The organism is Chryseobacterium sp. UNC8MFCol (assembly GCF_000482305.1).
Lineage (GTDB): Bacteria > Bacteroidota > Bacteroidia > Flavobacteriales > Weeksellaceae > Chryseobacterium > Chryseobacterium indologenes.
On sequence record NZ_AXUZ01000015.1, the window covers coordinates 1 to 230,686 of the forward strand.

At 36.6% G+C, this 230,686-nt stretch carries 205 protein-coding genes and 2 tRNA genes (1 of these 207 cut by a window edge); 80 read left to right on the forward strand and 127 right to left on the reverse strand.

The genetic code is table 11. From position 1 onward, the window contains the following. Nucleotides 1–11: 11 nt before the first annotated feature. Nucleotides 12–84: transfer RNA gene (locus M030_RS0109335), tRNA-Met, on the reverse strand. Between the two features lie 101 nt (nt 85–185). Between M030_RS0109335 and M030_RS0109340 the strand changes: the two genes are divergently transcribed. The 7 genes from M030_RS0109340 (at nt 186) to M030_RS0109370 (ending at nt 6,281) form a co-directional block, all read left to right on the forward strand. Then, nucleotides 186–797 carry an L-threonylcarbamoyladenylate synthase gene (locus M030_RS0109340; protein WP_027373266.1) on the forward strand — a complete coding sequence of 204 codons (612 nt, stop codon included), beginning with the start codon at nt 186–188 and terminating at the stop codon, nt 795–797. A 34-nt stretch (nt 798–831) separates the two neighbouring features. After that, the gene (locus M030_RS0109345; protein WP_027373267.1) at nt 832–1,539 is read left to right on the forward strand and encodes a CPBP family intramembrane glutamic endopeptidase; all 708 of its coding nucleotides are present in this window, start codon (nt 832–834) and stop codon (nt 1,537–1,539) included. Between the two features lie 4 nt (nt 1,540–1,543). Next, nucleotides 1,544–2,302: a peroxide stress protein YaaA gene (yaaA, locus tag M030_RS0109350; RefSeq protein ID WP_027373268.1), complete on the forward strand. Its 759-nt coding sequence runs from the start codon at nt 1,544–1,546 to the stop codon at nt 2,300–2,302. Next, nucleotides 2,302–3,150 carry a peptide chain release factor N(5)-glutamine methyltransferase gene (gene prmC, locus M030_RS0109355; protein ID WP_027373269.1) on the forward strand — a complete coding sequence of 283 codons (849 nt, stop codon included), beginning with the start codon at nt 2,302–2,304 and terminating at the stop codon, nt 3,148–3,150. The genes yaaA and prmC overlap by 1 nt, the downstream gene beginning before the upstream one ends. 51 nt (nt 3,151–3,201) lie before the next feature. Next, nucleotides 3,202–3,561: a DUF4180 domain-containing protein gene (locus M030_RS0109360; RefSeq protein WP_027373270.1), complete on the forward strand. Its 360-nt coding sequence runs from the start codon at nt 3,202–3,204 to the stop codon at nt 3,559–3,561. Nucleotides 3,562–4,138: 577 nt separating this feature from the next. Beyond that, the gene (locus M030_RS0109365; RefSeq protein ID WP_027373271.1) at nt 4,139–4,717 is read left to right on the forward strand and encodes a hypothetical protein; all 579 of its coding nucleotides are present in this window, start codon (nt 4,139–4,141) and stop codon (nt 4,715–4,717) included. A gap of 7 nt (nt 4,718–4,724) precedes the next feature. Beyond that, the gene (locus M030_RS0109370; protein WP_228375201.1) at nt 4,725–6,281 is read left to right on the forward strand and encodes a lectin-like domain-containing protein; all 1,557 of its coding nucleotides are present in this window, start codon (nt 4,725–4,727) and stop codon (nt 6,279–6,281) included. Nucleotides 6,282–6,377: 96 nt separating this feature from the next. Here the strand turns inward: M030_RS0109370 and M030_RS0109375 are convergent, their stop codons facing one another. The 8 genes from M030_RS0109375 to M030_RS0109410 all read right to left on the reverse strand — a co-directional run bounded on the left by M030_RS0109375 (nt 6,378) and on the right by M030_RS0109410 (nt 16,064). Then, nucleotides 6,378–7,349: an NAD-dependent epimerase/dehydratase family protein gene (locus M030_RS0109375; protein WP_027373273.1), complete on the reverse strand. Its 972-nt coding sequence runs from the start codon at nt 7,347–7,349 to the stop codon at nt 6,378–6,380. Then, the gene (locus M030_RS0109380) at nt 7,346–8,131 is read right to left on the reverse strand and encodes an SDR family NAD(P)-dependent oxidoreductase (protein ID WP_027373274.1); all 786 of its coding nucleotides are present in this window, start codon (nt 8,129–8,131) and stop codon (nt 7,346–7,348) included. The genes M030_RS0109375 and M030_RS0109380 overlap by 4 nt, the downstream gene beginning before the upstream one ends. Nucleotides 8,132–8,290: 159 nt before the next feature. Then, entirely contained in the window at nt 8,291–9,376 is a 1,086-nt protein-coding gene (locus M030_RS0109385) for an AraC family transcriptional regulator (RefSeq protein WP_027373275.1), read from the reverse strand. 32 nt (nt 9,377–9,408) lie between these two features. Next, the gene (locus M030_RS0109390; RefSeq protein ID WP_027373276.1) at nt 9,409–10,062 is read right to left on the reverse strand and encodes a rhomboid family intramembrane serine protease; all 654 of its coding nucleotides are present in this window, start codon (nt 10,060–10,062) and stop codon (nt 9,409–9,411) included. Nucleotides 10,063–10,067: 5 nt separating this feature from the next. Then, the gene (locus M030_RS0109395) at nt 10,068–12,653 is read right to left on the reverse strand and encodes a DNA gyrase/topoisomerase IV subunit A (protein ID WP_027373277.1); all 2,586 of its coding nucleotides are present in this window, start codon (nt 12,651–12,653) and stop codon (nt 10,068–10,070) included. Continuing rightward, on the reverse strand, nt 12,628–13,137 hold the full coding sequence (locus M030_RS0109400; protein WP_027373278.1) for a hypothetical protein: 510 nt from the start codon (nt 13,135–13,137) through the stop codon (nt 12,628–12,630). Before M030_RS0109400 ends, M030_RS0109395 begins: the two co-directional genes overlap by 26 nt. A 108-nt stretch (nt 13,138–13,245) precedes the next feature. After that, complete coding sequence (locus M030_RS0109405) at nt 13,246–15,132, reverse strand: DNA topoisomerase IV subunit B (protein WP_027373279.1); 1,887 nt, start codon at nt 15,130–15,132, stop codon at nt 13,246–13,248. Nucleotides 15,133–15,527: 395 nt separating this feature from the next. After that, the gene (locus M030_RS0109410; RefSeq protein ID WP_027373280.1) at nt 15,528–16,064 is read right to left on the reverse strand and encodes a DUF2867 domain-containing protein; all 537 of its coding nucleotides are present in this window, start codon (nt 16,062–16,064) and stop codon (nt 15,528–15,530) included. Between the two features lie 240 nt (nt 16,065–16,304). On the opposite strand from M030_RS0109410, the gene M030_RS0109415 reads away from it, so the two are divergent. The 3 genes from M030_RS0109415 to M030_RS0109425 all read left to right on the forward strand — a co-directional run bounded on the left by M030_RS0109415 (nt 16,305) and on the right by M030_RS0109425 (nt 18,069). Further along, nucleotides 16,305–17,453, forward strand: coding sequence for a methionine aminotransferase (locus tag M030_RS0109415; protein WP_027373281.1), 1,149 nt, complete (start codon nt 16,305–16,307; stop codon nt 17,451–17,453). 97 nt (nt 17,454–17,550) lie between these two features. Beyond that, nucleotides 17,551–17,709, forward strand: a complete 159-nt coding sequence (locus M030_RS25475; protein WP_115596874.1) for a bacteriocin — start codon at nt 17,551–17,553, stop codon at nt 17,707–17,709. Between the two features lie 147 nt (nt 17,710–17,856). Then, the gene (locus M030_RS0109425) at nt 17,857–18,069 is read left to right on the forward strand and encodes a hypothetical protein (protein ID WP_027373282.1); all 213 of its coding nucleotides are present in this window, start codon (nt 17,857–17,859) and stop codon (nt 18,067–18,069) included. Between the two features lie 56 nt (nt 18,070–18,125). Here the strand turns inward: M030_RS0109425 and M030_RS0109430 are convergent, their stop codons facing one another. Beyond that, nucleotides 18,126–18,890: an SDR family NAD(P)-dependent oxidoreductase gene (locus tag M030_RS0109430; protein ID WP_027373283.1), complete on the reverse strand. Its 765-nt coding sequence runs from the start codon at nt 18,888–18,890 to the stop codon at nt 18,126–18,128. 87 nt (nt 18,891–18,977) lie between these two features. Further along, entirely contained in the window at nt 18,978–19,916 is a 939-nt protein-coding gene (locus M030_RS0109435; protein WP_027373284.1) for a helix-turn-helix domain-containing protein, read from the reverse strand. Nucleotides 19,917–20,117: 201 nt separating this feature from the next. Here M030_RS0109435 and M030_RS23940 point away from each other — a divergent pair, with 201 nt between their 5' ends. The 5 genes from M030_RS23940 (at nt 20,118) to M030_RS25480 (ending at nt 21,166) form a co-directional block, all read left to right on the forward strand. Then, entirely contained in the window at nt 20,118–20,309 is a 192-nt protein-coding gene (locus tag M030_RS23940; RefSeq protein WP_034722387.1) for a bacteriocin, read from the forward strand. A 40-nt stretch (nt 20,310–20,349) separates the two neighbouring features. Beyond that, on the forward strand, nt 20,350–20,544 hold the full coding sequence (locus tag M030_RS25265) for a bacteriocin (RefSeq protein WP_027373285.1): 195 nt from the start codon (nt 20,350–20,352) through the stop codon (nt 20,542–20,544). A 19-nt stretch (nt 20,545–20,563) separates the two neighbouring features. Further along, nucleotides 20,564–20,737, forward strand: a complete 174-nt coding sequence (locus M030_RS25740) for a hypothetical protein (protein ID WP_164464835.1) — start codon at nt 20,564–20,566, stop codon at nt 20,735–20,737. A 46-nt stretch (nt 20,738–20,783) separates the two neighbouring features. Then, nucleotides 20,784–20,945, forward strand: a complete 162-nt coding sequence (locus M030_RS25745) for a hypothetical protein (RefSeq protein ID WP_164464836.1) — start codon at nt 20,784–20,786, stop codon at nt 20,943–20,945. A gap of 62 nt (nt 20,946–21,007) precedes the next feature. Beyond that, nucleotides 21,008–21,166 carry a hypothetical protein gene (locus M030_RS25480; RefSeq protein ID WP_155857873.1) on the forward strand — a complete coding sequence of 53 codons (159 nt, stop codon included), beginning with the start codon at nt 21,008–21,010 and terminating at the stop codon, nt 21,164–21,166. Nucleotides 21,167–21,356: 190 nt separating this feature from the next. Here M030_RS25480 and ychF read toward each other — a convergent pair whose 3' ends face one another. From ychF to M030_RS0109485, 5 genes are all read right to left on the reverse strand, one after another. After that, the gene (ychF, locus tag M030_RS0109465) at nt 21,357–22,448 is read right to left on the reverse strand and encodes a redox-regulated ATPase YchF (RefSeq protein WP_027373286.1); all 1,092 of its coding nucleotides are present in this window, start codon (nt 22,446–22,448) and stop codon (nt 21,357–21,359) included. A 179-nt stretch (nt 22,449–22,627) separates the two neighbouring features. Beyond that, nucleotides 22,628–23,179 carry a ferritin gene (locus M030_RS0109470; RefSeq protein ID WP_027373287.1) on the reverse strand — a complete coding sequence of 184 codons (552 nt, stop codon included), beginning with the start codon at nt 23,177–23,179 and terminating at the stop codon, nt 22,628–22,630. A gap of 292 nt (nt 23,180–23,471) precedes the next feature. Then, the gene (locus M030_RS0109475) at nt 23,472–25,091 is read right to left on the reverse strand and encodes a glycoside hydrolase family 10 protein (protein WP_027373288.1); all 1,620 of its coding nucleotides are present in this window, start codon (nt 25,089–25,091) and stop codon (nt 23,472–23,474) included. Nucleotides 25,092–25,221: 130 nt separating this feature from the next. After that, nucleotides 25,222–27,027 (reverse strand): translational GTPase TypA, encoded by a 1,806-nt coding sequence (typA, locus tag M030_RS0109480; RefSeq protein WP_027373289.1) that lies wholly within the window; start codon nt 27,025–27,027, stop codon nt 25,222–25,224. 234 nt (nt 27,028–27,261) lie between these two features. Further along, nucleotides 27,262–27,516: a DUF1294 domain-containing protein gene (locus M030_RS0109485; RefSeq protein ID WP_027373290.1), complete on the reverse strand. Its 255-nt coding sequence runs from the start codon at nt 27,514–27,516 to the stop codon at nt 27,262–27,264. Between the two features lie 115 nt (nt 27,517–27,631). Here M030_RS0109485 and M030_RS0109490 point away from each other — a divergent pair, with 115 nt between their 5' ends. Continuing rightward, nucleotides 27,632–27,988, forward strand: a complete 357-nt coding sequence (locus M030_RS0109490) for a hypothetical protein (protein WP_027373291.1) — start codon at nt 27,632–27,634, stop codon at nt 27,986–27,988. An 84-nt stretch (nt 27,989–28,072) separates the two neighbouring features. On the opposite strand, the gene M030_RS0109495 is transcribed toward M030_RS0109490, so the two are convergent. From M030_RS0109495 to M030_RS0109520, 7 genes are all read right to left on the reverse strand, one after another. Then, the gene (locus M030_RS0109495) at nt 28,073–28,621 is read right to left on the reverse strand and encodes a type 1 glutamine amidotransferase domain-containing protein (protein ID WP_027373292.1); all 549 of its coding nucleotides are present in this window, start codon (nt 28,619–28,621) and stop codon (nt 28,073–28,075) included. Between the two features lie 143 nt (nt 28,622–28,764). Further along, the gene (locus M030_RS0109500; protein WP_027373293.1) at nt 28,765–29,442 is read right to left on the reverse strand and encodes a YceI family protein; all 678 of its coding nucleotides are present in this window, start codon (nt 29,440–29,442) and stop codon (nt 28,765–28,767) included. A gap of 869 nt (nt 29,443–30,311) precedes the next feature. Further along, nucleotides 30,312–30,875, reverse strand: coding sequence for a hypothetical protein (locus M030_RS0109505; protein WP_034722390.1), 564 nt, complete (start codon nt 30,873–30,875; stop codon nt 30,312–30,314). Nucleotides 30,876–30,950: 75 nt separating this feature from the next. Then, complete coding sequence (locus M030_RS0109510) at nt 30,951–31,643, reverse strand: hypothetical protein (RefSeq protein WP_027373295.1); 693 nt, start codon at nt 31,641–31,643, stop codon at nt 30,951–30,953. Then, a complete protein-coding gene (locus M030_RS24915; RefSeq protein ID WP_081806316.1) occupies nt 31,643–33,172 on the reverse strand; it encodes an RHS repeat domain-containing protein in 1,530 nt (509 codons plus the stop codon). The genes M030_RS0109510 and M030_RS24915 overlap by 1 nt, the downstream gene beginning before the upstream one ends. Then, on the reverse strand, nt 33,102–38,246 hold the full coding sequence (locus M030_RS23945) for a SpvB/TcaC N-terminal domain-containing protein (protein ID WP_051584985.1): 5,145 nt from the start codon (nt 38,244–38,246) through the stop codon (nt 33,102–33,104). Before M030_RS23945 ends, M030_RS24915 begins: the two co-directional genes overlap by 71 nt. 6 nt (nt 38,247–38,252) lie before the next feature. Further along, on the reverse strand, nt 38,253–38,708 hold the full coding sequence (locus tag M030_RS0109520) for a T9SS type A sorting domain-containing protein (protein WP_027373296.1): 456 nt from the start codon (nt 38,706–38,708) through the stop codon (nt 38,253–38,255). A gap of 1,054 nt (nt 38,709–39,762) precedes the next feature. Here M030_RS0109520 and M030_RS0109530 point away from each other — a divergent pair. Further along, complete coding sequence (locus M030_RS0109530; RefSeq protein ID WP_027373297.1) at nt 39,763–41,886, forward strand: Tex family protein; 2,124 nt, start codon at nt 39,763–39,765, stop codon at nt 41,884–41,886. Nucleotides 41,887–41,932: 46 nt separating this feature from the next. Further along, entirely contained in the window at nt 41,933–42,568 is a 636-nt protein-coding gene (locus M030_RS0109535; RefSeq protein ID WP_027373298.1) for an HAD family hydrolase, read from the forward strand. 75 nt (nt 42,569–42,643) lie between these two features. Here M030_RS0109535 and M030_RS26070 read toward each other — a convergent pair whose 3' ends face one another. From M030_RS26070 to M030_RS0109560, 5 genes are all read right to left on the reverse strand, one after another. Then, complete coding sequence (locus tag M030_RS26070) at nt 42,644–42,805, reverse strand: bacteriocin-like protein (RefSeq protein ID WP_410492704.1); 162 nt, start codon at nt 42,803–42,805, stop codon at nt 42,644–42,646. 186 nt (nt 42,806–42,991) lie between these two features. After that, nucleotides 42,992–44,548, reverse strand: a complete 1,557-nt coding sequence (locus M030_RS0109545; RefSeq protein WP_027373299.1) for a M20/M25/M40 family metallo-hydrolase — start codon at nt 44,546–44,548, stop codon at nt 42,992–42,994. Nucleotides 44,549–44,712: 164 nt separating this feature from the next. Next, complete coding sequence (locus tag M030_RS0109550; protein ID WP_027373300.1) at nt 44,713–45,873, reverse strand: carboxypeptidase-like regulatory domain-containing protein; 1,161 nt, start codon at nt 45,871–45,873, stop codon at nt 44,713–44,715. 183 nt (nt 45,874–46,056) lie between these two features. Continuing rightward, nucleotides 46,057–46,233, reverse strand: coding sequence for a histone H1 (locus M030_RS0109555; RefSeq protein WP_027373301.1), 177 nt, complete (start codon nt 46,231–46,233; stop codon nt 46,057–46,059). Nucleotides 46,234–46,479: 246 nt separating this feature from the next. Continuing rightward, on the reverse strand, nt 46,480–47,955 hold the full coding sequence (locus M030_RS0109560; RefSeq protein ID WP_228375203.1) for a PLP-dependent aminotransferase family protein: 1,476 nt from the start codon (nt 47,953–47,955) through the stop codon (nt 46,480–46,482). Nucleotides 47,956–48,016: 61 nt separating this feature from the next. On the opposite strand from M030_RS0109560, the gene M030_RS0109565 reads away from it, so the two are divergent. From M030_RS0109565 to M030_RS0109575, 3 genes are all read left to right on the forward strand, one after another. Continuing rightward, the gene (locus M030_RS0109565) at nt 48,017–48,529 is read left to right on the forward strand and encodes a hypothetical protein (protein ID WP_027373303.1); all 513 of its coding nucleotides are present in this window, start codon (nt 48,017–48,019) and stop codon (nt 48,527–48,529) included. A gap of 221 nt (nt 48,530–48,750) precedes the next feature. Continuing rightward, nucleotides 48,751–49,665, forward strand: a complete 915-nt coding sequence (locus M030_RS0109570) for a helix-turn-helix domain-containing protein (protein ID WP_027373304.1) — start codon at nt 48,751–48,753, stop codon at nt 49,663–49,665. Nucleotides 49,666–49,753: 88 nt separating this feature from the next. Further along, nucleotides 49,754–50,959: an MFS transporter gene (locus M030_RS0109575; RefSeq protein ID WP_027373305.1), complete on the forward strand. Its 1,206-nt coding sequence runs from the start codon at nt 49,754–49,756 to the stop codon at nt 50,957–50,959. Nucleotides 50,960–51,101: 142 nt separating this feature from the next. Here the strand turns inward: M030_RS0109575 and sph are convergent, their stop codons facing one another. The 3 genes from sph to M030_RS0109590 all read right to left on the reverse strand — a co-directional run bounded on the left by sph (nt 51,102) and on the right by M030_RS0109590 (nt 55,842). Then, nucleotides 51,102–52,676 (reverse strand): sphingomyelin phosphodiesterase, encoded by a 1,575-nt coding sequence (sph, locus tag M030_RS23950; RefSeq protein WP_081806318.1) that lies wholly within the window; start codon nt 52,674–52,676, stop codon nt 51,102–51,104. Between the two features lie 125 nt (nt 52,677–52,801). Continuing rightward, complete coding sequence (locus M030_RS0109585) at nt 52,802–54,532, reverse strand: helix-turn-helix domain-containing protein (protein ID WP_027373306.1); 1,731 nt, start codon at nt 54,530–54,532, stop codon at nt 52,802–52,804. A 200-nt stretch (nt 54,533–54,732) separates the two neighbouring features. Continuing rightward, nucleotides 54,733–55,842: a helix-turn-helix domain-containing protein gene (locus M030_RS0109590; RefSeq protein WP_185097387.1), complete on the reverse strand. Its 1,110-nt coding sequence runs from the start codon at nt 55,840–55,842 to the stop codon at nt 54,733–54,735. A 783-nt stretch (nt 55,843–56,625) separates the two neighbouring features. Here M030_RS0109590 and M030_RS0109600 point away from each other — a divergent pair. Together M030_RS0109600 and M030_RS0109605 are read left to right on the forward strand one after the other, a co-directional pair. Then, nucleotides 56,626–57,075: a MarR family winged helix-turn-helix transcriptional regulator gene (locus M030_RS0109600; protein ID WP_027373309.1), complete on the forward strand. Its 450-nt coding sequence runs from the start codon at nt 56,626–56,628 to the stop codon at nt 57,073–57,075. Between the two features lie 22 nt (nt 57,076–57,097). Next, the gene (locus M030_RS0109605; protein ID WP_027373310.1) at nt 57,098–57,946 is read left to right on the forward strand and encodes a universal stress protein; all 849 of its coding nucleotides are present in this window, start codon (nt 57,098–57,100) and stop codon (nt 57,944–57,946) included. 43 nt (nt 57,947–57,989) lie between these two features. Here the strand turns inward: M030_RS0109605 and M030_RS0109610 are convergent, their stop codons facing one another. Continuing rightward, nucleotides 57,990–58,586, reverse strand: a complete 597-nt coding sequence (locus M030_RS0109610; RefSeq protein ID WP_027373311.1) for a Crp/Fnr family transcriptional regulator — start codon at nt 58,584–58,586, stop codon at nt 57,990–57,992. Between the two features lie 379 nt (nt 58,587–58,965). Here M030_RS0109610 and M030_RS0109615 point away from each other — a divergent pair, with 379 nt between their 5' ends. After that, nucleotides 58,966–59,385: a RidA family protein gene (locus tag M030_RS0109615; protein WP_027373312.1), complete on the forward strand. Its 420-nt coding sequence runs from the start codon at nt 58,966–58,968 to the stop codon at nt 59,383–59,385. Nucleotides 59,386–59,497: 112 nt separating this feature from the next. Here the strand turns inward: M030_RS0109615 and M030_RS0109620 are convergent, their stop codons facing one another. The 6 genes from M030_RS0109620 to gndA all read right to left on the reverse strand — a co-directional run bounded on the left by M030_RS0109620 (nt 59,498) and on the right by gndA (nt 66,615). Next, nucleotides 59,498–60,163: a TetR/AcrR family transcriptional regulator gene (locus M030_RS0109620; protein WP_027373313.1), complete on the reverse strand. Its 666-nt coding sequence runs from the start codon at nt 60,161–60,163 to the stop codon at nt 59,498–59,500. A gap of 780 nt (nt 60,164–60,943) precedes the next feature. Then, nucleotides 60,944–61,609, reverse strand: a complete 666-nt coding sequence (locus M030_RS0109630; RefSeq protein WP_027373314.1) for a TetR/AcrR family transcriptional regulator — start codon at nt 61,607–61,609, stop codon at nt 60,944–60,946. A 264-nt stretch (nt 61,610–61,873) separates the two neighbouring features. Continuing rightward, entirely contained in the window at nt 61,874–62,524 is a 651-nt protein-coding gene (locus M030_RS0109635) for a TetR/AcrR family transcriptional regulator (RefSeq protein ID WP_027373315.1), read from the reverse strand. A 433-nt stretch (nt 62,525–62,957) separates the two neighbouring features. After that, on the reverse strand, nt 62,958–63,677 hold the full coding sequence (pgl, locus tag M030_RS0109645) for a 6-phosphogluconolactonase (protein ID WP_027373317.1): 720 nt from the start codon (nt 63,675–63,677) through the stop codon (nt 62,958–62,960). Between the two features lie 26 nt (nt 63,678–63,703). Then, complete coding sequence (gene zwf, locus M030_RS0109650) at nt 63,704–65,185, reverse strand: glucose-6-phosphate dehydrogenase (protein WP_027373318.1); 1,482 nt, start codon at nt 65,183–65,185, stop codon at nt 63,704–63,706. 11 nt (nt 65,186–65,196) lie between these two features. Further along, the gene (gene gndA / locus M030_RS0109655) at nt 65,197–66,615 is read right to left on the reverse strand and encodes an NADP-dependent phosphogluconate dehydrogenase (RefSeq protein ID WP_027373319.1); all 1,419 of its coding nucleotides are present in this window, start codon (nt 66,613–66,615) and stop codon (nt 65,197–65,199) included. A 371-nt stretch (nt 66,616–66,986) separates the two neighbouring features. Between gndA and M030_RS0109660 the strand changes: the two genes are divergently transcribed. Next, nucleotides 66,987–67,346, forward strand: a complete 360-nt coding sequence (locus M030_RS0109660) for a hypothetical protein (protein ID WP_027373320.1) — start codon at nt 66,987–66,989, stop codon at nt 67,344–67,346. 390 nt (nt 67,347–67,736) lie between these two features. Here M030_RS0109660 and M030_RS0109665 read toward each other — a convergent pair whose 3' ends face one another. After that, entirely contained in the window at nt 67,737–68,144 is a 408-nt protein-coding gene (locus M030_RS0109665) for a DUF1573 domain-containing protein (RefSeq protein ID WP_027373321.1), read from the reverse strand. Nucleotides 68,145–68,309: 165 nt separating this feature from the next. Here M030_RS0109665 and M030_RS0109670 point away from each other — a divergent pair, with 165 nt between their 5' ends. Both M030_RS0109670 and M030_RS0109675 read left to right on the forward strand, forming a co-directional pair. Continuing rightward, nucleotides 68,310–69,557 (forward strand): sensor histidine kinase, encoded by a 1,248-nt coding sequence (locus tag M030_RS0109670; protein ID WP_027373322.1) that lies wholly within the window; start codon nt 68,310–68,312, stop codon nt 69,555–69,557. 10 nt (nt 69,558–69,567) lie between these two features. Further along, the gene (locus M030_RS0109675; RefSeq protein ID WP_027373323.1) at nt 69,568–70,251 is read left to right on the forward strand and encodes a response regulator transcription factor; all 684 of its coding nucleotides are present in this window, start codon (nt 69,568–69,570) and stop codon (nt 70,249–70,251) included. 5 nt (nt 70,252–70,256) lie between these two features. Here the strand turns inward: M030_RS0109675 and M030_RS0109680 are convergent, their stop codons facing one another. Further along, nucleotides 70,257–71,690, reverse strand: coding sequence for an exodeoxyribonuclease VII large subunit (locus tag M030_RS0109680; RefSeq protein ID WP_027373324.1), 1,434 nt, complete (start codon nt 71,688–71,690; stop codon nt 70,257–70,259). A 297-nt stretch (nt 71,691–71,987) separates the two neighbouring features. Between M030_RS0109680 and M030_RS0109685 the strand changes: the two genes are divergently transcribed. Both M030_RS0109685 and M030_RS0109690 read left to right on the forward strand, forming a co-directional pair. Continuing rightward, on the forward strand, nt 71,988–72,566 hold the full coding sequence (locus tag M030_RS0109685; protein ID WP_027373325.1) for a Crp/Fnr family transcriptional regulator: 579 nt from the start codon (nt 71,988–71,990) through the stop codon (nt 72,564–72,566). Between the two features lie 59 nt (nt 72,567–72,625). Beyond that, nucleotides 72,626–73,057: a GNAT family N-acetyltransferase gene (locus M030_RS0109690; protein WP_027373326.1), complete on the forward strand. Its 432-nt coding sequence runs from the start codon at nt 72,626–72,628 to the stop codon at nt 73,055–73,057. 151 nt (nt 73,058–73,208) lie between these two features. On the opposite strand, the gene M030_RS0109695 is transcribed toward M030_RS0109690, so the two are convergent. The 4 genes from M030_RS0109695 to M030_RS0109710 all read right to left on the reverse strand — a co-directional run bounded on the left by M030_RS0109695 (nt 73,209) and on the right by M030_RS0109710 (nt 78,323). After that, complete coding sequence (locus M030_RS0109695; RefSeq protein WP_185097388.1) at nt 73,209–74,117, reverse strand: hypothetical protein; 909 nt, start codon at nt 74,115–74,117, stop codon at nt 73,209–73,211. Nucleotides 74,118–74,126: 9 nt separating this feature from the next. Continuing rightward, a complete protein-coding gene (locus M030_RS0109700) occupies nt 74,127–74,975 on the reverse strand; it encodes a hypothetical protein (RefSeq protein WP_027373328.1) in 849 nt (282 codons plus the stop codon). A gap of 12 nt (nt 74,976–74,987) precedes the next feature. Then, entirely contained in the window at nt 74,988–75,893 is a 906-nt protein-coding gene (locus M030_RS0109705; protein ID WP_228375205.1) for a hypothetical protein, read from the reverse strand. A 630-nt stretch (nt 75,894–76,523) separates the two neighbouring features. Continuing rightward, nucleotides 76,524–78,323 carry a hypothetical protein gene (locus M030_RS0109710; RefSeq protein ID WP_027373330.1) on the reverse strand — a complete coding sequence of 600 codons (1,800 nt, stop codon included), beginning with the start codon at nt 78,321–78,323 and terminating at the stop codon, nt 76,524–76,526. A 212-nt stretch (nt 78,324–78,535) separates the two neighbouring features. Between M030_RS0109710 and xth the strand changes: the two genes are divergently transcribed. The 7 genes from xth to M030_RS0109745 all read left to right on the forward strand — a co-directional run bounded on the left by xth (nt 78,536) and on the right by M030_RS0109745 (nt 86,485). Then, the gene (gene xth, locus M030_RS0109715) at nt 78,536–79,312 is read left to right on the forward strand and encodes an exodeoxyribonuclease III (RefSeq protein ID WP_027373331.1); all 777 of its coding nucleotides are present in this window, start codon (nt 78,536–78,538) and stop codon (nt 79,310–79,312) included. A gap of 136 nt (nt 79,313–79,448) precedes the next feature. Then, a complete protein-coding gene (locus M030_RS0109720) occupies nt 79,449–79,934 on the forward strand; it encodes a hypothetical protein (protein ID WP_027373332.1) in 486 nt (161 codons plus the stop codon). 261 nt (nt 79,935–80,195) lie between these two features. After that, nucleotides 80,196–80,549, forward strand: coding sequence for a hypothetical protein (locus M030_RS0109725; protein ID WP_027373333.1), 354 nt, complete (start codon nt 80,196–80,198; stop codon nt 80,547–80,549). A gap of 132 nt (nt 80,550–80,681) precedes the next feature. Next, on the forward strand, nt 80,682–83,000 hold the full coding sequence (locus tag M030_RS23955) for a TonB-dependent siderophore receptor (RefSeq protein ID WP_051584990.1): 2,319 nt from the start codon (nt 80,682–80,684) through the stop codon (nt 82,998–83,000). A gap of 3 nt (nt 83,001–83,003) precedes the next feature. Then, nucleotides 83,004–84,449: an ABC transporter permease gene (locus tag M030_RS0109735; protein ID WP_027373334.1), complete on the forward strand. Its 1,446-nt coding sequence runs from the start codon at nt 83,004–83,006 to the stop codon at nt 84,447–84,449. Further along, the gene (locus M030_RS0109740; protein WP_027373335.1) at nt 84,450–85,796 is read left to right on the forward strand and encodes a DUF3526 domain-containing protein; all 1,347 of its coding nucleotides are present in this window, start codon (nt 84,450–84,452) and stop codon (nt 85,794–85,796) included. Next, entirely contained in the window at nt 85,790–86,485 is a 696-nt protein-coding gene (locus tag M030_RS0109745; RefSeq protein ID WP_027373336.1) for an ABC transporter ATP-binding protein, read from the forward strand. The genes M030_RS0109740 and M030_RS0109745 overlap by 7 nt, the downstream gene beginning before the upstream one ends. Before the next feature lie 133 nt (nt 86,486–86,618). Here M030_RS0109745 and M030_RS0109750 read toward each other — a convergent pair whose 3' ends face one another. After that, complete coding sequence (locus tag M030_RS0109750) at nt 86,619–87,293, reverse strand: MarR family winged helix-turn-helix transcriptional regulator (RefSeq protein ID WP_027373337.1); 675 nt, start codon at nt 87,291–87,293, stop codon at nt 86,619–86,621. Nucleotides 87,294–87,513: 220 nt separating this feature from the next. Between M030_RS0109750 and M030_RS0109755 the strand changes: the two genes are divergently transcribed. Continuing rightward, the gene (locus M030_RS0109755; RefSeq protein ID WP_051584993.1) at nt 87,514–88,107 is read left to right on the forward strand and encodes a Crp/Fnr family transcriptional regulator; all 594 of its coding nucleotides are present in this window, start codon (nt 87,514–87,516) and stop codon (nt 88,105–88,107) included. Nucleotides 88,108–88,203: 96 nt separating this feature from the next. Here M030_RS0109755 and hemH read toward each other — a convergent pair whose 3' ends face one another. Continuing rightward, nucleotides 88,204–89,232, reverse strand: coding sequence for a ferrochelatase (gene hemH, locus M030_RS0109760; protein ID WP_027373339.1), 1,029 nt, complete (start codon nt 89,230–89,232; stop codon nt 88,204–88,206). A 30-nt stretch (nt 89,233–89,262) separates the two neighbouring features. Beyond that, nucleotides 89,263–90,546: a cryptochrome/photolyase family protein gene (locus M030_RS0109765; protein ID WP_034722395.1), complete on the reverse strand. Its 1,284-nt coding sequence runs from the start codon at nt 90,544–90,546 to the stop codon at nt 89,263–89,265. Between the two features lie 162 nt (nt 90,547–90,708). Between M030_RS0109765 and M030_RS0109770 the strand changes: the two genes are divergently transcribed. Beyond that, a complete protein-coding gene (locus tag M030_RS0109770) occupies nt 90,709–91,008 on the forward strand; it encodes a hypothetical protein (RefSeq protein WP_027373341.1) in 300 nt (99 codons plus the stop codon). Nucleotides 91,009–91,069: 61 nt separating this feature from the next. Here M030_RS0109770 and M030_RS0109775 read toward each other — a convergent pair whose 3' ends face one another. From M030_RS0109775 to M030_RS0109800, 6 genes are read right to left on the reverse strand one after another with little or no spacing between them, the layout of a single operon-like run. After that, nucleotides 91,070–91,441: a response regulator gene (locus tag M030_RS0109775; protein ID WP_027373342.1), complete on the reverse strand. Its 372-nt coding sequence runs from the start codon at nt 91,439–91,441 to the stop codon at nt 91,070–91,072. Between the two features lie 20 nt (nt 91,442–91,461). After that, complete coding sequence (locus M030_RS0109780; RefSeq protein ID WP_027373343.1) at nt 91,462–92,040, reverse strand: chemotaxis protein CheB; 579 nt, start codon at nt 92,038–92,040, stop codon at nt 91,462–91,464. 10 nt (nt 92,041–92,050) lie between these two features. Further along, nucleotides 92,051–92,881: a CheR family methyltransferase gene (locus tag M030_RS0109785; protein ID WP_027373344.1), complete on the reverse strand. Its 831-nt coding sequence runs from the start codon at nt 92,879–92,881 to the stop codon at nt 92,051–92,053. Then, nucleotides 92,882–93,247: a response regulator gene (locus M030_RS0109790; RefSeq protein ID WP_034722398.1), complete on the reverse strand. Its 366-nt coding sequence runs from the start codon at nt 93,245–93,247 to the stop codon at nt 92,882–92,884. A gap of 15 nt (nt 93,248–93,262) precedes the next feature. Continuing rightward, complete coding sequence (locus tag M030_RS0109795; RefSeq protein WP_027373346.1) at nt 93,263–96,871, reverse strand: response regulator; 3,609 nt, start codon at nt 96,869–96,871, stop codon at nt 93,263–93,265. A 4-nt stretch (nt 96,872–96,875) separates the two neighbouring features. Further along, nucleotides 96,876–98,351: a response regulator gene (locus M030_RS0109800; protein ID WP_027373347.1), complete on the reverse strand. Its 1,476-nt coding sequence runs from the start codon at nt 98,349–98,351 to the stop codon at nt 96,876–96,878. A 197-nt stretch (nt 98,352–98,548) separates the two neighbouring features. On the opposite strand from M030_RS0109800, the gene M030_RS0109805 reads away from it, so the two are divergent. Next, nucleotides 98,549–99,166: a Crp/Fnr family transcriptional regulator gene (locus M030_RS0109805; RefSeq protein WP_227533059.1), complete on the forward strand. Its 618-nt coding sequence runs from the start codon at nt 98,549–98,551 to the stop codon at nt 99,164–99,166. 287 nt (nt 99,167–99,453) lie between these two features. Here the strand turns inward: M030_RS0109805 and M030_RS0109810 are convergent, their stop codons facing one another. Together M030_RS0109810 and M030_RS0109815 are read right to left on the reverse strand one after the other, a co-directional pair. Beyond that, nucleotides 99,454–100,062: a ferritin-like domain-containing protein gene (locus tag M030_RS0109810; protein WP_027373349.1), complete on the reverse strand. Its 609-nt coding sequence runs from the start codon at nt 100,060–100,062 to the stop codon at nt 99,454–99,456. Nucleotides 100,063–100,136: 74 nt separating this feature from the next. After that, nucleotides 100,137–100,949 carry a KGG domain-containing protein gene (locus M030_RS0109815; protein WP_027373350.1) on the reverse strand — a complete coding sequence of 271 codons (813 nt, stop codon included), beginning with the start codon at nt 100,947–100,949 and terminating at the stop codon, nt 100,137–100,139. 660 nt (nt 100,950–101,609) lie between these two features. On the opposite strand from M030_RS0109815, the gene M030_RS23960 reads away from it, so the two are divergent. The 3 genes from M030_RS23960 (at nt 101,610) to M030_RS0109835 (ending at nt 103,269) form a co-directional block, all read left to right on the forward strand. Beyond that, nucleotides 101,610–102,059: a ferritin-like domain-containing protein gene (locus M030_RS23960; protein ID WP_034722401.1), complete on the forward strand. Its 450-nt coding sequence runs from the start codon at nt 101,610–101,612 to the stop codon at nt 102,057–102,059. Between the two features lie 164 nt (nt 102,060–102,223). Then, nucleotides 102,224–102,715, forward strand: a complete 492-nt coding sequence (locus tag M030_RS0109830) for a DUF421 domain-containing protein (RefSeq protein ID WP_034722428.1) — start codon at nt 102,224–102,226, stop codon at nt 102,713–102,715. A gap of 92 nt (nt 102,716–102,807) precedes the next feature. Beyond that, nucleotides 102,808–103,269 carry a PA2169 family four-helix-bundle protein gene (locus tag M030_RS0109835; protein WP_027373353.1) on the forward strand — a complete coding sequence of 154 codons (462 nt, stop codon included), beginning with the start codon at nt 102,808–102,810 and terminating at the stop codon, nt 103,267–103,269. A gap of 159 nt (nt 103,270–103,428) precedes the next feature. On the opposite strand, the gene M030_RS0109840 is transcribed toward M030_RS0109835, so the two are convergent. After that, nucleotides 103,429–104,028, reverse strand: a complete 600-nt coding sequence (locus M030_RS0109840) for a DUF4142 domain-containing protein (RefSeq protein WP_027373354.1) — start codon at nt 104,026–104,028, stop codon at nt 103,429–103,431. A 68-nt stretch (nt 104,029–104,096) separates the two neighbouring features. Next, nucleotides 104,097–104,444, reverse strand: coding sequence for a VOC family protein (locus M030_RS0109845; RefSeq protein ID WP_027373355.1), 348 nt, complete (start codon nt 104,442–104,444; stop codon nt 104,097–104,099). Nucleotides 104,445–104,604: 160 nt separating this feature from the next. Between M030_RS0109845 and M030_RS0109850 the strand changes: the two genes are divergently transcribed. Both M030_RS0109850 and M030_RS0109855 read left to right on the forward strand, forming a co-directional pair. Further along, the gene (locus tag M030_RS0109850; RefSeq protein WP_027373356.1) at nt 104,605–104,901 is read left to right on the forward strand and encodes a hypothetical protein; all 297 of its coding nucleotides are present in this window, start codon (nt 104,605–104,607) and stop codon (nt 104,899–104,901) included. A gap of 531 nt (nt 104,902–105,432) precedes the next feature. Next, a complete protein-coding gene (locus M030_RS0109855) occupies nt 105,433–106,269 on the forward strand; it encodes a M12 family metallopeptidase (RefSeq protein WP_027373357.1) in 837 nt (278 codons plus the stop codon). Between the two features lie 652 nt (nt 106,270–106,921). Here M030_RS0109855 and M030_RS0109865 read toward each other — a convergent pair. From M030_RS0109865 to M030_RS0109875, 3 genes are all read right to left on the reverse strand, one after another. Beyond that, nucleotides 106,922–117,229, reverse strand: a complete 10,308-nt coding sequence (locus M030_RS0109865) for a SpvB/TcaC N-terminal domain-containing protein (protein ID WP_081806319.1) — start codon at nt 117,227–117,229, stop codon at nt 106,922–106,924. An 8-nt stretch (nt 117,230–117,237) separates the two neighbouring features. After that, a complete protein-coding gene (locus M030_RS0109870) occupies nt 117,238–118,620 on the reverse strand; it encodes a T9SS type A sorting domain-containing protein (RefSeq protein WP_081806320.1) in 1,383 nt (460 codons plus the stop codon). Nucleotides 118,621–119,794: 1,174 nt separating this feature from the next. Then, nucleotides 119,795–122,674 (reverse strand): hypothetical protein, encoded by a 2,880-nt coding sequence (locus M030_RS0109875; RefSeq protein WP_155860243.1) that lies wholly within the window; start codon nt 122,672–122,674, stop codon nt 119,795–119,797. Between the two features lie 284 nt (nt 122,675–122,958). Between M030_RS0109875 and M030_RS24920 the strand changes: the two genes are divergently transcribed. Beyond that, on the forward strand, nt 122,959–123,240 hold the full coding sequence (locus tag M030_RS24920) for a hypothetical protein (RefSeq protein ID WP_002978687.1): 282 nt from the start codon (nt 122,959–122,961) through the stop codon (nt 123,238–123,240). Between the two features lie 173 nt (nt 123,241–123,413). On the opposite strand, the gene M030_RS0109890 is transcribed toward M030_RS24920, so the two are convergent. After that, the gene (locus tag M030_RS0109890; protein WP_027373362.1) at nt 123,414–125,720 is read right to left on the reverse strand and encodes an AAA family ATPase; all 2,307 of its coding nucleotides are present in this window, start codon (nt 125,718–125,720) and stop codon (nt 123,414–123,416) included. A 325-nt stretch (nt 125,721–126,045) separates the two neighbouring features. Between M030_RS0109890 and M030_RS0109895 the strand changes: the two genes are divergently transcribed. From M030_RS0109895 to M030_RS0109910, 4 genes are all read left to right on the forward strand, one after another. Beyond that, nucleotides 126,046–128,124 carry an ATP-dependent nuclease gene (locus M030_RS0109895; RefSeq protein ID WP_002978684.1) on the forward strand — a complete coding sequence of 693 codons (2,079 nt, stop codon included), beginning with the start codon at nt 126,046–126,048 and terminating at the stop codon, nt 128,122–128,124. Further along, the gene (locus M030_RS0109900; RefSeq protein WP_002978683.1) at nt 128,115–129,800 is read left to right on the forward strand and encodes a UvrD-helicase domain-containing protein; all 1,686 of its coding nucleotides are present in this window, start codon (nt 128,115–128,117) and stop codon (nt 129,798–129,800) included. The genes M030_RS0109895 and M030_RS0109900 overlap by 10 nt, the downstream gene beginning before the upstream one ends. A 340-nt stretch (nt 129,801–130,140) precedes the next feature. Further along, nucleotides 130,141–131,628: a recombinase family protein gene (locus M030_RS0109905; protein WP_027373363.1), complete on the forward strand. Its 1,488-nt coding sequence runs from the start codon at nt 130,141–130,143 to the stop codon at nt 131,626–131,628. Further along, nucleotides 131,615–131,797 carry a hypothetical protein gene (locus tag M030_RS0109910; RefSeq protein WP_002978681.1) on the forward strand — a complete coding sequence of 61 codons (183 nt, stop codon included), beginning with the start codon at nt 131,615–131,617 and terminating at the stop codon, nt 131,795–131,797. Before M030_RS0109905 ends, M030_RS0109910 begins: the two co-directional genes overlap by 14 nt. Nucleotides 131,798–131,966: 169 nt before the next feature. On the opposite strand, the gene M030_RS0109915 is transcribed toward M030_RS0109910, so the two are convergent. The 4 genes from M030_RS0109915 to M030_RS0109930 form a co-directional block, all read right to left on the reverse strand. Further along, nucleotides 131,967–132,038, reverse strand: a tRNA-Arg gene (locus tag M030_RS0109915). 71 nt (nt 132,039–132,109) lie between these two features. Next, nucleotides 132,110–133,873 (reverse strand): TonB-dependent receptor, encoded by a 1,764-nt coding sequence (locus M030_RS0109920; protein WP_027373364.1) that lies wholly within the window; start codon nt 133,871–133,873, stop codon nt 132,110–132,112. A gap of 29 nt (nt 133,874–133,902) precedes the next feature. Then, on the reverse strand, nt 133,903–134,388 hold the full coding sequence (locus M030_RS0109925; protein WP_027373365.1) for a hypothetical protein: 486 nt from the start codon (nt 134,386–134,388) through the stop codon (nt 133,903–133,905). A gap of 8 nt (nt 134,389–134,396) precedes the next feature. Then, nucleotides 134,397–137,360, reverse strand: coding sequence for a tetratricopeptide repeat protein (locus tag M030_RS0109930; protein WP_027373366.1), 2,964 nt, complete (start codon nt 137,358–137,360; stop codon nt 134,397–134,399). A 258-nt stretch (nt 137,361–137,618) separates the two neighbouring features. On the opposite strand from M030_RS0109930, the gene M030_RS0109940 reads away from it, so the two are divergent. The 3 genes from M030_RS0109940 to M030_RS23970 all read left to right on the forward strand — a co-directional run bounded on the left by M030_RS0109940 (nt 137,619) and on the right by M030_RS23970 (nt 142,139). Next, nucleotides 137,619–139,859 (forward strand): CocE/NonD family hydrolase, encoded by a 2,241-nt coding sequence (locus M030_RS0109940; RefSeq protein ID WP_027373367.1) that lies wholly within the window; start codon nt 137,619–137,621, stop codon nt 139,857–139,859. 104 nt (nt 139,860–139,963) lie between these two features. Continuing rightward, nucleotides 139,964–141,646, forward strand: a complete 1,683-nt coding sequence (locus M030_RS0109945; protein WP_027373368.1) for an APC family permease — start codon at nt 139,964–139,966, stop codon at nt 141,644–141,646. A gap of 145 nt (nt 141,647–141,791) precedes the next feature. Then, nucleotides 141,792–142,139, forward strand: coding sequence for a DUF962 domain-containing protein (locus M030_RS23970; protein ID WP_034722405.1), 348 nt, complete (start codon nt 141,792–141,794; stop codon nt 142,137–142,139). Between the two features lie 144 nt (nt 142,140–142,283). Here the strand turns inward: M030_RS23970 and M030_RS0109955 are convergent, their stop codons facing one another. Together M030_RS0109955 and M030_RS0109960 are read right to left on the reverse strand one after the other, a co-directional pair. Then, nucleotides 142,284–142,748 (reverse strand): lipocalin family protein, encoded by a 465-nt coding sequence (locus M030_RS0109955; RefSeq protein ID WP_027373369.1) that lies wholly within the window; start codon nt 142,746–142,748, stop codon nt 142,284–142,286. A 133-nt stretch (nt 142,749–142,881) separates the two neighbouring features. After that, nucleotides 142,882–144,903, reverse strand: a complete 2,022-nt coding sequence (locus M030_RS0109960) for a hypothetical protein (protein WP_027373370.1) — start codon at nt 144,901–144,903, stop codon at nt 142,882–142,884. 149 nt (nt 144,904–145,052) lie between these two features. On the opposite strand from M030_RS0109960, the gene M030_RS25890 reads away from it, so the two are divergent. Continuing rightward, on the forward strand, nt 145,053–145,667 hold the full coding sequence (locus tag M030_RS25890; RefSeq protein ID WP_081735578.1) for a DUF4377 domain-containing protein: 615 nt from the start codon (nt 145,053–145,055) through the stop codon (nt 145,665–145,667). A 174-nt stretch (nt 145,668–145,841) separates the two neighbouring features. Here the strand turns inward: M030_RS25890 and M030_RS0109970 are convergent, their stop codons facing one another. Both M030_RS0109970 and M030_RS0109975 read right to left on the reverse strand, forming a co-directional pair. Beyond that, entirely contained in the window at nt 145,842–146,780 is a 939-nt protein-coding gene (locus tag M030_RS0109970) for an SPFH domain-containing protein (RefSeq protein WP_027373371.1), read from the reverse strand. A gap of 130 nt (nt 146,781–146,910) precedes the next feature. Further along, a complete protein-coding gene (locus tag M030_RS0109975) occupies nt 146,911–148,266 on the reverse strand; it encodes a deoxyguanosinetriphosphate triphosphohydrolase (RefSeq protein ID WP_027373372.1) in 1,356 nt (451 codons plus the stop codon). A 162-nt stretch (nt 148,267–148,428) separates the two neighbouring features. Here M030_RS0109975 and M030_RS0109980 point away from each other — a divergent pair, with 162 nt between their 5' ends. From M030_RS0109980 to M030_RS0109995, 3 genes are all read left to right on the forward strand, one after another. Next, nucleotides 148,429–149,055, forward strand: a complete 627-nt coding sequence (locus M030_RS0109980) for a class I SAM-dependent methyltransferase (RefSeq protein ID WP_027373373.1) — start codon at nt 148,429–148,431, stop codon at nt 149,053–149,055. 123 nt (nt 149,056–149,178) lie between these two features. Then, nucleotides 149,179–149,913, forward strand: coding sequence for a DNA-formamidopyrimidine glycosylase family protein (locus M030_RS0109985; protein WP_027373374.1), 735 nt, complete (start codon nt 149,179–149,181; stop codon nt 149,911–149,913). A gap of 431 nt (nt 149,914–150,344) precedes the next feature. Next, the gene (locus M030_RS0109995) at nt 150,345–151,001 is read left to right on the forward strand and encodes a glycosyltransferase family 32 protein (RefSeq protein WP_027373375.1); all 657 of its coding nucleotides are present in this window, start codon (nt 150,345–150,347) and stop codon (nt 150,999–151,001) included. Here M030_RS0109995 and M030_RS0110000 read toward each other — a convergent pair. Continuing rightward, a complete protein-coding gene (locus tag M030_RS0110000; RefSeq protein WP_027373376.1) occupies nt 150,998–151,333 on the reverse strand; it encodes a DMT family transporter in 336 nt (111 codons plus the stop codon). The two genes, M030_RS0109995 and M030_RS0110000, sit on opposite strands and share 4 nt — an antisense overlap. A gap of 1,004 nt (nt 151,334–152,337) precedes the next feature. Here M030_RS0110000 and M030_RS0110005 point away from each other — a divergent pair. The 3 genes from M030_RS0110005 to M030_RS25495 all read left to right on the forward strand — a co-directional run bounded on the left by M030_RS0110005 (nt 152,338) and on the right by M030_RS25495 (nt 154,617). After that, nucleotides 152,338–153,057 carry an AAA family ATPase gene (locus M030_RS0110005; RefSeq protein ID WP_027373377.1) on the forward strand — a complete coding sequence of 240 codons (720 nt, stop codon included), beginning with the start codon at nt 152,338–152,340 and terminating at the stop codon, nt 153,055–153,057. After that, nucleotides 153,054–153,800, forward strand: coding sequence for a YggS family pyridoxal phosphate-dependent enzyme (locus M030_RS0110010; protein ID WP_027373378.1), 747 nt, complete (start codon nt 153,054–153,056; stop codon nt 153,798–153,800). The genes M030_RS0110005 and M030_RS0110010 overlap by 4 nt, the downstream gene beginning before the upstream one ends. A 637-nt stretch (nt 153,801–154,437) precedes the next feature. Beyond that, nucleotides 154,438–154,617: a hypothetical protein gene (locus M030_RS25495; protein WP_105603061.1), complete on the forward strand. Its 180-nt coding sequence runs from the start codon at nt 154,438–154,440 to the stop codon at nt 154,615–154,617. 86 nt (nt 154,618–154,703) lie between these two features. Here M030_RS25495 and gcvP read toward each other — a convergent pair whose 3' ends face one another. Next, nucleotides 154,704–157,562, reverse strand: coding sequence for an aminomethyl-transferring glycine dehydrogenase (gene gcvP, locus M030_RS0110025; RefSeq protein ID WP_027373380.1), 2,859 nt, complete (start codon nt 157,560–157,562; stop codon nt 154,704–154,706). Between the two features lie 470 nt (nt 157,563–158,032). Between gcvP and M030_RS0110030 the strand changes: the two genes are divergently transcribed. Further along, nucleotides 158,033–159,217 carry a DcaP family trimeric outer membrane transporter gene (locus M030_RS0110030; RefSeq protein ID WP_027373381.1) on the forward strand — a complete coding sequence of 395 codons (1,185 nt, stop codon included), beginning with the start codon at nt 158,033–158,035 and terminating at the stop codon, nt 159,215–159,217. A 260-nt stretch (nt 159,218–159,477) separates the two neighbouring features. Here the strand turns inward: M030_RS0110030 and M030_RS0110040 are convergent, their stop codons facing one another. The 21 genes from M030_RS0110040 to M030_RS0110140 all read right to left on the reverse strand — a co-directional run bounded on the left by M030_RS0110040 (nt 159,478) and on the right by M030_RS0110140 (nt 174,735). After that, nucleotides 159,478–160,125, reverse strand: a complete 648-nt coding sequence (locus tag M030_RS0110040) for a J domain-containing protein (RefSeq protein WP_027373382.1) — start codon at nt 160,123–160,125, stop codon at nt 159,478–159,480. A gap of 342 nt (nt 160,126–160,467) precedes the next feature. After that, entirely contained in the window at nt 160,468–161,115 is a 648-nt protein-coding gene (locus M030_RS0110045) for a hypothetical protein (protein WP_034722407.1), read from the reverse strand. Nucleotides 161,116–161,262: 147 nt separating this feature from the next. Beyond that, nucleotides 161,263–161,520 (reverse strand): hypothetical protein, encoded by a 258-nt coding sequence (locus tag M030_RS0110050; protein WP_027373384.1) that lies wholly within the window; start codon nt 161,518–161,520, stop codon nt 161,263–161,265. Nucleotides 161,521–161,611: 91 nt separating this feature from the next. Beyond that, nucleotides 161,612–161,944 carry a hypothetical protein gene (locus M030_RS0110055; protein WP_027373385.1) on the reverse strand — a complete coding sequence of 111 codons (333 nt, stop codon included), beginning with the start codon at nt 161,942–161,944 and terminating at the stop codon, nt 161,612–161,614. A gap of 11 nt (nt 161,945–161,955) precedes the next feature. Continuing rightward, complete coding sequence (locus M030_RS0110060) at nt 161,956–162,510, reverse strand: RNA polymerase sigma factor (RefSeq protein WP_227533056.1); 555 nt, start codon at nt 162,508–162,510, stop codon at nt 161,956–161,958. Nucleotides 162,511–162,935: 425 nt separating this feature from the next. After that, on the reverse strand, nt 162,936–164,942 hold the full coding sequence (locus M030_RS0110065) for a S9 family peptidase (RefSeq protein ID WP_027373387.1): 2,007 nt from the start codon (nt 164,940–164,942) through the stop codon (nt 162,936–162,938). Nucleotides 164,943–165,112: 170 nt separating this feature from the next. After that, the gene (locus M030_RS0110070) at nt 165,113–165,571 is read right to left on the reverse strand and encodes a membrane protein (RefSeq protein WP_027373388.1); all 459 of its coding nucleotides are present in this window, start codon (nt 165,569–165,571) and stop codon (nt 165,113–165,115) included. A gap of 80 nt (nt 165,572–165,651) precedes the next feature. Further along, nucleotides 165,652–166,110, reverse strand: a complete 459-nt coding sequence (locus M030_RS0110075) for an SRPBCC family protein (protein WP_027373389.1) — start codon at nt 166,108–166,110, stop codon at nt 165,652–165,654. A 38-nt stretch (nt 166,111–166,148) separates the two neighbouring features. Further along, nucleotides 166,149–166,577 (reverse strand): ATPase, encoded by a 429-nt coding sequence (locus tag M030_RS0110080; RefSeq protein ID WP_027373390.1) that lies wholly within the window; start codon nt 166,575–166,577, stop codon nt 166,149–166,151. 51 nt (nt 166,578–166,628) lie between these two features. Beyond that, the gene (locus M030_RS0110085; RefSeq protein ID WP_027373391.1) at nt 166,629–167,462 is read right to left on the reverse strand and encodes an SDR family oxidoreductase; all 834 of its coding nucleotides are present in this window, start codon (nt 167,460–167,462) and stop codon (nt 166,629–166,631) included. Between the two features lie 48 nt (nt 167,463–167,510). Then, entirely contained in the window at nt 167,511–168,377 is an 867-nt protein-coding gene (locus tag M030_RS0110090; protein ID WP_027373392.1) for a VOC family protein, read from the reverse strand. A 153-nt stretch (nt 168,378–168,530) separates the two neighbouring features. Next, a complete protein-coding gene (locus M030_RS0110095; RefSeq protein WP_227533055.1) occupies nt 168,531–168,770 on the reverse strand; it encodes a hypothetical protein in 240 nt (79 codons plus the stop codon). Between the two features lie 35 nt (nt 168,771–168,805). Further along, the gene (locus M030_RS0110100; protein ID WP_027373394.1) at nt 168,806–169,219 is read right to left on the reverse strand and encodes an SRPBCC family protein; all 414 of its coding nucleotides are present in this window, start codon (nt 169,217–169,219) and stop codon (nt 168,806–168,808) included. Nucleotides 169,220–169,300: 81 nt separating this feature from the next. Then, the gene (locus tag M030_RS0110105; RefSeq protein WP_027373395.1) at nt 169,301–169,732 is read right to left on the reverse strand and encodes a VOC family protein; all 432 of its coding nucleotides are present in this window, start codon (nt 169,730–169,732) and stop codon (nt 169,301–169,303) included. A 59-nt stretch (nt 169,733–169,791) separates the two neighbouring features. Continuing rightward, nucleotides 169,792–170,583 (reverse strand): alpha/beta fold hydrolase, encoded by a 792-nt coding sequence (locus M030_RS0110110; protein WP_027373396.1) that lies wholly within the window; start codon nt 170,581–170,583, stop codon nt 169,792–169,794. 3 nt (nt 170,584–170,586) lie between these two features. Beyond that, entirely contained in the window at nt 170,587–171,111 is a 525-nt protein-coding gene (locus M030_RS0110115) for a hypothetical protein (RefSeq protein WP_027373397.1), read from the reverse strand. Nucleotides 171,112–171,231: 120 nt separating this feature from the next. Then, nucleotides 171,232–171,693 (reverse strand): hypothetical protein, encoded by a 462-nt coding sequence (locus tag M030_RS0110120; protein WP_027373398.1) that lies wholly within the window; start codon nt 171,691–171,693, stop codon nt 171,232–171,234. Between the two features lie 30 nt (nt 171,694–171,723). Next, complete coding sequence (locus tag M030_RS0110125) at nt 171,724–172,134, reverse strand: VOC family protein (RefSeq protein ID WP_027373399.1); 411 nt, start codon at nt 172,132–172,134, stop codon at nt 171,724–171,726. Nucleotides 172,135–172,237: 103 nt separating this feature from the next. Further along, on the reverse strand, nt 172,238–172,651 hold the full coding sequence (locus tag M030_RS0110130) for a VOC family protein (protein WP_027373400.1): 414 nt from the start codon (nt 172,649–172,651) through the stop codon (nt 172,238–172,240). Nucleotides 172,652–172,729: 78 nt separating this feature from the next. Further along, entirely contained in the window at nt 172,730–173,320 is a 591-nt protein-coding gene (locus M030_RS0110135; protein WP_051585000.1) for a Crp/Fnr family transcriptional regulator, read from the reverse strand. Nucleotides 173,321–173,523: 203 nt separating this feature from the next. Next, the gene (locus M030_RS0110140) at nt 173,524–174,735 is read right to left on the reverse strand and encodes a DUF763 domain-containing protein (protein ID WP_027373402.1); all 1,212 of its coding nucleotides are present in this window, start codon (nt 174,733–174,735) and stop codon (nt 173,524–173,526) included. 137 nt (nt 174,736–174,872) lie between these two features. Between M030_RS0110140 and M030_RS0110145 the strand changes: the two genes are divergently transcribed. Further along, on the forward strand, nt 174,873–175,454 hold the full coding sequence (locus M030_RS0110145; protein ID WP_027373403.1) for a peroxiredoxin family protein: 582 nt from the start codon (nt 174,873–174,875) through the stop codon (nt 175,452–175,454). Between the two features lie 10 nt (nt 175,455–175,464). Here M030_RS0110145 and M030_RS0110150 read toward each other — a convergent pair whose 3' ends face one another. The 5 genes from M030_RS0110150 to tpx (M030_RS0110170) all read right to left on the reverse strand — a co-directional run bounded on the left by M030_RS0110150 (nt 175,465) and on the right by tpx (M030_RS0110170) (nt 178,279). Then, the gene (locus M030_RS0110150; protein WP_027373404.1) at nt 175,465–175,869 is read right to left on the reverse strand and encodes a glyoxalase superfamily protein; all 405 of its coding nucleotides are present in this window, start codon (nt 175,867–175,869) and stop codon (nt 175,465–175,467) included. A gap of 14 nt (nt 175,870–175,883) precedes the next feature. Continuing rightward, nucleotides 175,884–176,231 (reverse strand): VOC family protein, encoded by a 348-nt coding sequence (locus M030_RS0110155; protein ID WP_027373405.1) that lies wholly within the window; start codon nt 176,229–176,231, stop codon nt 175,884–175,886. 86 nt (nt 176,232–176,317) lie between these two features. Beyond that, a complete protein-coding gene (locus tag M030_RS0110160) occupies nt 176,318–177,007 on the reverse strand; it encodes an alpha/beta hydrolase (protein WP_027373406.1) in 690 nt (229 codons plus the stop codon). Between the two features lie 117 nt (nt 177,008–177,124). Then, nucleotides 177,125–177,697, reverse strand: a complete 573-nt coding sequence (locus M030_RS0110165) for a Crp/Fnr family transcriptional regulator (protein ID WP_074941814.1) — start codon at nt 177,695–177,697, stop codon at nt 177,125–177,127. Between the two features lie 81 nt (nt 177,698–177,778). Continuing rightward, on the reverse strand, nt 177,779–178,279 hold the full coding sequence (gene tpx, locus M030_RS0110170; RefSeq protein WP_027373408.1) for a thiol peroxidase: 501 nt from the start codon (nt 178,277–178,279) through the stop codon (nt 177,779–177,781). A gap of 327 nt (nt 178,280–178,606) precedes the next feature. Between tpx (M030_RS0110170) and M030_RS0110175 the strand changes: the two genes are divergently transcribed. Both M030_RS0110175 and M030_RS0110180 read left to right on the forward strand, forming a co-directional pair. Further along, complete coding sequence (locus M030_RS0110175) at nt 178,607–180,826, forward strand: NADP-dependent isocitrate dehydrogenase (RefSeq protein WP_027373409.1); 2,220 nt, start codon at nt 178,607–178,609, stop codon at nt 180,824–180,826. Between the two features lie 7 nt (nt 180,827–180,833). Then, nucleotides 180,834–182,135, forward strand: a complete 1,302-nt coding sequence (locus M030_RS0110180; RefSeq protein ID WP_151457980.1) for a hypothetical protein — start codon at nt 180,834–180,836, stop codon at nt 182,133–182,135. 38 nt (nt 182,136–182,173) lie between these two features. Here the strand turns inward: M030_RS0110180 and M030_RS25275 are convergent, their stop codons facing one another. Beyond that, nucleotides 182,174–182,359: a winged helix-turn-helix transcriptional regulator gene (locus M030_RS25275; protein WP_081806321.1), complete on the reverse strand. Its 186-nt coding sequence runs from the start codon at nt 182,357–182,359 to the stop codon at nt 182,174–182,176. Between the two features lie 177 nt (nt 182,360–182,536). On the opposite strand from M030_RS25275, the gene M030_RS0110190 reads away from it, so the two are divergent. The 6 genes from M030_RS0110190 (at nt 182,537) to M030_RS0110215 (ending at nt 187,344) form a co-directional block, all read left to right on the forward strand. Then, the gene (locus tag M030_RS0110190) at nt 182,537–183,517 is read left to right on the forward strand and encodes a heme-binding domain-containing protein (protein WP_027373411.1); all 981 of its coding nucleotides are present in this window, start codon (nt 182,537–182,539) and stop codon (nt 183,515–183,517) included. Beyond that, nucleotides 183,514–183,954 (forward strand): hypothetical protein, encoded by a 441-nt coding sequence (locus M030_RS0110195; RefSeq protein ID WP_027373412.1) that lies wholly within the window; start codon nt 183,514–183,516, stop codon nt 183,952–183,954. The genes M030_RS0110190 and M030_RS0110195 overlap by 4 nt, the downstream gene beginning before the upstream one ends. A gap of 162 nt (nt 183,955–184,116) precedes the next feature. Beyond that, a complete protein-coding gene (locus M030_RS0110200; RefSeq protein WP_034722409.1) occupies nt 184,117–185,136 on the forward strand; it encodes a sensor histidine kinase in 1,020 nt (339 codons plus the stop codon). Then, entirely contained in the window at nt 185,117–185,878 is a 762-nt protein-coding gene (locus M030_RS0110205) for a LytR/AlgR family response regulator transcription factor (protein ID WP_027373414.1), read from the forward strand. Before M030_RS0110200 ends, M030_RS0110205 begins: the two co-directional genes overlap by 20 nt. A 255-nt stretch (nt 185,879–186,133) precedes the next feature. Beyond that, nucleotides 186,134–186,910 carry a DUF1223 domain-containing protein gene (locus M030_RS0110210; RefSeq protein WP_027373415.1) on the forward strand — a complete coding sequence of 259 codons (777 nt, stop codon included), beginning with the start codon at nt 186,134–186,136 and terminating at the stop codon, nt 186,908–186,910. A 41-nt stretch (nt 186,911–186,951) separates the two neighbouring features. Further along, nucleotides 186,952–187,344 (forward strand): DoxX family protein, encoded by a 393-nt coding sequence (locus tag M030_RS0110215; protein WP_034722411.1) that lies wholly within the window; start codon nt 186,952–186,954, stop codon nt 187,342–187,344. A 124-nt stretch (nt 187,345–187,468) separates the two neighbouring features. Here the strand turns inward: M030_RS0110215 and M030_RS0110220 are convergent, their stop codons facing one another. The 4 genes from M030_RS0110220 to M030_RS0110235 all read right to left on the reverse strand — a co-directional run bounded on the left by M030_RS0110220 (nt 187,469) and on the right by M030_RS0110235 (nt 191,299). Then, on the reverse strand, nt 187,469–188,461 hold the full coding sequence (locus M030_RS0110220) for an MBL fold metallo-hydrolase (RefSeq protein ID WP_027373417.1): 993 nt from the start codon (nt 188,459–188,461) through the stop codon (nt 187,469–187,471). A gap of 73 nt (nt 188,462–188,534) precedes the next feature. After that, the gene (locus M030_RS0110225) at nt 188,535–189,536 is read right to left on the reverse strand and encodes an aldo/keto reductase (protein ID WP_027373418.1); all 1,002 of its coding nucleotides are present in this window, start codon (nt 189,534–189,536) and stop codon (nt 188,535–188,537) included. 87 nt (nt 189,537–189,623) lie between these two features. Further along, complete coding sequence (locus tag M030_RS0110230) at nt 189,624–190,529, reverse strand: helix-turn-helix domain-containing protein (RefSeq protein WP_027373419.1); 906 nt, start codon at nt 190,527–190,529, stop codon at nt 189,624–189,626. Nucleotides 190,530–190,840: 311 nt separating this feature from the next. Then, on the reverse strand, nt 190,841–191,299 hold the full coding sequence (locus M030_RS0110235; protein WP_027373420.1) for a hypothetical protein: 459 nt from the start codon (nt 191,297–191,299) through the stop codon (nt 190,841–190,843). A 401-nt stretch (nt 191,300–191,700) separates the two neighbouring features. On the opposite strand from M030_RS0110235, the gene M030_RS0110240 reads away from it, so the two are divergent. Next, the gene (locus M030_RS0110240) at nt 191,701–191,988 is read left to right on the forward strand and encodes a GNAT family N-acetyltransferase (protein WP_027373421.1); all 288 of its coding nucleotides are present in this window, start codon (nt 191,701–191,703) and stop codon (nt 191,986–191,988) included. Here the strand turns inward: M030_RS0110240 and M030_RS0110245 are convergent, their stop codons facing one another. Further along, the gene (locus tag M030_RS0110245) at nt 191,989–193,086 is read right to left on the reverse strand and encodes an MBL fold metallo-hydrolase (RefSeq protein WP_051585007.1); all 1,098 of its coding nucleotides are present in this window, start codon (nt 193,084–193,086) and stop codon (nt 191,989–191,991) included. It abuts the gene before it with no gap. Between the two features lie 175 nt (nt 193,087–193,261). On the opposite strand from M030_RS0110245, the gene M030_RS0110250 reads away from it, so the two are divergent. Beyond that, nucleotides 193,262–194,797 carry a S41 family peptidase gene (locus M030_RS0110250; RefSeq protein ID WP_027373423.1) on the forward strand — a complete coding sequence of 512 codons (1,536 nt, stop codon included), beginning with the start codon at nt 193,262–193,264 and terminating at the stop codon, nt 194,795–194,797. 498 nt (nt 194,798–195,295) lie between these two features. On the opposite strand, the gene M030_RS0110260 is transcribed toward M030_RS0110250, so the two are convergent. From M030_RS0110260 to M030_RS0110275, 4 genes are all read right to left on the reverse strand, one after another. After that, nucleotides 195,296–197,293, reverse strand: coding sequence for a M4 family metallopeptidase (locus tag M030_RS0110260; RefSeq protein WP_081806322.1), 1,998 nt, complete (start codon nt 197,291–197,293; stop codon nt 195,296–195,298). 110 nt (nt 197,294–197,403) lie between these two features. Then, complete coding sequence (locus M030_RS0110265) at nt 197,404–198,222, reverse strand: hypothetical protein (RefSeq protein WP_228375210.1); 819 nt, start codon at nt 198,220–198,222, stop codon at nt 197,404–197,406. Nucleotides 198,223–198,228: 6 nt separating this feature from the next. Beyond that, the gene (locus M030_RS0110270; protein ID WP_027373426.1) at nt 198,229–198,738 is read right to left on the reverse strand and encodes an RNA polymerase sigma factor; all 510 of its coding nucleotides are present in this window, start codon (nt 198,736–198,738) and stop codon (nt 198,229–198,231) included. A 156-nt stretch (nt 198,739–198,894) separates the two neighbouring features. Continuing rightward, nucleotides 198,895–200,523, reverse strand: coding sequence for an NADP-dependent glyceraldehyde-3-phosphate dehydrogenase (locus M030_RS0110275; protein ID WP_027373427.1), 1,629 nt, complete (start codon nt 200,521–200,523; stop codon nt 198,895–198,897). A gap of 166 nt (nt 200,524–200,689) precedes the next feature. On the opposite strand from M030_RS0110275, the gene tpx (M030_RS0110280) reads away from it, so the two are divergent. After that, a complete protein-coding gene (gene tpx / locus M030_RS0110280; protein ID WP_081735576.1) occupies nt 200,690–201,265 on the forward strand; it encodes a thiol peroxidase in 576 nt (191 codons plus the stop codon). A 73-nt stretch (nt 201,266–201,338) separates the two neighbouring features. On the opposite strand, the gene M030_RS0110285 is transcribed toward tpx (M030_RS0110280), so the two are convergent. The 4 genes from M030_RS0110285 to M030_RS0110300 all read right to left on the reverse strand — a co-directional run bounded on the left by M030_RS0110285 (nt 201,339) and on the right by M030_RS0110300 (nt 205,654). Then, nucleotides 201,339–202,106: a 2-dehydropantoate 2-reductase N-terminal domain-containing protein gene (locus tag M030_RS0110285; RefSeq protein ID WP_027373429.1), complete on the reverse strand. Its 768-nt coding sequence runs from the start codon at nt 202,104–202,106 to the stop codon at nt 201,339–201,341. Between the two features lie 43 nt (nt 202,107–202,149). Then, the gene (locus M030_RS0110290) at nt 202,150–202,911 is read right to left on the reverse strand and encodes an MBL fold metallo-hydrolase (RefSeq protein WP_027373430.1); all 762 of its coding nucleotides are present in this window, start codon (nt 202,909–202,911) and stop codon (nt 202,150–202,152) included. A 201-nt stretch (nt 202,912–203,112) separates the two neighbouring features. After that, nucleotides 203,113–203,634 (reverse strand): Crp/Fnr family transcriptional regulator, encoded by a 522-nt coding sequence (locus M030_RS0110295; protein WP_123861396.1) that lies wholly within the window; start codon nt 203,632–203,634, stop codon nt 203,113–203,115. A gap of 34 nt (nt 203,635–203,668) precedes the next feature. Beyond that, a complete protein-coding gene (locus M030_RS0110300; RefSeq protein ID WP_027373432.1) occupies nt 203,669–205,654 on the reverse strand; it encodes a urocanate hydratase in 1,986 nt (661 codons plus the stop codon). A 220-nt stretch (nt 205,655–205,874) separates the two neighbouring features. Here M030_RS0110300 and M030_RS23985 point away from each other — a divergent pair, with 220 nt between their 5' ends. After that, on the forward strand, nt 205,875–206,312 hold the full coding sequence (locus tag M030_RS23985) for an endonuclease domain-containing protein (RefSeq protein WP_051585009.1): 438 nt from the start codon (nt 205,875–205,877) through the stop codon (nt 206,310–206,312). Between the two features lie 119 nt (nt 206,313–206,431). Here M030_RS23985 and M030_RS0110310 read toward each other — a convergent pair whose 3' ends face one another. The 4 genes from M030_RS0110310 to M030_RS0110325 all read right to left on the reverse strand — a co-directional run bounded on the left by M030_RS0110310 (nt 206,432) and on the right by M030_RS0110325 (nt 209,001). Then, the gene (locus tag M030_RS0110310) at nt 206,432–206,725 is read right to left on the reverse strand and encodes a hypothetical protein (RefSeq protein WP_027373433.1); all 294 of its coding nucleotides are present in this window, start codon (nt 206,723–206,725) and stop codon (nt 206,432–206,434) included. Nucleotides 206,726–206,776: 51 nt separating this feature from the next. Continuing rightward, nucleotides 206,777–207,760, reverse strand: a complete 984-nt coding sequence (locus M030_RS0110315; protein ID WP_027373434.1) for a 2-hydroxyacid dehydrogenase — start codon at nt 207,758–207,760, stop codon at nt 206,777–206,779. A 71-nt stretch (nt 207,761–207,831) separates the two neighbouring features. Next, a complete protein-coding gene (locus M030_RS0110320) occupies nt 207,832–208,095 on the reverse strand; it encodes a hypothetical protein (RefSeq protein ID WP_027373435.1) in 264 nt (87 codons plus the stop codon). Between the two features lie 255 nt (nt 208,096–208,350). Beyond that, nucleotides 208,351–209,001 carry a protein-L-isoaspartate(D-aspartate) O-methyltransferase gene (locus M030_RS0110325; RefSeq protein WP_027373436.1) on the reverse strand — a complete coding sequence of 217 codons (651 nt, stop codon included), beginning with the start codon at nt 208,999–209,001 and terminating at the stop codon, nt 208,351–208,353. A gap of 124 nt (nt 209,002–209,125) precedes the next feature. Here M030_RS0110325 and M030_RS0110330 point away from each other — a divergent pair, with 124 nt between their 5' ends. The 6 genes from M030_RS0110330 to M030_RS0110355 all read left to right on the forward strand — a co-directional run bounded on the left by M030_RS0110330 (nt 209,126) and on the right by M030_RS0110355 (nt 214,781). After that, nucleotides 209,126–210,088 carry a Gfo/Idh/MocA family protein gene (locus tag M030_RS0110330; RefSeq protein WP_027373437.1) on the forward strand — a complete coding sequence of 321 codons (963 nt, stop codon included), beginning with the start codon at nt 209,126–209,128 and terminating at the stop codon, nt 210,086–210,088. Nucleotides 210,089–210,443: 355 nt separating this feature from the next. Then, nucleotides 210,444–212,174: a cellulase family glycosylhydrolase gene (locus tag M030_RS0110335; RefSeq protein ID WP_027373438.1), complete on the forward strand. Its 1,731-nt coding sequence runs from the start codon at nt 210,444–210,446 to the stop codon at nt 212,172–212,174. 67 nt (nt 212,175–212,241) lie between these two features. Continuing rightward, nucleotides 212,242–213,120, forward strand: a complete 879-nt coding sequence (locus M030_RS0110340) for an extended-spectrum class A beta-lactamase CIA-4 (protein ID WP_027373439.1) — start codon at nt 212,242–212,244, stop codon at nt 213,118–213,120. A gap of 58 nt (nt 213,121–213,178) precedes the next feature. Continuing rightward, nucleotides 213,179–213,589 (forward strand): hypothetical protein, encoded by a 411-nt coding sequence (locus M030_RS0110345; protein WP_027373440.1) that lies wholly within the window; start codon nt 213,179–213,181, stop codon nt 213,587–213,589. 10 nt (nt 213,590–213,599) lie between these two features. Further along, nucleotides 213,600–214,490 carry a 3-hydroxybutyryl-CoA dehydrogenase gene (locus tag M030_RS0110350; protein ID WP_027373441.1) on the forward strand — a complete coding sequence of 297 codons (891 nt, stop codon included), beginning with the start codon at nt 213,600–213,602 and terminating at the stop codon, nt 214,488–214,490. Nucleotides 214,491–214,541: 51 nt separating this feature from the next. Further along, the gene (locus M030_RS0110355) at nt 214,542–214,781 is read left to right on the forward strand and encodes a hypothetical protein (RefSeq protein WP_002977986.1); all 240 of its coding nucleotides are present in this window, start codon (nt 214,542–214,544) and stop codon (nt 214,779–214,781) included. 52 nt (nt 214,782–214,833) lie between these two features. Here the strand turns inward: M030_RS0110355 and M030_RS0110360 are convergent, their stop codons facing one another. The 5 genes from M030_RS0110360 to dnaN all read right to left on the reverse strand — a co-directional run bounded on the left by M030_RS0110360 (nt 214,834) and on the right by dnaN (nt 221,015). Then, complete coding sequence (locus tag M030_RS0110360) at nt 214,834–215,244, reverse strand: META domain-containing protein (RefSeq protein ID WP_027373442.1); 411 nt, start codon at nt 215,242–215,244, stop codon at nt 214,834–214,836. 250 nt (nt 215,245–215,494) lie between these two features. Next, complete coding sequence (pheT, locus tag M030_RS0110365) at nt 215,495–217,897, reverse strand: phenylalanine--tRNA ligase subunit beta (protein WP_027373443.1); 2,403 nt, start codon at nt 217,895–217,897, stop codon at nt 215,495–215,497. A gap of 271 nt (nt 217,898–218,168) precedes the next feature. Next, nucleotides 218,169–218,792, reverse strand: coding sequence for a DUF417 family protein (locus M030_RS0110375; RefSeq protein ID WP_027373444.1), 624 nt, complete (start codon nt 218,790–218,792; stop codon nt 218,169–218,171). A 63-nt stretch (nt 218,793–218,855) separates the two neighbouring features. Continuing rightward, nucleotides 218,856–219,686 carry an AraC family transcriptional regulator gene (locus M030_RS0110380; RefSeq protein WP_027373445.1) on the reverse strand — a complete coding sequence of 277 codons (831 nt, stop codon included), beginning with the start codon at nt 219,684–219,686 and terminating at the stop codon, nt 218,856–218,858. Between the two features lie 198 nt (nt 219,687–219,884). After that, on the reverse strand, nt 219,885–221,015 hold the full coding sequence (gene dnaN / locus M030_RS0110385; RefSeq protein ID WP_027373446.1) for a DNA polymerase III subunit beta: 1,131 nt from the start codon (nt 221,013–221,015) through the stop codon (nt 219,885–219,887). A gap of 471 nt (nt 221,016–221,486) precedes the next feature. Between dnaN and M030_RS0110395 the strand changes: the two genes are divergently transcribed. Further along, entirely contained in the window at nt 221,487–221,843 is a 357-nt protein-coding gene (locus M030_RS0110395) for a diacylglycerol kinase family protein (protein ID WP_027373447.1), read from the forward strand. Between the two features lie 139 nt (nt 221,844–221,982). Here M030_RS0110395 and M030_RS0110400 read toward each other — a convergent pair whose 3' ends face one another. The 7 genes from M030_RS0110400 to purB all read right to left on the reverse strand — a co-directional run. Beyond that, nucleotides 221,983–222,441 (reverse strand): GyrI-like domain-containing protein, encoded by a 459-nt coding sequence (locus tag M030_RS0110400; RefSeq protein ID WP_027373448.1) that lies wholly within the window; start codon nt 222,439–222,441, stop codon nt 221,983–221,985. Nucleotides 222,442–222,713: 272 nt separating this feature from the next. After that, complete coding sequence (locus M030_RS0110405) at nt 222,714–223,046, reverse strand: gamma-glutamylcyclotransferase family protein (RefSeq protein ID WP_027373449.1); 333 nt, start codon at nt 223,044–223,046, stop codon at nt 222,714–222,716. Further along, the gene (locus M030_RS0110410) at nt 223,046–223,675 is read right to left on the reverse strand and encodes an SGNH/GDSL hydrolase family protein (protein ID WP_081806323.1); all 630 of its coding nucleotides are present in this window, start codon (nt 223,673–223,675) and stop codon (nt 223,046–223,048) included. Before M030_RS0110410 ends, M030_RS0110405 begins: the two co-directional genes overlap by 1 nt. Before the next feature lie 260 nt (nt 223,676–223,935). Next, on the reverse strand, nt 223,936–224,316 hold the full coding sequence (locus tag M030_RS0110415; protein WP_034722443.1) for a ribonuclease inhibitor: 381 nt from the start codon (nt 224,314–224,316) through the stop codon (nt 223,936–223,938). Between the two features lie 13 nt (nt 224,317–224,329). Further along, on the reverse strand, nt 224,330–228,025 hold the full coding sequence (locus M030_RS0110420) for a phosphoribosylformylglycinamidine synthase (protein WP_027373452.1): 3,696 nt from the start codon (nt 228,023–228,025) through the stop codon (nt 224,330–224,332). A gap of 227 nt (nt 228,026–228,252) precedes the next feature. Beyond that, the gene (locus M030_RS0110425) at nt 228,253–229,218 is read right to left on the reverse strand and encodes a WG repeat-containing protein (RefSeq protein WP_034722418.1); all 966 of its coding nucleotides are present in this window, start codon (nt 229,216–229,218) and stop codon (nt 228,253–228,255) included. 48 nt (nt 229,219–229,266) lie between these two features. Further along, nucleotides 229,267–230,686, reverse strand: partial view of an adenylosuccinate lyase gene (gene purB / locus M030_RS0110430; RefSeq protein WP_027373454.1) — the 3' portion only. It continues 8 nt past the right edge of the window; the window shows 1,420 of its 1,428 coding nt (coding positions 9–1,428); the start codon falls outside the window, past its right edge — the gene reads right to left on this strand; its stop codon occupies nt 229,267–229,269.

The following is a 230,686-nucleotide window of genomic DNA, read 5'->3' on the forward strand; positions in this document are numbered from 1 at the left end:
CACTTGCTTAGTAGCGGGAACCGGACTCGAACCGATGACCTTCGGGTTATGAGCCCGACGAGCTACCTACTGCTCCATCCCGCGATATTGGATTGCAAATGTACGACTTTTTTTCGAAAATCCTAATTTTTCTTTTAAATAAAGGACTTTTATGAAAACTATTTTATTATTTGTATCTTTGTTCTATGGCAAAAATATTAAAAATATACCCCGACAACCCACAGAAAAATCTTGTGAATGAGGTTATTAAAACTTTAAATAATGGAGGCTTGATTATCTACCCTTCAGACACTATTTACGCGCTTGGCTGTAATATTTTTGATATAAAAGCCATGGAAAAACTGGCTCAATTAAAAAAAATGAAACTGGAAAAAGCAAAGTTTTCTATCATCTGTAATGATCTGAGCCATCTTTCGGACTTTACAAGACCTATTGATACTTCGGTTTTCAGATTTTTGAAGAGTCATCTTCCCGGTCCGTTCACATTCATTCTTGATGCCAATAAGAGTCTGCCTTTAGCTTATAAAGGTCATAAAACTATTGGTATCCGTGTTCCTGATCATCCCATTCCCCAGCTTATTGTTGAAAAACTGGGCCATCCTATCGCATCAACGTCCATCAGAGATGATGATGAAATCATTGAATATTCTACTGATCCTGAGCTTATCGCAGAAAAATATGACCATCTTGTAGACATTGTCATTGATTCTGGATATGGTGATAACGTGGCTTCGACGATTGTAGATCTTACTTCCGGGGAACCTGAAATTATCCGTCAGGGAAAAGGAATAATTTAAAGCAAGATTAGCATTCACGGTATACTGAGAAGACATGGCAATAGGAATTAATGGGAAATATTCTATAGGAATTTTATCCACGTTTATACTTCTGGCAGCTACAATGCTGTATGTTTTTCCTGCCATTTACATGATTACGGGAATAAAAAGTATTACAATACTCAGTTTTTCACTCAGCAGAATCGCATTGTGGATTATTTTGCTGCTTATATTTTTATACAGTTACTGTATAGAAAGAGGCTCTTTCTTACTGAAGGAAGAGAGGCCGTATAGCATATTGTTCTCCATAAAAGCTATTGTAAGCTTATATCTTATCTGTATTATCGGCGGGGCGTTTATCAATGCGGCGGTTCAGTTTCTGGCCCAGGAAAAAATAAGTGACAAGCTTTTTGAACTTACTTCTCTATTCAGAAATAATTATTTTTTAATTATTTTTACATGCTTTACAGCAGGTGCTGTGGAAGAGTTTTTGATGCGGGGGTACGTACAACCCCGGATTGAGAAAATATACAGGAGTCCTCTTGCCGGAGTTTTGGTTTCGGCCGTTCTGTTTGGAATTCTTCACAGTACGTACGGAACCATAGGCCAGGTTGTCATTCCTTTCTTTATTGGAGTCGTTTTTGCTGTATTTTATAAAATCTATTCAAATATTAAAATTCTGATCATCTGTCATTTTATGATTGACTTTGTGTCGCTGATGATTATGAATAGTCTTGATATTAAACACTTATCTGTATTTTAACATTATGAAAATTGTAACATCACCTGCGAAATTAATGAATGTAGAAAACTCAACAGACCTGTTGAAATCAACTACCCCGAAGTTCATTGAAGACGCGGCATTTATACAGTCTTATTTAAAAGAAAAATCACCTAAATATCTTTCTGAGCTGATGGAGATATCTCCAAAGCTGGCTGATGAAAACTGGGAAAGAAACCAAAAATGGAAATCCAAACCTACGGCAAAAGAATCTGCACCGGCAATGTTTGCCTTTACAGGAGAAGTTTACCGTGGATTGGACGCCAAGACCCTTGATAAAGACGCAGTAGATTACCTGCAAAAAAATTACAGAATACTTTCCGGGCTCTATGGATTGTTGAAACCATCAGATAAGGTGATGCTTTACAGATTGGAAATGGGGCGTCCCTTTGAATTTGATGAATATAAAAATTTGTATGCTTTCTGGAAAGAAAAGGTTACTGAACAACTGAATTCTGAAATGAAAAAAGGCGAAATTCTCCTCCATCTTGCCAGCAATGAATACGGAAAAGTCATCGACAGAAAGAAGCTGAATCATCCCGTTGTCGACTTTGATTTTTACGAGTTGAAGGAAGGAAAATTAAAAACCATCGTAGTGTACACCAAACACGCCAGAGGGCTCGTTGTAAGATATTGTGCAGAAACCAATGCCAAAACTTTAGATGATGTAAAAGGATTCAACTACGAAGGTTATCGAATTGATGAGGAAAAATCTACGGACACAAAACTGGTTTTTACAAGATAATGACAATTTCAACTTTTAAAAAATATTTCAAAACTGAACTTTCCGACCTTTACACTGAGTCGGAAAGCGCTTTTTTGTGCGCTATATTCTTACATAAAATCGTAGGTCTGGATACTTTCCAACAGAGAAGATTTTCAGATCAGGAGCTTTTGACGGATGATGAAAAACAGCTGCTCCATATTATTTCCGATCTGAAGACCGGCCAACCTTACCAACAAATCCTGGGCGAAACTGAATTTTACGGCATGAAATTCTTTGTAGACCAACATGTATTGATTCCACGTCCTGAAACAGAAGAGCTGCTAGAGATCGCCATCCGTGAAGTTCAACGGTTAAAACCCGCTACTCGGGAGATGAAAATTCTTGACATAGGTACGGGAAGCGGTGTTATTCCTCTTGTTTTGAAAAAACAATTTCCCGGTGCCAGCGTTTCTTCAATAGATTTTTCTGCCGAAGCTTTACAGACTGCTCGGAGAAATGCTGAGCATCATAAGCTTGACATCAATTTTATTCACGCTGATTATCTGAGTTTCGAACTGCAGGAGCAGTATGATATGATTATCTCCAATCCTCCTTATATCGGGATCGAGGAAGAGATTGAAATCGCTGATTCAGTCAAAGAATTTGAACCTAAAATGGCATTATTCTCTCCTACTTCCGATGCCTTGATTTTTTACCGGAAAATTGCGCAAGATTCTGAAAAGCATCTACATGACGGAGGTTTTTTATTTTTGGAAATCAACCAGAAACTAGGCTCCGAAACATTAGAGCTGTACCGGAACCTTCCTATGGCACAACTCTTAAAAGACTTGTCTGAAAATGACAGGTTTATTTACGCGAGAAAATAGGGTCCACTCTGCTTACAAATTATTATCTTTAGGACCCTAAACAAATTCACCATGGTCATCAAATCACACGAGATCAACAATATAAGAATAGCGGAAGTAATTTCCAATGAAGTCATTATACAGTCTGCTCAGGACGGGCTTGATCTTATGGGAAATATTTATTATCAGGGATTTGATAAAATTGTCCTGTATGAAGAAAATATTACCCCTGATTTTTTTGACCTGAAGACAAAAATTGCGGGTGAAATTCTCCAAAAGTTTTCAAACTACCGTATCGGACTGGCCATTGTAGGTGATTTCAGCAAATTTGAAAGCAAAAGTATGAGGGATTTTATTTTTGAAAGCAATAAAGCCCAACATATTAATTTTGTGAATATGCTGGAAGAAGCATTAGAAAATTTTTCAAGATAAATCAATTATATTTAGCTGAAATAAATTATAAAGACTATTTTTTTCGAATATCCCCATAAAATGTTTTTATGGGTTTTTTATTTTCATTACCCATAAATAAAACAGTATCAATATCTTATACTCCAACAGCAAATAAAATAAACATTATTATTGAATATTTTCATGAAAATTTAAATAATAATTGAAAAAGTAATTAAAATTTTAAACTAAATTAAATTTTACATCTGGAATACAAGGTGTTAAGATAATTTATTTGTACATTTGCAGCAAACACAAGGATTATGAACATTATTTATTTACCAGCCGAAATATTTCGATACGATAAAATCACGGCTATTTAAACCACATTTTTTTCACTCCGTCTTTTTACAGAATTTTTGCAGACTCTATTTTCATAGATGCTTCCTGTAATATCTGTTACTTTTTGCGTAGCACAAATTAACCTTATGCTTATCAAAATAAGCTGTTAAAGCTTCTTTTTTGCTATTCAAAGCCAATTCTGTATTAAAAAAACTAAATATCCTGTAAAAACACAAATTGTTCTAGAGAGAGCTAAGTTTAACATAAAATACACACTATGATCAAAAATCATTTCTTATCGATCACTTTTTTTTTAATTACTTTAATTTGCAAAGCCCAGGTAGGGATTAATACAGCTACACCAGACAACAGTGCTGCACTTGATGTGTACAGTCAGAACAGAGGAATGCTGATTCCGAGACTGACAACAGCTCAAAGAAATGCTATTACCAGCCCTGCGAATTCTCTCCTGATTTATGACACTGATAAAAAATGTTTAAGCCAGAATATCGGTACTCCGTCTACCCCGGACTGGTTATGCATCAGTGGTAATTCGGTAAAAATGTTTTATATGCCGAGCGTTTCGTTTGATACTTCCAGAAATGCCACTGCCCAGACTAAGGACTTATATACCTTGTACAAAAATCAGTTTGGCTCTCCGAAAGCGAAAAGTACGAGCGCTCCTGCCTCTATTCCCTTCTTTCCATCCAATAAAGACCTTTATTATTATGTGACTGATGCTGATTCCAGTGTATTCAGTAATATTTCAATTTCTGATAGCGGTGTCATGACCTATGATGTAAAAGCAGCTGCTACAGATTGTTCTTTTATTAATATTGTATTTGTTGTGAAATAATCGGGTTATGGTAGAAAGTATCTCAATGACAACATTCAAAAAGCTCTTGTTGACTGTAATGGTATTTATCTTTTCTCAAAGTATTACCGCACAGAATGAGCAGGGAACAGGTTATCCTTATTTTGTAAGTTTTACTCAGGGTTTACAGCCTCAGGAAGCTTATAAAGTAACGACAAGCGGGGTTCAAAATGATGCAACGTTTACCACTGACGGTTTAAGGCTTACACGAAATGTAAACAATACTTCCGGAGGGGTTATTCTTGCAGACAGGATATTTAAAAGTGACCAGGGTATTAAATTTGAATTTGAATATGTCATCTACGGAGGCGGCTCCAATGGCGGGGATGGAATTTCAATATTTCTGGTAGACGGATCAATTCCCAAGCAACAGCTTAATCTCGGCTATTTTGGTGGAGGATTAGGCTATACTTTTGTGATGAGAAACTCAAGACAGGGAGGAAACCTTGAGGGATTGAGAGGTGCCTATTTAGGCATCGGTCTGGATGAATTTGGAAATTTCAAAACAAGATTTCGCCAGGGAGACAGAACCAGAAACGGACTTACGGATGTTTCAATAGCCAGCTGGCGAAGCAATGTAACATTGAGGGGAAAACGGGGAAATCAATATCTTTCATATTCTGAGCCGGCCGGATACAACGGATATCCGTTACTTTACAGTACTGCCACCAATACTTCTCCTGCGAGCAATAACCGATCTGTATATCTGGATGTTCAGACCGGGAAACATATTGGCACTAAAAGTCCTGATTTTAGCCAGTTTAACTTAGAAAGTGGCGGAAACTCCATCCCTCAGAATGATACTGATGCAAGATTCCGGAAAGCCTATGTAACATTGGTTCCAAATCCTTCAGGAGGTTATAATATTACCCTTGAGATACAGCATGGTAATGTTAAAGAAAAGATCATCGATAACTACTACTATCCCACTTCTTTAAAATACACGGAAAATGCAATGCAAAATAACCAGGTCAGAACGCTGGACACTAGTCCTCCTGCAACCTTCAGAATCGGATTTGCGGCATCTACCGGTGATGCCAGAAATATACATTTATTAAAAAATCTGGGGGTAAGTAAGCCCTATGCAGCTGAAGTAACGGATGATTTGTTTGCGGGATGTCCTAAAATAAAATCAATCTACTCACCATTGCTCAATGATGCTGCGTATTCTAAAAAAAATGGACAAAATCCTCCAACGGCTTCATATGATAATATCGATTTCAATTCGTTCCGGTTTTTAGATATAAACGGTAATCCGATCCCTAATATTGTGGGTGGAGTTTATACCAATAACGAAGGTACCTGGACTTATTATTCCGGTACCGGAAAACTTGCCTTTAAACCTGCTGACGGGTTTACGGGGGTAGCTCAGATAAGATATGACATTAAGGGCGGAGGCAGAGACGGCAGTGAGGTTCCGTACAACAAGGAAGATTACAGATCAATGCCGGCATTGGTGCAGGTTACTATTTCAAATTCCAACAATTGCAGCAAATCATGTGTCATTTCCAACAAAAATGTAACTCAGAAGATAAAGACTGAATAAATATACGCAGAAAATACACTGATAAAAGCCGGTACTGATCTGCCGGCTTTATGTTTACAGGATTCTATTTGAGTACAGGATTCAGTAAAAGCCTTATCAATAAATTTCTTTTAAAGTAAAGTAATCAATAGCGTCATGTATCGCCTTATCCACAGGTTGATACCGAACGCCAAGTTCTTTTACCGATTTCTGGCCGGAATAATAATTATGAATCTGAAGGGCTTTCATATTGTGGGCAGAAAGATTGGTTTTAATGTTTGCTTTTCTCAATCTGTCTCCCATCCATCCCAGCAGATCCAGAACGGAATCAGGAATCGGGATCATGACCGGTCTCTGTCCGCTAATATTGTTTATTTTTCTGAAAAAATCTTTATAAGTGAGGTTTTCGTTTGCTAAAAGATATTTCTCTCCGTTCTTTCCGCCATCAATTGCTTTTAGTATTCCGTCAGCTGCATCTTCAGCGTGAACAAAATTTTTCCCGCCTTTCGGATAAAAAATTATTTTCTTTTTCCAGGCCCAGAAGATTATTTTTCCTGAGCTTGGTTTATGATCATATGCCCCGATCATAAATGTAGGACACAGAATAATAACTTCTGTATTTCCCTTTTTTTGCAACACATAGTTTTCTGCCTCAAGTTTACTTTGAGCATACAATGATTTTGTAAAAGGATAGCGTGGAGGATTTTGCTCTTCTCCGGGTTTCTCCCTAGTCCCGTAGCCCAGCGTATTGGCCGAACTTATCAATATAAATCTTCTTACCCCAGAGGCCTCCGCCTGGGTAAACAATTTGATCACTGCATCATAATTTACAGTTTTGTACTCCTCATAATCAAAATGATCCTGTCGGGTTTCTGCAGCAATATGAATAAAGCAGTCAACATCCGTAAGAAACTCTGAGATATCCGTAAATAAGTCTCCTGTAATCAGTTTCAGATTTTCGTCCTTTTGGCCCAAATAGCTGCTTTCCTTACGCACCAGAGCAATAACAAAATAACCATCTTTTAATAATTTAATAACAACATTAGCTCCCAAAAGCCCGGTGGCTCCGGTAACAAAGATTTTTTTCATGCTTCTATTTCTTTTTTTATCGCCTGGGTCATCAACGGAAGTTTTATCCAGATGGGTAAAATTTTCATGATCAACCAGCTGATTGGATTCACCATAATTACGGAATCTTTTTTAAATAACTGACGAATACTGTATGATGCCACATGATCCGGATCCAGAAGGGTCAGTTTGCCTAAAAAACCCTGCTTTTCAATTCTTTTACAGACATCTTTGTTTGTTTTCATAGCACCAGGGTTCACCACACTGACAAAGACATTGGTGTCTTTTAATTCTTCATGCAAACCTCTGGAAAAGGAGTGGATAAAGGTTTTGGACGCCGGATAGACCGTTTTGAATCCAATAGGAGAAAATGCTGCCATACTTGAAACATTTAAAATATACGCTTTGGGTTGTCTTAAAAGATTGGGTAATAACTGATGCGTAATCAATGAGGTTGCAGCTACATTAACCTGTAAAATGGTATTGATGTAATCAGAGGTTGCCTCTGTAAATTTTTTCGTCCCACCCAGACCTGCATTATTAATCAGAATATGAATATTAAAGGATTGATTGATCCATTTTGTAAGCTGCAGCACATTATCATTGACAGAAAGGTCCACTTCATAATAATGGGCCTTTATCTTGTAGTTTTCTTCAAGGTTCCGGCAAACATCTTCCAGACACTGCCCCGGAAGGCTTACCAAAATAACATTGATCTGTTTCTTTGCCAGGTTTTCCGCAAATGCTTTTCCTAAGCCCTGGCTTGCGCCCGTGACCACGGCATATGATTCTTTAGTCTCCATAAGATTAAATTTTATGGTACAAATCTATCATGATCCTTGTCTTTTTATGTTCCGGGTTATCCGGGCGAACTTATTTTTCACCCCAACAGAAATACAACCTAATCAAATGAATAACAATCAGTTAAAAAGATCAAAAAGTAAAAGTTTATAAATCGGAACTTATTTTTTAAATTCAGAAGGCGTCAATCCTGTTACTTTTTTAAAAGTGGTATTGAAAGAGGTCTTGGAATTGAAGCCTGATTCATAGGCAATGCCCAGAATGGAAAGTTTGGAATCTTTTTTTAGTAATATTTTAGCATATTCTACTCTGAACTCGTTCACATACTGGAAGAAATTTTTATGAAAACCGGTATTGATTACATAAGACAGATGATGGGTAGAAACAGATAGCATTTCAGCCAGCTTAATGAGGTTCAGTTCGCTGTCGAGATAGGGTTCCTGCAGCTCCATAATGTTTTCCAATTGTGTTTTAATCTTTAGTAATTCTTCGTCGGAAATCAGTTTACGCTTTACTTCTTCTGTATCAGAATCCGCATCGATAGAAATCAGCTCATTACGTTGTTGCTCTTCCACGGGGTAGATTTCTTTCTGCTTCAGAGAATAATAAGCTACAAAGTAAATCACCACCAGAAAAACTGCGTTAATGAAAAAATTCAAAGATTTGGGATCATAAAACAGATTATACAGTACGTAAATGATATTTACAATAAGAAGTACGAGAATGATATATTCCAGCCAGTTCAGGTTAATACCTTCCGTATTGGAAGAAAACTGTTGTATTTTCCGCTGATGTTTTCTAATTGTAATATAGGACAATAATGTATAAAACAGGGCCTGAATGAGTATCAATGCAATACTCAGATATTCAAACGGTTTTTCATATCCTAATGCGATGCCCCAAAGACAAATAAGAAATGTAAGCGGTAACAGTAAAAATTTAACGTCTGTAAGCTTAAATGTAAAAGAAGGGTTGGTAAAGAACAGAACACTGAAATAAAAAAATATGGGCGTCATGTACTGTACAAACCTTACAGGAAGCAGACTATGAACTTCAATCGCGGAGCCTGTAATTAAAAATAGAATCTCATCCAGCCAGAATGTAGACCATAAAAACAGGAAAAGTCCAAACCAGAAATTGGCTTTCTTATTTACCTGCAAGGGATTGGCCAACTTGAGTAGAGACAGCAAAACCAATGAACCATAGATAAGTATTACGATGAAACTGTTTAATTCTGATGTGTTCATTGGTTTTGATATTTTAGATTAAAAATAGTCTTTTATCCAATCCGTTTTCTCACAAATATTTCGTAGGCAAGATAAATTAACGGAAGTGACATGATTCCAATATAAAGTCCGTTATTCATTGCCAGAGCAGGCGCATTAATGATCGCATACAGCAACCCAAGAAATGCACCTCCTAAGTGTGCCGCATGACCGATATTATCATGGGGCCTTGGATTCATCATCATGTATACGGAATAACCGAAATATACCAATCCGAAAATATATCCGGGAATTGCTATGGGAATAAAGAAAATATAAATTCCGATGTTCGGATACAATGCGATGGAGGCAAAAAGAATTCCTGAGACTCCTCCGCTTGCTCCGACTGCAGAATACCAGGTTTGCTTTTGGTAAATATACAGAGAAAGGATGTTTCCCAGCAATATGGATCCTATATAGACTATCAGGAATCCTAAATTCCCGAAGTGCTCCATAACAATCGGTGCAAAGAAATACAGCGTCAGCATATTAAATACCAGGTGCATGATATCTGCATGCAAAAAACCTGATGACAGCAAACGGATGTATTCCTTTCTGTAAAGAATATCTCCGACACTGAACTTATATTTCTCCGTAATTGCCGGATTATTAAAGGCGATAAAACTTATAACAGCAGTTGCTATAATGCACAATATTAAAATATTCATCTTATTTAGTTTTCAGGTTCATCACTCTGAAACAAATCCCCGATCATTCCTCCTTCATCATCTGAATCTCCTGTGCTCTCCGGTTCTTCATAGACCTCAGGTTCTTCTTCTACAGGTTCTGGAATTGTTATATTAATGGCTTTTACTTTGAATTTTGTAAACTGATTTCCAATTGCTTTTATTCCTTTTACGGCAATGAACTCGTCAATATTTACCGTTTCAGGTTCACGTTCTTTTCCTTTATCTTTTGCGAAGATAATTTCCGCAGTGACGTCATTGGCGACAATCACATTTTCTATAAATGATTTAGGATGTTCAGACGGCATAAAAGTCTGCACATTCACTGTATTTTCCAACAGGAACCTTTTGATAAAGTAAATATCTTTTTCTCCGTCGTAATAAATGCAGGTAACCGGTTGTGCAGGTCTCCATTTTTCCAGTACCAGATACTCATCGTCAAAACGGTTACCCAGATCGAAAGATACCAGCTTCACTTCTCCGTTGGTATTGATCGTTAGAATTTTATCATCTCCTTTGAAGTTCCCCAGTAAGGTACCTCTTGCATCCGCATTCAGTCTTCGTACCGTATCATCAAACCAGATTTTCCTTGGGGCCAGGGTAGAAACCCCTTCCTCTTTCATATCTACTTTTTTCACCGCATACTTGGTCACCAGATTCCCTTTGGAATCACGTCCTTTGATGGCCAGATCAGAAAAATTAATTTCCATCTTATTTTTTCTGATCCTTGGATTAGGTTTTAAAAGTACCGTTACCGTTTCTGCCTCTCCATTCGGATTGGCTGAAAAATAGAGCGTTTCTGATCCTTTTTTGTCTGAAGCCAGCGGATAGTCGGTATTTCTTGTTACCCCGGTTACTGAGAAACGTTTCATATAATACGGTCCTTCTCTCCCTTCACGGTAGATCATATTGTATACCGTTCTTTTATCGTTTTTCTTCCAGACTGCCACATGGAGGATATCTTTTCCGATAAAGGTTTTAGCCTCCACTTTTACAACCTTCATGCTTCCGTCTTTTCTGAAGGTAATGATATCATCAATATCGGAACAATCGAAAAGATACTGGTCTTTTTTCAGAGAGGTCCCGATGAAACCTTCTTCAAAGTTGGCATAGAATTTCTCGTTAGCCACCGCTACTTTTGTGGCATCAATGGTATCAAAGATTCTAAGTTCAGTTCTTCTCTGTTTATCTTTTCCGTACTTCTTCTGGATATTTAAATAATACTCAATAGCATAGGCAATCAGATTAGCAAGATGATGCTTTACCTGCTCTATCTTGCCTTCAAGGGCTGCAATATTTTCTTTAAATTTATCTAAATCGAACCTTGAGATCCTTTTGATCCTGATCTCTGTCAGTTTCAGAATGTCTTCTTCGGTTACAGCTCTTAAAAGATGTTTGGTATGAGGTTTTAATCCGGCATCAATTGTTTTCAGGACGTCTTCCCATGTCTTTACCTCTTCAATATCGTGGTAAATCCTGTTTTCGATGAAGATTCTTTCCAATGATGAAAAATGCCAGCTTTCCTGAAGTTCATGAAGCTCAATTTCCAGTTCTTTTTTAAGGAGAGAAACCGTATGGTCCGTATTCATTTTCAGAATATCGGATACATTCATAAACATGGGTTTGTCACCTACGATCACACATGCATTGGGAGAAATGGTAACCTGACAGTCTGTAAAGGCGTATAGCGCATCAATGGTCTTGTCGGGAGAAACATCGTTATGAATATGGACAAGAATCTCTACTTTATCAGAGGTATTGTCTTCAATTTTCTTAATCTTAATTTTCCCTCTCTCATTAGCCTTTAAGATAGAATCGATGAGATCGGTTGTCGTCTTGGAATAAGGAAGCTCGGAAATCACCAGCAAATGCTTGTCTGTCTGGGTAATTTTTGCTCGTGCTCTTACTTTTCCTCCTCTGTGGCCATCGTTATATTCTGAAACGTCAAGATAGCCTGCCGTTAAAAAATCGGGAAATATTTCAAATTTCTTTCCTTTTAAATAAGCAACGGAAGCATTGATCAGTTCATTAAAATTATGCGGAAGGATCTTCGTAGAAAGTCCTACTCCAATTCCTTCCACTCCCTGAGCGAGAAGCAAAGGAAATTTAACGGGTAAATCGATCGGCTCATTATTTCTTCCGTCATAAGATTTTGTCCAATCCGTTGTTTTAGGATTAAAGACCACTTCCAGCGCAAAAGGAGTAAGCCTTGCTTCAATATACCTTGCAGCAGCGGCAGAATCTCCGGTGTAGATATTTCCCCAGTTTCCCTGGGTATCTATCAAAAGTTCCTTTTGCCCGATCTGCACCATGGCATCGGTAATAGAAGCATCACCGTGAGGGTGATATTTCATGGTATTTCCTACGATATTGGCGACCTTATTATAACGGCCGTCTTCCAGTTCCCGCATAGAGTGCATGATTCTTCGCTGAACGGGCTTTAACCCGTCAAACACCGAAGGAATAGCCCTATCTAAAATTACATAGGAAGCATAATCCAGAAACCAGTCTTTATAAAGACCTGAAACCTTCTTCAAGCTTTCACCTTCATGCGAGTATTCTTCTGTCGTCATCTGTTTTTTTATCTTTTTTCTCTTTATTAGCTTTCACTACTTTATTCAGAGAGAGTTTTAAATCATTTACTTCTTTTCTGGTCAAATAAGAGATCTGGTACTTCAATATAGTAGAACCGTTATTCTTACTTGAAACGGTCACATATAATCTTTTCACAAAGAAGATACTGACCACATCATATTTTATCAGTTTGTATTTCGGAAATTCGTCATGAAGAGGCTTGCTTAAAAAAGGGATAATATTCCTGTTTTTAAAATTCAATGCTTCTCCGTCACTGTCATATTCAAAGATCTGCCGGCCGTTAAGATGAAATATAATCACCATCAATACGGGAACAATAATCATCAAATAACTTTCACTTCCTAATACATTAAAGCGGTATTTATTGGCTAAAAATCCTGCTATTCCAAATACCACCGCCATCATCAGTAATGTATTTATAAAATTATAAACTGATGCTTTATTACGATTACTTAGTCTCATTTTAAATTTTTGGGATTGTAAGTTTCGAAATCCTTACTTTCATCCAAATTGTGTTTTTTGTCTACATCTGCCCTTCTTCTGTGAACGATGTTCTGATGCTAAGCTTTTTTAGTTTTCTATGTCGTTAAGAATTTCTTTTTTATCTATATCTGTATCATCTTCAACGACCAGGTTTTCAAGGATAAAAGTCTGCCTGTCCGGAGTATTTTTCCCCATATAGAACTCAAGAAGCTGCTCTATGGTCTGATCTTTTCCTACCACCACCGGTTCTAAACGAATATCTTTTCCGATGAAGTGTTTAAATTCGTCCGGAGAAATCTCTCCAAGTCCTTTAAATCGGGTAATCTCAGGATTTTTGCCTAATTCGTTAAGGGCTTTTACCCTTTCTGCTTCCGAGTAGCAATATCGGGTTTCTTTTTTATTTCTAACCCTGAACAAAGGTGTCTGAAGAATATAAAGGTGTCCGTTTTTGATCAGGTCAGGAAAAAACTGCAGGAAGAACGTAATCATCAAAAGACGGATGTGCATCCCGTCGACATCAGCATCGGTTGCAATAATCACCTGGTTGTACCTCAGGTCTTCCAGACTTTCTTCAATATTCAGTGCGGCCTGAAGAAGATTAAATTCTTCATTTTCGTAGACCACCTTCTTGGTAAGACCATAGCAGTTCAAAGGCTTACCTTTCAATGAGAAAACAGCCTGTGTTTCCACATCTCTTGATTTTGTGATGGATCCTGATGCGGAATCCCCTTCCGTAATGAAGATTTGTGTATCCCCTTTTCTTTCGGCTTTCTGATCGTTGTAATGTTGTCTGCAGTCACGAAGTTTTTTGTTGTGGAGAGACACTTTTTTGGCTCTTTCTCTGGCTAATTTCTGGATTCCGGAAAGTTCTTTTCTTTCTCTTTCTGAGATCAGAATTTTTCTCTGGATCGCTTCTGCTATTTCCGGATTTTTATGCAGGAAATTATCTAGCTTGCTTTTAAGAAAATCGATGATAAAGGTTCTGACGGTTGGTCCGTTGGGACCCATATCATTCGATCCCAGCTTGGTTTTTGTCTGTGATTCGAAAACGGGTTCTTCTACATTGATGGAAATTGCAGCAATGATTGATTTTCTGATATCTGACGCGTCGAAAGTTTTATTAAAAAATTCACGGACTGTTTTCACATAGGCTTCACGAAATGCATTCAAATGCGTTCCTCCCTGTGTGGTGTTTTGTCCGTTAACAAAGGAGAAATAAGTTTCAGTCTGGGATTTATCAGAATGGGTAATCGCTACCTCAATATCTTCATCTTTCAGGTGTACTATCGGATAAAGGATATCACTTTCCAGCTCCTCTTCCAGAAGGTCTTTCAATCCGTTTTCAGAAAAATAGGTTTCTCCGTTAAAGAGAATTTTTAATCCGGGATTCAGATAAGCGTAATTGCGGAGCATTCTTTCGATATACTCTTTTCTGTATTTGAAATGCAGGAATATCTCCCCGTCAGGAATAAAGGAAATTTCTGTCCCGTTTCTATCCGAGGTTTCTTTTTCATCAAAACTTTCGGTAATGATCCCGCGCGAAAATTCCGCGACTTTCATTTTCCCGTCACGGAAAGAACGTACTCTGAAATAATCAGAAAGGGCATTTACAGCTTTGGTACCCACCCCGTTCAAACCTACAGATTTTTTGAAGGCTTTACTGTCGTACTTTCCTCCGGTATTCATTTTGGAAACGGCATCAACGACTTTTCCGAGGGGAATTCCACGTCCAAAGTCACGAATGGTAACTTTACCGTCGTCGAGTTTTATTTCAATTCTTTTCCCTGATCTCATCCTGAACTCATCAATAGAGTTATCCAGGATTTCTTTAAGCAGAATATAAATACCATCATCAGCGGAAGAACCATCACCAAGCTTCCCGATGTACATTCCGGGGCGCAAACGGATGTGTTCCTGCCAATCGAGGGTTCTGATATTATCTTCTGAATAGGTTGGATTTATTTCTTGTGACATATATGATTTCAGCAAACATACAAAAATACGAAATTGTCTAAAATTATCCGAATTTTTTCAAAGTGTTTTTTTTGATTTTCCTCTCCTATATTACATTCTTGTATTCCAAAGTATATCTTTACATTATTATTCATGGTCATGTGAAAAATTTGCTTATTTTTTTTATAACCACTGATATTTTCCTTTTATTTTCAATATTTTACGTCCGGATTCCGGATTGGTACGTTAAAAGGAAAATTCCGGATTGAATAGTTCGTAAACCTACACTTTAAACCAGGATTTCAACGGTTTATACGGGAAAAATGATTTTTACCTCTTCAAAAACGTAGCTAAAACTAGAATTTAAAAACTGCAGGATAATTTTTATAAATGGAGACCAGTCCTGTACCTTACAATTAGCTGCCTTCAAGTTGCCCGATTATATTCTTAAGCATGGCCGGCACAATCAGTTTGTGGAAGGGTCGAACCGGTAAAAAATACAATACTCCCGTCCAATTGTGAAAGGTAACAGTCGTAGAAATTCTCAGGGAATTCTCTTCGTTGGGTTTTTGGCTCTTATCAAATAACAGAGAAATCCTGAAGTCCAGGTGCTTATCATTTTCTCCAAGAACAATTTCATTACTGGTCTTGTCAAATACCTTGAAGAGGCCCACCCGATCACCGATTTCACATGTAAAATCTCCAATATTCTGATTTTCATCTGCTTTCAAACCGGTTTTCAATCCAAAAAGCGCCACTGCTTTATTCCTGAAGGCAAACATTTTTTTACCCCATTTCGGGCCGCTGGTAAAGAAAGCTTTTCCTATTTTCTCTATACAAATATTTTTATTTTTACCGGTAAATTCTCCTTCAAAACTATCAATATAGTCAAAATCTTTCTTTCTCTGTGATAAAACGGATTGGTCCGGGAATTCAATTTTCTTAATTTTCATGGTATTGGATTTAAGTGGGTTATTGTTAAACAAATGTAGGTATCTTTCTCCGTATGTCAAGAAGAAATCAAACAAATGTTTATTTAAATTTTAAACTCATTCGACATTCCTTTGAAATATCAAATGGCTGTAAATGGTTACGCATTTTTTTTGTTTCGGTTATATTTTTTAAGCTTTTATCGATTAGAGCTCAAGCATTTTAAATATTTCATTAAATTCGATAGTTAGAAAAATGCTTTTATGATACAACTTCCTCTATCCAAACTTTCCAATGTGGGAACGACAATTTTCAGTCAAATGACCCAGCTTGCCAATGAAAACGAAGCCATCAACCTTTCACAGGGATTTCCTGACTTTATGCCGGATTCCCGGCTGCTTGACCAGGTAGATTATTTTATAAAAAAAGGATTCAACCAGTACGCTCCATTAGGCGGAATGATAGGTTTAAAGGAAGAAATTGTCCGCAAAATTGAAAACAGCCACCAGGCTATTTATCATCCTGACACTGAAGTAACGGTTACTGCGGGAGGTACTCAGGCCATATTTACGGCTATCGCGGCTTTTATAAAGAAAGACGATGAAGTTATTATTTTTGAGCCGGCGTATGATTGCTATGAACCTACTGTAGAGCTTTTCGGAGGGATCGTCAGACGATTTGAAATGAAGGCTCCCGATTACGAAATCAACTGGAAGACAGTAAAAAACCTGGTGAACGACAAAACCAAAATGATTATCCTCAATAATCCCAACAACCCTTCAGGGAAGATTGTAAAGGAAGAAGATATTCAGGAGTTGATTCAGCTGGTAAAAGGGACTTCTATTCTTATTCTCAGTGATGAAGTCTATGAAAATATTGTCTTTGACGGCAAACAGCACCTGAGCATTTGTAAGTATCCGGAGCTTAAAGAAAGAAGTCTTCTGGTCGCCTCTTTTGGGAAGCTTTTCCATGTCACAGGCTGGAAAGTTGGCTATTGTGCGGCTCCTAAAAACTTAACCGATGAATTCCGGAAGGTTCATCAGTTTAATGTATTTTGTGTAAACACGCCTATTCAGCTTGCTTTGGCAGAGTATATGAAAAATGAAGAGCATTATATCCACCTTAATCAGTTTTTCCAGGAAAAAAGGGATTTTCTAAGAAAAGGTCTTGCCGTAACCTCTTTCGAGTTGCTCGATTGTGAGGGCACTTATTTTCAGGCTGTAAAATATGATAAAATTTCAGCCAAAAACGACTTTGATTTTGCGACTGAACTGACGGTCAACCATAAAGTAGCCAGTGTTCCTTTTTCTTCGTTTTACAAAAACAGGCTCAATGAAAATGTAATCAGATTATGTTTCGCCAAAAAGCAGGAAACATTGGAGCGAGCAATTGAAAACTTATCTAATATTTAGAAATAGAATCGTTCACAGCATTATACTTTGTTGTACTGAAGTAATTTAAGGGTTGTTTTTGTATATTCGTCATATCGAATCCCCTAAAACAATACCTATGAAAAATCAATGCTTACCGCAAGGAAGAAAACTCAACAAAAAGGAATTAAATACCATTAAAGGAGGACTTAAAATATGTATCCTTCCGGAAACCACGGAATGTGCTTTCTATGGAAATTTCTGCGGAGAGCCTGAGTGCAAAACAAGGCCTTGGTAAATACAGCTCTATTAAGAAAAAGAACTATCCTGCAAGGGTAGTTTTTTTATTGATTTATAACCACTGTATTTAAATTGTATCCAATCCAGGTGAAATATTTCAATTATTTTACATATTTTAGTGAAAATCAAACTAATACTATCAATCATGAGAAATTCTAATGTAAACAAAGGAAAAAAATTAAGTAAATCTGAACTGAAAATGATCCAGGGAGGTCTTGGTACTTATCCATGCGCCCCTAACGGTTATTGTAAATATATAGGCCCCGGGTGCAGAGAAGAGAAATGCCAGCTACCGGTACCTTTAGAACCAATTGATCCTGACGGCCCGATTGTACTTCCGGAGCCGGGAAGTTTATAATAAAAAAAAGAACCAGCAGTATTGTTGGTTCTTTTTTTTCAGTTTTGTTCCTCATTTTATAAAAACATTCCTCCTGACGCTTCAATTCTCTGTCCGTTGATCCATCCAGCATCTTCCGTACACAGGAATGCCACTACACCCCCGATATCATCAGGAAGCCCTACTCTTCCTAATGCCGTAGCACCGGCAACCACCGCATTGATTTCCTTATTGTCTCTTACTCTGCCTCCTCCAAAGTCAGTTTCAATAGCGCCTGGCGCCACTACATTGGCCCTGATCTGTCTTGATCCCAATTCTTTGGCCATATATTTTGTCAGCATTTCTACACCGGCTTTGATAGATCCGTACACCGATGATCCCGGAGTTGCAAATCTTGCCAATCCTGAAGAGATATTGATAATACCGCCACCGTCGTTGATGAATGGAAGGAATTTCTGGGTTAAAAAGAATACTCCTTTGAAGTGAATATCCACGACATCGTCAAGCTGCTCCTCCGTCACTTCAGCAATCGGTGAATACAAGGCCGTCCCCGCATTATTGATCAGGTAATCGATGTTTGTATTTCCTGTATTTTCCTGTAGATGGCGTGTAACGTCTTTTATAAATGCATCAAAACTTTTGAGATCTTTGGTATTCAGCTGAAAAGCAGCAGCCTTTCTGCCCATTCCATGTATTTCATTCACCACTTCTTCAGCTTCAGCTTTATTACTTCTGTATGTAATGATAACATCTAATCCTTTTTGAGCTATTTTAAGCGCAGAATTTTTTCCTAATCCACGACTTCCTCCTGTTACTAATGCAATTTTTGTTCTTGTTTCCATTTGTCTTGTTATTTTGATGGTACAAAGTTGCGGGATTTTAGAGAAGAACCGTTTGCCTGAATCAATCACATATTTGCAAAATTCAAATCATGACCGGAATTCTAACGGAGTAAATGAAGTTTTCCTCTTAAAGAAATTTGAAAAATGAGCAATTTCTTCGAAACCTAAGGCATATGAGATTTCGGAAACATTCCATTTGGTTTGTTTTAAAAGTATTTTGGCCTCCTGAATCACACGGTCGGCAATCAGTTCGGTAGTTGTTTTCTCTGTGTTTTCTTTCAATTTTTTATTGAGATAGTTCACGTGCACCGCTAATCTGTCGGCGTAATCTTTTGCCGTTTTCAATTGCAGCCTTTGGTTGGGCGATTCAATGGGAAACTGTCTTTCCAGGAGTTCTATAAATAAAGAAACCACCCTCATTGAGGCATCATTAGCCGTTGATATCCTCGATGCCGGCTGTAGTTTTTGCCCGTAATGAATCAGCTCCAGGACGTAATTTCTGATCAAATCATATTTATACATATAATCTGAGTCTATTTCTTTTTTTATTTTTTTAAAAAGCAGCTCAATCTCATCAGCCAGCTCATCATTGATTTCAAAAACAGGAACTCCCCCCGGTTGAAAAATGGGCAGATCTTCCAGATGATTGTAAGAAATTCCCCTGAAAAGAAAATCTTCTGTAAACACACAAAAACTTCCCGACTGATGAGGATCTTCAGGAACCCAATGATAAGGAACCCTGGGAGTGGCAAAGAGCAGGGCATTCCCTTTTATGGAGATGGTTTTATCTGCATACTCGGCTCTGTTGTTGCCCCTGATCAGGCTGATTTTGTAATATTTTCTCCTGTTATAGGGCATTTCAGACGTGAGCTTTGTCTTTTCAATCGTTTGGGCAATATCAAATACATTAAAGTGTCCGATATCCTTATGAAGGCCTTTGGGGAAAATGCTTTCCAGATCTTTTCCGAGCTTGGCAGCCATTTCTCTATAAAAATCCTCTAATGAAGAATGGGCTATTTTTTCCATAGCAGAAGTTTGTAAGATTCAAATATACAAAATGAAGTTTCATTTGAGACAATTATTAAAGGCAAGAGATGTATTCGCTTTATAAAATTATAAATTAATCAATATTCTATTAAAATTATTCTCATTTTTTCTATAAAAAGTGATATACGTTAATTTATTTTTATTACATTCGTTGTAACTAACTTACTAAAAATCAAAACTATGAAAAATCAATTTGCCCAATTCGGGAAAAAACTGAACAAAAAAGAAATGAAATCAATTACCGGAGGAATGTATGACTGTATGGTTCCTGAGCCTTGTGAGCCTTATCCGGGAACATGTGAATCTCATGCCGACGCCAACGGTTGTACCATGATTCACCCAAAATGCGGACAGGCTATTTGCAGACCATGATTTCATATTATCTTTTATAACAAACTTAAAATAAATCATTATGAAAAATCAACATCTAAACAAAGGTAAAAAACTGAATAAAAGGGAATTAAAATCTATCACAGGAGGATTGCTCAGATGTATCGAGCCTACCTACTGTCCGGACCCGCCATGTGAGGCCAGCGGCCGCTGTAAAATCACTTCTCCCTCGTGTGCAGAATTACAATGCAGACCGAACAGTCCTATAGAGTTTTAACAGATTAATAAAGAAGACCATGAACAATCGTATAGTAAACAAAGGAAAGAAGCTTAGCCACAAAGCCCTGAAATCAGTTACAGGCGGTCTGATCAATTGTGTAGATTTAACTACAGGCCGTTGCTATATTACAGGAACAATCTGTGCGGAACGTCAATGCCGCTATGTTCCTGATCCCCATCTTCCTGACTGAGAACTTTTCAAAAAACTACAAACTAATTTTAAAATCATCACACCTTATGAAAAATCAAACTTTAAACAAAGGGAAAAAATTGAACAAAAAAGAGCTGCGAGTGATCGCCGGAGGAAAAGAAATGTGCTGGCTTGCTGAAAGGGTATGCAGTAAAATTTCTTTCAGTTGTGCGGAACCGCAATGTCAGCCGAGCATTGAAATTGAATAATATTAAGGCAAGCGCTTCTTCAGGAGGCGCTTTCTTTTTACCTGAAAACTAAAACCATTACCATGAAAAAACAGAACTTACATCAAGGAAAGAAGCTTAACAAAACGCAGTTAAAAGCTATTTCCGGCGGAGTAATGCGATGTCCCCATAGTGGCGGCGGATGTGCCCAAATTCACCTTTCATGCTACAAAAACAATGTCGTCCGGAAACAAATGAAGTAAGTATGGTTATTTCCAATACATGTATAAAAAAATCTTTTAGTTGCGTTGAGCTTCCATTCTGTCCGACTTAGAACCCACAATCCTATAATTACAATTGCTTTCTTCGGGAAGCGACTTTTTCCAATATAAAAAACGCTCCCAAATTCATGGAAACGTTTTTTATTACAAACTAACTTTAATATTTTTTCTTTTATACGTTGAATCTAAAGTGCATGATGTCACCATCCTGAACGATATATTCTTTACCTTCAACAGAAAGTTTTCCGGCTTCTTTTACTTTTACTTCAGATCCGTAAGTAACATAATCATTGTATTTGATTACTTCTGCACGGATAAATCCTTTTTCGAAGTCTGTGTGGATCACTCCTGCAGCCTGAGGAGCCGTCCATCCCTGTCCGATAGTCCATGCTCTTACTTCTTTCACTCCGGCTGTAAAATAGGTTTGAAGCTTTAATAAGTCATAGGCTTTTCTGATCAGACGATTTACTCCCGGCTCAGTAAGGCCAAGTTCATCAAGGAAAATTTCTCTTTCTTCAAAAGTCTCCAGCTCGTTGATATCCGCTTCGATCTGTGCTGCTAAAACAACAACTTCAGCGCCTTCATTTTTAGCCATCTCCTCGATTTTGCCAATCCAGTCATTTCCATTTTTAATAGAATTTTCATCTACGTTACAAACGTAAAGTACCGGTTTATTAGTCAGCAACTGCACTTCTCCAATGATTGATTGTGTCAAATCGTTTACTGCAAACTCTCTTGCATTTTTACCATCTTCAAGGAATTTTTGAAGGCTTTGCAGCGTTTCATACGCCAGGATATCTTCTTTTTTCCCTGATTTGATGAATTTCTTAGCTTTTTCAACTGCTTTTCCTACTGTTTCAAGGTCTTTCAGCTGCAATTCGATATCGATAATTTCTTTATCTCTCAAAGGATCTACAGAACCTTCAACGTGAACGATATTTCCGTTATCAAAGCATCTTAAAACATGGATGATCGCTTCACACTCACGGATATTGGCAAGGAACTGATTTCCTAAGCCTTCTCCTTTGCTGGCTCCTTTTACAAGACCTGCAATATCAACAATTTCAACTACAGCAGGTAAAACTCTTTCAGGTTTTACGATTTTTTCCAGTTCAAACAATCTCTGATCCGGTACAGAAACCGTCCCTAAGTTCGGTTCAATTGTACAGAAAGGATAGTTTGCTGATTGAGCTTTTGCATTACTCAAGCAGTTAAAAAGAGTTGATTTACCTACATTCGGCAGGCCTACGATTCCACATTTCATATTGTAAAATTCAAAGTTTAAGGTTTAAAGCAACTCAAGGTTGATGCCACGTTAAAAATTGTAGTTTTCATCTTGAATTACGAGTGTGCAAAGATAGTGAAATTTAAGGGAGTTTCATAATAAAAAAATCTGTCAGTTTTCTGACAGATTTTCAAACAATTTTGATATACCGAATATAGTTACGGGTTATCCCCTGTTGCATTCTGAGCCAATGGCACATCATTAGGGGCTTCCTGTAAAGTTTTATCTAAAGTAAATAAAGATTCGTCTGTGGCACGGTCACCACCTGCGATTTTCAATTTATCAATCAGGTTCTGAGCCAGTGTCTCTTCCTCAATCTGTTCCTGTACAAACCATTGCATAAAATTCCACGTTGCCCAGTCTTTCTCTTCCATTGAAAGGTCTACAATTTTGTAAATGGCTGTTGTATTATCCACTTCATGTTTAAAAACGCCATCAAAACAAGCGGTTAAGGATTCCGGATCTGCTGGTGGGGCCGGAATAGCATCTACTTTTGGTTTTCCGCCTCTGTTCAGGATATATTCCATGAATTTAATCGAATGGTTTCTTTCTTCCTGTGCATGTCTGTACAGAAAGTTGGCAATGCCCTGATATCCTTTATCATCCGCCCAAATTCCATAGGATAAAAAAACATGAGATGCATGGATCTCTTTATTCATTTGGTCACTAAGTGCTTTTTCCATTTTAGCGGAAAGTCTTTTAGTATTCATAATGTTATATTTTGGTGATTATTGGGATAATCATGCAAAAATGGTTCCGATAAAGTTTTTATTTTAAATCAAAAGCTTAATTTTTCAGTTATACGAACTGATTATCATTGTTTTAAATTAATAATTTATAGTTATTCTAAAAAAGAATCTCCGGCCGGAACCGCGTAACAATACTTCCAGTTACTGATAACTGCACTTTCTTTGCATCGACTTTATCATTCCCGGAGCATAAAAAAAGAGGTTCAACTTTAAGTCAAACCTCTTTTATATTTATAGAATTTCCGGCAGCGAATTATTTCACTTTTTTTGCCATATAATCACTTTCGTTTCCTAGTCTGTCGATCGATTTAATTGCTAATGCACCAAGTTTTTTACCGTCTTTAAATTTTGGTATATCTTTAGACAGGGTGTCGAGGGTCAGAATTTCGGTTTCCCAAATTCCGTTATATTGTTTAAAAAGAACCCATTGGAAAACATTACTCATATTTTTTGAGCTCCAGCTTGTCTGGGCAAAACTTCCGTTATCAGTAATAAACAGCGTTGGAGTCTGTAATGGAACTGCTTTGATCCATGGTGTCTTCGGAATTAATGCTTTTTCACTGTAAGGACCGTTTTTAAGGGCCGGTAGCATATTGGCATTTTTCGTTAATCCTGCGATACTCCAATGAATTTCGCCGGCATCTTTTTTCAGGATATTTCTGGAAATTTCGATCTGATTTTTAATTTCGGCAGGACGATCGGACACTTTGATCTCAACCGTATTCAGGCCTGGCCATAAATGTCTGTTCATAGTATTTTCAGACTGCCACCAACTTAGCAGAGATTCAAAGCCCTGTCCTTTAGAGTCAATCGGCCAGTATAGCTGTGGTGAGAAATAGTCTACCCATCCTTTATTCAGCCATAATTTAGCATCAGCATACAGCTCATCAAACTGAGAAGATCCTACAATTCCTGCAGGGTACCCCGGTTTCCAGATTCCAAACGGGCTGATCCCGAACTTAACGTGGCTTTTTTCAGCATGGATTTCTTTATAAATTCTTTCTACAAATTTATTCACATTGTCTCTTCTCCAGTCAGCTCTTGATAAGTTTCCACCGCTGCTCACATAGGCATTCCAGGTTGCGTTGTCAGGAAAATCTGCCCCTTTGTTATAAGTTGCGTAAGGGTAAAAATAATCGTCAAAATGGATGGCATCGATATCATATCTCTGTACAATATCTTTTACCACATTGGAAACGTGGCCTTGTGTTTTAGGATTAGCCGGATCAAACCAGTACATTCCGTTTTTTAACCTTACCACGATATCAGACAGTTTATTGGCCATTGAAAGACTGTTTACGGATCCTCCGTTGGTGTGATGAGCACGGTAAGGATTCAGCCATACGTGAAGTTCCAATCCTCTTTTGTGGGATTCGTCAATCCAAAACTGAAGAGGATCATAATTAGGGTAAGGAGCTGTTCCTGTTTCTCCTGTTAAAAAGTAAGACCATGGTTCGATATTACTTGTATATAGAGCATCTGCCGAGGGTCTGATCTGGAAAATAGCTGCATTGAAATTGTTATTTTTCAGCATATCAAGCATAGCAATGGCTTCTGCTTTTTGCTGATCTACCGTAAGGTCGTTTCTTGACGGCCAGTTGATATTGGCTACACTGGCGATCCAGGCACCGCGGAATTCTCTTTTGATCTCAGGAAGATTTGTTCTGAACATTTCATCTGCAGCCGTTGGCGGTGTGACGGGAGTAGGTTTTGTAGTGGCTACAGGAGGTTTAGGCTGAGAAGTATTGTTGTTGGGTTTAGTTGTATTTTTAACAGGAGGAGTCTTGGTAGTATTGTTCTGGACAGAACATGAGGTACTGTAAGACGCAAAAACTCCTAATAAAACGATAAGTTTTAATTTATTCATTTTCATAGCCGCAAAACTACTTTAAATTATATTTTATTATTTGGAAAATTTTGTTGAAAAAATAAACATTTTTTTCAAGGTATCAGAAAAAAAGCCTCGAAAAATCGAGGCTTTGATTTTATCTGTAAGAATGTTATTATGCTTTTGCAGATCTTTCCACTCTTTTTCTTTCTTCTTCAGAAAGAAGTTTCTTTCTCATTCTGATAAAGTTTGGAGTTACCTCAATCGCTTCATCACCTTGGATATATTCCATACATTCTTCAAGAGAGAATAAGATTTTCGGAGCAACACCTGTATCTTTATCTTTTCCTGAAGCTCTCATGTTGTTCAGCTGTTTTGCTTCTACGATGTTTACTACCAGATCTCCCGGTTTGTTTTGTTCACCGATAATCATCCCTGCATAGATTTCCTCACCCGGATCAACGAAGAACTTACCTCTGTCCTGTAATTTAGCAATAGAATATTCTGTAGCAGGACCCTGAGTTTTGCTGATCAGTACTCCGTTATTTCTTCCCGGAATAGCTCCTTTGAAAGGCTTATATTCTGTGAAACGGTGAGCCATAATAGCTTCTCCTGCGGTAGCTGTCAACATTTGAGAACGTAATCCGATCAAACCTCTTGAAGGAATTTCGAATTCCATGTGCTGCATTTCGCCTTTAGTTTCCATAATGTGAAGGTCACCTTTTCTCTGAGTTGCCAGGTCGATTACTCTTGAAGCATATTCTTCCGGAACGTCAACCACTAAAGATTCGTAAGGCTCACAGCTTACCCCGTCAATTTCTCTTAGGATAACCTGAGGCTGACCAATTGTCATTTCATATCCTTCTCTTCTCATCGTTTCAATTAAAACAGATAAGTGAAGAATACCTCTACCGAATACAAGGAATGTATTGGCGTCATCGGTTTGCTGAACTCTTAAGGCAAGGTTTTTCTCTAATTCTTTAGTTAATCTTTCCTTAAGGTGGTTAGAAGTAACGTATTTACCATCTTTACCAAAGAAAGGAGAATTGTTGATTGAGAATGTCATGTTAAGAGTAGGCTCATCAATAGCGGTTCTCTCCAATGGTTCAGGATTTTCAAGATCTACGAAAGAATCACCGATCTGGAAAGAATCGAAACCAACTACAGCACAGATATCTCCGGCTTGTACTTCAGTTACTTTTTTCTTTCCTAAACCTTCGAAAACGTAAAGTTCTTTTACTTTTCCTTTTACTACTTTACCGTCTGCCTGAGCAAGACCGATCCATTGAGATTCTTTGATCTCTCCTCTTGTTACTTTTCCGATAGCAATTCTTCCTAAGAAAGAAGAGTAATCAAGTGAAGTAATCTGCATCTGAAGATTTCCTTCAGTTACTTTCGGAGCCGGAACATATTGTAAAATTCCATCTAATAATGGTAAAATATCTTCAGTCTGCTCTAATGAAGTGTTGAACCAACCTTGTTTGGACGAACCGTAGAATGTTGGGAAATCCAATTGTTCTTCAGTTGCATCAAGGTTGAAGAACAGATCAAATACCTGGTCATGAACTTCATCAGGACGGCAGTTTGGTTTGTCAACTTTATTAATAACAACTAATGGTCTTAAACCTAATTCCAACGCTTTCTGAAGCACGAATCTTGTTTGTGGCATTGGTCCTTCGAACGCGTCCACCAACAGAATAACTCCGTCAGCCATTTTCAATACTCTTTCTACTTCTCCACCAAAATCGGCGTGACCAGGAGTATCGATTACGTTAATTTTTGTGTCTTTATAAGTAACAGAAATATTCTTGGATAAAATCGTGATCCCTCTTTCTCTCTCAAGATCATTGTTATCCATAATTAATTCCCCACTCTCCTGATTTTCTCTGAAAATGTTGGTAGCGTGGATGATCTTGTCAACCAAAGTTGTTTTTCCGTGGTCAACGTGTGCGATAATCGCAATATTTCTAATGTTTTGCATATAGGATTTTTACGGGTGCAAAAATAGTGATTTTAAATGAATTAATTAAAAAGTTTATGCAATATTTAACAATTTCATAATGAGAATTTAGATAATTCTATTTTTACTGCACTAAAAAAATATAAGACAACACCTTGTGTGAGTATCCCAAATTCACCCTATTTTTAAAATAATTCCAAAGAATAGTTCATTTAACAATAAACAAGCTGTTCGACAGAGGTTCATGTCCTTTTATCAATGTCTTATTAAACGGTACAGCAATACCAAATCAATCAATGTGACTATAATAAATTTCGTCAGGAAAGATTTCTTGGAGATTTTATGGTTAAAAAAGATCATCCCTGAAGCCGCTCCTATTATTCCGCCAAACAGCGATATTCCCAAGAGCATATTTTCAGAAATCCGCCATTGATGTTTTCGGGCCTGCCATTTATCAAATCCAAAGGCACCAAATGCAATCATATTGATTATTAACAAAAAAGGGATCATTCTAAAATTATTTCCTGCAAAAATAGAGCTTAATTTAAAAACAGAAAGCCCCGGGAAGATTTATTCCATCATCAGCTGAAGATTTTTTACATTTGCCATCTTAAAAATATAAGCAATGACAGTACAAGATCTGGCCGGAACCTATTCTATCAAAGGGAGCAATCAGGAGGAATCTAACGATACTTCTTACGAAGGTATATTATTATTATCTGTTGATGAAAACAACCGCGTCGTTGCCCAATGGATTATTGGTGATCATGTGCAACACGGTACCGGATTTTATAAAGATCAGATATTAGTTCTCAACTTCAATTATGAAGGTGATGATCAAAAAGTTTATAAAGGAGTTGCTGTCTACAGATGTTTAAGTAAAGATATACTGGATGGCTTCTGGTCTGAAAAGCATGGTAATCCTTTATATCTGGGAAGTGAGTATTGCAGGCGCATCCAGAATTCATGGCTGTTTAATTAGTCCAACAATTTTTAAATGAATTTTTCAACACAATAAAAAAAGCCCGGAATCAATAATTCCGGGCTTTCCAATTTTTAATGTGAACTATATCCCTTGTTCTACATGTTTTCCTTCCTTGAATTCTTCCACCATTTTAGCATTAAAAGCAGGAAGATCTTTTGGGGTTCTGCTCGTTACCAATCCGTTGTCTACGATAACTTCTTTATCTTCCCAATGAGCTCCGGCGTTCATTAAATCTTTGCTGATTGAATGTACGGAGGTCATATTCCTACCATTCACCACTTCAGCGTTGATCAGGATCTGTGGTCCATGACAGATAGCCGCAACCGGCTTATTTTGTACAAAGAAATCCTTAACAAAGGAAAGCGCCTGATCATCAGTCCTCAACTTATCAGGATTAAGAACACCCCCGGGAAGCACCAACGCGTCATAATCTGAAGCCTTAACGTCACTCAATGTTCTGTCAACATTATATTCTTTTCCCCAGTCTTTTTCAGCCCAGGCTTTAATAGTACCGGATTCCGGGCTTACAATGTCTGCCGTCCATCCCTGTTGCTCCAGATATTCTTTTGGAGATTGAAGCTCACTTTCCTCGAAACCGTTTGTCGCAAGAATTGCAATTTTTTTTGACATAATATTATCTTTTGGTGTTATAGGGTTAAAAGAGAAAATATGATGCCGTGCTGTACAATAAAATGCTAAAAAAAGTTAAATAAATACCACAAAAAAGCCGCCTTTCTCAAGGCAGCTTTATGAGTATTGAAAGTAATCTTCAATTATTTTTTTGCTTTCACATCGATAGCAATTTCGATATCTTTACTGATCATCCATTCTGCAGGATCAGCTTCAGATGTACCGAATTTAATTCCCCAATCAGCTCTGTTTACGGTAAACTTAGCCTGAATATCGGCCGAAGCATCTGTAACATTTACTTTTGCAGGGAAAGAAACATTCATTGTTTTTCCTAATAATGTCAGGTTTCCGCTGATTGTTTTATTAGCTCCTGCTACAGCATCTTTAGGTGCATCTTTTACATCTGCTACGCTTGTAATTTTAAAGTCTGACACCGGATTTTTATCCACTGCAAAGAAATCTGCACTTTTAAGGTGTGTTTCAAGGTCAGCCGGTTTTTTGTCTTTTTCAGTTACGGAAGCCGGATCAACTTTAATAGAAGTCATATCTATAGTAAAGCTTCCTGCTACAAGCTGCCCACCTTCAATATTCAGGTCGCCTGATTTTATGTTTAAGGTACCCCAACGAGGTGCAAAACCTCCTTTGTGGAAAGCTTTCCAGTTTACTACAGAAGTTACCGTATCTACTGCTAATGCTTCTCCTTTTCCTTCAGCAACAGACTGTTCAGTAGCTACTGCTGTATCGGTTGTTTTTTCTTTATTGTTACATGATACTGCCAGTAATCCTACTGCTACCAATGCAATTACGCTAATTTTTTTCATATTGAACTGTTTAAATAAGTTTATTGAAATCTTTGTTGTTTTCGGTTACAAAAATAGAAAAACATTATTATTGACATCTTATCATATATCAAGAAATGCGATAAGACAGTTTATTTGAACTTATGAATAAAATAATTTGATACTTAGAATCTTATATCATTTTCACAAATAGTATCAATCATGATAATTGGAAGATAAACCATAAATATAAATATTTATTGAAAACTAACATTATTTTGATTAAAATACAGCCAACAAAACATATAACATTGCAGGTACTGGTTGATAAAATTATTTGTATTGAGGGAAAAACTTCTCTCGATGCTGGGCCAGTTTTTAACACTTATACATGGAGCACCGGAGCTACAACTCAGCAAATAAACAATATGGGAGAGTGTAATTAATTTATTAAACCATGAACCATATTTTGATGATCCAAGATGGAAAGAAGGTTTAAGGCTTTTAAAAAAGAGTTACAGCAATTTTGTGAAAGGTTACCAATATGATTTCGAGAAACAGAATGAAGAGGTAAATTTGAAAAAAATAGAACTCAATTTCTCGGTTCTGTAATTTACATTTTTAACGTTTAAAATTACCGGGAATTCACCGAATTAAAAAATATCATAACCAAATACTAATATCTAATATAATGGTTGGCAAAAATTAAAATCCCCATGATATATATACATCGGGGATTTTTTTATAATCTGAAGTTAATAAAGTTTTAGTATTTGAATTATAAAGACCAACAAAACCTTTTTCCTATTTCTGTTATAGTAAAGCCTTTTTTGACTTCTTTTTAATTTCTAAAACTTCAAAAATGACATAAATATGAATTCTTTTCCATTTATTAATGTAAATAAAACGGCTTACCCTTTGCGTAAGTCACTTAAAAGCTGATTCATTCTTTCTTCTCTTTCTTTTCTCTCTTTCATTTCATCTTTTCCGCTTCCCCAGAAATTCAGATAAACGGCTTCTCTACTAAAAGCGGCCTCTGCCCATTTTTTCACTTCAGGCTCGATACGACCTTCTAAAAACAATTGAGTAAAAGCTAGGGAAATCACTTTTTCGTCAATAGTATTCAAATCAATATAATTATTACGCATAGCACTAACTACAGCTTTCAATGCTACGGGATTTTTACCATCCATATGTAGATCGAATGTGGGATATCCTGAGCTGAGAAGTTCTCGATCCATAAATTTTCTCAAATTTTCGTTTGGAGAATTTCGTTTCCAATCACAATACAAATAATATATATCATTTCCAATATCACTTCCAAAAGGGGACCATGCATCTAGTGGATCATAATAAAATTCACTTTTCATTATTTTCTTTGCTGCTTCACTACCATTTTTCCATTCAATTTCTATATACTTTGGAGAAGATTGTGCTGTACATAACTTATAACATAATAGGCAGCAAAGAATCATTAAGGTATTTAATAATTTTCCATATTTTAGTTTATTTTAAACAAAAGCAGGAAAGCTCCTGCTTTTGTTTAATGGTTATTTTATGATCTCTTTCAGGTCGAAAACAACAGGAGATTCAAACATTGTATTGAAAAAATTCTTGTAGACAAATGTTAAAGTATCTCCTTCCAATTGGAAGCCTTTGAAATTAACATCCGTCATTATTTTCCAGGTATCATAATCTTTCAGCTTAAACCATTTTCCGTCAGAATCTCTTACTAAAGCCAATTGGGCTCTGTTTGTTGTAACATCCAACACTACAGCATAGTTTTCTTTGTTATATTTTACCTTCCTTTTAAATGGTGAACTTGTGATCTTCCAATTCTTATTCTTAAGTTCTTCTAAAGATGTAATAACCTCTGATTTGTCAGTGACGAAATAATCATCGGACAAGTTACTAAAAAGCACTTTCCACTTTTCTATTAGAAAATCTTTTCTTTCCTGCTCCAAAAGATTATTCCAATTAATAGTTTTTGTCGACACATAAAGGTTGACTATTCCATCCTCTACTTTCTTTTCATAATGCAAATCCTTAAAAAGTTTAATATCATCACTTTCAATATTATTTGAAAACATTAACATATACTTTTGGACCTTTTTATCTCTATTAAGCTTATTCTGAATGGCAGGGATAAGTAATAGTTCAATTAAGGTTCTATAATTTGTAATTCCTTCGTATTTATCATCATCTTTAGGTGATGAATAAATTGTGAACCAAATATTTCTCATTATTTCAAATTAAGGTATTTATATAAAAATCTTGTTACAGCATCTTCTTTAGGATACTTTTGTGCATAAGGCATTCTATTATGAGCTTGCCAATATTGCCATACATAATATTTTTCATACAAAAAAGCTTCACTTTGGGATACACCTTGATGTAAATAAATCCAACTATGAGGACCATCCTTTGCATAACGTCTATTAAGTCCAGATATTTGTCTTTCTGGCCTACTATCAGGATCTTGTGCTCTTGTTACCCCGAATTTAGCAATATCACTATGTCCCATTATTGTGTAAACATAAGCTTTAGGCGGTCCCGAGCTATCACCTCTCACTGATAATAATAATCCCAAAGCAAAAGTCCTCGCAAGAATTGTTGTACCAGTACTTACTGCTGAAGACCAAGTAAGACCACCTCCAGCGCCAATAACTCCAGCACCTGCTACTTCTGTACCAATGGCTCCCATTAATACTCTTGCAGTAACCGCTGATACTATACCTGCTGAAGCTAATTGACCTATTTCAGCTTTATCAAACGGAGGTTTTATTCCTCCACTTGCACCATATTGACCAAAACCTCCCATCTGGAAATATTGTTCCGTTTCACCTTCATCGTTATAATTTGGAGAAATAATATACTTATAAGCTGTACTAATTCCATCAGTGGAAGTAATTTTATTAGTAAATAAATCACCAGAATAAGTTATTCCTCCTATAGCTCCACCTAGAAAATTACCTCCGTTAAATGCCGAATTCAATCCTCCCGAAACAATTCCCGGCAGGAAGCTTTTAATGGCTCCTGCATTACTGGCTATATTTCCTAAGGCTCCGGAAACAGCTGCCCCACCAATGGCACCTCCCAATACGGCACTCCATGTGCTTTCCCAGTTCCATTTTCCTGGGTTCCATTGGCCTCCATTAGCTGCCACACCATTAAGATATCCCCCTACAAATGCCCCCAAAAGCCACATTAGAAACTCCCCGCTAGGATCATTATACATCAGCGGGTTGTTCATTACATACCCGTACTTATTGTAGTTCTGGGTATTTGTAGGATCCTGTATATTTTCATCAGCATTCAGGAATCTTCTTAACAGAGGATCATACAACCTGCCGTTCATATGGATAACACCAACAGCTGCAAAATGTTCATGCGAGGTATAGCCCCGGTCAAGAATGAGATTATTTGCTTCGCTCAGAATGCCAGCCTGGTCTGTGATGATTGCCCCGTCTCCGATCTTCACATGGGTTATATTACCCCACGCATCATAATGCCTCTGCTCCAGTTTTTTACCATTTTCGTCACTGATGGCCAGTATACTTCCTATATAATCTTTATGCAAAAATTTATAAGAACCACTCGTCTGGCCCAGCTCTTTCAAATATACAATATTAGATTCATAAGGACTGCCGCCAATGTAGAGAATATGTTTTTCCTGACCTGTGGCATTATTTTTTATCACCTCAAAAACTTCCGTCTTCACTATAAGATTTAGTGAACTGACCTTGCTTATCGCTTCCGAAGTTTCCTCCATACGTTACCTGCTGTCTCATGGCTGTTAACCCATACTGAAACGCTACATCTCCTTTTTCACCGTCAATAAATACAGGATCATTATTTTCGTTATAAGAAACAGACTGGATAAGGTCATTGTTGTTTTGAATTCCTGCCGCATTTAAGGTCATGCCTGTAGGCTGATAAATCTTAGCAAAATTTTCGTACTTCATAGTTCCCACCTGATCATTCTGCATAATTCTTCCCTTACCATCATAAATATTTCTGTTATTGGAAGGTTTAATTCCGGTTACAGGATCCGTCCAGTTGACCAAACGGTTATTATCATCATAATCAAAAGATTCGGTAATATTAAAATCACCACCCGTAGTCCTGTTTTTCAGTTCATTCAGTATCGCATCAAAAGAATAATTGACCAGAAGAATAGAAGGACTGAGCGAAGATGAATGATTGACACCTGCTAAAAATCCATTACTGTCATAAGTATTATTAATTTCTGACTGGCCAAGTTTAGCTTTTAGTACCTGTCCTTTGGCATTTGTTTCTTTCAGTTCCCAAAGGGTATTTCCTGTTTGTTTATCGATAATCTGATAGAATTCTCCGTTCCATGTATTGTATCGGTTTACTACATTGACTCCGGTGACAGCTCCTGAAGAGTGTAGCTCTTTCCGATATCTTGTCACCCTTCCAATATTATCATATCTAATCTTGTTTTGGACATACGTGTTACCATAGCTGGTCTCTATTGAAGATTGTAATCTTCCCTGGCTGTCATAAGTGAAACTTGTGGCTGCTGCCTTTCCATTTATGGTACCGGATCTTGAAGTAAGTATTCCTTTATTATTATAGATGAAATTAATCGTCTTATTGGTCATCAAACCTCCGTTTATGCTAGAAAATTCTTTTTGGGAAATCAGCTGTCCAAGGTTATTATAGGTATATTTTTTGGTCCCTTTCGGGCTGGTGATTTTCTTAAGCTGCCCCAATATGTCGTACTCATATTTATATAACCCATTGGAAGGGTCATTAAATCCAGCTTTTCTTCCCCAGGAATCATACTTTGTTGTCACGATATTTTTGGCATACCGAGACAGTATCTGTTCTCCTGCAGCATTGTAAGAAAATTGTACCGTTCCTCCTTTGTCTGTTGAGGATATGACATTGCCCAGGGCATCAATTGTTTTGGAAGTAATTCTTCCATATCCATTCTTTTCTTTAACGCTGGTCGTCAGACCTGAAACACTTGTTTCCGTTTGTTTACCGCCTGAGGCCGTAACTGTTGTTTTAGCAGGAAATACAGAGTCATCGTAAGCAATAGTATTCCACTGACCGGCACTCTGACCCTCAAAGTAAGGCTCAGACTCCTTCACTTTTCTTCCTAAGATATCATATTGTGTTTCTTGAGAAATATACTGTCCCTGTCCGAATGCTTTGGTGGTCGTTTTGTAATCTTGTCCTAATATATTCGTACACTTTTTTAACACATCACCATCCGGAGCATTTTTAGTCACAATGGTATTGGCTTTATTATCCCTTTCGTACAGGTAAGAAGTTGTACCCTGCAAACTTGATGTGGTAGTCATCAGTTTACCCCAGTCATCATATGTATTGATAAGGGTATTTCCTAATGGGTCTGTGTGAGTCAATACCTGTCCCCAGTCATTATAAGTAAAGCCGGTTTCTAATCCCAGATTATCCGTTTTCTTTACTATATATCTACCCGTACTTTCAAAATCTGATTTTGCAGTCCTTGTCTGGGAATCTACACTGTTACTTGTTGTCAGCTGTGTGACATTTCCAAAGTTATCATAAATATAGGTTTCTAATAAGTATGCTGAATTATTCCTGTTCCATTTTTTTACGGTTTTAATGCGATTATTTTCATAAGTGTATTCCTCTTTTCCAGATTTAGTATCCCCATATGCCTGAACTACTTCTGTTTTGGATGTCGGACGACCGATATGGTAGTCTGAGCCAGAGCCTGATGGGTTATTATTATATTCATAACTTGAAGTTGTTACCGCATAGTCTGTATTGATCTTCGCTACACGTTGGGCCGGAAGGTAATATTGACCATAAGTCATGGTGCTTTCTGAAGTAATTCCATTTAAGAAATTTTTTCCTTTAGTTGTTTTCGGAACAATGGCTGTAACTACTTTAGCCTTGTCAGCATCGGATACAGTTGTTACTACCTGCCCGTTCAGCAGTTTATCAATTTGATATACCCTTGACTTAAAGCTTACTAGCTGGGTGTTATTTTCTGAAACATCCGCCGGGAATATTTCTGATTCCGTAGTCGTTCTGATCGACCACTCTTTTACGGGAACTCCATCATTTAAAGGGTCAATTTCAAGGCCACTCCATACTTTTGTGTTTTCAAAACCATCGGAGTACCAGGATGAGCGGGCCGTTTTTCTGAATCCGATCATCCCTCTTCCCAGTATATTGGAAGTAAGTCCTCTGTACCTGAAATCCTGTTTCAGCTTTTTGTCTGAAGTTGTACTTTGGGTCATCCCGGAAACTACATACATTCCTGTTGACTGATTGATTTCAACGTAAGGATAACTTTCTGTTTTGGCACCATCATACAGGCCCGGGTTTTTCACTTTGTCTAATTGCTTATAAATAATCTCGGTGGTGAGGCCTGCTTGTGAAATCTTATTAATGCGGGCTTCCATTGCTATATCAAAGTATTTTGATGCTATAGTACTTTGTACGGTACCATATGGACGGTCTACTGTTCCGATAGAAGCAAAAACAGCCCGCTTCAGCATCGCTCCTGTCCACAAGTCCACAGGAATTCCAATCATATCTTCCGAATTTACTGCTATTACTGAATTTATATTATCATTATTTAGGTTATAGTTGTAGCCTCCCCTGTTGATCTTCAAAAGACTATTCTGTCCTCCAAAAATTGAAAAAACATTAATTAAATAGTTATTATCAGCTTTGTAACCCGCTCCTGAAGAATTATCCAAAGCAGGCCGTCTATACAAAAACCTTTGTGATTCAAGGCTTATAAGATCAGTTTTACCATCATTGTTAATATCGTAGGCTACAAAAGTCCTAGGATTGTAGATTTTGATACTCTGGTCGGGATCCTTCAAAACTAAACGATCTCTCTGAGGTCGCATAAAACCGATAATTTCTTCCTTGAAGCCATTTCCCTTTGAAGTATAGCGATACCAAAATGCTGAAGTGTCTGAAGTTGGCATCATGATATCACTAAGTCCATCCCCGTTATAATCCCCAACCAAACTATCATCCCATGTCCCTTTTATAGTTTCATTGTTATCTTGAATAAAAGGTGAAATACTGGATTCATACTTACCTTGAAGATTTTTTTTAAACGTAATCAGTAATGGTTTCTTATTCTGATCAATTTTTAGGAAATCAAACATCCCGTCACCATTAAAATCTCCTGCTCTATAACTAGTGAATACGTCTTCTTTACCAGCTTTGTATAATGATAAAGGGTAAAACCACTGGTCAGTCGAAATAGACTCATCAGGATCAATCACATAAGATCTTCCATAATCTATACAGGTGTGGGGTAATTTGGCAGAATCGTTAGGATGTATTAACCAGCACTCCCGATCATTGAGCTGCAAGACAATTTCACTGAGCCCATCCCCATTGAAATCAACACTTTTTATTCCTATAATTGTGGTGGTTGTTCCATTTTGCCCGCCACCATCGGAATTGTCATAATCGGCGTTAGGAATAACCTTTTTAAAATCCAGAACCAACTGATTATTTTCAGTGATACTATAAAAAGACAGCTCAAGGTCAGGTTTAGAAGTATTATTAATCTGTTTCATAATGACAAAACTTTGCCGGCTATGAATAAGATTATTCTTTTTTACATTCACAGCTATTGCATCATTCATCATTGATAAAGAATTTCCTGTGAATATTGGAGCTTGAATATAAGATTCATGATCATACTGATAAAAATCTTTATACAGATATACTCCTGTCTGAGGTATTTTAACTGATGTTTGTGAATGGTATCTTAATAAATCAAGAGTGCCGTCACCATCAAAATCTCCCAATACATCAGTGTTACTATTAAGCTTTAGTATTCCTTGATAATTATAATCAAATTCAAAATATGTTCCGTTTGAATTTGGCCCATATGACTTTTCATAGGTAAATATTACAGGATTTGCCTCTTCATTCTTACTGTTTAAAACAGTTATTTTGTCCAGATATCTGTAATCCGTTTTTTGCCCATCAGTTTTATAGTTTACATTATATTTTTTGTATTGTTTGTTATTTGTAGACACAATGATCGATTCAAGAAGCTTTGATTGGGAAAGAAGAGCTCCTTTTATATAAGCTGTCTCAGGCATTGGCCTTGCTATAAAAGTAAAATCAATCTTATTAATATGTGGTGTATTCTGTGATTCATTTCCTCCCCACTCAATACTACTGATAACGGATACATTACCATCTGCAACATATTTATAGGTAATATAATTACCACTAATATCTTTTGATTTCACTATATTATAATCGATGGGGGTTCTTGCCGGGCTAGCCCCTGCAGCAATGGCTCCATACCATGCTTGAGAACCATCATCAAAGGTTACTTCCCAGTATTCCGGACCTTGCCAAGCCTGTCCGGAAATAGAGCCCACAGATTTAATCTTTATATTCGAATACTTTTCTGTTACATATTCTGCACCATCCTTACCATATTCTCCTGATTTTAATATCAACCTCTGTCCATTAAAGCCGTAATAATCGGAATAATCCAATTGGACTCCTTTTGTTATGCCATCCTTTTCAAGATTTTTACCTATCCGGGAAATAGAGCTCATTCCTGAAATATTCCAACCATAGCCGGCAAGGCCATTGGTTGCCCCACTTACGTAAGCCAAACTGATGTTAGGAGCAACATTTTGAACACCCGGAGGAAGGTCAACGGTTAACGTATATTGGAGTTGTCCCGCTTTGGTCACCTCAATATTTCCTTTGGTATCATGAAACTTGTCTGAAGATGAAGCCTGGGAAAAAACCAATATAGAAAGACATGACAAGATAAGGGAGGAAAATAATTGTATTTTCTTGCTGTAATATTTTTCCATGGCCGATTATCTTTTGGTTATGTTTTTACTGAAAATCCTTCCATCTTTTAAAGTAAAGCGTAGTATATAAATACCCCAGTCGTAGCCGGTCATATTTATTTTCAACTGCCTATTCAAGCTTGGTAAATTCTGCTGCTGGAATTTCCAATGAACTGTACTGTGCTGATAAAGTGAAACAGATTCTATCATTTTGTCCGTTTCCTCCGTCCAATCAATGGTTAACACATCGTTGACCGGAACGGGGTACAGCCGTACTTGTTTCCAGAATGCTTTTTCATCCATGGTCTGAGGGCTTGCTAGAGATGTAGTCTTTATGCTGTTGGCAGCTTGCTTTGCAGTGGCTTCGGGGCCGCGGTAGCGTTGGTTACCTGCTTCGTCATACTTGAAGTAGACTTCTGTTTGTTGGGCAGAAACGCCCAGAGTTGTGCATAGGAATATTGCACCTAAATAGTTTTTTTTCATTTTTTGTAATTTTTTGTGAATATAAAAATTATTTTTAATTCCCATTATAGGGAAAAACACATTTTAATATGTTTTTTTTACGGTAGTTTATATTACTCCGATAAATAGAGTGTTTCCATAAAAATTTGTATTAAAAGAGTATGTTTTATTTTCTAAAACTAAGGTAAAGATATAGCCGTACGATGACAGAACCGAGAATCTTATATCCTCTAAATCCTATAGGGAACAGATATTAGACAAAGCAAAAGGCGCGGAACTGAAATCAATCTGCTACAGAGGTACTGCGAAGAACCTAATGCCAGAAAGACTCAGCCCGCGCCCGTATATGGACACGGGCGTAAGTGTATCAATTTGGGTATTAAGAAGATTCGCAGTTTTCTGCAGCCAAACGATAGTTTACACTTGTTTCTTTAAAATGTGAGTTTCATGTATAATATTTTTTTGAGAACAAAGTCATTGTATTTTTCCGGAAATTTTAAACATATTGATATTCAAAAAGCCAACTAGCATAAAATCATAATACTTTTTATTTTTGTATTACGGAAGAAGTAAAACAAACAGAACAAAATAATTAAGTGAAACGAACGTATTCGCGAACGCTTCGCTTATTATACAAAAACTAATGTCGTTTTAAATGGAATTATAAATGGTACCCACAAGTAGTTTAGCACATTTGAGCCTGACACTAATGTACATGATATTTATTGCCCAGATCTGTTAATGATCGAATATGAACCTTTTATATCTTTGGGTTATATTTTTTTTCTGCAATTTGGAAATAGGCTTCAAGCTTTTTGGAATTGTTGATTGTCTAATCCAAGTATATTTTTAATCATCATTATTAATTTTTGATACCACATAAAATTAGAAATGAAAAAAATATCCGAATTACGGATTCCCATAATGACTTCCAGATTTTTTTCTTCTATAATTTGTAACAATAATTTTGAAAAGCAATTCACAATAAGGATTATTCCGTTGTGAAAACATTCAAGGCGGGGCAACTCGCCTTTTTCGTTTTAAAATCCTATTTTAGCCTTCCGAAAACAGAACAATGACGACCGTAGAATTTATACAGAAGCAGCTCAATATTTCTGAAAAGAGCATCAACAATACGTTACAATTATTAGCAGAAGACTGCACTATTCCTTTTATTTCCCGTTATCGTAAGGACAAAACAGGAAATCTTGACGAAACCCAGATCGAGCAGATTTCAAAAATCAGCAAACAGTTTGAGGAAATTGTCAAAAGAAAAGAATCGATCTTAAAATCCATTGATGAACAGAAGGCTTTAACACCGGAACTCCGACAAAGAATTCAGGAAAGCTTTGATATACAGGAATTGGAAGACCTCTACCTTCCTTTCAAAAAACGCAAGAAAACAAAAGCTGATGCAGCCAAGGAAAAAGGACTTGAACCTTTAGCCAGAATCATTATGAGTCAAAAAAACAATGACCTATTGTTTCTGGCTTCAAAATACCTGAATCAAGACGTTTCTTCAGAAGAGGAAGCACTGCAGGGTGCCAGAGATATTATGGCTGAATGGATCAACGAAAATATGTATGTACGTAAAAACCTGCGCCGCATATTTCAACGCAAAGCTGTCATCACCTCTAAGGTGGTAAAGGCTAAAAAAGAAGATGAAGATGCCCAGAAATTTTCCCAATATTTTGAATGGGAAGAAAACCTCAGCAGAACACCTTCTCACAGGCTTTTGGCGATGCTGAGAGCGGAATCGGAAGGCTTTGTGAAAACCAATGTGGAAATTGACAAAGAGGAAGCTATCGATTTTATTGAAAAAGCGATTATCAAGTCCAATAACGAAAGTTCCGAACAGATTGCATTAGCCATAAAAGACAGCTATAAAAGGCTTTTAGAACCTGCTATTTCCAATGAGGCTTTGCAGGAATCGAAAGAAAAAGCAGACCAGAAAGCTATCGAAATATTTTCTGAAAACCTTGGTCAGCTTCTGTTAGCTCCTCCTTTGGGTGAAAAAAGAATTCTGGCTATTGATCCCGGATACAGAAGCGGATGTAAAGTAGTTTGCCTTGATGAAAAGGGAGATTTACTTCATAACGAGACCCTCTACCCTCACGCCCCTCAGAACGAGAGCGGCATGGCAATGAAAAAAATCCGTTCGATGGTCAACGCTTACAATATTGAAGCAATTTCTATCGGAAACGGTACTGCAAGCCGTGAAACTGAATTTTTTATCAAGAAAATAGCTTTTGATAAGCCATTACAGGTTTTCGTAGTCTCTGAGGCCGGAGCATCGGTTTATTCCGCAAGTAAAATTGCAAGGGACGAATTCCCTTCATATGATGTGACGGTGCGTGGTGCCGTCTCTATCGGAAGACGTCTTTCTGATCCGCTGGCAGAATTGGTAAAGATTGATCCCAAATCTATAGGCGTAGGTCAATACCAGCATGATGTGGACCAGACCCTTCTGAAAAATGAACTGGACTCAACGGTCATGAAATGTGTGAACTCAGTAGGAATCAATTTAAATACAGCGAGTAAATCATTATTAAGCTATGTTTCCGGAATCGGAGAGAAGATGGCTGAAAACATTGTCAATTATCGCGCTGAAAACGGGGCTTTCGAAGACCGAAAACAATTGAAAAAAGTTCCAAGACTGGGAGAAAAAGCTTTTCAACAGGCAGCAGCTTTTGTAAGAATCTCAAATGCAAAAAATCCGTTGGATAATTCTGCGGTACACCCGGAAGCCTATGGAATTGTTGAAAAAATGGCAAAAAATCTAGGTATTAAAACGGATGAACTTATTGCCAATAAGGAAAAAATCGCTCAAATAAAGGCTGAAAATTATATTACAGAAGAGATCGGAATCTTAGGCATCAAAGATATTTTAAAAGAACTTGAAAAACCTGGATTAGATCCCAGAAAAGCGGCTAAAGTTTTTGAATTTGATCCTAATGTAAAAAGCATCAAAGACCTTAAAGCCGGCATGATACTTCCGGGAATTGTTAATAATATTACCGCATTCGGATGTTTTGTAGATCTGGGAATCAAAGAAAGTGGCTTGGTGCATATCTCCCAATTGAAAGACGGGTTTGTGTCTGATGTGAATGAAGTCGTAAAACTTCACCAACATGTAAGGGTAAAAGTTACAGAAGTGGATGAAGCCAGAAAAAGAGTTCAACTGAGTATGATTCTGTAGAAACACCATACCTTCACCATTTAATATAACCAGTAAAATACAACCTTTGAAATACAAAAACTTAATTTTTGACTTAGACGGAACGTTATGGGATCCGCGATTGACAATTATTTCAATCTGGAATGACGTGTTACAGAGGCACCAGCTTATACAAAAAGACCTGAAACCTGAGGATATGGACCCGTATATGGGATTATTGGCGAAAGATATTGTAAAAGATATGATCCCGGGAATCAGCGATGCAGAAGTTCAGGAAATTCTTTCTCAGATCGTTGCTCAGGAAAATAAAATATTACGTGTAAAAGGTGGAACTTTATATAGCGGTGTCGAAAACACGCTAAAGAAATTATCAGAAACGTACAAGCTTTTCATCGTAAGCAATTGCCAGGATGGATATATTGAGTCCTTTTTAGAGCATTACCAATTCAATGAAGTATTTGTAGATTTTGAGTCTCACGGACGGACTCAAAAGAAAAAGGATGAAAACATCAAACTTATCATGGAGAGAAACCACCTGTTGCCGGAAAATTCCGTCTATATCGGGGATACCCAAACGGATCATGATTCTGCTGCCGCTAATGATCTTCCGTTTATCTTCTGTAGATACGGTTTTGGGAAGCTGGACAATGAAGGATACACCCCTTCAATTTCAAAATTCCCGGACCTGGAAACCTGTATTTAATTACCTGCCATAATAGTAAACGGCTGCCTCTGCGGGCAGCCTTTTACTTTATCCGATTTAAAAAACTAAAAACTACTAATCAATACAGAAAGAAGGCTGACATTGCGATCCGTCCATGCATACAAGAACACACTGCTCTGTATAACATAAAAGTTCTCCTATTCTACACTGTCTTTCTCCAACACCTCCATTCACTGATTTTAAATCCTCTCTTTTAATTTTTTTTAAATGTTTCATGATAGTTTTATTTTTGATTCGTTATTATTTTTTAAAAATAGTCATTTATCAAACATCAAACACTGGAAACCAATTATTTGACATTCACAAAAAATATTTCAAATCCATCCAGGTACCAATACAAAAAAAGGCCACCATTGATGCGACCTTTTTACTATTGTTATTAAATTGTTATTAAATATTTGTTTATTTATATTCTTTGGAGCTTCTTCTCGGTTCTTTGGCTTCCGGCCATTTCTCATCTTTTGGCATGGTTCTTTTCTCTCTGTTTGTAAACTCAGGATCTTCGGAAGCCATATATGCAAGGGCAGCGGTTAAAACCACATTATTTTTTACTTCATCAAAAATAATCTTATCATAGGTATCTTTCGTCGTATGCCATGTGTAACCGAAATATCCCCAATTTAAAGAGCCTAAAGAAAATCCGGGTACTCCTGCTGCTACAAATGAGGCATGGTCCGACCCTCCTCCACCAGGCATTCCTGGGAAATCTGTCTTAATGTGTCCTCTCACAGTTTTAGGTACCCCTTCCAGCCATTTTCCGATGTAATCGTATGCTTTTACAAATCCTTGTCCGCTGATATTCACAACACGGCCTGTTCCGTTATCCTGGTTGAAGGCTGCCTGTACTCCTTTGATAATTTGAGGATTATCTGCAACAAAACCTCTGGAACCGTTCAGGCCTTGCTCTTCACTTCCCCAGAGTCCTATCACAATCGTTCTTTTATTGTTCGGATAATATTTTTTCAGAAGTCTCATCGCTTCAAGCATCGTAAGCGTTCCTGTTCCGTTATCAGTGGCGCCCTGTGCTCCGTCCCACGAATCAAGGTGAGCGGAAAGGATAACATATTCATCCGGTTTTTCTTTTCCTTTGATCATACCAATAGTATTAAAACTTTTGGCATCGGGAAGTATTTTTGATTGAGCGTCAATTTTAATCTTAGGCTGAGCTCCTTTTTCTGCCATCCTGTAAAGCATTCCGTAGTCTTCTACATCAATATCAACCATCGGGATTTTTGAAGTTTTTGCTCCAAAGATCCTGTTGGCCCCCATTATTCCGGTCCAGTTTGAAATGGCAATTCCTGCGGCTCCTGCTTTTTCCAGGGCTTCCGGAAGGCTGTTATTATCGTAGCCGATATTTTTTACATATGCTGCAAAATCTTTTGTGGCCTGCTCTTTTTCGGCTTTCAGCTTTTCGTATAATTCCGGAGTTGCAAATTCTTTAATCTGCTCATCAGAACGTCCGACCTTCTGGTATTGTGCCATCAGTACTATTTTTCCCTTTACAGAAGGAAGCCATTTGTCAAATTCCGCCTTTGTAGATACTTTAGGCAGGATAACCACTTCTCCTTCAATGGCTTTTTTAGTAGCCGGGCTCCATGCCAGCTGTGTGGCCGTCAGGGATTTTACTCTTGGATAGACCATGTCTACATGGGTTGTTCCTCTTTGCCATCCTTTCCAGGTTCCGAATTGCTGAAGATTAGCTTCCACACCCCATGAACGAAGCTTTTCTGCACTCCATTCATTGGCAGCCAACATTTCCGGAGTTCCTACAAGACGCGGACCTACCCCATCCAACAGCTCATAAGCCATATTTTCAAGTTGGGAATTGTTATTGATTTCATCCACAAAGCTTTTCACGACAGGATCAAGTTTTTCTGACGGATCTACCTTTACCTGAGCCCATGAAAACTGGGCAGCCAACACTACAGCCGGTACTGCAAAAAATCTATTTATCTTCATAGTATATATTGATTGGTTTAAAGATAACAGAAATTACCGAGATGATAAAGGAATTACATCAAAAAAGCCCTTAAACACTATATTTTAAAGACTTTTAGCTAAAAAAAATTAAATTATTTCCTAAAAAAAGCAACACATTAATATTATTTCCTTTAAAATTGCTTTTATTTTGGCCTGAAATCAGGTGATGGCCTGCTGATAAAAGCCTGCTCTTCCACGGAAAGTAAAACCGTATTATTCTTATTCTCACTGACCGAAACATTATCCCAGATATCTTTTGTAAAATCTACTTTAGGGTTCAGTCCTTTTGTATCTGATCTTTTAAAAGTACTATAGATAAGTTCTCTGCTGATCTTCCGTTCATGCTTCACTCCTTTGTAGTAAGCAACGTATTTATTCCCTTCAAGACTGCTCATGGCAGGAACATATACTCCTCCGTTTTTATAAAAATCAAAAACAAGTATGGCATTTCCCATCTGGTAATCAAATTCTTCACCTTCTCCTGTTCTTCTTTTAACCATAGGATACTGGTCCTGCAAATAATGAATCTCAAAATAGGTGATCACCTTATCAGTTGCATGATACTTCATTTCTCCTGCAAGGTCGATTCCCAATCCTGACTTGATTTTAAATGTAATAAATTGTTCATCTCCCTCTTTAAAAAACATCCAGGCGGAAGATTTTGATCCCTTATTTTTTACATGGGCCAGTGTTCGGCTTAATTCAAAATTAAAAAAATAATTTCCCATATATTCGTCGGAAAACCTCTTTATTTTCTGTGTAAAAATACTGTCTGACTTTAGGTTTTTAAAGTATTTGACATTATTCAGCTGCATTTGGAGATTCTTATCAAAAGATTTATTACGATCGTAAAAATTAGTCCTGTTCCATAATTTCGCTTCGGCAATCACTAAAAGATGGAGCTGGTTGTTATCACTTCTTTTTTCTTTATAAAGAACATCATATTGGGAAGGCTCATTATAATACCTCTTTTTATAATTATTATGAACATCCTGAAGTAGTTTTTCGAGGTCTACTTTTACCATTTTTACTTCATCAATATTTTTATATACCCGTTTCAGCTGTACCGGAGAATGAAATTCACGAATTTTCACCTTTTGAAATCCTGAAGCTGAAATTTCGAAGTTGGCCGAACCTGGCTCCACCGCTGCATAACCGTCTTCATTGGTATAAACGAGTTGATGTTGCAGAAGAACCCTGGCATTGGAAATCGGTTTGTTATTTTCAGCGTCTACCACTAAAATTTTTTGTGCCGAAAAGAAGTTCAAAAAAAAGAGAAAGAGAAGGTAAGAATGTTTCAGCATATTCTGTGTAATTGATATTTCTAAAATACAAATTATACAGGAGCTTAGCTTTCTGCAATAGAAAATTTAATATTTGAATAAAACAAGATGTCAGATATTGCTGAATGACAGACCTTACAGCTATGATACCGCGTTACCCAAGGGTATAAAAAAAACCGGCTTCAAAAGCCGGCTAAAGGTGAATTATTTTTTAGCTTCTTCTACAGAAACTTTTCTGAATTCTTTGAACAATTTGCTTAGTTCTAAAGCTGATTTACGAGCTCTTGTACCAGCTGCCTTGTTCCCTTTTTCCGCTTGTTGGTTTGCCTCAGTTGTGAACGCTTCAAATTCTGCGTTGATTTTTTCAATTAGTTCTTTCATTTATTTAAAAATTTAGGCTGCAAATATAGGTTTTATGGTGATTCCAGCCTAATTGTGCTGAAAAAAAATATGATAATTGGTGAAATTTGGTTTACCGTTCCGACATTGAATTTAACTTTTGAAATAAAATCTGAATTTCCCGGGAAATACGATGTTTCACCGGGTTTTTCTCATCAATTAAATTAATATTCTGAAAGGCAGCAGATTAACCGATTACATTTCACCCTAACCCACTGAAAGAAGTGTTTATTTATGAGTGAAAAATTCTTTCACCTTCTTTCCTGCATTTTCCAAAAGAAATAAGTTTTCAGGGGTAATTCTTTCTGCAAAAACAACCCTAAAATGATGACTGTATCTGCTGGTCGGCGAAAATGTATTTCCGGGAGTAAACATGATACTGTTATTTTCACAATAATGATAAAACTTTTTCATATCGGTCTTTTCCGGAAGTTGGCCCCAGATGTTATATCCTCCCTGCGGCCGGTGAAAGTAAGCTTCTTCAGGAAAAAACTTCCTCAGACAGTCTAGAACCACAACGGCCTGATGATTCAGTTTTTTCCGAAAAGACCGCAAATGCCTTTCATAACTGTTATTCTTTAAAAGACTAAGAATGAGTTCCTGATAAACCGGAGACACCGAACGTCCGAGAATAAATCTGGCTCTTTCAGATTTTGAATAAAAATTACCGGCATACAGCCATCCCAATCGGATCCCCGGTGCCAAAGTTTTTGAAAATGAAGAATACATCATCACAATTCCGCTGGTATCAAAGCTTTTGATACAACTCGGCCTTTTCCCTTCAAAATAAAGATCGGAATACATATCATTTTCTATAATACATACTTCATGTGTTTCCGCTATATTTACTATTTCCTTTTTTGTTTCATCCTTCATCAGGATTCCCGTAGGATTATGAAAATTGGGGGTTACTGCAAGCGCTTTAATATTATGCTCGCTACAAGCCTTCCGGAAATAGTCTGTATCAAAACCTGTCCGGTACTGTACAGGAATTTCAATTACTTTAAGACCAAGATTGGCAATAACTTCCAGAACGGAAAATACACACGGACTGTCTACCGCAACTACATCTCCTGCTTTTGTCACAGATCTCAGCGCAATAGTGAGTGCCTGCAAAGCTCCGTCTGTAATGATTATTTCATCCGGATTCAGGAGGCATCCATGCATTCTCATTTGTTTTGAAATTTGTTTTCGTAATGCCCCGGATCCGTCGGAAGGATAATATCTCAGAAGTGCGGCCCCTTTCTTACGAATTACCTCCTGCATCGTCCTCAGTATCAATTTTTGTGGAATCAAAAGGTCTCCCGGCATTGTCGTATTAAAAGAAGCCGGTTCGGAAGTTCTTCGGGATGTCAGCAGCATATTTTTCATAAATACCTCATCTCTCACTACTACAGGAAGCAGCGTCCTGGCCTCCGGAATATTTTCTTCTTTCCTTTGTGCCACAAAGTAACCTGATCGTAAACGGCTTTCAGCAAGACCTGTAATCATCAGATATTCAAAGCCGCTTTGTACAGAGCTTGTACTCAATTGATACCTTTCTTTAATTTCTCTGACGGACGGCAAACGATCCCCTGGCTGTAAAAGACCATTCCTTATCTGTTCTTCAATACTCTTTGTAAAAATTTCGTATTTATATGGTTTCATGATAATGCAGTCATCTGTACCGGGCAAATTTACAAAATAGATTTCTGTACCGATCATATTTTTACCAACTGTACCCTTTATGAATCGATTAATCTTCTAATTTTGGTAAAAAAAATTCATGGATATCATTTCAAAATTTACAGTGGGTTCTGAAGAGGGAATTTCTGATCTTATAACCATTCTTGATTCTTCGGTATATGCTTTACACAAAGACTTTGTTTCAGAAGAAGACATCAAAAAATATAAAAACGGGATAGATCCCAGAAAGATGATCAACGATTTAAATGATCTTTCCAATCAACTTATCATGACATATGCAGATCAGCAACCTGTGGGATACAGCATTATTAAAAGTGGTTCGGTATATCCGGGAATTCAGGAAGGTAAGAGGTCTACAGAAATCAGTTTCGTGATCCTTCCCGGATTCGATTCTCCTGAAACAAGGGATTCTCTGTGGAAAAAATGCAGGTCTGCAGTAAGTTTCACGGATGTACTGTGGATCAATATGCTGTCTCATGATCCTCTTTTGGAGTTTTTAAAAGAAATGGGTTTCACTGCTGTATCAGATAGCCAGGCAGGTCCGTTTCAACTGCCGTCACACATCCTAATAATGGATTTGAATAAAGGGTAAAAAAGGGAAATCAATCAAAAGGAATTAAAATACTGAGGCTGGGAGCAGGAAAGGTAATCAGGTTAAAAAACAAACATATTGTGCTAGTCTTTGCAAACTGTTTCATCAAAATTTTTAATCAATAGCAGAAATCTTATACCGGATAGTACTTCCGTCTTCCGCCCCATTTATTTACTATATTCTCCACATTTTGTATCTTTGATTTTTACAATTTCAAAAGTATGAGTGATCAGCTGGAAACCATCGAAGATTATTACAGACGTCTCAGAAAGGATAAGAATATGGTATTTGATTCAGAGGAATTTGAAACGGGAAAGTCTCATTTCAATATTTCTATGCGCAAATACTGCAGTTTTAAAAGCCCTTACAACCGTCGTGATTATTATAAAATAAGCTTTATCATAGGGAAAGGAACCATACACTATGGAGTTCATCAATTGTACATCGACCGTCCCGCTTTATTTTTTCCTTCTCCCAGCATACCATACTCGTGGGAGTGTGAGAGTGATTTTCAGGAAGGGTATTTTTGTCTTTTTAATCAGGAGTTTTTCAACGGGAATTCGGAATTTAACCTATTTAAGAAAACTTCATTATTTAAAGAATGGAGTAAGCCTGTAGTATTCTTAACGGAAGAACAAACACAGCTGGCCACCCTTTATTTTGACCAGATTTATAAAATGAATAATTCTGCGTATCCGTATCGCTGCAACAGTATCAAAAGCCATCTGGCTTCCGTGCTGCATCTGGCCCTGGAAAACCGGGTTGAAGATGTCAACCCAAGTGAACTGCCAGCTAATGTAAGACTGTACAGATTGTTTGATGAATTACTCAACAAACAGTTCCCGCTGGATTCACCGGCATACCCGCTGGTACTGAGAACACCTGCTGATTTTGCCCGCCATCTGAACGTTCATGTGAATCACCTGAATTCTTCTGTAAAATCGGTAACCAACCTTACTACCACACAGATTATTAAAGAAAAAATGTTTGAGGAATCTAAAAACCTTTTGAAATATACCAACTGGGATATCGCTGAGATTGGATATACGCTGGGATTTGAGCAACCATCCCATTTTAACAATTTTTTTAAAAAACATGCCCAAACGTCTCCCCTAAAATTTAAAAACTCCTATTAATATTTGAATTTTGTAATTTTTACTTTGTCTTTTAAAACTGAATTCTGTAATTCTTGTGTTATTTTTGCATGGTAAAAAATGATTGACTATGTTGAGAGCAGCGTCTGAAAATCGTATCAGGCTTATTACCATTATGGCTTTTGTGTCTATTCCTCTTTCGGGGTTTGCCACAGATATTTATTTGCCTTCATTTCCGTCGATGGCCAGGGAAATGTCGGTTTCCGAAAAAGATATCCAGATTACTTTAACCACTTACCTGTTAAGTTATGGAATTTCTCAGTTATTTGTAGGCGGAATTCTGGACAGTATCGGCCGTTATCGCCCCAAACTGATAGCATTACTGGTATTGGCAATCAGCAGTATTTTAATTACAATGACCAATAGTATTTTCCTGATTTGTTTACTTCGTATTCTTCAGGGAGCGGCTGTTTCTGTACTTGTAGTGGCAACCCGTGCAATTTTTGTAGATATCTATGATGCTGAACGGGTGAAACATTATCTGAGTTATTTCACTATTGTCTGGTCCTGTGGTCCTATTCTGGCCCCTTTTCTCGGAGGATATCTTGAAAAGCTTTTTAACTGGCATGCCAACTTTTATTTTCTTGCTTTTTATGCAGGATTTATATTCCTTTTTGAATGGTTCTTTAGTGGGGAAAGCCTGCCGGAGAAAAAGAAACTTAACATCGCAGAAAATATCAGCTTATATTCCATGATGCTAAAAAACAAGATTTTCATGTTGGGAATTTTGGTTTTGGGATTAAGTTATTCGATTGTTATGGTATTCAATATCACAGGGCCGTTTATTATTGAAAACACGTTCCATTTTACTCCTGTAGTAATAGGATATTGTACATTGATCTTAGGGTTTTCATGGATGATTGGCGGTTTTATCGGAAAACGGAGACTTTCATTGGATTTCAAACCCAAAATCCTTTACCCGATCCTTCTTCAGTTGATCCTTATTGCAGCCTTGATCATTACAAGCAGTTTTGTAGAAAACCTCTTCATCATGGTTCCTTTTGCTTTTTTTATTCATATCTGTTCAGGGATTTTATTTACCTCTTTCTTTACCTCAAGTATGTTGTATTTTCCTAAAAATGCAGGTACGGCAGGAGGTTTAATGGGTGGATTGGTGTATGTCATCACTTCTCTTACCAGTTTCATTATCTCCGTTACCGGAAATGTAATACAACAAAAAGACCTGGCGTGGCGCTATTTGATAATTGCTACTATTCTCCTTGGGATTATCCTCATAATGCATAAGACCGTAAAAAAAGAAAAAGCAGAGAATTAATCTCTGCTTTTTTATGAAAAATTATTTCCTTCTTTCTTCCATTCGTTGAGTACTCATTTTCTGAACAAAGATCATTCTCCGGAAATGATACTTTCGGACTATATTTAACTAGGCGTCGTCACCTTTTCGATATGCTATTTTTTTAGAATGACGAAGGGGTTGTATTATTCATTTTCACTTCAAACTGTACATCGGCAGTCAGGCTTGTACCATTCAGGTATACCCAATCGGTTCCGGACTTATTATACACCTGAAGATAGTAGGTATTGCCTATTGGTGTTTTATCTTTGAAAGCTACAATATCTCCGTCTTCAATATTGGAAGATGTATTGCCTGCTTTTTTCTTTACAATTTGAATTCTTAAATTCGTAAGTGATTTTCCTCTTTTAGGATAAAGATAATAGCTTCCGCTGTTCATAGATTCCCAATACCAAAAGTTGTTAATGAGTTCGCTGCTTTCTATCCTAACCAATCCTTCTTTTAAATCAAAATAAGAATCTGCCTCTCCTGTATTTACTATATTAAACCAAGTTTTTGCATCGGGTTGCACCGCAGAAACTGTCAGCCAATCATCAGATTTTGAAAGGTTCATATTCACATATTTTCCTGTAGCTACAGATTTCAGTGAAACGCGATCATACTTTCTGAATTTTAAACTTTGTACAGGTGTCGTCTGATCGGAATATATATTACCTTCTACAGGATAATGATCGGAATAATCGGTCCAGTAATATTTGTCCCCCATCATGTTTGTATAGGTCATCAATGTTGATGAAACAGGATCAAACGCTATATTTTGCCAACTGGACGGCACAAGATGATTATTGGAAACAAAGATATAATCGAGATATTCCCGTTGATTTTCCGGATACGGATAATGATAAGATGCCATGGTGTTGGTCTTTGTATCCCAGGTTGAAGATAATCCTTTATAAACCGGGGCATTAACATTAAGGGTTTGTAACATTTTAGGATATTCCGGGCTGTCTTTTATAATGTTAAAATCTCCACCGTAAACAACCATTTCATCAACCGGAATCTTTAGACCGTCAATATAAGATTTTATAATGCCTAACTGCTGTTCACGGATTGTTACCTCTTTTCCTTTACAGGAAGGTTGTGTAGACTGTGTATGTACAGATATAAAATGGATACGCTTCCCGTCTTTAAGTATTCTGGCATAGGCAAAACCTTTTAAAGAGTAGGCATCAAAATCACATCCTGCCGGAAATATATACTGATCCATTCTTTCGATGGGATATTTACTGGCTATCATAACTCCCCCATTTTCAAAACCTCCTGAAGCAGCCTCGCGCCAGTCTCCATAGGTATTGTTCCAGCCATTTTTCGTTTGTCCTACGACGGGGGTCTGATAAGGAAATACGGGAAGAAGCTTTTGCCGTAATTTACCTGCTGCCGCATTGTCAAAGCATTCCTGGAGCAAAAGGACATCATAATTCTTTAAGAAGAGAGCTTCTCCTAGTTTTTCAGCACGGGCCTGCTGAGACCATTGGGTAGTTGATGCAACATTGATATCCCTGAGTAAAAAGGTATTATATGCCAATACTTTTATATTAGGAGAGGTTACTCTTCCCGCCATCTTTGAAGTTGATGTCGCCGTTTCATCAGTTAATTCCTGATCTGATCCGCATGACAGAAGACTCATAAGGCAAAGTACGGAAAGGAATTTTGAGACCATTTGGTACATGTAATTCATAAGTGCTTTTTAATTTGAAAACTTTCACTAAACTATGGATTAAAACCACCCTAAAAATGAACAATATATTATCTGTTCTTTAAGTTTAATGTACCGTCTGTCTTCAGAAAAAAATCAGCTGAGACTTATGATGATGCGGTAAGACTTTCTTTTTTTATATCTTCCAAACGTTTTTTAATGAAATCAGCAGGGCGAATTCCATTTATTTCCTGGAAAATATTAGAAAAATTTGTTCTTGAAGCAATGCCGCATTCTGTGGCTAATGTTTCTATTTTAAAATGTAAGTATTTTTTATCCTCATACAATTTCTTGGTGATATAATGAATGCGGAGTTCTCCGAGGTATCTTTTAAAGTTGGTGCCTCTAGTTTCATTAATAACCTGAGATAAATAGCTCGAATTGGTATCAAATCTTGTTGCCAGCTTGCTGAGACTAAGACCATTCTCCGTGAATTCAATATTATCTTCAAATTTTTTCAGTTTTAAAATTATATCATTAACGATATTTCTGTCTAAGTCTAATTTATATCCTTCCCTTTCATTTGCAGCAGCAACAGTTTCCTGTTTAGTTTCTTCCAGAAGTTTCTGCTCCAGTATTTTATATTTGTCCTTATTTTCTTTTTCTTTTATATACTTAATAACCAGAACTACTATCAACATCAGAACTATTATACCCAAACATATCATTACCCAGCTACTTAAAGACGAGTTTTTTTCCAGTTTAGATTTCTCTTCCAACAGGGTTTTTGTATCATATTCTTTGTATATTTTAGATGAGAGATACGCAAAGTCCTTTGAAATGATACGGTCAGCTTTTAGAAGCTGTTTTGTAAAATAAAGCTCTCTTTCTACATTTCCTTCCTTTTTATAATGGGTAATGAGCAACTCATAATTTTCTCTCAATTCCGGAAGTATAAAGTCTTTTTTCGTAAATATGGAATCTGCTTTCTGAAGGTATCCGATTCCCTTTTTCGTATTATTACCAGCTACATATGATTTTCCGATATAAAAATAACTGATCGCCAGCCAGGCAAAGTCATCAGATTCCAATAGCCGGGGCACAGACTTTTCGAGTGAAGAAACTGCCTGGAGGTATTTATTTTCCCGAAATTCTTTAATTCCTTTTTCTTTACAGAAATAGGCATATTCTGTCTGGAATCCCCTGTCTTTGAATGTACCTGTCATCCCTAAGGTCAGTAATGAATCTGCTGTTTTATGCTGTCCCAGGTTTCTGAAACAGACAATCATTTGATGAAGGCTGTTATAATAGCCTTTTTTGTTATTGTAAAGAGTGTTTGGATGGAGTTTTCGTTTTTTTAACACCGATTCATAGTAAAATAGTATTTTTTTAAAATGTACCAATGCTTCATCGTAGTATCCTATGTAGCTCTTAACAACACCGATGTGATAAATAATCTTATTCTTTTCATATTCATCATCAATGGTTTTGGAGTATTCATATGCTTTCAGATATTCGTCAAGTGCCAGCTGATATTTTCTCAGATTAAAATAATAAACAATTCCTTTGCCTGCATAGGCATTACTGATCAAGGTGGCATCTTTTGACAGATGTGCAGCCCAGATCGTGCTGTCGGCATATCTCAGCTTATCATTTGTATCAGCTGAAGAGAAAACCCCATCTTTATATCCCAATACCAGCTTGGAATATTTTTTTTCTCTTTTTGCTTTCTTTATATACTCATTGAGATAGGGAAAAGCCCGGGCATCATTTTCCTTAAAGTCAAAATATTTTTCTCTCAGCAGATAATAGTCGTCGACAATACCCTGGGCTTGAAAATCGGTATAGAAAAAAAGAAGTACTAAAAAGAGAAAAAAGCAACGCTGTATACTTTTCATCAAATCATTTTTTAATTTTAAAAATATAAAAATCCGACGAAATATAAACCCGGAATCCACTATCCGACCTCTTTAAAAACAACGGACCGCAAGTCACTATAAATAAGTATATACTCTGCCATACATTGGTAGTTCTCATGTCTCACGAATTTATTTTTTCGTCTTACAGATTGGCTTAAAATAATCAACTGTACAAAGCTTTATATTGTAATGTTTTCATACTCTCTGAAATTTTCAATTTGTTTAATATAATCTGAAGGAGTCATTTGAACCCGATCTTTAAATGCCTTGATGAAAGTTGTCGAACTTTTATACCCGATCTCTTCAGCGATGGTCTGAATTGTATATTTACAAAATCTAGAATTTTCGTGAAGCTGCCTGAGTACATAATCTATTCTCAGGTTGTTGGTATACTCTGAAAAAGTAACTCCTTTATGCTGATTAATGATTTGTGACAAGTAAGCCGTATTGGTATTGAGCTGCTTGGCCACATGGGAAAGTTTGAAATTATTTGATAAGAACTTTTCTGAAGATTCTAATGTGTCAAGCTTTCTGAGAATGCGGTTGACCAGTTCATTATCAATGGCAATATGATCTGTTTTTTCATTCTTTTCCGGGGCTTCAAAATTATAGATAATATTGATTTTCTGCGGTAACACCAGCGTTGCTGCCTTTTTCTTTTTATAATATCGGTAACCCAGCATAAAAGTAACTGAACCTGAACTGAATAAAATCAAGGCAATAAGCAACAAAGAGTTCTTCCGGTTTTCTTTAACCGTCTCTTCTGAAAGTTTTTTAATTCCCTGCTGCTCATAGCCACCCGGAAAATTCTTGCTATCGTCATCCCATTGCTTCTTTTTAGCTATTTCAGACAAACTCATTTTTGCAAATTCGTACGCTTTTTGGCTGTTGTTCAAATTTTCATAATTGATACTGAGCAAATAGTATATTTTCAATTTGCCTTCATGAGTATATTCAACTCCTGTATGGGCTTTAGCCAAACGATCAATATAAAAAAAAGCAGAATCCGGCTGATTAATAGATGTAAAAGCTTCTGCCTTGCGCAGCCAAACGAATTCCCTTGAAAAGCTTTTCTGCATAAATTCAGAATCCTTTTGGCACAGATCAAAAAGTGTTATCGCTTTTGAATATTCTTTCTTCTGCATTGCAATTTCAGCCATTCTGCTCAGTTGTAAGGTTTTTGAAAACGATGAAAAATATGAGGAACTCTGTAGTAAAATATTTGCATTTTCATCAGTTAATTTAAGATGTACGAAATCCCATTGATCCTTTTTGGGAGGTTCATCCATTTTCCCTGATTTTTTAAGATTAAAATTATTTTGCGAATAAACAGTAATGCAATAAAAAATTAGGAAGGTCAGTGTTTTTTTTGCAGGTATCATAGTTTTTTTATCGAAATGTGGCGAACTGCCTACCACAAAACTACTTATTATAATTCAAAAAAAAGGGAGTAATCCAATATGCTAAAATCGTTTTTTACTGATAACGAAAGTTTTTAGACCTTGTACCTAAAGAATATTGAGAATAAAAGAAAAGACAACAAGCAGGCACATAAACAACACAATAACAGTATTTTAAATATAATTATTTTACACAAAACCGGTTTTTAAATTTATAAATATGAGTATTAATTTCTTTCAAATCTTTAAAAACCCGGGTACCTTTTAATCAAAATTAACATGTACTTATTTAAAAATTAGCACCTATCGATTTATAAAATTATAGTTTCTAAAATAATTTTGATCTCTATCCTTGAAAAAGAAAAACTGATTCCATATTAAAATCCACTGATTTAAAAAGAGAACAACATAACCTGTAATTTCCGCTTACAAAACGCAGTAGTTCAATACTGGATATCATGTAAGTGAAGGAATAAGATATTCCAATGCCATTGAGCTGATATCTCATGGTATTGACAACCTTGTTATAGCGTGCGTCCCATATTTTTTTTAAGATAAAATACTGTTCATTAATAATATAAGCCCAATTAGTTGGAATTAAAACTAATTTTCCGTACATTTGGTAGGAAGCTTCAATCTGGAAACTCAGATTTCACCTTTATTTTTAAAAATATGTCTGAAAACCTAAATAAAAGATCTGAACTGGCCTTAGAACTAGGATGGGCAATGACAGAAATGAAAAGCCGTTTACGGCAAAAAATACAGGCGTGCGTGAATGAGTATGAGCCGGATATTTCTGTTGAATTGGTTGAAATTCTCGGACTTTTAACCAGAAATAATGGGATTAATCAACAGGAAATAGCTCATAAAGTAAGCAAAGACAAATCAAGCATCACCTATCTGATCAATAGTCTTGTAAAAAAAGATTTGGTAGAACGCGTGGCGTATAAAAGCGACAGGAGAAATAAACAGATTTTTCTGACTCCAAAAGGGAAAAAGCTCGTAGAAAAAGTCTATCCATGGGCTTTGGAACTCTATGAAAAAGCTGCCGTTGGCCTCGATGAAGACGAGATCAACACGGCTCTTCTTTTAGTAAAAAAAATGACTGCAAACCTCCAATAACAGGGTTTTAAATATATATCCTATGAGAACAATTCTTGTACCTATCGACTTTACCTCCACTACAGAAAATGCTGCAAAAGTTGCTGCAGAATGGGCAAAACATTATGAGTACCAAAACATTATCCTTCTAAAAACTGCCGGAGAATCTGAGTTTGATTATCTGCATATTGCTGAAGGACATTCATTTGTCAATGAAGAAAATGTCAACAATCTCCTGAAAAGGACAGAATTATTATTTGACCAGTTAACGAAGATTATTACAGATATTTCAAAGGAAGTAAAGGTTTCAAGATTATTAAGTGACTGGGCACTGACCAGAAGTATCAACGAGGTTTTGAAGGACCAGCCCTCGATCGATATGATTATTTTGGGAAGCGATGACGCTACTTCTTCCAATGAAAGTTTTGTTTCGGATAATATTATTAGCATTGCACGAACAAGCGCCGTGAAAACGCTCATTGTTCCGGCAAGCTATCAATACAATACTATTAAAAACATCGTCATTCCATGCGATATCAATGGGATTAAAAAGCTGGAAAGACTCTTCCATCACAAATCGGTTATACAAAAACAGGATCTTCGCCTGTCTTTCTTAAATATCAATACCAAAGAGGGAACCGATATTAATCCTGATAAAAAGAAAGAACTTGAAGATTATATCCGCAACTATTTAACCGATATTCCCGGCAATATCTATTATTCTTATGACGATAATGTGATCAAAGGAATCCTGACTTTTGCTTCCGCCAATGATGCAGATCTTATTATTGCATTACCGGGCAGGCATAGCTTCCTGTATTATATGGCCAGCAGAAGCATTTCCGAAGGGATTTATCAAAATAGCAACCTTCCTGTTCTGATTTTAAAATAAAATCCGCCGGGTGCAAAGGCATCAAAACGGGAACAATCATATGCTAATAATAGATTTTGGTACTATCCAGCTTAACGAGTTTTTGCTCCTCCATCTTCTTGACATATCGGATGACTGTTTCCACCCGGAGGCCGGTTAAGGTAGCAATTTGCTGTCTTGTGTAGGGGATCAGAAAAGAATAGGTCTCTTCAAAACCGAAATAATTTTTAAGATGATCAAATAACTTCTTAAGTTTTACGGTAGGATCAGAAATAGCTAAAAAACTGGAAATCATATACCTGAAGTGCAACCTGTCTGCTGTATAATTACTCAGTTTGAGCAGCAGAGCGGGCTTTTCCAGCAGAACGGGCAAAAATTTACTTTTGGGAAGCTTAATAATTTTGCAATCTGAAACTGCAATAGCATTGACCGCATAGTTATGTTCTGTAAACAAATAGCTTTCCCCAATACAGTGGCCGTCAAAGGGAAGTCCATGAACAAATTCTTTTCCTTCCTCCGTAAAGGTATTCAGCTTTACGGTGCCACCTTTAATCTGAAAATAAAATTTAGCAGAAGTTCCTTCCTGAAAAATATAATCTCCTGCATTATATTCTGTTATTTGAGCTCCGTGAGAAAATAACAGATCTTCACATATAACCATCTTGTCATTAATTTTTAGTAAAAATACTTAAAGAATAAGCTACAATGCAACTTATTGAATACCACATTCAAAAATATAATTAAAATATATCAATCATAAAATATTATTTTTTCATATTTTTCATTTTATACATTCAAAAACCTGTACAAAGAATTCATATTTCTGAAAACTCTTTACATTTTGCAGAAATACAGCCTTTATCCGGACTTTTAATGAAATGCAGTTATTCTTTTTATTTTAAACTTCCTACTTATGCCTTTTATTGCTTCTTTAAAAAAGTATATTCAAACATCCATACTATAAACTATTACAAATTACTTTCCTCAACATATGTAAACGTTTTCTTTATTTTTATATTGAATCTTTGCTTAAAAATATCATGGAAAATAATACAACTCCACAGTTCATCAACCCTAAAGAATTGTTTAACCCCGCACCGTATGGATTCTCACACAGTATTGCCGTGCAATCTCCTTTTCAAATGTGCTTTATATCCGGACAAAGCGGTGGTGTCGGAGAGCATCATCTACTGGCGACTGATTTTCAAACCCAGGTTCAGCATGCTTTGGAAAATGTAAAAATTGTATTGCAAAACCATTCTATGACATTCGATCATATTGTTAAAATTACCCTTTTGATTGTTGATCACAACCAGGAAAAACTCCGGATATGGACTGAGGAAGCTTCAAAAGTATGGAGTTCCGCTTCTCTGCCCACCAGCACTCTGATTCCGGTAAGTCAGCTGGCATTACCTAATATGTTATTTGAGATCGATGCGATTGCCGTGAAAGTGAAATAAAGTAATTCTGCAGAGATGTATTTACAACCACAAGGATAATCATATGGTTTATATTTTTAAATAGGTTACTTGCTACAATATTTTCAGTTGGGCTATAGACGGGAAAGTGTTATTATTTTTCCGTCTTGTCCTGTTCGGATATCAGGTTTTCATATGTTTGATCTATCAGAAAAGAGATCGCTTTTTTAACGTGATCCCGTCCTTCAGGGCTGTTCATGTCTATCCCGCAGAAAACACTTCCATTTAACGAAGAATACATATTGAGATAATAAAGTCCTGCAACAATGATAGCTAAGATTGAGCGATAAACTCCCATTTTTTCTTTAAAGTGCGGGGTCATCATAAGGTCAAAGATATATTCTCCGTTTTCTTCCTGTTCATCAATCATTTTTTTCAATGATTTTCGGGGTTCCGATACACTCCACAATAATAATTTTTGTGCTTCCTTGTTATTGTACACATAATCAAATTGTGAAATTAGCATCGCTTCAATAAATGATCTTCCCCCATCCTCAAGATTCGGTTGTATTTTTTCAACTTCTTTACTTGTTACTTTCACCCAATAATCCTGAGTACGAAGATATTCATCGATCAATCCGTCCATCCCGCCAAAATAGGTATAGATCATCTTTTTGTCTACCCCGGCAATAGCAGCAATATCATTGATCTTTAGTGCTGCAAATCCCTTCGTAGTCAAAATTTTTCCAACTGCGTCCAAAAACTTCTGTTTACTTCGTTCTTTATTTCGGATGCTACCCGCTGCTGATTTTCTTTCCATGATGAACATTCAAAATACAAGTTTAAGGAATTTTTTTTCATTTTTGAACACCAACAAGTGTCTTATTTCATATATTTGCAATAAATAAATCATTATTTCTGCAGAAAAAACATTCCAATATGCGAAATTCATAATGATTTTAAGCAATAATTTCAACCTATTTAAGCTCAAAAATCCTTTAATATGAAAATTATTGATCTGAATAACAATAGCTTACAATAAATTCAAAATTTTTTTCATTTTTTTAGACACTTTCAAGTGTCTTATTTGTATATTTGTCGAAACTAATACCATCCATATATAACAAAAACACTATTCAGGTTGAAAATTAAAAAATTTCGATCACCTTCCTTGATTAGAATAATTAGTTTCGAAATTAGATAATTAAGGTAAAAAAAACTACTGTAAACAGCAACATTAATTTTAATGATGCTGTTTTTTAATGTAGGAGTCACCCAATATGCTGACAGTGAAAGGATTACACAGTTCATACCCTTAGAAAAAAAATACACTGTAAATCAACACATTACTCAATATTAACAAAATTTCATCAATTTTACACACTACACGGTGTCTTATTTCATATATTTGCATAAACTAAAACCAACTACATACATAAAAACACACTTCAGGTTGTAAAAAATTAGTGCAATTGTATTGATGTTCCCTCAACTTAAGACAATTTCGAAAAACAACTAAGGTAAAAACACGACACAAATAACCCCATTAGAAGGTAATGGGGTTGTTTTTTTTATCTGTGAAAAGATAAACTCGATTCATCTACTCCTTCTTCTTCTTCTCCTTATCCTCCAATTTATCATACGAATGGTCTAACATGAAAGATATTGCTTCTTTGATCTGATCACGACCTTCAGGTTTATTAACGTCTATACCGCAAAAAAGACTGCCATTCACCGAAGAAAACATGTTCAGATAATAAAGCCCCGAAACCATTATGGCCATTATAGAGCGAAAAACATTTTCATTTTCTTTAAAATGAGAATCAGCAAATCGCTTAAAAATGTATTCTCCGTTCTCTTCCTGCAGATCAGTTAGTTTCCTCAGTTCTTTCCGGGGTTCAGATAAACGCCATAACAAGAGTTTTTGAGCTTCTTTATTTTTGTACACGTACTCAAATTGTGACAGAAACATTTCTTTGGCAAAAGCTTTGCCCGCATCGTCTATTATTGGGTTTATCTTTTCGACTTCTTCAGCAGTCATTTTACTCCAGAAATCCTGAGAACGGATATATTCGTCCATCAGCCCATCCATACCGCCAAAATAAGTATAGATCATTTTTTTATCTACACCGGCTGTAGCCGCAATATCATTTATTTTTAATGCCGTATAACCCTTTGTTTTCAGAATTTTTCCAACTGCATCTAAAAACTTTTTTTTACTGCGTTCTTTGTTTCTAACACTACCTGCTGCTGATTTTCTTTCCATTGTAAAAATTCAATATACAAGTTTAAGAAAATTTTTAAACATTTTGCACACTACTTAGTGTCTTATTTTGTATATTTGCATCAACTAACAACCTTTTCATACATTAAACATGACACTCAACAGCAGCATTAGACCTCTAGTGATGCTGTTTTTGTTTTATGCAAACAACGTATTCATAGCACTTACATAAGATTACGCCTGTTTTATTGCTCTTTATTCAGGTTGTAAAAGGATTTCTTTTATTCCATAGAAAAATTCTATGCATTAGTCTGATTTTTGTAAATTTTCATAGGTCTGATTTAATAAAAAGGATAATGCCTTTTTTATTTTGTTACGTCCTTCAGGAGTATCAACATCGATTCCGCAAAAAATGCTGCCGTTCATCGCAGCGTATAAATTCAGATAGTACAATCCGGAAACCATTATGGCCATTATCGAGCGGATGTCATCAGAATGTTTCCCGAAATCAGAGCCATTCATAATTTTAAAAACATATTCCCCGTTTTCTTCCTGGATATCAGTCATTTTCTTCAAGGATTTCCGTGGCTCGGATAAACGCCACAGCAAAAGCTTTTGGGCTTCTTTATTCTGATAGAGATAATCAAACTGATTGTGCAGCATATCATGCATAAATGATTTTCCTCCGTCATCTGTTCTCGGTTGCATTTTTCCGATTTCCTCGGCAGTCACCTTACTCCAGTAATCCTGAGAACGCACATATTCGTCCAGCAAATCATCTAATCCGCCAAAATATTTATAGATCATTTTTTTATCTACTCCGGCGGTAGCTGCGATGTGGTTTATCTTTAATCCTGTATATCCCTTCGTTTTTAAAATCTTTCCAACTGCATCCAAAAATTTCTTTTTGCTGCGTTCTCTGTTGCGAATACTGCCTCCTGCTGATTTTCTTTCCATGGTGAAATCGTTCAAGATACAAGTTTAAGAAAAATTTCAATATTTTACACACTTCGTAGTGTCTTATTTTATATATTTGTACAAACTAAAACCAAGTCTATAGAAAAAAACACGATTTTACGTTGAAAGTAAAATTTTCGATTGCGTAATGTTCCCTTTAATACAGTTAGTTCGGACATTAAGTGATTAAGGTAAAAACACTCATTGTAACAGCATCATTAGATTTCTAGTGATGCTGTTTTGTTATAATGAAAAATGAAAATAAAGGATCAAATGCAAAAGTTTGGTTCATCTGAAGAGAAAAAACGTTCTGTCTTTTATACGAAGATATCTCGGTAAGACTGACCACGAAAAAAAGCTGCCTCATTATTGAAGCAGCCTTTTCTGTTTTGTGATAAACAGGCATTTTTTAATTAATGCATCGTATCAGATTTTATTTTGATTCGCCTCTCGCTTTTTCATCAGTAAAAAACTGAAACGTGTCTTTTTTCTCAATAAGTTGCATCGGATATACTGCAGGATTATATTCCCCGTTCAAGATTTCATTCAAGGCATGTTTCTTAGATTCTCCAAATGCCACTGCCAGAATATTTTCTGCTTTATTGATCAATGGTGCGGTTAAAGTAATTCTGAACATTTCCTGGGGCTTCAGATAATAAGCTGCTACCCATTTTTCTTTCTCCTGTAAAACTTCTTCACCGGGAAATAAGGATGCTGTATGGCCGTCATCCCCCATTCCTAAAAGGATAAAATCAAATATTCCTTCCTCACCAAGAACTTTTCTTATCTGTTTTTCATATACTTTAGCATAATCTTCGGGAAGAATACCATCCTGATACATGGGGAAAATATGATCTTTATCTGCAGGAACGTGCTTAAGCAGCGCTTCATCCGTCATACGGAAATTGCTTTTATCATCATGTAAAGGCACCCATCGCTCATCAACCCAAAAAAAGTAAACCTTATTCCATTCAATTTGCTTTGCGTATTCTTCTGTAGCCAGCAATTTAAAAATAGCCTTGGGAGAAGAACCTCCGCTTAAAGCTACAGCAAATCGGTTATGCTTCTGAATAGATTGTTTTGAAAGATTTACAAAGGTATCAGCTGCTTTTTTATACAGTGTATCCAAATCGTCAAATACTGTAATATTCATTTTCTGTCTGTTTAGTTTTTATTGTTTTACACCCAGTTATGCCCTTGTCTTTCAACCAGTGTATTGCTGTCTTCCGGGCCCCAGCTTCCAGCTTTATAATTGGGAAATGATGAGTCTTTATTATTTTCCCAGGCTTCCTGGATAGTGGTGACAACGTCCCATGCCTCTTCCACCTGGTCGGAACGCATAAATAAGGTAAGGTCACCAAGTAATGCATCCTGTAATAAAGTTTCATAAGCTTCAGGAGTATCTTCCTGACAGGCAAAATTATCAAAAATCATTTCCACAGGTTTCAGATCCATAGCAAGTCCTGGCTTCTTGGCCATAAACAGAAGCCTGATATCCATCATGGGCTGGATGTTAATGATTAACCTGTTGGCGGATAAATGATGTGGAGTATCTGAAAATGTTGAATGAGGCAGCGGTTTAAACTGAATGGTAATATAGGAATGTTTTTCTTTCATTTTCTTTCCGGTACGAACGTAAAAAGGCACATCCTGCCATCTCTCGTTGTCCAGATAAAATTTTATAGCAGCAAATGTTTCTGTGTTTGAATCAGAAGCAATTCCATTTTCCTGGCGATATCCTTTTACTTCGGTTCCGTCGATAATACTTCTCCCATATTGGCCTCTTACAGCGTAATGATCAACCTGATCGGAAGAAATTCTGCGAATTGCTTTTAAGACATCCACTTTACGATCTCTGATTTCACCGGATTTTAAAGAAGCCGGAGGTTCCATAGCCACCATGCACAGAATCTGCAACAGGTGATTTTGAATCATATCTTTCAGGGCTCCGGTTTGTTCGTAGAAAGCGCCTCTTGTTTCAACACCTACTTCTTCTGCCACCGTAATCTGCACCGATTCTATATATTTATGATCCCAAAGCGGCTCAAAAATAGAATTTCCAAATCTGAAAGCGAGTATATTCTGTACGGTTTCTTTCCCCAGATAATGATCGATACGGTAGATTTGTTCTTCTTCAAATGTTTCTGCCAGAAGACTGTTCAGCTCAACGGCAGATTGCTTGTTGTGCCCGAAAGGTTTTTCGATAATGATTCTGTCTTTTTTTGAATCTGAGGCTAATGAAGTATTTTTGATGTGATTGGAAATCGTGGAAATAAAGTTGGGCCCGATTGACAAATAGAACAATCGATTGGCTCTCATTCCATAAACGGTATCGAAATCCTTTAATTTCTGATATAAATCTTTATAAGACTGTTCTTCATCCAGCTGGTGCTGAAAGTAGGTGATATGAGCCTGAAAACCTGCCCAGTCTTCGGAGGTTACCTTCTTTCTTGAAAAATCTTCCAGATTTTCTTTAACGTAATTTCTGAAATTTTCGTCTGTATTTTCGGCTCTTCCCAGGGCAATAATATTAAAGCCTTTGGGCATCCTTCCATCTATATATAAATTATAAAACGCCGGAAAAAGTTTTCTTTTGGCCAAATCTCCTGTAGCACCAAAAATAATGATTGTAGTGGGCTGCAAAATTCTATTCTCGTTCATTTTTACCCGGTTTATTGATTTACACTCTGCCATGATGTATGGAAAACGCCCTCTCTGTCAAGGCGCTGATAGGTATGTGCCCCGAAATAATCACGCTGAGCCTGGATTAAATTGATAGGAAGATATTCTGTGGTATACGCATCAAAATACCCTAAAGCTGTCTGAAGTCCTAAACCTGAAACTCCGTTTGAAACCGCAAAGGCAGCTGTTTTTCTTAAGGAACCTATTTTTTCTTTCACTATCGCGGCAATATCAGCATCCAATAAAATATTAGACAGATTCGGATCTTTGGTATAAGCTGTATAAAACTTTTCTAACAGAACGGAACGAATAATACAACCTCCTCTCCAGATTTTTACTACATCTTTTAAGGGAATCTCAAATTTATATTCTTCAGAAGCCTTCACGAGTAAGGCCAATCCCTGAGCATAGCTTATCAGCGTAGCCAGATATAAGGCATCTCCTACTTCTTTAATGAATTGGTCTGTATTTTCAGGGGTTGCAATTTCTGCTTTAGGATACAATTGAGAAGCCTGAACCCTCTCCTCTTTATATGCTGATAAAATTCTTGAAGTCACGGCAATATCAATGGTCGGAATGGAAACTCCGATTTCCATGGCTTGCTCGGAAGTCCACTTTCCGGTTCCCTTTGCCCCTGCCTTATCCAAAATCTGATCGATAAGATATTGATCTGTGAATGTATCTTTTTGCTGGAAAATATCTCTGGTGATTTCAATCAGGAACGAGTTCATTTCTCCATTGTTCCATTCTCTGAAAACCTCATACAATTGATCATTATTGAGTTTCGCCCCTCTTTTCAGCAAATCGTAGGCTTCACTGATCAGTTGCATGATTGCATACTCGATTCCGTTGTGTACCATTTTCACATAGTTTCCGGCAGAACCTTTCCCCATATAAGCTGTACAGGCTTCATTATCTACTTTTGCAGCAATTGCTTCAAGCATTGGTTGTAGAAGGTTGAAAGCTTCTAAATCACCTCCGGGCATGATACTTGGGCCTGTTCTCGCTCCTTTTTCACCTCCCGAAACGCCCATTCCCATAAAGTGCAGGTTTTTTGAACCCAGATCAGCAACACGTCTGTTTGTATCTTCAAAGTAGGAATTACCGGCATCAATTACGATATCTCCTTTGCTTAAAAGCGGGGTAATATTTTCGAGTACTGCATCCACAGGCTTTCCGGCGGGAACCATCAGAATAATTTTCCTTGGGCTTTCCAGTGCAGCTACAAAATCTTCTAAAGATCCTATACCTTTTACTTTCATTGTTGAAGTGGCGCCTTCTTCTAATTCTTTTACTTTTTCTTCGTCGAGGTCAAATCCTGCGATTGAAAAACCATTATCGGCAATATTATAAAGAAGATTTCGCCCCATTACTCCAAGGCCAACCATTCCGTAATTATATCTCTCCATTGTATTGATATTAATATGAATTCTATTATACAGAGAATAAAATTACGCAAATGCTTAGGAGGAAAAAAATAAAGCAGGTAAAAATTTTCAACTGCTTCTACTTATCGTTCATTTATAAGTTGATACAATGGTATTATTTTTTTCGTGTTTAAATTTTTATAAAAAAATAAAAATATAGTTTTTTCTGTACAATAGTTTCCTTTATTTGATCGGAGCCCCTAAATATCAATGTTTTACCACAAAAAACTTTATTCCATAATACCGTATTTTCAATAAACGGAATAAAATTCAATCATTATAATGGGAATGATCTATTAAAATGGTACTAGTATTTGAAATAATTAAACTTATCTTTACAAAAATTTAAATTAATGAACTACAAGCTTGAGCTCAATACTCAGGAGCCTAATTCTAAAATTGTTTTTAATACCATCATATTTGATTCTTTTAAAATTAATATCGTTGAAAGATACATTGGGTCTGCAAAATCCCGTCCTACATTGTGTGAGGCTCTGTTTAAAGTGAGAACTTTAGATGACCAGCTCGTTCAGAGAAGAGATGGAAATACGAGAGTAAAGATCAAAGGAGATGATTTTGAAACGTATCAGGGATTATCAAAAACCCTGAATTCTTATGAGTACAAAAACAAACTCCTTAGCAGAAAAGATGCTGATCAGGATTATGTTCACTTTATTTTGAGATTAGTTATTACCAATTACGATCTTAACTAGTACTTATTGCAATCTTTCTTTACACTTCAGAAAAATGAATGCCTATATTCATTTTTCATGTGTTATTCTCCGGATTGAAATCATAGAGCGGGGCTGGCTCCGTTTTTAATATAAGAACAAATAAAAGCATAAAACCCGGAATTTCTTTTCAAGAAATTCCGGGTTTTATGCTGTAATATATCCGTAAGAATCAGTACTGTCCGTGATCTTTAGAAACCGGAGTATTTATACTTATTTCTATTTTTACACCTTTTCAGAAGTCTTAAAAAACGCATGAAAAACATGCCATTGCTTATAGAAATAAAAAAGACGGAAAAAGATTTTCCGTCCGGTTAATGATATTATCTCATTGCAGACCTTCTTTGAAAGAAAGTCCGGGGCTTTTAGTCCTTATTTTACCACTCCTTTGAATGAAAGTGTTTTAGGTGTTTTGCTTTCGCTTGTCGTAACATTTACAGTTTTCATAAATGGTCCTGCCGCGGCTGCATTAAAACTTGCTTCTACAAATCCTTTTTTCCCCGGCTGGATCGGAGTTTTTGTGTAATCTGCTGTGGTACATCCGCAAGAAGGTGCTACATTTTGAATAACAATGGGTTTTGAACCGGTATTGGTAAATTCAAATCTGATTAATTTCGGTTTTCCCTGAGGAATTGTTCCTACATCGATAGATTCTTTATTCCATTTGATGGCATCAGCCAATAGCTTAACAACAGAAACTCCTCCGTCAGCGATAACATTTGCATAAAAAGGAGAAAAGGCCAAGACAGCAAGAAGTGCAGTGATTTTTAAATTTTTCATGAGTATATATTTTAATTATTAAACTTACATGACAGGTTTTACGTTTGTTTCAGCAAATGTAAAACCCAATGTTGAGAGAAGTTGTTAACCACTTTCAAACATTTGTTAATGAGTTGTTAATAGCTGGCAATAAATAGATATTTTTGGATAATATTGCTTCGGCTAATGGAAATAAAGAAACTTAATATCATCATCACCCTGGGGTTTGTGGCTATTATCGGTATTTTAATAGCTCAACTTCTCTGGGCCCGGCAAGCCTATACGCTTGAAGATCAGAAGTTCAACCAGAAAGTAAATATTGCGTTGATGGAGGTGGTAGAAAAATTGTCAGGTAAAGAAAATTCCTTTACCGAAAATCCGGTACAGAATATTGCCAACGATTATTACCTTGTCAGCATCAATAAAGAAATTCATCATACCGTCCTGGAATATTATTTGAAAACATCATTCAACCGTTTTCAGATCCATACCGATTACGTGTATGCTTTATATAACTGCCATAATGATAAGATGATCTACGGAAAGTACATCTCTTCTGCCCAGGAAAGTTCTAAAATCAAAGTAATCCGGTTTCCGAAACATAAAAATCTGGTGTACTATTTTTCGATCCGTTTTCCTGATAAAAACACTTATCTGATCAGCTCTCTCCGGTTCTGGTATGTTCTTACGTTTGCCCTTATCATTATTTTGCTGGTCTATGTATATTCTATTTATACAATTATCCAGCAAAAGAAATTTTCTGAGCTTCAGCGCGATTTTATCAATAATATGACGCATGAGTTTAAAACGCCGTTGTCATCCATCCTGCTGGCCTCGGAATCTCTTAACAAACAATCTGCCGTGCAGGAAAATACGAAACTGCAAACCTATACTTCGATCATCATCAATCAGAGCCTGAAATTGAACAGCCATATCGAAAAAATACTCAATATTGCTAAAAATGATGCTTCAGGACTTTCTTTAAAACTACAAAAAATCACGTTACTTCCTTTTGTGCAGCATATTGCGGAATCTGTAAAGCAGAAAAATGAAAATGTGAGTATTGAAATAGCTATTGACCCCGGTATTTTCATTACTGCTGATGAATTTCATTTCAGCAATATCATCTACAATCTTCTGGATAATTCCGTTAAATACTGCGAGATTCAACCTGAAATCATGATTTCGTCACATAAAACGACCAAAGGCATTTATCTATCCTTTAAAGATAACGGAATGGGGATTCCTGCTAAAAATATTCCTCATATATTTGATAAATTTTACCGAGTAAATACAGTGAAAAGTGACGAGATTAACGGTTTTGGATTGGGCCTTTTTTATGTAAAAAAGATTGTTCAGCAGCACAACTGGAAAATTTCCGTTGAAAATAATCCGGATGGAGGAATTACGACCACGCTTTTCATTCCTTTTTAAAATATCTGACATGGAGAAATCAAAAATTTTATATGCTGAAGATGATGAGACAATCGCTTTCCTGATCCAGGACAGCCTGGAAAATTATTATCAGATCAATCATTATCCGGATGGAAAATCGGCCCTCAACGCCTTCAACAGCCAGAATTTTGACATTTGCTTGCTCGATATTATGATGCCTGAAATCAACGGTTTTGATCTGGCTAAAAAAATCCGTGAAGAGAATTCTGAGATCCCGATCATTTTTATTTCTGCCAAAGCACTAAAAGAAGACAGAATCAAAGGATTAAAAATTGGTGCTGATGATTATCTGGTGAAGCCCTTCAGCATCGAGGAATTAATCCTTAAGATCGAAGTTTTTCTGAAACGTTCCAAAAAAACACAGACTATCCCTTTGCAATACAAGGTCGGAAAATTTGATTTTGATCCTAAAAATTACACGCTGCAATGTGATGAATGCTCTGTCCCCCTTACCCAAAGAGAATCTGAGCTTCTCCTGTATTTCATCCGAAGCAAGAATATTGTATTAAAAAGACAGGATATTTTGCAGGCCATCTGGGGTGATGACGATTATTTTATGGGGCGAAGCCTTGATGTATTTATTTCCCGGTTGCGAAAAATATTAGTCAATGAACAGAATATACTCATTGAAAATATACATGGAATAGGTTTTAGGTTTTCGGAGAAGTCTTAAAAAGCCTATGAAAACACCTTTGCCAATACTACTCCCACTACCAGGGCCACTACAGCAGCGATAACAATTCTGGTATAATCGGTTTTGCTGTTCTTTATTTCCGTATTCAACCGGGAATTCTCCTGTTGAAGAGATTCCATTCCGGCTTTTAAAGAGGCGGTTTTTTCATTAATCGCTGATTGTATATTTTTTTCGTGAAGGAGGGCAATTTCTTTTTTATAGCTTTCCATTTCTTCCTGACGCTGTTTCTGCTGTTCTGCAAAGTTCTTTTGCGTCTCCTGAAGTTGTCTGGCTGATGATTCCTGAAATTTCTGGAATTCTTCGGTTCTCTTTGAAAGCTGTTCCGTCAGCGTTTTTATTTGTTCGCCATGTTTTTCTGAAAGATCTTTTTTCAGCTTCTCTACTTCTTCATTCCGGACTTTAAGCTGTTCTGTAAATGTTTTAACCTGATTTTCGGCCTGCTCTTTGAAGGTTTTCTGGGCTTCTGTAAATTCGTCGTTCTTTTTTTTAAGCTGCTTTTCCAGTGTTAAAACCTGTTCCGCAAATTGCTTGGTGACATCTTTTTTAACCTCATCAATCAGCAACGCCCTGGAATTAGATTTTTCATGTGAAAGTTTCTCTACTATTGCATGAAGGCCTGCACCATAATCATGAGGCAGATGGAATCTTTTATCGGCCAGCTTATCCAGCAAGGTTTCATCCACTGTATGTCCGATAGCAGTTACCGTTACTGCCTGTAAGTCAATAAATAGCTCAGACAGAACAATATCATTAAAAGTTTCCATACTCTGGCGGTCTCCTCCTCCCCTTACCAATGCAATGATATCATAATCCAATACAGAAACCTCCTCCAGTTTTGAGGCTATCGAGGTAGATGAAGTAATACTGCAGGTATATTCCGAAATCTGAAAATACTTCTGTGAAACATCCAGACCTTCGGCAAAATCACGCTGAACAATCGCATTATTTCCATAAATATTGGCAATTCTGATCGGTTCATCTTTTAAAATTTTGTCCCTGATCATAGATTCAAGATCTTTAGAGCCTTTTTCAAGTTTTTTCTGGATCAGCTCATATCGCTGCAGCTCTTCTTCTGAAATGGCTCTCTCTTCCTGCTGAATAATCTCGTCCACTACAAAACGCAGTTCTACTGATGAGTTCTTGATACTTTTTTCAATATATCCTCTCAGGGTATAGACTTCATTATTTTCAATCTTACTTCTTAATAGGGCCGAAACACGTACCCCGATTGAAATATTATCAGATTCTGAAAACAAATTGTCATAGTAATAGTTTCCATAGGCTTTCCCACCTCCAAAAGCATACCTTCCTTTGAGATAAATGAGATTAATTGTTGCATTCAGTTTTAAAGCATTGCTGAATAAGCCCAGGACAGATCCGGGTGAATATATCTGATAAGCAAGTTCGTTTCCCTGCATGGTATGAATAGAGAATTAAATGATGTCTTCAAAGGTATTGCTATTTTATGATATTAGGGAGTTTGTGGTTTATAAAATAAGTCATATGAAAACATTTACTTCAATTTTTTCAATCATATCCTATGGAAGATATTATTATTTCACCTTATCCTTTTATGTTATAAAAGATAATCTGTCTTTCCTCATTTTCTTAGTTCCGGAATTCTTTGTAATTTGCATTGAGTTTGTTTGTTGCAGATCTGGAAACAAAGAAAGGCTCTCTGATGATCCGGACACCATATAAAACCGTAAAACCAAATGCTTTTAGAAAAACTCCTGAAGGAATTTAATGTACATGAAAACCTGTTCAGTACGGAAGAATCCAGAGTATTTGATCAATATTTTGAGCAGATACAGGTTCCGAGGAATACGTTTTTGGTTCAGGAAGGGGAAATAGAAAAATACAGCTATTTCATATTTAAAGGTATCGCCCGTTGCTGGACATTAAATCATAAGGGGGAAGAGCAGGTCTTCTGGTTTTGTAAAGAAGGGACCTTTTCCATGTCTAATATCTCATTTACTCTTCAGCAAAAATCAACCTTTACTGTACAAACTGTTGTAGACAGCAGTATCTACAGAATTGACAAAGAGAAAACAGAACAGTTATATACAGCCCTACCGAATGTAAAAAATGTATTTGGTGATTTAACTGCGCAGCTCCTGAACAGATTGCTACAAAGAAATATTGACCTGATTAAATATTCACCCGAACAGTATTACCTGCAGATGATACATGAGTATGGAGTCACTTTAAATTATATTCCTTTAAAAGATATTGCATCCTATCTCGGGATTACACCACAGGCTTTAAGCAGAATCAGGAAACGTATTTTTTAACCTGGGTTCAGCAGAGAATATTGATAAAGACCGACCTTTGCTTTTCAAAAATTACCATTATGATTAGAGAGATTACAACATCAGACTACCCCCGTTTGATGGAAATATGGGAAAGTGCGGTTGTACATACCCATGATTTTCTGAAAGAAGAAGATTTTACGTATTACAAACAGGCCATTCCCGGTTATTTTGAACATGTTATCCTTTTCGGGATTGAAGAAAACAATCAGTTAGCCGGATTCATCGGTGTCAGTGAGGGAAATCTTGAGATGTTATTTATTCACAATGACTTCCGGGGCAAAGGATTGGGTAAAAAACTGATTATCTATGGGGTGGAATATCTTGGAATCACTCAGGTGGATGTGAATGAACAAAATATTCAGGCTGTTGGATTTTATAAGCATATGAAATTTAAGGTTTTGAAAAGATCTGAACTGGATGGACAAGGAAAAAGCTATCCGATTTTGCATATGACGCTTAGCAAAGACTAAATAAGGGTTTTCCGAAAATAACAAAAGAGACTTCAGAAGTCTCTTTTGCCTTAAGGAGATAGTAAGATTTTCCCGGCAGAGCCGGGAAAATATCCCCAGCATCTTATATAAAAATTCGAGCAAAAATTAAGATGATATAAGATGAATTTCTTTATTGCTCCACAATGGTAAGTGAATTATAAGCGCCACCTCCTGAAATATCGAATTGACTTATGGTACCGTCAAAGGCTACGGTAATCCAGGTAAACGGTCTCAATTTGTCTCCTTTATTTAGGTACACACTTACGGTACAGGCTGACCCCACCGGAACGGCATTAGGACTTCCTCCCGTATCAGAAGCATAGCCATTATTTGTTTTTACCCTTTGTGTAATGGTACCGGCAGGATTCCTGACTTCCCATATCGCTTCTGTCTGATTGTTTCCGCCTGTATTCACCTGGCTCGATTGAAGAGCAAAGGTAAAGGTAGCAAAGTAAACGCCCGTTCTCGGTGCAATAAACTCTCCTGTAGCAGGATCAAAATTATTTGTGGGAACTCCGGAATCGGAATCCAGTTTTTCCGACCAATTGGTCAAATAGGAGGATCTTCGTTGTACAATACCTGATTTGGCACCAATTTCTGAAGGTGTTGCACTTTCAAATACATACGTATCCTGACTGTTCTTATTGGCCATGACCACGATACGAGGCTTTCCTTTCGGAAAGAAACTCACCCAATTGGTACCGTCAGAAAATTCCAGATACCCTTTTACTCCGATCGCCGGGCTGGCCACATAGCGTAAGGCTCCGGCTCCGGCCTGTACAGCCGTTTTATTTGTATTTCCTATGGCTATTGCGCCATTTGTTCCGCTTCGTAAATCTACGGCAACTTTCGGGTTGGAAACCAGTACTCCCAATTTCCCGTTTTTATCTACAATAACTTTACCTGCGTCAGTTTTAATTTCAACCGGATTGATTGGATCCGGGATCCCCAAGCCTATTTGTGCCTGTGTATATCCGCCCCAAAAAAGGAACGGCACAATGATTCTGATTACCTTATTAAGCTCATTATATTTCATCATTATATGTTTTTAAAGTTCACTAATACTCAGGTTATTAAATTTCCCGTCATTCAAGGTATTTCTCGCAGAACCTATATTGTGCTTAACACTAAATTTAATTGTGTTTCCTGCTTTAAGGTTAAAAATTGCATTACAGTTTCCGCTGATATAATTGCTTACGGTACCGGCCTGAAATGCAGGATAAGAATTGACTGTTTTAAATATTGGAATATTTTCTGTGCTACGGTCACTTTCGATTGCTGTTTCTATAAAAGTATTCTTGGGAATATTTCCGTTGGCGAGCGTAATGTTGAAGGACACCAGATAAAATCCGTCCCTTGGAGCAGTAAAAGTACCGGTTGCAGGATCAAAATCACCACTTGTCCCACTTCCTGAATCTACGGTTTCAGTCCAGCCTGTCACATAAATGGTGGAATTGCTGCCAATACTCTGTGCAGAAGCTTTACTAGCATTAACAAGTGCTTTTACCGGTGGGGCAAGGGGCAATGCTATCCACTGTTCTCCATCCGAATATTCTAAAAAACCGTTGCTGTTATACCGTATCGCCCCCGCTCCCGCTTCTACTGGTGTCTGAGTGCCTGTTCCAAGACCTACAAGCCCTTTATTATCTGTTGAACGAAGATCCATTTTGGTAACAGGATTTAAAACACCGATTCCCACATTTCCGGCAGCATTTACCACTATGTCATTTGAAAGTTTCTGGCTATCAGGTGCAATACCGTTATCTTTTGCAGCATCTATCTGCAAAGGATGAATGGAATTGGCAGTAAAAAAACCTACCTGAGCAGCTGTGTACACGGAAGAAAAAAACAGAATCCCGGCAAGCAGCTGATGCGCCTTATTGATTTTATGTTTCATACTGATCTATTTCTAATGTTCTATGATGGTTAAATTATTAAATCCGTCATCCGGATTGGTAGGATCCGCGGGATTGGTAGTTACTCTCAATGCCACGGAGCCAGTTGATACAAGGTTATGCCAAAGCCTTGCTGCTACCTTGGTACCCGCAAGTAACGTCAGGGTGACTGTACTTGATCCTCCCGCCTGTGTAGCACGGGTCGCATTGGCATCATCTGCAGTTCCTGTCATAGACTGCCCGAAAGTCTTGTAAACACTTGCCAGGACAGTATTCGTTGTGGTATTATAAAATTGAGATTCTACCCTGGAGCTGTCATTAATAACTTCACCGTTAAAATTAAAGGTCAGTAAAAAAGTATACGTACCGTCGCGGGGTGCTGTAAATATTCCGGTTGTACCATCAAAACTATTACTCATATCCCGTACCACATTCCAATTGATGATATTGGTAGCCAGATTCTGAGTGATCGACTGGCTCGATACTTTACGGGCAACAATAACCACTTTTTGAGGGGCTACATATGCTTTATGCCATACCGATCCATCCGATACTTCGATCTTAGCACCTACCGGTGTATTCACTACATCATACCGTACAGCTCCTGCTCCGGCATCAGAGGCGCTCATTGTTGTTGTACTGAGACCCAGCGCATTTTCCGGTGCTGCAGATCTCATATCAAGTTTTACCTGCGGACTGAGAACGCCAACTCCAATAAAACCTGTTGTCTTGTTAATAATAAAGTCATTGGATATCTGCGCGGCGCTTGGTGTCCCATTCGCAGGGTTATCTTTCGTACCATCTATATGTAATGCTCCTTGAGGATTTGAAGTTCCTATCCCAATTTGGGCACTAACATGATCGACACAAACATACAGACCTCCTAAAAAAAGCAGTGCAATATGTATTCTTTTTTTCATTTGTTTGATTTTTATGGAAATTATGTTTTGAAATTTTGGATATTCCTTTATCATTAATTGATAACTGAGAAATAAAAAAAGGTATGAAAGTAATTAAACAAGAAACCGTTGAAATGTTTTGCTGACAAGTATACTATCGAATGGTGAAGTATGATTTTGAGATGACCGATTACGGCATATCATTCTTTTTTTATTGATGCCACTATTATATAATTCTATACAGTCACATGTGTTTTTCATAGTTTTTTCTCATTTTGGTTTCGCACCAAAAGTACTATATTTGAAGGAGATACCATTCATTAATCTTATAGATATAATTCGATAAAAGGATAATATTTATATTTTAAAAACACATCTGCTTTTTTAAGTGGTTCCTGGCTGTTTTATTAAAATTATAAGCATGCTTGGCATTTTAATTTTTGTACAGGATAGGAATAACGGAGACTGTTACCCTGAATGTATAAGGACAATATTTGCATATTTTTCACTCCCGGAGATTTCTGTGATGAAATTCAGGCAGCTGATACAATTCTACAGTATCTCACTAACCGAACAATGAGCTTAAAAAAACGATAAACTGAATCTTCCTTATCTAACCTGTAGTATGACTTTATTTTTTGGTTTTACTCCTTAATTTCCAAAATTCACAAAATGAGGGATATCTGCTGCAAGATTATTGATTGGTAAAAGATTGTTGCGGTTGCTGTTGAAATCAAAAACAGAATTATTATCAAAAGGAACACGGGGATAATACATGAAGGAAATCTGAATTCTGTTGAAAACCAGAAACGGATTATTGATCAAAACCCCGATGCCGATTTTGGTGTTTGCTTTTGTTTTCAGAAGGGTGTCATTAGGCATCCCCAACCAACCCACTGCTGCCGTTAAATAAGGACTGAAGTGGAAGTTCTTCCATGTTTTATTGATAAACATCTGAAGCTGATATCTTAGCACAAGTTTTTTGGTTCCAATATAATCTGAGCTGTAAACGGGAAATTCATCGGGAGAAGTAAGTGTAATCCTGTCTTTATAAGAATAGTTGTGCTGCGGATTTCCCAATGCCAGAGTGGGAGAAAAGAAATGTCTTACTTTAGCAAATTTCCAATCGGTAAGATGGGTAAAATAGGTCCCGTCAAGACGGAAAGACTCACGGTTTTGATTGTCTTCGTTAAAGAAGCGCCCAAACTGGGCTCTTACGTTAAAATAGCCCAGGCCTGTAAACGTACCATAGGAGGCAGAAATTCCTACATAGGGCTTCACCTCATTACTTCTTGATAATCCTCCGGCAGTAATAGTAAGCGATTTCCCGTAAGCGATATCTTCCGGTAAATCATATTGAAAAATATTTCTCTGAACCGAAAAGCTCCTGTTAATGAATCCAACAGACATCAGAAAACTGCTGTACGATTTGAAATATTCATACCTGTCAATTCCCGGGCTGTCCTTATATTGATAATTCTGAAATCTACCGATCACCGCAATATTACTGGAGACCTTCTGGCTGGCATCAGAGGAAACAGGAATCTGATAACCACCCCACAGGTCCTGGTTGTATACCTTGATTTGAACCTCCGGATAAGCCGTATCTGCTCCAATAGGCAGCAAAACATTCCGCATAAAATACTCAAAGGTAAAACCTCCTGCCCATTTTGTTAAAGGGGAGAAAAAGTCTCTTCTGACATTGAAATTAATTCTTTCATTTCTAAAAAAATCCCTTTCTCCTAAAAGCTGCGCATTGATATAGGTACCGAAAAGGTTATACGCCGTGTAACTCCCCAAAAGGTAGTTTTGTTTCTCTTTGGAGTCATTTCTGTACAGGAAATCTAATGTATGGCCTAATCCCAATACATTTTCTTCAGTCAGTCCCAATCCAATCTTGCTTCCTGAATAGCTTAGTCTTGGTTTTAAACTCCAGGAATCAAGTACTCTTACAACAACATCAATAGAATCTTTAGCCGATGGATCCTCTGAAACACTGATATTCACTCTGTTTACAAAAGGCATTGCTCTGAGCAAACGCTCGGACTCGTACAGCTTCTGGGCATTGTATTCTTCACCTTCCTTAAAAAGTAAATAATTATTAACCGTCGAAATTCTGGTGGTGGAATGAAGGTGATCTTTCATCCAGTCATACCACTTGAGCCTTTCTTTACTGTCTTGTGAACCATATCCAAAAGGATCAATAGGCTCAATGCGTATCTTTCTGATGTATTTTTTATTGTATGTATCCTGAGACAGCTTCTCCGTTATTGACTTTACGGAAGTGGAATCTGCCTCTCTACGGAATATCAGACGATGAATGAATTTAGTCACTTTCCTTTGATCCGAAAATTCTTCTATTTTGTAATACAACGAGTCTTTTTTTTCCTGTGCCTGTAAAAAGAAAAAACCGCATAAAAAGAACAGTAAAATTGTAATTGATTTAGTCATTAGCCATCGAAATTCAAGAACTTTATGATATCAATTTATAAGCCAATTGAGATGAAAAATATACTAATGTTCAGAAATATTCTGAGGAAAGATGGATTTCTTTCTTATTGTTTAAAGTAAATTTATATTTCTATGATAAGTAACGGCATACGATATGATGTAAACTCTATATTCTCTCACTGATTCTTACAATGACTTAAATAATTGATCTTATGAAAATTGCTACTTATAATGTGAACGGAATAAACGGCCGGCTGCCGGTCCTGCTTCGATGGTTAGAGGAAGCTCAACCCGATATTGTCTGTTTACAGGAATTAAAAGCTCCTCAGGAACGTTTCCCGATTACAGCCATAAATCAGGCCGGTTATCAGGCCATCTGGAAGGGACAGAAAAGTTGGAACGGTGTTGCCATACTGGCAAAAGATCGTGAAATCATTGAAGTGCAGCGTTCTTTACCCGGTGACGATGATGACGTGCAAAGCCGCTATATTGAAGCGATTATCGACCAGATTGTCATCTGTTGTTTTTATGTTCCGAATGGCAACCCGTATCCCGGTGAGAAGTTTGACTATAAACTGGCATGGATCAAGCGGCTGCAAAAACGCAGTCAGCAATTCATAGATATGGAACTTCCCGCCATTCTCATTGGTGATTTCAATATCATTCCAAATGCGGAAGATGTCTACAAACCGGAACGCTGGGAAAATGATGCCTTGTACAGGAAAGAAGTAAGAAAAGCCTATCGGGAGCTCATCAGGAAAGGCTGGACTGATTCCATCAGAAACCTGTTTCCCGAAGAAAAAATTTATACATTCTGGGACTACCTTTATAAAGCATACGAACGCAATGCGGGAATACGGCTGGATCATATCCTGTTGAGTCCCTTACTGAAATCAAGGCTAAAATCAGGAGGTGTCGACAAATATGTACGGGGATGGGAGAAAAGCAGTGACCATGCGCCGGTATGGATCGAATTAAATAAAAAATAGAAGCTGACCTCACCTCTTCGTTTACCTTTTCTCCATGACATATTTAATATCATTTAAAAAACATAATATATTCAGGAAACGGGCTTTTACACACAGTCTTTTTTACTTATTTTTACTTCAAAATATATAATAATACATGAGAAAAATTGTATTCACGGGAATAGCTGTATTGGGAGGGCTGGCAGCATCACATGCACAATGTAAAACGGTATCCGCAATTACTGAAAATTTTGATACCTGGAAGGATATTAATAAATGCTGGACTGCTCAATCCGGAAAAGGAATGCTGTATGCCAGTGATAAAAGAATTATCTTTTATTCTATGAATAATCCGGGAGAAAATATGTACCTGGTGACGCCGAAAATTAAAGCAGGAACTTATACGCTTTCTCTAGATCTTTCTGACAACGGAGGAGAAACAACATGGGAATTCTTCTCTATCAACAGCACGACTGATCCTAAATCATATGTCTCAATTGCAAAACCTTCAAAAATAACAGGAGACAAAAAAACACTCCATATTTCTTTAAAAAAGGACTCCTTCCTTGGTCTGAAAGTTATGTTGAATGGTGTACATCAGGCCGTTTATGTGGATAATTTTTCTTTAAAACCCAAACACTAAATTGCAAAAAGATATTCAGTAAAGAAAAATCCTTAGTATGTCAAAAAAGTAGAAAAGTTCGATTCAGCGCGTCTTTTCTTATATGTAGATCATCGAACTGTATTTTACTCCTTCTGATGGTTCTTCATTAATTCAAAAACTAAAAACCTACCGCGGCAAACATTCTGTTATGCTCCCTGATTCCTTTTTTCGGTCACAACTTTACTTTTTTCTGATATTTAGTTTATTTTTAAAATTAAATTGTACTTTTGTTTCTCAATTATGCAAAAATTTCTCAGAGTCTTTTTTGTCTTCTCTTTATTCCTGATATTTATTTCTAATGTCAGTGGTGTCAGTACATGTTTCAATCATGCGCAGCACTCGAAGAGTAAGTTGATCTATAAAAAAGGTTCTAAAGAAGAAAAAATCCCCACTATTTCTCAGGACGACGAATGCCAGTGTGCCCTTCATATGCACATGAACAATATTCTTCTCCCTGAACCTTTGGATATGGATTTTGCGATCAGTACCACTAATGACAGCGAAATGCCACAGCCCAAAGCTGTTTCTTACCGTTGTCTCCTGGATTTCTTCAGTTCCAGGGCTCCCCCATCTGCATTTTTCACGGTAGCTTAAATTAATTCTGCCGGAATTCTATCCATACAGATTTTTTAGTCTGTATCACTACTTTTTGGATACATACGGTTTTATGGCTGTATAGGTCCTTATTATTAATGGGGTGTATTCAATGCCCGTTCAATACGATTCATGATTACCAATAATTTTTATTATCAGGGGATAATTCACTTTATTCCCCAAAGTCCTGTGAGGCTCTTCAGTGTAGCATTCGTCACAGTATCCACAGTATTTCATTCTCAATCCCGCCATCCGGATACTTTATCAACAGCGGTACAAACTGTCGAAATCATTGGAAGAAAGTCTAAAGACTATACTTCAGATTATTCTTTTGCGGCGACTAAGATTGCTATGAAAAACAAGGATCTTCCTTTAAGTCTTAACACCGTTACAAAGGAACTGATCACAGATCGCCAGGCCTTCCAGCTTGGAGATGTTATGAAAAATGTAAATGGAGTATCTCCTTCCAGTTATTATAATCAATACAATATCAGAGGCATCAGCCAAAATGAAGAAGGACAGATTATCAACGGAATGCGAACAAGGCAGTATTACTTTTTACAGCCTATGACTTCCAATATTGAACGCGTGGAGGTTTTCAAAGGGCCTGCAAGTATTACCATGTCCAGTGCCGATCCCGGAGGAACCATCAATATGGTAACAAAAAAACCGCTGTCAGTTTCCAGGCATGAGATCAGCTTATCAGGGGGCAGCTATGACACCTTTCGTGTAGCAGCAGACCTTACCGGGCCCTTAAACAAAAGCAAAACCCTTCTCTACCGTTTTAACGGAGCCTATCAGAATGCGCAGTCATTCAGGGAGCACGTCAAAAACAGTGGTATTCTCTTCTCTCCTTCCGTGACATTTGTTCCCAATGAAAAAACATCTGTCAATGTGGAGATGATTTTTAATGATCTGTATGGAAATCTGGACCGTGGGCAACCTATTTTTGGGGCGGTAGCCGGTAAAACGGACCTCAACAGTACGCCCAGAACGTTGAATCTCGGTGCTCCGGACGACTTTTTTAAAACCAGAGATCTTATGATCATGGGAAGTGTAGCTCATCATTTTAACCGATCAGTCAGCTTCAATGCCTCTTATATGAAACAGTACTGGCGGGAAAACCTCCAGGAACACAGAACAACCAATTCTTTTGTTCCGGATATGAATAATAAACCTATATCGAATCTGGCTATGATGCAGTTTGTTCAAAGGAAGCAAAAATGGGCCGTAGATAATATCAATGCTTATTTTAATTTCACTTTCAAAACCGGACCTGTACACCATCAGGCATTAATAGGATATGACAGCCAGATCTGGGAAAAACGGAAGGGAGGCCAGCAAAATGCCGCAAGAGGTTTTCTTTTAAAAGACGGGTCTGTAGTTTCATCTTACAATCCTGCAAAGGCTGCTGATTATCAAACCGTCAATTACAACGGGATCCTTTTGCCTAAACCCAATGTCGATCCGTTTGATCTGACGCCTGGAGCGGAGAATCATCAGGGAGCGGATTTTAACACAATTAATATCACTACAGCGCTCCCTTCAGCACTTACCACTACTCACGCTGCTTATATACAGCATCTTCTCACCTGGAAAAAGTTTAAAATATTATCCGGCATACGTGAGGAATGGTTTCAGGATACTACGAATTTCAGAGAGAACAATGAATCTTCTTTTAAAAATAAAAAATTGCTGTACCGCTTCGGAATCACTTACAGTTTAACCGATCATCTTAATCTGTACGGGACATACCTTACCGGCTATCAACCGCAATCCAATACGGTCACCTTAATGCCGAATACCTCTTCTCTTTCCGGTTCTGAATCTGCAGCAAGATTTAAACCTTTAACCTCAGACCTTAAAGAACTGGGTATCAAAGCTCAGCTTTCCGGAAAGATATCATTGAATATTGCAGTATATGAAATTAACCAGAGAAATATCCTGATTAATGCCAATAATCCGTCAGAACCTGATGAACTTGTACAGCGTGGTGCTGACCGCAGCCGTGGATTTGAAGCCGAGCTGACAGGATATATTCTTCCTCAGTGGCATATTTACGGAGGATACAGTTGTATTGATGCTAAAATACTGGATGATACCAATCCCGATCTTGTTGGAAAAAGAAAGGAAAACACATCTAAACATTCTGTCAATGTGTGGACACGCTATAATTTTTCCGCTATCAATGCTGTAAAAGATTTTGGAGTTGGTATAGGTGTACTTTACCAGAGCTCCAAGGTACCATGGTTTACGAGAAGCTTTGAAATTCCTGCTTATACAACAATAGATGCGGCCATCTATTACAGTCCTCCGTCATCTCATATTCAACTGTCTTTCAATCTGAATAATATAACCAACAGGGTATACTGGATCGGAGCGCAGAACTACCTGAGATTATTTCCGGGAGCCCCAAGAAATTACTTACTAACTGCTACTTATAAATTTTAAATTATGGCGATTTCAAATGTAAAACTGATCGTAAAAAAGACCTGGCAGGACCTGTTTAACGGGAAGCAAAACCTGCTTATCACGATCACTGTACTCCTATTCTGTATGCTGAGCATTGGCATAGGATATACAAAGTACACTGATAATTTTTCAAAAATAAAAGAATACCGGAAAGAGGTCCGGGAAAACTGGGAACACAGGCCCGATAAGCATCCTCACCGTATGGCACATTATGGTTATCTGGTTTTCCGTATGGGTCATCCTCTGAGTATTTTTGATAACGGACTGGATGATTATCTTGGAAACGTCATATTTCTGGAGGCTCATAAACAGAACACCGCCAATCTTTCGGAAGCCGCAAGCTCAGGCACTCTGGTCAGATTCGGAGCATTCAGCAGCGCATTTATCCTGCAGAGTATAGTTCCTCTGATTATTATTTTTTCCGGATTTGGCTTAGTTGTACAGGAACGTGAGAACGCTACTTTAAAAATCATCAGTGTCCAGGGGGCTTCAGGAAGAGATCTTATCTGGGGAAAAATACTGGGACTCTGGTTCTTTTCTTTGTGTTTCCTGATTCCGGTGATTCCCGTTGTTTTTTTAGCTGCATCCATGTCAGGGACTACAGGCCTGGCTGATATTTTACAAAGATTGTCTTTTTTGTTACCGGGTTATATGATCTATTATTTTTTCATCAGTACGTTGACCGTTGTTGTTTCTGCCAACAGTAAAACTACTTCTTCAGCACTGATCAGCCTTATCGGTTTCTGGCTTCTTTTCATCATTATTTTACCGAAAGGAATTCAGTTTGCCGCACAAAATCTCTATCCGGCTCCTTCCCGAATTGCTTTTGAGACCCATCTCGAAAAGGATATTTTAAAAGCAGGAGACAGTCATAATCCCGATGACCCTCATTTTAAAAAAATCAAAGATTCTTTACTGGCTTATTATAAGGTAAGCACGACCAACGAGCTCCCTTTTAACTATGGAGGATTTGTAATGAAAGAAGGGGAAAAAATAAGTTCATCCATCTATATCAGGCACCAGAAAAAACTGCAGGACCTGTATCAGCAACAACAGGATCTTACAGATATTTCAGGGTTTATCAACCCGGCAATTGCCATCAAAAATTTTTCCATGATGGTTACGGGAACAGACTTTTTCTCTTATACCCAATTTCAAAAACAGGCTGAAAAATACCGTTATCAAATGGCTCAACATCTAAATGATCTGCAGATTGAGCACATCAGCAATATAAAACCGGAAAAAGGCGGTCCGCCTGCGATCATTGATCACGATAACTGGAAGAAATTCCCGGATTTTGATTATCAGTATACTTCTTTGTCTGATAGTATAAAAAAACAGTCAATACCTGTAATTGCATTGCTTGTATGGTTGATTATATGCATCACCGTAATTGAAATAAGTGGAAGAAAATTAAAATTAATCTAAATGAATCATTATTTATATACCCAATTTTATCGCAATAAAGCGTACACCATTGCTTTGTTATTTTTATTTCTGGCAGGCCTTATGGCAATTTTCACCGGGAAAAAATTTCTGGATCGAAATGAGGATGTCATTTCAAAAAGCGGAACATTTCAAAGGGAAAGTATCGAAAGGAATACCAGATTTCATAAGGATGATCTGGGTCTGGTTCTTTATTACATCAAATTTAACCTGGTTAATGAAACTCCCAGACTGGCCGCTCTGAATATCGGCATGAGAGACCTGAATCCTTCCATACAGGGAGTAACCATCCGAAATCTGGAGGAACAGCGTTACAATTCAGATTTTTATAATCCGGCTAATGCTGCGGCAGGAAATTTCGACTTTAGTTTCGTTGTGGTTTTCCTTTTTCCATTGGTTATTGTGGCGTTTTGCTATAACCTGATTTCTGAGGAAGAAGAAAGGGGAACGTGGAAGCTTCTGGCCGTACAAAGCGGAAATTTAAAAAAAATAATGGACCATAAGATGTTGATACGGTTTCTGGCAATCTCTTCAGTTTATGTGGCTTTGCTCATTATTGCTTTAGTTTGGATAGAAATACCTTTAAACAAATATTGTATCGCTTTTATGGTCAGTGGATGGCTTTATATTGTATTTTGGTTTACCTTGTGCCGCTGGGTTATTTCCTTTAGAAAATCATCTGCCCAAAATGCATTGATACTGCTTATTGTATGGGTAAGCATGAATTTTATTATTCCCATGAGCAGCAATATTCTGATTCAGAAGATGTATCCTGTGCATGAATCGCTGAAAGCGGTAATACAGCAAAGAGACGGCTATCATAATAAATGGGATGAGGCCAAACGTCCTACTATGGAAAAGTTTTACAAAGTATATCCCCAATACAGAAATTTTATCGTTGAAGAAAATGACTCTTTCAGCTGGACCTGGTATTACGCTATGCAGCATATGGGTGATCTTGAATCTTCAGAATCTTCAAAAGAGTATACGGAGAAAATGCAAAAAAGAAATGATGCCGCTGTTTATCTTGGCTATCTGCTCCCGAATCTTCATACTCAGCTTGTGGAGAGTCACCTGGCAAAAACTGATATGAACAATCATTTACAATATTCTTCTGCAATGAGAAAATTTCATGAAGAAAAAAGATTATTCTTTTATCCGCTTATTTTTTCAGGAAAAAATGCCGATTCTATAGACTGGAGCCGGCAGATTATACAAGTATTCAGTGCTTCTGAGCGCTTAAAGCTTATACCACTTTTCCTGCCTTATCTGATTTTCATTACCTTATTTATCATCCTTTCACAAAACAAATACAGAAAACTATGTTAAAAACGACCAACTTACATAAAAAATACAACGACTTTACAGCCCTTCATTCCCTTAATCTGGAAGTAAAGAAAGGGGAAATATTTGCGCTTCTGGGACAAAACGGAGCGGGTAAAAGTACTACAATCAATATTATTCTGGGACTGATTAATGCCACATCCGGTGATGCATTTATCAATGGTATTTCGGTAAAAGATCATCCTCAAAAGATCAAGCAGCATTTAGCCTATATTCCGGAAACAGTACTTTTATACCCAAATTTGACAGGGATAGAGAACCTTGACTTTTTCTCTAAAATTGCTGGTTTTACTTATCACAAAGAAGAATTATCAGCATTACTGCTGCGTACCGGCCTTCAGGAAACAGCGCATCATAAAGCATTGGGAGGATATTCAAAAGGAATGCGCCAAAAAGTAGGAATTGCCATTGCTCTTGCCAAAGATGCAAAAGTACTTCTCCTGGATGAGCCTACGAGCGGACTCGATCCGATCGCTACTGCAGAATTTACAGAAATTGTGCGTCAGCTGGGCAGAGAAGGCAGAACGGTTCTGATGGCAACTCATGATATTTTTAATGCAGCAAGTGTAGCCACGCATATTGGGATCATGAAGCAGGGTGAACTGGTACAAAATGTACCTTCTAAAGCATTTACAGCACAGGAATTACAGGAGCTATATCTTAAAACAATGTAATTCCTGTTTCTTTTCACAGCCTATTCATCTATCAGATGTTACCATTAAAAATGCCAAATGGTTTTCCCGTTTGGCATTTTTTACGGCTCATAAGTTTTAACAATTAACCGTATTAATTTTATACTGGTAAGTTTTATCCCATAGAGTACTCTTCATATACTTTTGCTATAAGCTCATTAGGTTGTATATTTCTGGAGAAAATCGGGTAATGAAAACGATCCAGTTTATTCAGAATACGGATGAGATCCATCTTTTCATGGTGGGAAAGGTTTCCCGCAACAATATTGGTCGCTTTACGAATTTTTTCCATCTGCCGTTCTAAGGCAACCAGCCCTGCTTCTGAAATATGAATAAGTTTACTGCGTTTATCGATATCAGATTCAATCTGTTCTACCCAGCCCTGGCGGAGCAGTCGGGCAATGATCAACATTCCTACAGGTTTATCGTGAATATTCTTTTTAATGAGTTCCATTTTGGTCATCTGTCCGAAAGCCTTCAGATTGATCAGATAAATAAAGTCTTCCTGGGTTGAAAATTCAGAATTTGCAATGGCCGATTTTGAATAGGTCTTTGCGTATCGGTTGAGATGAACAAGTAACGTATTAATGGCACTTTCAGGGGTACGCCCATTTTCTTTGCCTTCCCAGTAGGGTTCATCCGGATTGTCCTGTAGTACGGGATTTTCTTTATCAAACATCCATGTCTTAAATCCCTGAAGAGTCCCGGGATAGGAGTCTGGCCGGGCCTGAACTTCTGTTTCAAACTCTTCCAGCAATACCATAAAGTCTTTGATAAGTGTATAATTCATTTTAATTAAATAGTTTACAAATATACTTCTTTTATAGTTTATAGTTGATTTTGTATTTAATATTATTCAAAATCTTCAATATCGATTTATATTTTTATGTAAAACTAACAAAATATGGTATATTTTTTACAAATTCTTACCGGCTATGGTTTATTATTTCTAATGTCTTGTCTATAATTTTTAACGTAACAATCATTATTAACCTCTAAAAATTTCAGACATGATAATAAGTGAAGATTTATTATTGGCCTATGGTGCAAATTATGAAACCTTTGAAGCAAATGAAACTATTTTTCACGAAGGTAATCTGCCCAAGTTTTATTTTCAGATTAGTCATGGTATTGTTGAACTTAATAATTATCATGAAGACGGCAAGGAGTTTACCCAAAATATTTTGTCTGACGGTCAAAGTTTTGGAGAATCGTTTCTATTTGATGATAAGGTCTATCCTACCAACGCCACAGCTAAGACGGCTTGTACCGTCATTAAGCTCTGCAAAACAGATTTTTTCAACTTACTGAATCAGAACCAGGATGTGTCTTCCAGAATGTTTAAATGTATTGCAGACAGATTATATTACAAATATGTGATGCTGTTTAATGTATCCTCACCGGATCCTGTATTAAAGATCAAAACAGTAATGGACTGTCTCAAAGGTGATCATGATCATCATAAACATTCTTTTCAGATTCCGCTTACCCGCCAGCAATTAGCCAACCTCACCGGCTTGCGTGTCGAAACTGTGATCAGGACCATTAAGAAAATGCATAACATCAATCTGGTAAAAGTTCACAACAGAAAAATATTTTACTGAAATGTACAATTGTCTAAGATTGATCCAGCAAAAAGAGCTATATCCAATAGAGATATAGCTCTTTTTGTACTTTCATATACAATAAGCAAACGCTGTTTACACCAGATAAAACTGATCGAGTTTTTCTTCGCATAAGGTTTGAATAACCTTGATCCAGCGGTCTTCATCATTTAAACACGGGATATACGTAAAGGTTTCGCCTCCCGCTTCAATAAACTGTTCTTTTCCTTCTACAGATATTTCTTCCAGAGTTTCCAGGCAGTCGGAAACAAAAGCCGGGCAGACTATTGCCAGGTTCCTGATGCCTTTGGCAGGAATGGTTTCCAACGTATGATCTGTATAAGGTTCGATCCATTTATCTTTTCCCAATCTCGATTGAAAGGAGACAATAACTTTATCTTTTGGAAGACCTAATTTTTTAATAACAGTTTCCGTGGTATTAAAGCACTGGTGACGATAGCAAAAAGGGTGGCTGGGATTAGTTTCTTTGGAACAGCAATCATTCAGATTACAGGTTCTGGTAGGGTCTGTCTTGTAAATATGACGTTCGGGAACGCCATGATAAGAAAATAATAAGGCATCAAAATTTACGGGAAGTTTCTCACGAATGCTTTCTGCCAGACAATCGGTATACAACTCGCGATGGTAAAAAGGCTGAATATAATTAATCTTCACATCAGGAAAATGTTTCTTCCTTACTTCTTCCGCTTTTTCAATCACAGTTTCAGTGGTACTCATCGCATATTGCGGATACAATGGGAAAAGAACAATCTCTGATACCCCTTTTTCAACCAGGTTTCTGATTCCTGTTTCAATACTCGGTTCCGCATATCGCATGCCAATTTCTACCGGTACATCTACTCTTTTTTGAAGTTTTTGCTGAACTTTTTTGGTGATCACAATCAGAGGAGAGCCTTCGTCTGTCCATACCGTTTTATATGCTTCAGCGGATTTTGCGGGCCGGGTTTTCAAAATGATTCCCTGTACCAGAAGTGCTCTGAAAATCCAGCGATAATCAATTACCTTTTCATCCATCAGGAATTCGTCAAGATATTCCTTTACATCTTCTACAGCCGTAGATCTTGGGGACCCAAGATTAATCAGTAAAATTCCTTTTTTAGCCAATGTTTGTATTTTTTAATAGTCAATTTATATTTAGTCTGCCAAAGCGTCTTTGTAGGTTTTCAATGCCCGTTGTCTTGCAAGTGTATGTTCTATAACCGGTTCTTCTTTATAATTTTCGGGAAGCCATTTTTTCACATACTCGGCGTTTTTATCAAACTTTTTTGCCTGTTCATACGGATTGAATATTCTGAAATAAGGAGCGGCATCACAGCCACAACCGGCTGCCCACTGCCAGTTTCCATTGTTAGCTGACAGGTCATAATCCAATAATTTTTCAGCAAAATAGGCTTCACCCCAACGCCAATCGATAAGCAAATGTTTGGTAAGGAAACTTGCTGTAATCATTCGTACCCTGTTGTGCATAAATCCTGTTTCATTAAGTTCCCGCATTCCGGCATCTACGATGGGATATCCGGTTTTACCTTCGCACCAGGCCTTAAAATCTTCTTCATTATTTCTCCAGGCTATATTTTCATATTTCTTTTTAAAACAATGATGTACAACTTTTGGAAAATGATAGAGAATCTGCATAAAAAATTCTCTCCAGATCAGTTCATTAAGCCACACTTCACTATGCTCAGAGGCATATTGTACACATTTTCTGATCGAAACAGTCCCGAAGCGAAGGGCAATCCCCAGATGTGTAGTATGGTCCAAGGCTGGAAAATCACGATATTTTCCGTAATAATCTATTATGTTTTTATCCAAAACAGGCAAAGTATATTCAATATCTGTTTTTTCAAATCCGATTTTTTTCAACGAAAGAATTTCTGAAGAGCCTTTATACGATGCAAAATTTGTCCATGTATTGGTAACAGATTCAATCTTTTTTAACTTCTCTTTCCATCTTTTTGAATAAGGAGTAAAAACGGTATAGGGAGAGCCATCATTTTTTACAATATCATTTTTCTCGAATATAACCTGGTCTTTGAAATCTTTGAAATGGATCTGATGTTGAGAAAGCTGTTCCGCAACATGCTGATCACGCAGAATAGCCTGCGGCTCATAATCCCGGTTACAAAAGACAGTATCAATGGGAAATTCATCCTTTATTTTTTCAAAAACTTCGGCGGGAGTTCCGTGATATACATACAGTCCGGACTGATGCTGTAGCAATTCTTCATGAATATTCTGCAATGCCTGATGAATGTAATCTACCCTTTTGTCGCTTTTATCATGGAGCTGATCCAGTATTACCGTATCAAAAATAAAAACCGGAATTACCTTCAGCCCCGAATTAAGCGCATGGTGAAGTCCTATATTATCTCTGAGCCTCAAATCTCTCCTGAACCAAAAAACATTTACTTTATTCATAATTTATTCAATAAAAAATCTGAGTTTACCGTTCTGTATTCAAAGGTTTTGTAAATTGAGATACAAATATACTTTTAAAACTAATTAAAAGTTTAGTAATACACTAATTATTTTATACGGTATAAAATTTGATGAATAATTAATCAGACTAATAATTATAATATGGATAATATAGAAACTGATCTCGTAGATCCGGTGAGAGACAAAAATATTATTGATGAATATTTCCGTTTAACAGTCAAAAAGGAATTGAATCTTGATATTAACCTCAGCGATGAATACGTCATTGCACAAAATATTGTCTCAAAAAAATTAATTCTCGTCAAAACATTTTCTGAGGTTATCATTATGAATCCGGACCTTTATTTTTTAATGCAGTCCCTGATTCATAAAATAAATACCGGACTTCTCAGCAAAAACCAAGTAACAAAAACGTTAGAACTTCTGAAAGACGGGGAATAAATTCATAAAGAAATCCCTCAAAAATTTGAGAGATTTCATATGGTCAGCCTGTATAGATTTTTTATGCCTGTTCTTTCATATGCTTGGCAACAATTTCTTCCAGATCATCCAGATTAAAAGGTTTTGAAACATAATCATCCGCCTGAGCTTCAGCTGCTAAAGCAACGATGTCGTTATTTGCCGTTACGTAAATCACGGGAATATGCCTGAACTCCTCATTGCTCTTAAGAAGTTTCGTCGCTTCCACTCCTCCGATTTTCGGAATCCAGTTATCCATAAGAATAACGTCCGGCTTGTACTCTGCAACTTTCTCAATAATATCATGAGACGTCTCTGAAATCTTGACATCATACCCGTTCTCCTCAAATATGATAGTCACGACTTCTAAAATAGCAGTGTCATCGTCAAAAATTAAAATTCTCTTTTTACTCATTTTATTTATATTGTCTTTATTCAGTTGTATGATAATCGATTGATATAATCTGCCAAGTCAGCGGGTTTTATAATGAGATCATAATCAATTTCTTCTTTGGCATGTCTGGGCATGTAGTCCACTTCTGCGGTTTCCGGATCCTGTATCCAGACCTTTCCGTTGTTTCTCTTAATATGACTTAAACCTTCCACGCCGTCAGCATTAGCTCCCGATAAGAGGACAGCAATCATATTCTCGCCGTAAATCTCTGCTGCCGACCTGAAGGAAACATCTATAGACGGACGGGAATAATTCATCTTTTCCGAACTGTCGAGTGACATATTTTTCCTATTCTCAAACAATACGTGATAATCAGCAGGAACAATATATATGGTATTCTCCCTGACCTCTGTTTTATCTTCAATTTCTACAACCGGTATCCTGGTAAACTGCTGCAGTAAAGTCTGCAGAATATTACCTGACTGGGCTTTGCGGTGAAGTACCAGTACCATCGGAACTGTAAGGGTGTCATTCAATTTCTTGATCATCTCAATAATGACCTGCAAACTGCCTGCGGATCCACCGATGATGATCAGTTCTATGTTTGTTTGTGGCTTCATGGCAAAGGTATTAATGATGATCCAGCTTTTTCCAGATTTTCTGTTCTTCTACCTGATGATAATTTTCATCGATCGTGGAAAATCTAAGTGTTTCCTTAGCACCCAAAGCTAGAAAACCCAGATTTTCAAGGCTGTTGTCAAAGAGTTTAAAAACCCTTTCCTGCAGTTCTCTGTCAAAATAGATCAAAACATTCCGGCAGATAATCAGCTGAAAACTGTTAAAAGAACTATCTGATACGAGATTATGAGTGGAAAGAATGAGTTTTTCCTGCAAACTCTTATCAAATTTCACACTGTCATAATTGGCGGTATAATAATCAGAAAAGTCTTTTATCCCACCTGACAGGATGTAGTTCTCAGAATACAATTTCATTTGCTGCAGAGGAAAAACGCCTGCTCTCGCAGTTTCCAGTACCGAAGGGTTCAAATCGGTACCATAGATCAATGATTTATGGTACAAGCCTGCTTCTTTGAGCAGAATAGCCATAGAATACGCTTCTTCCCCTGTAGAGCAACCGGCGATCCAGACTCTGATCAGCGGATAGGTACCCAGCTGGGGTAAAATTTTCTCTCTTAAAGCTTTAAAAAAGGCAGGGTCACGGAACATTTCGGTAACATTCACTGTAACTTCCTCCACAAAACGTTTCAGATATTCCGGATCGTTCATGATCGTGTATCGAAGTTCAGCGAAACTTGTAAAGCGGTCTAGCAGGCAGATCCTGTTAACTCTTCGTTTAAAGGAAGCTCTGCTATAACCCGAAAAGTCATAGCCGTACATCTCATAGACATCGTTGATCAGGTGTTCTACTTCTTCATCTTTTACAATACTCGGTTCCAGCATTTATGTCAGTTTTTCTATTGCTGTTATTAAAAGATCCACATCAATTGGTTTAGACACATAATCGTTGGCCCCAACATCAATGCATTTCTGACGGTCTTCAGGCATAGCCTGTGCAGTAACGGCAATAACAGGAATATCTTTTATTTCTGGTGTACTTCTTATGATCCTAGTGGCTTCATAGCCATCAATTCCGGGCATCATCATATCCATCAGGACCACAGAAAACTGTGAGTCCGACTTCAGGATATCGAAAGCTTCCTGAGCCATTATACAGCTTTCAATAGCATATCCGCGAGCCTTTAAGGTAAGCTTTAATGCAAATATATTGCGTGGATCATCATCCACAATTAAAATTTTCTTTTTCATCAGAATTTTATCTGTTTAACTTTCATATAACCAAACGCGAAGTAATGACAATAACTGATCAATATCCACCGGCTTGGAGATATAATCTGAAGCCCCTGCAGTGATACATTTTTCACGTTCGCCGATCATCGATTTCGCCGTCACTGCTATAATTGGCAAGCGCTTATAGGCTGGCATCTTCCGGATTTCTTTTATGGTATCGTAGCCGTCCATTTCCGGCATCATCATATCCATTAAAATCACATCAATATCAGGGTTTTGCTGAATCTGCTTAAGAGCATCTTTACCATCCATGGCAACAATGACATCAACTTTGTACTTTTCGAGTGCTTTGGTTAACGAAAAAATATTGCGGACATCATCATCGGTAATCAGGACTTTTTTCCCGCTCAACACTTCGGTTAAAGATCCTAATACTCTTCCCGAATTATTTTCAGGGGAATTATTTTTTTCTTCCACCAAATGTAAGAATAAACCTACTTCATCCAGGATTCTCTGGTATGAATGTGCTGTTTTTACGACGATAGAATCTGCGTATTGTTTTATCTTCAGTTCTTCTTCCCTGGATAGGTTTTGTCCTGTGAAAATAATAATCGGAAGGTTTTCAAGTCCTTCATTACTTTTTATGGATTCAATAACCTGATATTCGTTTCCTTTTGAATTTCCGATATCCAGAATGACACAGTCCACCGCATCGGAGGTTAAGGCTTTTACGCTGTCTTCGACATTGTGTTCCACGGACAAAGAAATATTAAAGTTGCTGAGGAAATATGACAGAGCACTGGCATGTTTAGCGTTTTCTTCAACGATTAATACTTTTTCAGGCCCTTTCTTAAGGGCATCTTCAATTTTTCTGAATACATCCGTCATTTTATCGAGAGCAACCGGCTTATTGATAAAATCGACAGCGCCTTTCATCAGACTTTCTTTTTTGAGATGCAGTACAGACATCATATGAACGGGAATGTGTTTGGTAGCAGCATGAGATTTTAGCTCATCCATTACCTCCCATCCGTCTTTTACAGGAAGCTGAACGTCAAGCAAAATTGCATTCGGCTTGTACTTCTGTGCTGCAGACAGTCCATGGTCTCCGCGTACAACGACAATTCCTTTATAATTTTGCAGATGGGCATATTTTAACAGCGCTTTTGCAAAATTGATATCATCTTCAATAATCAGAATAACTCTGTCGCCATCCTGGATATGGTCTCTGTCATCGGCTACATCTTCAGGAATTTCCGGAGAATTCAGGTGAAAATGCTCTGTATCTTCATCTCCGAGAATATGCTGAATTTCTTCTACATCTTCGCGGATGATCTCTACCAGATCCTGATCTGTCTCGTTGTGAACAATTTCGGTAACGGCATGTACCGGAATGATAAAACTGAACTCACTGCCTTTGTTAAGTTCACTTTTCAAAACCAATTCTCCTCCAAGAAGTCTTGCAATTTCTCTGCTGATAGACAGTCCTAAACCGGTACCTCCAAATTTTCTTTTCGTGGATCCGTCTGCCTGCTGAAAGGCTTCAAAAATGATTTTTTGTTTATCTTCAGCAATTCCTACTCCCGTATCTTTCACGGAAAACATAATAAAATTGGCTTTTTCAGCATGCTTTCTGATATGTAAACCAATGCTTCCCTGCGTGGTAAATTTCAAAGCATTGGACAATAAATTCCTCAATACCTGATCAATTCTTAGACGGTCGCTTTCAATTACCTTCTGAACATCAGAATCGATCTGAATATTAAACTGAAGTGCTTTTTCCTGAAATACAGGGTTGAAAAGGCTTTTTAAATCTTTTACCACTTCCTCAATCACTACATCCTGATATTCAAGGGTCATTTTACCGGATTCTATTTTTGCCAGATCAAGGATTTCATCAATAAGAGTTAATAAGCTTGTCCCTGAACTTTGAATCACATTGGCAGATTCAATCTGGTCTTCATTAAGATTCTTATCGGGATTTTCGGCCATCAGTCGGGATAAAAGCAGAATCGAATTGAGCGGAGTACGCAATTCATGGGACATATTAGCCAGGAATTCGGATTTGTATTTGGTACTCAGGGCCAGCTCCTCCACTTTTTTCTGAATTTCATTATTACGTTCGGCAATCAGGTGATTTTTCTCTTCCAGTAATCTTGAGCGTTCTTCTAATTCTGCATTGGCCTGCATCAGTTCTTCCTGCTGCACCTTTAATTCTTCCTCTGAAGCCTGAAGTTTCTGTGTCTGTGCTTCCAGTTCGGTGTTCAGGTTTTCAAGCTCGGAATGCTGAACCTGTAATTCTTCGGATTGTGCCTGGGTTTCTTCCAGTAACTGTTGTTCTTTTTCCCTGCCTTTTGCAGCGTTTAGAGCAATTCCTATGTTGATGCAACATTCTTCAAAATAACTGATTCTGTCTTCGTCAAAGTTGGATGTGGATCCTAATTCCATTACGCCAATGGCATGGCCGTCTGCAAAAACAGGAATTAAGAGTATGCCGTAGATCTTGATAGAGCTGCTGGCAAAGGTTACGACAAAATCTTCCTGATGAAGATTGTTATAGACCTGTGTTTTAGCATTCATAAAAGCCTGGCCCACCATTCCTTCTCCCGGCTCAAATACCTTTTTCATATTCGCTTCTAGTCCAAATGCTTTATTAAGCTTCAGAAGACCTTCGTCATAAAGGTATAATGATCCGTTAATACACTTTCCGTAGTCGATAAGCTGGCTTAGCGCTCTGTCTGAGACTTCTTTCACCGATTTGTTGCCCACAAGGGATTCATTCAGTAAAGCAAGGCCTTTCTGGCGCCAGTCGCTTTTATTTATTTTTTCAAAAGAAGCTTTCAGGGATTCAGTCATATGATTTAAAGACTCTACCAGGTCTCCCAGATCATCTTCGGCATTATCAACTACTTTTTCACTATAATCGCCATTGGATACCCTGTTGGCAATTTTTTGGATAGCGCTTACACGCCTTGTCATTTCCTGATCTTTATCCCTCAGTATTTTTTCAAGCTCATCCCTTCTGATAAGGTCTGCCCGCATTTTAAAGTAGAAAAATGCCGTCACTACCACTGCTGCTAAGGCCGAAAAAATGATAAAAAGAACAGTTGTATTGGAAGATCTGCTTAAGTCTTTATTCTTGAATTCAACCTGATTTTCTTCGTATTGTATAAAATCACGAACCAGCTTACGGCATTCATCCATATATACTTTACTGCTGATGATCTGCTGTTGGGTCATTATAATACCTCTTCGTCTGTTTTCAACGAGATTTTTCAAATTATTCATTACCTGACTAACAGCTGTTTTTAAACCGGTAAGTCTTTCCTGCTGATTTTTATCCTGTACGCCTAAAGATTCAGCAAGCACCAACGCTTTTGAATATTCTCTTACTCCCCGTTTATAAGGTTCCAGGAAGTCTTCACGACCGGTAAGCTGATATCCTCTGTTTCCGGTTTCAGCATCCAGCAGAGCAACCAAAACATCTTTTACAGCCGTTACCGAACGTCTGCTTTTGGAAAGACTTTCCCTGTGATTCATCTGATTTTGAATACTCCAATAGGAAGCCACTGAACTTGCTATTAAGATCAAAAGCGAAAGACCAATTCCGACCTGGAGGTTCCGTATAATTTTTTTTGGCATAAAATCAATTTAATGGTAAGGTAAAGTAAAAGGTAGAGCCTTCATTAATAATACTTGAAACTCCCACACTTCCGTGATGTTGCTTGATAATTTCAGAACAGATAAACAATCCGATTCCCATCCCCTGGAATTGCAGTGAAGATTCTTCTACACGGTAGAATTTCTTAAATACGGCTTCCTGTTTGAAGTCAGGGATACCGATTCCAAAGTCCGTCACGTTGACTCTTACTTCCTGGGCTTCCTTATCCACAAAAGTAGTGACAATCACCTGGTTATTATTGGGAGAATACTTGATGGCATTGGTTAAAAAGTTGATAAGCACCTGTTCGATCCTGATTTCGTCAAGCGGAATCAATATATCCGGTTTTACACCATGGCGTTCAATTTTCACTTTATTTTCATCATGAGTCTGAAGAATGGTATCAATTGCATTACTGATGACATTTTCGAGATTAACCGGTTTTTTATTAATTTTCAGCTTGCCGTTTTCAATTTTGGAGACATCGAGCAGATCTGTGATCAGCGTATTGAGTTTTTCAATCTGATTTTGTGCTTTTGCTACGAATCCTGCCTCTGAACTGTCTTTATCCAATTTCAGTTTCCTGTCAAGTAGCTGAATGTAAGCTTTAATGCTGGTTAAAGGTGTTTTTAATTCATGACTCGCAATGCTTAAAAACTCGTCTTTTTCCTTCTCGGCCTTCTTTTGCCCGTCAATATCGGTGAAGGTTCCTACCCAGTTTTTAATATGGCCTTCATCATGCACCGGAGTAACACGAAGCAAATGATATCTGTAATCTCCGGAACGTACATTTTTAATTCTCACTTCCAGCTCCAGAGACTTTCCTCTCTTTCTGGCTCTTTCAAACTCTTCCAGAATGTCTAAATCATCGGGATGAGTTTTGGGAAAATGTTGCTCGGAATCTGAATAGTCGTACCATTTGCCATTAACAAAATCAATGTTTCCATCTGCCTTTACGGTAAATGCGATCTGAGGAAGAGATTCCAGCATCAGATGAAAATGGTCAAGCTGAGACTTCATTGTCACCTGGGATTCCCTTCTTCCTTTTACTTCAAGCTCCAGGTTCTGCTGCGTTTTTTTCATCGCAATATTCTGTTCCTGAAGGTTATAAAATGTTTTCACCTTCAGCAATAGAATTTCAGGATCTACCGGTTTTGTCACATAATCTTTAGCTCCGGAGGCATAACCCCGTGTTATAAATTTTTTATCTGTATTAACGGCAGACAAAAATATAATGGGAACTTCTTTGGTTTTACTGTAATCAGCCAGCGTTTCAGCTACTTCAAAACCATCCATATCCGGCATCTGAACATCTAAAATAATCAGAGCGTAGTTATTTTTTAGTGCTTTACCAAGAGCCTCTTCACCGGAACCTGCTGTATCTACATGGAAATCCTTAGATTCAAGTAACTTTTGCAATGAATACAGGTTACTTTGGTTGTCATCAACAATTAAAATCATAGAAGTTAAAATCAATAATTAGTTATAGCTAATTTAGCTTCAAAAATACTGACAATATTTCAAAAAACAGTAATTTTTAAATTATTATGAATAGGCATTTCATACCACATTTTGCAATAAAAATATGAATGGCATAAGGATTGAAATTGTTTACTGTAATTTTTAGAAAAAATTTTATCTCCGGAAAAAATACGACTATGAAAAAAACAATCAGCTGCATGAATATCGATGAAAATATTCTTCGATCATTTGGTGGAGAAAACATCAGATTTAAACCGAAAGAGTTTATTTACAAAGAAGGTGAGCATTCGCTTTATTATTTTCAGATTACCAGCGGAAAAGTAAAGCTGAATACATTTCATGAAAGCGGTAAAGAATTTATTCAGAATATTCTGGGCAAAAATCAAAGTTTTGGAGATCCGCTTTTGTTCATCGACAGGCTTTATCCTACTAATGCGGTAAGTCTGGAGACTACGGAACTCATCAGAATGCCGAAAAGTAATTTTTTGCAAATGCTCAAGGAAAACCCTGACATTTCTCTGGAAATGAACGCCTGCTTATCCCAAAGACTGTATTACAACAGTCTGATGGTACGCCATATGGCTTCTTCGGATCCGGTTCATCGTTTACAGGGTCTGATGGAATATCTGAAAAGCTATTATGACAAAGATTGCCAGCAATGCTTTCCGGTAGAGCTCACCCGCCAGCAAATCGCTGACCTTACGGGCTTAAGAGTGGAAACAGTAATAAGGACCATCAAAAAAATGGTCAATAATCAAACGATAAAACTTGACGGACGGAGGATTCTTTATTAATTTTTGGAGTGGATCATTGAATTTACTTCATCATTCTACTGATCACAGAACAGAAAGCTAAGGATAAAATAGGTCTTGTAGTCAACGAGAATGACGTATGGATTTTAGATAATAATACCGTATGTCATTATTTCCGTCTTTTCTGCATTCTTTTCTTCCTGTGAAATAATCTTCCATAAGATGATGTGTCTGGAATATTGTATAGCCAGTTTATGCACTCATTTAATCCGGGATCATATAAAAGTAAACCACATATCGTATGAATATGTGGTTTACTTATATGAACATTAATCTTCCTGCTCTGCTTCAAAATTGATATAGTTTTCGGCGATTTCGGTAAGATGTTCATCTGTATCTTCTTCTTCCACTAATGTTTGTTCCAGAAGATCTGCAGCTTTGTCATATCCAAGGGTAAGGGCAATCTGAACGAGCCCTCCATAGGTTGCAATTTCATAATGTTCTACTTTTTGTGCTGCGATTATCAAAGCAGCATCGCGGGTCATTGAGCCGTCTTCTGTAGATTTTATTATTTCTTCCCCCTCTTTGATAATCCCTTTTATTGCTTCACATTCTTTTTTCTCAGCTTTTTCGTCGAGGATTTTAAATACTTTTTCCAATCGGCTCACATGTTTTTTGGTCTGGAGCTGGTGATCTTCAAACGCATCCTTTAATTCTTCTGTGGTAGCTGCTTCCTGCATTTTATCCAAAGCTTCTATAATGGCATCTTCAGCAAAATAAATATCTTTTAATGCTGAAAGGAAAAATTGATGAAGACTGGAATTTTCATTTGTTTCAGTATCTGTCTTGGCCTTTGTGGCTGAAGGTTTCTTGGTGGTAGCAGAAATGCTTTCCGATGCTCCTGTTATGCTGTTGGTGTCTAATATTTTCGTTGCCATAATATTAATAAATGTTGTATGAATTAAAAAGATTACCTCTTTATAATGGGTAAAGAGGCAATCTTATAAATGGTTTATGAATTGTTACGTCTGCCGCCAAAACCGGATCTTCCTGACCCTGATGACCTTCCGCCTCCGTGGGATGCCTGTCCGCCCATTCTTGCAATTCTGGTACGTTCTGCTTTACTCATAGATGCAAAACCTCTTCGTGAAGTACCGTTACCTGAGTTTGAACCACGACCTGAACTGTTACCGTTACCGGAACCGGATCTTGAACCTCCTCTACCGGAGTTTGAGCTTCCTGAATTTGATCTTGAGCCTGAACCTGATGATCTTCCACCTCCATGAGAGGCTTCCCCACCCATTCTGGCAATTCTTGTACGTTCAGCTTTGCTCATAGATGCAAAACCTCTTCTTGAAGTACCGTTTCCTGAAGAAGATGATCTACTCCTGCCGCCTGAACGTGAGCCAGAGCCAGAACCGGATCTAGAGCCAGAACCCGAACGTCCGCGGGAACCTCCTCTTCCTCCTCCGGAAGTAAATCTACCCTGGCTGTCTCTCTGCTGATTTCCATTTCCTCTGTTTCCACGGCTTCTTCCACCCCGGTTATCATCGTCGTCGTCGTCGTCATCATCGTAATCTTCGTCGTCATCATCATAATCGTCATCATAATCTTCGTCATCATCGTAATCTTCGTCGTCATCATAATCGTTATCGTAGTCGTCATCAAAATAATTTTCATAATCTGAGAAATCATCATCATAATCTTCATCTTGAGATGCATCGTTATACCCATGATCATATCCTAATTGATAAACTTCCTCAAGATTACTTGATGAATTTGACCCTCCTCTTGAACTGCGGTTTCTTGAATTTCTAGTGTTCATAACTGAATTTTTTATATTAATATTTAGTGATGATTATTGCCGGCCGTGACTAGTATTAGACAGCAATAACAGTTGGATGTTCTATCATTATTTATGTAATGCCCGACCTTATGGCATTTTTCAAAAAGACCGCCGAAAAGAAAACTACACGGTCTTTTATATTTAGATTAATGATGTGTACGTAAATACTCCGTAGACAACATAGGTATTATAAGTACTTTCATAGTAAATAAATTTTGTAATGTGTATGAGTCAAAGGTAGAGACTTCAGACCTCACGCTTTATGATTACTATCATAATAATGATTTATTTTTCACACATATACCACAAAAACTCATTTTTAACATAAAAATTAACATTATGATTGTACTCATAATGCATAAAATACATTATCAATACATTTGATATTACTAAATTTTCATCATTACTTTTTGTTCTAGCACTGATAAACCCTCCTTTTCCGGAGGGTTTATTATTATACAACTCACCCTGATATATCGGACTTATGATCACGATCATAGGCTGTGATTTTAAAGTTCTGTAGCTTTGATATTCATTGATATTGCAGCTAAGCTTTCGAAAATACTTATATAGGGATTACTGTCGACCAGATGATACAGACAGCACTACAATCCATTAAACACCTTTAAAATAAATAATATGAACAATGAAAAAACAGTGTCAGTACTCAATGATTTACTGAACATTACCAACGACAGGATTGAAGGATTTAAAAAAGTGGAAGATAAGGTATGGAATACCCACACATCACTAAAAAGCGACTATGATCAGATGGTAGCACAATCTCAGGTTATGAAAACTGAACTCATCAGGCTCATCACTGAACGCGGAGGCAATCCTGATAATACGACAAGCACAGCTGGTGCATTACACCGAGCATGGATTGACGTAAAGAATTCGTTCTCCGGCGATAAGACTGAATCTACCTTAGAAAATGTAGTTTTTGGAGAAAAAGCAGCGATTAAAGCCTATGAAGACGCTTTAGACAGTGGTGATCTTTGTCCTCAAAGCACAACGGTAGTGAGTGATCAGCTTCATCATCTTAAATCTTCCTACAGAAAATTTGAAACCCTGGAAGAAAGCAAATAAATAAGACTTACAGAAAAAAATACGTGAGCCGTGATACAGCTCACGTATTTTAATCAATATCTTAAACCTTAAAAGTTTATAATTTTTGAAGTCTAAGATGATTTGTGATGGTATTGACAACCTCCAGCTTCCCTATTTCTAATTTTTATTTCAAAATTTTGCCTATGTATATTCTGGAAAAAATTTGGGGTATAGGAACTTCATTAGATACCGTTCAGATGGGAACTCGCGGAATTGCTGTGTTTATCATTGCGCTATTGCTAATACGGGTTTCCGGTCGCAGATCTTTTGGAATACGCTCCCCGTTGGACAACATTATTGTCATCCTGCTTGGCGCCATTCTAAGCCGGGCAGTTGTTGGCGCTTCTCCCTTTATACCTGTGGTCTCTACCTGCCTGGTGATTGTATTGCTGCATCGTTTCATAAGTTGGCTTAAAATAAAAAAAGCATCTTTTAACCATATAGTAGAAGGAAAAAAGATATTGGTTTTTAAAGACGGACAATTTTTATTTTCCAATATGAACAAAGCCCTTGTATGTAAAGAGGATATTTTACAGGGTATCAGAAAATCAGCTTTAACTGACAATCCGGAACTCGTCAAATATGTTTATGTAGAATCTACCGGAGAAATCACAGTCGTAAAGAAAAACGTCTAAATGATTATATAACAACATAATAAAGTTATAAAATAATATTACAGCTACTACTTTATTTATATTCAGAAAAAAATCCCATTAAAAAAAAACATATGGACAATCAGAAAAACATATCAGTACTCAATGATCTGCTTCATATCATGAATGACAGAATTGAAGGTTTCTCAAAAGTGGAAGGAAAAATCTGGGAAATGTACCCCGATATCAAAGATGATTATGACCGGATGATTTCTCAGTCCAAAATTATGAAAAACGAACTCATCAACCTGATTATCGAAAAAAAAGGAAGTCCCGAGGATTCTCCTTCCATCAGTGGTACTGTTCACAGGACCTGGATTGACATTAAAAATTCATTTACCCTAGGCAACCTGGAAAATTCTACGTTAGAAAATGTGGTATTTGGTGAAAAAGCAGCCATTGAAGCCTTCCAAAATGCAATAGACAGTGGAAATCTTAGTGAAAAAGACATCAGCATCGTCTCTGAGCAACTTCATCAGCTGAAGCAATCTTATGATCAATTTAAGAAAATTGAAGAATATAAAAAGAAAGAATAAATAACCTGCCGAAAAGATACGCCTCATTGCCCGGATATCATTCGCAATATAGCATAAGAACTCCCCTTAGAAAGAGGAGTTCAATATTTGATATAAGATAATATTCAGGGAATTCAATAATAAAAAGATATTATTGACTCGACACATTATAAAAACACATTATTTCACGGCAGCTTTAGCCTTTTCTGATTCTTTTAAATGATGTTCCAGTGTCGGAAGGGTTTTAGACGCAAAGAATTTCAGTGCCGTTTCTGTACCTTCAGAAGCTTCTTTTTTAAATTCTTCTATATCTTTTTGGTGGTCCGACACCATAAGATCTGCATAAGCCTTATCGAAATCTTTACCTTTTTTAGCTTTCAGGTCATCATACATTTTTTGTTTCTCAGTATCAAGATTTGCCGGTAAATTATAATTTACTGTGGATGCCCACTTTTTGAGCTCATCATTAGCCTGAGTATGATCCTTAACCATCATTGCTCCTAATGCTTTTACCGCTGGATTAGAAGCATTGGTTTCTGCCAGTTTGCCAAGCATAACTTCCAGCATCCCTCCTTTTGCAGCATCATCTGCAAATTCCTTATCCTGATCGCTGAGAGAATTGATTGTATCAGTTGGGGTTGAGATCTTCGTCGAGTCACTTACCGTCATCCCTGATTCAGCTGATGGAGATACAGTGGTATTTCCGGAAGACGGGGTTTCGTTTTTTTTGCAGGCTACCAAAGCGGCCACAGCAAAAATTGCTACAACAAAATTTTTCATAATAATAAATTTAAAGTGGTGATTTTTAAATACTTCTATTTAAATCAACAATTAATCTGCCAAACTCATCAAGCTTGTACTACGCAGAAAGAATTTCCTTCCGGATCTAGCAACACCACATAATCAGCGTCCTGTTCATAATTCCAGCCTTCCATTTTCGTTGCTCCGATATTCAGTAAACGTTTTACTTCATCTTTTTGATTTTCAGTAATGAGATCCATATGGTGTCTTCTAGGTTCGTCTGAAGCAGTCAGTTTCAATGACAACTGCATACCCGGACCGGAAATGGGAATCAAAATTGCAAAGTCAGGTTCAGGATCATATTTTAATCGATAATTTAAAGCTTCCGACCAAAAGATAATCGCTCTCTCGAGGTTTTTTACACCCCAGACTATTGAAAGAATTTTTAAATCCATATCATTTAATTTTAATTTGTTTTAAAAGACAAGTTAACCCTCACAATTGGAGAAAAAAAAATAATACAAACCCGCTGTGATTTATTATGCTCATATAATTGTAGAGAATAAATAGTGAATTTTGAGTCATTAAAATTTTTACACCCTAATTTAATATTATATGAAAAATCTGTTCTTATCCATTATTGCTATGTTTTTTTTGATTTTGGCATGCAAGAAAAATGACACACAAAACAATGTGTCTGTTACCGATTCAACCACAGTGCAGAAAAGTTACACTGATTCTGTAACTCCTACGCCGCAAAATTCTGCGGACAGTACAAGGGCCAAAGATAGTATTAACACCAAAACCCACATAGGAGGCAGAAAAACCAGTAATAACAACACAGGAAATGCCAGTGGTAACATCAATGCTGCGGTATCTGACAGTGCGCATCCTCAAAACAAGAGTAAATAAACGATCACATGTAGAGCATAAATAAACTAAAGAATCAAGATATATATTTATTATTTATAGGCTCAAGCACAAAATAAAGCCAGAATTCTGAGAATTCCGGCTTTTTATCTATACATAGTGTTTTGCTTAATCGGTTTTCTTAATAAAATTCATTTGCTGAGCAGTCTTTATTTTGAGAATTATCCATATTTTTTTCTTCATTTTTGGATAATTAAAAATAGTTGTACTCAGTAAAATGTAAATTTTATTAATCAAAACCTTCTTTTTGAACAAAAAAAAATTGATTTCACTTCTTTTTTCAGAATCTGATTTTATACTTCTCTCTTTAGTGATATCTCCCTACAGAAGAGGATTCAGAGACGTGTAGTATGTATGTAGATGTTAACTAAAAGTTAATTTACAAAAAAAAATTAAATGTAAAAATGATTTTTTATTATAGATTTGAATAAGAATAATGAAATTATATCGTTATTTCATTGTCAATTATATTAAGATTTACCCACACATTTAACTAAATAAAACATTACAATTATGGAACTACACAAGAAGATCCTGTTTGGATCATTTATTTCACTTGCTATGATAGCATGTAATACTAATGAAAATGTAGAAGAAAAATCCGCGGAGGCACAAAATGTATCAGAGCTGCAAGCGGTACCAAAAGCAGATATCCCCGCAGGTTTTGAAAATACACAAATGTGTAAAGATGTTTATCTTCCGGGAGAAGGTTATATTCCCGGAACGGCCTCTAAGGGAGCAGTCGTTACCAGTAAAAAATGGCCTAACGGTACTGTTCTGACAGTACTTCTGTCCGGTGGTACTACCAAGGTACGCAATAAAGTAATGCAATATGCACAACAATGGTCACAGTATGCTAACATTACTTTTAAATTTGTCACCAGTGGATCGGCACAGATTCGTGTCACTTTTACATCCGGAGCAGGCTCTTATTCATATATCGGTAAGGATGCTCTTAATATTGCATCCAATAAGGAAACGATGAACTTTGGCTGGTTCAACGACAATACAAGTGATACAGAATTCAGCAGAACAACGATCCATGAATTCGGACATGCTTTGGGTATGATCCATGAACACCAGCATCCTTTGGCGGCTATTCCATGGGATAAGCCAAAAGTATATGCCTATTATGCAGGATATCCGAATTACTGGACTCAGGCTCAGGTAGATAATAATCTTTTTGCAAAGTATTCCACTTCACAAACACAATATAGTGCTTACGACAAGTTGTCAATTATGCACTACAGCATCAGCTCTGATCTTACTACAAACGGATTCAGTGTAGGAAACAATACGGTTTTATCTGCTACCGATAAGCAGTTTATTGCATCGGTATATCCGAAATAAGAAATCAATTTAGTCAACTATTGGTCTACCTTGTGTATGCAGGGTAGGCTTTTGTGTTTGTATAATTGAAAAGATAAATTCATGGTTTTAAAATCACCGACAAACGTTTTATTACCAAAAAATCAAAGACTTTTTTATAACTTTAAAGTAAACAGCCACTGCAATTGCAGTGGCTGTTTGTTTTGTGCCGCACGATTTTATCGTGTGGAGCTAGCATTTTTCTTTATATCATATTTTCTTTGCAAGTCTTAAAAAAAATCTACATATACAATACAATATAATTAAAGTTGGAATTATAAATATTAGCATTAAAAACAAATTACTGTTCTTTTGGATAGTTAATAATATATCTCCTTCTTGAATAAACAAAATTGGAAAAAAAGATAATAATGAATAAAATATTAAAAAGATGTGTAAATTTTTATTTATGCTTTTATTAGTAAGTAAAAGTATTATACTAACCATATCAATAAAAATTAACATTACACAAAATATAAAATTATCTTCTTGCCCCGAACTTTCCAAATCATTTGTAAATCCAACATTACGACCATTATTAATCTCATACATTAGACCTTTTGTAAAATACAAAAACCCAATTAATGTAAAAAAATGAAATAAGATTATAAATAAAAAATAGAATTTCATAAATTTATTTTTTGTTTCGTTCTGCATCAGATTTAAAATTTAATTTTCCGTTTAGTGCATCTTTAATTGCTCCCTGATAATTTATAGATCTTTTTGAGACTCTATTTCCTCCTTGTTTGTCAATAGGTAAATTATCTTTTAATGACTTCTTTCCGGCATTATGCCCAAAAGTTACTTCCTGTACACTTAAAGGTCTTCCAACATATTCTTCCATATCCTTAATATTTTTTCCAATATAATCAATTGACATTTTAGGATCTTCTAAAGATTGAATTGTCCAATCAATATGTTGCTGGTTTTTGATATCTAATCCCATTCCTTCTTTATTATCCAATTCAATCGCTTTTTGTACTTGAATTTCACCAAGCCCTAAAGAGGTTGTCTTGTCAGCCTTTAAATACTTTGAGTAAATATTTGCAAGACTTCCTCTTACACCAGCTGATTTCTCTTGAAAAATAATACTTGCAATAGCTTGGCTAGAAATGTTATATTTTTGGGCTGTCTTATTTATATCGCCTCTATATTGTTTTATAGTTTCTAAAGCAATCGCATTATCATTCAAAACCTCCATAAATTTAGATTGCTTTCCGTTTGGATCTACAAAAACAATCGGGTTCTGATACGTATATGTATATGGGTTCAGGTTCCCCCAAAAATATACACCTCCATTGTGTTGCCCATCACCATAGAATTCTTTCTCCATGACAGGATTATGCACAGCCAGCGGATCCACTCCATACCAGATACTCAATCTCGGATTATAATATCTTGCTCCATAATAATACAGTCCTGTATCTTCATCCAATTCCTTTCCATTGAACTTGTATGGATTGTTATAGGATCCATCCATTTGTTCCAGCATAGTTTCTCCGAATGGTAAATTTAAGAAAAATTGTGTTGTATCCCCGTGAGAGTTGGTTACAAAATTTGCTGTTCCCAAATGATCTCCATGCAGATAATATAAACCTGTATGTTGATATTCCTCTCTTAGTTCAACAGAGACGTTTCCTCCTAAATCCGTTTTCTCAAGATACGTTTTAAAATCTGCTTCTGCATCCGCTTTCTTTTCAGGTTTATCTCCTGCTGTTCTATTAGTGTATAAAACGGATGGATCTTCAAATCTTCTGGTATCATCGATTAATCTGCTTGCAAATCTTTTTGAACCATCATAATAATGTTTCGTATACTGACCTGAGGAACTCACTGTTATATATGGATTCGGATACAGTTTATAATCAATCAATCTTAAATCATCGATACCTACAGGTGCTCCGTTCTGGTAGAGCTGCGCCGGAACTTCCAATCCGTATTTAATTGCTCTTTCCCCTTTGTCATCATAGGTATAATACTGATAGACTCCTGTATTATCATTATAGAATGCCCGCATACGGTCCTGCTCATCCCAGAACATTTTTCTTGTTCCGTTCGGATCTTTATGCTCAATGACATTTCCATTGTAGTCATAACCAAATAATTCAATATTTCCGGTTGAAGCGTCATCTACCCTATCAAGTTTATGAGTACTATCAACATATTTATAATGGTTTTCATAGGTATTTTCAGCTACAACAACCTGGTCTCTTTCGTGATGCTGTCTTTTTCCGGTAATACCTCCAACATTATTGTAATGCATCTCAAGTTCATACGTTGACTGAGCAAAATTAGAAGTAGGTATCGGTTGATTTTCACCATCTAAGATGATTTTCCTTGTTCCTGTTCCAACCAGCCTGTTTAAGGTGTCATAACCGAATTCGAAATCAAAGGCTCCTCCCATACCATTCCCCTGAGGATTTGCAATGTTTGTAATTTTAACAACATTTGAATACTCATCATATTTGTACTTATTCTGCAACATTTGAGAAGACGGGCCATTTAGATTATAATAATCCAGTCTCCTGTTAGCGGAATTGTATCCGTATGACTGAGAAGTTCCGTTACCGTAAGTAATTGCTAAACGCTGATCAAAATAATCGTAGTTGGCATTGTTTATATAGATTTCTCCGTTATTATTATTCACAGATTTAAGCATTCCGCCTTTATCATAATGGTAAGAAACAATCTCATCATCCGGGTACTTGATTTTCGTAATACGGTTCCAACTGTCATAGTTAAATGAAGTTTTAAAATACATCTCAGGGATATGATACCCTCGTATCACTCTTACTTCCGAAAGGACTTCACCCATTCTTCCGTACGTATATTTTGTACTTCCTGAGCCTTCGTCTTTAATACGAAGTCTTCCTGCATTATTCCCCGGTGTTGAAGGATAATATTCGTAGGATACATTGTTTGGATTGGGATCGCCGGATGGCAAGTCAGGTAAAACAATTCCCACCAACCTGTTGTAATCATATTTATACTGGATAAAGTGTGTACTGATACCAGGATCATTAATCAGGTTATCAGTTTCTAATTTCACCAGATTTCCGGAAGGATCATATTCATAAGTAGTTCTTCCTTTATCAGGATGTTCCTGCAGAATGCGTCTTCCGGCAAGATCATAAGAATATCTTGTTTTAATTCCTTCGGGATCTCTTACCTCGACAAGTTCACCAATTGTATTGTACCCGAATAGTGTTGAAAGCGGCGTAGAGTCCAGATAATCATCTTTCTGTACTATTTTTCCTTCTGCATTGGTGTAGGTTTCCGATTTTTGGTTTGATGTCTCCTGTGTTGTTTTGAAGAGTTCATTATCAATACCATAATTGGTTTTTGTTGTCACACCATCTTCATCTGTAAATGAAACTACTCTATCCCGGCTATCATAAGCACTATTCGTAGAAGCACCATTACTTGCGGCATTCAAAGCCTGATTCGTCAACGCTTCCATTACAGGATGGTATTGTTTAACTGCTCTTCCCAGATCATCATACACTGTTCTTCCTGATACTGATCTTGATTCATATCCGGACCATTCAAAATCTTTTTTCGTTTGTACAATTCTTCCCAGGAAGTCAGAATAGGTATCTGTCATGATGGTATTACCTGAGCTGGCATATTCCGGATCGTAATTGGAAGTAGAGGCTCTATACAATTTTATGGCAGAATCGCTATTGAGAATATCTGCATGATCAAACCAGTATCTATACTTTACGGTCGGAACTGTAGCTCCACTGGCTATTTCATTTGGTCCCATGATCGTTCTCGTTCTTCCGAAACCATCATAGGTAAAGACCATAGCATTTCCTCCTGTATCAACTTTTCTCGTTACAACATCGAAAAGCGGGTTATATGTTGCTGATGATTTAATATTGAAAACATCTTTAACCTCTGTCACATACTTGCCTGTTACGGCATCATCATAGGTATAATTAATTGAATACCTTTGTACAGCGCTTGTGTTGCTGTTTTCCGGATAGGTAACTTTTATAATGTTTCCTGCATTATTGTAATTGACGTCGGTAATGATATCAACAGATCCGTCAAACATTTTATATCTTCCCACATCGCCGTTGCTCAAATTGATATTTTCAGCACTTCTTTTTCTTAATAATTGCGAATTGGTAGCTCCTTCATACACCTCAACAAGGGTAGGAACTCCAATAATATTATTATCAATAGCCTGATATGTTATTCTGGTATTATAAGATGTAGAAGGGCTTGTATACTGATACTTTTCAACAAGGCCTTTTGTGGTATAGGTAAATTTTTCTTTAGTAACGATACTTCCCCCGGATTCATAAGCTGTTTTCACTTTTTCATCCAGTAAAGCAATGGCCATTTTTCTCCCTTCTCTACCTCCACTGTCATAGTCAAAAGGTAGATCTGAGCTTAGATTGATCAGTGTCGTACTATACATAAATTTTCTCAATTTGTAATTATACTTCACATCAGATAAATAGCTTCCATTCCCACTTTGTACGGTACTCTGCTTAATTAAACCATTTAACAAATAAGTATTATTAAAGTATAAATCAGTAGAGAGTCTTTCCGTTGAACCATTATTGATCTCTTTTTTAATGACTGTATCAAACCCGAAATCTTCTCTTTCTCTTCTATCATATTTCCTGTTTCGGAACTCATATCTGGTTTGCATTTTAGACCCGCTCTCCGTTGTATAACTTTTTGAAAATGCATCGGGATCTAAAATGCTGATGTCTTTTACAATTAACTTAGCATGTGGATTGTCATAATTTGCTCTGGAGATCTGGTAATCCATTACGAAGGTTCCTTTTGAGAAGGAATTAGTAATTGTTTTTAATTTGTTTGTTCTTCCTATTTGTGAGTAATTAACGATAAATCCACTGTTTGTATCCTGAACTAAATCTGTAAATCCGTCACCATTCATATCCCTGAATGTTTTTCTTGTTTCGGTAACATTCATTCCCAGGTTTACATTGGCACCACCTCCTGCTTTAATCCAAAGAATCAATACAACGACAGGTGGAATAAGGGTAATGGGCCCCATGTTGAACATATAGTTTGCACCGAAAGAGAAGGATCCGTTATATGATCTGGTTTCGTCAGAAAAGTCAATATTTCCTCCGCTTTTTATCAAAGGCATTCCGGTATCGAATTTATTTCCAAGGTTGTACCTTACTGTTGTCGCACCGTTTGACGCAACCTGAAGAAGATCAATCAATCCGTCTCCGTTTATATCTTCGTATACCACATCCGCAGTTCCTATTGAGGCTGAAGCACTTACACCAGCACTAATCCCAAATCCAAAACTTGACAAAGCCCCCAGATTGGCAGAAGATCCAAGCCCTCCACCCAAAGAAATACTAGCACCAGCTTTTGGGTGAGAACGATAAGTAAGGATATTTGGATAAATTGAGGCTCCCCCTAAGCTTTTGCCCAAATTTAAAGCAACTCTCATATATTGGGTATTCCCTCCCGTTACCCTGTCAGGAAGCCCGTCTCCATTAATATCCATCCAGAATGATCCGCCTGCATCATAAGAATCATAATACTGATTAAGGCTGGCACTTACCGATGCACTTCCGGACCATGGAATTCCGGTATCAGGCTGTGTGGAAGTTCCATTACTGCCATGTGCTCCGATTCTTCCTGTTACTGAGAATGCATTATAAGAGAATCCGGCAGAGTTATTTTTTTGATAACTTAAAGACTGGGTTGGCTCTCCGTACGAATTAACCTGGATATCTTCCAAACTTCCTGTAGCGTTGGTAAATTGCATCGATCTCGGATAAACTATATCAGGATATCCATCACCATTCATATCAGAAAATGTCTGATTTTCTACGCTATAATCAAGGTCGGTTATCGAGTTTCCTCCACTCACAGGACCTAAGCTTCCCCCTTGTGTTTTATTTCTTGCCCTGCTTCTTTGATCTTTGTTGATAGCCTTCATGGTAGTATCTACAGAAAGCTGACCTGAAACATATGTTGTAGGGACTGCCGTTGGTACGGTAGGAACCGGATCAATAAAATAACTTACATTGTCGTTAGTACTGAAGCCACCACCTGATGAATTTTGGCCAGGTGCCGAACCTGCCCAAACCTCCATTTTAAATCTACCGACTCTTGTAAATGCCGGTTTCATCAATATTACAGATGAGAAAATTGCATTATTACCTGCATTGGGGTTCGGTGTTTCATTTAAAATACAATTTACCAAAGCATCGTGATTATTAGCAATACTCGGATCTTGGCATGCCGGATATGTATTCTGATTCGCGGTTGGCGTATCAAAAGCTCCATAATTAATAGGCCACCCATACAGATAATCTGAAAGGTTACCCGCTTTGTACACAAATTGCCCCCAGTTATTAAAAAAGAAAGATTTTGTATTATACATTGCAGTATTAACAGCTGTAGCAGTAGTAGTGCCATACAAATTGACATTATCATAATATACATTAAATGGTCTTCCTGAAAAGTATTCAGAATATTTATTAAATAATGCATAATCTCCTCCTGTTTTACAGTATACCGCTACCGTTACCAAATGACTAGTATCACCTGGAAAAAAAACAGATTCTCCTGTATAAAATACAATAGGATTAACCCCAGAGACAGGTTGGCCAGCTATCATATCTTCTTCAATAAGAGTATTATTGGTATGAGAAACAATAACCCTTCTTTTAGCAAGAACCTGGTTTCCTTTCTTGATGATATAATAGAATGAGCCTGTTCCTAAACTGGAGAAATTGGTAACATTTTTATTAATCTGGATCCCAAAATTATAGCTGCCGCCTAGTAAAATATTGTGTGGAACATTGTTGATATCCAATTGGGGTTCTAGTTTTGTAACAACAAAAGATGGATACTCTGCAACGCCCTGCCAATTAGCAGTCGCACTGCCAGTACCATAATTTACGGAAGCGATATAATTGACCGTGATATTATTCCAATTCGCACCGCCAAAATTGGTAAAAGAATCAGATTCAACAATAAATCTAAGATAAACAGGTTCACCTGCATTTACTGTTAGATTTAATGTATGAGCTTGTGTTACAAGATTCGATTGATTATAAATCTCAGGAGTAATTAAATCAGTAATGGTTCCTGAGTTAACCTTTTCAGTTACCACTCTGAATTTTACATTATCAGATAAATAAGGGAATGTAAAGGACGGTATAGTAATAGCAACAGTTCCGGGAGCATCCAGAAGAATCGGTGCAGAGGCATTGTTTAGTAAAAAATTATTGCTGTAATCTCCGTTATTTAATAGAAACTGATCCTGAGACAATTCAGTTGTATTGAGAATATCATTACCATGTTGATCTACATAAGTAATGACAGGATTTGAATATACAGGAATATCCTTAACTGTATTTTTATGTACTCTCACATAAATCTTCTCTCCACTTTTTACAAACAATCTATCAGGATTATTGATACCATTCGGAATAGCATAATTAGAATCTACCTCAACGGACTGCATTTCAGAATAGAAGTCATTGTATTTGTTGATTACAATATCCTGGATACCGAACGTTGAACGAATTTTCTTTAAATATATTCTGGTATTCGTAAAAGTATCTGTTGTTCCACTCATCGGAGTAGGATTTTTTATCTCGACACTATAATACATTGAGCCAGACCTATCAATCGGGCTTGATTCTATTGAAACAGTATCCGCAAACCTGACATACCCATCTTTTGGTGCTACCCATACTTTTACAACATCATTAATATCAATCAGGTTTTTTACCGGTTCCTCAGGGCAAGGATACGGATATTGTCCCGGATCTCCACACTCTCTTACCGGAGCCTGGATTGCCTTTGCTTTTACTACCATATTTTCTGTGTACTCAGAATGCTGAGTCATTTCAGATTTTCCGGAACTGAATCTGTTGAACCATACCTGTCCATCGTTGACAATATCCATAAGACCATCGGAATTGGCATCAATCAGATAAGTCTTTGTGGTACCTTGAGTTGATGATCCGATTTCAGATTTGCTATAAACCATTGCTCCCATATCCCACCCACTATTACTGGTACTGGTTTCTGTGTAATTAAAATCACCTCCGGTATAATTTCCGATTCGCTCAGATTTATTAAAACTCAGATTTCCTGCATCATCTAATTTCCCGGTTCTCAGGTACAACCCATCATCAGGAACCCTGTAGATCATATCCTGGATACCATCTCCATTGAAATCTACCAACTGCTGAGCATTTCTTGCTTTTGCCTTCGAGCTTCCAAACGGAAAACCAAACATCAGATGTCCATAAGGATCACTTGAAGGTGTATAGAAATTTAATCCCGCGGCAATTCTGGCGTTAAATCCGGTTTCAGAACTGATGTTTCCATTAATTTTAGAAGGAGTAACTAAAGATCGTACGAATCCTGAATACGCTTCTTTATCATTCTGGAGACTTATTCCGGTATCAGGGCCAAAGATTCTAACATTTCCCTGCGCGTCTTTTACATCATCATAGTATTCAAAAGTATAGCTGTCTGAAATTTCGTTACAAGTAGGCTCAATACCACCAGGACCACCGCCTCCGCCGCCGGTTCCGTCATCCATATCTCTTTCTCTGCTTGCAGTGCCTGTATTTTCAGTCTTTTGGGTTTCCGAATCTTTACCATCACCGGCAGATTTTGCAAGAGGAAGCGTTGTAGAACACGGATTATTCGGGACAATATAAATTCTCTTTAAAAGTGTTTTAAAGAACTCGCCTTCCATGTAATCCATTTTATAGGTTCTTACCAGCTCGGTTTTGTATTTTACCTCAACACTTTTTAGCAAATAAGGTTCCGATCTTATCATCCCCTGTTTTGCATTCGTAGTCACATCCTGTCTGGTAATGCTTGCTTCTTTGTTGAAGTTGACCGTATAATCTTTATTTTTCCCGTAAGCGATCTTCTTAATCTGAAAAAATGTCCCACCGCCTCCGGATTCATTATAATAGGTAAACTCCATCGTATTACCATGGGCATCTTCTACCATTCGAAGTCCCCAATGGGCAATACCGCTTCCTGAATAAAGCACAGCGTCTGATGAACCTCCATAATATCTTTTGGTTCCGTCGGTAGAGGTCACTTTCCATGTGTAATTATTGGGGCTCGTTCCTATTCTTTCAATAAGGGTAAAGTCATGGTTCTTTCTTAAGTAAAATTGCTTTACACTATTATTGCTGTAAGAAGTTCTTAGCTGCTTTTCTGTAGTAATGGCTGCATTGTTTTCACTTACATCATTATGCCTGTGAGGAAGATATTCGTTGGGATATACGAGCATCTCACCATCTAAAGAATATAACTCTGTTTCCTTACCTCCGTCAAATACCGGTGTGCCCCATCTGGCATCAACCGTGATGGCTGACAAACCATTGATATTCCAACCATCTCCCATCCATCCGTTTCCTCCTGCACTGGTGTAGCCAATCGATAGTGAAGGTTGTAATCCTCCAATCCCTGAAGGTACACGGATTGGGTAATTGGCACTGGCATCACCTTTCTGTGTTGCTGTAGGCACTTCCATCAATTGTAGGCCCGCTGTTGGATCAGCAGCTTTCAATCCGCTAATGCTTGTTGGAGCAAACGCTTCCAGTTTTGAAGATTCCGGAACCGAGATCACTCCATTAATATAATCGGTGTCTCCTTTTGTTTCAACAGTAACGACTTTTTTATCGGTGTCAACCTTACTTGTCGGGTCAACACGCCATTTTTTTGTGGTGTAATCAAAATAAAAAGCCTTTAATTCTTTTGCTGACCTTGCTCCTAATTTCTTTTCATCATAAGGGAATGAGAAAGTCATCATTTTTGTAAGTTCTCCCAGCTTGTTTTCTAAACGATAGGCTGTAGAATTTGCTGTCATGTTTTTAATCTCCCCGGAAATGGCCGGATAATCTTTCTTTCTTAGTTTAAGAATCTGAACACCTGCAATATTTTCTACTGAATTTTTTGCAATCGAAAGTGTTGCCTTTTCATACACCTCCGTATGTTCCGTATCTTTTGAAATACTGATAACAGCGGGCATATATTTTTCTTCACTCAACGTCTTGAAAGAAGATGTATTTTCAGGAATTTTATATTCTTTAACTCCGGTTGAGCCGGCAATCCTAACAAAACCTTTTGCTTTATCAGCTTCTGACAATTCAATTAAAGTTTCATATTCACCTTTTACAGATGTTATCGATTTATCATTAATATGTACTGATCCGTTTTCAACACCTTTGATGTAAAGGTTATTGCCTGATAATAATGATGAAACATGATCTGTTGATGTAAAACTGTTCTCAAAAACAATCTTTACATTTTTCACCTTATATTTTACGCCATTCAAAGAAGAAGTGAACAGGATTATATTTTTTCCTTTTTCTAATGAATGTAATGGAATTTCTTCTTTTTGACTACTCCACTTGCTGCTTGCCACAATAATATCTCCACCAAAAGCAATATTCTTATTGATTGATCTGGAAACGGAATGGTAAGAATTCAATCCGAAAAGATCATACACCAGGTATGCTTTTACATTCTGTTTCCCTATTTCAGGAATGGTAATGGTAAAGAAGTTATCCTTGGCATTATCAGATTCCTCATCGGAAAATTCTCCGATTGTTCCCTGTTTTTCTTCGGAACTAAAAATGTGTTCCACTTTTTTATGGTCCGGAAATATAACTTTGAATGGAGTTTCTGCCTTTGTCTCCTCCTTATTTTCCTTTTTAATGATATCAGCATTCTTATGTTCAGGATTTTTATGTTCTAAACTTTCTGCTGAATCTGTATCCGTTGGTTTCGAATGATAGACATATTTTTCCATCATGCGAAGTTTAAAGGACCGAACTTTCTGCCGGTCTTCTTTCGTAAAGCTCGCAAATATGAACATACTTGCAAAAAAGCATACGAAGAGCACTGATCTTTTTGTAAAAGACTCTCTGTTAATATGTATTTTCATGGTTAAGCTTAGTCAACGATTAGTTTAAAAGTTTTTATATTTTTTCCGTTCTGAGTAAGGTTGATTAAATAAGCACTTTGCACAGGAAGATGATGGGTATATGAACTTACAGAACTGCTTATTTTTTCCAGTTTTATTAACTTACCTCCTGCATCATAAATTGAAATAACCAGATTGTCCATCTTAGGAAAAACAATGGTAAAATTCTGATCTTTTTTTACCGGATTAGGATAAAGATTTATTGAGCTTACGTCTAATGAAAGATCTTTTTCCCCATATAAGTTTCCGGAACCGGAAACAGATCTCGGATCCTGTTCTTTACCTTTCTGATCCTTCGGACCAACCGCAAAAGTAAAGTAAGCTTTATTTGCCGAGTCGAAAGCGTCCACGAATTCTACTTTGTTGAAAGTGACATATTTTTCATTCTCCACACCTGGAATTCGCTGAACCTTTCCGTTATCTCTTTTAAGTAACATCCAATAAGCAATTGGAAGGGATTTCGGATTGACTGCATCTTTTAAAATCCTTACACTGTAATCCGCTTTGGGGACTTTGTTTCCAATAAAATCAATTTCCCAATTTCTTTCCAAAACTTCTAAGTCCCGATCTGTTTTTAAAGCCATTGCTTTATTATCGTCCGACCACATTACAAAATTATTGTTGTCAAGTGTGGTCGCATTTTCAAAATTGGTTCTGGCAATACCGTTCATCCCGATGGTCAGAAACAAATCTGCCTGATTTGTAGATTGCTTCTGATAGAGCTCATTTCCATCATCTCTTCCAAGACCTGTGGGTCGATAATTATAATCTTTATGTTTTTCCGGATCCCAGATTACTTTAGCGTCACTGCCGTAGTATTTTCCTTTTTCCAAGGAAATCCCATATTTGATAGACAGATACGAATGGATTTTATTAAGATCCATTGCCTTTGCTTTCTTCGTGAAAAAAATCATTTCATAAAGATTCTGGTCTTCAAATTTGATTTTCAAACTATCCACCTTTTCTCTTTGATCGGCATTCGCCAAAAAAGAAAAAATACTCGGACGCCTACTCAATTCTTTGGAGTTTTTACCTTTTACATAAGAATTATTGCTTAGCGAAACGTTCTTATCAGCATTATTCCAGATAAGTTCATTCTCCTTTGAAGTATGAACCAGGCTTATTGTATGGCTCTTATTTTTACTGTATTTAATATACTTTTTGAGAAGTTTGTCCTTGATGCCGCAATGAAAGTTTAATAAATTCTCATCAGGACATCGGGTGGCTTCCCGCAAGCTGGAATTAGTTTTTTCCCAAAGCTGGACATCAGATCCTACCAATTGGGAATATGCAGAGAAAGAACACGACAGCATAGCCATCATGAAAATTCTCCTACAGGAGATCGTATTCATATAAATGGTGGTTTTAATAACAACACAACAAGGTCTGAAAAGAGCTTAAAGTATTGTCTGATGATTATTTTTTTAATGTAGTAATAACAGTTCTCAACTATTGCAATAGGAGAATTGTCAAGTTTCAGAGAAATTTGAGTGTAGAATGTTCTTCATGAGTTTTTGGTTTTTAGTTTTGTTCAGTAAATGTAAACAAAAAATCAATTGAAAATATAAAATTTTGTTAAAAACAGTTAAATTAAAAGTAAAAATCCAACAAACACCTATGAACACTGGTTTTATTCACAAATACAGTTAACAGATTTCCGAATATAATAATATAATCCATCATTTTTGCCAATGCAAGCAGCCGGAATCTTCCTGATGCGACCTTAGTTCTAGCAAGGTTTATGACTTAAGAATAATGTATGTATAGGTTTTAATTAAATAATAAGAGCGGACACCATGAATTCCTGCAATAAATCATTAATAAAAACTGAATATCAACTTGTCAATCCTGCTGATCTCCCAACATGATTTGCCGCGGAAAACTGAGTAATCAAAATAATAATAAAGAGACCACCCAATGATAAAAAAGTATCAGGGACTACAATAAAATGATTGGAGGTTGCCTTTTTCCGGTGCTTACGTATGCAGTTGATTTATAAAACGCCGGTATAAAAACAAAAAAGCCCCTTAAAAAAGGAGCTTTGTGACCTCAGCGGTGCATTTTCCGAACACTTTTGTAGAAGATTTGGATAAACTTGCTAAACTCTCGTCATTCATTATCTCAGATTGAAATGTAGAGAATAATTAGATGAAAGTTGTAGTTCATTATAAGACTTGGTGGCAAATACATTATTTTGATTTGGTTATATAAAATCACCAATTTTGTATTTTTTACTAACTTCAACAAATACTTTTAATATTATGAATGATTATGTAAATAGGAAATTTTTAAAAAGTAATAGTCAATTATATTTAGACGGGACTTGTTCTTATTTGAAAAACTATCCATAAGCTTTATATCCTTCTCTTATTTTTAGGTCACTTTTTTAAATAAGATTAAGAGCGTTTGTTTTTATTAGTCAAATATATGTCCTTTTTGTTTTTCCAAAAAAAAGACAATTTTTGATTGCAAAATTTCACTAAAACACAGACTATCAAAGGTAAAAATTCTTTAATGAAATATGTTTTACTTGTTGTATTGTTGATAGATGGGTCTGAAATAATCATATCCCTCTTTCACCAATCTATTGATGATGTGATTAGCTACAATATTCTGTTGATTCTCGTATAAGAATACCAAAACATTTAAAATAGGTTCTTTCTTATAAACATAATTTATTTTCATTAATAAAGCTATTCTGCTAATCAAATGAGCGGGGCTATTATTTATCCATCGAGATAATGCTTCTGTAATATGAATATTTACGATCTGATTCTGAAATTTCTTCATATTTTCTTCAACCAACAAGACATTTTCTTCATCTAATTTTTCTATAAAATCAGTGAGGTAAACAACTCCTTCTAATAACTTACTATCATTACTATCGGTTATTTTTTCTATAGACTGATTTATTAGTCCCCAAACTTTTAGAATTTTGTTAATTAAATCCTCTTTATTTCCAATCTGATCATTATCAATAATTGATTTTTGCCCTCTTAAAAGAGAAATAATTTTTTGGAGAACATGAATGTTCGGATTCTTCAGTGATTTATAAAGAAAACTTTCTTCAAAGCTATTTTCATAATTCCAAAAATAATAGGCTAAAAAATGCCTTAACAGACCGTGATTATAGAAAGTAAGAATCTTATCTGAATCTATGGCACGCTGATAACTTGAATAAAGTATTTTATAAAAATCAATATTTAACGGATTTCTAAAAGCTATTCCAGACATAAATGCTTCCCATTTAATATCATCATAATCTTCTACTTTTGAAAGATTATCATTAACCCAGGTGTTATCTAAGAACATAAATTGGGAAAGAAACTTTCCGAAGAGAACATAGGAATCAATATGGTTTTCGAAAGATTGTTCGAAAGCCAATTTAGCTTCAATATCCCATCGAGCGACTTTCTGATTATTCGGCAGATTTCTAGCATACTTCAAAGAATAATTAAGCAAACCTGTTAAAACATGTCCCGCTGTAGAATTTAAAGAATGAAGAATAAAATCACCACTCCGAATGGTACTAAAATCATCTTTAGGTAGTTCATCCAAGCATTGAAGCAAAACTTTTTTACAGTTTGGCAATAACTTACAATCAAAACTATGCTGTTCGTTTTGTGCTCCAGAAGTTATAAGCATACCAATCTCTCCAATTATCCAATCTTTAGTTACCCTAAAATCATCTTCTAGCTGAAGCTTATTAGATTTAAAAGACTCATTTGTTATGTATGCATAACAAAATTTCATAACCTTATCCCAATCAAAATCTCTACTTAACCTCCAAGCTTTAGAAAAACCTGATAAAATATTATAAGCATATATAAACTTAATCTCTACTAATTCTTCAACAAAATGAGCGAATCTATTTGGATCCTCTTCCACCGCTTCCTTTATAGCTTCTGCAAATCCATCAATTGTTGGATCATCAAATCCATAATTACTTTTAAAAGAATCCAGTTCATTCAATAGTTGCTCATCGGACATCGTTAGAATTTCATCTTTTGAAAATGGAGTGACATGGCCCATCCTAACAACAATTTTACCTTCTTCAGAATAATCTTTAGTAATCTTAGACTGTTCTTCAATCGTCAAGAACTTAGCACTAAAAAATGAATTTTCCTTTAGCGCGTCCAACCATCGGTGTTGCCATTCTTCTTTATTCAAGGCTAAGTGTTTGTCCCCTATTGGACCATTTTCAATTATTTTCCAAATAAACTTTTGTTCCTCTTCATTTAAGTCTGTACTAACTTTAGATAGTAGATAGTGAAGCTCTAATCTATAGGCATAGGTAGAAAATAAATACATACTATCTTTTTCATCCAATAACTTCCAAAATAAAAATTTTAAATTACTCCAATCTTCAGCAACAATATAGAACAACATTCTCTTGAAGTATGGAAGATCAAATCTTTGGTCTTCAATAAAATCATTTAATACATCTTGTAAACTCTCGCTATCCTGCGTAACTAATTTGGTTAACCATTCTCTTAAATTAAATGAAAATACACCCAAAATAGGAGTATTATAATGAGAGTTCTCATCCAAATCTTTAATTCCTTCATATCCAATTATAGAAGTATAATCGCTCCAAAAATTAAAACTCAGACGATTATAAATATCTTGATAGATTACTTTATCAAGGTTATTTTTGTCAAATAAATCAGTTAAAAATTGATTAAACCAAACCTTATCCAGCTTTAAATAATTCTCTTGCGAAACCTCATCGATAATCATCGTTTCACCATTTGAAGATTTTTCCAAGCGAACTATCATTTTTTCAAAAATTCTAAATATTTTGAAAATATAATTTGTTTCACCAATTTTTCCCTCCGCAAAAATAACGTGATCGCGTAACAAGAAATTGATTTGCTCCAATAATCTGTATATCGTTTTGTTATGACAAATATTTATTATTTTGTCAAGTAATCCCTCGTTATGAAATGCATTATTTAAGGTATATGAATAATAAGGTGAATAGTATTGTACGGTAGATGATCTATTAAAATCCTCCAGATTATTTGATGTTCTCAACTCAAATAAATAATATAGAATTATTTCAGCTTTCTCTCTATCATTTGGATTATCTGTTAAAAATTTAGGTAATAATGAATCTGTAATTTCCGACGTTTGCAACATTGTATCAAATTGACTGGTTACCCATACAGGGATATAGTCCAAATATTCCTTTGTTACATTTTCGTTTGGAACCAAAGACAATATCTTAATTAAGCGATACCAAGTGTGGTAATTGTCGACGGGGTGTTCCGAAATATCCTTAATGATTTGTAAAATTTCCGGAACAAGTTCCAGATGCTCCGAACGCTCAAATTTTGTAGCAACACTAATCAGATAATCTAAAACCTCCCAAGATGGAATTTGATATCCACTTTCTTTTTGCACGGGTACCCACAAGTTTTTTCACGTTTTTCTGGGCTTGCAAAAGTTAACCAATGGATGTTATCTTGCTTAAACAAATACAGTATAGATTAATGTTTATGAATTTAAAGGTAAGACGAGCCAAGGAATTACTCTTGAGTTTATCATAAAGAATAATCAACTTAAAACTGTATACCTTATCGTTTAGTTATTTTAAGAACAAAATAGCTTGTCATTTTCCAAATTTTACTTAATTTTAAATAAAGCAATATTTTTTTATAAAGCATCATTTAGAAACATAAATTATAATGAAAAACTATTACGCATCCGAAGAACTTGCTCAGATTTTACTAAATAATGGATTCGTAGACATCACTGATAAGAAATTCCCGCTGCACTTTAAGCAAATAAAAGAAAATGGCTATGACCCTGAAAAAGCTAAACGAGCATTTAGGATAAATACTAAAGATCTGATTCTTTTCGATTATATCACAGTTAAATTTGTCCACAAAGGAAATGGTTGTAGTGCAACAAATATGAGAAAAGAAATATCTGAAAATGAATTGAAATCAGCCATTGCATTTTTTTAAACTTCCTTATCAAACCAGAAATGCTATAATGCGATCAGGTGTTGCAATTCCTACATTACATCAGGATTACAGATATATTCAAGAAAATCCATCCTACAATAATCCCAGAAATAAACATATTGTTAAAGCTTTTGAAGAAGTTAAAATTAAATGAATGAATTTTTTTAGAAAAATTATATTTTTTCTAAAATCCATCTTATTAAAAATTCATTTGCAATCAAAATATAATTCTCTGCTTCTTGTTTAGATTTTGTCTGTCCAGGGTGAGCCGCAGAATTCCTCTGAATTCTTAAGCGCTCAAGCAGATTAATTTTTAAATTATTTGCATTATTAAATATTGTAGATAAATGTTGTCTCAAATTATTAAGTTCAGAAGGATTGCAACTCACACGACGTGTTCTACCTGATTTAAATTTTTCTAGCGAACCCTGCATTTTTGCCAATGTCAAGCCGGGTATTCTCAGTGGAGAAAACAAAATCTGCAGCTCATTCTCGATTGCTCTTCCATACTGGATAATAACAGGCGAGAAATCACTATTTAAATCTGTCGTAGCAAGCAAAAGTTCAGCAGAAGATAGGTATTTAACAGTGGTACTATTTAATTTATGGATATCAAAATTGTTAGAAATAATTCCCTCATAAACCGAGATATCTAACTTATTAACATACTCATCAATTCGCAATTCAAGATCATTGATTCTTTCATCATCTTGGACACTTTTTTCTTTCAAATTATTAAAATCATTAACAAATTGAATATTCAGGAGACTATGTTCTAAACTGGTTGTTTCATCAAAAAAACCACTATCAAATACATTATAATCGATACTGCCGTCATCAGAGATACTTAAAGATGACATTTGTTCGATATTAGTATTAGACTTCGCTTTATTCCTAAGATAAAATAATTTTACTCTTTTGCCTTTAAGCTTCTTTGCAGCTACTAAATTCTGAAAATTACGAATAAGATATTCACTGTGAGTTTCGATTATTAATTGGATATTAAATTTGTCATTGGCCTCTAAAAACATTTCTGCAAGAAGTGACTGCCACTTAGGGTGCAGATTAGCTTCCGGTTCTTCGATAAGAAGCAAACTTGGAAGATAATAAATCTCCATATGATAACCATATTCATTATCAGGAACCTCTTTTTCCCTTCTATTTCGTTTTGCCTGCACACAAATTTGAATTAATATCAAAATCAATTGTTTAATACCATACCCAAAATCAACTAGCTCACGATGACTTCCATCAAAATTAGTAACTAAAATAGAGATTAATTGAAGCTTTACCTGAAAATCAATGCTAATATTTAATCCTATTTCGAATTTTTTTAAATACTTTTCCATGAAAGGAAAACTTGATTCAAATGCATGGTAATCTTTAAGTAAATTTATAAATGGAGAGTTACTAGATGCAGAATAAACTCTAGCATTCTTTTCTTTTACCGCTGAAAGATAGTTAACCGTTAAAATCCTTTGCTGCAAAAGATCCCAAGCACTTTTAAAACAATTTTCAATTACATTATATTGAAGATTATTTTTATCTGTTTCTATCCAAAATACTTTCTGCTTGATGATATTAACAGAAGCCAGATAAAGAATTTCTTCTACTGTTGGAGGTGGAGTAAAATCATCTACTTCAAAATCACTCTCTCTGATTACTGCCCTATCACTAACAATATTATCTTGCAATCCATCAACAAATATAGTCCAAGAACTTAGATTAATATTGTCTTTAAAGGATTTAATGAGTACGGACGGAACAAATGGAACATGTTCTTTAGATGCGATACCATCCATATCCTCCAACCACTCTACACTATTGTCATTATCTTCATAAATTTTATAGAATCTGTATACGTTTTTTAATTCTTTCTTAAGCTTTCCAAAGTTAATAGTCCATTCGACAAATCCTTGAAGCTGGTTATAAGGTAGAATTGGTACATATTGTGAAAAAATAACATCTTCAGAATTTTTCTTATAAGCTTCGAATTTTTTTTCGTTTTCTTCTTTTTCTTTTTTGTACTCAATATCATCTATCGCTAAATCATTGTCAGTAGCTTTTTTATATGCAAAAGAAAACAAAAGTGATTCATCTTCATTATCAAGTACCTTGATTTCTCTTAATTTTGCTTTATATTTTTGATTAGATTGTACATCAAAAGATAATGAAACAAACAAATTAGTCAATCCTAAAAATGTAAAAGGAAGAGAAATTTGCATTCTATTATTCTTACTATTGTGCAAAACATTGTCAAAATCTCCTAATAAATGTTCTTGTAAACTCAAATCAAGATCAAACACTGATTGCCCTTCTTTAATACTATCTCTTAAAAGCTGAAGGAATTTAATAATTGAGCTTTTGCCTGAATTATTTGCTCCAGTTAGTATGTTTATAGAAGACATTTCCTCCTGAAATCCTTCTACATCATCAAATATTCTAAAGTTTTTAAGACCAAGAACGTCTATTAATCTCATTATTAGTTTTTTATTATAATTTCTTTTTAAAGTAAAAGACTTTCCCTGAGTCTTAACTGCATGATCAACGATGAAAATAGCTAATTAAAAATTCACTTAAAAAATGTGACTTAATAATTATTACAAATTTTTAATTTGCTGTTTTATATTTTGTCTAAACATCTAAAAAGTGCTGTAAATTTAAAAACTTTTTTTTCTATAAATTATGGAAAACCGTAATAATTCAGTAGGGAAATTAAATAAATTAGCAAAGCTTATTCAAGACTTTAAATTAAGTATATAAAATTTAATAATTTTACTTTTTTACATTTCAACTTAACTAACCATGTACATATCTCAGATTAAAATTACCAATTTCAGGAATTTTGAAAATACTACAGTCGATTTTAATGACGGCATCAATGTAGTAATAGGTCATAACAATGCCGGAAAATCAAATTTGGTTTCCGCTCTTTCCTTAGTTATGGATAATTCAAAGTCAAAACGTCTTAATATTGACGACTTTTACAAACTTATTCCGACCGCACATTTATTGACTTCTCCTCCAAAAGTAAGCATTGAAATAACAATCAAAAAAGGATCTTATGAAACGGAGGATGACTTAGTAACCGTTTCAACTTGGCTAACCAGATTAGAGGAAGATTACGAAGCAAAATTAACATATGAATTCTTTCTTCCCGAAAAGCATGTCGAGAATTACCAAACCTTAGTTAGGGAAATTCCTGAGAATGAAAACCAAAATAAAAATATTTGGAATACGATTAAGCATGATTTCCTAAGACTTTATGTAGTAAAGATTTGGGGAGGAAATGTTGTCAATCAATCCACAGCAGACGTAGACTCATTACAAAAATTTGATTTTCAATTTTTAGATGCTATAAGGGACGTCGAGAGAGATATGCTGACGGGGCGAAATACTTTGCTGCGAGATGTTTTTGATTTTTTCATGGATTATGATATCAAAATCCATCCAACAAAAACAGCACCTGAGAAACATATGGATATTAAAGAAAGAAAAATTGAGTTTTCTGAAAAAGCTGAAGAATTAGTAGGTTTGTTACACAGGAGAATTGCATCAGGAAAGGAAGAAATATTATCTTATGCAAAAGATACGGGAGCGTCATTTAACAATGCTGTTCCAGATTTTGAAGGAGTAATATCAGAGACAGAGTTGTATAGTGTTCTAAAGTTAATTGTAGAATATGAGACAGGAATAAAAATTCCTGCAACACGCAATGGTCTTGGTTACAACAATTTAATTTACATGTCTCTTCTTTTAGCAAAAATGCAGGTCAATAATGACGTTAATTATTTGGATAGCAATGCAAAAATATTTTCAATGCTGGCTATCGAAGAGCCAGAAGCTCATCTACATCCGGCAATGCAATTCAAGTTTTTAAAATTTCTCGATGAAAATAAAACTAAAAGAAAAGTAAGACAAATCTTTGTCACAACACATTCAACACATATAACATCCGCCGTTGGGCTAGATGAAATTATTTGCCTGCACAATAATGAAGGAGAAACTATTGTGGCATATCCCGGAAAAACATTTGTTAATGCGGAAGGTCAACCTTTAGATCATAGCAAGAAGTATGTTGAGAGATTTTTGGATGCAAGTAAGTCAGATATGCTTTTTAGTCAAAAGGTACTATTTGTTGAAGGACTTGCCGAACAAATCCTTGCGACGGTATTCGCAGGTTACGAAGATAAATCTTTAGAAGACCATCATGTAAGTGTCATTAATGTTGGAGGAAGATATTTTAAACATTTTCTTTATTTATTCGATTCTGAAAAAGATTTCTCAATATCAAAACCTGTCGTATGTATGACTGACAAGGATCCTGAAAGAAAAAACAGAACAGTAGAAAGATCAAATTTTCAGAAGTGTTATCCATTTGAATATAATAGTGAAGCTGAAACCTTCGATTACCAGCAAAATTCTTTTAGCAACGAATATCAGCGGGAGACTCACCCGAACATTACAGTATATTCTCAAGATTCGGAGTTAGGAAAAACATTGGAATATGAAATAGCATTTTCAAATCCATCATTAAAACTAATTCTAACGGATTCTATGAAAAATAGAAATGAGCTAGAACGTCTAATGGATTTGTACGATCACGAAGATTCAACACTTGAAAATTTCTTTGAAATCCTACGTGAAAGTGATGAGAATGAGAGAATAATTTCCGGCATTACTCTCAACACCTCGCTTGATTTAGATGGTAAGAAAAGATCGATAATTGCAGCAAGATATCTTAATTCCATTGGTAAAGGCGAAAATGCTTTAGAATTGGCAGTTGTGCTAAAGGATAATTTATTAAAAAAAGGTACTGAAGAATATGTAGAGTTCAATGTTCCTCAATATATTAAAGATGCAATAGAAAAGTTATGCCAGTAGAAATATCATCAGATTCCTTAATAGAGATTAATAAACATTTTAAAGTTAAGGCTGGACCTGGTGCTGGTAAAACGCACTGGCTGGTTGAGCACATTAAAAATGTTACAAGAAATTCCACACTAATTTCCGGCGCAAAGAAGATTCTTTGCATTACATATACCAATATTGCAGCTGAAACAGTTTTAACAAGGCTTGGAAGCTCGGCAACTCAGGTTGAAGTATTGACAATTCACAGTTTCTTTTATTCCCATATAATTAAACCTTATCTATCATTCATTGCTGAAGAATATGATTTTGATGTCAGCTCGCTAGATGGTCATACAGATATTATAGTTTCTGATTACTCATTTTTGCAGGAGTGGAAGGCATTAACCGGTCAAAAAAGAATTACCGATGATAATTTAATTACTTACGCCTTTGAAAGACTCAGATGGTTACTAGTAGACGATGAATTGATTGTCAGAACAGATTATCCTTTCAGATTTGGGGGTTATCCTATTAAAAACAGCTCATATTTTGATTACAAAAAAATGACTTGGCAAAGGGGTATACTTCATCATGATGATGTATTGTTTTTTGCCTATCAGATTATCAAAAAGTTTCCTTTTGTTATTAAAATAATCAATAAGAAGTTCCCTTACGTATTTATTGATGAATTTCAGGATAGCAACCCTATACAGGTAAACATAATCGAAAAGTTATCAACTGGTTCTACAATTGGAATCATCGGTGATGTAGCGCAATCCATATATGCATTTCAAGGTGCAACACCTGCACTTTTCGATGGGTTTACATTACCTGAAATGGAGCATTATTTTTTAAAATTTAATCGCAGAAGCACTAATGAAATCATTGATTTCCTAAATATTATCAGGCAAGATCTTCCTCAAGATTATCATAGAACGGTTTCTATATCAAAACCAGTACTTTACGTGGGTGATATGGTCGAAGCTCTGAGAAGAGCTAAAACCTCTTGTCCTGATGGGTATGTATATACATTATCTAGAAATAATATCACTTCCAATGCTATGAAATCAGAAATAAACGGCTCTGGAATGGACGATAAGCTTTTACGGAAAATCAAGTTAGAAGACTCGACTAAAAAAAGGGCTGATCTAATAACAGCGTGTATTACTGCTGTTGCTCTCGGGCAACAATCTAAATTTAAAGAAGCCATAAAAGTTTTAGAAAACGTAATAAATTATAGACGTAATAGGTTAGAAGGAAAAAAGAAAGCTTTACATTACTTAACGATCTTAATGGCAAAATTCAATGACTATAAAGATCTTTCTATGCTTGAATTCTCAGAATTTATCAGACTGAATATTAACGATAGTATTCCAAAAGCAACAAAAGGAAAAGGAAAGATTTTTTATGAAAACAACACATTCCAAAGCGTCTACTTGTGTGTAAATATATCTGAAGATTTAAGCTATCACAGAACAGTCCATAAGGCAAAAGGAGATGAATTTGATAACGTTCTATTAATTTTAAAAGAAGAAAAAGATTTAAAATTTATGTATGAACCAGATTTATACAATTATACGCAGGAAGAACATAGAATTTATTATGTTGGAGCAAGTCGTGCTAAAGATCAACTTTTTATTTCAGTTCCAACACTTGATGTTAATGTTGAAGACATCATAAAAGATATGGTAAATATTCAAAGATTTTAATCGATATTCTAAAAGATGCGATTTTTTTTAACATTTAGCATATAATTCATATTTATTCGAAGAGCTAAGCTAGCCCAATGACATTAAAATCAGTAGGCAAATTAAGGCAATAATATACCAAAGTTAGATATATAAAATACTACTTGTTTTTAAAATTATACTATCCATAGAGAAATAAAATTGTTCTTTTTAGTGTAAAAATAAATCTGGTACATTAAAATATATAGTAACCGTAATTTAAAGATATTCTTGTCAGTTTCATTATTTGGTCTGAAGCATATATTTCGTATAAAAACCTAACTTAAATGTTTTTAAATTAGGTGTTAATTACGTCACATTTATGAAAACAGCTTACTTATACGTCAGAGTAAGTACTGACGAACAAAAAAGAAAAGGTTACTCCCTACCGGAGCAGGAAGACAGATTATTGAAATATTGTAAATACAACAATATCGAAGTTAAAGGAATTTATCGTGAAGACTATTCTGCTAAAAATTTCAATCGTCCAGAGTGGAAAGAATTATTCTCCGAAATTAAAAAGAAGTCATCAGAAGATAAAAATATATTATTTATTAAATGGGATCGATTTAGTCGCAATGTCGAATATGCTTACGAAATGATTGGAAAGCTTCGGAAGTATAAGACAACCGCAATGGCTATCGATCAACCTATTGATTTCTCCGTGCCTGAAAGTACTGTTATGTTGGCTGTATATTTAGCCGTTCCAGAGGCAGAAAATACTCGAAGAGCTCAAAATACTTCTAATGGTATTCGTCGAGCTAAGTTAATGGGTAGATATCCAAATAAAGCTCCCATAGGATTTATCAACGTAACTTTAATTGATGGTAAAAAAGCTATTGTACCTAAAGAACCGGAAGCTGAAATTATAAAATGGGCTTTCAGTCAAGCTGTTCAAAATCATCACAAAATATCTGAAATCAGTAAAATAGCTAATGAGAAAGGATTGATATGCTCACGATCATACTTTTTCCGGATTTTGCGCAATCCAATTTATTGTGGAATCATATCAGTTAAACTTAATTCTAATGAAAGACAGATGATAAAGGGATTACATGAACCATTAATATCTGAGGCATTATTTGATCAAGTTCAATCTGTCATTAATACAAAAAGAAAAATGACAGCTAAAAGAGATGATTTAAAAGAAATGTTTTTTCTTCGAGGCTTTTTGACTTGTCCTGTTTGTGGTCGAAAACTTACCGGAAGTTTTTCAAAAGGTAAGCAGAATAGATATCCCTATTACCATTGCGACAATCGTTGCAAAATTAGAATTGGTGCAGTTTTACTTAATGACAGTTATCAAAATAAACTTCAAGAATTAATACTAGCAGATAACACGATGGAGTTGTTTAAGAATATTTTGGAAAATCAGAATATAAAGACTCAGAAAGCGAATTATTTGTATGCTCAACAATTAGTAGACAGAAAGATAAAAGAGGAAAAATTAACGCTTTCTCGAGGAAGGAAATTATTTATAGCAGGAATATTAAAGATCGATGATTATAATGAATTAAAACAAGAAAGTCAAATCAACACAAAAAATCTGAAGAAAGAAGAGCGTGACATTACTCTTAATTTAAGAGTAATCGATAAAATGAATCAAATGGAAAATAAGACATTTCGTGAGATTTTCCAAAAATTTGTCGAGTTTGATACTTCAGATAAAAAGCATCTTGTGAATCTTATTCCTCCTATTGATATTGATTATAAAACTGGAGACCTTTCATTAGAATTTAAGCCAGCATTTTCAAAAATATTGTCAAAAAAAAGTAATCGAAAAAACAATAGGAAAAATGAATTTCATTGATAGAACTGTTTCAGTAGAACAAGCGATTATTATTCTGGCCAAGAATGGTGTTCAGGTAAATGAGAAAGAAGCTAAGGATATATTAGAATTGCTATATTTAGTAGCAAAAACCTACAATAATTCAAAAGAGAAAAAAAGCTCTAACCTTAAGGAGAATTCGAAATCTTAATGATTGTAGATTACAAGCCTATTGTGGCACTTTCAGACTGTTTATTTCAAACAGACTAAGTATTTTACGTTTAAAACATCGAACACAAAAGGTCAAATTTTAAAAATTTGATAACTAAGCATTTACGGATAAAAAAAGGAGATAACTAATAAATAGTTGTCTCCTTAAGTGACCGCAGAAGGATTCGAACCCTCACTGTCGGAGCCGAAATCCGAAGTTCTATCCATTAAACTATGCAGCCGTATTCATTAGTAATGAATGATAAGTAATGAAAATAAGACGATTACCTATCATTCACTGCTTTTTTATGATTTAGAAAGTGATCTTCACTCCTCCCAGAATCTGAGCACCCAAGACTTTATATCCTTTGTATGTCTGGTATTTTGAGCTTAGAAGATTATTTCCGAGTGCGAAAATACTGAAATTTTTGTGAATTTTATACTCTGCGGAAAGATTTAAATCAGCATACCCCCCAACTTTATCATTCGTGTTCTCCGTAGACTGATAAATTACATTATGAGCGCCTATACCTTCGATCGCATAAGAGTTTGTTGTTCTGTCACTTGCAAAGATTCCTTTGAAGCCCAGTAATAATTTTTTATCCAGCATTGTATATTTAGCTCCGATGCTCGCATTGAACAAAGGAACGTTATAAATATTGTCAAAATTCTTTAAATTATATTTTGTAAACCTTAAATCCCCGTCAATAATTAAGTTTGCTAATGGGAAATACTGAATACTACCTTTAATATCGCTCACATTTCCGTCATCATAAACGGCAGAGAATGTATTGGCAAAGTTATATGCGGAACGATTCACTGATGTATTATCAAAAAGTCCGTTAGCCCTGAAGAACATAATATCTTTCATCTTTCCGAATCCTGCAGAGAAGTCATATTTCAATGTTTCATCGATATCTCCTCTTAATCCCACATAGAAATGATATTTCGTTTCTGTTGGCTTTAGATACTGGTCAGAAACAAGAAAAGGATTAGCCTGTAAAAGATCAGAATACGTATTGAGTTTAAGACCACCGTCTACTCCACCATAGAATTTAAATTCTTTAGCAGCAGCTACCTGGAATTCAGCCTGTGGAAACCAGTACGTTTTATTGTTCTTCAGCTCATCCATTTGTCTGTTTGAGTTTTTAGCATTCAGGAAAGAAAATCCTGATCCTAACATCAAATAAGACTCGCCTTTTCTGAAAGTTACTTTCGGAGTTAAATTGGTATTAAAGAAATTGGAAGAGTTTTTATCCAGCAACTCAAAATCTGTTTTTACAGACTCAAGTCCTACTCCTAAATCGGCATTAAGATTAATTCCTGATTTCCCGAGTTCTACCGCATGTTTTGAAAAATTTGCAAGCACGGAAACCTGATTTTCTGAAGCACTGAAATGATCTTTCAGGAAAGAAGATTTCACTCGTACATCATTTAAAATTTCATTGGAATAGAAGTCGTAATATCCGTTGACCTTAAACTGATTTACATTCTGCTTCAGATCAACATCTGCAGAAGGCTGCATAGCATAAATTCCGTAATAATTATAATTATTTAAACCATATTCGGCATTTACATTGAATTTCCCTTTTTTGCCATAAGAATTAAGGAAAGCAGCAAAAGCCGCGGATGTCTGTTTTGATTTCCAGTCGTAATCTTTTTTAAGACCGCTGGTCGATAAAACATGAACATCACCTCCTACTTCAATTTTGTTTTCAAGGGTTTTGGAAACATTCCCATCCAACAGGATTTTTCCATAATTACCCATTCCGAACTGGAAATAATTATTCTGGGCAGTTCCGTCAAATTTAGGAGCTACATCTTCTCCCTGGATCGTTGAAGTTTTAAAATCCGAAACCGCAGGAACGTCTGTAATATTGTATTTGACAGGATTCTGAGACTTCTCCTCCGGAGGATAATTTTTAATAGTTTCCACGGAAGTTTTCTTCTTCTCGATCTTCTTCACTTCCGGCTCTCTTTTTTTATTAAGAACCAGCTTTTCCTCCTTGATCTGGGAAAACGCAAACTGCGAAACCCCTAAAAATAATATGGATAATAATTGAATTTTTCTGTTCATATTTTCTTTATTTGAAAAATATAACGGTTTTATTTATTGGAAGCAATATAACTGCCTAATAAAGCCTTCCCTGACTGTTTTGAAAAAGTTTTGCCCAGTCTGAATATATTAAACAGCCAAAGGCTTTGATAAACCTGTAATTTGTATTGATAATTTTTCGTTGTATTATTTTCAACAGTATCATAGCTGTAAGAAATATCATAGGGAAACCCTGAAGGCACCAATCCTAATGTCATCATACTTCCGATCATTGGATTTCCACATGCCGGAGTACGGGTTTCCATAGGATGCAATGTTATTTTCATCACTTGAGTACTGTCTTCTACAATATCATAAATCTTGGAATGTTTTAGAATTTCAAATTCTTTTTTAAGATTCTTATTAGCCACAAAAACCTTTTGTTTTGGAAAATCCGCCTTTGCTTTTCTAAACTCTTTAGAAGAAACATTATAGGCTGGGATACAGCTCCAGAGCGAAGCAGAAATTAAAAAAGAATAGGCACTTATCTTAAACATCTTCAATCCTATTTTTTAATTTGCTTTTTAACCTCTTTAGCTTCAGCTACGATTTCAGGGAAATCTTTATAGTTGGCAATGATCTGGTCACATGTATAACTTGCCTGGTAATTATCCTTCAGCCCGATATAGTTTTTCGCCATCAGTACCAGCGCTTTTGCACCCCAATATTCTTCTGATGCATAATTATTGGCCAGTTTAAAGATTGTTTCATTCGAAGATTTGAACGCTTTTCCTTTATTCTGATAGTATGCTTTTGCGTACAGCGCTTCTGCTGCTACCGAGGTATTGGATGATTTTTCAAGAGAAGCATAGGCAGACTGAGCATCTTTATCTTTCCCTGAATTCATCAGACTTCTCGCCTTGATTACTTTTGCCGTTTCGATCACAGCCGCTGAATTTTTGGAGTTACCAATTACGGCATTCGCCAGTTTTTCAGCTTCGGAGAAGTTCTTTTCTTCAGCATATAATTTCATCAACTCCACATTAGCATAGTTTTTAATACTGATATCTGAAGAGTTTTTAATGCCTTCAAGATACTTTTTAGCTTCCGTGGTGTTTCCTTGTGCTATAAAAATCTGAGCTAAACGAGTTTGCGCGTCATCTTGGTAATCATTCTGAATCCCAGCCACTTCCTGCAATACAAGTAAAGCTTTTGTTGAATTGTTGGTCTGGTAATAACTTTCTCCCAGTTCATACTTCGCCTGATACAATCCTTCGCCTGTAGGGTTTTGCGTCAGATATTTTTCATAATAAGAGATTGCGTTTTTATAATCTTTCTTAGAGAAATATTGTTTTCCCGTAGATAAGTTGATCTCATCGATCTCAGAGGCGTCAACATTCACGCCGATAGTTCTGGCGAAGTTTTGGTATCCGGCAACATCCCCGTTCTTTGTGAAAATTGGTTTTGCCGCCTGAACAACTTTTTGAGCGTAAGCGGTATTTTTATACTGCTCTCCCAAAGCTGTCAGTTCAGATAGTGCCTTATCATTCTGATTCTGGTCGATGTAATTCTGTGCCCTGTAGATCGAAGCATTGGCAATGAGATCTTTGTCTGAAGAAGTCTTAATCACTTTTCCAAAATAATCATTGGAATTGGCAAAATCATCCTGAGCAGCATAGGCCGTTCCTATTTCATATTGAGCATCATCATAATATTCCGAATCCGGATATTTTGATAAAAGGTTTTTCAGATTATTGATCTTCGCCTGCGTATCTCCTTTAAATCCTAAAGCCATAGCCTTTTGGTATAAAGTATAATCTGTAGCATCAGCATTTTTATCATAAATAGCGATCGCCTCGTTCAGATCATTATTGGCATAATGGATATCTGCGAGACGAAGTTCGGCATCATTTTTAAACTCAGGTTTTGGATTGGCCAGATATTGTTTAAAATAAGTGGAAGCCTGATCAAATTTTTTCGATTTAAAATAAGCATACCCTAAATCATAAGGTAATTGCTGCTTTTCAGGGAAATTCTCGTTCAGAAGTTTTTCATAACGAACGATAGCAGAAGGATAATTTCCTTTTTGATAATAGACCTGAGCCAGCCAGTACAATGCCCTGCTGTTAAACTCTTTATTGATATTAAAAGCGAGACTTCTCAAGAAATACTTTTCAGCCTCGTCATAATTCCCTTTATTGAATTCCTCTGTTCCTAATAAATAAGAAACTTCCTGGTCTACTTTATTGATTTCAGGAGTCGAGCTTTGCAGCCTGTCGATGGCGTTCAAGGTTTCTTTATAGTTTCCTGAATACAGATATGATTTCACCAGCAGAGATCTCATTTCTGAAGCATTGGCACCATTCTGATTTTCATTGATATAACTTTGAATAACTGCTGACGGGCTTTCAAAAGGGTTTCCGATATCATAACTCAGTTTTGCATATTGCTCATGAGCAAGCTTTTTCACTTTGGCATCATAATCCATCTGGTAAGAAGAACGGAATGCAGAAAGGGCTTCCTGTTTTTTATCTACCGCCAGATAAGCATTTCCTAATTGATAGTAAGCATTTTGTGCCAGTGCAGAGTTACTGTTCAGAAGCTGGTTATAATAAGAAACCGCTTCATCATATTTTTTTAACTGAGCGGCAACGAATCCCATTTCATACAAATCGTTTTCGGACGGGTTTTGTTGTACATTCAGGTAATCTTTCAGGTGAGGGTATGCAGCATTATAATCATTCTTCATAAAATAGCTCTCCCCGATGATTTTATGAACCTCAGCTTTGTAAGATTCCGAAATGCTTTCGTTCAACAAAGCATTTCCTTCAGAGATTGCCTGATCATAGTTTTTATCGTTGTAGTACATCTTTACATAGTAAGGACGTACCAGCTTTGAAAATTTATCATCATTTTTTACAGAATCAAAATATTGGAAAGCTTTATCATTCTGTCTGTTGCTATAGTATAAATGCCCAAGCATATAAGCGATGTCTCCCTTTTGAGATTGATCTGCCGTTTTGTAGGCTTCTTCCAGAGCATCAATGGCTCCTTTAGAATCTCCTGTCATATATTTGGCATATCCCAGTTTCAGAATGTACTGCGTGTTTTCCTCTTTTGAAAGCTGATATTGGTTTACTTTTTTCAAAGTTTCCAATGCTTTATCGAAGTCTTTCTTAGCCAGGTAGTAATCCGCCAGAGGAAGATTGGCCTGCGCAAAATAAGCAGAATTCGGATATTCTTTGATAAAAGCCGTCAACCCTTCTTCAGCATGGTTTTTCTGAAGAATAACTCCAATCACATTATCAAAAAATTGAGCGCCTTCCTTTTTTGAACGGGACAAATTCTGATTATAGAAGTATTGTCTTGCGTATTCATACTGGGAGGCGTTGTATATTTTTGTCTGATAAAGATTTTCAGCTAGATTGAATCTATAATTTTCTTTCTGGGTAAAATATTGGGACTGTTGGGCATCGGAGATTCCGAAATAGATCACAGCAGCCGCTAAAAGTATTTTTTTTGATTTCATTCTTCTTGATATAAGAAAATTAGTCTAAATAAGTTAACGAAAATATTAAAAACTTATTGTTTAAGCAAGTTTTAACAGAGGTAAAACCTAAAATAATGATTTAACAACAATGAAAATCATTTCACTGTATCATGATAAAATTTCTTACTTTAGTTTGCTAAAAAATGTAAACAATTTTAACAATCAGGTATCAAAAACATATTTTGACCCGATACTCTTTCAACAGCAGCTAAAAACATACCATAAACATCCTCTGACATGAAATTTAAGATACTTTTAGCATTAATTTTTGTCAACCTGATCCAGGCACAAAAGTTTTATTTTCCGAAAACGGCAGTCACAGACTCTGTTATTCTGGATAAACAGATGCCTCAACTTGCACTGAAGGTAATCACTCAGCTTCAGTCGGCAAAGTACAAACCTGAAAACAAAGTTGATTATCTGGACAACCTTTTCCGTCTACAGATGGCCACTCAGGATTATCAACAATCAATAGCAAGCCTTTCTGAAAACCGATCTCTTTTTGCAGATCACAATATGGGCGGATACAGACTTATGGGATTTGAATTGTATAGCAGGGCTAAACTTGCCCAAAAGGAAAATAATATGACCTTTTCCAATGCACTTCAGAAAGTCTTTAATCAAAAATATGACCGCCTTCCTGAAAAGCTGATTCCCAGACTGGGACTAAGTCTGGACGCCAATGTGCCGGAATCAAGAAAGCAATTTAAAAAAATACTGAATAAACAAAAAGATAAAGATAGTATTGATTATAAAACGGCCCTGGCTTTATGTAAAGCTTATGTAAGTTACAAAACCTTCTCAGGAATTAAACCACAGGTTATGCAACTGCTGGTTTCAAAAGATAAAGAAAGGTTCATTACAGAAACCAAGGATATTACCTTAAAAAACAGAAATACCTTAACGATTACTATTGTCAGGAAAAAGCAGAATACCACTCCACTGCCTGTTATTCTGACGAGCAATATCTATGCAGGCCAGATAGATGATTTTTTTGGAAAAAGAGCTGCTACGTATAATTATGTAGGAGCTGTAGTCAATACCCGCGGAAAAAGAAACAGTAATAACGTAAACAATCCTTTTGAACACGAGTCGGAAGACATCTATGATGTAATAGACTGGGTGAGCAAACAGCCATGGAGCAACGGAAAAGTAGGAATGATCGGGGGAAGCTACCTGGGTTTCAGCCAGTGGGCTGCTGTAAAGAAACTACACCCTGCATTAAAAACAATAGTTCCGCAGGTTGCAGTAGGTATCGGAATCGACTATCCTGCGCAGAACAATATCTTCATGAGCTATATGTTGCAGTGGATACAGTACGTTACCAATAATAAATTGACAGATGAAGCAGATTTTACCAATGCTGCAAAATGGGATTCCATCAATACAAAATGGTATAAGAGTGGCAAAGCATTCCGGTCGCTTGATTCGATAAGCGGTAAGCCTAGCAAAATCTTTCAGAGATGGCTGGATCATCCGGGCTATGACCAATACTGGCAGAAAATGATTCCTTACAAGGAAGATTTCAGTAAAATAAATATCCCGATCTTAACGACAACCGGATATTATGATGATGACCAGATCGGTGCTCTGTACTACTATAAGGAACATCATCAATATAATAAAAATGCAGACCATTATGTGGTTATTGGTCCTTATAATCATGGAGGGGCACAAAGTTTCGGATTCACCTACGTGAATGGCAATCCTATTGATCCTGTGGCGCGTATTAGTATTGACGATCTTGCATTTTCATGGTTCGATTATATTCTAAAAGGGGGTAAAAAGCCTGATCTGTTAAAAGACAGGATCAATTTTCAGGTTATGAACACCAATACATGGAAACATGTATCCGGTCTTGATAAAATGCACACGTCCACCCTCAAGTTTTATCTTCAAGATCTGAAAAACACTTCATCAGTATTTAATAAACCCGGGAAAAAAGACTTTACCAGTCAAACCGTTGATTTCACGATCAGGGATGATAAAGACACCTATTATAAATCCGGTAAAAAAGACAGCATTAAAACAACAAATTCAATTGTATTTGAAAGTGAAGTACTTGATAAAGAGATGATCTTCAGTGGAAATATATCAGGATTTTTTAATGTTTCCATTAACAAAAAAGATTTTGATACTGAAACTTCACTCTATCAGATACAACCTGACGGCAAATCTTTTTTATTATCAACACACATGGTAAGAGCAAGCTATGCAAAAGATAATGCTGGACGAAAGCTTTTGACTCCGGATGTCATTGAGCAAATTCCTGTAAATAACTCAATATTCATGAGTAAAAAAATAGAAAAAGGAAGTAAATTATTACTATTAGTAGGTGTTAACAAGAATCCCAACTGGCAGATCAATTACGGAACCGGTAAAAATGTGAGTGATGAAACGGTTCAGGATGCGGGGAAACCCTTAGAGATCAAATGGTACAATGACAGCTATGTGGAAATACCTGTTTATAAAGACTAAAGGTTGTTTGCCAAGCAATTTTATCCAAATGTCGTTAACAACTGTTAACATCAAAATAAAAAATCATTACATTTGCTTTTTTTCAAATCAAATATAGTTATTGAATGAGTCAACTTTTTAGAAGAAAAATCTATTCAGATACAGATACTTCAACGGGACTTTTAAGGGTCTTAGGTGTATGGGACATTGTATTTTTTGGTATTGCGGCGATTATAGGAGCTGGAAGTTTCAGTAGTTTGGGGGAAGCCGTTTTCAGAGGGGGTCCCGGTGTAATCCTTCTATATTTGATTTGTGGTTTTGCCTGTGGCTTTACGGCCTTATGCTATGCTGAATTTGCCAGCAGGATTCCTACAGCCGGTTCGGCGTATACCTATGCCTATGCGAGTTTTGGGGAATTGATTGCCTGGGTCATCGGCTGGGCACTGATCATGGAATATTCTTTTGGTAATATCTATGTAGCCTTTTCATGGTCGGATTATTTTACCAGCTTTTTAGGCCGTTTGGGAATGCACATTCCTGATTATCTGACCTGCAGCTATACCGAAGCGATGAAAGCTGTTAAAAACGGCTCCGAAAATAAAGAACTTTTAAACGCCTGGAAAACCGCTCCTATGATCGGAAGCCTGAAATTCATTGTAGACATTCCTGCATTGGTGATCAACGGCCTAATTACATGGCTTTGTTATGTTGGAGTAAAGGAAAGTAAAAATTTCAACAATTCTTTAGTGATTCTAAAACTGGGGGTAATTGTTTTGGTTATTCTGGTTGGGTTTGCTTATATCAATACTGATAACTGGACGCCCGTAAGTCCTACGACAGGAGTTCCTTCGTTTATGCCTAATGGTTTTGCCGGTGTAATGAGTGCCGTATCTGGGGTATTCTTCGCTTATATAGGATTTGATGCCCTGAGTGTACTTTCGGAAGAAACAAAAGATCCACAGAAGACCCTTCCCAAGGGAATGATCATTTCACTTGTTTTATGTACTGTCATCTATATTGCTCTAACATTGGTCCTAACGGGGATGGTAGATTACAAAAAGTTTGATGGTGTAGGTGACCCGCTTTCATTTATATTTGAGAAAACCAACGCTAATGTAGCCTGGATGGAGCTTGTTGTTTCCTTTGTGGCTATTGTCGCGATTACGACAGTATTATTGGTATTCCAAATGGGGCAACCGAGAATCTGGTATGCGATGAGCCGTGACGGGCTGATGCCTGCAAGGTTTCAGAAAGTGCATCCAAAATACAAAACTCCTTCTTATGCGACGATTGTTACCGGAATTGTAGTAGGGATCCCTATTTTATTTACAGATAAGACCTTTATCCTTGATTTCACGAGTATCGGAACTATTTTCGCGTTCGTACTGGTATGTGCAGGTGTTCTTGTACTTCCTGCCAAAGAAAAAATCAAAGGCAGATTTCACCTTCCGTATGTAAATGGTAAAATCATATTCCCTGTTATTTTCATCGGTGGATTGATCGCTTTCTACTATTGGCAACCAGAATTTTTCCATACATTAATGGATTGGTCGGATGCTAAGGAGGGAGAATTCAGAGCGTCTATTTTCTTCTTTATTGTCATTAATCTGATCTTGTGTATCGTGGCCTTTGTGAAAAACCTTTCTTTAATCCCTTTAATCGGGCTAAGCTCTTGTCTGTACCTGCTTACCGGGATGAGCCATGAAAACTGGTTCTGGTTTGGGATGTGGTTCCTGGTCGGGATGGTTATTTACTTCTTCTACGGATACAAGAACAGTAAACTCGGAAAAGAATTAAGAAATAATTAAAATTAAAACTGCACTATACTGAAAGGGCAAAACTGCAAACAGGTAATGATTACATTTTCCTCTGGCAGTTTTGCCCTTTCTTTGTTTTATCAAAGCGGCAAACTTATTGCTACAGATCCTGGGTAAACCCTAAACTAATTTGGCCATGTCTGAAAGAATAAAAACATACAAGGAATTTTATCAGTTTTATCTTACCGAGCACAGTAAAACAGGGACAAGAATTTTCCACTTTATAGGTACGTTGCTTGTCTTTTTCGTGATCGGTTATGTCATCAGTTCGGGAAAAGAACGTTTTCTATGGTACGTCCCTATTTTTGGCTATGGATTTGCCTGGTTCAGCCACGCAGTAATTGAAAGAAATAAGCCTGCCACATTCAAATATCCGTTGTGGTCTCTGATTTCAGATTTCAGGTTATTTTTTGAGTTGTTGATTGGTAAACAAAAGTTCAGAGACAATAGTCCACAGCCTCAGAGCACCTCGGGAGAAGACTAATTTCTTTATGAGTTAATGTACAGCAGGTATAAGTAAATTGCCGCAAATTCAATACTTCGCGGCAATTTACTTTGACCGTAATGTATACTAATTTTTGCTATCAACAAAGACAGTGCAAAAGAGAATAATGCCTGCCACATCTTATCAGTATTGTTTTTCGAGAATATTGTAATGAATGGTATTCATTACTTTTTCTGCCAGCCTATCTCCATCCACGTGAACGGGCTTCGGTTTGTAATCAGAAAATGTCATGGTTTTATCTTTATTAAAAGTCACTACCACTTCTTCGAGAATATTCTTATCGTCCACATAAAACTGGATTCTGTCATCTATAATCCTCCACAGAGAAAGTCTCGGTTCGGACGGACTGCAATCCCCTACACTTCCTTCAATATAATTATAAACCGCAAAACCGTCTTCACGGATTGCATAATTCCTCATGAGGCGGCAATTGTCAAAATCTTTAACGATTTTCTTTTTATTTTCATAGAAACCGGCTTCTTTTAGTTTCCAGAAACCGATGACATTTTCTTTTTTAAGTTGCTTCTGTTGAGCACTGATTAAAGAAGATGTTGCCATAAGAAAAGCAACAGGTAATATTTTATGCATTATTAAATTTGTTGAAGTGGAGCTATTTCAGGCGAAGATACAATAATTAAGTAAATTCTACCCGCCGCTTATGGTGTCTAAAGAATTCGGGGGCAGCTTCGCTGCCCCCGAATTCTCAAAATCAGATAGATAACTATTTAAACTTTTTCTTAAAGCTAAATTTCAGACTATTTAACAACCCCGGCTCGATAATATCAATTCCCAGCCCGAAATTACTGTCAGCAACCGTATGATGATCTTCCCTGAACCTTTCAAACTCAGCTTGCGGAATTTCGAGGTTTACAAGAGGATTATATTCGATAAACACACTGGCTCCGTTTTTAGCAATTTTCTTACGGCTTTTAAAGTCAAAATAAGGATTCGCTATGGTACTTTCCTGCACCGTATATTTCTCTCCTGTATCAATTTTCTGGTCTGTATACAGGTTGATTTCATACTTTTCACTATCATAATTATGCCAGAAAGGGAGGTCTTTATGCATAAAATCCCTTGCTGCTGCCTTTACAAGGTTTCGGTCAAAGTACATAAGGAAACGCGTCTTCTGCGGATCTACATAATACGGATTTTCAACGGTAGCTGTATAGCGGATCTTTACTTCATTCAGTTTTTTATCATCACTTTCTACTTCAATAGCAGCATCTTTGAATATATTTCTGACATCGGTTCCGTTCCTGTCGTTGGAATAATTCAGGCTATAAAATAGGAAACTGTTCCAGCTGTCGATGATTTCTCGTTTGTTGGTATTTTTAAAATACCTTCTCATCGCATTGGCACGATTCCCTTTATAAATGGTAACCAGATCAAGTTTTCCGGAATTGCCCTGAACATTGAAATCAACTTTTTCGTTCACACAGTAATACGGAAACCTGTAAGATTTCCTTACCTGCAACTCCTGGTCTTTTTTCACTTCCAGATAATGCATAAAATACAAAAATCCTCTGTTTTCAATCAACCCGAATTCATCACGTACTGTTGCATCAATAAAATATTCTTCCCCTTTATAATTCACTTTTACCACAACATGATTAAAGCTTAATAATGATGGAAGGTAATATTTAATATAATAATCGGTATTGAAATTAACCAATACCACAGAAGCTTCAACTCCGATATAATCAAGGATAACTTTTAAAAGGACAGATTTTGCTTTACAATCTCCCTGCTTATTTTCATACGTTACGGACGGTTCCTGTGGCTTATGTCCATTCATCTCGTCAGCATTGAATACATAATAGATATGATTCTGAACATACTCAATCGCAAACTGAAGTTTTTCATCCATATCCGAAATGGCATCCAGCTTTTCAATAAGATTAGGAGCAAAATCTTTGACTGAAGATTGTCTGATAACCTCATCGTACATCGGGGTAATATAGTTTGAAAGGTCTTTCCAATTACTTTCTGTAGCAAAATCTATATAAGGAAATATTTCACGTCCCGAGTCTACAGGATTGATATAATTCTGCTTTTCAATAACAAATTGTTCTCCTTTCTTTAAATGGTTAATCTCCGGTTCCAGAACATTTCCCATCTCATCCCTGAAGAACGTCTTTTTGTACGCTATTGTCTGTTCACGTTCGTTGATGAATGTAAACGTAAAGCTACCATAAGCCCAATAATTATCGGGACTCACCCATACATATTTTGAAAATGCTTTTCTCAGAAAATCACGATCCGTAAATACTTTTACCCTGGTATCTTCTAAAATTAAAACATCATACAGCCTGAGATCTTTTATTGTAATATTGATTTTTTTATTACTGCTTAAAACACCGCCGCTGCTTTGATTTTCGCTGTCCAGTACTTTAATCTTGGTATCCGGGATTTTGTCAATAAGCACTCCATCTCTTAAAACACTGATTCTGTGGATCTGATAAACTTCATTTTCTTCGACAATAACATCTGAAACAGAAGCTCTTTCTAAGTTTCCGGGCTCATTCAGAGTGTAAGCCATAAAGATGTACTCACTGTTCTCAGTATTGCTGCTGTAATATTTTTTGTCTAGGAAATAACAGTAATCCCGTCCTTCGTTAATCTGTTTTTTCGCAAATTCAGAGTCCTTGATTCGGTCTTGTAATTCCTGGTCTCCGATAGTTCCTGCCCACATTTCAGGTTGTTGAATCTTATAATTTTCAACTTGAATTTGATTTTCCATATTTATTGTAAAAATTATGTCTTCTGGTTACAAATAGTAAGAAGTTCAAATTAAACAATTAAAAAATGAAAAAACAATAGCAGAACTACGACACTTTCAGAAAAAATTTCGGCACGGTAATTGCGAGGTATGGCGTAAAAATCAAGTTTATGAAAATTTTAGCAACAATTCTAAAAGGAACAGCACCCGCATTGGCATTATTTGCAATGACACAATGTACTACAACAAGCAGTTTATCTTCAGCTGATGAAAAAACGTTCATTGTAGGACCACAAACTGCAGATTGTACAGGGGTAGCTCCTATGAAATGTCTGCAGGTAAAAGAAAAAGCATCTGAAAACTGGACGAATTTCTATACCAACATTGAAGGATTTACTTACGAACCTGGATATGAATATGTTTTAAAAGTAAAAACTGAAAAAATAGCTAACCCACCGGCTGATGGATCTTCCATAAAATACACTCTTGTAAAGCAGGTTTCTAAAGTAAAAAAAGAGGCTTTGTCTGCTGACGAGAAAACAATTATTGTAGGTTCTCAGACCGTAGATTGCTCTGCAGGGGCAGGACGTATGAAATGTATGCAGGTAAAGGAAAAGGCTTCAGAAAACTGGACCAACTTCTACAGCAATATTGAAGGATTCACATACGAACCTGGCTATGAATATGTTCTGAAAGTAAAAACAGAAAAAATAGCTAATCCTCCGGCTGACGCCTCTTCTATAAAATACACATTGGTAGAACAAGTTTCTAAAACGAAAAAGTAATTATATAAAAAATCTCCTGAAATTTCAGGAGATTTTTTTATTTTACAGGTTCGATGCAAGGCTGAAAATTAGTATCAGAGAGAAAATATGTCAACTTATCTAAGCCGATCTGAAAAATATTTATACCTCCCTCTGCTTTTGGCTACCACAACTTTCAACTTTCAATTTTCCTATCTAGTAGCCCGTTTCTTTCTTAGGCGGATCCGGATACTTTCCTTTTGTAGCCTCACCCACTGTATTGGCAGTGGTCATCGCTACAACCAGGTCGTTCAGCATATTGCTGGCTGCAGTCGGAGAATTGGGAAGAAGAACCAGATTACTCCGGTTACTCGCTCCTACCGAATGCAAAGTATCATAATGTTGGGTCACCACAATAAGCGCTGATGCTTCATGTGAATTGATATCTACATTATTCAGCATCCTTACGGATTCTTCAAGGCCCTTGGCAATTTCTCTTCTTTGATCTGCAATTCCCTGCCCCTGTAATTTTTTAGACTCTGCTTCTGCTTTGGCTACGGCAACAATACGGATTCTTTGTGCTTCGGATTCATATTCCGCAGCTGTTTTTTCCCTTTCTGCCGCATTGATACGGTTCATCGCATGTTTTACCTGCTCATCCGGATCGATATCTGTAACTAAAGCTTTGATGATATCATACCCATAGCTGTTCATCGCGTCCTGAAGTTCACTTTTTACAGCAATAGCAACATCGTCTTTCCTTACAAAGACATCATCCAGTTTCAGCTTTGGAACTTCAGCACGCACCACATCAAAAACGAAAGAAGTAATTTGATTTTCCGGATTTTCCAATCGGTAATAGGCATCACCGACCTGGCTTCGGATGACCTGATACTGAACAGAAATTTTCATTTTGATGAAAACATTATCCAATGTTTTTGTATCAATCATCACATCGAGCTGTTGAATTCTGAGATTAAGCCTTTTGGCAATCTGATCAATAATCGGAAGCTTAAGATGCAGCCCGGAATGTTTTACAGCACGAAATTTTCCAAAACGTTCAATAATCGCTGCAGTCTCTTGTTTTACCACAAAAAACGATGCGAATAAAATGATTAGCCCGAAAAAGATAACGGGAGCAAGATAAATACCCATGGTTTAATTTTTATAATAAGTCGTTAAAAATATACGCTTCGTTAATCATCTTCATCAATTTTAACCTTAAAAGGAAAAAACGATTTTACAATGGTTGGCGATTTCTATAAATATACCACTTATTTTCAAATTAAACGGTCATCCCGATATCAATTCCTTTAATCTTTCTGTATAAATCGGTAGCGTAATTATCCGTCATTCCTGAAACAAAATCGATGATTCCCAATACTTTCTGATAGTCTGTTCCGTTTTCATAGACGAATTGTCTCGGGAGCAACTTCAGTGCTTTTTTATCATATGACTTTCTTTCATCTTCAGGTTTCAGGATAGAAGGAATGAAATGGTCAAGCAATTCGTACATTACATTGTAACCCGCATTCTCAATTTCGACAACGGCTTTGTGGTTGTAAATCTTTTCGATAGAAAAGGATTCTATATCCTGCAGGGCAGAATTTTCTGATTTATAAATATCCAGAAGTCCCTGACCGAGATTTCCTTCAAGAATGGTTTTGAAATTTTGTTTATAGATTTCCAGAGACTTATTGATTAAGGCATTGATCGCTTTTGCTCTAAGGTAGGAAATCTTTTCATTTTCATTAGAAATGGAAGTCAGTTTATTCTTAACACGATCAATATCGTTACTTTCTGATTTTACCAATTCAAAGAAAAGGTTTTCGCAATCGGAAGTAGAGACAATTCCCAGCCTGTGGGCATCTTCCATATCGATAATATTATAGCAGATATCATCGGCAGCTTCCACCAGCCAGACAAACGGATGCCTTTTAAATATATGAGGCTCTTCACTTTCTGATATAAGCTGGGTTCCTTTGGCAATTTCAAGGAAAATATCTTTTTCATTCTGGAAAAAACCAAATTTCTTACGGTGGATAATTCCTTTTTTCTTGGCAATCGCTTCACATGGATATTTGGCAATACTTGCCAATGTTGAAAAGGTAAGCTGGATACCGCCGGCATCTTTTCCTTGCTGCTGCTGAGCCAGCACCCTGATGGCATTGGCATTACCTTCAAAATTGACCAGATCCGCCCATTCTTTATCATTGAATTTGTCTTTCAGGTCCTTTTCATTTCTTTCAAAATAGCTCGCAATAGCGTCTTCACCGGAATGACCAAATGCCGGATTACCTACATCATGACATAAGCATCCTGCAGCAATCACATTCCCTAAATTATACAGGTAGAAGTTTTTTGCCTCTTCAGTAAGGTCATTTTTGAAATCTTCGGCAATGAATTCACCAATTATACTCCCTAAACTTCTTCCTACAGACGACACTTCAAGTGAATGCGTCAGCCTGTTGTGTACAAAAACACTTCCGGGAAGCGGAAAAACCTGTGTCTTATTCTGCAATCTTCTGAAGGCGGATGAGAAGATGATTCTGTCGAAATCTCTTTGAAAATCAGTTCTTGAAGCTTTAGTATGTGGATTGTTTCCTGTACGTTGATTGGTAAAAATCTGGTTTAAATTCATCATTTTTCAAAATTACTCCAAATTTTAGTTTTATGGAATAGCATCGGGAGATTTCTTAAATATATGCAATCATTCAAAAAATCTATGGTTACCACAGTTTTTTACGTTGATCATTACAGGCAAAAACATCTTACATTTGAGGGAAAATAAAAACTATTATAAATGAGAGATCATACCTGGCTTGAGAAATGGAATGAAAGATATACTCAGGAAGAATTTGTATACGGAACTGAACCCAATCTGTATTTACAAGAAAAACTGGCATCGTTGAAACCCGGAACTATTTTATTCCCGGCAGACGGTGAAGGGCGTAATTCTGTATATTCTGCTATGCAGGGCTGGAAAGCATCAGCTTTCGATATCAGTAAACAGGGCAGAAACAAAGCATTGCAACTTGCTGCACAAAACAACGTAAGCATCGATTATCAGGTGGGAGAATTGCAGACTCTTCGTTTTAATAAACAGCAATTTGATGTCATTGCATTGATCTATGCTCATTTTCCCGGAGATATAAAATCTGCTGTGCATCGGATGCTGGATCAATATCTCCGTAAAGGTGGATTCGTTATTTTTGAAGCTTTCAGTAAGAAACATCTCGGATATGTCACAAAAAATGAAAAAGTGGGCGGGCCGAGAGATCTTGAATCATTATTTTCAATAGAGGAAATCAGCGCCGATTTTCCTGATTATGATATTAAAGAGCTTAAAGAAGTGGAAATTGAGCTTAATGAAGGCCTGTTTCATAACGGAACAGGTTCTGTTATTCGATTTGTAGGGCAAAAACGATAAAACTTAGAGTAAATATATACCAATGGTCGGAATATTCCGGAGATTCTGACCTTTTTTATTCTTGTAAATGGTATTTTTTGCTTAACGGAATAGTATTTGAAGTTTTATCTGAAAATAAATACCATGCCTGAAGGTCCCTCCATAATTTTAATGAAAGAAAGTCTGCAGCCATTTGTCGGAAAACAAGTTACAGAAGCTTCAGGCAACGCTAAATTTGATAAAGAGCCTTTACTTGGACAAATTCTGCTTGAGATCCGTACATTCGGGAAACAAACCTATCTTGTTTTTGAAAGATTGGTGATCCGGATTCATTTATTAATGTTTGGGTCGTACAGCATTGATGAACAGACAAAACCCGATCAAAGCCTGAGACTCGCACTCTTCTTCTCCGCAGGCGCCATGTATTTTTACACTTGTTCCGTTAAAGCCGTTGAAATGGAGTTCCTTACCACCATTGATTGGAAAGCTGACATTATGAGCGACGAATGGGATCCCAAAAAAGCAGAAAAGAAATTAAAATCGCACCCCGACATGATGGTCTGTGATGCCTTGATGGATCAGGATATTTTTTCAGGTGTGGGAAATATTATTAAGAATGAAGTACTTTTCAGAATCGGAGTCCAACCTGAGAGTCTGTTGGGAAATTTACCCAAAAAAAAGCTTAATGAGCTCATTGCAGAGGCGAGAAATTACAGCTTTGATTTCCTGAGATGGAAAAGGGAGTTTACATTGAAAAAACATTGGCTCGTTCATACAAAATCTCTATGCCCTGTCTGCGGGCAGAAACTGATCAAAAAACAAACCGGTAAAGGGAAAAGAAGAAGCTTTTATTGCGAAAAGGATCAAAAACTGTATTGATAAAGATTCTTCACCATTCATTTAGCGTAATGTAAGCTTTCTGTTATAAGAACACCACCACTCCACTACAATCCCAATCTCCGTTTTCAACTTTCAATTATCCATTAATTAAATACATAAAACTCCACAACAGCGGGAGTTTTTTCATTTGTACTGCTACCGAAATTCATGATTTGACTTTCTATATTAATTTTACTTAACAATTTTCTAATGTTATCTTAATTCCTTTAATCATATTTTAATTCTATTCACAAGCGTCTCTAATCCGGTCATTCTAGTTTTGTAGAATAAAACAAGTCGGTCACATCAAACTAATAGTTACCGCTACCATAAGCAATTCCACCTGTATTACTATTTCCATGAAACCAATCATAGCATGAATTCCCTTTGAAAATGCAGGGTTTATTAATGAGATGACAAATACATAGAATATGGCCATACCCAAACAAATATTTCAGACCTTCAAAACAAAGAAACTTCCGTTACTGACCAGGTTTCATATCTGGAATATGAAAAGAAAAAATCCTGAATACCATTATTTTTTCTACGAAGACAGTGACATAGAAAGATTTTTATCTGAAGAATTTCCTCCGGAATATATTAACTGCTATCAGAGATTAACCATTGGAGCTGCAAAAGCTGATTTTTTCCGTTATGCTATTCTCTATAAAAAGGGAGGCGTGTACCTGGATGTAGACAGCGCAATTACAAAGCCTTTGCGAGAGCTTATATATGAGGAGGATGAAGCTGTCATCAGTGTTGAAAGACACGAAAACCTGTATGTTCAGTGGGCGCTTATTTTCAGCCAAAACCATCCTTTTTTAAAGAAAACCCTAGAATTGATACTTTATAATATTGAAAACCACTGCTACCCTAATGACGTACATGCAACAACAGGTCCTGCTGTATTCACAAGAGGAATAAGGCAATCATTACAAGAAAACCCTGATATTCCGTATACTTTATTTAATGGAATTGAATTCCGCGGTTATTTACAATTCAAATATAAACTAGGGAAATTTTTCCTGTACAAAAGTAAATCTCAACATTGGAAACGGCTCCAGACCACCCAGGATATCATTGTTTAATGGGTTCCCATTTTCGAAAATACATTAATAATAATCACTCCAAGGACAATCAATAGGATTCCTATAATAGCCGGTAAATCAGGCACCTGTTTAAACACTATTACTCCGATCATTGTTATAAAAACAATTCCTACTCCGGACCAGATGGCATAGGTAATTCCGACAGGGATCTGACGAAGGGTGAGACTCAGACAATAAAAAGCACAGGCATATCCTATAACCGTAACCAGAGAGGGCCACAATTTTGAAAATTCTTCCGACTTCTTTAAAAAAGTAGTAGCTATGATTTCAAATATAATTGCCAGAGCAAGGAAAATATAACTGCGTCCCATATGTATTCTTTACTGCAAAAATACTAAAAACTGATTTGTATTCTTAAAAGACGGTAATGATGGGGCTATGTTCATCATATGATTTCCTGTTGATTTTCATCGATTAATCATTTTAACCTGTTAATACATAACGGTTTATTTTTTTAAACAACTAATTTGTATGAATAGCTGACTTCCTGAAGGTGATCATATTCTTCTTTATACTGTCACATAAAGTGTCATGAAATATGACAGGTGACAAAAATTCCGCGGGAAAAATCATTCGTGAAAAATAAATTTTCTTAACACTAAAATGTATTTTACGCTAAAATTTTACAGTCAGAAATTTCACATTGCGTCACTATTATGCAAAGCATTGCTTGTTATTTGTTTTATCAAGTCCAATATATAAGTCTTTAATCGCTTGTCAAATTTATAAAATTTTATAAATAAAACAATTAATATGTTAATAAATTTTAAATAACATATTAATTTCTTTTAAACAAAAACTCACTAATACATGAACACAAACACCCGTAATATACTGATATACATCATGGTCATTTATTTTGGCACATGATTTGAAAGCTGTAATATTGCAATTGAAAGATTAATAAAAAAAAGTCAAATAATTAAAAATAATACAAAATGATAACTTATATCGGTATCGCAACATGTGTAGTTGTTTTCGCATCCTATTTCATGACAGTAAGAAGAGAAAGAAACTAATTCTAAAATAAGGTAGCCTATAGAATATCTATACTAATTATATTGTTTTATGTTTTTAATCTGGTGATTCAGATCGCTCTTTTACTCACTGGGAGTAAAAGGGCCCTAAAAACATAGCAGGAAGATCTTAGTTTCATAACAAGTTTTAATATCCAAATGAGTCAAGCCGGGCGTTCGTCCGGCTTTTCTTTTTTTCCCCAGCCATCACATAAGCCTGGCCTAGCCTTTTATTCCCAATCAGGATGTTACACTACAATGAATAAGCTTTATCTTTGTCAGAACATTTAACAGGCATTATGAATCTCTACAACCTTATTATCCAGGATAAAGAACAGGTCAGTCTCAACGAAGTATTTCTAAATAAAAGCAATCGGGATCAGCTTGTACAATTGATTAAGGAACACAACTTTCTGAAAGAGCTGCAGGAATACGGCCTTCCCGTTAATAATAAAATTCTGCTGGAAGGAAGTTCAGGGTGCGGGAAAACGATGACGGCAAAAGCTATCGCCAATGCTCTTGGGAAAAATATCATCATTTTGAATTTAAGCAATATCGTGTCATCGCGTATCGGGGAAACTTCTCAAAATATTAAAATGATCTTTGATAAAGCTTCAAGGGAAAAATCTGTTCTTTTCCTTGATGAGCTCGACCAAATCGGAAAAGCAAGAGGAAGCGATGACAAGGATGTGGGCGAGATGAGACGGCTGGTGAATACTCTTATTCAATTGATTGATTATTATCCCGAAAATGCATTATTACTTTGTGCCACCAATCACGCAGAAATCATAGACACGGCTTTATTAAGACGTTTTCAGCTAAAGATTAAGTATGAGATGCCATCTGCAGAATTTTTAGATTCGTTCTATGATCAACTGCTTGACCGGTTTCCGGAAGAACTGAAAAATATTGAAAGAAAATATGCCGTTTCTTTTGCAGAAGCTAAAGATCATGCCCTTACCGCGGTAAAAGCAGGATTGATCAAAAAACTGGAAGCACAAACAACCCCTCAGCCATGAAAGAAGACCTCCTTCACAACCTGGAAGTCATCCAAAACAGAATCCGTCAGGCATGTGTAAAATGCGGGAGAAATCCTCAGGAAGTACAACTATTATTAGCGACTAAAACCGTTAGCCCTGACCGCATTAGAATTGCTTTAGAAAATGGACAAACTCTGATTGCTGAAAATAAAGTTCAGGAACTTAAAGAAAAATATGAGGCTTTAAAAGATACTGATCATGAAAATCATTTTATCGGTCACCTGCAAACCAATAAAATCAAAGACATTCTGAAATACAAAGTCACCTGCATCCAATCTCTTGACCGGCTGGATCTTGCTGAAAAATTACATCAAAAACTTTTAGCAGAAAATAAAACGATAAAGGTTCTGATCCAGGTCAATACATCGAATGAAGAAAGTAAATTTGGTATCGAACCCAACCAGGCAGTAGATTTTATCAGAGAGGTTTCAAAATTTTCAACCTTACAGGTACAAGGCCTGATGACCATCGGTCTATTCAGTGCAGAGAAGGAGCAGGTAAGACAATGCTTTATAATACTGAAAAACTTACAACAGGAAATTATCCGGGAAAACATTCCCAATATTGAAATGAAAGAACTTTCAATGGGTATGAGCGGAGACCTTGAAACCGCTATTGAAGAAGGCTCAACGATGGTAAGAATAGGAACAGCCGTATTTGGAACAAGAAATTATCCGGACAATTATTATTGGAATGAAAAAGAAACTGATAATCAGGAGTAACCAACCTTTTCATGTGTATCGGTACTTCCAGCATCAGTAAGTCACTAACAGGATTACGAAACATAAACAACTATTGGAATTGATGAATCTTTAAAATAATATTCATTAGTCTACAAAATCGGTATACTTTTTGATCATAAATTACTAATAACCAAACAAATGCATTTATGATTAAAAAATTACTATTAGGCTGTCTGTTAATGACAGTATTATTCTTTTTTTCATGTGAAAAAGAAAACACACAGATGAAAAGTGGAATTTCAATTGAAACAATTTCAATTATAACCGTTCTCACTATGGGTGTAGCTATTTTTGTCGCGTACACCTATAAAAGAAGATAATACATAATGAGACTAAACAACGTAAATACACCTCCTGATTTTAAGAGGTGTATTTCATTAAAGATAGTAGGTATTAGAATCTACATGATGAAATTCTGACAGAATAGAAAATTACGGGATAATAGTTGCTTGAAATTTAACATGATAAGGAGTGTTTCAAAGAAATTATTTTTAATGTTTTTTGAAATGTATGTAAAACAACAATCATTTTAAAATTAAAATATATCTAATTTCAAAAGTCAAAATTGTGGTATATTTTTTGATCATAAATCACTAAAAACCAAATAAATACACATATGTTTGAAAAAATACCGAGAGGATATTTATTGCTTGCAATACTATCTCTTTTTTCATGTTCTCCACGCACTACAACCGCAGATAAAGGTAGTATCTCCATAGAAACCATTTCGATCATCACTTTTGTGATTGTGGGAATTTCCATTCTCATGGTCTATTATACAACCAAGAAAAAATAATCTATTTCGCAAAGATCTGGTTATGTTGAATAAAAAATCCCTCTCAAAATTGAAAGGGATCTGTTTATGTTCCGGAAAACTTCTGATTACATATAAGCTTCAATCGGCTCACACGTACATACTAAGTTTCTGTCTCCGTATGCTTCATCTACTCTTGATACAGAAGCAAAGAATTTGTGATCTCTTACCCACTCCAGCGGATAAGCAGCCTTTTCTCTGCTGTATGGTTTATCCCAGGAATCTGAGATCACCAGTTGTTCTGTATGCGGTGCATTTTTCAATACGTTGTTTGCAGCATCTGCTTCTCCGTTGGCAATTTCATCGATTTCCTTTTTGATGGAGATCAATGCTTCTGCAAAACGGTCGATTTCAGATTTGCTTTCAGACTCTGTAGGCTCAATCATCAGCGTTCCTGCAACCGGGAAAGAAACTGTAGGAGCATGGAATCCATAATCCATCAGTCTTTTAGCCACATCTGCCACCTCAATTCCTAAAGATTTGAACTGACGGAAATCTACGATACATTCGTGGGCAACTCGTCCGTTCTCGTTTGAATATAAGATAGGGAAATGTTCTGCCAATAATGCTTTCAGATAATTGGCGTTCATAATGGCATGTCCTGTAGCTTTTTTCAGCCCATCTGTTCCTAACATTTTGATATAAGCATAAGAAATGTTAAGAATCAATCCTGAACCGTATGGTGCCGCAGAAATACCGTCGATAGCTTCTTTTGATCCGATTTTGATATTCGCGTTAGAAGGAAGGAATGGCACCAGGTGCTTGGCAACACAGATAGGACCTACTCCAGGACCTCCTCCTCCGTGAGGAATTGCAAATGTTTTGTGAAGGTTTAAGTGGCAAACGTCTGCCCCAATGTTACCAGGACTTGTAAATCCTACCTGAGCGTTCATATTGGCACCGTCCATATATACCTGTCCGCCGTGTTCGTGGATCAGATTTGTAATTTCTTTAATATTCGCATCAAAGAATCCGTACGTAGACGGATATGTGATCATTACAGCAGATAAATTTTCTGAATGCTGTTCTGCTTTAGTTTTTAGATCTTCGAAATCGATTTCCCCGTTTTCAAGGTTTTTAACGACTACGATTTTCATTCCTGCCATAGCTGCAGAAGCAGGGTTTGTTCCGTGAGCAGACTGAGGGATCAGTACTACATTTCTGTGGTGGTCGCCTCTTGAAATATGGTATTCCCTGATCACCATTAATCCTGCATATTCCCCTTGTGCTCCAGAGTTTGGCTGCAATGAAGTTCCTGCAAAGCCGGTGATGGTAGCCAGATCTTTTTCAAGCTCAGCAATCATTTGCTGGTAGCCTCCTGCCTGATCAACCGGTACAAACGGGTGAACACTTCCCCAATCTGCCCATGAAAGAGGCAACATTTCTGTAGCAGCGTTCAGTTTCATCGTACAAGATCCTAAAGAGATCATGGAATGCGTCAATGATAAATCTTTTCTCTCAAGACGCTTGATGTAACGCATCAATTCTGTCTCTGTATGATATTTGTTGAATACCTGCTCGGTAAGAATTTCGTCTTTTCTTAAGTTTTCTTCCGGAATGCTGTATCCTTCTTTGATTTCTAATTTGAAAGCCTGTTTATCTTTAAACTGAGCAAAAGAAGTCATCAGATAATTTAACTTCTCTAATGTTGTACTTTCGTTAATTGCGATACTTACAACTCCTTCAGTAAAGTAGTTAAGGTTGATTTTATGATCCTGCATCATTCTCATCAATCTTCCTTTTTCCTCTTCAGAAATGATAATTTTTACCGTATCAAAAATCGGTTCTTCAGCTGTTTCATATCCTAACGCTTTAAGGCCATTTTTCAAAGCATTGGCTTTAAAGTGAATCTGATCAGCAATATAGTTCAATCCTTTTGGACCGTGGTATACAGCATACATTCCAGCCATTACTGCCAAAAGAACCTGAGCTGTACAGATATTGGAAGTAGCTCTTTCTCTTTTAATGTGCTGCTCTCTTGTCTGTAAAGCCATTCTCAATGCACGTTTTCCGTACATATCCTGAGAAACTCCGATAATTCTTCCCGGAATATCTCTTTTGTAATCTTCTTTACAAGCAAAGAACGCTGCGTGAGGACCTCCGTACCCTAATGGGATACCAAATCTCTGGCTTGTACCTACCGCACAGTCAGCACCCATCTCAGCAGGAGACTTAAGCTTCACCAATGCCATCGGATCACAAGCTACCGCTACCTGAAGGTCTGATTTTTTATATTCTACGATATTTTCAGTATAGTCAAGAACGATTCCGTTTTTTCCAGGGTACTGTAATAAAACTCCGTAGTAAGAACCGTCAAACTGATGCGTTTTGTGATCACCGATCACCACTTCGATTCCTAATCCTTCTGCTTTTGTTTTTAATACAGAAACGGTTTGAGGTAATACAAGGTCAGAAATGAAGAATTTGTTGGCGTCAGCTTTTTTCTGATCTTTTGTCCTGTTGTTGAAGAACATGTGCATTGCTTCTGCTGCTGCAGTAGATTCATCCAATAAGGATGCATTTGCCAATGCAAAGCCTGTAAGGTCACAAACTACCGTCTGGAAATTAAGAAGAGCTTCCAGTCTTCCCTGTGCAATTTCCGCCTGGTATGGAGTGTATGCCGTATACCAGCTTGGGTTTTCAAAGATATTTCTCTGAATCGCTGAAGGCAAGAGTGTATTATGGTATCCAAACCCGATATAACTCGTGTAATCAACATTTTTTGATGCCAATTCTTTTGAGTGGTTCAGCATTTCATATTCTGAAAAGGCTTCCGAGATCTCAAGATCTTGTTCTAAGCGGATAGAAGAAGGAATGGTTTGAGAAATTAACTCTTCAATACTAGAAACGCCAAGTTTTTCCAACATCGCCTGTTTATCGGCTTCATTAAGGGAAATGTGACGGCTCACAAACTGTTCTGTATTCATTTTTATTTATTAGATTTTGTTTGTAAAAAGATGTGTAAAATTACAATTTTTTACATGATTGTACAACAGCTTACCTCCACCGTCTATGGAAGGGGAAAACTAAACTTATCTTTTCACAATAAGTGTTAAAATTCGATTCATTTATTTCAAAAATTAAATTGATTTTATAAACAATAACAACCGATATCAAATATTTATTACTAATAAAACATTAAATATTTAGTTGAAAATATTACAAAATATTCAATGAACTTAAAAATATTACGAAAAACGCTTATAAAATAATTTTGTAGTTTTACTTCACTATTAAGAGAATAAAATAACTTAAAAAAGAAAGAATACCAGAGTGTATGATAAACATACTCTCCCTATTGGTACGACTTACAATCATTATTTTTCGAATATAAACTAATACCCTAAACCCAATATGTATGAGAATATAAAATAAGTTTGACAGAGAAGACCTTTACATGAAGAAAAAAACACAAAGCAGGCTGATCGCCTTACTCCTATCCGCGTTACTCCCTTACTCCAAAATTTCAGGTCAGATAACCCTCACTACTCTCCGGTCGGAAGACCGCAATCCATGGGATCTCTATGTACAGGGATTTATCCAGACTGATATTATGCTCAATTTCCAGGAGATAAAAGTAAAAGACGGTTTTGTTTCACATTCTATAGAAATTCCCCAGCATAATAATGTAAGCAGTAACTTCAGTATCAAACAGTCCCAGATCGGGTTAGGAATCAGAGAAAAAAATAAAGATAGACACCATTCTCTTTCTGCTTATGTTGAAATAGATTTTTATGGTCCCAACGGAAGTACCGCACCTCGTTTCAGACAAGGATATGTACAGTGGAACAAATGGCTTATAGGACAAACCTGGAGCAATTTTTCTGATCTTGACATTTTTCCGAATATATTTGATTTTGTTCCGCCAAACGCTTTGATTTTTACCAGAAGGATACAGGTGAGATACACAAGTACGGTATCACGAAAAGGAAGTTTATCATTATCTCTGGAGGATCCTAATACGCCGAGCATCACACTGCCGGCAGATTCATTAGAATGGAAAAAGAAAGCGGTCATTCCCAACATTACAGCCTTATACCGGTACGGAGATGAAAAAAATTATATCAAGGCAGGCGCAATACTCTCTCCGATAAGCTATGAAATGAAGCCCCTGCCACAGGATAATTACCAAACCCGAACAATAGTAGGCTGGGGGGGCATGGTTTCAGGGAAACTTTTCCTGGACAAAGGGAATATTATCAGTCTTCAAAGCTCTTTCGGGAAAGGCTTTTCTACCAATAACAGTAATTTAAATGAAGAGAAATATGACGCTGTTCCTGATCCTTCCGATGGCAACCTTTTAAAAACATTGAGCATGTTCAACATTGTCGGCATTTATGAGCATTGGTGGACTCCCAAATGGAGCTCTGTGGTTTTCGTGAGCCATTCGAATATGGGAAATGAATCCTTCATTCCCAAAAATATGACAAAAAATTTCCAGAACATCGGAATGAATATTGTTTTTCATCCGCATAAAAAAGTAAGAATGGGAATTGAGACCAACTATGGAAGAAGACAAAATTTTGCCAATGAGAGTGCCCATGCGTGGAGAATCCAGGCATCAACATCAGTGAAATTTTAGTGCCGTTTGCCAGATGTAGAGGGGCATTCAAATGCTATTGATCAGGTTTTAAGAAAATTATGAAATTTTATTAATTATATTTATTCTAAATTAATATATTTGCAGCATGAATATGATTGTCCCGTTTAAAGTTCCGCCTTTGGCTCCTGCATACTCATTCAACAATGAAGATATGTTTTGCGAAAAGAAATCCTGCTGCAAAAAATTCAAGAAAGGAAAAAGATGTAAAAAATGTCCCGGAAGAAAGAAAATGGCCTAAACTAGCTGAAAGTTTTTATTAAAAAATAAATGGCAATTGCCAGGATAATTATTCCCCAAAACAGCATAATAATTTTTGGCTGACCGGTGCGGTTAACTGCTGTCATGGGCTGTGACCTAAACACCTCCTCCACGTTGCTTTTCAATTTTTCGGCATCGTTTTCAAAAACTTCGGTAATGGTAATGCCCTGCACAACGGTTTTGTGCAAAAGAGAATTGGTGGCATGAAGCAGCAGCTGAAATTTCCCGCCTTTGAATTCCGTTATCTTAAATCTCCTTTCTCCATAAGGTTTTTCCAATCCAAAAGGTAAGACTTTTACCACATCGGCATTGCTCGTCTGCCAACTGATAATGATCTCCTCTCCTTTTTTAGCATGAATTTTATTTGACGTAAAAGTTTTGATGGACGGCGGAATATTGTATCGGAAACTTTTCTGATGACTTTCCAAATTCTGATCATACGAATGTCTTCTCGCCCTATCACTCAATGTTTCATAAGCCTCCTGAATTTCTCGGAAACGGTCTGAAAAAAACTCATCATTTTCATTTTTATCGGGATGGTATTTTAAAGAAAGCTTCCGATAGGCCTTTTTGATGTCTTCTTCTGAAGCATCCTGCGATATACCGAGAAAATAGTAGTAATCTTTCATTGAACAAGACAAAAATAAGGATTTATTTTTCTTTTTGCTTTGTGTTTTCCGTAAAATAGCCACTGTTTCAAAATTTATAATAAATTAAATTATTGGAAAACAAAATGGCGCAAAGAGCATTGAGAAGCTCATGGTTTAAGATAAAAAAATTTTATCTGTAATAAATTGTGTTGGGTTACAATATGCCCACGAGCACACGGATTATTTATGGGTCTATTTGTGGCGACAAACATGGGAAAAATGGTTTGATTTCCTAAGTTTTTGAATTGGTCTATGTCTCTTTTGCATATCTTCAACCAATGGTTCTATCCCTGATAAATTCATTAGCCATGAAACCAGGAGTTATTTGCTATATATCCATTCTTTTGTGGGAACAATCCATGCATCAAGGGCTTTGAATAAGAAACCATGTTTCAGTCCGGTATTTAGCTCAATCTCTTTAAAATCTTTGATATTCGATCTGATGAATCTCTGTTCCTGAGATAACGGAACATGGCCGTCATCTGATTTTTCCGTGATAGAAAGTATTTTTCCATACAGTCTGAAATTAGGATCTTTTTCTAAAGAATCATCTTTAAAACTGGCTCCTACAAAAACAAATCTAAGCCCCGGATTTTTTTGATAAAAGGAAACATATTGTGCAATATAACCGCCCTGAGAGGTCCCGACAACCGTAATATTTTCAGCTTTAACGCCTTTTTTTATAAGACGATCGATCTGCTTTTTTATTTTCATAGCATATAATGCGGGATCCGTATTAGGCTTTCTCTTTTCAAAAAGAATAACGTTACTGCTGTCCTTCAATTGATGAAGTACTTTTTCATATTCCACAATGCCATATTTAGGATGTGCTTCATCGGCTGAATGATCTTCCAGAAATTTGTTGTGCAAAAAGAAAATATATCGCATTTGTTTCACACCGGATTTCTGGCCATACAAGGCTATCGAAAAAAGGGCGAGTATGATGATAAAAATATTCTTCGTTGTCATGATAATATACTAAGAAACAAATTTAGTATTTAATCTATAGATTTTCCTGTTCAATCTTGTAAACCTTAGTATTTGCATAAAAAATTCCGGCTCGGAAGCGAAGCTTCCCGAGCCGGAATTTAACAATTTCATTTAGTTTTGCCTATATTATGCTTCGCAGGTAGTATCTTTTCTGCAGCATCTTGATGCAAATTCTTTTTTGAATTTCCCTTTCAGTTCCTGATAATCCTCATCGTTCATTTCTCTGATTTTATCGGCTAATCCGAATGGTGACTTTTCTTTGATTCCGTATTCCTCAAAAATACCTTTGATAAATCTTTTTCTTTGGGCTGCTTTTTTAGCAATCAAAGCTACACCCACAACGGCCAATGCTCCAAGAGCTCCTTTTAATGCTGAATTTTTCATTTTTTCAAAATTTTACATTTTACTACTTTTTGTTTTTTATAGAGACGAATGAATTTCAATTTTACTTTACTACTTCTTTAAAATTTTCAAATTATTCGTTATTTCTGTTGAAGAATCCTCCGGAACATTTATTTCTCCAGACTTCTTTGAACTTTTCTCTTTCTTCGGGAGACCACGATCTCATTTTTTCTCTCATCTTTCTTTCCTTAAAATCTCTCATCCCTTTCCCGAAATGGAAACCTCCGAAAAGAATTTTACTTAAGATCAGGATTCCCATTGCCTGCCAGAATGTGATTGCCTTTACCCCTAATATTTCAGGAAGCAGACAGTTCCAAAGCGACATTACAATCCATGTAACGGCAGCTAAGATCAACGGTGGACACAACAATAAAAAAATCCAGTCTTTTTTGTGTTTATGATTCATAATTTCTTTTTCTAACTTTTTAAATCTTCGTATAACTTTCTCAATCTGTTTCTCAAATGCTTCACAGCATAATTTTTCCTGCTGATAATGGTCTTAATGTTTTCTCCCTGTTCATCGGCTATTTCCTGGAGGGTTTTGTCATTCAGTTCGTTTTCTACGTAGACAAGCCTTTGTTTTTCGGGAAGTTCATCAAGTGCTTCAAACAGTTTTTTCCAGATCTCATCCTGAAACATTTTGACCTCCGGTCCGGCACTATCGTCCATCAATAAAATATCTTTGATGGAGAAGCTTCCGTCTTCATCCTCATAGACAAAATCTTCAAGATTTTCTGTTTTCTTTTTACGGTAACGGTCGGTAATCTTATTTGCCGTCACTCTATATAGCCAGCCTCCTACATTCACAATCTCAGAAAGATTGGTAAGACTGCTGAACTGATACCACACCTCCTGCAGAATATCTTCCGCATCCTCCGTGTTTTTCACTTTAGGACGAATATAGGACATCAGCTTCCCTCCGTAGTTGGAAACGGTTTGTGAGATGATACTTTCTTTCTCCTTCTGTGGCATTGTTATTTTTTCGACAACCTCCATACTGCTATGACGGCTATCCTTTTGGTTTTACTTTAATAAATTTAAAATATTTTTCTTACAATTCAATTTTTCTTTTATCCATAAGCTTTTCTATTTGCATTATGCCATCAGCTCTGCCACTTTGTGTGGTTCCAATTTACTGATATTTTTTGCTGGACAATTGCGGAGGCGCAAGAGTTCCTCAACTTTTCGCAGAGTTTTAAAGGCAAGAAAATCAAATATTCTCCGTAAGAACTGCATTATCAAACTTCTGCCGGTTAATAAGACAGGCTGTTTTTAATGAACATCTGCAAAATCCATGAAATCTGCGGGAGATCATAAGCTGAGATTGCTTTGCCCGCAATGATAAAAAAACGGAAGACATTACTATCTTCCGTTTACCAGATTAACAATTATCTGTTTTATTTTTTATTAAAATTCTCAGCAAAAAATCCTAACATTGATTTATATAATTCAATTCTGTTTGGCTCTTTCCCAAATCCATGGCCTTCATCATATTTAACCATATATGGAACTTCAAATCCTTTAGCACGCATTGCTTTTACAATCTGGTCAGATTCATTAATATTCACCCTTGGATCATTTGCCCCCTGAACCACAAATAATGGTTTTTTAATCTTCTCTATCTGGAAAACCGGTGATACTTCTTTCGCAATCTTTGCTTCTTCAGGGTTATCAAGATCATACCAGATCTGCTTTACCATTTCTTTGTAAGGTTTCCAGTATTCAGGGAATGAACTGAAAAAAGTAAAGATATTAGATACTCCTACATAGTCTACTCCGCAAGCATATAAATCCGGTGTTTTGATCAATCCCATCAAAGTGGCGTATCCTCCATGGCTACCTCCGTAAATGGCAATTTTATCTTTATCGATCCAGCCCTGGCTGATGGCATATTTTACTCCATCTTCCACGTCATCCATTGCTTTTCTTCCGATCTGTTTATATCCTGCTTTCTGGAATTCTTTTCCATAACCGCCTGAAATTCTAAAGTTTACCTGAAGTGTAGCATATCCTCTGCTTGCAAACAACTGAGTTTCAGGATTGAATCCCCAACTATCCCTGATCCCTTGCGGGCCTCCATGAGGATTGACAATTAAAGGAACTTTTTTACCTTCCAGAGCTGCTTTTGGTAAGGTAATATAGCCTCGGATGGTTAAGCCATCTCTGCTTTTGAATTCGATCGGTCTCATTTCAGCCATATCTTCTTCTTTGAGTTGTGGCATAAGATTGTAAAGGACTTTCAGCTCCTTCTTTTGCGTATCATATTCATAATAAGTACCGTATAGCTTATCACTGGCTACTATAACAAGGAGTTTATCGTTATTGTCATCAGAAGATACAATGGCAAACTCTTTATCTTTAAACTGAGATTTTAGCTGGTCATCGATTTCTTTATAAAATTTGCTCACAGGAACCGTTTCTCCTTTTATGCCTTCATAGCTGATATAGTCCAGTTCATAATTTCTATTTTTTCCGGCAACACTGATCGAGCTTACATCATATACAGGATTCGCATATACTTCCCTGATCACTGCGTTTTTCTTAAGATCATACAGAACGATTCTGGCTTTATCACCATCGAGATTGGTCACGACATAAGCTTCATCTTTATTTTTCGAGTTATCATTAAATCCGATAATACCAAATGTGTCAGACCAGTCTGCTGATTTAAGAAGATTAAACTTACCGGTTTGCAGATCTTTATAATACGTTTTTGTTGTTAATCCGTTTTCAAGAACAGTATATCCTCTCAGGTTTCCGTCTTTGTCAAAAATATAGTCATCAATAGGGCTTTTGGTATCCTTATTTTCGTAAAGCTGAGTAATTTCTCCGGTTACATAATTAATTTTATACGGTTCAAAGATCTGTTTGTTGTTTTTATTCATCGTCACCACAACAAAGTCAGTATCTTTTACAGGTTTTATTGTTCCTAAGGTAATTCCTTCAAATGGTGTCAGATCTTTAAGATTTCCTCCGTCAATATCAGCTGCATACAGGTGAATATTTTCATTTCCGCCTTTATCCTGGGTGTAGTAAAGACGTTTTTTATTAAGCCATCCATAGGATTTGATCAGATCATCTTTTTCAACAATGGCTTTGGTGATTTTTCCTGTTGCAAGATCTTTTACATAGACATGATTCTTTTTGTCCTGATCTTTTTCTTTGTAAGAAAGATATTGACCGTCCGGGGATATTTTAAATGCTGACGCTTTGGGCCTGGCAAAATAATCTTCAACTTTATATGTAAAGTTACCTTTATCATAAGAAATAAGTTTCTCAATATTAGTTTTGGAAGATGGTAAAGTAGGATCTCCAGGCAATTTGGCAGTAGAACTTTGTGCGTTTGTCATAATAGTAGAGAGTACAATAATGGCTGTACCAAAAATGTTTTGATTTAAATTCATACCTTATGTTTTAAAGGTTAAAGTTATAGAAAGCACTTATTGACAACAATACAACAAATGCATTTATATAATAAGACATCCTGTTCCTATAAAACGTTACAATATTTTATTATTATAATTAAAAAAACATACTATTATAAAAAAAGACAGCCGTATCGACTGTCTTTTATTTACTGTAAGTATATTCCAAAGTACCAGGTCCATTCTATTAAAATAATCTGCATAGGAATCCTTTGTTTATAAAGGTAGCTCATGCCCGGTCCTGTATAATCTGCTTTGAAAATATTAATATTTTTGCGTGATGAATTGATGTTGGCAATGAAAACCAATACATAAAAAACAATCAGTAATATCGCAGTCATCTCGCGCAGCGAAGGTATCATGAGTCCTATACCTGCTGCAATTTCTAAAAATCCTGTAAAATATACCCAAAACATTTTTCCGTGAATAAAATCAGGGATCATCATCGCCATTCCTTTCTGGAATTTAAAATGGGACAATCCAGTGAATATGATAAAAACTGCCATTCCCAGATTTCCTGAAAATACGAAATCAGGCTTTCCTTGAACGAGTGCCGTTCCCAATAAAGCAAGAATGAATGTCGCGAAGAGTATGACAAGTAGCTTCATATTTTTTTAAGCGAAGATATAGAATTGTGAGACTTAAGACTATTGACTACCAATAAAATTATATTTTCAACATACTTTATTTATACAGCGTCTAGGCTCACTCCTTCCGCCAGGCTTTTCACCACTAATAATCCCTTTGTGAAACCGGTATTCAAGTGATCCTGCCATTCTTTATCGACCTGAACTTCTGTATGAAGCTTGGTTTTTCCGTCAAAATCAATTAAAAAATATTTTTCAAAAGAGCCGCTCCATTCCATGACTTCTTTACTTTGGGTATCTTCATTACCTTCTTTATCTACCATTCCCAAATGTTTAAATACGACCTGATCAGGTTCCTCGAGACTGTCTATGGTGGAAACCATTCCTTCTCCTTCTGCATTTACAAAGTACGTTTTACCGCCTACTTTCCAGTCTGATTTCATTACTGATCCTGGCCCAAAATATTTCGTCCATTCACTATAGGTTTCCGGGCTCCAAAGGATGTCCCAGACTTTTTGTTTGGGTGCATCAATTATTGTTTCATACGATAGGGTTTCCATATTTTTATTTTTTGGTGTTGATATACAAATTGACCCGCTTACAGCTGATTTTCAGAAAGATGCTTCACAAGCAGCATTGCTTTTGGAAATTTTTCTTCAAAAAAATCTTTATATTCGGCAGGTGACTGAATAATTGTTTTCAATAATGTACCTTCCTCGTTTTCCTCAAGAAAGTAAGATTCTGTTGCTTCACCCCAGTCCTGAGCGACTTCGATACCTTCATAAATTTCACCTAAATGACGAAATTGTATTTCCTCATTCGGGATTACTTTTTCGACCCTGCTGTACAGTCCGTTTTGTTTAGGATCGAGAAATTTGATGATATTATTCTCCTCCAATGTTCCTTCGTAAAAAGAACCTTCCGTAAAAGCGGTTGTCCACTGTCTGTAGGTAATCTCCCCCCACAAAACACTCCATACTTTTTCAGGCTCTGCATTAATCTCTATTTCATATGACAATTGTTCCATATTTTATATTTAAAGTGATAAACAATAAAACTATATAATTTGTGACTGTAATTATCCTCCCACAAAGTCACCTCCATTGATATGAATGACTTCTCCCGTGATATAGCTGGCATCTTTGGAAGCCAGAAAAACATAGGCAGGAGCCACTTCGGAAGGCTGACCAGCTCTTTTCAAAGGGGTATCTTTCCCGAATGTTGAAAGGTTATCAAAAGCTTCTTTTACAAGGGGTGTCCAGATCGGTCCCGGGGCAACTCCATTGACAAGAATTTCTTTTTCAGCAAGATTATCTGCCAGTGAACGCATAAAAGACAATATCGCACCTTTTGTAGCGGCATAATCGAGCAAATGATCACTACCACGGTAGGCGGTGACAGAAGTTGTGCAAATAATCCGTCCTCCTTTTTTGATCATAGGAAGGAAGTTTCTGGTGAAAGAGATCATCGAAATGATATTGGTATCAAATGTTTCCTGAATCTGCTCATCAGAGATTTTTTCCAGACTGTTTTTTGACGTGTGAATCCCTGCATTATTAACCAAAATATCCAGAGCCTTCCACTCTTTTTTTACTTTTTCAGCACATTTTGTCCTGAAAGCTTTACGGGTCAGATCTCCTTTGATCAGAATACATTTCTGTCCTTCTTTTTCAACCAGCCTTCGGGTTTCTCTGGCATCATCATCACTTTCTTTGTAAATAATGGCAACGTCAGCTCCTTCGCGGGCAAAATGGACAGCTACTGCTTGCCCTATACCGCTATCACCTCCTGAGATGACCGCTTTCTTGCCTGCTAGTTTTTGGCTTCCGCGATAATCATTTCTGATAATCTCCGGAAAAAGCCCTTCTTTAGGGACTTTTGACTTAGATTGTGATTTGTTCTGTGTTTTCATAGGCAAATCTTTTCCCTAAAACACATCAAACAGTAAGCCGAAATAACTTTAAGAATTATAAGCGTCTTCTAAATCCTGAATAATAATTTTCTGCATTTTCATCATTGCTTGAACTACTTTATAAGCTTTTTCCTGATCTGAGTCGTTCATCAGCTGAATCAATCTTTTGGGAACAATTTGCCAGCTTAGTCCGTATTTATCTTTCAGCCATCCGCACATACTTTCTCTTCCTCCGTCCGCTGTAAAGGTATTCCAATAATGATCTGTCTGCTGTTGATCATCCGTCATAACAACCAACGAAATTCCTTCATTAAAATCAAACTGGTGGTCGTAGGAATTATCCATACAGAATAACGTGTAACCATCGATGACGAAATTGGCATGCTTAACATTTTCTGCCGGCTCTGCTATAGAATGTCCTTCACTTTCTATTCCGTATTCCATAATGTTTCCAATATGTGAATCAGGAAAAGTCTGGGTATACAATTTCATTGCTTCTTTGGCCTTACCATTATTTTCATGAATGAACATCAATGTAGGAACAAGTTTCTGATCCTGCCCTTTTTCTCCTAAAAACAGTTGCCATGTCACTCCATATTTATCCTGTACCCAGCCATATTTTTTACTCCACGAATAGGAACCTAGCTCCATTAAAGCCATTCCACCTTCTATGAGCTGATCCCAGTATTTCTGAACCTCATCTTCCGTTTCGCAAAGCACCATAAAAGAAACAGAAGCATTTTTCTTGAAATGGGGACCTCCGTTCAGCAACATGAGCCGTTGCCCAAAGATCTCAATATTCATGACCACGGGTGTATCTGCTGTAATTTCACCGTCAAAAACTTTACAGTAAAATTCTGCGGATTGTTTGGCGTCTCCGTCATACCAGAGACATGGGAAAATATCGTTATTCATAATTTTAAATTTTATTGGATGTAGCGTAATAATTTTCATGAGTATTTTGTCATATCAAAGAAATTATATGGCAAAAAAATTCTAATGCCTTTACTGAAAGAGAGATTTTTCTCCCCATCAGTAATGACACCTATATTTTCCCCTATTTATTATTTATGCTTCTTTAAAAAACACCTGATTTTCTTCCATATAATTCTTCAGTTTAACAATCGTATTTTTTCCGAAACCATGAAGTTGTAAAATTTCGTTTTCAGAATAGTCCGAGAGTTTTTCTAAGGAATCTATTTTTTCTTTTTCCAAAGCTCTTCTTGCAGGTATAGCAATCACTCCGTAAAGAAATTCATCTTTAGGATTATAGTTAACAGCATAAATGGAATTTAAACTTTTTGACATGATAATTAAATTAATCATGGCTACAAAAAATATTTTTAATGGTTCTCAACATATTTGTGGAAATTATTGAGAATAGCATACCAGCCTTCTCTTTGCATCTCCACTGAATTTTGTTTTTCGGGATCGAAGATTTCGGTAACTTTCGTGGTATTTTTATCAATTTTTTCGAAAATGACTTCTACTCTTCTTCCATCTGCGATATGGTATTCTATTTTTTCGTAAGGTTTTACTTCATCATACACTCCTTCAAAATCAAATCCGAAGCTTTTATCTTTGGCTTCCATTCTGTTTTTGAATGTTCCTCCTACTCTCAGATCATTCTCAGAACTCGGACATTGCCAGCTTTCATGGGCAAAATTCCATTTTGTAATGTGTTTTGGTTCATTGAAGTAATTCCAAACTTTTTCTACAGGAGCTAAAATTGTAATGTCTATTCTAATCGGATCCATGATTCTTTCGTTTTAAATGATTGTCTCATAAAAGAGTTACCCAATATGGGCACTCTTTTTAAATAATAATTAAATATATGATTATTTTTTAGACTCATCGTTATAATTCACCATCCAATGAACGCCGTATTTATCCTGAAAACTCCCAAAATAATCGCCCCAAAACTGGTCTTCCAGGGGCATTTCTATATTTCCGCCTTCGGAAAGACCTTTAAAGATTCTTTCTGCTTCAGCTTTTGATTCAGGGAAGATGGAAACATAATTATTGTTTCCTACAGTCAATGTCTGTCCGAAACCGGGAACAATATCTGAAGCCATCAAAAGATCATCTCCGACAGGCAATGCAATATGCATTACTCTGTTTTTTTCTTCTTCTGATAGATTTTCAGTACCCGGAGCATTTCCCATCTTATGAATTCCTCCGACGAACTCGCCTCCGAAAACAGATTTGTAAAAGGTAAAAGCTTCTTCAGCAGTACCGTCAAAATTTAGGTATGGATTTAATTTAGCCATGATTTTTAATTTTAAAATGTTATTATTATTGATTATAAATAGGTCTGAACATTACATTCCTATTTGTTTTCTGGGTTTTTATGTAAAAATTTTTCTACTTCCTGAACCGTAAAATCAATTTTATTCTTATCGACATAGCCTTCGAAATCAGCCATCATATAGGCACCGTGAACGCCGGGAAGAATCATCATTTGAGAGCCTTCTACCAGACGCCACATGGCTACGGTATGTTCAGGTTTCATAACATCTTTATCTCCACTGATAAATAAAGTAGGCGATTGTATAGATGTCAGAACTTCATCTTCCCAATCCTGAAAAGTCTGCATTCTCTTACTGTCTTTATCAAACATATTTTCCAATTTTGAAAAGTCAGGATTAAGATGTAAAAAATTGATTTTCAAAGGCTCCGGCATCGATTCAAGAGTAGCTTCCTGCATCGATTCAAAGAAACCGTCCATCATCCCGCTCCTTTTATAAAATGCGGAAGCCACCACCAGATTTTCTGCCACTTCAGGATAACGGTAGCCAATCTGCATCACGGTACTTCCTCCATTACTGAATCCCCAGAATGAAGCCCGGTCAATATTGAGTTCTGCTAATAGCGCCACCACATCATGAGCATCCTGTACAAAAGTTTCCGGAATATCGCGATGTTCACTTCTTCCGTGATTCTGAAGATCTATCCCGATAAGCTGAAACTGGTACTGAAGCCTTTCTATAACTTCTTTAAAATCAAATAGAATAGAAGATCCTCCTCCGTGAATCAACACCAGCGGCTTTCCGGATCCGTATATTTCGTAATACATCCGGATCCCGTTTACCTGCTTATATCCTTTTTCTACTGGATTCATTACTTAATATTTGATATTTTCATCAACATCATACTTCATTCCCGGATAATCTAAAACCCTGCGCATCAGACCTATTTGCCCGCTGAGATAATCTTCACGGCCAATGCACATTCCGATAAAATTGAGTTTTGTTTCTTTGATAAAAGGAACATTCATTCCTATTTCAAATATTTCTTCCAGTTCTTCGTCGGTAACTTCAAGTAATTTCTGAAATATTTTAGGAGATATATCATGAAAGTTTTTTTTAAGTTCTTCCAGGCTCGGATATGGGATGCTTTCATCTAATGCTCTTCCCATAAAAAACAGATCATTATTAGGATCCTGCTCCTGCAGACCAAGCACTCCGCCTAATCCGTAGCGCATATTGACAAAGTTTCCGGCCATCCAGACAATGTGATTGGTTTTATTTTCAATTCTTTTCAATGCATCTTCTTCGGAAATTCCGTCCAACACATTGATAAAACTTTGGGTATGCATTCTGTAAGCCGGAATAACCAGCTCTACTTTTGTTGATTTTGGTGTGTCCACTTTCTGTGATTTTTATAGATTAGATAATGGCAGCCTGCATCTTTAAACAGTAGTTTGCAGATGAGACCATGTTTTATATCGTGACGAATGCACGATTTTTTTTCTTTGTCTTTTGCATATTTATTTTATCGCTCCGGATTTCCCCAGAAGTCTTCGAATGTAACCAAGCTGTCCGCTATGGTAATTTTCATGAAAACAAAGGGTTGCAAGATCTTTAATTTGATCCGGATTAAATTTTTCAATACTATTGAATTTTGCATCCAGTTTATCCTGAGACTGTTTCAGGTAAGATTTTAATTCTTCAAAATTCAGAAATTCATCTTTCCTGTCCACAGCGAGAACTCCTCTGTTATAAAACGAAAACTTTTCATTCTCCCAAACCGGCTGATCTCCCAGTACATTTAATAATCCGTTTCTTACATAAAGTAAATGACCTAACACCCAATTCATACAATTGGCCTCACCATTAGGAAAAATCATGGATTCATCGTGAGTAATGCCTTCTATATTCATAAAAACCACTTGGGTCGTTATAGATGCCTGATTTTTCACTAATTCTATATCGTTTGATTGTGTTTCCATTTGAAAGATATTACAGGTGATTGTATTAAATTATTCTGTAGGTAACTGAGACATATCTGCAAACATGACTTCCCACTGATGGCCATCAATATCTGCAAAAGCACTTTGATACATCCATCCGTGATCAGTAGCTTCGCTGTATGTTGACCCTCCGTTTTCTACTGCAGTTTTTACCATTTGGTCGACTTCATCACGATGATCAACCCCGATTGCAAGAAGTACCTGCGTTGTATCACCTTTTGCATATGGCCTGTTGGTGAATGTCTGGAAAAATTCTTCTTTCAGGAACATCGTGTAAATATGATCTTCCTTCATCACTATACATACGGCTTTTTCATCAGAAAACTGTTCATTGACAGAAAAGCCTAACTTCGTCCAGAATGCTCTGGTTTTTTGTACGTCTTTTACAGGTAAATTGACATAAATCTGGTTAATTTTCATATTATATTTATTTTGGTGTTAAACTTTGAAACAAAATTATGAAGAGGAATTAAAAATATACTTGTCATACGGCAAGATTCGTTTCCTTCGCCTGATTGATGGTCTAAGGTTGTGCCGGCATTTGAGACAGATCTGCAAAAGTTATGTTCCAGCCATGCCCGTCCGGATCCCAAAAAGAATTTTGATACATCCAACCGAAATCTTCCGGCTCTTCATGCTGATAAGCTCCGTTTTCCAGAGCAGTATTCACGACATGATCTACTTCTTCCCTGCTACTGAGTCCTATGGAAACCAGCACCTGGGAAGTATTAGCCGGTGCTAAAGGTCTGTCGATAAAAGTTTGAAAATAGTCTTCTAAAAGGAACATGACATAGATGCTATCTTCATTCATCATAACACAGACAGCTTTATCATCCGAAAATTGTTCGTTAACAGGAAAACCCAGCTTTGTCCAGAATGCCCTGGTTTTCTGAACATCTTTCACCGGAAAGTTCACGTAAATTTGATTCGCTTTCATTTCGTAATTTTTTTAGTGTTAATCTTTTATCCAAAATTACCAAGGTGCAATGAAAGCCTACTTGCCATAAGGCAAGATTTAATTTTTCTTGGGATGGGAAACCAATTCTTTGCGGATACGGCTCAAAGATGTATCGGTAACTCCCAGATAGGAGGCGATTTGCTTTAAAGGAGCAAACTGTATCACTTTAGATTTCTGTTCCAGTAGATTGAGATATCTTCTGGTAGCAGAAAGGGTAAACATTTCCACAGATCGTTGTTTGTATTCAAAGAGTTCTTTAGACATCCATGCTCTTCCCCATTCTCTGAGATTCGGTATTTTATGAAACAACTCCTGAAAAGTTTCAAAATCTAGTTTCCAGCATTCACAATCTGTAATACAAACAATATTTTCCTGGGAAGGCACTCTCTGAAAAAGGGATAAGACTTCTATAATAATCTCATTATCTGCAAAAAAATGAGTGGTAACTTCGTTTCCGTTAAAATCATTGACATAGGAGCGGGCAAGCCCTTTTTCAAGGATGTAGTATGCGTTGGAAGTTTTCCCTTCTTCAAGTATAATGTCACCTTTCTGGAAAAATACTTTTTCATGGGCCTGAAATATTTCATCCAGTTCTTCCTTCATGAAAAATGGGAAATCATAACAGATTTCGAGGGCTTGATTGGTCATTGTGATGATGTTTTTTTAAGTCTTTAAAAGTAAAATTTTTAATTGAATTAAGTGTAAAAAATTTAAACAAATCAATTAAAAAAGCTAATAAAACAACTTTATCAACCTACTATCAGACAGTTTCCGCCAATAAAATCAATTTAAACAAAAAAATAAAACCTTATCAAACCTGTGATTTTTCCGGTCTTTTAAGAAAATTTTTTTTAAAATAAAGACAGCTGTATAGATTGTGGTGACTTAGGTTTCTGAGCATCTCCAAAAACAGTTTTACCTCCAAATCGCCATGAATTGTGCCTTTCCTCCTCAATAACTTCCTGAATGTCGAAGTCAGGAGTAAAGTCTTTTTCTGTAGCAGCTACTATCTGATGAAGTTTGTTGAGTGTATTCAGCTTATCAGAGTTTCCGAGCTTGGATTTTTCTATTCCTTTTCGAAGAATTGTAATGCTCTCATCGTAGGTATTGACAGGTACCGGAAAAGGATGTCCGTCTTTTCCTCCGTGAGCAAAAGAGAATCTGGCCGGATCTTTAAATCTTGACGGGGCTCCGTGAATCACTTCACTCACCAAAGCCAGCGACTGCATTGTTCTCGGGCCTACGCCTTCCAACATCAGCAAATCTTCAAAATTCTGAGGCTGCTGCTCGCGGGTTACGTACAGGAGAGCTCCCAAACGCTTCAAATCAACATCTGAAGCGCGCACATCATGATGATCAGGGAGAATAAGTCTCGAAAAATCGCTCATGACTTCTGCTGAATCTGTGTGGGAGATATCCAGAATTCCTTTTCTATTTTCAGAAGCTTCAGTATCGGTAAGGTTAAGAATTTTCCCTCTTGAAAATCCGTTAATCCCGGTATGAGGCTCTTCAATGAATGATTTTATATTTTCAGAATGCCAGTGATAACGTCTTGCTGTACCGTCAGACTCATGCATTCCCTGCTGAATCACGCTCCAGCTTCCGTTATCAGACAATACAAAATTGTGCAGATACAATTGATAACCATCCTGAATTGCGGTATTATCGACTTTTGCGGAAAGCTTACTGGCCCTCACCAGCTCCGTTCCGTTCAATCCTGTTTTATCGGCGATACGAATTAATTCTGCAGGGGTTTCTCTTGAAAATTTTCCTTTTCCGCCGCAGATATAAAGTCCCAGCGATTGTGAGTTGGGATTAATGGAACGTTTTAAAGCACCCATTACGGAAGTCGTTATGCCAGAAGAATGCCAGTCCATTCCCATTACCGCCCCAAAACTCTGGAACCAAAACGGATCTGCCAGCCGGCGAAGAACTTCATCTTTACCATAATCCATCAGAATAACTTCAACAATAGACAAACCAAGTACAGACATGCGTTCATACAGCCAAGGCGGTACTTTGCCATAATGAAGGGGTAAATCTGCGGTTCCTGAACGTTTCATTTCTGAGGTAAAAAGCAAAGTTAGTTTTAAAATTTTAAAGCGTTCATGATTTGGGTCAACTTTAACTTCGCCCGGGTCGGAATGAAAAATTGGAAATGTTCTATTTTTATATGATTTTTGCCTGACAATAACCATGTATGAAAAAAATATTATTATTCCTGAGCTTTTCTTTATTAGCCATTTCCTGTCACAACAAGAAAGAGGAATCTTCTGCTAACAAGATAGATGCCATGCGAAAAGAATGGCTGAAAAACAGGCTTGATTTCTTTTCAGGAGCTACACCTGCCTATTTTTCAGCAAAAACAATTAACGGTAAGACATTCAATTCAAAAGATTTTAAAGGGAAAAATCTCATGATCTTTATCTACAGTAAAACATTTCTGAAAAAAAATCCTCAGGCCAGTTATAATATGATGGACGACTGTAATGGACTTTACACCAGCTATAAAGATAATGTAGGTTTTATCGGCATCCTTGAAGGAATGATAGATCGAGAAATAGACCTTCAGCCGATTTTGAAAGATGCCCTTTTTGAGTTTGATCAAATCGACAATACAAAATCTCCGCATAAGCAGGAACAACTGAAATATAATATCTATTGTACTCCCGCTAAAATCCTGATTGATTCGCGCGGAAAAGTAATTCATTCCAGCTGTGGTGGTGCTGCAGATGAGGAGCTCATTCGTAAATTAGACAGTATTAAGGGAGGCCAGAAATAATTATCTCAACTCATTCATGGGAATGAAGCTTTAGAGCACTGTGTTTCTCTGTATCAAATTTTTCGTTGAAAATAATTTTATTACCAAAAGGATCATGTACGGTGAAAGAGATAGCATCATAGAAAGCTTTTTCAAGACCCGGTCGATTGTATTTGTAGTTTTTATCAATAAGTTCTTTATGATAGTCGGAAACACCTTCTCCCCAGATGAAAACACTGCTTCCCGGGCTTGCATCCCCGTGGTGCTCGCTCAGATGAAGGACAAGATTATTCTTTTTTACTTCCATGTAAACAGGAGTATTTTCATCAAAATGATGCTCCCAGACGATTTCGAAACCTAACCAATCTATGTAAAACTCAAGGGTTTTCTGATAATCGAAAATTCGAAGAACGGGAATTACTTGTTCTGCTTTCATACCGTAGTCTGTTTTTATTTGTGAGATAATATATTAATCAGTTTCCCGAAGGGATCTTTCACAAAGAACCTGCGTACGCCCCAATCTTCGTCTGTGATGTCGTATATGATTTTAAAACCTGCATTTTTCATCATTTCATGCATTTCCTCTACATTATCCACTTCAATGGAAAGGTCGGGCACCTCTGTACCATTACCACCCTGAGCAGCAAAACTGATCTGGACCTTCGACTCTTCTTCACTCCCCAGAGTTTTAATCCATCCATGATCCATCACAATCTCCAGGCCTAAAATCTCATGATAAAAAAGGTGAGCTTTGGAGAGGTCATCAGCTTTTATATTGGCTACGATTCTTTTAACCATTCTGTATCTATTTAAATTAATAAAAAGCCTTGTGAAATTACACAAAATTCCACAAGGCCCGGTACCTATTTGTATATTTCTGAGAGCTAGAGCGAAGACGCCGCTTCCAGAATAAGTTCTGTAACTTCTTTTGGATGTGAGGCCAATGAAGCATGTCCTGCATCTAAAGTAATAATTTTCTTTGGCTGAAGCCGTTCCGCCATTTCTTTTTCTGTTTCCGCAGGAATCATCCGGTCATTTGATGACACCTGATACCAGCTTGGCTTCGTCTTCCAGGCCGGCTCACCAGCTTCGTCTCCAAAACATTGTCCGTGGATAGGTTTTTGCGAAAGTGCCATTACCAGTGCTTTTTCATCATCCAGATCCTGGCAGAAGGCAGATTGAAATTCGTTATATTTAATCCATAAAAACCCTTTACTATCAGGATAAATACTGGCACCTCCCGGAGATTCCCGTCTTCCTAAAAGTGCTCCTAAGCTGTCTCCGGCGTCCGGTGCAAAAGCTGCAATATAAACCAATCCTGCTACCTTATCATGGTTCCCTGCCCCGGAAATAACGGCTCCTCCATAGGAATGCCCTACCAAAAGGACTTTTCCGTCCTGAGCATCAATAAGGTCTTTGGTTTTATTGATATCATCCTGTAATGATGTCAGTGGATTTTGAACGCTTCGTACTTTATATCCCGCTTTTACCAGGGATGGAATTACATATTGCCAGTGAGAGCCATCGCCCCATGCTCCGTGTACCAAAATAATGGTCAGATCTTTTTGTTCCATAATGCTAAGTATTAAAATTTGATGATCATAAAGCTACAACGTTATGCATCTGCTGACGTTAACTTAAGTTAATTAAGACAAAATGAGCTTACAATTTGTGGTACCTGTTGTATACAACTAATTCACAATTCTCCCTCTGATGCGGCTTAGTGATTGTTCCGTCACTCCAAGATAGCTCGCAATATGTTTCTGGGCTATTTTCTGGAAAAGGAGCGGTTGTTTCCTGACAAGATGTACATATCTGTTTTCCGGAGAAAGGCATAACAGGTCATCAATTCTTTTTTTTGCGTCCAGATAGATTTTTTCACTCATGATCCGCCCAAATTTCTGCCAATAGGCTTCTTTCTCATAAAGTGACTGTAAGTGATCTTTGCTCAACAGTAAAATTTCACAGTTTTCCAGGGCCTGGATGTTCATGTTGGATACGGTATCGCAGAGGATACTTTCATAATCTGTAAAAAATTCATTTTCAAAATAGAATCCGAAATTGATTTCCCGTCCCTGATCATTAATGTAGAAGCATCTGATCGTTCCTTTCTTAATAAATCCCAGATATTTGCACTTTTCACCCTGCCTGATAAAAAATTCAGATTTTAAAAGCCGGGTATCTTTCAATAAGGCATAAAACTCATCAAAATGCTCCTGATCTACCTGAAACAATTCTCCAAATTTTCTGTAGTTATCTGACATAATTTTAATTTGTGTTTTCTAAAAATAAGAAAAGCCTTGCAAAAAATTACTTTTGCAAGGCTTTTTAACAAAATTATTTTATTACTTTAATGCTGCAAGGGCTGCCTCATAGTTTGGTTCGTTGGCAATTTCTGAAACCTGCTCAGTATAGACTACTTTATTATTTTCATCGGCAACGATTACCGCGCGGCTTAGCAAGCCTTTCAACGGAGAATCAGTAATGGTTACTTCATAATCGTCTCCGAAACTGCTTCTGAAATCTGAAAGAGTTTCAACATTATTTAACCCTTCAGCGGCGCAGAATCTTCCCAATGCAAAAGGAAGGTCTTTTGAAACATTGATTACTACTGTATTTTCAAGGTTTGAGGCTTCTTCGTTGAATTTTCTGCTGGAGGCTGCACAAGTAGGAGTATCAATACTTGGGAAAATATTGAATACTTTTTTCTTTCCTTCAAAATTTTCCAATGTTTTTACATTTAATCCTGAATCTACCAAAGCAAAATCTTTGATAGTTGATCCAACTGATGGTAATGCTCCTATAGTGTGCACTTCGTTTCCTTTTAAAGTGATTGTCGTTGACATAATATTTATTTTTTTAGTTTTTCAAATGTAGTTAAAAAACAATTTTTTTCCGAGCATTTCAAGGTTAAATTAATCTTAAAGTAAAAATGACGGATTTTTATCTGAGAATCAGTTTTTAAAATATTTTTTAAGCCGACACGATCTGCTCTCAAAAAACCAGAAGGCTGAATTTATCATGACCTTTAAAACGAACGGAAACTGCATCATGATCTAAATATAAAAGGAAAGACGCAGCAGCCTCTTTTTTTTATGGAAATATCCCAAATAAAACAATGATATTTAGTAAATTTGTGGAACTTAAAATTTCAAATAAAAAACAACAGTATAATGTCAGACAAATCAAAAATCTATTACACACTTACTGATGAAGCACCAATGTTGGCGACTCACTCATTTTTACCTATTGTAAAAGCTTTTACTAAATCGGCAAATATTGAGATTGCAGTTCCCGATATTTCTTTGGCAGGAAGAATTTTAGCCAACTTCCCTGAATTCTTAACAGATGATCAGAAAATTGGTGATGCTTTATCAGAACTAGGACAACTGGCTACTCAACCTGACGCTAATATTATCAAATTACCAAACATTTCAGCTTCTGTACCTCAATTGGATGCGGCTATTGCTGAATTACAGGCAAAAGGTTTTGCGGTTCCGAATTATCCTGCAGAACCTAAAAATGATGACGAAAAAGCAATCAAGGCTAAATATGCTAAGGTATTGGGAAGTGCTGTAAACCCTGTATTAAGAGAAGGAAACTCTGACAGACGTGCTCCAAAGGCTGTTAAAAACTATGCTAAAGCAAACCCTCACAGAATGGGTGACTGGGCATCTGACAGCAAAACTGACGTGGCCCACATGAACAATGGTGATTTCTACGGAACAGAAACTTCAACAACGTTGGAAAATGCTACAAAATACAGAATCGTATTCAAAGGGAATGACGGTTCTGAATCTGTATTAAAAGACTTCGCAGGTCTTCAGGCTGGCGAAGTGATCGATTCTTCCGTAATGAACTTGAATGCACTGAAAGCATTCGTTCAGGAAGCTATTGAAGAAGCTAAGAAAAGAAATGTACTTCTTTCCGCTCACCTTAAAGCTACAATGATGAAAATCTCTGATCCGATTATTTTCGGAGCTATCGTTGAGACTTTCTTCAAAGAAGTATTCACTAAATATGCTGAGACTTTCAGGTCTTTAGATATCAACCCAAACAACGGTCTTGCTGATCTTTTTGAAAAAATCAAAGGAAATGCTCAGGAAGCTGACATCAAAGCTGATATTGAAAAAGCTCTTGCTGAAGGACCAAGAGTGGCGATGGTAAATTCTGACAAAGGAATTACCAACTTCCACGTACCTTCTGATATTATCGTTGACGCATCTATGGCTGCTCTTGTAAGAGGCGGAGGTAAAATGTGGAACAAAGACGGAAACGAAGAAGATACCGTTTGTATTATCCCGGACCGTTCTTATGCTGGGTTCTACCAGTCTGTAATCGACGATATGAAAGCCCACGGTAAACTGGACCCTACGACGATGGGATCTGTTCCGAACGTTGGATTAATGGCTCAGAAAGCTGAAGAATATGGTTCTCATGACAAAACTTTCCAGTTATCAGCTGACGGAACTGTAGAAGTGCAGGATGAAGCAGGAAATGTTCTTCTTTCTCAAAAAGTAGAAAAGGATGATATCTTCAGAATGTGTCAGACTAAAGACGCTCCTATTCAGGACTGGGTAAAATTAGCGGTAAACAGATCAAGACTATCTGATACTCCTGCTATCTTCTGGTTAGATAAAGGAAGAGCTCACGACAGAGAAATCATTAAAAAAGTAGAAAAATACCTTGCTGATCACGATACAACAGGTCTTGACATCAGAATTCTTGATGTAAAAGATGCGATGACTGAAACGTTGAAAAGAGCGAGAGAAGGCAAAGATACAATCTCTGTTTCCGGAAACGTATTGAGAGATTACTTAACTGACCTTTTCCCAATCCTTGAGCTGGGTACTTCTGCAAAAATGCTTTCTATCGTTCCGTTAATGAATGGTGGCGGTTTATTTGAAACAGGTGCCGGAGGTTCTGCTCCAAAACACGTTGAGCAATTCCTGGAAGAAGGATACTTAAGATGGGATTCTTTAGGAGAATTCCTGGCGCTTCAGGCTTCTTTAGAACATCTTGCCCAAACTCAGAACAATACAAAATCTCAGGTGTTGGCTGATGCGTTGGATGAAGCGAACGCTAAATTCTTAGCTACGGATAAATCACCGGCAAGAAAAGTAGGACAAATCGATAACAGAGGTTCTCACTTCTATTTAGCAATGTACTGGGCTGAGGCTTTGGCTAACCAGACTGCAGATGCAGAACTGGCTGCTCAATTTGCTCCGATTGCACAGGCAATGCAGGAAAATGAGGAAGTAATCAATGCTGAATTAATCGGTGCTCAAGGTAAACCTCAGAACATTGACGGTTACTACAAAACTGATACTTACAAAACATACGAAGCAATGAGACCAAGTACTGTTTTAAATGAAATTATTGACGGAATCTAAGATTTTTATGAAAAAAGCTCTAATCGTATTATTTGCTTACTTCTCAATTTTTTCATGTAGCAGTTCAAATGATGATATTACGGAGGTGGTAACACCTCCTGTTGTAGAAAATAAGATCAATCTAACTTCAAATTATAATGATACTACTGAAACGGTAAGCTTAAAATGGACACTTACCGGGGATAATATTTATAAGTACTATAAAATTGTAAGAAGTGACTCTCCAAATGGAATGCAGTCAGAAATTAGTAATAGTAGTCCAAATCAGTTTATGTTCACTTCAACTGTCCCATTTGGCCCTTATTTAGAATATCAGATCATCGGTATTAAGGCTAATGGTGAAGAGGTTCAAAGTAACGTTATAAAAATTGAAAGACCTGAGATTAAAATGCTTAATCTTAAGACTTTTGATGCTCAATTTGATAAAAATTCCGGAAAACTATATCTTTTAGATACAGACGGAAAAATTACTCTTTATGATGTGAATACAGGTTCAGTTACCCACCAGGTTAGTACTAATGCTACCTTAGGTTATTCTGATCTTGGGATTTATAATGGTAATGTAGAATTATATGTTCCCAGAAATGATGGTTGGGTAGATATTTATGATGGTAACGACTTGACATTAAAAGATCAGATAAACTTCGGAATGCCTCTTATAAGCACTATTTATCACAATGGTAAGCTGTATGGCTCTCCGAACTCCAACAGTTATAATAGTTCCAACGTTATTAAATCAATTGACAGAACGACTAAAGCTATAGTTTCTCAATCACCTAGCCTTTATTATTATACTGGAAGGATGAAAAAAGCTGTAGTGGGGACTTCTGTACAATTATATACCATAACACAGAATATTTCACCTGTAGATATGAATCTTTATACTTTTGATCTTAACGGTAATTATATCAGCCATCAAAGTGATTCTTATCATGGAGACCATCCTCTTAATTACAGAATATTTGAAGCATTTCCTGATGGAAGAACCATTACTGCAAGTTCTGGCTCAGTATATAATTCGGAAATGATTTACCAGAATGATTTACCTGCCGGAAACTCCAAGCTTTCAAGTTTTGATTTTGATAGCAACAGTATTATTGCAGGAAGTATGAGTAAGACAATTGAATTTTATAACATCAATTCTTATACAAAAATCAAGACAATCAATACAAAGAAATATCCTTATAAAGTATTTAACTACAATAACAAGGTAGTTTGTGTCAGTTCAGTTACTCAACTTAATTTTCAAAATTATGATTATTCGGGTACAATTCCTGAAAGTGTAGTAATCGAAATTTTTGACAAATAATTGTAAACCTCTCCTTAGTGAGAGGTTTTTTATTAGTATTATTTCCGATCCTCCACAATCACTCTTCTGTGTTCTCTGCCCCAATGGATCATTTCGGAGATGATCTTTCCAAATGTTCTGCAATATTCAGTGGGTTCATATTCGATGAGAACAGGAGTATCGGGATAAACAGTTCTTTTGACGAGTTTATTCAGTTCCATATCTTTTAATTCTTTGGAAAGCATTATTGATGGTGGTATTACTTTATAAAACCATTATTTCCACTATCTACCGGTATTCTTTTTTGAATTTTCAGCGGATAAAATTCCTGATTGACCTTGTAAATTGTCCGGTTTACCCTTTTTCACATTTCATTTAGCTCTAACGCAGTCTACTTTTGAGCAAGAAAATAAAAACTCATTATGAATACTGCAAAGAAAAAAAGAAACCCCATCGCCATAGTCTTTCTGGCTATATTAGGGGTTTTCGGAGGGCTGCAGCTCTTCAGCAGGCCTCTCGAAGGCAAACCTGTTACCGGAAAAATAGAAGCTCCCAAGGAAGTTATTTCCATTCTTGAAAAATCATGTTTCAACTGTCATTCCAATCAGCAGGATTTGAGTTGGTATGACCGGCTCGCTCCTATTTCGTGGGCAGTGAACAAGGATGTTCACAGAGCAAGGGAAGTTCTTAACTTTTCGGAATGGGACAAACTCTCTCCGGCTGATCACAAAGGAAAAATGTACGCGATTTTAAATATGATGCAAAGTGGTAAAATGCCCCTTCATGAATACACGGTTCTTCATCCGTCTTCCAACATAACAGCTAAGGATGTTGCAGTGATCAAAAAATACACGCTGTCATTAGCGGGTACTCCATCAGCAAAACCAAAAAATACAGTGGCAGAAGCCATCGCAACTATACCTGCAACTTCCCACTCCAAATTTCCGGTTTCTCCCAATGGTGTTGAATATACAGATGATTTTAAAAACTGGAAAGTCATCAGCATGAGTACATTCTTCGACAACTCGATCCGGGTTATTTATGGTAATGACATTGCTGCAAAGGCTGTTGAAACAGAAAACTTTCACCCATGGCCGGACGGAAGTATTGTCGTCAAATCAGTATGGAAACAACAGGAACTTCCGGATGGGGAAATCAGGGCCGGAGAATTTGTTAATGCCCAGTTTATGGTTAAAGATTCAAAAAAATATACCGATACCGAAGGCTGGGGATTTGCCAAGTTTTCAGGAAATGATCTCCATCCGACAGGAAAGTCCGCAGCATTTGCCAGAGAATCGTGCATTGCATGCCACCGGCAACTGGCAGAGAAGACAGGCTATCTGTTTGACGTTCCTATGAAAGTAAATACCCAAAGATTAATTCAAAACCTACAGAAAAAATGAAAAGTATCTTATTCATCCTTTTCGCAAGTTGCATCTCACTGGTGTCCTGCGACAAAGAATATCCTAATGATAATGGCTTGGCAAGAGTTGTTTTTGATCCGGGAAATCTGAAATTTATTTCCACCTCTATGAATCCAAAGAAAGGGACAATGTCTGCTCTTTATGGAAATCAGGCAGCGTTGGAATCTCTTTCAAAAGAAGAGATGAAACCGGAACCCGGAAGCGTGATGAAACTGGTTATCTGGCGTTATCATGACAATCCCCAGTATTTTGGAGGAACAATAAACGGAGAATTGCTCAGTGTGGAAACGGTTCTTACAGACCAGCAAGGAAATATTTCCTATGATGTTAAAAATAATCAGGGCAATAAAGCGGTTCAGGCCCAGACAGAGCGGATTCATTATTTTATGAGTTATCGCCCAGTCAAAAGACCATAACTCCAAGGAGCTCTGAGGTCATATTTCTGCAAAGGAGTCAGAACACAAACAAAAATAGCTTTAAACAGGCTGATATCGGGAATAAAATATTTTCTATTTATCATAATATTTTATTTATTATTTCAATAAAAACATTAATTTAACTTCTTCAAATCAATAATTTTGATACAACAACAAAAAATAAAAATATCACAGGCAGTTATCTGGATAAGTTCTGTTTTCCTAGGAATCTTATCATCAGTACCTCAACTTGCCTCCCATGAGTTCAACTGGAAAGAAGCCATTGTGAATTCCGTACTCACTGCAGTATTTTCTGTCATCATGTGGTATCTCAATATTTACATGCTGAATAAAACAGCCGGCAAACGCAACCAGCACATCTCGTATTCAAAACTGATGATTATCCTCGCTTTCGGAATGGTAATTATGTTTGGGCTGGCATGGATTCAGCAACTGATTCTTTCTCATATCAATTTCGGACCTGTAATGCTGATGGTAGAAGTACGGGGAATCCTGATTAACCTTGTGTGTTATATGTTTTTAACCTTATTGCAAAACAATTACACCGGACAGCAGGTACAGTTGGAACTGGAAAAAGTAAAAAGCGACAATCTGGGCGCCCAATATGAACTTCTGAAACAGCAGATCAACCCACATTTTCTTTTCAACAGCCTGAATACCTTAAAACTGATGGCAGAAACCAATGACACGGAAACCGTTGATTTTATTGTCAAACTTTCAGACTTTTATCGTTTTACTCTTGAGAGCAGAAAGCTGGATCTCATCAGCGTCCGCGAAGAAATGATGATTGTAGATTCCTATCTTTTTCTGCAAAAAGCCCGTTTTGGAGATGGAATCACTTTCACCAATGAACTGGATTCAAAAACAGATTGTACGCTTGTACCGCCATTTACACTTCAGCTTCTGGTTGAAAACTGCATCAAACACAATGTAGTTTCTCAAAGTAAACCTTTGCACATCAAAATATACAATACCGACGATGTTCTTATTGTCGAAAACCCCATTCAGCGAAAAATGGCCGTTGAAGATTCCTTAGGAGTGGGACTTGACAATATTACAATGCGTTACAAGCATTTATTGGAACAGGATATCAGTATCCATTCAGACGAAAAAATTTTCCAGATAAAACTCCCATTAATTCATGAATATCATCATCATTGAGGACGAATTCCGAGCAGCAAAATCTCTCCAGAATTTAGTCTTAGACTTAAGGCCCGACTCCCGGATCCTGGGGGTCTACGACAGTATCGAAGCCAGTATTGATGCTTTATCAAAGGACATGAAGCCCGATCTTATTTTTATGGATATCCATCTTTCCGACGGACTTTCATTTGAAATTTTTAAAGCAATTGAGATCACCTGCCCGGTAGTTTTCTGTACCGCATTTGATCAGTATATGCTGGATGCTTTCAAAAGTAAAGGGGTCGATTATGTATTAAAACCTTTTTCACGTGAAGACATCGCCGAAGCTTTAAAAAAGGTTGATGAGCTCAAAAAATTCTTTCAAAAGAATGAACTTCCCGATCTGGAATCATTGCTTCAAAAAATCAATCAACCGGAAGGTAAGAGTAATTTTCTTGTTTTTAAAAATCAAAAATATTCGACGATTCCTACAGAGAGCATAGCCTATTTCTATATTCATAATGAAATAACGCATCTGGTTACTTTTGCGAAAGAGCAGTTTCAACTTACCCAACCGTTGGGACAGATTGCAGAACAGGTTTCGAATAAACAATTCTTCAGAGTCAACAGGCAGTATCTTGTTAATTTTAAAGCCATCAAGGAAATGGAACATTATTTCCAACGTAAAATCCTTGTGAAACTCGTTATAGAAACACCTGAAAAACTGTTGATCAATAAAGAGAAAACGCATAGTTTCTTTACGTGGCTGGAGGCGCGATAGGTGAAATAATTGATAATTGATAATTGATAATTGATAATTGATAATTGATAATTGATAATTGATAATTGATAATTGATAATTGATTGTATAAATTTTACAATGAGAAATATTTCAGGGAAGGAATTGAGCAACTTGCGGTGATCAATTTTTATAACTTATATTTTCAGGGTTCAACCTTTTATTTGTCCGGTTGAGCCCTTTTTCTATTCTTTTGGCTGTGCAGAGTATCTACTTTTGAATCAAAATTAGAAAGACATGATCCTAAAAAACTTAATCACAGCAGGTACTTTCACCTCATTATTATTTGCAGCATTTGCATTTGCCCATACAGAAAATACTGTTCAAAAAGATTCTGATCCCGCTTCGGGAACCCGTGGTTTTGCGGTTCTTGAGCTGTTTACTTCAGAAGGTTGTTCAAGCTGCCCTCCGGCCGATGATCTGATGGGAAAAATTGAAAAAGAATACAGCAAACAACCGGTCTACATCCTCTCGTATCACGTGGATTACTGGAACCGCCTTGGATGGAAAGACAGATTCAGTAATGCAGGAAACTCGCAAAGACAGCAGCAGTACAGCAGGATTTTAAGGTCACAGACTTATACCCCTCAACTGGTTGTCAACGGCCAGACTGAATTTGTAGGTTCTGATAGCAATGCGATACAATCCGCCATTGAAAAAGCTCTATTTTCGTTAAAAAACACGGAAATTGGCCTTAACGCTACAGTTTCAGGACAGCAAGCTACTGTTCATTACTCAACGCTATCATCAGATCCTGCCAATGTACTTCTAATTAATTTAGTGGAAAAACAATCCTCCACCCAGGTGGGAAAAGGTGAAAATGAAGGCCGCCATCTACATCACTGGCAGATCGTTCATCAGCAAAATTCCATTTCTTTAAACAGGCAAAATCAGGGGAATACGACGTTTAAACTTCCTGAAGGTTTCACACCTGCGCAATGGGAAGTGATAGCTTTTATCCAGAATCCCAAAACAGGAAAAATTTTCGGATCGGCACAAACTCAATTCAATTAATTTTTATTCAACAGTCCATTACAACACTTTATCTATTACAAATGAAAACAAAAACAACAAAAGTCATCTACTGGTCAGGCGCTATTTTTATGTCATTATGGTTTGGGGCAAGCGGTTTCTTCGAACTGACAAAAAATCCTGTTGTATGGGATATTACCCGACAATTGGGTTATCCTCCGCATTTTATTTATATCCTGGGAATCTTTAAAATTGCCGGTGTTCTGGTTCTCCTTCTACCCAACAGATTATTAAGAGTAAAAGAATGGGTGTTTGCAGGAATGTTCTTCGATATTATTTTTGCGTTCTTCTCCAAATTTGCAGTTCTAGGTTTTGCGACTACCATTGATGCTGTGATTGCATTTTCTGTCTTATCATTAACATATTTAATGTTTAAAAAATTGTATACATCAGAATTAATTTTTGGAGAGGTATAGTGAAAGGTTTGAAATTAGCAATTACTTATTATTAAATAGGTTTTGGCTAAAGCCGGATGACGTGACCTTAGAATAAAAGCGGAATTTAGTCCGCTTTTATTGGTGTTTTTATACTGTTTTATTATTAATTCATAAAGCTTTCCGGAATCCATTCAAAAGCGGATTCTTTCTTCTTTGTGAAGCCTAATCCCGGCCAGGGTAAGTGAGAGGAAAATGCTCTGGCTTTGGTATCTGCCAATTGGGTAAGAAATTTTATCCTTGACGCAGTGGCAATATCCAAATCTGTATCACCGGAGAACCCCCAGTCAGGATGCGGGAACAGGATAACATCTGAGTGAACCAGGTCTGCGATATACATGAGTTTTTCATTACCTGAAGAAATAGTAGTCAGTGTTAACCCAGGAGTATGTCCCGGAGCCAGCTGAAAACTGAAATGATCATATAATGTATTATTTAAATCATAAAATCTTAGTTTAGGCTGAATAGCTTTCAATACATTCTGAAGAGCAGGCAGAATCTGATTCAGAAGTTCAGGATGTGCCTTCAGAGCGCTATTGTTAAAATCTTTCAATGAAGCTTTCATCCAGAAATCATAATCTGTTTTTGAGATAAAAACATTGGCATTGGGAAAAACAAGACGATTCTGCTTATCCACCACTCCACCGATATGGTCCGGATGAGCATGAGAAATAAAAACATCCGTGATATCTTTTGGGAAAAAACCGGCTTTCTCAAGGCTTTTCAATAAGAACCCTGTTCTTTCATCTGCGAAAATACCCATCCCTGTATCAAAAAGAACCAGCTTATTTTTGGTTTTAACCAGCAAGATATTTACTGCCATATCAATATAATCATCAGATCTGAAGTTTTCTTTAAGAATGGTTTGCAGTTGTGATACATTTCCTCTGGGGGCAAATGATTTGATATCGGTTTCATGGATGTATCCGTCTGTAAGGATAAAAAGATCAAGTTCGCCAAGTCTGATTTTCTTAACTCCTGAAAGATCATTTTCTTCTTTTATTTCCGGTATTTTTGTTTCTGCCCATACACGGGAAAACGGGATGACACTTAATGTTCCCGCCAGCAGACTATTTTTTAACAGTTCTCTTCTGTTCATAATCAAATGGTTATTTTATAATTAAAAACCGAGCTCACGGATAATTTCGGGAGCCCGGTTGATGATATAGTCTTTAGTTGTTTACTAATTTCATTGATCCTTCATTATATCTTTCACCTACATTCGGGTATTTTTTCAGAATAGCATCAATGGTATCCAGATCTGATTGAGAAAGGTCTACATTAACGGCTGCAATATTTTCCTCAAGATATTTGATACGTTTGGTTCCCGGAATAGGAATAATATCTTCCCCCTGATTGAGAACCCAAGCTAAAGCGAGTTGCGTTCCTTTTATCCCTTTAGAGGCTGCAAACTCATTGATTTCTTTGGCCAGCTTTGTATTATTATCGAGATATTCCTGCTGATAACGGGGTAATGATTTTCTGAAATCATCATCACCAAGATTCTGAACTTCGGTAATATTAGCAAAAAGCCCTCTGGCCAATGGAGAATAAGGAACTAATGAAATCCCCAGTTCTCTGACGGTTGGCAAAATTTCCTTTTCAATATCTTGGGTAAGGATAGAATATTCTGACTGTAAAGCAGCAATAGGATGAATTTTATTAGCTTTTCTAAGAGATTCTGCAGAAGCTTCGGATAATCCGATATATTTTACTTTTCCGGCCTTAACAAGTTCTGCCATTGCCCCCACAGTTTCTTCTACTGGAACGTTAGGGTCTACTCTGTGAGCGTAATACAGATCAATGGTATCAATCTTTAACCGTTGAAGGCTCAGATCTACAGCCTGTCTGATCCATTCAGGGGAACCGTCAAAATAAGTTCCGGGTGCTCCGCTATGACTTGCTTTTCCATCTTTAAATCTGAAACCGAATTTGGTCGCTATAAAAATTTTATCCCGGTTGGGAACCAAAACTTTAGAAATCAGTTTTTCATTCTCTCCATTAGCATACATATCTGCTGTATCCCAAAAATTGACTCCCAGATCCAATGCCTTGTGTAAGGTATTTATACTCTCCTTTTCATCTGCAGGGCCATAAGCAAAACTCATTCCCATACATCCTAAACCTATAGCAGATAACTGCTCTCCCGTGTTTCCTAATTTTCTAAATTTCATAATGAATATTGATTTGATTTTATATGACAAAATTATAACAAGACAACATTATGTATGATATAGAATTCAAACTAAGAATTATAAAATTCAAACAAGGCTGTTTCTTACTGCATTGGGGGTAGTTCCGGTTTGTTTTTTAAAATAATTTGTAAAGTAGGCGGGTTCTTCAAATCCAAGACCGTAAGCAATTTCGGCGACATTCCAGTCGGTATGTCTGAGTAAAGCATGGGCTTCCTGAATAATCCTAGCAGTAATCTGCTGACTTGTCGTTTTACCGGTAATCTCTTTGACAGATCTGTTTAAGGAATTGACATGAATTGAAAGAGTCTGTGCATAGTCATTCGGAGTCTTTAATTTCAGAAAAGCTTCGGGGCTGTCGATCGGAAATTGTCTCTCCAGCAGCTCCATAAACAAAGAAGCCACTCTTTGGGAAGCATTCTGGTAAGGTTCAAAACTTTCTGCCGGATGCATCCTTATTGTTTCATGAATCATCAGGTAAAGATACGCTCTGAGCATATCATATTTGTGGACGTAATCTGAACTGATCTCTGCCATCATTTTGGTATAAATATCAGAAAGAATCTTCTGTTGCTCTTCTTCCACAAAAAAAACCGGAGTACCTCCAATTTTAAAAAGAGGAGAATCCTGAAGGTTCCCCAGCCGATTTCCATTCTGTAAAAACTGTTCCGTAAAAAGGCAGAACCACCCTTTTTGATCGTCATCTTCAGCCTCCCAGGAATAAGGAATGACAGGATTTGAAAACAATAACGCAGGACGATCCACATAAATCCATTTATCAGCATAATGAAGTTTCCCTCTTCCTATGATGAGTGAAATTTTATAATAATCTCTCCTGCTGTACGGCGTCAATGGTGAACAATACTCGCGTGAAAACACATTAAAATGCCCCATGCTATGAGGCCCAAGACACTGAGGTCCCAGGTTGACGGCGTTACGGGTATAAAAACCTTTTAATGATTCGTTTGATTCCATAGATCAAAATTATAAAATTCAAACAACCTAATTTACTAATCATGTATATATTTAAAAAATATTCGGAAAATGCACTGAGAACTTATGTTTTATTTATTCACCAATTATTACAGAATAATGAGGTATTGTCAACGCAAAGAAAAACATTTTAGCCTTGTATATTGAGAGCTAAAGTACAATTGATACATCGATTTGATGAAGCTTTGATAATATGGTTTTGACCAATCAGTCTTTACCATTTCCATCATAAAAAAGCGACCTGCAGTATGTGCAGGTCGCTTAAAAATTGAATATATATAGTTGATAATGGTTTAATCCCAATCTCCATCACGGCCGTGACCGTGATGCTTGTTTTGCTTTTTATAATATTTCTGCTGATTTTTATAATACTTTTCCTGTTGTTTGCGGTATTTTTTATAATCGTTTTTGCTTACATTATATACAATAACAGGGTTTTGGCCTCTGTAATATCTTTTCTTGAATTGCATATATTTTTCCCTTCCGAGAATTCTTTCCAATTCTGAGTATCTGTCATTTCTCCATCGTCCTGGCTCCACTACATACACCCTGTTCCATGTATCATAATCACGGTATCTGTTGTTTAAGGCATTAATCTGATTGGCCTGTGTCGCAGAAAGCAAAAGATCTGCAACAACGGTCTGCCAGTTAACGTCTGATATACTTCGTCGGTACTCATTATAATAATCTGACTGGGCATAGCTTAAGCTAAAGGTCCCGATCAAAAATGCGGTTAATAACAACTTTTTCATTTTACTCCACTTTTTTTAATTAAACATCATGACATGCACAATTAGAGTGCCAATTATTATTATGAATTGCCAATATTTGTTAAATAAAGTTATAAACCATTGATTATCTTTAAAATATTTTCTATCTTTTTGTACAATTAATAGATTTTAATCATTTCTAAAGCGGGTATTATGCTTCCTTTATTTTACTAAACAGCCTTTGAGATTGAAGCAGCAAGATAAAGCTGACAGCAGGAAACGATGATTAAATGATTTCAACCCTTTAGCCTTTATTCTTATAAAATTCGTTAAGATTGCTAAAAAGTATTATTTCATATGATTAAAATTTGTAATTTTAAAAGGAAGAATGTTTTCATCAAAACTTTGAAAACTAATTTTTAATCAACCAAATCTCAATAATTATGGAAAATATAAAATTTAAAGTATCTCCATATCAGGACGAATTGCAGTTACTTATTGATGGGGAAAAAGCAGGTTACATGTCCATAGAGGTTGACGGAAGGCTGCTGATTGTGTACTATACAAAGCTTGATGAGGAACATGAAGGAAAAGGGTATGCCAAATTATTGTTGGATGAGCTGGTGCGTTATGCGGAAGAAAAAGATTTGCTTGTAGATCCGGAATGTGATTTTGTGAGACAACAGTTTGAAAATCATCCCAGACGGTACAAAGACATCTGGCATGCCTGATCATTCTTCCCACCAGACTTTAAACTGCTGATCAGATTGATTAAGATAAACAACCTCTCCGATCATCGGAGTAAGGATATGCAGACCTTTTTCTTTTCCTAAACCGGTAATTTTTTGTAGCGGCTCATTCCATGGGTGCAGTGCCAGTGCAAATTTTGACGAGTGAACCGGCAGGATTGTTTTTGCATTAAGATCTATACTTGCCTGGACAACATCTTCAGGTAGTGTATGAATGTATCTCCAGGCCTCTCCGTACTGTCCGTTCTCAAGAATTGCATAGTCAAAGGGACCATACTGTTCGCCGATCATTTTAAAGTGTGAATCATATCCGCTGTCACCACCCAGGAATATTTTTTTTGTCGGAGTTTCCAGTACATAGGATGTCCACAGGGTATCATTTTGTTTTAATCTTCTGCCTGAAAAATGTCTTGCAGGAGTAAATGTAATTTTTATCTGATTCTTTAATTCAGCGGAAACACCCCACTCTTCCTCAATAAGCTGAGATTCTTTATATCCCCATCTTTCAAGGTGTGCTCCTACTCCCAGCGGAACAATTGCATTTGCGGTGCGGTCTCTAACAGAATGTACAGTTGGGTAATCCAGATGGTCAAAATGGTCATGAGTGATCACCAGGTAATCCAAAGCCGGAATATCTTCAGGTTTAAAAATATCCGAACCTTTAAATGCTTTATTAAAAAATTTAAATGGAGAACCGTAAGAACTGAGAACAGGATCAATAAGGAATGAAACACCATCGGTCTGCAAATAGTATGATGAATGCCCCAGCCAGATAAACACATCATCATTCTTATCTATATTTTTTATATCGGTTTGTATTGAAGGAATGTTTTTCAGGGGTTTTAACAAGGGATGTTTTTTACCGAAAAAGAAATCATAGGTAACTTTTGACATTTTATATCCTTCGGCAATAGAAGGGGTATGGCTGATATTCTGAAATTTTTTGTCTCTGTAAAGCTTCGACTGTCTGATCCGTTTTAATCTTTGCCCCTTCGGAACCGCTCCAAAAACCCTCATGTTGATCACTATACAAAAAGTAGCAGCAAGAACAACAATCGTTGTTATAATCCAATAAACCATCTTATCATAAATAAACATCAAATGTATTGACTTTTGCTTTTAAATAAAAATAACAAGAATTTATCTTCAAGTTTTTAACTAAATTTATTACGTTTTTCAGAAAATTTATCACTCATTTAAGTGGTGATTAACTTTAAACTCATTATTTTAGCAGCTTAAAAAAACTCAAAGTACATTGAAAAATTGTTCGGTAATATTCCTTCTTGTAATGCTTTCGTCATGTGCATCTATCAAAAAACATAATGAACAGCGGGCTTCCTGCATTCCTCCGGAGCAACTTAAAGAAGATATAGACTATGCTTATTCAAAATTGAGGCAAATGCATCCTCAACTGTATTGGTATATTCCCAAGAAGGAATTGGACCGTAAATTTGACAGCATTAAGCAGACCATCAATCAACCTCTTACTCCTCTTGAGTTTTATTTTAAGCTACAACCTGTGATTGCAGGTATCCGTGAAGGACATCTTTCTTTGAGAATTCCCAGAAAAAGGTTTACTAAAAAAGAAATTAAAACATTAGAACATAAAACAGGCCTTTTCAGCCGCTTTGAATATTATGTCGCAGATGACAGGATGTACATTATTCAAAACCGTGATTCTATTGAAAATATTCAGCCCGGAACTGAGATTTTATCCATTAACAATGTTCCTGTTTCAGATTATATTAAAAAATACAGAAACCTCATCAGCAGCGATGGATACAATACAACTTTCCAGCCTTATTTTTTAAAAGACCTTTTCTTTAATTATTATACAGCAGAACACGGATTGTCTGATAAAGCAATTCTGGAAACTCTATACAAAGGTGAAAAGAAAACCATCACTTTACGAAGAGAAATAAAATCCGATACTGATCTTGAAAAGGATATGGAAATGAAGAAAAGGACTCCGGAGAAGAAGATGAATGATTATGTAGCCTCCAGCAATTCTTATAACCGTAGTTTTAAGTTTCTTGATAAAGACAGTACCATCGCTTACATCAAAGTAAAAAGTTTTTCGCGCGAGTATTCGGACGAGTTTTATAAAAAAACATTTTCAAAGATTAAGGATGCGAAATCAGATTATCTGATCATAGATGTGCGAAACAACTATGGAGGTTCTCTCTACGAAATCAATAATCTTTATTCCTATCTGGCCAATAAGCCTTTCACTTTAATAAAGCCATCTCAGATTACTTCCAGAGATATTCCTTTGCGAACCAATTATTTCAGGAAAAGCAGTCCATTGGAGTTTGCTTTTAAAAGTATCGCCTACCCGAGTTACTTCTTTGCGCAAGCTTTCAGTACTTATAAAAAAGATGGCAAGGTTTTCTATAAGATGAAGGCAGATAAACCTACCAAACCCAATAAAGAAGCATTTCAGGGTAAAGTCTTTGTACTCATCAATGGTGGAAGTTTTTCTGCATCGTCTATTATTACAGCAAAACTTAAAAATGATAAAAGAGCTATTCTGGTAGGGGAAGAAACCGGAGGTGCCAATGACGGAACAGTAGCAGGGTTCTACTCCTATCAGAAGCTTCCCAATTCTGAAATAAAATTCCCTATCGGATTGGTTCTTGTGCAACCTAATATCAATTTCTCGGATTCAAAAAAAGGAGTTGTACCTGATGTTGTCATTAAAGAAAGTATGCAGGATATTATCGATAAAAAAGATCCGCAACTGGATTGGATCAGGAATGAAATTGCAAAAGAAAAAGAAAATAAAAATTGAATCAATTAAAGTATTTTCAGAGAACAAACTACCACACCCAATTCCTGCTAAGAAAGCAAAAAACCCGGCAGAAAAAATACTGCCAGGCTCTTCATTGTGTTTTTTTAAGTGGTGTGTAATAACTATTTTCTCAGGATAGTTGTCTGAAATAATTTCATATGTTGTTTTTACCTATTAATTAAAAACTAAATTCATATTATTCTCAGTTAGTAGAAAAAAAATAAAAATGTTACATCTATTTATAGAAAAAACCGAAAGAATACTCTCTTTCGGTTTTTTATTTTTCAGATATTATTATTACGATATATTTAATTTAATGTTTCCAGGGCCTGATGTAAGGTAACCTATTAATAAAGTCCAACTTGACTCCAATAATGATAATCACCAAAAGAACCGGCGTCAGGAAAAAGATCATAGAAATACTGCCAGGCTCTTTATTGTGTTTTTTTACTAAGTTCTCAAAATAACATTGTATTCGGAATCGATGTATTGAAAATCCTATTCAACAATTATTTTCTTGGTAGAAATAACCGTTCTATTGGAAGTAATTTTTAGAATGTAGATGCCTTTTTGAGTATTTTTAATGTAAATCGTATTCGCTCCGTTATCTAATTTCTGCGCAGGTTTAATCAATCTTCCTGCAGCATCGAATATTTCAACAAAAGCATTATTATTGTTATTTTCAATGGTAAATACACCATCTTTAACCGGGTTTGGATATATTGTCAACTGATCGTTCTCTTTGCGTGTGGATTCCGTAGTTGATAATACACCAGTCCCTATCCCTACGGCATACCACGCACTAACATTCTGCTGCTGCTCATTACTTTCGGCACCATACAGATCTGCCACAGCCTGCTTTGTTGCGTTATAGGCATCCAGATATGTTGTATTAGGGGTCATATAATTCATTAGAGCTCTATAGATAATTTTCTCTGCTTTTTCAATTGTAATTCCGGATACATTATAGGCATTTCCAATATCATTAGTTCCTGAACCGCCTTGTGACAGCAGGTAAAACCAATAATTTCCAACTCCACTGTTTGTATGAACTCCACCATAATCGTTTGAATCACTTGTATCAGCTGTATTCACCCAATTTACTCCCAGATAAGTATCGGGCTGAGGACCTGGGTTTACATTATTCGGATCAGACATGTTTCTCATATAAGGACTTGGGTTGGGAGTAAGAATGTTTGCTGTAGGAATTCCCTCACCTATTGTCCAATTCGGACTAGCACCGGAATAAAACTCGATGGCCGTTCCCAGCATATCTGCAATAGATTCATTAATAGCCCCTGATTCTGCTTCATAATTTAACCCTCCCAGTCCGTTTCTTCCGATAATCAGGTGGGAATATTCATGCCCGGCAACGTCTAAGCCCACAACAGGATTCATTAACGTTAGCATACCTCCCAAAATTTTTCCATTACCATACAACATACATACTATTCCTCCGTATAAAGGAGTATCTAAAGCAGCCGCATTTGCTCCTCCTTGAAGACCTCCAAAATCAAAGTTATAATAGTTGTCTATTTTTGCCCCATTTCCATCATAACTGTTTCTGTTATGCTTTGTCATATAGTAATCATAGGCATTCTTCATTCCCCAATGTACTTCTACCGGTGGTTTTGTATCGTCTGCCGTATAATCAGCCACAGGATTCATATACTCGCCCACATTAATGATCCCTCCACTTATTGTATCTATATCCAGATTAGTTCCATTCATGGTATGGATATTTCGGACATTATCCTTCAACCGGAATTGCCCGTTATAAGAGTCAACAGTAACAGACTGGTTTCCCTTGTAATATGTTGCACTTGTAGAAGGGGTATCTGTATCGTGAACCCTTGAATTTTTCTTAACAACTGCTCCGGTAGCATTATCTATATAATAGGTATACGCCTTTAAGGGTTTAAAAGAAAGCGCATCTATTTTAGAAGTATAAAATACAGCTGTCTTTCTAGCTTTATTTACCTTAGTAATAACTACTTCAGCATCAGAAATCTTTATTTTTCCCTGTGGATTAAGATCAGCAATGATAATCGATTTGATTTTTTGCGAATTAAGTTTCTTTTGACCACTTGAAGAAGGGATATCAGTAATAATTTCACCATTTACATGGGTAATTTTTCCATCTTTCTCATGAATCAAAATCATGTCATCCATTACTTTTATTTTTTTATAGTAATGTTCATACACAAGATGTCTGATTCCCACATCATCTTTATTTTCTTTAACAAGTTTATAAGAATGATCGTCATTTGTTCCCAACCAGTCACTCAAATGTTCCTGCAGGAATTTTAATGAAATATTCTGCCCGTTAAAATCTGCATTAAAAATTCCCATTCCTGGTGAAATTGAAATTCTAGGAAGGCTTTTCACTGAAATGTCTGTATGATCTCTGTTTTGAGCATTACCCAGCGACATTGATACAATCGAAATTGCCAATGACAAGATTAAAACCTTAGTAATAGTAGTCTTTTTTCTCATATTATTTAGTATTTTTTCACAGTTAGTAGAATTAAATAAGAAATGTTACATTTTTTCGCAAAAAAACCTGACAGGTATCTGTCAGGTTCTTCTCTCCTAAAATTAAGTTTCTAGTTCAGTTTATTCAGGGCTTTTAGCAAGGATCCTATATCAAGAAAGTGAAGTTTGGCACCGGCTATTATAACAATCAATAAAACGAGTGTCAAAAATAAAATGATAAAAATATACATTGAAACGAACCAAATAATGGTATTCATAATATGTCCTTTGATACCCATTTTATTCATAAAAAATTTCTGTGAACGTTCAAACCATGTCTGTTTCCTTTTCGATGGCTGGTGTACTTCAATACCGTTAAGTTCATCTACCAACTCTACCACATCATCAATATATCTTCCATACATATAATAAATCCAGTATTTTATGACAAAATAGACCAGAAACAGTGTAATCAGGAAGCTGATTCCGAAAATAGCAAGGTTATATTCCTTGTCAAAATGAAAATTAATCTTGATAAGACACAAAAGAAGAGCGAGCGGGATATAGGAAATATAGTACGAAATATAAATTTCTTTTGAGACTAAAAGCTGGGTTTTAAGATTAAACAGGTCATAATTTGTATTGATACTATTTTGTTTGAGCATCTTATAAAGCTTCAGAAACCTGGAATAAAAATAGATAATGAAAGCCAATGTCAGCATGGTAACAAAGGTTGATATCATCTTAATATTAAAATCCCGAGAAGCGAACGGAAAACTGATTAAAAGCATTGGCAGCGTAACGAGCATCAGCCAAAACTCGGTTTCCATATTTATTTTCAGCATCTGTAACGGAGAGCGTATCTGATGCTGTGTATCCAAAGAAATTTCAGGAGGATCCTGCCCTGTATCTTTATTCCAAAGTTCTTTAAAGTCGTCTAGTTCCATCATGTATGTTTAGTTTGAATCAGTTCTCTGTTTTACGATAATCTCTTTAAGCCTGGCTTTTGCCCTTTTTAATTTTACTCTGGCATTGACTTCGGAGATTCCCAGCTGACAGGCCATCTCCTTTCCCGGAAAATCTTCAAGAAAGAAGAAAATCAGCGCCTTATCAATAGGGCTTAGCTGGTGGATGGCTTCATACATAAGCTTCATATTTACATCATCAGTATCATTGTAAGGTTCTTGTTGGGAACTCAACCCATCAATATTCTGATTTTGTATAAAACTACGCTTTTTTTCACTTCTTAAGAAAACAATTGCAGTATTCAGTGCAGTTCTGTATAACCATGTTGAGAAATCACTCCTCTTTTGAAAACCACCGTATGATTTCCAGGCCTGGTAAATAATCTCCTGATAGAGATCATTCTGGTCGTCCTTATTATCCATATACATTTTAGAGATCTTGAAAACAACACCTTTGTGCTTTTCAATTTTCTCTAAAAATTCTTTTTCCAGTGAAGACATGGGTTTATACACTAATCCTTCAGCAATGTTTTATAAAAACACTACCACATAATTACAAAAAACTAAAATTCCAGCCTTCAATTTAAAAAATCCTTAAAAAACAGAGAAGTTTATTAAGGATTTTTATTTTATGTTAAATTCAGCTTGAGATTCAGATTAGAAAATATAGTCGGTGCTTAAAAAGTTGGAATCATGCTCTCTCACGATGGTATTTAATAATTTTTTATTTGAATCAGTAAGCTTTGCAGCTACCAAAGACCTGATAGAAAATGAACGAAGGGCATCAAAAACAGAAAGTGTTCCTTCCGCACTGTCTTTTCTTCCGGTAAACGGAAACACATCGGGGCCACGTTGCGCCTGGCAGTTGATATTGACCCTGCTGACAAGATTCACGAACGGATCAATCAGTCTTGAAACTTCTTGGGGATCTTCACTAAAGATACTTACCTGCATCCCATGCGAAGCATTGACCTGATATTCTATGGGTTCTTCTATATCTTCAAACGGAACCACAGGAATCACCGGACCAAATTGCTCTTCGTGATACAGCTTCATATCACTGTTGACAGGATAGACAACGGCAGGGAACACAAATGATTCTTCAGTATACCCTCCATCTTTATTCAGCACTGCTGCGCCTTTAGTGAGAGCATCTTCTATACATTCTTTTAAATAAGGAGGTTTATTAGCCTCCGGAAGCGGTGTTATTTTCACATCTTTTTCCCATGGTAAGCCCGGTTTCAGGGCAGAGACTGCTTCACTTAATTTGGCAGTAAATTCTGCAGCAATTTCTTTCTGGACAAAAATCAGCTTTAACGCTGTACAGCGTTGCCCGTTAAAAGAAAGAGCTCCCAGAATACATTCGCTCACTGCAACATCCAGATTCGCATTTTTGGTTACAATAGCTGCATTTTTAGCATCCAGACTTAAAATTGCTCTTAAACGGTTGACTTTCGGATGCAGCTTTTTTAATCCATTGGCAACTTTACTTGAGCCGATAAATGCCAATACATTTACCTTTCCGCTTTCCATGATAGGAGTGATAATTTCTGAGCCTTTTCCGTATAATGTGTTTACAGTTCCTTTCGGGAAAGCTTCCCTGAATGCATTTAACAAAGGATAATGTGCTAGTACCCCGTGTTTCGGAAGTTTAAATAAAATCGTATTTCCCATGATCAGAGCGGGAATCAAGGTGGTAAATATTTCATTCAAAGGATAATTAAAAGGTCCCATGCTCAGCACCACTCCCAAAGGAGCTCTTCTGATCTGCGCTATCGTACCTTCTGCCTGTTGAAAACGCGATGATTCTCTATCTAAATCCTTTAAAGCATCTATCGTCTGATTGATGTAATCTACGGTACGGTCGAATTCTTTGGCAGAATCCGCCAATGTTTTCCCTATTTCCCACATCAGCAGCTTAATAACCAGATCACGCTGCTGGATCATCAGGTAAACAAATTTCTGCATACATTTAATCCTGCCTTCAACAGACATGGTAGGCCACTCGCCAAGACCATTATCATAGGCTTTTACACAAGCTTCCAGGACGTCCATCGCCTCTTTGGGGCCAATATTCGGAATGCTTCCCAGGAGTTTTCTCTCCAATCCGTTTGCTGTGGGAATACAGACAGGTGAATAAATATTTTGTGTTTCCCCCTTCCATTCTACCAGCTCACCATTGAGAAGATACACGTTCTGATGGATTTCAGGAATCCTGTATTCTTCGGGAATATCATTTTCGCTTTTAAAAATATCATGAAGTGAAAAATTATCTGCTGAACTCATAAGTATATTTTTTAATAATTTGAATCTGTTTTGAAGAATAAAGTTAGATGTAAAAATTGATTCTAAGAATAGTGATTCAATAGATTTGCTCTATTTAAAAGCTATTTGAATGAAATTTAATTCAGCTAACTGAAAAAAAGAATAATTTTGTTAAAAATAAATTTCAATGTTTTCAAAAATAATTTTCAGTACTCTGTTTTGGGTATCGGCATTCGGTTTCGCCCAAAATACCAAAGCAAGTCCTAACACGGTTTTAATGAGAGGAGAAACTGTACGCACCTATTCAAAATTACCGGCACTTAATAAACCGGCTCCCAAGTTTACCCTGACAGACGTCAATATGAATGATCAGACTCTTGAATCGTACAAAGGGAGATATGTTATTCTCAATATCTTTCCAAGTGTGGACACGGGTGTCTGCTCTGCATCGGTTCATCATTTTAATGAAGATGCCGCCAATCTTCCCAACACGGTGGTTCTGTGTATTTCGAAGGACTTACCTTTCGCTCAAAAAAGATTTTGCGGCGCTGAAGGTATAGAAAATGTGGTGATGCTCTCAGACTTCCGTTCTGATTTCGGATGGAACTACGGGGTAGAAATGATTGACTCTCCAATGAAAGGTCTTCTGAGCAGAGCTGTGGTGGTAATTGATCCATCAGGAAACATCATCTATGAGGAACAGGTACCAGACATTTCACAGGAACCTAACTATGAAGCAGCTATCAAAGCGGTAAAAATGTAAATTTTATTTTAAAATAGTCTCAAAATAAAAACCTGCTGTAACGCAGGTTTTTTTTCTTGTATCTTATATCTTCCTAAACTTTCACAATATGAAAATACCTCGGATCCGGATATAGAAATTCAAAATTAAGATCTGAAATTAATCTCGCTGACGAAATGATTCTGCCCTCAGTAGTACGTTCTCCTGAATACGGCAGCCCTTTCTGGGCATTGATAATCTCTTCTTTACTGGGGTGAACGGGTGCTGCCACATTATATACTTTGGAATGGGACTTATTTTCCAGCATTTTTTCAATGACTGTACAAATATCAGCATAGTGGATATGATTCACCAGCATCTCCAGATTTGAAATATTATAATTTTTTAAAAGTCTCTGATCGCCCATTAATCCAGCTAACCGCAGAATATTGACGTGAGGAAATGTATTTTTTATAACGCTTTCACTGGGAACATTATCTACAGGTTTATCATCTTCTGTAAATTCTTTTTCATCACCGGGATATACCCCGGTAGAACTCATTAAATAAAGCTGTCCTTTATAATCGCCGAGAAATGTAAGCAGATTCTGAGCTCTTTCGTTCAATGGAATTTCAGCACCTCTTATTCCTGCAAAAGGAACAGTAATGATCACCGCATCCAATTGTGGTGCAATTTTCCACGCTGTATTTAGTTCGGATAAATCATCCTCAAAACTAACTTGTGTGACGTGATACCCTTTATCAGAGAGATCTTTTATTTTAGATTCAGATGTAGTGGTTACAAAAATCTCATATTGCCCTTTCAGTCTAGCCGCGATATGACTTCCCAACCAGCCACAGCCTATTATTCCAATTTTTTTCATCCTTAAATTTATCAATTTATTTGATAAAACAGGGTATAATCGTCTATGAATGAGGTAAAATTTCCCCATCCTTTAAAAGGAGATACTCTTGCCCTATCTCTTCCGAAATTTCCTGCAAATCCCCATCATCAAACAACTGGGGAATGTAGCATTTTTCGTGGGCAAACAGTCCATAATGAATAGGAACCAGATATTTCGCGTGCAGTAAATGAGCTGCAGCAAAAGCTTCTTTCAGATTAAGAGAAGCCGGAACCGGACTGTATTCTAATCCTATAATTTCAAAGTTGACAACCACTCCGTTAACCGGTAAAAATGCGTAATCAATAGTGGGGTTTTCTTTTCCCAACTTCCAGAACTGGCTGTGCCAAATGGTATCACCACCATGAAAAATGGCAGTTGTTCCGTCTTTTACAATCCAGGAAGATTGTATTTCGCCGACACCGTCCATCGCAAAAACCGGCTTAAAGGTGATCTGATGTTCGGTAAAGGTTTCATCCAAATCCAAAACAACCATTTCAACCTGATCCAGATGTTTTCTGACAAAGGGCTCCAGTCCGGAATATACAATCAATTTCCCGTCTTTTTTCAGACATTTTTCGACAACTCCTCGATCAAAATGATCTAAATGTAAATGGGTAAACAGGATATAATCTGCCTGTATCTCTGCAGAAAATTCAATGAGATCTTCTACCGCATCACCCAGGACGGGTTTATAATATGAGAAGTCTTCCACGGCATCTATTAGAACAATTTTACCGTGAGAAGTGAGCTTTATTCCCGCCCAGTTTAACTTTTGTATTTCCATATTTTTATTTTTAACAAAGGAAAACACTTGGGGAAAGTCAAACAATAAACAAAAGATAATTAATTAAGATAGAAGATGAAAGTTATTATAATCATAAAATAACCATACCTCAGTATCTTCACTTGATTGATTGATAAAGCTTCACAAAAACATAACACAAATACTAACTTCAAACTTTTTGTATCAAGCTTCTTACTTATCTCAAGTAATCCTTTTTCTGATCCGGCTTAAAGAAATAGGGGTTACCCCAATATATGAAGCCAGATATTTCAGGGGAATATTCTGAATATAGTGTGGCTTATGATTCAAAAGATATTCATACAAATCCTGTGGGGTGTTTTTAAGTAAAAGCATCTCGCGCTTCATGGCAGCATGCAATTTTCTGCTTAAATAATAGTTCTGAACAAAGCGGCATTCGGGATTAACAGCAAACATTTCTTTGACCTCATCGAGCGTAATTTCCCAGGCAAGACCATTGCTTATCGATTCATAAATCGCCTCAGAACCTTTTTCTCCAACAGTAAAAATATCACCCGGAAAGTAAAACTCCGCACATATTTCTATCTCAATATCTGAAGAATGACTGATATAATATTTACGGACAAGCCCATCTTCGACAAGATAGGCTTTATGGTCCGGAAATATCATTTTTTTTGAAAATTCAACCTTAGCAAACTTCTCCCATACAGGATCATTATCCTCCACGTTCAGGTGTGAAAACATTTTTTTGTTGATGGTTGCCAATGAATATTATATTTTACAGTAAATTTTCATCTACAAGGTTGGGAAGCGTCACTTTCAGATTCGGTTCCACTTCCATCGCTCTTTTAATAGCGAAAATAGCGCCTTCGTTTCTTGCCCAGCTTCTTCTGGAAATCCCGTTATTGACATCCCAGAAAAGCATCGATTTCAGTCTTCGGTCAGCATCAGCACTGCCATCCAACAACATCCCGAAACCGCCGTTGATAACTTCTCCCCAGCCTACTCCTCCTCCATTATGGATGGACACCCAGGTTGCCCCACGGAAACTGTCGCCGATGACGTTGTGAATCGCCATATCTGCGGTAAATCTCGATCCGTCATAAATGTTGGATGTTTCTCTGTAAGGGGAATCCGTTCCTGAAACATCATGGTGGTCTCTTCCTAAAACCACAGGTCCTATTTCTCCGTTTTTGATTGCATTATTGAAAGCTTCGGCAATCTTCATTCTTCCTTCCGCATCAGCGTATAGGATTCTTGCCTGTGACCCTACCACCAGTTTATTTTCCTGGGCGCCTTTGATCCACTGGATATTATCTTTCATCTGCTGCTGAATTTCTTCAGGAGCAGTTTTGATCATCTCTTCAAGTACTGCACAGGCAATATCATCTGTTTTCTGCAGATCTTCAGGTTTTCCGCTTGTACATACCCATCGGAACGGCCCAAAACCGTAATCGAAGCACATAGGTCCCATAATATCCTGAACATAACTAGGATATTTGAATTCTCTTCCTAAAGTAGGATTATCAGCCATTACATCTGCTCCCGCTCTGGAAGCCTCCAGCAAGAAAGCATTTCCGTAATCAAAGAAATACGTTCCTTTTTGAGTGTGTTTATTGATGGCTGCAGCATGTCTCCTCAAAGTTTCCTGAACTTTTTCTTTGAATAATTCAGGATCTTCAGCCATCATTGTATTAGATTCTTCAAAGCTCTGTCCTGCAGGATAATAACCACCTGCCCAAGGATTGTGAAGTGAAGTCTGATCGGATCCGATATCTATTCTCAGGTTTTCCTGATCAAATTTCTCCCAAACCTCCACAATATTTCCAAGATAAGCCAGAGAAACGGTTTCTTTATTTTCCTGTGCTTCTCTTACCCTTTTCACCAATTCATCAAGATTTTCATGGATTTCATTGACCCATTTCTGGTCGTGGCGGATTTTGGTAATCTTTGGATTCACTTCAGCACAAACGGTAACACAACCGGCGATATTTCCAGCTTTGGGCTGTGCTCCACTCATTCCTCCCAATCCGGATGTTACAAAAAGACCTCCTTTCGGTTCTTTGTTGATCTTTCTGAAAGCATTCAACACCGTAATGGTAGTCCCGTGAACAATACCCTGCGGGCCGATATACATATAACTTCCTGCTGTCATCTGCCCGTACTGGGTCACCCCAAGAGCGTTGAATTTTTCCCAGTCATCCGGTTTAGAATAATTCGGGATCATCATTCCATTGGTTACAACAACCCTTGGTGCCTCTTTGTGTGAAGGAAATAACCCCATCGGATGCCCGGAATACATTACCAAAGTCTGCTCATCACTCATTTCCGATAAATATTTCATCGTCAGCAGGTATTGCGCCCAGTTCGAGAAAACGGCTCCGTTTCCACCATAGGTAATCAACTCATGAGGATGCTGTGCAACGGCATAATCCAGGTTATTCTGGATCATCAGCATAATCGCTTTCGCCTGCTCGGATTTTCCCGGATAATCACTGATAGACCTTGCTTTCATCTCATAATCCGGACGAAAACGATACATATAAATTCTTCCGTAGTCTTCGAGTTCCTGCTTAAATTCAGGAATCAGCTCTGCATGAAACCGAGGATCGAAATAACGTAAAGCATTTTTTAATGCGAGCTTTTTCTCTTCTTCTCCTAAAATCTCCTTACGTTTTGGAGCATGGTTGATATTTGTTTCATATGGTTTTGGCTGTGGCAGCTGAGTAGGAATTCCCTGTTGGATTTGTTCTTGAAATGTCATATTGCTATTTAAAGTTCTATGTTTAAACAATTTTTTATGTTTTAAAGATATTCAAATTATAAAATATAGGCAAGTAGAGGTGAAAAGCGAATTTGTTTATTTTAAATTATCATCCTGAATTTACTATTTAGTACTATATTTGAGAAAAAGCACTCAGTTCCCCTCCTCTGGAGGGGTGGATTCGTCGAAAGACGAAGACGGGGTGGTTAAACACACAATCATGAAAGAAATCCTCACTACTATTAATGGAATCCCCATTGTCCGAAACTTTGTAGAAAACTTACCCTACAGTCCCCATTTAAAATCATTGCTAAAAGGAAAACGTAAAGCCCGGATTCTAGGCGAAGTATTATTCTGGAAAGAAGTCAGAGCAGGGATATTCTATAAAATTGATTTTGACAGACAAAGAATTATCGGAAATTATATTGTTGACTTTTATGTGAAGACATTAGGATTAGTCATTGAAATTGATGATTCAAACCATGATGAAAAACAAGACTATGATGTTGTAAGACAAAAATACCTTGAATCTTTAGGGTTATTAGTATTCAGCATTGATGATTATGAGGTGCGAAATAATATGAATAGAGTAATGAAAGAGCTGGAGGCATTTATTATTCTGCACTATGGAACCACCCCGTCTTCAAAAATTGAATAATTTTTGAATCCACCCCTCCAAGGGAGGGGAATTTCCCGTTACCCAATCAGGTTATCATTTAAAATAAAGAGACCTTACTGAGATTCAGCAAGGCCTGTATTATTCTATACGTTCAAATCTTAGGTTAAAACATCATCATTTTCTTCCTCATGATCATCATCATTGTCACTTAAGCTCCAATAATTGTTTTCTTCATCTTCCTCCCCTATTTCTTCCATTTTATCATCCTCTTCTGCTCCCGGGATATCGAGCCCCTTATCTATTTTATCTTCATCGGGGTCTTCGTCTACAATCGGATTTCCGTCTCCGTCTAGCGGAATATGTTTTTCTCTTTTAAATATATCTTCATTAGGACTATAATCCATTTGTTCTAATTTCCTGTTTTGCTCATTAATATTTTTCTCTGGTGCCATAATGTTGAGATTTTAGGTTTGTAAAGAGAGAACAAAAATAATTCCAACTTACTATGAATGGTGGGAATAAACTTCCGGATTGGCACAATACGGCATCTTCTCACCCCTGGAAAATGCTATCAGATTTTCTGCGGTAAGTCTTGCCATTCCGTTTCTCGCTTCCATGGTGGCAGATCCTATATGAGGTAACACACAAACATTTGAAAGTTCCAGCATAGGATCGTCAGAAGACATAGGTTCCGGATTGGTTACATCCAGGCCTGCCCCCCAGATCGTGCCATCAGTTAATGCCTGATACAAATCTTTTTGGTTTTGAAATCCACCCCGGGCAGTGTTCACAAAAATAGCATTGGATTTCATTTTTTTAAAGACTTCTTCGTTGAAAAGTTCTTTATGTTCAGGCGTAAAACTAGCATGAATGCTCAACACGTCAGAACTTGTAATTAATTCTTCAAAGGACACGTATATTGCTCCCAGTTCTTTTTCTGCTTCTTCATTTCGGTTTCGGTTGTGATAGATAATGTTCATGTCAAAAGCATGCTTTGATTTTTTAGCCATTTCAAAGCCTATTCTTCCCAATCCGAAGATGCCCAATGTTTTTCCATACAATTCCTGCCCCAGGGCATGTAACGGATCAAAACTTCCCCAATTGCCATTTTTTACTTTCTGGAAATTATAGCTTGCCTTCCTCGCTACAGCCTGCATGAGTAAAAAGGCGACATCTGAAGTCGCTCTGCTCAGCACATCAGGAGTATTCCCAACGGGGATATTTCTCTTTACAGCCTCATTAATATCAACATGGTCAAAACCTACAGAATACAGAGCAATCGCTTTGATATTCGGGCAGGTATCAAAAAATTTTTTATCGTATTTAAAATCATTTCCAATACTTAATATCACATCCGCAGACTGGCAATACTGCAGCCATTCCTCCTGTGTTAGATTTTCATTTTCAGGAAGTATCACTTCCAGTCCTGCTTGTTTCAACAGATTCATCCCGATTTCAGGAATCATTTTATTGACAAAAACTTTCATAGTATCATTGATTGGTTTAAATAAAAAACCTTACTCTGTGAAAAGTAAGGTCCTAACTTTAATATTAAAAATTATTTTTCTTCACCTGAATGTTTTTTATGTTTATCCCAGGCATCTGAGGCCATCTCCTGAATTTCTTCCCATACTTCTTTTGCTGATTTTTGGGCATGGCTCATAAACCCTTGTTTTGTCGCTTCCTGATTCTTCCCCTTCATCTCGCTGAGATAATCTTTTACCTGTTGAGAATAGCTTTCTACACTATATCCGGGGTTATTATGCAAATTTTTTTGAACATTACTAAAATCGTGTGACGATTTGAATCTATTCGTATCCATAATAATAAGATTTTAAGTGGTTGAGTTCATAATTGAGTTCAATTTTCATTCCGAAACGGGTCTAAAAATTTATTAAAAAAGATAAAATTTATTAATTCTGCTGACACTCAATGTCACCACGATTTATAAAATATTATCTATCCGGCTAAGTAATTCTTCCTTATGGGCTTACATACGGTATCATCTTAAACGTTGTTAAGTGAATTAAATTGTTTTATTTTAAGGAAATTAATGATAAAATAACACTGAATTATCCTACTGGTTTGTATTTCCCAGCATAGGAACGAATTTATAAGCTCCGAATTCTTCTTTTTCAAATTCGGTAGGTCCTATTTTGGTAAATCTGAATAATACCTGTTCGTCGGTAGGACCCAGCGGAATTACCATTTTCCCTCCTATATTCAATTGTTTCAATAGCTCTGTAGGTAATGTGGAAGCCCCACAGGTGACGATGATTTTATCAAAAGGAGCGAACGTCGGCAGTCCCGCAAAACCGTCACCAAAACTTTGAAATTTTGGAAATAAATGGAGTTCACGCAGTTTTTTCTTCGAAAAATCAAATAAATCTTTCTGTCTTTCCACCGTATAAACATGAGCTTTCATCGTAAGCAACACAGCTGTCTGGTATCCGCAACCCGTTCCTATTTCCAGTACTTTTTCCCCGGCTTTTACCTGCAACAACTCGGACTGCTCTGCCACCGTGGAAGGGTGTGAGATGGTCTGGTGTGCCAGAATCGGGAATGCCCGATCCTCGTAAGCAAAATCTTCAAAAATACTTTCGATAAAAAGGTGTCTCGGAACTTCACTCATTGCCCGAAGTACATTTTCATCCGAAATTCCAATTCTGTGTCGAAGATATTCAACTAAAATCTTTCTTTTTCCTTTATGTACAAACGAATCATGCATCTGGCAAAAGTAAGAAATTAGATTTTAGATTTCATGGATTGGAGAAAAGAATTATCCACAAAAAACAATTTCTGACCTTTGGAATCTAACTTCTTTCTTATCTTTACAAAAATTTAATACAGCTATGTTAAAAGCAGGTTTGGTAGGTGCCGGACACTTGGGAAAAATACACTTAAAACTTCTTAATCAGTCAGATAGATACGAGTTGGTAGGTTTCCATGATAAAGATGTTGAAAACGGAAAGAAATTAGAAGCCGAATTCGGATATAAATATTTTGAAAATTTTGATGAATTGCTGGATCAGATTGATATGCTGGATATTGTTACTCCTACAATCTATCACTACGATTATGCTTTAAAAGCCATCGAGAAAAAGCTGCATTTTTTCATTGAAAAGCCGGTTACCCAAACCCTTGAGCAGGCGGAAGAAATCTTACGTCTTTGCCAGGAAAACGGGATCAAAGCGCAGGTGGGTCATGTGGAAAGGTACAATCCGGCTTTTATCGCCACCAAAGATTATATTAAAAACCCGATGTTCATAGAGATTCACAGGCTTGCTGAGTTCAATCCGCGTGGAACTGATGTTTCTGTGGTACTGGATCTGATGATTCATGATCTTGACATTTTGTTGAGCATGGCTAAGTCAAAGGTTAAAAATATTCATGCCAGCGGAGTTTGTGTAGTAAGTAAAACACCGGATATTGCCAATGCCAGAATAGAGTTCGAAAACGGATGTGTAGCCAATCTTACGACTTCCAGAATCTCTATGAAAGCGATGAGAAAAAGCAGATTCTTCCAGAAAGACGCTTATATTTCTGTTGATTTCCTTGAGAAAAAAGCGGAAGTCATCAGAATGAAAGACGCTCCTGAAACTCCTACTCCATTTGACATGATTATTGAAAATGCGGATGGAGAGAAAAATCAGATTTTATTTGAATATCCGAATATTCAACCTAACAATGCCATTTTAGATGAGCTCAATTCCTTTGCTGACGCCATTACGGCTGATAAAAATGTAGAAGTTTCTCTTGAAGACGGGACTGAAGCATTAAAAGTAGCGTTGGAAATCGTAAAACTAATCAGCTAAAAGAGTAGAAATACAAGACTGTTATCGCATATTCCGTAACAGCCTTCACCATACTATCTTGTCCTCGGAAATGAGGACAAGATAATTTTTTTTTAAACTCATTCATAGCAGTACAATGTCGGAAAATGTTTTTAAAATCATAAATAATGACAAAATACATTGATTTATCGACATAAATTTATTTATAAAACAAAAAAACAATATATTTGGAAAACAATTCAATAAACTATTGAAAAATTTTGTTTTGCATATCAGATGGATTAGGATAAATGGAGTCAATACAGATTTCCACCATGCGATGTCCATCGGGCATATTAACCTCTAAACAATCCATACTCATTAAACCATTCCAATTATGAAAAAAACGATCTTATTTTCCGCTTTATTATTGTCTCAATTTGGGACATCACAATTATTAAAAACTGATGGACAAAGAATTATCAATGACAAGGGTGAAAACGTTCAGCTGAGAGGTCTCGGTTTAGGAGGCTGGATGCTGCAGGAAGGCTATATGCTGAAAACCGCTGATTTTGCCGGGCCACAATATAAGATTAAGGAAAAAATCGCAGAACTCATTGGTGAAGACGGAATGCAGGAATTTTATAAGGCGTATTTGAAAAACGGAGTTACCAAACAGGATATTGATTTTCTGGCTAAAGCCGGATTCAACTCGATCAGGCTTCCGATGCACTATAATCTTTATACTCTTCCTATCGAAAAAGAACCTGTGAAAGGTAAAGATACCTGGCTGGAAGAAGGTTTTACGATGACTGATGATCTTCTCAGATGGTGTAAGGACAATAAAATCTATCTGATTCTCGACCTCCATGCTGCACCCGGAGGACAGGGAAATGATGCCAATATTTCTGATAATGATAAAACAAAGCCCTCACTCTGGGAAAGCGCTGAAAATCAAAGGAAAACGGTAGCCTTGTGGAAGAAACTGGCAGACCGCTATAAAAATGAACCATGGATAGGCGGATATGATATCATCAATGAACCCAATATCAATTTCACAGGCAAGAATCCAAACGGTACGGATGAAATGTCTAATGCCCCGCTCTGGAAATTACAGAAAGACATCACAATCGCCATTCGTGAAGTGGACCAAAAGCATATTATTTTTATCGAAGGAAACGGCTGGGGTAATAATTACAATGGCCTGATTCCGATCTGGGACAAAAACATGGCTTTCAGTTTCCATAAATACTGGAATTACAATGATGATCAAACGATACAGTTTGCTTTGGATTTAAGGGAAAAGCACAATATGCCGATATGGCTCGGTGAAACCGGCGAAAACTCTAATGTCTGGTTTACTGAACTGATCCAATTGTTGGACAAGCATAATATCGGATATGCATTCTGGCCTATGAAAAAAATTGATAATATTGCCGGAATTACGAATGTAAAAACCACACCTGAATATGAAAAACTTTTAGAATATTGGAAAAATGGTGGTGAAAAACCTTCAAAAGACTCTGCTAAAAAAGCTTTGATGCAAATCGCAGAAAATTACAGACTGAATAACACGGAAGTCAAAAATGATGTTATTGACGCCATGTTCAGGCAAACGAATGAATCTGCAACAAGACCGTTTAAAAATCATTCGGCTCCGGGAAGGATATTTGCTTCAGAATATGATTTGGGCAGAATGGGTTCTGCTTATCTGGACAAAGATTTCATCAATCTTTGGGTAAGTGATCCTGCCAAAAGATCAGAATGGAACTCCGGTCAGCAGATGAGAAATGACGGCGTTGATATTTACTTGTGTAGTGACAAAATTACGAACCAGTATTATGTCGGGAAAACAGAGGCCGGTGAATGGATGCAATATACCATCCGTTCCAATGCCGAAAAAAATTACAGGGTGGAGATCAGATATTCCAGTATAAAGCCAGCGAAAATAAGATTGGAAGATACCGCCGGAAAGATACTGGCTGTGGTTCCGCTGCAAGCTACCGGAAAAAATGAAAACTGGGCGACTGCGGTTGTGCAAAATATTCGGCTTAAAAAAGGCGAGAATAAACTCAGAGTACATTTTGAGGATGATGGCGTCAATCTGAATTATTTTGAAATAAAATAGCAATAAATATCTTAAATTGCAGCTCCCTTTATCATTTTAAAAGGGAGTTTTTTTTAACCTTATCTCTATGAAAAAAATAACATTTCTTATACTGATGGTTTCTGCCTTTGCTACTGCACAGAAATCCGTACTTGACGAAAAAATCAGTGCTGTTATAAAAGATAAAAAAGCGACGGTAGGAGTTTCTGTTTTGGGTTTTGAGAATGCTTTCAAGTACAGTAAAAACGGAGATGAGAAGCTGCCGTTACTCAGCGTTTTTAAATTTCACCTGGCCTGTGCTGTATTGGATATGGCAGATAAAGGTAAATTTTCAACAGATCAGAAGTTTTTAATAAAAAAATCAGATCTATTGGAAAATACATGGTCTCCGCTACGCGAAAAATTTCCGGAAGGAAATATTGAACTTTCTTTAGGAGAAATTATCACGTACACAGTTGCTCAAAGTGATAACAATACCTGTGATTTTCTTTTAAGATTGATAGGCGGTCCTCAGGTTGTTCAGCACTTCATGGATTCTAAAGGAGCAAAAGATCTTCAGATCAAATATAATGAGGACGACATGCACAGGGACTGGAAAAACCAATATGGGAACGAAAGCAGCACCAATGCGACTGTCTCACTATTGAAAAAATTCTATGATGGTAAGCTTCTTACAAAAAAATCGACGGATTTCCTGATGCAGATTATGTTGGGAACTACAACAGGAACCAATAAAATCGTTGAACAGTTACCCAAAGGTACGCCTGTTGCTCATAAAACGGGTTCTTCCGGAAAGCCGGACAATATACTTACTGTTGCAGAAAATGATATGGGGATTATTACCCTTCCCAACGGAAAGCATTATGCAATCGCTGTATTTGTAAGCAATTCAACGGAAACAGAAAAGGTAAATACAAGGATGGTTTCTGATATTTCAAAGATCGTTTGGGATAATTTTAATAAATAAAATATTAAGCTTAATTTTAGCACGAAAATTGAGAGAATTCTCAATTAAACCAACTTACATGAAAAAAGTCATAATAGCAGTAGCTTTATTTTCTTTCACATTCTTTTATTCACAAAAGAATCAAAATTATTTAATGATCTCTTATGGAAGTTCATGCTGTGGACCGCCATCGGAAAAGCCGGTCATCAGCTATCTGAAAGAATTTAAGAAAAAAAATCATCTGAAAAGTCTTGAAATCCTGCAGCAAAGCGGTATGGGAAGAGAAGGTGAGTTCAAATTGTATGTAGGCACCGATTCTCTTACCGACAATCAGAAAAGACGTCTTACACGAGGGCTTATGGCTGCGGTATCGAACCAGAATAACAGCAGAAAACAGAAAAGTGAAGGAACTGTTTTTTTTGATTCTGCCACTACTGTGCAACAACAGGACCTTGTGAATACAAGAAATCTAACTATCTATAAAAAATAAAGGAAAAATGATCAAAAACATTGTAGTTATCGGAGCGGGAACCATGGGGAATGGTATAGCACATACGTTCGCACAAAGCGGTTTTAAAGTAAATCTGGTAGATGTATCTCAGGAAGCTTTAGACAGAGGCTTAAAAACCATTACGACCAACCTTGACAGAATAATTGCAAAGGGAAACCTTACTGAAGAGCAAAAAGCAGAAACATTAGGAAATATTACCACGTTTACAGCATTGAATGATGCCGCAGGATCAGCAGATCTTATTGTAGAAGCTGCTACTGAAAACCTGGATCTGAAGCTGAAAATCTTCGGACAGATGGATGAACTGGCTCCTGCAGGCTGCATCCTTGCTACCAATACTTCTTCCATCTCTATCACTAAAATTGCTGCTGCCACAAAAAGAGCAGATAAAGTAATCGGAATGCACTTTATGAATCCGGTTCCTATCATGAAACTGGTAGAAATCATCAAAGGATATTCTACTTCTAAAGAAACTTTCAACGCCATTTACGAAATGAGTAAAACCTTAGGAAAGGTACCTGTAGAAGTAAATGACTATCCTGGTTTCGTTGCCAACAGAATATTAATGCCTATGATCAACGAATCTATCGAAACACTTTACAATGGTGTTGCCGGTGTAGAAGAGATCGACACGGTAATGAAATTGGGAATGGCTCATCCGATGGGACCACTTCAATTGGCTGATTTCATTGGTCTTGATGTATGTCTTGCGATCTTGAACGTGATGTACGACGGCTTCAAAAATCCTAAATACGCTCCGAACCCATTGCTTGTAAACATGGTGACAGCAGGAAAACTGGGAGTAAAATCAGGGGAAGGATTCTATGATTATTCAGAAAGTAAAAAAGCTGAAAAAGTTTCAAAAATGTTTTTGAACTGATTTTAAGTCAATAATTTTATTTATCTTTGAGCAAGTTAAAACATTAAAAAAATGAAATTACCAAAGTTTTTATTAGCAGATAATTCGGAATTTCCAGAAGATTTATTCGTAGTACACACTGAGTATCCAAGATTTATCTTAAACGTTGAGGAAGAAGAAGTTGAGTGGTTAGATGATCTTGAAGGTGATGATGAAGAAACTATGGCAGACGAAGCTACGAAAGTGGTAGAAGCAGCATTCAAATGGTGCGACGAAGAGCTGGCTAAGTATGACGAAGAAGAGGAAGATTAATCACAACAGTCTAAAACATAAAAAAGGAACTCCAATGAGTTCCTTTTATTTTTTATTCAGATTTTGTAAATTTCAATAGTAGAAGATTGTCTTTGTACAACTCTAGGGTATTTCCGGAAATTACATATTTATTTGCCTTTCCCATCATATCCATAAAGTTCTGCTCTACTCCGATATTGTTACACATCATTTTTGTAGAACCCATCTGCCCTGCAGAGAACCCTCCTGTAGACGGATCTATTTTAGCAGTTCCGAAATAGTTGTTACAACCGGCATTACCTGTTATCTTTTCTCCTTCAATATTCAATGTTGGGATTTTACCTTTTACATTGTCAGCCAATGTCCATTTTGTATTAACAAGCGCAGGCTGGGCTTTTCCTACTTTAGACGCAGAAGGGCTTGTCATAGATCCACAAGATGCCAATACTGCTGCTGCACATATACTTAAAAAAAGATTTTTCATTTTTTTCTTTTTGAATTCATCCAAATTTACGGAAATAATATTATTTAAACAGGTTGCAGTGAATTTTATTATTCTTTAACATCCTGTATTTTGAAAATTTTTCTGATGACAGGATATGTGCCAGATTGTATTGTGCTATCGGAAAGCCGGGAAACGCAATGACGCGAAGAAGTGTAAACGAGCCGTTTTAAAGGCAAAAAAAACGGACTTACAAAAAGTCCGTTTTACATATTTTTTTACTCTTATACAATTAAGATCTCAATTCTGCATTGAATTCCTTCTGGAAAGATTTGATCAGAGAATCCATCACTTCTGAGATTTCCTTTTCTTCAAGGGTTTTCTCTTCGTTTAATAATTCAAAGCTCATCGCGTAAGATTTTTTACCTTCAGGAAGATTTTTCCCTTCATATACATCGAACAGATTGATGCTCTTAATGAATGGAGATTTGTTCTTTTTCGCTGTTTGGTATAGATCCTCGTAATTCACTGTTTTATCAATCAGTAAAGCAAGGTCTCTTCTGATTTTATTGAATTTCGGAATATCTTTAAACTTCAATTCATTTTTAGCACGCAGTTCCTGTGCCAATTCAAGCTCAATTTCAGCATAGTAACATTCCTGATTTATATCGAAATCTTTCAACAATACCGGGGCTACTTTTCCGATTCTCACTAAAGCTTTTCCTTCTGCTTCATACACTAAAGCATCAGAGAATCTTCCGTCAGATAAGGCTACTTCTTTATAATCAATTGCCAGCCTTTCCAGCAATACTTTTACATAGGCTTTAAGGTTGTAGAAACTCACAGCAGATTTAGGCTGTAACCAGTTTTCTGCTACATCTCTTCCGGAAACAAGAAGGGCCAATTGTTTTCTTTCTTCGTATTTCTCTTTCTTATGATAGATTTTTCCGAATTCAAAGAACTTGATATCCTGGTTCTTTCTGTTGATATTATATACTGTATTCTGAAGAAGTCCTTCCAATAAAGACTTTCTCATGAATGCCAAATCATTACTTAAAGGATTCAACAGCTTTACGGCATCAGTTTCATCTTTCACTGAAGTCAATGAGTTGTTCATCACTTCATTGAAACCCAAGCTTTGTAAGGTTCTTGCCCAGTTGTTTTCCAGTTCATCCTGATCGTTTGCGTTAATCTTTACAGGAGTGAAGGAAATCTTCTGTGGAGCATCAATTTTATTGTATCCATAGATTCTTAAAATCTCTTCAATAACATCGATTTCTCTTGTTACATCTGCCCTGTAAGCAGGTACAGAGATTTCAAAGCCGTTTGGAATTTCATTCAAAACCTGAATTTCCAAAGCTTTTAATATTTCTTTTACTTTTTCTCTGTGAATTTTGGTTCCTAAAATCTGTTCGATCTTTGAGAATCTCAGGATCACATAGCTGTCTTCTATTTTCTTAGGATATTCTTCCAGTAGATCACCTACCAGTTTACCTTCAGCAATTTCCTGAATTAACTTGATGGCATGAGTGATCGCCGTTCTTGTAATATTTGGATCTACTCCTCTCTCAAATCTGAAAGAAGCATCAGTATTTAAACTGTGGGCTTTTGCCCCTTTTCTTACTGCAATCGGGTTAAAATATGCACTTTCAAGGAAGATTGTTTTGGTAGCATCAGATACTCCAGAAGTTTCACCACCAAACACTCCTGCAATACACATCGGAGTATCTTTCCCGTCTTTGATCATGATTTCAGAACCATTCAATGTTCTTTCAACACCATCCAAAGTTGTGAACTTTGTTCCCGGTTTTACCACGCCAACTTTTACTTTTTTGCCAGCAATTTTATCTGCATCAAATGCGTGAAGCGGCTGTCCGTATCCGTGAAGGATATAGTTGGTAATATCTACAACATTATTGATAGGGCTTAATCCGATAGCTTTCAGCCTGTCTTTTAACCAGGTAGGAGATTCTGCAACCTTTATATTCTCTATCACAGCACCGATATATCTCGGAGCCAATTCTGCATCTTCAACTTCCAGGGTAAAATCGTGTGAACCTTCGTTATTTAAAGCTTCAGAAGCTATTTTATTGAACTGTGATTTCAACTGATTGGTAGAAAGATAAGCATGCAGATCTCTGGCAACACCATAGTGAGACATTGCATCCGTCCTGTTCGGTGTTAAACCGATTTCAAAAACTTCATCATTAGCCAGTTCAAAATAATCTGCAAAATTCTTCCCTACTTCGTATTTTGTTTCGTCCAACACCATGATTCCACCGTGATCTTCGCTCAGGCCAAGCTCATCTTCTGCACAAATCATACCCTGAGAAACTTCGCCTCTGATCTTCGCTTCTTTGATTTCAAAAAAGTTTCCGGTTTTATCATAGATTTTAGTTCCGACAACAGCTACAGGAACTGTCTGTCCTGCTTCTACGTTAGGAGCTCCGCAAACGATATTCAATACCTTTCCGTTTCCTACGTCTACTGTAGTTTTCTTTAGTTTATCAGCATTCGGATGTTTGTCACAGGTTAACACTTTACCTACAACAATTCCTTCCAGACTGCCTTTTACACTTTCAAATTTATCTATCCCTTCAACTTCAAGACCTATATCTGTAAGAAACTCACCGATTCTTTCAGTTTTCAATTCCGTTTTCACAAAGTCCTTCAGCCAGTTGTTTGATATTTTCATCTGATAATTTTATTTTTTCTAAAGCCGGATGAAATGCTTGTTTTCATCCGAAATATTTTCAAAAATTTATTTGAATTTTGTTCGATGATAACCGAACGGTTTTAAGCGTACAAATGTCGTGTTTTTTTGAGAAATACAGAAATTTGAAGACAACTTTAAGATAATAAATTTTCGTTAATTTCACTTTTACAGATATGTTTTACAGCCCAGCTGCCGGTCCTTATTTTAGTCTGAAGATTTTCAGGATCATAGATGAAAAATCTATCTTTCTTCAAAGTCCTTGTTTATAAGGATTGACAACCTTTTTCAAACTATCCGAAAACAGCACCAAACCTCCGGCCATCATGATAATATCTTTCAGTACAAGGCGGCCCGCGCCTGACAAATAAGGGAAACCATGTTGCGGAGAAGGAAAATCCCCACCAAGATCAGGAACATAAACTTCCGGAGTTGTTATGAGAAATGATAGCGTAACCAATGACATGAGGAACGTCAACGCTCCCCCAACAGCTCCCGTTTTGGGAAACCATATTCCCAATACCACCAGAATTCCGATGGTTATAATCATAAGACCAAGGCCATATGCGAAACCGTAAGTCCCGTTTTCTTTGTGCCAGTCAATATTTTTCTGTACCACTTTTCCCTCAGGGTTTTTGTACAGTGTATATTCGGAAACGGGCTTCTGATCTTCGTTAAGCACTTTATGTCCGGCATTTTTATAGAAAAAGCTCATCAAAGGACTGTTGGCAACAAAAGGAACAATTCCGTCGGCTTCGTACTGAAAAGCCTTAAGACCGCCAATCCAGGCCATCACAATAAAGATTGAAATTCTGAGAAAATTGAGTGCATAGACATCCAATTGCTGAAGACTGCTGAATAATTTAGTGTTTTGCATATGTTTTACTTTTGTACAAAGGTATTCACATGCCTCAGGCAGCGACATAGATATTTAAGGACATTACATGGACATTTTCGCCACCACGGAAATCCCAACCTTTTCTCTGTAATTTTTCGGGGAGCAACTTACCGATTTTTTAAAGTATCTGCTGAAATAAAACTCATCTTCGAATCCCAGTTCCGAAGCTATTTCTTTCACAGACCGATAGGTTAAATGCAGTAATTTTTTAGATTCCAAAATTATTCTTTCGTTGATGAGCTGAGTAGGTGTTTTGGCAAATTCTTTTTTAACAATCTTACTTAAGGTATTGTTGGTAATATTTAACCGGTCACTGTAGAATGACAATTCTTTTTCCTTTTTATAATACATCTCAAGTAATTTCTGAAATTCTGTTGCTTTTTTGTTCGGGATCTTCTCATGACCGGACGCACTGGATTCAAAGCCGCTTTTTTGTTTGCTGCAGATCGCCAAAATGAGCTGTATATAGGTTTTGATAATTGATTCGGAGAACTGATGTTTTTCGGATTCTTCCTTTCTGATATGGTTAAAAAGTGCGAGAATATACCGGTAGTTCTCTTCGGCAAGTTCAATGGCGGGATCTAAGTAAATATTGTTAAAAAGAAGCCCATTACAGGCTACTTCTTCTTTGTGATATTCTATACAGTAGTAATCACCATGAAACAAAAGAACAGAAATATGCTCACCTGACTGCGCCAGAAACTTTAGCTTTTGATAGGGTGAAATAAATAAAATATGGCATCCTTTGTAGGCATAATTGATATCATCCACAGAAAAAACACCTGAACCTTTCCAAACAACTACAGTATAATTTTCACTAGTCAATTCTGACGGAAAGTCTGAGGGGTGATAGGATTGTATTTTTGCTTCCATAATGAATGATATTTTTTAAACATTAAGGATTGTTTAGAAGATAAGTAAATGTTAAGAGTACAGCTAAAGCTCTTTATTAGGTTAAATTTTATGTCTGATGAGGCTTCCCTTAAAACTTACTTTTTTATTAGTGATTCAATATTTTCCGAAAACGAAAAAAGCCGGATTGCTCCAGCTCTTTTTTATTTATTTTTCATCTTACAATCCGATAACCGGCATTGAAAGCATTAAGATATTTTCGTTTTCTTCAAGACCGTCAAGAGGCTCGATGATCCCCGGTCTGTTGGGCTGAGACATTTTCATTGTAATATCATCAGATCCTAAGATTGTCAACATTTCAGTTAAGAATTTTGAGCTGAATCCGATATTGATATCTTCTCCGTTATAGTCACAAGGAATCTGCATATCTGCTTTGTTTGCATATTCAGTATCTTCTGCATGAAGGTGAAGAATATTTCCGGAAAGCTTAAATCTTACCTGGTTGGTCGATTTATTAGACATGATCGATGCTCTTTTGATGGCTCCCAACAAAAGGTTTCTGTTGATCGTCAATACATTTGGATTTTCTTTTGGAATTACCGCTGTATAGTTTGGATATTTACCATCAATCAGTCTACAGATCCAGATATGTTTATCAAAAGTAAACTTAGCCATGTTTTCATTGAAGTCGATTTTCACTTCTTCATTTGAGCTTGCCAGGATATTTTTGAAAATATTCAAAGGTTTTTTAGGCATGATGAATTCCATAGGTTCAGCATTCATCAGGTCTGCCCTCTTGTAAACTACTAATCTGTGAGAGTCTGTAGAAACGAAATTGGTTTCATTTTCTCCAAACTGGAACAAAACACCGGTCATCACTGGGCGAAGAGAGTCGTTACTTGTAGCAAAAAGTGTGTTTGTAAGAGCTTCTGACAATACTCCTGCCGGCATTACAACGCTTTGGGAAGCATCAAATTCAGGTAACTCGGGATAGTCATCAGCATTATCTAATGCCACTGCGAAATTGTCTTTTTCATCTAAAATCTCAAGCTGACTTCCAGTTCCTTCCGCATTGTCTTTTACAACAAACGTAAGGGGTTGTTCGCCATATGTCTTGATAAAATCTTGAAAAATTTTAGCAGGAACAGCAAATTTACCTGAGTCATCAGACTTTACTTCCAGAGAAGTTACAAGAGTCGTCTCGCCGTCAGATGCTGTAATGGTAACATTATTTCCGTCTAGTTCAAAAAGATAGTTTTCTAAAATCGGTCTCGATTGAGAGCTTGATATTACGCCACTTACAGTTTGCAAAGCCTTCTGCAGTTCACCACTTGAAATAATAAATTTCATAGATTTAAAAATAAGTTTCTACAAATATAATAAATTGATATAACAAAGAAAAAAATAATCTCTAGGAGTTTTTAACAAACATCATTAATCTGTTTTAAGACTTGATATTACGTTTAAAGTTCTGTAGTCTTTTAATTTTACACGAAAAATATCGGCATTATAATAATTTATCGTCACTTTTTTGTTTAATAATGCGTTGTATTCACTGGTAAGATCGATGTTTGATTCTATGATAACCCGATTATTTTTTTAAAAATTTTTGTTTTCATCCAGCAGATAAAATACCACAAAATTATTTTTCAATCTTTACTAGTGTTCCGTGCATGGTCAAATCTTTTTGTTTATTCTTTCCAGGCTTTCCTTTATCTAAAAAATCAGAAAATGTCTCCGTACATTCAGTGATCATCTGAAATTTAGGGAATACTATCTTACAATCAAAATACAAAACCTATCTTTGTTAAAAATAAAAAAATGCAAAAACCTCCTCTTCATAAAAGTTTTCTGAATGCTTTCCGGGGAGTTTTTTTTATGCTGAAGACGGAGAGAAATTTTCAAATTGAGCTTCTGGCTTTTTTGGTAAATCTGTTTTTAATTTTTTATTTACAACTTTCCGGTATTGATGCCGCTCTGATCCTTTTTGTTTCTTTTGCCGTTTTAAGTGCGGAAATTTTTAATACATCCATTGAAAAGATCTGTGATTTCATACAGCCTGATTTTGATAAAAGAATCGGTTTTATTAAGGATATTGCAGCCGCCGGAGTGGTACTTATGGCTACTGCTTCCATTATTGTGGGAATTCTTGTGTACTGGAAATACATTTTTAATTGAATAACAACAACATAGGTCGGGGGCAGTTTTAAAACCATTCACCCGATCTAAAATTCTATGGTTTCCCCCTCCAAGGGAAGGGGAATTTCACACCTTCAATTTAAAAAAAATCTGTGAGGGCTACGTTTGTACGAAAAGCTTATTTCACGGCAATGAAAATATCTACTTCTGCATCTGATGGATTTTGTGCTTTTTCTCCATAAACTTCAAAATCAGCTGTAAATGCTCTATCCATATCCATTTCCCAGATTTTTAACCATTCGTTGATCACCAGATCTTTTGCTAGGTCTCCCTTTGTGGTAAACTTTATATAATCTCCGCCATCAAAAGATTTCCCTACCATTCCTTCAGGGATATGATCGAGGTTTTCTACCTTACATCCGAGAATGGTTGTATAAGGTTTTGTATGATCTTTTTCATAATCCGTGTAGATGGAATATATCGTATTATCAGTTTTATTGGGAATACGATTCAGAATATCCTCATTCATCAACTTTTCCCACAATACAGGAATATCTTTTGCGGCCTGATTATTTTCATTTGTAGTTCTTACTGAGATTCCAATGACCTTAAAAGGTTCCATTTTTACGTTATTCATTTCTTTTAGTATTGTTGCAGGACAAAGATAAATACAGCTTGTGACAGCTGTTTGTCAGGAGAGATTTCATGATCAATAATAAATAATGACAGATGCATGAAAACGGTCGGTCACAAAAGATATTTACCCAAACACAGATTGTATAGATTTCGGGAACACGTGGCGTTTTTATGTTTTGGCTAAAGCCAATGGATGGGTATTTAATGTTAAACGGCCTAAAGCCCGTTTCTATTGATATAAAGATTCTGTCTGCTAAATTATATCGAGCGATCTTATTTTCCTACATAAATAAAACCGTTTTTCCCTGATGTAAATAAGGTTTCGATTCTTTTATAATCATCCACTTCGTATTCATCTGCCTGCAGGATTTCATCTTCTGTCACTTCGAAAAGTATTCCTTCCACCTGATCTTCGCTACTTCCTGAAAACTGCAGTACCGGATGGTATTTTTGCCCGCTTTTCCGAAGGACTTCAGGATCCGTAATTTCAATCATATCGAGTTGATAGCCTAAAAGCGTGTCTTTTTCACCTTGTAAAATCCGTCCGAAAGTTTCAAGCTGCACCTGCTCTTTCTGCAGGGTTCCGTAAGAGAATAAATAAGGCATTACAAATATTTTTCAATGACAGGTATTGCGATTTCTGCCATCATTCCATACCCTTTTTCGTTAGGATGTACTCCGTCGGCAGAAAGTAAAATTTCTTTATCTTCAAAAAAAGCGCTGTGAAAATCAATATATCCAAGAGAATGGTCTGAAGCAAGTTCTTTGAGAATCCGGTTATAAGCAAGAACTTCGTCATTGGTTCTGAATTTTCCCGAGCTTACTACTACTCCATCTATTTTCTGAGACACCGGAAGAATGCTTACCAGATAAATATCTTTTGAAAATTCTTTTGATTGCTGAATAGCAGCTTCCATATTCTTTTTAAAATCTTCAGGAGAGACAATGTACGATCCTTCTTTTACGGCAAGATCATTAGCGCCGTAAGCGAGAAAAATAAGATTTCCGTCAGCGGAATTACGGGCATTCAATTCATGAGGTAAGCGCTTCATCAATCCTTCGGTGCTTTCACCACCGATTCCAAGGTTGAAAAGTATTAATTCGTCTCCATTTCCTTCGTGAAATTTTTGAAGGGCATATCTTTTCAGGATGTCTACCCAGCCTCCAAACACGCCATCATATTCTCCGTAAGTAATACTGTCTCCAAAGAACAGTCCATATACTATTTTCTTCATTTTGCTAATTCTTTTCTTTTTGGTTTTTACTTCTGTTTTAAAGCTTTTAAAATATGATTAAAAGTAAGGTAAATTCTTTCAAATCTATTTAATTTGTGAGTGTTTTTTTAACGCAAAGATGGTTTGCCTTATGAATATTTTTTAGGAAGCGAAGATGAATCAACAAGTTGATTTGATCACATGAATGGAAAACTTTGAAAAAATGTTGAAAGAGGTCTTTGTTTTAATGGAACTTATTTGAAACTGTTACTTACTGCTTATCAGCTCAACGTCAAATTAATATTAGTGTGTGATTCTATGATCTCAACCAGAATATCAAACAAAGTTGGTCCTTTTCCGGAAATCAAATCATCAAGTTTCTGCTGAATCAGTTTTATGTTGAAAGGCTTTCCCTGTTTGATTTTATTTTCGTAGAATTCCCGGGTAGCGCTAAAGCCGAGCTCCTGTTTTGACTTTTCTGATTCTTTCCAGAGGATTTCAATTTCTTCATGGTTTTCAAATACTCCGAAACCGCCGTACAGAATATCATCAAAGCCATCGAGTGTACCCACATTCCAGTCTGTATCTTTCATCAGGACTTTGGAGACTTCTTCGTAGAAACCTCCTAAAGATGAAAAATGACCGCCATGGATGACGATCATTTTTCTTGTATTTTTATTTGAAGTATTCAACACCGTTTTTGAATATATTGTGATAATTCGCGGTTGGTATATTTTTCATGAGACCTTCAGCAAAACGTTCAGGGTGTCCCATTCTTCCGTAGATCTTTCCACACGGGCTGGTAACTCCTTCGATTCCGAACAATGAATTATTAGGATTGAAAGGCATTCCGTGGGCAATGTTTCCATCAAGGTCTATGTACTGGGTAGCAATCTGTCCGTTTTCATACAGTTTCTTGATTTCTTCTTCTGAAGCCATGAAACGGCCTTCGCCATGAGAAATCGGGATGGTGAAAACCTGACCCTTCATTCCTGTTAACCATGGACTTTCGTCATTGACTACTTGTACGTTTACCATCTGAGAAATATGTCTTCTGATAGCATTGTGAGCCAATGTAGGAGAGTTTTCATCCAGATCTTTGATTCTTCCGTATGGTAGCAATCCTGACTTCACCAGCGCCTGGAAACCGTTACAGATTCCGATAATCATTCCGTCCCTGTCCAGTAACTCATGAACGGCATTTTTCATTTTCTCGTTTTTCAAAACATTTACGATGAATTTTGCAGAACCATCCGGCTCGTCACCGGCAGAGAAACCTCCTGAGAATGCAAGAATCTGAGAGGTTCTGATCTCTTCCACCCATGCATCAATGCTCTCATCAAGCAATTGATGATTGATATTGATTAAAGGCAGGCTGCTTACCACAGCTCCCTCTTTCTGGAATGCATTTAATGTATCGTACTCACAGTTGGTTCCAGGGAAAACCGGAGCAAATACTTTCGGTTGTGCAATTCCGTGTTTTTTAATGATAATATTTCTTGGGTTGACAGAGTTTGATTTCTCATCAATTTCAACCGTGATCTTTTCTTTTTCTACTGTTGGGAAAAGGTTTTCAAATGTATTGGTGTATGCAGCTAAGAGCTCCGTGATACGGGTTTCCAGATTGTTAATCTTTAAAACTCCTGAATCTTTTACTTCCCCGATTAACTGTAGAGATGTGTTGCTGAGCTCTTCTTGGGATTCGATGATTAAGCTTCCGATATTTTTAGCTAACAAAGTCTTTTCATCAGCATTTATTTCTGCTCCTAATCTGTTTCCGAAGCTCATTTTTGCCACAGCCACTGCTACTCCACCTTCTTTAACTGTTTTTACAGAAACAATTTTTCCTGCTTTAATGTTTTCAAAAATCAATTCGAAGACTTCTTTTAAAGCGTTATAGTTTGGAAGTCCGTTTTCCTGTGCCCTATGATTGAAGAAATACAATTTATTTCCCGCATTTTTAAATTCCGGAGAGATAATATTTTCTTTTTCACCGTTGGCACAAGCAAAAGAGATCAATGTTGGCGGTACATTAAGATCCTGATAGGTTCCACTCATGGAATCTTTTCCTCCGATAGCTGCCAGTCCAAGGTTGATCTGAGCATCATAAGCACCTAATAAAGAAGCAAGAGGTTTACCCCATTTTTCCGGAGCCTGTCCTAGTTTTTCGAAATATTCCTGGAAGCTTAGCCTGATATTTTTGTAATCACCTCCCATAGCCACAATCTTCGCAACACTTTCCACTACGGCATATGAAGCCCCCAACAGTGAGTTTTGCTTTGAAATTCCGGCATCAAATCCCCAGCTTGCCAAAGAAACGGTTTTAATATCTTTAGCTCCAAAGATCGGTAATGTCTGAACACTTCCTTCCATAAGGGTCTGCTGATATTTTCCACCCAGAGGCATTGCCACTGTCGTTCCTCCTACGGAAGAGTCGAACATCTCCAGTAATCCTTTCTGCGAGGCTACGTTTTTATCTTTTAAAATATTCAGGAAGTTTTCTTCCGTGAATGCTTTGGTTTCTTCTTTTACTTCTTCGAGGTGATTGATTTTTACCTCCTGAGATTTTGAACATCCGTTGGTATCAAGGAATGCCCTTGAAAGGTCAACGATCTTGTCTCCTTTCCAGAACATCTGCATTCTTCCTGAATCTGTTACTTTTGCTACTTCAACAGCAACAATGTTTTCCGCTTCACAGAATTTGATGAACTTTTCTTTATCTTCAGGATCTACCACCACAGCCATTCTTTCCTGAGATTCTGAAATAGCGAGTTCGGTTCCGTTTAATCCTTCGTATTTTAAAGGCAGTACGTCAAGGTTTACTTCAAGAGAGTCTGCAATTTCACCGATGGCCACAGAAACTCCTCCTGCTCCGAAGTCGTTTGATTTTTTGATCAGCTTCGTTACTTCAGGGTTTCTGAACAATCTCTGGATTTTACGTTCTTCAACAGCATTTCCCTTCTGAACTTCTGAACTCATCGTATGAATAGAGGTTTCATCCTGTTCTTTTGAACTTCCGCTTGCTCCTCCTACTCCGTCACGACCGGTTGCTCCACCTAAAATAATGATAGAATCGCCGTTTTCAGGTTTTTCACGTCTTACCCAATCTACAGGAACAGCCCCGGTAACGAAACCAACTTCCATTCTTTTGGCTTTATACCCTTCGTCATAAATCTCAGATACCATTGTTGTTGCGAGACCAATCTGGTTACCATAAGATGAATATCCGTTAGCAGCCTGTTTTGTAATGGTTTTTTGCGGCAATTTTCCCGGTAATGTTTTGTCTACTGATTCTAAAACATCAGCAGCACCCGTTAATCTCATCGCCTGGAACACAAAAGATCTTCCGGACAAAGGGTCTCTGATGGCTCCACCGAGACAAGTGGATGCACCTCCGAAAGGTTCAATTTCTGTCGGGTGGTTGTGCGTTTCATTTTTGAATAATAAATACCATGGTTCTTTTTTACCATCATATTCCGCTTCAATCCGGATAGTACATGCATTGATCTCATCGGAAATCACCAGATTATCCAGGTTTCCTGTTTTATGGAAATATTTACCGCATACTGTTGCCAGGTCCATTAAAGAGATCGGCTTCAGCTCGCGGCCTAAGAATTTTCTTTTTTCGATATAATCATTGAAAATAGTTTCCAATGTATGTTTGAACTGACCTTCAAACTGGATATCTGACAATCCTGTTTCAAACGTCGTGTGGCGGCAGTGGTCACTCCAATATGTGTCTAAAACTTTCAATTCAGTTTCCGTAGGGTTTCTTTGTTCTGTTTTGAAATATTCCTGAATGAACTTTAAATCATCCAGTCCTAGTGCAAAACCATGGGTATTAAAGAAATTTTCAAGTTCAGCATCATTAAAATTGATAAAGTTTTCGTGAACGATTACTTTTGAAGGGATTTCATCGGCAGGAATATCCAGGATGGAAAGGTCTTTTTCCTGAGATTCTACTTTATTGATCAGAAGGTCTTTGATTTTCACCAGGTCAGCTTCGGAAACTCCCTCAAATTCGATCAATTTACCACTTCTTACTTTTGATTTTTCATTTTCTGTTAACAGGGCAATACATTGCTGTGCAGAATCTGCTCTCTGATCGTACTGACCAGGTAAAAACTCCATTGCAAAGTGGATGTTTTTTGCAGGATTTTCTGCGTGCAGAATGTCGGTAACAGGGTCTACAAAAGTATTGTTCACCACTTTTTCAAATTCTCCGTCATTCAAATTGAAAATGTCGTACACATTGTAGACTTTTACCCTTTGAATTCCCGGAACAACCGCTTTTACTTCATCAAAAATTTTTGGACTTTCAACATCGAAAATTCCTCTTTTTTCTACGAAAATTCTTTTGTTTTTAGACATTAGATGTCAGATTTTATTTAATATTAGATTTATTTCTCTTTTTTACTTGGTTTAAGTGTGAGCCTTTCTCTTCAGAGAGAGACCAACTTAATAAATATCTTTTGCCTCATCTGCGCTGGAAGCGTTTTCAGCATTTATCATCCAACGATTCTTACAGTGTACAAATTTAAAAGAATATGTGTTATCTTTCTCAATTTTACGTGCACCAATTACCAATATTATCCTAATTACTGAATAAATTTATTGGGATTATCGGGATGTTCTTTTTGATATTGCTCTGTTTGCATTATTTCTTCCTTCAGCCAGCTTTCAAAAGGAATCATTTTACGGTCATAATTTAGAATATAAACATTTTTTCCGTCCTCTGATACAAAGAACTTTAAATCATCAAAGGATCCCAGATTACTTTTTTCATAATTATATGTATTGATCTGGTAATAGGGAAAGTTTTCTTTTGGTCTTTCTACAATTTCAAAAAGAAGTTTTTTATCCTTTTCAGACATTTTGCTATATACATTTACATAATAAATTCCTGAAATTGTTTTATTGTGTTGTTCAAAAAACTGGAGGATATTTTTTTCTTTTTCGTTATATTGAAAAGGATCAGGATAATATTTCCCGTCAATCTTCACATCGTTTTCCTTTGGATCAGCAAGGGGCTGAACTTTTTGTCCTTTTGTATTCATCACTCCCCATGTTCCTCCTACCATTGCTTTATGTTCATCATCTGTTTTTTCCCAATCACATCCGTCACAAAATACGGCATAACCATAATTGAAAGAGCTCGCAAAATCATGTTCAGGGGCAATGACTGTTTTCCCATTCCGGTCAGCAAAGCCTATTTTACCTTTTTTAACAAATCTTCTCAGTCCTTCGGAGAAATAATCCGGGCCATTATCATATAAGAATGGGGTATACAGAAAGTTTCCTTTTCTGTCATATACGTATCCCCAGCTATTTTTCTGAAGTTTTTCCCCTTCTTTAGTTCCGTCAAAAAAAATGGTTTCTTCTTCTACAGGATCACCATCTTTAAGGTAACCGAAGATTTTAAACTGTGCAGGAATGATAATTTTACCTGATTTATCTTTTACTCCAACCAGAGAGTCTTTGTTTTTAAAATAATGCAATCCTTCTTTTTGCTGGGCAAAAGAAATAATGGGGATCAATGAAATGGTTAATAGTAGTTTTTTCATAGTAATAGGTTGGAAAAAAATATGCAGCCCAAAAGGGCTGCACCATGTTTATACTTTAAGATCAGCTTCCAATCCTATTAAGTCTTTATTCTGATCCAGAATCGGCTGTACTTCATTTTTAATGAATTCTTCCGTCTGAATCGGTGCAAACCCGATAAAGTTCTTAGGATCTAAAACTTCTTTTAATTTTGATTTGTCTAATTTTAAGGAATCGTCATTTAAGATTCTCTCAATAAGATCATTTTCCTTACCTTCTACTTTCACTTTTTTGGAAGCTTCCATAGAATGAACCCTGATCACCTCATGGATTTCCTGACGGTCACCACCGGCCTTCACTTCTTCCATAATGATGTATTCCGTTGCCATGAAAGGAAGCTCTTCCATAATGTGCTTGTTGATTCTGTTCGGATAAACTACGATTCCGTTCATGATATTATTCCAGATCAACAGAATAGCATCAACAGCTAAAAACGCCTGAGGAATTGTTAATCTCTTATTGGCAGAATCATCCAGTGTTCTTTCGAACCATTGTGTGGAAGCTACCATTGCAGAACTCGTCGTCAATGACATTACATATTTTGCCAATGCCCCGATTCTTTCACTTCTCATTGGATTACGTTTGTAAGCCATGGCAGAAGAGCCAATCTGGTTTTTCTCGAATGGTTCTTCAATTTCTTTAAGATTTTGAAGCAAACGTAAATCGTTGGTGAATTTATGGGCAGACTGAGCGATATTTCCTAATAAGGCAACAACTTTAGCATCAATTTTTCTGTCGTACGTCTGTCCTGAAACTCCAAAAACTTTTTCGAAACCGAATCTTTTTGAAAGTTCTTTATCCAGATGTTTTACTTTCGAATAATCGCCATTGAAAAGCTCAAGGAAACTTGCAGCAGTTCCTGTTGTTCCTTTTACTCCTCTGAAACGAAGGGTTTCCAGGAAGAAGTCCAATTCTTCAATATCAAGAACCAAACTTTGTAACCAAAGAGTTGCTCTTTTTCCAACTGTTGTCAACTGAGCCGGCTGGAAGTGTGTAAATCCTAAGGTCGGAAGATCTTTGTACTGAATAGCAAAGTCAGAAAGACCTTTCATAACGTTCACTAACTTCTTCTTCAAGATTAAGAGTCCGTCACGGATCTGGATTAAGTCTGTATTGTCTCCTACAAAAGCTGAAGTTGCTCCTAAGTGGATAATTCCTTTTGCTGAAGGCGCCACATCACCGTACGTGTGAACGTGAGCCATTACATCATGACGGAATTTCTTTTCATACTCTGCTGCTTTCTCATAATCGATATTTTCAGCATTAGCTTTTAACTCAGCGATCTGCTCGTCTGTAATTTCAAGTCCAAGGTCTTTTTCGATTTCAGCAAGAGCTATCCAAAGTTTTCTCCAATTCTGGAATTTGTTATTATGTGAGAAGTTAAATAACATTTCTTCACTGGAGTAGCGCTCTTCCAATGGATTTTTGTAG

What these genes read in the sequence shown, in the direction of transcription:
- M030_RS0110300 (WP_027373432.1), bottom strand. Translation starts at nt 205,654, where the DNA reads ATGACATTTCAAGAACAAATCCAACAGGGAATTCCTACTCAGCTGCCA.
- M030_RS0110105 (WP_027373395.1), bottom strand. Translation starts at nt 169,732, where the DNA reads ATGGCTAAATTAAATCCATACCTAAATTTTGACGGTACTGCTGAAGAA.
- M030_RS0109600 (WP_027373309.1), top strand. Translation starts at nt 56,626, where the DNA reads ATGTCTGAAAACCTAAATAAAAGATCTGAACTGGCCTTAGAACTAGGA.
- M030_RS0110160 (WP_027373406.1), bottom strand. Translation starts at nt 177,007, where the DNA reads ATGGAACAAAAAGATCTGACCATTATTTTGGTACACGGAGCATGGGGC.
- M030_RS0110080 (WP_027373390.1), bottom strand. Translation starts at nt 166,577, where the DNA reads ATGGAACAATTGTCATATGAAATAGAGATTAATGCAGAGCCTGAAAAA.
- M030_RS0110225 (WP_027373418.1), bottom strand. Translation starts at nt 189,536, where the DNA reads ATGAAATTTAGAAAATTAGGAAACACGGGAGAGCAGTTATCTGCTATA.
- M030_RS0109905 (WP_027373363.1), top strand. Translation starts at nt 130,141, where the DNA reads ATGAAAACAGCTTACTTATACGTCAGAGTAAGTACTGACGAACAAAAA.
- M030_RS0109790 (WP_034722398.1), bottom strand. Translation starts at nt 93,247, where the DNA reads ATGAAAAAGAAAATTTTAATTGTGGATGATGATCCACGCAATATATTT.
- M030_RS0109945 (WP_027373368.1), top strand. Translation starts at nt 139,964, where the DNA reads ATGAGTCAACTTTTTAGAAGAAAAATCTATTCAGATACAGATACTTCA.
- M030_RS0110005 (WP_027373377.1), top strand. Translation starts at nt 152,338, where the DNA reads ATGAATCTCTACAACCTTATTATCCAGGATAAAGAACAGGTCAGTCTC.
- M030_RS0109485 (WP_027373290.1), bottom strand. Translation starts at nt 27,516, where the DNA reads ATGATCCCTTTTTTGTTAATAATCAATATGATTGCATTTGGTGCCTTT.
- M030_RS23945 (WP_051584985.1), bottom strand. Translation starts at nt 38,246, where the DNA reads ATGGAAAAATATTACAGCAAGAAAATACAATTATTTTCCTCCCTTATC.
- ychF (WP_027373286.1), bottom strand. Translation starts at nt 22,448, where the DNA reads ATGAAATGTGGAATCGTAGGCCTGCCGAATGTAGGTAAATCAACTCTT.
- M030_RS0109410 (WP_027373280.1), bottom strand. Translation starts at nt 16,064, where the DNA reads ATGAAAATTAAGAAAATTGAATTCCCGGACCAATCCGTTTTATCACAG.
- M030_RS0110335 (WP_027373438.1), top strand. Translation starts at nt 210,444, where the DNA reads ATGAAAAAAACGATCTTATTTTCCGCTTTATTATTGTCTCAATTTGGG.
- M030_RS0110270 (WP_027373426.1), bottom strand. Translation starts at nt 198,738, where the DNA reads ATGTCTTCACTGGAAAAAGAATTTTTAGAGAAAATTGAAAAGCACAAA.
- M030_RS0109615 (WP_027373312.1), top strand. Translation starts at nt 58,966, where the DNA reads ATGGAAAATAATACAACTCCACAGTTCATCAACCCTAAAGAATTGTTT.
- gndA (WP_027373319.1), bottom strand. Translation starts at nt 66,615, where the DNA reads ATGGAGAGATATAATTACGGAATGGTTGGCCTTGGAGTAATGGGGCGA.
- M030_RS0110040 (WP_027373382.1), bottom strand. Translation starts at nt 160,125, where the DNA reads ATGAAAGATTACTACTATTTTCTCGGTATATCGCAGGATGCTTCAGAA.
- M030_RS0109405 (WP_027373279.1), bottom strand. Translation starts at nt 15,132, where the DNA reads ATGTCACAAGAAATAAATCCAACCTATTCAGAAGATAATATCAGAACC.
- M030_RS0109710 (WP_027373330.1), bottom strand. Translation starts at nt 78,323, where the DNA reads ATGACTAAATCAATTACAATTTTACTGTTCTTTTTATGCGGTTTTTTC.
- M030_RS0110425 (WP_034722418.1), bottom strand. Translation starts at nt 229,218, where the DNA reads ATGAAAAAACTACTATTAACCATTTCATTGATCCCCATTATTTCTTTT.
- M030_RS0109425 (WP_027373282.1), top strand. Translation starts at nt 17,857, where the DNA reads ATGAGAAATTCTAATGTAAACAAAGGAAAAAAATTAAGTAAATCTGAA.
- M030_RS0110345 (WP_027373440.1), top strand. Translation starts at nt 213,179, where the DNA reads ATGAAAAAAGTCATAATAGCAGTAGCTTTATTTTCTTTCACATTCTTT.
- M030_RS0110110 (WP_027373396.1), bottom strand. Translation starts at nt 170,583, where the DNA reads ATGAATCCAGTAGAAAAAGGATATAAGCAGGTAAACGGGATCCGGATG.
- M030_RS0109745 (WP_027373336.1), top strand. Translation starts at nt 85,790, where the DNA reads ATGTTAAAAACGACCAACTTACATAAAAAATACAACGACTTTACAGCC.
- M030_RS0109400 (WP_027373278.1), bottom strand. Translation starts at nt 13,137, where the DNA reads ATGAGACTAAGTAATCGTAATAAAGCATCAGTTTATAATTTTATAAAT.
- M030_RS0109855 (WP_027373357.1), top strand. Translation starts at nt 105,433, where the DNA reads ATGGAACTACACAAGAAGATCCTGTTTGGATCATTTATTTCACTTGCT.
- M030_RS0109750 (WP_027373337.1), bottom strand. Translation starts at nt 87,293, where the DNA reads ATGAATTATACACTTATCAAAGACTTTATGGTATTGCTGGAAGAGTTT.
- M030_RS0109810 (WP_027373349.1), bottom strand. Translation starts at nt 100,062, where the DNA reads ATGGCAACGAAAATATTAGACACCAACAGCATAACAGGAGCATCGGAA.
- tpx (WP_081735576.1), top strand. Translation starts at nt 200,690, where the DNA reads ATGTTTTCAAAAATAATTTTCAGTACTCTGTTTTGGGTATCGGCATTC.
- M030_RS0109985 (WP_027373374.1), top strand. Translation starts at nt 149,179, where the DNA reads ATGCCTGAAGGTCCCTCCATAATTTTAATGAAAGAAAGTCTGCAGCCA.
- M030_RS0109720 (WP_027373332.1), top strand. Translation starts at nt 79,449, where the DNA reads ATGAGAAAAATTGTATTCACGGGAATAGCTGTATTGGGAGGGCTGGCA.
- M030_RS0109530 (WP_027373297.1), top strand. Translation starts at nt 39,763, where the DNA reads ATGACGACCGTAGAATTTATACAGAAGCAGCTCAATATTTCTGAAAAG.
- M030_RS0110150 (WP_027373404.1), bottom strand. Translation starts at nt 175,869, where the DNA reads ATGAAAGCAGAACAAGTAATTCCCGTTCTTCGAATTTTCGATTATCAG.
- M030_RS0109840 (WP_027373354.1), bottom strand. Translation starts at nt 104,028, where the DNA reads ATGAAAAATTTTGTTGTAGCAATTTTTGCTGTGGCCGCTTTGGTAGCC.
- M030_RS0109520 (WP_027373296.1), bottom strand. Translation starts at nt 38,708, where the DNA reads ATGAAAAAAAACTATTTAGGTGCAATATTCCTATGCACAACTCTGGGC.
- M030_RS0110420 (WP_027373452.1), bottom strand. Translation starts at nt 228,025, where the DNA reads ATGTCTAAAAACAAAAGAATTTTCGTAGAAAAAAGAGGAATTTTCGAT.
- M030_RS0109910 (WP_002978681.1), top strand. Translation starts at nt 131,615, where the DNA reads ATGAATTTCATTGATAGAACTGTTTCAGTAGAACAAGCGATTATTATT.
- M030_RS0110050 (WP_027373384.1), bottom strand. Translation starts at nt 161,520, where the DNA reads ATGAAAAATTCAGCATTAAAAGGAGCTCTTGGAGCATTGGCCGTTGTG.
- M030_RS0109590 (WP_185097387.1), bottom strand. Translation starts at nt 55,842, where the DNA reads ATGGATGAACCTCCCAAAAAGGATCAATGGGATTTCGTACATCTTAAA.
- M030_RS0109995 (WP_027373375.1), top strand. Translation starts at nt 150,345, where the DNA reads ATGGCCATACCCAAACAAATATTTCAGACCTTCAAAACAAAGAAACTT.
- M030_RS0109435 (WP_027373284.1), bottom strand. Translation starts at nt 19,916, where the DNA reads ATGGAAAAAATAGCCCATTCTTCATTAGAGGATTTTTATAGAGAAATG.
- M030_RS0110240 (WP_027373421.1), top strand. Translation starts at nt 191,701, where the DNA reads ATGGAAAATATAAAATTTAAAGTATCTCCATATCAGGACGAATTGCAG.
- M030_RS0110100 (WP_027373394.1), bottom strand. Translation starts at nt 169,219, where the DNA reads ATGGATCCGATTAGAATAGACATTACAATTTTAGCTCCTGTAGAAAAA.
- M030_RS0110220 (WP_027373417.1), bottom strand. Translation starts at nt 188,461, where the DNA reads ATGAACAGAAGAGAACTGTTAAAAAATAGTCTGCTGGCGGGAACATTA.
- M030_RS0109705 (WP_228375205.1), bottom strand. Translation starts at nt 75,893, where the DNA reads ATGAAAAAAAGAATACATATTGCACTGCTTTTTTTAGGAGGTCTGTAT.
- M030_RS0109780 (WP_027373343.1), bottom strand. Translation starts at nt 92,040, where the DNA reads ATGAAGCCACAAACAAACATAGAACTGATCATCATCGGTGGATCCGCA.
- M030_RS25495 (WP_105603061.1), top strand. Translation starts at nt 154,438, where the DNA reads ATGTTTGAAAAAATACCGAGAGGATATTTATTGCTTGCAATACTATCT.
- M030_RS0109665 (WP_027373321.1), bottom strand. Translation starts at nt 68,144, where the DNA reads ATGAAAAATTTAAAAATCACTGCACTTCTTGCTGTCTTGGCCTTTTCT.
- M030_RS0109685 (WP_027373325.1), top strand. Translation starts at nt 71,988, where the DNA reads ATGCTTTTAGAAAAACTCCTGAAGGAATTTAATGTACATGAAAACCTG.
- M030_RS0110010 (WP_027373378.1), top strand. Translation starts at nt 153,054, where the DNA reads ATGAAAGAAGACCTCCTTCACAACCTGGAAGTCATCCAAAACAGAATC.
- M030_RS0110245 (WP_051585007.1), bottom strand. Translation starts at nt 193,086, where the DNA reads ATGGTTTATTGGATTATAACAACGATTGTTGTTCTTGCTGCTACTTTT.
- M030_RS0109815 (WP_027373350.1), bottom strand. Translation starts at nt 100,949, where the DNA reads ATGAACACTAGAAATTCAAGAAACCGCAGTTCAAGAGGAGGGTCAAAT.
- M030_RS0110060 (WP_227533056.1), bottom strand. Translation starts at nt 162,510, where the DNA reads ATGCCACAGAAGGAGAAAGAAAGTATCATCTCACAAACCGTTTCCAAC.
- M030_RS0109610 (WP_027373311.1), bottom strand. Translation starts at nt 58,586, where the DNA reads ATGGTTATATGTGAAGATCTGTTATTTTCTCACGGAGCTCAAATAACA.
- M030_RS0110400 (WP_027373448.1), bottom strand. Translation starts at nt 222,441, where the DNA reads ATGAATAACGTAAAAATGGAACCTTTTAAGGTCATTGGAATCTCAGTA.
- M030_RS0110070 (WP_027373388.1), bottom strand. Translation starts at nt 165,571, where the DNA reads ATGAAGCTACTTGTCATACTCTTCGCGACATTCATTCTTGCTTTATTG.
- M030_RS24920 (WP_002978687.1), top strand. Translation starts at nt 122,959, where the DNA reads ATGAAAAACTATTACGCATCCGAAGAACTTGCTCAGATTTTACTAAAT.
- M030_RS0109360 (WP_027373270.1), top strand. Translation starts at nt 3,202, where the DNA reads ATGGTCATCAAATCACACGAGATCAACAATATAAGAATAGCGGAAGTA.
- M030_RS0110180 (WP_151457980.1), top strand. Translation starts at nt 180,834, where the DNA reads ATGAAAAAAGCTCTAATCGTATTATTTGCTTACTTCTCAATTTTTTCA.
- M030_RS0110405 (WP_027373449.1), bottom strand. Translation starts at nt 223,046, where the DNA reads ATGCCTTATTTATTCTCTTACGGAACCCTGCAGAAAGAGCAGGTGCAG.
- M030_RS0110320 (WP_027373435.1), bottom strand. Translation starts at nt 208,095, where the DNA reads ATGGATACGAATAGATTCAAATCGTCACACGATTTTAGTAATGTTCAA.
- M030_RS0110395 (WP_027373447.1), top strand. Translation starts at nt 221,487, where the DNA reads ATGCAAAAACCTCCTCTTCATAAAAGTTTTCTGAATGCTTTCCGGGGA.
- M030_RS23940 (WP_034722387.1), top strand. Translation starts at nt 20,118, where the DNA reads ATGAAAAATCAATTTGCCCAATTCGGGAAAAAACTGAACAAAAAAGAA.
- pheT (WP_027373443.1), bottom strand. Translation starts at nt 217,897, where the DNA reads ATGAAAATATCAAACAACTGGCTGAAGGACTTTGTGAAAACGGAATTG.
- M030_RS0110260 (WP_081806322.1), bottom strand. Translation starts at nt 197,293, where the DNA reads ATGAGAAAAAAGACTACTATTACTAAGGTTTTAATCTTGTCATTGGCA.
- M030_RS0109585 (WP_027373306.1), bottom strand. Translation starts at nt 54,532, where the DNA reads ATGAAAAGTATACAGCGTTGCTTTTTTCTCTTTTTAGTACTTCTTTTT.
- M030_RS0110285 (WP_027373429.1), bottom strand. Translation starts at nt 202,106, where the DNA reads ATGAAAAAAATTGGAATAATAGGCTGTGGCTGGTTGGGAAGTCATATC.
- M030_RS0110330 (WP_027373437.1), top strand. Translation starts at nt 209,126, where the DNA reads ATGTTAAAAGCAGGTTTGGTAGGTGCCGGACACTTGGGAAAAATACAC.
- M030_RS0109660 (WP_027373320.1), top strand. Translation starts at nt 66,987, where the DNA reads ATGAACTACAAGCTTGAGCTCAATACTCAGGAGCCTAATTCTAAAATT.
- M030_RS0109785 (WP_027373344.1), bottom strand. Translation starts at nt 92,881, where the DNA reads ATGCTGGAACCGAGTATTGTAAAAGATGAAGAAGTAGAACACCTGATC.
- M030_RS0109430 (WP_027373283.1), bottom strand. Translation starts at nt 18,890, where the DNA reads ATGGAAACAAGAACAAAAATTGCATTAGTAACAGGAGGAAGTCGTGGA.
- M030_RS0109680 (WP_027373324.1), bottom strand. Translation starts at nt 71,690, where the DNA reads ATGCAGGGAAACGAACTTGCTTATCAGATATATTCACCCGGATCTGTC.
- sph (WP_081806318.1), bottom strand. Translation starts at nt 52,676, where the DNA reads ATGAATTACATGTACCAAATGGTCTCAAAATTCCTTTCCGTACTTTGC.
- M030_RS0109385 (WP_027373275.1), bottom strand. Translation starts at nt 9,376, where the DNA reads ATGAACACATCAGAATTAAACAGTTTCATCGTAATACTTATCTATGGT.
- M030_RS0110045 (WP_034722407.1), bottom strand. Translation starts at nt 161,115, where the DNA reads ATGACAACGAAGAATATTTTTATCATCATACTCGCCCTTTTTTCGATA.
- M030_RS0109495 (WP_027373292.1), bottom strand. Translation starts at nt 28,621, where the DNA reads ATGTCAAAAAAAATTGCAATTCTTGCGACAAACGGTTTCGAGGAAAGT.
- M030_RS25475 (WP_115596874.1), top strand. Translation starts at nt 17,551, where the DNA reads ATGAAAAATCAATGCTTACCGCAAGGAAGAAAACTCAACAAAAAGGAA.
- M030_RS0110155 (WP_027373405.1), bottom strand. Translation starts at nt 176,231, where the DNA reads ATGGTTAAAAGAATCGTAGCCAATATAAAAGCTGATGACCTCTCCAAA.
- M030_RS0109925 (WP_027373365.1), bottom strand. Translation starts at nt 134,388, where the DNA reads ATGTTTAAGATAAGTGCCTATTCTTTTTTAATTTCTGCTTCGCTCTGG.
- M030_RS0110310 (WP_027373433.1), bottom strand. Translation starts at nt 206,725, where the DNA reads ATGGCACCAGAGAAAAATATTAATGAGCAAAACAGGAAATTAGAACAA.
- M030_RS25480 (WP_155857873.1), top strand. Translation starts at nt 21,008, where the DNA reads ATGAAAAAACAGAACTTACATCAAGGAAAGAAGCTTAACAAAACGCAG.
- M030_RS23960 (WP_034722401.1), top strand. Translation starts at nt 101,610, where the DNA reads ATGAACAATGAAAAAACAGTGTCAGTACTCAATGATTTACTGAACATT.
- M030_RS0109975 (WP_027373372.1), bottom strand. Translation starts at nt 148,266, where the DNA reads ATGAATTTAAACCAGATTTTTACCAATCAACGTACAGGAAACAATCCA.
- M030_RS0110410 (WP_081806323.1), bottom strand. Translation starts at nt 223,675, where the DNA reads ATGAAGAAAATAGTATATGGACTGTTCTTTGGAGACAGTATTACTTAC.
- M030_RS0110325 (WP_027373436.1), bottom strand. Translation starts at nt 209,001, where the DNA reads ATGCATGATTCGTTTGTACATAAAGGAAAAAGAAAGATTTTAGTTGAA.
- M030_RS0109970 (WP_027373371.1), bottom strand. Translation starts at nt 146,780, where the DNA reads ATGGGTATTTATCTTGCTCCCGTTATCTTTTTCGGGCTAATCATTTTA.
- M030_RS0109890 (WP_027373362.1), bottom strand. Translation starts at nt 125,720, where the DNA reads ATGAGATTAATAGACGTTCTTGGTCTTAAAAACTTTAGAATATTTGAT.
- M030_RS0109845 (WP_027373355.1), bottom strand. Translation starts at nt 104,444, where the DNA reads ATGGATTTAAAAATTCTTTCAATAGTCTGGGGTGTAAAAAACCTCGAG.
- M030_RS0110065 (WP_027373387.1), bottom strand. Translation starts at nt 164,942, where the DNA reads ATGAATTTAAATCAAAACATTTTTGGTACAGCCATTATTGTACTCTCT.
- M030_RS0109560 (WP_228375203.1), bottom strand. Translation starts at nt 47,955, where the DNA reads ATGATCGGTACAGAAATCTATTTTGTAAATTTGCCCGGTACAGATGAC.
- M030_RS0109545 (WP_027373299.1), bottom strand. Translation starts at nt 44,548, where the DNA reads ATGAAGATAAATAGATTTTTTGCAGTACCGGCTGTAGTGTTGGCTGCC.
- M030_RS25275 (WP_081806321.1), bottom strand. Translation starts at nt 182,359, where the DNA reads ATGCTTTCCAAAGAATTAAAAGATATGGAACTGAATAAACTCGTCAAA.
- M030_RS0110205 (WP_027373414.1), top strand. Translation starts at nt 185,117, where the DNA reads ATGAATATCATCATCATTGAGGACGAATTCCGAGCAGCAAAATCTCTC.
- M030_RS0109670 (WP_027373322.1), top strand. Translation starts at nt 68,310, where the DNA reads ATGGAAATAAAGAAACTTAATATCATCATCACCCTGGGGTTTGTGGCT.
- M030_RS0109795 (WP_027373346.1), bottom strand. Translation starts at nt 96,871, where the DNA reads ATGCCAAAAAAAATTATACGGAACCTCCAGGTCGGAATTGGTCTTTCG.
- M030_RS0109630 (WP_027373314.1), bottom strand. Translation starts at nt 61,609, where the DNA reads ATGGAAAGAAAATCAGCAGCAGGTAGTGTTAGAAACAAAGAACGCAGT.
- dnaN (WP_027373446.1), bottom strand. Translation starts at nt 221,015, where the DNA reads ATGAAATTTATTATTTCAAGTGGTGAACTGCAGAAGGCTTTGCAAACT.
- M030_RS0109620 (WP_027373313.1), bottom strand. Translation starts at nt 60,163, where the DNA reads ATGGAAAGAAAATCAGCAGCGGGTAGCATCCGAAATAAAGAACGAAGT.
- M030_RS0109395 (WP_027373277.1), bottom strand. Translation starts at nt 12,653, where the DNA reads ATGACGACAGAAGAATACTCGCATGAAGGTGAAAGCTTGAAGAAGGTT.
- M030_RS0109835 (WP_027373353.1), top strand. Translation starts at nt 102,808, where the DNA reads ATGGACAATCAGAAAAACATATCAGTACTCAATGATCTGCTTCATATC.
- M030_RS23985 (WP_051585009.1), top strand. Translation starts at nt 205,875, where the DNA reads ATGAAAGAAATCCTCACTACTATTAATGGAATCCCCATTGTCCGAAAC.
- M030_RS0109800 (WP_027373347.1), bottom strand. Translation starts at nt 98,351, where the DNA reads ATGATTTTAATTGTTGATGACAACCAAAGTAACCTGTATTCATTGCAA.
- M030_RS0110415 (WP_034722443.1), bottom strand. Translation starts at nt 224,316, where the DNA reads ATGATCGTCATCCATGGCGGTCATTTTTCATCTTTAGGAGGTTTCTAC.
- M030_RS0110265 (WP_228375210.1), bottom strand. Translation starts at nt 198,222, where the DNA reads ATGATGGAACTAGACGACTTTAAAGAACTTTGGAATAAAGATACAGGG.
- M030_RS0109955 (WP_027373369.1), bottom strand. Translation starts at nt 142,748, where the DNA reads ATGCATAAAATATTACCTGTTGCTTTTCTTATGGCAACATCTTCTTTA.
- M030_RS0109870 (WP_081806320.1), bottom strand. Translation starts at nt 118,620, where the DNA reads ATGAATACGATCTCCTGTAGGAGAATTTTCATGATGGCTATGCTGTCG.
- M030_RS0109735 (WP_027373334.1), top strand. Translation starts at nt 83,004, where the DNA reads ATGGCGATTTCAAATGTAAAACTGATCGTAAAAAAGACCTGGCAGGAC.
- M030_RS0109550 (WP_027373300.1), bottom strand. Translation starts at nt 45,873, where the DNA reads ATGCTGAAACATTCTTACCTTCTCTTTCTCTTTTTTTTGAACTTCTTT.
- M030_RS0109390 (WP_027373276.1), bottom strand. Translation starts at nt 10,062, where the DNA reads ATGAATATTTTAATATTGTGCATTATAGCAACTGCTGTTATAAGTTTT.
- M030_RS0109605 (WP_027373310.1), top strand. Translation starts at nt 57,098, where the DNA reads ATGAGAACAATTCTTGTACCTATCGACTTTACCTCCACTACAGAAAAT.
- M030_RS25745 (WP_164464836.1), top strand. Translation starts at nt 20,784, where the DNA reads ATGAAAAATCAAACTTTAAACAAAGGGAAAAAATTGAACAAAAAAGAG.
- M030_RS0110230 (WP_027373419.1), bottom strand. Translation starts at nt 190,529, where the DNA reads ATGGAATCAAACGAATCATTAAAAGGTTTTTATACCCGTAACGCCGTC.
- M030_RS0110165 (WP_074941814.1), bottom strand. Translation starts at nt 177,697, where the DNA reads ATGTCAGATAACTACAGAAAATTTGGAGAATTGTTTCAGGTAGATCAG.
- M030_RS0110095 (WP_227533055.1), bottom strand. Translation starts at nt 168,770, where the DNA reads ATGTCAAAAAGTTTAAATTCCATTTATGCTGTTAACTATAATCCTAAA.
- M030_RS0109930 (WP_027373366.1), bottom strand. Translation starts at nt 137,360, where the DNA reads ATGAAATCAAAAAAAATACTTTTAGCGGCTGCTGTGATCTATTTCGGA.
- M030_RS0109940 (WP_027373367.1), top strand. Translation starts at nt 137,619, where the DNA reads ATGAAATTTAAGATACTTTTAGCATTAATTTTTGTCAACCTGATCCAG.
- M030_RS0109470 (WP_027373287.1), bottom strand. Translation starts at nt 23,179, where the DNA reads ATGAATACTAAAAGACTTTCCGCTAAAATGGAAAAAGCACTTAGTGAC.
- M030_RS0110375 (WP_027373444.1), bottom strand. Translation starts at nt 218,792, where the DNA reads ATGCAAAACACTAAATTATTCAGCAGTCTTCAGCAATTGGATGTCTAT.
- M030_RS0109960 (WP_027373370.1), bottom strand. Translation starts at nt 144,903, where the DNA reads ATGGAAAATCAAATTCAAGTTGAAAATTATAAGATTCAACAACCTGAA.
- M030_RS0110085 (WP_027373391.1), bottom strand. Translation starts at nt 167,462, where the DNA reads ATGAAAACACAGAACAAATCACAATCTAAGTCAAAAGTCCCTAAAGAA.
- M030_RS0109865 (WP_081806319.1), bottom strand. Translation starts at nt 117,229, where the DNA reads ATGAAAATACATATTAACAGAGAGTCTTTTACAAAAAGATCAGTGCTC.
- tpx (WP_027373408.1), bottom strand. Translation starts at nt 178,279, where the DNA reads ATGTCAACGACAATCACTTTAAAAGGAAACGAAGTGCACACTATAGGA.
- M030_RS23970 (WP_034722405.1), top strand. Translation starts at nt 141,792, where the DNA reads ATGTCTGAAAGAATAAAAACATACAAGGAATTTTATCAGTTTTATCTT.
- M030_RS0109775 (WP_027373342.1), bottom strand. Translation starts at nt 91,441, where the DNA reads ATGAGTAAAAAGAGAATTTTAATTTTTGACGATGACACTGCTATTTTA.
- M030_RS0110090 (WP_027373392.1), bottom strand. Translation starts at nt 168,377, where the DNA reads ATGAATAACGATATTTTCCCATGTCTCTGGTATGACGGAGACGCCAAA.
- M030_RS0109895 (WP_002978684.1), top strand. Translation starts at nt 126,046, where the DNA reads ATGTACATATCTCAGATTAAAATTACCAATTTCAGGAATTTTGAAAAT.
- M030_RS0110340 (WP_027373439.1), top strand. Translation starts at nt 212,242, where the DNA reads ATGAAAAAAATAACATTTCTTATACTGATGGTTTCTGCCTTTGCTACT.
- M030_RS0110175 (WP_027373409.1), top strand. Translation starts at nt 178,607, where the DNA reads ATGTCAGACAAATCAAAAATCTATTACACACTTACTGATGAAGCACCA.
- M030_RS0109500 (WP_027373293.1), bottom strand. Translation starts at nt 29,442, where the DNA reads ATGAAAAAAATTAGCGTAATTGCATTGGTAGCAGTAGGATTACTGGCA.
- M030_RS0110195 (WP_027373412.1), top strand. Translation starts at nt 183,514, where the DNA reads ATGAAAAGTATCTTATTCATCCTTTTCGCAAGTTGCATCTCACTGGTG.
- M030_RS0110130 (WP_027373400.1), bottom strand. Translation starts at nt 172,651, where the DNA reads ATGAAAGCGAATCAAATTTACGTGAACTTTCCGGTGAAAGATGTTCAG.
- M030_RS0110125 (WP_027373399.1), bottom strand. Translation starts at nt 172,134, where the DNA reads ATGAAAATTAACCAGATTTATGTCAATTTACCTGTAAAAGACGTACAA.
- M030_RS0109345 (WP_027373267.1), top strand. Translation starts at nt 832, where the DNA reads ATGGCAATAGGAATTAATGGGAAATATTCTATAGGAATTTTATCCACG.
- M030_RS0110315 (WP_027373434.1), bottom strand. Translation starts at nt 207,760, where the DNA reads ATGAAAGTTTTTGTCAATAAAATGATTCCTGAAATCGGGATGAATCTG.
- M030_RS0109830 (WP_034722428.1), top strand. Translation starts at nt 102,224, where the DNA reads ATGTATATTCTGGAAAAAATTTGGGGTATAGGAACTTCATTAGATACC.
- M030_RS0110140 (WP_027373402.1), bottom strand. Translation starts at nt 174,735, where the DNA reads ATGAAACGTTCAGGAACCGCAGATTTACCCCTTCATTATGGCAAAGTA.
- M030_RS0109570 (WP_027373304.1), top strand. Translation starts at nt 48,751, where the DNA reads ATGAGTGATCAGCTGGAAACCATCGAAGATTATTACAGACGTCTCAGA.
- M030_RS25890 (WP_081735578.1), top strand. Translation starts at nt 145,053, where the DNA reads ATGAAAATTTTAGCAACAATTCTAAAAGGAACAGCACCCGCATTGGCA.
- prmC (WP_027373269.1), top strand. Translation starts at nt 2,302, where the DNA reads ATGACAATTTCAACTTTTAAAAAATATTTCAAAACTGAACTTTCCGAC.
- zwf (WP_027373318.1), bottom strand. Translation starts at nt 65,185, where the DNA reads ATGAACGAGAATAGAATTTTGCAGCCCACTACAATCATTATTTTTGGT.
- M030_RS0110075 (WP_027373389.1), bottom strand. Translation starts at nt 166,110, where the DNA reads ATGGAAACCCTATCGTATGAAACAATAATTGATGCACCCAAACAAAAA.
- typA (WP_027373289.1), bottom strand. Translation starts at nt 27,027, where the DNA reads ATGCAAAACATTAGAAATATTGCGATTATCGCACACGTTGACCACGGA.
- M030_RS0109690 (WP_027373326.1), top strand. Translation starts at nt 72,626, where the DNA reads ATGATTAGAGAGATTACAACATCAGACTACCCCCGTTTGATGGAAATA.
- xth (WP_027373331.1), top strand. Translation starts at nt 78,536, where the DNA reads ATGAAAATTGCTACTTATAATGTGAACGGAATAAACGGCCGGCTGCCG.
- M030_RS0109850 (WP_027373356.1), top strand. Translation starts at nt 104,605, where the DNA reads ATGAAAAATCTGTTCTTATCCATTATTGCTATGTTTTTTTTGATTTTG.
- M030_RS0110030 (WP_027373381.1), top strand. Translation starts at nt 158,033, where the DNA reads ATGAAGAAAAAAACACAAAGCAGGCTGATCGCCTTACTCCTATCCGCG.
- M030_RS25265 (WP_027373285.1), top strand. Translation starts at nt 20,350, where the DNA reads ATGAAAAATCAACATCTAAACAAAGGTAAAAAACTGAATAAAAGGGAA.
- M030_RS24915 (WP_081806316.1), bottom strand. Translation starts at nt 33,172, where the DNA reads ATGGAGGAAACTTCGGAAGCGATAAGCAAGGTCAGTTCACTAAATCTT.
- M030_RS0109695 (WP_185097388.1), bottom strand. Translation starts at nt 74,117, where the DNA reads ATGATGAAATATAATGAGCTTAATAAGGTAATCAGAATCATTGTGCCG.
- M030_RS0109575 (WP_027373305.1), top strand. Translation starts at nt 49,754, where the DNA reads ATGTTGAGAGCAGCGTCTGAAAATCGTATCAGGCTTATTACCATTATG.
- M030_RS0109920 (WP_027373364.1), bottom strand. Translation starts at nt 133,873, where the DNA reads ATGAACAGAAAAATTCAATTATTATCCATATTATTTTTAGGGGTTTCG.
- M030_RS26070 (WP_410492704.1), bottom strand. Translation starts at nt 42,805, where the DNA reads ATGAAACATTTAAAAAAAATTAAAAGAGAGGATTTAAAATCAGTGAAT.
- M030_RS0110295 (WP_123861396.1), bottom strand. Translation starts at nt 203,634, where the DNA reads ATGTTTTCACACCTGAACGTGGAGGATAATGATCCTGTATGGGAGAAG.
- M030_RS0110275 (WP_027373427.1), bottom strand. Translation starts at nt 200,523, where the DNA reads ATGAGTTCAGCAGATAATTTTTCACTTCATGATATTTTTAAAAGCGAA.
- M030_RS0109565 (WP_027373303.1), top strand. Translation starts at nt 48,017, where the DNA reads ATGGATATCATTTCAAAATTTACAGTGGGTTCTGAAGAGGGAATTTCT.
- M030_RS0110210 (WP_027373415.1), top strand. Translation starts at nt 186,134, where the DNA reads ATGATCCTAAAAAACTTAATCACAGCAGGTACTTTCACCTCATTATTA.
- M030_RS0109475 (WP_027373288.1), bottom strand. Translation starts at nt 25,091, where the DNA reads ATGAAAATGAATAAATTAAAACTTATCGTTTTATTAGGAGTTTTTGCG.
- M030_RS0109805 (WP_227533059.1), top strand. Translation starts at nt 98,549, where the DNA reads ATGAAAAAAACAATCAGCTGCATGAATATCGATGAAAATATTCTTCGA.
- M030_RS0110355 (WP_002977986.1), top strand. Translation starts at nt 214,542, where the DNA reads ATGAAATTACCAAAGTTTTTATTAGCAGATAATTCGGAATTTCCAGAA.
- M030_RS0110190 (WP_027373411.1), top strand. Translation starts at nt 182,537, where the DNA reads ATGAATACTGCAAAGAAAAAAAGAAACCCCATCGCCATAGTCTTTCTG.
- M030_RS0109635 (WP_027373315.1), bottom strand. Translation starts at nt 62,524, where the DNA reads ATGGAAAGAAAATCAGCAGGAGGCAGTATTCGCAACAGAGAACGCAGC.
- M030_RS0109555 (WP_027373301.1), bottom strand. Translation starts at nt 46,233, where the DNA reads ATGAAAGAACTAATTGAAAAAATCAACGCAGAATTTGAAGCGTTCACA.
- M030_RS0109765 (WP_034722395.1), bottom strand. Translation starts at nt 90,546, where the DNA reads ATGAATAAAGTAAATGTTTTTTGGTTCAGGAGAGATTTGAGGCTCAGA.
- M030_RS0110290 (WP_027373430.1), bottom strand. Translation starts at nt 202,911, where the DNA reads ATGGAAATACAAAAGTTAAACTGGGCGGGAATAAAGCTCACTTCTCAC.
- M030_RS0110055 (WP_027373385.1), bottom strand. Translation starts at nt 161,944, where the DNA reads ATGAATCATAAACACAAAAAAGACTGGATTTTTTTATTGTTGTGTCCA.
- M030_RS0109340 (WP_027373266.1), top strand. Translation starts at nt 186, where the DNA reads ATGGCAAAAATATTAAAAATATACCCCGACAACCCACAGAAAAATCTT.
- M030_RS25740 (WP_164464835.1), top strand. Translation starts at nt 20,564, where the DNA reads ATGAACAATCGTATAGTAAACAAAGGAAAGAAGCTTAGCCACAAAGCC.
- M030_RS0109675 (WP_027373323.1), top strand. Translation starts at nt 69,568, where the DNA reads ATGGAGAAATCAAAAATTTTATATGCTGAAGATGATGAGACAATCGCT.
- M030_RS0109490 (WP_027373291.1), top strand. Translation starts at nt 27,632, where the DNA reads ATGACAGTACAAGATCTGGCCGGAACCTATTCTATCAAAGGGAGCAAT.
- M030_RS0110360 (WP_027373442.1), bottom strand. Translation starts at nt 215,244, where the DNA reads ATGAAAAATCTTTTTTTAAGTATATGTGCAGCAGCAGTATTGGCATCT.
- M030_RS0109755 (WP_051584993.1), top strand. Translation starts at nt 87,514, where the DNA reads ATGATAATAAGTGAAGATTTATTATTGGCCTATGGTGCAAATTATGAA.
- M030_RS0109375 (WP_027373273.1), bottom strand. Translation starts at nt 7,349, where the DNA reads ATGAAAAAAATCTTTGTTACCGGAGCCACCGGGCTTTTGGGAGCTAAT.
- M030_RS0110215 (WP_034722411.1), top strand. Translation starts at nt 186,952, where the DNA reads ATGAAAACAAAAACAACAAAAGTCATCTACTGGTCAGGCGCTATTTTT.
- M030_RS0109365 (WP_027373271.1), top strand. Translation starts at nt 4,139, where the DNA reads ATGATCAAAAATCATTTCTTATCGATCACTTTTTTTTTAATTACTTTA.
- M030_RS0109510 (WP_027373295.1), bottom strand. Translation starts at nt 31,643, where the DNA reads ATGAGAAATATTTGGTTCACAATTTATTCATCACCTAAAGATGATGAT.
- M030_RS0110000 (WP_027373376.1), bottom strand. Translation starts at nt 151,333, where the DNA reads ATGGGACGCAGTTATATTTTCCTTGCTCTGGCAATTATATTTGAAATC.
- M030_RS0109700 (WP_027373328.1), bottom strand. Translation starts at nt 74,975, where the DNA reads ATGAAACATAAAATCAATAAGGCGCATCAGCTGCTTGCCGGGATTCTG.
- gcvP (WP_027373380.1), bottom strand. Translation starts at nt 157,562, where the DNA reads ATGAATACAGAACAGTTTGTGAGCCGTCACATTTCCCTTAATGAAGCC.
- M030_RS0110380 (WP_027373445.1), bottom strand. Translation starts at nt 219,686, where the DNA reads ATGGAAGCAAAAATACAATCCTATCACCCCTCAGACTTTCCGTCAGAA.
- M030_RS0109770 (WP_027373341.1), top strand. Translation starts at nt 90,709, where the DNA reads ATGGATAATATAGAAACTGATCTCGTAGATCCGGTGAGAGACAAAAAT.
- M030_RS0110135 (WP_051585000.1), bottom strand. Translation starts at nt 173,320, where the DNA reads ATGACCAATCAAGCCCTCGAAATCTGTTATGATTTCCCATTTTTCATG.
- M030_RS0110120 (WP_027373398.1), bottom strand. Translation starts at nt 171,693, where the DNA reads ATGGAAACACAATCAAACGATATAGAATTAGTGAAAAATCAGGCATCT.
- M030_RS0109725 (WP_027373333.1), top strand. Translation starts at nt 80,196, where the DNA reads ATGCAAAAATTTCTCAGAGTCTTTTTTGTCTTCTCTTTATTCCTGATA.
- M030_RS0109740 (WP_027373335.1), top strand. Translation starts at nt 84,450, where the DNA reads ATGAATCATTATTTATATACCCAATTTTATCGCAATAAAGCGTACACC.
- M030_RS0109900 (WP_002978683.1), top strand. Translation starts at nt 128,115, where the DNA reads ATGCCAGTAGAAATATCATCAGATTCCTTAATAGAGATTAATAAACAT.
- M030_RS0109980 (WP_027373373.1), top strand. Translation starts at nt 148,429, where the DNA reads ATGAGAGATCATACCTGGCTTGAGAAATGGAATGAAAGATATACTCAG.
- M030_RS0109415 (WP_027373281.1), top strand. Translation starts at nt 16,305, where the DNA reads ATGATACAACTTCCTCTATCCAAACTTTCCAATGTGGGAACGACAATT.
- M030_RS0110235 (WP_027373420.1), bottom strand. Translation starts at nt 191,299, where the DNA reads ATGAAAAAGTTGTTATTAACCGCATTTTTGATCGGGACCTTTAGCTTA.
- yaaA (WP_027373268.1), top strand. Translation starts at nt 1,544, where the DNA reads ATGAAAATTGTAACATCACCTGCGAAATTAATGAATGTAGAAAACTCA.
- M030_RS0109505 (WP_034722390.1), bottom strand. Translation starts at nt 30,875, where the DNA reads ATGATTCTTTGCTGCCTATTATGTTATAAGTTATGTACAGCACAATCT.
- M030_RS0109380 (WP_027373274.1), bottom strand. Translation starts at nt 8,131, where the DNA reads ATGGAGACTAAAGAATCATATGCCGTGGTCACGGGCGCAAGCCAGGGC.
- M030_RS0110145 (WP_027373403.1), top strand. Translation starts at nt 174,873, where the DNA reads ATGAAAAAAATATTATTATTCCTGAGCTTTTCTTTATTAGCCATTTCC.
- M030_RS23955 (WP_051584990.1), top strand. Translation starts at nt 80,682, where the DNA reads ATGATTACCAATAATTTTTATTATCAGGGGATAATTCACTTTATTCCC.
- pgl (WP_027373317.1), bottom strand. Translation starts at nt 63,677, where the DNA reads ATGAATATTACAGTATTTGACGATTTGGATACACTGTATAAAAAAGCA.
- M030_RS0109370 (WP_228375201.1), top strand. Translation starts at nt 4,725, where the DNA reads ATGGTAGAAAGTATCTCAATGACAACATTCAAAAAGCTCTTGTTGACT.